This is a genomic window from Winogradskyella sp. PC D3.3, from assembly GCF_054366245.1.
In genome coordinates, this window is sequence record NZ_CM135962.1 from 3,422,914 (window position 1) to 3,653,599 (window position 230,686).

The 230,686-nt window shown below is 33.2% G+C and carries 229 protein-coding genes, 3 tRNA genes and 3 pseudogenes (1 of these 235 cut by a window edge); 129 read left to right on the forward strand and 106 right to left on the reverse strand.

All coding sequences use genetic code 11. From position 1 onward, the window contains the following. Positions 1-116: the end of a hypothetical protein gene (locus tag ACXGSQ_RS15075; RefSeq protein ID WP_458626977.1), read on the forward strand. 826 nt of this gene lie to the left of the window's left edge; 116 of the gene's 942 nt are visible here — the last part of the coding sequence; its start codon lies beyond the left edge, outside the window; the stop codon is at positions 114-116. On the opposite strand, the gene ACXGSQ_RS15080 is transcribed toward ACXGSQ_RS15075, so the two are convergent. Next, a complete protein-coding gene (locus ACXGSQ_RS15080; RefSeq protein ID WP_458626978.1) occupies positions 113-670 on the reverse strand; it encodes a Smr/MutS family protein in 558 nt (185 codons plus the stop codon). The two genes, ACXGSQ_RS15075 and ACXGSQ_RS15080, sit on opposite strands and share 4 nt — an antisense overlap. Then, on the reverse strand, positions 660-872 hold the full coding sequence (locus ACXGSQ_RS15085; protein ID WP_458626979.1) for a hypothetical protein: 213 nt from the start codon (positions 870-872) through the stop codon (positions 660-662). Before ACXGSQ_RS15085 ends, ACXGSQ_RS15080 begins: the two co-directional genes overlap by 11 nt. An 89-nt stretch (positions 873-961) precedes the next feature. Between ACXGSQ_RS15085 and ACXGSQ_RS15090 the strand changes: the two genes are divergently transcribed. Beyond that, entirely contained in the window at positions 962-1,264 is a 303-nt protein-coding gene (locus ACXGSQ_RS15090) for a DUF2752 domain-containing protein (RefSeq protein ID WP_458626980.1), read from the forward strand. A gap of 13 nt (positions 1,265-1,277) precedes the next feature. Further along, positions 1,278-1,610, forward strand: coding sequence for a CCC motif membrane protein (locus ACXGSQ_RS15095; protein ID WP_458626981.1), 333 nt, complete (start codon positions 1,278-1,280; stop codon positions 1,608-1,610). A gap of 77 nt (positions 1,611-1,687) precedes the next feature. Here ACXGSQ_RS15095 and rocD read toward each other — a convergent pair whose 3' ends face one another. Next, a complete protein-coding gene (gene rocD / locus ACXGSQ_RS15100; RefSeq protein WP_458626982.1) occupies positions 1,688-2,932 on the reverse strand; it encodes an ornithine--oxo-acid transaminase in 1,245 nt (414 codons plus the stop codon). A 294-nt stretch (positions 2,933-3,226) separates the two neighbouring features. Between rocD and rlmD the strand changes: the two genes are divergently transcribed. From rlmD to ACXGSQ_RS15120, 4 genes are all read left to right on the forward strand, one after another. Then, complete coding sequence (rlmD, locus tag ACXGSQ_RS15105; RefSeq protein WP_458626983.1) at positions 3,227-4,681, forward strand: 23S rRNA (uracil(1939)-C(5))-methyltransferase RlmD; 1,455 nt, start codon at positions 3,227-3,229, stop codon at positions 4,679-4,681. Then, entirely contained in the window at positions 4,682-5,251 is a 570-nt protein-coding gene (locus tag ACXGSQ_RS15110) for a DUF6452 family protein (RefSeq protein WP_458626984.1), read from the forward strand. Next, positions 5,217-5,975: a DUF6048 family protein gene (locus ACXGSQ_RS15115; protein ID WP_458626985.1), complete on the forward strand. Its 759-nt coding sequence runs from the start codon at positions 5,217-5,219 to the stop codon at positions 5,973-5,975. The genes ACXGSQ_RS15110 and ACXGSQ_RS15115 overlap by 35 nt, the downstream gene beginning before the upstream one ends. A 121-nt stretch (positions 5,976-6,096) precedes the next feature. After that, on the forward strand, positions 6,097-6,630 hold the full coding sequence (locus ACXGSQ_RS15120; RefSeq protein WP_458626986.1) for a DinB family protein: 534 nt from the start codon (positions 6,097-6,099) through the stop codon (positions 6,628-6,630). Positions 6,631-6,705: 75 nt separating this feature from the next. Here ACXGSQ_RS15120 and ACXGSQ_RS15125 read toward each other — a convergent pair whose 3' ends face one another. The 3 genes from ACXGSQ_RS15125 to ACXGSQ_RS15135 form a co-directional block, all read right to left on the reverse strand. After that, a complete protein-coding gene (locus ACXGSQ_RS15125; protein WP_458626987.1) occupies positions 6,706-7,650 on the reverse strand; it encodes a phosphoribosylaminoimidazolesuccinocarboxamide synthase in 945 nt (314 codons plus the stop codon). Between the two features lie 121 nt (positions 7,651-7,771). Then, positions 7,772-8,287, reverse strand: a complete 516-nt coding sequence (locus tag ACXGSQ_RS15130; protein ID WP_458626988.1) for a hypothetical protein — start codon at positions 8,285-8,287, stop codon at positions 7,772-7,774. Between the two features lie 132 nt (positions 8,288-8,419). Further along, complete coding sequence (locus ACXGSQ_RS15135; RefSeq protein WP_458626989.1) at positions 8,420-9,373, reverse strand: PhoH family protein; 954 nt, start codon at positions 9,371-9,373, stop codon at positions 8,420-8,422. 121 nt (positions 9,374-9,494) lie between these two features. Here ACXGSQ_RS15135 and ACXGSQ_RS15140 point away from each other — a divergent pair, with 121 nt between their 5' ends. The 6 genes from ACXGSQ_RS15140 to dnaN all read left to right on the forward strand — a co-directional run bounded on the left by ACXGSQ_RS15140 (position 9,495) and on the right by dnaN (position 14,999). Continuing rightward, positions 9,495-10,331, forward strand: a complete 837-nt coding sequence (locus ACXGSQ_RS15140; protein WP_458626990.1) for an SAM hydrolase/SAM-dependent halogenase family protein — start codon at positions 9,495-9,497, stop codon at positions 10,329-10,331. Positions 10,332-10,334: 3 nt separating this feature from the next. Further along, positions 10,335-10,631 carry a putative quinol monooxygenase gene (locus tag ACXGSQ_RS15145; protein ID WP_458626991.1) on the forward strand — a complete coding sequence of 99 codons (297 nt, stop codon included), beginning with the start codon at positions 10,335-10,337 and terminating at the stop codon, positions 10,629-10,631. Positions 10,632-10,779: 148 nt separating this feature from the next. Next, positions 10,780-11,502: a gliding motility-associated ABC transporter permease subunit GldF gene (gene gldF, locus ACXGSQ_RS15150; RefSeq protein WP_458629370.1), complete on the forward strand. Its 723-nt coding sequence runs from the start codon at positions 10,780-10,782 to the stop codon at positions 11,500-11,502. Between the two features lies 1 nt (position 11,503). After that, a complete protein-coding gene (locus ACXGSQ_RS15155) occupies positions 11,504-12,001 on the forward strand; it encodes a hypothetical protein (RefSeq protein WP_458626992.1) in 498 nt (165 codons plus the stop codon). Then, positions 11,988-13,658, forward strand: a complete 1,671-nt coding sequence (gene gldG, locus ACXGSQ_RS15160; protein WP_458626993.1) for a gliding motility-associated ABC transporter substrate-binding protein GldG — start codon at positions 11,988-11,990, stop codon at positions 13,656-13,658. The genes ACXGSQ_RS15155 and gldG overlap by 14 nt, the downstream gene beginning before the upstream one ends. 222 nt (positions 13,659-13,880) lie before the next feature. Next, entirely contained in the window at positions 13,881-14,999 is a 1,119-nt protein-coding gene (dnaN, locus tag ACXGSQ_RS15165) for a DNA polymerase III subunit beta (protein ID WP_458626994.1), read from the forward strand. Between the two features lie 79 nt (positions 15,000-15,078). On the opposite strand, the gene ACXGSQ_RS15170 is transcribed toward dnaN, so the two are convergent. From ACXGSQ_RS15170 to ACXGSQ_RS15200, 7 genes are all read right to left on the reverse strand, one after another. Further along, positions 15,079-15,360, reverse strand: a complete 282-nt coding sequence (locus ACXGSQ_RS15170; RefSeq protein WP_458626995.1) for a DUF4870 domain-containing protein — start codon at positions 15,358-15,360, stop codon at positions 15,079-15,081. Positions 15,361-15,505: 145 nt separating this feature from the next. Beyond that, complete coding sequence (locus ACXGSQ_RS15175; protein ID WP_458626996.1) at positions 15,506-15,715, reverse strand: YgaP family membrane protein; 210 nt, start codon at positions 15,713-15,715, stop codon at positions 15,506-15,508. 18 nt (positions 15,716-15,733) lie between these two features. Beyond that, complete coding sequence (locus ACXGSQ_RS15180) at positions 15,734-16,039, reverse strand: hypothetical protein (RefSeq protein ID WP_458626997.1); 306 nt, start codon at positions 16,037-16,039, stop codon at positions 15,734-15,736. A 218-nt stretch (positions 16,040-16,257) separates the two neighbouring features. Next, the gene (locus ACXGSQ_RS15185; protein ID WP_458626998.1) at positions 16,258-19,452 is read right to left on the reverse strand and encodes an efflux RND transporter permease subunit; all 3,195 of its coding nucleotides are present in this window, start codon (positions 19,450-19,452) and stop codon (positions 16,258-16,260) included. 240 nt (positions 19,453-19,692) lie between these two features. Further along, a complete protein-coding gene (locus tag ACXGSQ_RS15190) occupies positions 19,693-20,769 on the reverse strand; it encodes an efflux RND transporter periplasmic adaptor subunit (protein WP_458626999.1) in 1,077 nt (358 codons plus the stop codon). Between the two features lie 78 nt (positions 20,770-20,847). Continuing rightward, positions 20,848-22,155 carry a TolC family protein gene (locus ACXGSQ_RS15195; protein ID WP_458627000.1) on the reverse strand — a complete coding sequence of 436 codons (1,308 nt, stop codon included), beginning with the start codon at positions 22,153-22,155 and terminating at the stop codon, positions 20,848-20,850. A 6-nt stretch (positions 22,156-22,161) separates the two neighbouring features. After that, positions 22,162-22,638 carry a DUF4405 domain-containing protein gene (locus tag ACXGSQ_RS15200; protein ID WP_458627001.1) on the reverse strand — a complete coding sequence of 159 codons (477 nt, stop codon included), beginning with the start codon at positions 22,636-22,638 and terminating at the stop codon, positions 22,162-22,164. A 659-nt stretch (positions 22,639-23,297) separates the two neighbouring features. Here ACXGSQ_RS15200 and ACXGSQ_RS15205 point away from each other — a divergent pair. Continuing rightward, positions 23,298-24,695: a nicotinate phosphoribosyltransferase gene (locus ACXGSQ_RS15205; protein WP_458627002.1), complete on the forward strand. Its 1,398-nt coding sequence runs from the start codon at positions 23,298-23,300 to the stop codon at positions 24,693-24,695. 43 nt (positions 24,696-24,738) lie between these two features. After that, complete coding sequence (gene pncA / locus ACXGSQ_RS15210; RefSeq protein WP_458627003.1) at positions 24,739-25,344, forward strand: bifunctional nicotinamidase/pyrazinamidase; 606 nt, start codon at positions 24,739-24,741, stop codon at positions 25,342-25,344. Positions 25,345-25,410: 66 nt separating this feature from the next. Here pncA and ACXGSQ_RS15215 read toward each other — a convergent pair whose 3' ends face one another. From ACXGSQ_RS15215 to ACXGSQ_RS15295, 17 genes are all read right to left on the reverse strand, one after another. Next, positions 25,411-25,548, reverse strand: a complete 138-nt coding sequence (locus ACXGSQ_RS15215; RefSeq protein WP_344712708.1) for a hypothetical protein — start codon at positions 25,546-25,548, stop codon at positions 25,411-25,413. A gap of 145 nt (positions 25,549-25,693) precedes the next feature. Continuing rightward, positions 25,694-27,151, reverse strand: a complete 1,458-nt coding sequence (locus ACXGSQ_RS15220; protein WP_458627004.1) for an NAD(P)/FAD-dependent oxidoreductase — start codon at positions 27,149-27,151, stop codon at positions 25,694-25,696. Positions 27,152-27,220: 69 nt separating this feature from the next. Further along, a complete protein-coding gene (locus tag ACXGSQ_RS15225) occupies positions 27,221-28,342 on the reverse strand; it encodes an ABC transporter permease (RefSeq protein ID WP_458627005.1) in 1,122 nt (373 codons plus the stop codon). Between the two features lie 87 nt (positions 28,343-28,429). Beyond that, positions 28,430-29,536, reverse strand: a complete 1,107-nt coding sequence (locus tag ACXGSQ_RS15230; protein WP_458627006.1) for an ABC transporter permease — start codon at positions 29,534-29,536, stop codon at positions 28,430-28,432. A 603-nt stretch (positions 29,537-30,139) separates the two neighbouring features. Continuing rightward, the gene (locus ACXGSQ_RS15235) at positions 30,140-30,526 is read right to left on the reverse strand and encodes a GxxExxY protein (protein WP_458627007.1); all 387 of its coding nucleotides are present in this window, start codon (positions 30,524-30,526) and stop codon (positions 30,140-30,142) included. Between the two features lie 132 nt (positions 30,527-30,658). Then, a complete protein-coding gene (locus ACXGSQ_RS15240) occupies positions 30,659-31,387 on the reverse strand; it encodes an ABC transporter ATP-binding protein (protein ID WP_458627008.1) in 729 nt (242 codons plus the stop codon). A gap of 116 nt (positions 31,388-31,503) precedes the next feature. Then, the gene (locus ACXGSQ_RS15245; RefSeq protein WP_458627009.1) at positions 31,504-32,406 is read right to left on the reverse strand and encodes an ABC transporter ATP-binding protein; all 903 of its coding nucleotides are present in this window, start codon (positions 32,404-32,406) and stop codon (positions 31,504-31,506) included. Positions 32,407-32,412: 6 nt separating this feature from the next. After that, the gene (locus ACXGSQ_RS15250) at positions 32,413-32,871 is read right to left on the reverse strand and encodes an OsmC family protein (RefSeq protein ID WP_458627010.1); all 459 of its coding nucleotides are present in this window, start codon (positions 32,869-32,871) and stop codon (positions 32,413-32,415) included. A gap of 30 nt (positions 32,872-32,901) precedes the next feature. After that, positions 32,902-33,813 (reverse strand): HlyD family secretion protein, encoded by a 912-nt coding sequence (locus tag ACXGSQ_RS15255; protein ID WP_458627011.1) that lies wholly within the window; start codon positions 33,811-33,813, stop codon positions 32,902-32,904. 104 nt (positions 33,814-33,917) lie between these two features. Further along, on the reverse strand, positions 33,918-35,168 hold the full coding sequence (locus ACXGSQ_RS15260) for a TolC family protein (protein WP_458627012.1): 1,251 nt from the start codon (positions 35,166-35,168) through the stop codon (positions 33,918-33,920). A gap of 1 nt (position 35,169) precedes the next feature. After that, a complete protein-coding gene (locus ACXGSQ_RS15265) occupies positions 35,170-35,784 on the reverse strand; it encodes a TetR/AcrR family transcriptional regulator (protein WP_344712724.1) in 615 nt (204 codons plus the stop codon). A gap of 103 nt (positions 35,785-35,887) precedes the next feature. Further along, complete coding sequence (locus tag ACXGSQ_RS15270) at positions 35,888-36,184, reverse strand: hypothetical protein (protein WP_458627013.1); 297 nt, start codon at positions 36,182-36,184, stop codon at positions 35,888-35,890. 14 nt (positions 36,185-36,198) lie between these two features. Then, positions 36,199-37,275 carry a cytochrome d ubiquinol oxidase subunit II gene (cydB, locus tag ACXGSQ_RS15275; protein ID WP_458627014.1) on the reverse strand — a complete coding sequence of 359 codons (1,077 nt, stop codon included), beginning with the start codon at positions 37,273-37,275 and terminating at the stop codon, positions 36,199-36,201. Between the two features lie 2 nt (positions 37,276-37,277). Beyond that, complete coding sequence (locus tag ACXGSQ_RS15280) at positions 37,278-38,612, reverse strand: cytochrome ubiquinol oxidase subunit I (RefSeq protein WP_458627015.1); 1,335 nt, start codon at positions 38,610-38,612, stop codon at positions 37,278-37,280. 109 nt (positions 38,613-38,721) lie between these two features. Beyond that, on the reverse strand, positions 38,722-39,327 hold the full coding sequence (locus tag ACXGSQ_RS15285) for a class I SAM-dependent methyltransferase (RefSeq protein ID WP_458627016.1): 606 nt from the start codon (positions 39,325-39,327) through the stop codon (positions 38,722-38,724). 6 nt (positions 39,328-39,333) lie between these two features. Further along, complete coding sequence (locus tag ACXGSQ_RS15290; RefSeq protein WP_458627017.1) at positions 39,334-39,786, reverse strand: methyltransferase family protein; 453 nt, start codon at positions 39,784-39,786, stop codon at positions 39,334-39,336. Between the two features lie 75 nt (positions 39,787-39,861). Beyond that, entirely contained in the window at positions 39,862-40,587 is a 726-nt protein-coding gene (locus ACXGSQ_RS15295) for a peroxiredoxin (RefSeq protein WP_458627018.1), read from the reverse strand. Between the two features lie 635 nt (positions 40,588-41,222). Here ACXGSQ_RS15295 and ACXGSQ_RS15300 point away from each other — a divergent pair. After that, the gene (locus ACXGSQ_RS15300; RefSeq protein ID WP_458627019.1) at positions 41,223-43,325 is read left to right on the forward strand and encodes a TonB-dependent receptor domain-containing protein; all 2,103 of its coding nucleotides are present in this window, start codon (positions 41,223-41,225) and stop codon (positions 43,323-43,325) included. A gap of 66 nt (positions 43,326-43,391) precedes the next feature. Here ACXGSQ_RS15300 and ACXGSQ_RS15305 read toward each other — a convergent pair whose 3' ends face one another. From ACXGSQ_RS15305 to ACXGSQ_RS15350, 10 genes are all read right to left on the reverse strand, one after another. Continuing rightward, positions 43,392-43,574 carry a hypothetical protein gene (locus ACXGSQ_RS15305; RefSeq protein ID WP_458627020.1) on the reverse strand — a complete coding sequence of 61 codons (183 nt, stop codon included), beginning with the start codon at positions 43,572-43,574 and terminating at the stop codon, positions 43,392-43,394. 125 nt (positions 43,575-43,699) lie between these two features. After that, complete coding sequence (gene trxA / locus ACXGSQ_RS15310; RefSeq protein ID WP_458627021.1) at positions 43,700-43,996, reverse strand: thioredoxin; 297 nt, start codon at positions 43,994-43,996, stop codon at positions 43,700-43,702. 13 nt (positions 43,997-44,009) lie between these two features. Then, positions 44,010-45,014, reverse strand: coding sequence for a c-type heme family protein (locus ACXGSQ_RS15315; protein ID WP_458627022.1), 1,005 nt, complete (start codon positions 45,012-45,014; stop codon positions 44,010-44,012). A gap of 57 nt (positions 45,015-45,071) precedes the next feature. After that, on the reverse strand, positions 45,072-45,857 hold the full coding sequence (locus ACXGSQ_RS15320) for a 4'-phosphopantetheinyl transferase family protein (protein WP_458627023.1): 786 nt from the start codon (positions 45,855-45,857) through the stop codon (positions 45,072-45,074). Further along, complete coding sequence (locus ACXGSQ_RS15325) at positions 45,847-46,704, reverse strand: thioesterase domain-containing protein (RefSeq protein ID WP_458627024.1); 858 nt, start codon at positions 46,702-46,704, stop codon at positions 45,847-45,849. Before ACXGSQ_RS15325 ends, ACXGSQ_RS15320 begins: the two co-directional genes overlap by 11 nt. A gap of 1 nt (position 46,705) precedes the next feature. After that, positions 46,706-50,632: a non-ribosomal peptide synthetase gene (locus ACXGSQ_RS15330; RefSeq protein WP_458627025.1), complete on the reverse strand. Its 3,927-nt coding sequence runs from the start codon at positions 50,630-50,632 to the stop codon at positions 46,706-46,708. A gap of 545 nt (positions 50,633-51,177) precedes the next feature. Continuing rightward, on the reverse strand, positions 51,178-55,206 hold the full coding sequence (locus ACXGSQ_RS15335; protein ID WP_458627026.1) for an amino acid adenylation domain-containing protein: 4,029 nt from the start codon (positions 55,204-55,206) through the stop codon (positions 51,178-51,180). Positions 55,207-55,259: 53 nt separating this feature from the next. Further along, a complete protein-coding gene (locus ACXGSQ_RS15340; protein ID WP_458627027.1) occupies positions 55,260-61,955 on the reverse strand; it encodes an amino acid adenylation domain-containing protein in 6,696 nt (2,231 codons plus the stop codon). A gap of 288 nt (positions 61,956-62,243) precedes the next feature. Further along, positions 62,244-62,987, reverse strand: a complete 744-nt coding sequence (locus ACXGSQ_RS15345) for a class I SAM-dependent methyltransferase (RefSeq protein ID WP_458627028.1) — start codon at positions 62,985-62,987, stop codon at positions 62,244-62,246. A 280-nt stretch (positions 62,988-63,267) separates the two neighbouring features. Continuing rightward, entirely contained in the window at positions 63,268-64,056 is a 789-nt protein-coding gene (locus ACXGSQ_RS15350; protein WP_458627029.1) for a CPBP family glutamic-type intramembrane protease, read from the reverse strand. Positions 64,057-64,551: 495 nt separating this feature from the next. On the opposite strand from ACXGSQ_RS15350, the gene ACXGSQ_RS15355 reads away from it, so the two are divergent. Then, on the forward strand, positions 64,552-65,550 hold the full coding sequence (locus ACXGSQ_RS15355; RefSeq protein ID WP_458627030.1) for a metal-dependent hydrolase: 999 nt from the start codon (positions 64,552-64,554) through the stop codon (positions 65,548-65,550). Positions 65,551-66,289: 739 nt separating this feature from the next. Here the strand turns inward: ACXGSQ_RS15355 and ACXGSQ_RS15360 are convergent. Next, positions 66,290-67,225 (reverse strand): sterol desaturase family protein, encoded by a 936-nt coding sequence (locus tag ACXGSQ_RS15360; RefSeq protein WP_458627031.1) that lies wholly within the window; start codon positions 67,223-67,225, stop codon positions 66,290-66,292. A 481-nt stretch (positions 67,226-67,706) separates the two neighbouring features. Between ACXGSQ_RS15360 and ACXGSQ_RS15365 the strand changes: the two genes are divergently transcribed. The 11 genes from ACXGSQ_RS15365 to ACXGSQ_RS15415 all read left to right on the forward strand — a co-directional run bounded on the left by ACXGSQ_RS15365 (position 67,707) and on the right by ACXGSQ_RS15415 (position 79,001). Then, complete coding sequence (locus ACXGSQ_RS15365) at positions 67,707-67,883, forward strand: histone H1 (protein ID WP_458627032.1); 177 nt, start codon at positions 67,707-67,709, stop codon at positions 67,881-67,883. Between the two features lie 295 nt (positions 67,884-68,178). Further along, positions 68,179-68,251 (forward strand) — tRNA-Gly (locus ACXGSQ_RS15370). A 94-nt stretch (positions 68,252-68,345) separates the two neighbouring features. Further along, positions 68,346-68,427: transfer RNA gene (locus ACXGSQ_RS15375), tRNA-Tyr, on the forward strand. 16 nt (positions 68,428-68,443) lie between these two features. Further along, positions 68,444-68,516: transfer RNA gene (locus ACXGSQ_RS15380), tRNA-Gly, on the forward strand. A gap of 275 nt (positions 68,517-68,791) precedes the next feature. Beyond that, positions 68,792-73,828 carry a DUF5724 domain-containing protein gene (locus ACXGSQ_RS15385; protein WP_458627033.1) on the forward strand — a complete coding sequence of 1,679 codons (5,037 nt, stop codon included), beginning with the start codon at positions 68,792-68,794 and terminating at the stop codon, positions 73,826-73,828. Between the two features lie 121 nt (positions 73,829-73,949). Then, positions 73,950-74,363 carry a hypothetical protein gene (locus tag ACXGSQ_RS15390; RefSeq protein ID WP_458627034.1) on the forward strand — a complete coding sequence of 138 codons (414 nt, stop codon included), beginning with the start codon at positions 73,950-73,952 and terminating at the stop codon, positions 74,361-74,363. Positions 74,364-74,381: 18 nt separating this feature from the next. After that, positions 74,382-74,702: a hypothetical protein gene (locus tag ACXGSQ_RS15395; RefSeq protein WP_458627035.1), complete on the forward strand. Its 321-nt coding sequence runs from the start codon at positions 74,382-74,384 to the stop codon at positions 74,700-74,702. A gap of 78 nt (positions 74,703-74,780) precedes the next feature. Beyond that, positions 74,781-75,299: a GNAT family N-acetyltransferase gene (locus ACXGSQ_RS15400; RefSeq protein WP_458627036.1), complete on the forward strand. Its 519-nt coding sequence runs from the start codon at positions 74,781-74,783 to the stop codon at positions 75,297-75,299. 157 nt (positions 75,300-75,456) lie between these two features. Next, the gene (locus tag ACXGSQ_RS15405; RefSeq protein WP_458627037.1) at positions 75,457-76,071 is read left to right on the forward strand and encodes a DUF1444 family protein; all 615 of its coding nucleotides are present in this window, start codon (positions 75,457-75,459) and stop codon (positions 76,069-76,071) included. Between the two features lie 138 nt (positions 76,072-76,209). Continuing rightward, complete coding sequence (locus ACXGSQ_RS15410; RefSeq protein ID WP_458627038.1) at positions 76,210-76,590, forward strand: hypothetical protein; 381 nt, start codon at positions 76,210-76,212, stop codon at positions 76,588-76,590. Positions 76,591-76,625: 35 nt separating this feature from the next. Beyond that, a complete protein-coding gene (locus ACXGSQ_RS15415) occupies positions 76,626-79,001 on the forward strand; it encodes a leucine-rich repeat domain-containing protein (RefSeq protein WP_458627039.1) in 2,376 nt (791 codons plus the stop codon). 89 nt (positions 79,002-79,090) lie between these two features. Here ACXGSQ_RS15415 and ACXGSQ_RS15420 read toward each other — a convergent pair whose 3' ends face one another. The 12 genes from ACXGSQ_RS15420 to ACXGSQ_RS15475 all read right to left on the reverse strand — a co-directional run bounded on the left by ACXGSQ_RS15420 (position 79,091) and on the right by ACXGSQ_RS15475 (position 87,468). Then, positions 79,091-79,525 (reverse strand): hypothetical protein, encoded by a 435-nt coding sequence (locus ACXGSQ_RS15420; RefSeq protein ID WP_458627040.1) that lies wholly within the window; start codon positions 79,523-79,525, stop codon positions 79,091-79,093. A gap of 18 nt (positions 79,526-79,543) precedes the next feature. Next, on the reverse strand, positions 79,544-80,053 hold the full coding sequence (locus ACXGSQ_RS15425) for an endonuclease V (RefSeq protein ID WP_458627041.1): 510 nt from the start codon (positions 80,051-80,053) through the stop codon (positions 79,544-79,546). A gap of 141 nt (positions 80,054-80,194) precedes the next feature. Next, the gene (locus tag ACXGSQ_RS15430) at positions 80,195-80,467 is read right to left on the reverse strand and encodes a hypothetical protein (protein ID WP_458627042.1); all 273 of its coding nucleotides are present in this window, start codon (positions 80,465-80,467) and stop codon (positions 80,195-80,197) included. A gap of 69 nt (positions 80,468-80,536) precedes the next feature. Beyond that, positions 80,537-81,193, reverse strand: coding sequence for a suppressor of fused domain protein (locus tag ACXGSQ_RS15435; protein WP_458627043.1), 657 nt, complete (start codon positions 81,191-81,193; stop codon positions 80,537-80,539). A gap of 42 nt (positions 81,194-81,235) precedes the next feature. Then, on the reverse strand, positions 81,236-81,841 hold the full coding sequence (locus ACXGSQ_RS15440; protein WP_458627044.1) for an SMI1/KNR4 family protein: 606 nt from the start codon (positions 81,839-81,841) through the stop codon (positions 81,236-81,238). A 10-nt stretch (positions 81,842-81,851) separates the two neighbouring features. Further along, the gene (locus ACXGSQ_RS15445; RefSeq protein WP_458627045.1) at positions 81,852-82,268 is read right to left on the reverse strand and encodes a hypothetical protein; all 417 of its coding nucleotides are present in this window, start codon (positions 82,266-82,268) and stop codon (positions 81,852-81,854) included. A 20-nt stretch (positions 82,269-82,288) separates the two neighbouring features. After that, positions 82,289-83,047 carry a DUF2314 domain-containing protein gene (locus tag ACXGSQ_RS15450; protein ID WP_458627046.1) on the reverse strand — a complete coding sequence of 253 codons (759 nt, stop codon included), beginning with the start codon at positions 83,045-83,047 and terminating at the stop codon, positions 82,289-82,291. 148 nt (positions 83,048-83,195) lie between these two features. Further along, positions 83,196-84,341, reverse strand: coding sequence for a hypothetical protein (locus ACXGSQ_RS15455; protein ID WP_458627047.1), 1,146 nt, complete (start codon positions 84,339-84,341; stop codon positions 83,196-83,198). Positions 84,342-84,435: 94 nt separating this feature from the next. Continuing rightward, positions 84,436-85,692: a hypothetical protein gene (locus ACXGSQ_RS15460; protein ID WP_458627048.1), complete on the reverse strand. Its 1,257-nt coding sequence runs from the start codon at positions 85,690-85,692 to the stop codon at positions 84,436-84,438. Between the two features lie 51 nt (positions 85,693-85,743). After that, positions 85,744-86,385 (reverse strand): hypothetical protein, encoded by a 642-nt coding sequence (locus ACXGSQ_RS15465; RefSeq protein ID WP_458627049.1) that lies wholly within the window; start codon positions 86,383-86,385, stop codon positions 85,744-85,746. Positions 86,386-86,563: 178 nt separating this feature from the next. Next, positions 86,564-87,328 (reverse strand): DUF6892 domain-containing protein, encoded by a 765-nt coding sequence (locus ACXGSQ_RS15470; protein ID WP_458627050.1) that lies wholly within the window; start codon positions 87,326-87,328, stop codon positions 86,564-86,566. Continuing rightward, positions 87,325-87,468, reverse strand: coding sequence for a DUF7738 domain-containing protein (locus ACXGSQ_RS15475; protein ID WP_458627051.1), 144 nt, complete (start codon positions 87,466-87,468; stop codon positions 87,325-87,327). Before ACXGSQ_RS15475 ends, ACXGSQ_RS15470 begins: the two co-directional genes overlap by 4 nt. Before the next feature lie 196 nt (positions 87,469-87,664). On the opposite strand from ACXGSQ_RS15475, the gene ACXGSQ_RS15480 reads away from it, so the two are divergent. The 8 genes from ACXGSQ_RS15480 to ACXGSQ_RS15515 all read left to right on the forward strand — a co-directional run bounded on the left by ACXGSQ_RS15480 (position 87,665) and on the right by ACXGSQ_RS15515 (position 98,183). Then, positions 87,665-88,015 carry a hypothetical protein gene (locus ACXGSQ_RS15480; RefSeq protein ID WP_458627052.1) on the forward strand — a complete coding sequence of 117 codons (351 nt, stop codon included), beginning with the start codon at positions 87,665-87,667 and terminating at the stop codon, positions 88,013-88,015. A 2-nt stretch (positions 88,016-88,017) separates the two neighbouring features. Next, positions 88,018-88,884, forward strand: a complete 867-nt coding sequence (locus ACXGSQ_RS15485; protein ID WP_458627053.1) for a hypothetical protein — start codon at positions 88,018-88,020, stop codon at positions 88,882-88,884. Beyond that, positions 88,885-90,027 carry an adenylosuccinate synthetase gene (locus tag ACXGSQ_RS15490; protein WP_458627054.1) on the forward strand — a complete coding sequence of 381 codons (1,143 nt, stop codon included), beginning with the start codon at positions 88,885-88,887 and terminating at the stop codon, positions 90,025-90,027. A gap of 135 nt (positions 90,028-90,162) precedes the next feature. Further along, entirely contained in the window at positions 90,163-92,649 is a 2,487-nt protein-coding gene (locus tag ACXGSQ_RS15495; RefSeq protein ID WP_458627055.1) for a hypothetical protein, read from the forward strand. Between the two features lie 4 nt (positions 92,650-92,653). Then, positions 92,654-93,313: a DUF1266 domain-containing protein gene (locus ACXGSQ_RS15500; RefSeq protein WP_458627056.1), complete on the forward strand. Its 660-nt coding sequence runs from the start codon at positions 92,654-92,656 to the stop codon at positions 93,311-93,313. Further along, positions 93,310-95,553 (forward strand): tetratricopeptide repeat protein, encoded by a 2,244-nt coding sequence (locus ACXGSQ_RS15505; RefSeq protein ID WP_458627057.1) that lies wholly within the window; start codon positions 93,310-93,312, stop codon positions 95,551-95,553. Before ACXGSQ_RS15500 ends, ACXGSQ_RS15505 begins: the two co-directional genes overlap by 4 nt. 192 nt (positions 95,554-95,745) lie before the next feature. Next, positions 95,746-97,542 carry a tetratricopeptide repeat-containing sensor histidine kinase gene (locus ACXGSQ_RS15510; protein WP_458627058.1) on the forward strand — a complete coding sequence of 599 codons (1,797 nt, stop codon included), beginning with the start codon at positions 95,746-95,748 and terminating at the stop codon, positions 97,540-97,542. 5 nt (positions 97,543-97,547) lie between these two features. After that, complete coding sequence (locus ACXGSQ_RS15515; protein ID WP_458627059.1) at positions 97,548-98,183, forward strand: response regulator; 636 nt, start codon at positions 97,548-97,550, stop codon at positions 98,181-98,183. Positions 98,184-98,225: 42 nt separating this feature from the next. Here the strand turns inward: ACXGSQ_RS15515 and ACXGSQ_RS15520 are convergent, their stop codons facing one another. Further along, on the reverse strand, positions 98,226-99,218 hold the full coding sequence (locus ACXGSQ_RS15520) for a hypothetical protein (RefSeq protein WP_458627060.1): 993 nt from the start codon (positions 99,216-99,218) through the stop codon (positions 98,226-98,228). Positions 99,219-99,370: 152 nt separating this feature from the next. Here ACXGSQ_RS15520 and ACXGSQ_RS15525 point away from each other — a divergent pair, with 152 nt between their 5' ends. After that, a complete protein-coding gene (locus ACXGSQ_RS15525; RefSeq protein ID WP_458627061.1) occupies positions 99,371-99,766 on the forward strand; it encodes a hypothetical protein in 396 nt (131 codons plus the stop codon). Positions 99,767-99,905: 139 nt separating this feature from the next. Here the strand turns inward: ACXGSQ_RS15525 and tssD are convergent, their stop codons facing one another. The 3 genes from tssD to ACXGSQ_RS15540 form a co-directional block, all read right to left on the reverse strand. After that, entirely contained in the window at positions 99,906-100,307 is a 402-nt protein-coding gene (tssD, locus tag ACXGSQ_RS15530) for a type VI secretion system tube protein TssD (RefSeq protein ID WP_458627062.1), read from the reverse strand. A gap of 27 nt (positions 100,308-100,334) precedes the next feature. Then, a complete protein-coding gene (locus tag ACXGSQ_RS15535; protein WP_458627063.1) occupies positions 100,335-101,024 on the reverse strand; it encodes a hypothetical protein in 690 nt (229 codons plus the stop codon). A 340-nt stretch (positions 101,025-101,364) separates the two neighbouring features. Further along, a complete protein-coding gene (locus ACXGSQ_RS15540) occupies positions 101,365-102,177 on the reverse strand; it encodes a T9SS type A sorting domain-containing protein (RefSeq protein ID WP_458627064.1) in 813 nt (270 codons plus the stop codon). A gap of 574 nt (positions 102,178-102,751) precedes the next feature. Between ACXGSQ_RS15540 and ACXGSQ_RS15545 the strand changes: the two genes are divergently transcribed. Next, a complete protein-coding gene (locus ACXGSQ_RS15545) occupies positions 102,752-104,374 on the forward strand; it encodes a S8/S53 family peptidase (RefSeq protein WP_458627065.1) in 1,623 nt (540 codons plus the stop codon). A 114-nt stretch (positions 104,375-104,488) separates the two neighbouring features. After that, positions 104,489-104,977, forward strand: coding sequence for a hypothetical protein (locus tag ACXGSQ_RS15550; RefSeq protein ID WP_458627066.1), 489 nt, complete (start codon positions 104,489-104,491; stop codon positions 104,975-104,977). A 211-nt stretch (positions 104,978-105,188) separates the two neighbouring features. Here ACXGSQ_RS15550 and ACXGSQ_RS15555 read toward each other — a convergent pair whose 3' ends face one another. Continuing rightward, positions 105,189-105,545 (reverse strand): DUF983 domain-containing protein, encoded by a 357-nt coding sequence (locus ACXGSQ_RS15555; protein WP_458627067.1) that lies wholly within the window; start codon positions 105,543-105,545, stop codon positions 105,189-105,191. Between the two features lie 94 nt (positions 105,546-105,639). On the opposite strand from ACXGSQ_RS15555, the gene ACXGSQ_RS15560 reads away from it, so the two are divergent. The 27 genes from ACXGSQ_RS15560 (at position 105,640) to ACXGSQ_RS15690 (ending at position 125,506) form a co-directional block, all read left to right on the forward strand. Then, positions 105,640-106,512 (forward strand): AraC family transcriptional regulator, encoded by an 873-nt coding sequence (locus tag ACXGSQ_RS15560; protein WP_458627068.1) that lies wholly within the window; start codon positions 105,640-105,642, stop codon positions 106,510-106,512. Between the two features lie 333 nt (positions 106,513-106,845). Next, the gene (locus tag ACXGSQ_RS15565) at positions 106,846-107,679 is read left to right on the forward strand and encodes a hypothetical protein (RefSeq protein WP_458627069.1); all 834 of its coding nucleotides are present in this window, start codon (positions 106,846-106,848) and stop codon (positions 107,677-107,679) included. Positions 107,680-107,787: 108 nt separating this feature from the next. Then, positions 107,788-108,486, forward strand: a complete 699-nt coding sequence (locus ACXGSQ_RS15570; RefSeq protein WP_458627070.1) for a YARHG domain-containing protein — start codon at positions 107,788-107,790, stop codon at positions 108,484-108,486. Between the two features lie 444 nt (positions 108,487-108,930). Next, a complete protein-coding gene (locus ACXGSQ_RS15575; protein WP_458627071.1) occupies positions 108,931-109,446 on the forward strand; it encodes a tetratricopeptide repeat protein in 516 nt (171 codons plus the stop codon). A 475-nt stretch (positions 109,447-109,921) separates the two neighbouring features. Beyond that, on the forward strand, positions 109,922-110,368 hold the full coding sequence (locus ACXGSQ_RS15580; RefSeq protein ID WP_458627072.1) for a PepSY-like domain-containing protein: 447 nt from the start codon (positions 109,922-109,924) through the stop codon (positions 110,366-110,368). Positions 110,369-110,415: 47 nt separating this feature from the next. Beyond that, positions 110,416-110,664, forward strand: a complete 249-nt coding sequence (locus tag ACXGSQ_RS15585) for a hypothetical protein (RefSeq protein WP_458627073.1) — start codon at positions 110,416-110,418, stop codon at positions 110,662-110,664. Positions 110,665-110,666: 2 nt separating this feature from the next. Then, positions 110,667-111,122, forward strand: a complete 456-nt coding sequence (locus ACXGSQ_RS15590; protein WP_458627074.1) for a DUF2490 domain-containing protein — start codon at positions 110,667-110,669, stop codon at positions 111,120-111,122. A 214-nt stretch (positions 111,123-111,336) separates the two neighbouring features. Beyond that, a complete protein-coding gene (gene ribB / locus ACXGSQ_RS15595; protein ID WP_458627075.1) occupies positions 111,337-111,999 on the forward strand; it encodes a 3,4-dihydroxy-2-butanone-4-phosphate synthase in 663 nt (220 codons plus the stop codon). Continuing rightward, positions 112,000-112,575 carry a Crp/Fnr family transcriptional regulator gene (locus tag ACXGSQ_RS15600; RefSeq protein WP_458627076.1) on the forward strand — a complete coding sequence of 192 codons (576 nt, stop codon included), beginning with the start codon at positions 112,000-112,002 and terminating at the stop codon, positions 112,573-112,575. Positions 112,576-112,671: 96 nt separating this feature from the next. After that, positions 112,672-113,910, forward strand: coding sequence for an ATP-binding cassette domain-containing protein (locus ACXGSQ_RS15605; protein ID WP_458627077.1), 1,239 nt, complete (start codon positions 112,672-112,674; stop codon positions 113,908-113,910). 123 nt (positions 113,911-114,033) lie between these two features. Continuing rightward, positions 114,034-114,555, forward strand: a complete 522-nt coding sequence (locus ACXGSQ_RS15610; RefSeq protein ID WP_458627078.1) for a hypothetical protein — start codon at positions 114,034-114,036, stop codon at positions 114,553-114,555. 153 nt (positions 114,556-114,708) lie between these two features. Continuing rightward, positions 114,709-115,092 (forward strand): DUF7079 family protein, encoded by a 384-nt coding sequence (locus tag ACXGSQ_RS15615; RefSeq protein ID WP_458627079.1) that lies wholly within the window; start codon positions 114,709-114,711, stop codon positions 115,090-115,092. Between the two features lie 569 nt (positions 115,093-115,661). Then, the gene (locus tag ACXGSQ_RS15620) at positions 115,662-116,663 is read left to right on the forward strand and encodes an SGNH/GDSL hydrolase family protein (protein ID WP_458627080.1); all 1,002 of its coding nucleotides are present in this window, start codon (positions 115,662-115,664) and stop codon (positions 116,661-116,663) included. Between the two features lie 111 nt (positions 116,664-116,774). Continuing rightward, positions 116,775-117,038, forward strand: coding sequence for an STM3941 family protein (locus ACXGSQ_RS15625; RefSeq protein ID WP_458629371.1), 264 nt, complete (start codon positions 116,775-116,777; stop codon positions 117,036-117,038). A gap of 501 nt (positions 117,039-117,539) precedes the next feature. Further along, a complete protein-coding gene (locus ACXGSQ_RS15630) occupies positions 117,540-119,288 on the forward strand; it encodes a Shedu anti-phage system protein SduA domain-containing protein (RefSeq protein ID WP_458627081.1) in 1,749 nt (582 codons plus the stop codon). 165 nt (positions 119,289-119,453) lie between these two features. Then, positions 119,454-119,981, forward strand: a complete 528-nt coding sequence (locus tag ACXGSQ_RS15635; protein WP_458627082.1) for a hypothetical protein — start codon at positions 119,454-119,456, stop codon at positions 119,979-119,981. Between the two features lie 57 nt (positions 119,982-120,038). Continuing rightward, on the forward strand, positions 120,039-120,272 hold the full coding sequence (locus tag ACXGSQ_RS15640) for a hypothetical protein (RefSeq protein WP_458627083.1): 234 nt from the start codon (positions 120,039-120,041) through the stop codon (positions 120,270-120,272). Between the two features lie 199 nt (positions 120,273-120,471). Beyond that, complete coding sequence (locus tag ACXGSQ_RS15645; RefSeq protein WP_458627084.1) at positions 120,472-120,714, forward strand: type II toxin-antitoxin system ParD family antitoxin; 243 nt, start codon at positions 120,472-120,474, stop codon at positions 120,712-120,714. Beyond that, positions 120,711-121,013, forward strand: a complete 303-nt coding sequence (locus ACXGSQ_RS15650) for a type II toxin-antitoxin system RelE/ParE family toxin (protein WP_458627085.1) — start codon at positions 120,711-120,713, stop codon at positions 121,011-121,013. Before ACXGSQ_RS15645 ends, ACXGSQ_RS15650 begins: the two co-directional genes overlap by 4 nt. A gap of 35 nt (positions 121,014-121,048) precedes the next feature. Further along, a complete protein-coding gene (locus ACXGSQ_RS15655; protein ID WP_458627086.1) occupies positions 121,049-121,453 on the forward strand; it encodes a hypothetical protein in 405 nt (134 codons plus the stop codon). 168 nt (positions 121,454-121,621) lie between these two features. Then, positions 121,622-121,993, forward strand: a complete 372-nt coding sequence (locus ACXGSQ_RS15660; RefSeq protein WP_458627087.1) for a hypothetical protein — start codon at positions 121,622-121,624, stop codon at positions 121,991-121,993. Beyond that, positions 121,986-122,450, forward strand: a complete 465-nt coding sequence (locus tag ACXGSQ_RS15665; protein WP_458627088.1) for a hypothetical protein — start codon at positions 121,986-121,988, stop codon at positions 122,448-122,450. Before ACXGSQ_RS15660 ends, ACXGSQ_RS15665 begins: the two co-directional genes overlap by 8 nt. 129 nt (positions 122,451-122,579) lie before the next feature. Next, positions 122,580-123,155, forward strand: coding sequence for a Crp/Fnr family transcriptional regulator (locus tag ACXGSQ_RS15670; RefSeq protein ID WP_458627089.1), 576 nt, complete (start codon positions 122,580-122,582; stop codon positions 123,153-123,155). After that, positions 123,152-124,330 (forward strand): winged helix-turn-helix domain-containing protein, encoded by a 1,179-nt coding sequence (locus ACXGSQ_RS15675; protein ID WP_458627090.1) that lies wholly within the window; start codon positions 123,152-123,154, stop codon positions 124,328-124,330. The genes ACXGSQ_RS15670 and ACXGSQ_RS15675 overlap by 4 nt, the downstream gene beginning before the upstream one ends. A gap of 66 nt (positions 124,331-124,396) precedes the next feature. Then, positions 124,397-124,831 (forward strand): hypothetical protein, encoded by a 435-nt coding sequence (locus ACXGSQ_RS15680; protein ID WP_458627091.1) that lies wholly within the window; start codon positions 124,397-124,399, stop codon positions 124,829-124,831. Positions 124,832-124,833: 2 nt separating this feature from the next. Beyond that, a complete protein-coding gene (locus tag ACXGSQ_RS15685; RefSeq protein ID WP_458627092.1) occupies positions 124,834-125,163 on the forward strand; it encodes a TfoX/Sxy family protein in 330 nt (109 codons plus the stop codon). A 169-nt stretch (positions 125,164-125,332) separates the two neighbouring features. Continuing rightward, entirely contained in the window at positions 125,333-125,506 is a 174-nt protein-coding gene (locus tag ACXGSQ_RS15690; RefSeq protein WP_458627093.1) for a DsrE family protein, read from the forward strand. Positions 125,507-125,556: 50 nt separating this feature from the next. Here the strand turns inward: ACXGSQ_RS15690 and ACXGSQ_RS15695 are convergent, their stop codons facing one another. Continuing rightward, on the reverse strand, positions 125,557-126,522 hold the full coding sequence (locus ACXGSQ_RS15695) for an IS110 family RNA-guided transposase (protein WP_458627094.1): 966 nt from the start codon (positions 126,520-126,522) through the stop codon (positions 125,557-125,559). 368 nt (positions 126,523-126,890) lie between these two features. Here ACXGSQ_RS15695 and ACXGSQ_RS15700 point away from each other — a divergent pair, with 368 nt between their 5' ends. Next, entirely contained in the window at positions 126,891-127,454 is a 564-nt protein-coding gene (locus ACXGSQ_RS15700; RefSeq protein WP_458627095.1) for a Crp/Fnr family transcriptional regulator, read from the forward strand. Between the two features lie 203 nt (positions 127,455-127,657). Here the strand turns inward: ACXGSQ_RS15700 and ACXGSQ_RS15705 are convergent, their stop codons facing one another. Together ACXGSQ_RS15705 and ACXGSQ_RS15710 are read right to left on the reverse strand one after the other, a co-directional pair. Further along, entirely contained in the window at positions 127,658-127,810 is a 153-nt protein-coding gene (locus tag ACXGSQ_RS15705; RefSeq protein ID WP_458627096.1) for a hypothetical protein, read from the reverse strand. A gap of 213 nt (positions 127,811-128,023) precedes the next feature. Next, positions 128,024-128,635: a short chain dehydrogenase gene (locus tag ACXGSQ_RS15710; protein ID WP_458627097.1), complete on the reverse strand. Its 612-nt coding sequence runs from the start codon at positions 128,633-128,635 to the stop codon at positions 128,024-128,026. Positions 128,636-129,144: 509 nt separating this feature from the next. On the opposite strand from ACXGSQ_RS15710, the gene ACXGSQ_RS15715 reads away from it, so the two are divergent. The 4 genes and pseudogenes from ACXGSQ_RS15715 to ACXGSQ_RS15730 all read left to right on the forward strand — a co-directional run bounded on the left by ACXGSQ_RS15715 (position 129,145) and on the right by ACXGSQ_RS15730 (position 131,280). Beyond that, a complete protein-coding gene (locus ACXGSQ_RS15715) occupies positions 129,145-129,306 on the forward strand; it encodes a hypothetical protein (RefSeq protein WP_458627098.1) in 162 nt (53 codons plus the stop codon). A gap of 76 nt (positions 129,307-129,382) precedes the next feature. Further along, positions 129,383-130,150 (forward strand): MsnO8 family LLM class oxidoreductase, encoded by a 768-nt coding sequence (locus ACXGSQ_RS15720; RefSeq protein ID WP_458627099.1) that lies wholly within the window; start codon positions 129,383-129,385, stop codon positions 130,148-130,150. 70 nt (positions 130,151-130,220) lie between these two features. Beyond that, a pseudogene (locus tag ACXGSQ_RS15725) lies at positions 130,221-130,545 on the forward strand (DMT family transporter). Between the two features lie 33 nt (positions 130,546-130,578). After that, positions 130,579-131,280, forward strand: coding sequence for a hypothetical protein (locus ACXGSQ_RS15730; protein WP_458627100.1), 702 nt, complete (start codon positions 130,579-130,581; stop codon positions 131,278-131,280). Between the two features lie 312 nt (positions 131,281-131,592). On the opposite strand, the pseudogene ACXGSQ_RS15735 reads toward ACXGSQ_RS15730, so the two are convergent. Next, positions 131,593-132,060 (reverse strand): annotated as a pseudogene (locus tag ACXGSQ_RS15735) (IS110 family transposase); the annotation flags it as partial. A 57-nt stretch (positions 132,061-132,117) separates the two neighbouring features. Next, positions 132,118-132,732, reverse strand: a complete 615-nt coding sequence (locus ACXGSQ_RS15740) for a hypothetical protein (protein WP_458627101.1) — start codon at positions 132,730-132,732, stop codon at positions 132,118-132,120. 214 nt (positions 132,733-132,946) lie between these two features. Between ACXGSQ_RS15740 and ACXGSQ_RS15745 the strand changes: the two genes are divergently transcribed. Further along, positions 132,947-133,084, forward strand: coding sequence for a hypothetical protein (locus tag ACXGSQ_RS15745; RefSeq protein WP_458627102.1), 138 nt, complete (start codon positions 132,947-132,949; stop codon positions 133,082-133,084). Between the two features lie 51 nt (positions 133,085-133,135). Continuing rightward, a complete protein-coding gene (locus ACXGSQ_RS15750; RefSeq protein WP_458627103.1) occupies positions 133,136-133,624 on the forward strand; it encodes a YqiA/YcfP family alpha/beta fold hydrolase in 489 nt (162 codons plus the stop codon). Positions 133,625-133,853: 229 nt separating this feature from the next. On the opposite strand, the gene ACXGSQ_RS15755 is transcribed toward ACXGSQ_RS15750, so the two are convergent. The 16 genes from ACXGSQ_RS15755 to mnmE form a co-directional block, all read right to left on the reverse strand. After that, complete coding sequence (locus tag ACXGSQ_RS15755; RefSeq protein ID WP_458627104.1) at positions 133,854-134,495, reverse strand: DUF6266 family protein; 642 nt, start codon at positions 134,493-134,495, stop codon at positions 133,854-133,856. A 125-nt stretch (positions 134,496-134,620) separates the two neighbouring features. Continuing rightward, entirely contained in the window at positions 134,621-135,019 is a 399-nt protein-coding gene (locus tag ACXGSQ_RS15760) for a DUF6943 family protein (RefSeq protein WP_458627105.1), read from the reverse strand. After that, positions 134,962-135,189: a hypothetical protein gene (locus tag ACXGSQ_RS15765; RefSeq protein ID WP_458629384.1), complete on the reverse strand. Its 228-nt coding sequence runs from the start codon at positions 135,187-135,189 to the stop codon at positions 134,962-134,964. Before ACXGSQ_RS15765 ends, ACXGSQ_RS15760 begins: the two co-directional genes overlap by 58 nt. Positions 135,190-135,354: 165 nt before the next feature. Beyond that, the gene (locus tag ACXGSQ_RS15770; protein ID WP_458627106.1) at positions 135,355-135,651 is read right to left on the reverse strand and encodes a helix-turn-helix domain-containing protein; all 297 of its coding nucleotides are present in this window, start codon (positions 135,649-135,651) and stop codon (positions 135,355-135,357) included. A 1,039-nt stretch (positions 135,652-136,690) separates the two neighbouring features. After that, positions 136,691-137,098: a heavy-metal-associated domain-containing protein gene (locus ACXGSQ_RS15775; protein WP_458627107.1), complete on the reverse strand. Its 408-nt coding sequence runs from the start codon at positions 137,096-137,098 to the stop codon at positions 136,691-136,693. A gap of 36 nt (positions 137,099-137,134) precedes the next feature. Then, positions 137,135-138,907, reverse strand: a complete 1,773-nt coding sequence (locus ACXGSQ_RS15780; protein ID WP_458627108.1) for an efflux RND transporter periplasmic adaptor subunit — start codon at positions 138,905-138,907, stop codon at positions 137,135-137,137. A gap of 4 nt (positions 138,908-138,911) precedes the next feature. Next, positions 138,912-141,413: a heavy metal translocating P-type ATPase gene (locus ACXGSQ_RS15785; protein WP_458627109.1), complete on the reverse strand. Its 2,502-nt coding sequence runs from the start codon at positions 141,411-141,413 to the stop codon at positions 138,912-138,914. Between the two features lie 92 nt (positions 141,414-141,505). After that, the gene (locus ACXGSQ_RS15790; RefSeq protein ID WP_458627110.1) at positions 141,506-142,753 is read right to left on the reverse strand and encodes a TolC family protein; all 1,248 of its coding nucleotides are present in this window, start codon (positions 142,751-142,753) and stop codon (positions 141,506-141,508) included. Position 142,754: 1 nt separating this feature from the next. Continuing rightward, on the reverse strand, positions 142,755-143,108 hold the full coding sequence (locus ACXGSQ_RS15795; protein WP_458627111.1) for a four helix bundle protein: 354 nt from the start codon (positions 143,106-143,108) through the stop codon (positions 142,755-142,757). Between the two features lie 12 nt (positions 143,109-143,120). After that, positions 143,121-146,813, reverse strand: coding sequence for an efflux RND transporter permease subunit (locus ACXGSQ_RS15800; RefSeq protein ID WP_458627112.1), 3,693 nt, complete (start codon positions 146,811-146,813; stop codon positions 143,121-143,123). A gap of 109 nt (positions 146,814-146,922) precedes the next feature. After that, positions 146,923-147,336, reverse strand: coding sequence for an HYC_CC_PP family protein (locus tag ACXGSQ_RS15805; protein WP_458627113.1), 414 nt, complete (start codon positions 147,334-147,336; stop codon positions 146,923-146,925). A gap of 120 nt (positions 147,337-147,456) precedes the next feature. Further along, on the reverse strand, positions 147,457-148,353 hold the full coding sequence (locus ACXGSQ_RS15810; protein ID WP_458627114.1) for a DUF6617 family protein: 897 nt from the start codon (positions 148,351-148,353) through the stop codon (positions 147,457-147,459). Continuing rightward, positions 148,353-149,447: a phage integrase SAM-like domain-containing protein gene (locus tag ACXGSQ_RS15815; RefSeq protein ID WP_458627115.1), complete on the reverse strand. Its 1,095-nt coding sequence runs from the start codon at positions 149,445-149,447 to the stop codon at positions 148,353-148,355. Before ACXGSQ_RS15815 ends, ACXGSQ_RS15810 begins: the two co-directional genes overlap by 1 nt. 6 nt (positions 149,448-149,453) lie before the next feature. Continuing rightward, complete coding sequence (locus tag ACXGSQ_RS15820; RefSeq protein WP_458627116.1) at positions 149,454-149,573, reverse strand: hypothetical protein; 120 nt, start codon at positions 149,571-149,573, stop codon at positions 149,454-149,456. 38 nt (positions 149,574-149,611) lie between these two features. Then, complete coding sequence (locus ACXGSQ_RS15825) at positions 149,612-149,905, reverse strand: hypothetical protein (RefSeq protein WP_458627117.1); 294 nt, start codon at positions 149,903-149,905, stop codon at positions 149,612-149,614. Positions 149,906-150,024: 119 nt separating this feature from the next. Continuing rightward, the gene (mnmE, locus tag ACXGSQ_RS15830) at positions 150,025-151,431 is read right to left on the reverse strand and encodes a tRNA uridine-5-carboxymethylaminomethyl(34) synthesis GTPase MnmE (RefSeq protein WP_458627118.1); all 1,407 of its coding nucleotides are present in this window, start codon (positions 151,429-151,431) and stop codon (positions 150,025-150,027) included. A gap of 165 nt (positions 151,432-151,596) precedes the next feature. On the opposite strand from mnmE, the gene ACXGSQ_RS15835 reads away from it, so the two are divergent. Beyond that, a complete protein-coding gene (locus ACXGSQ_RS15835; RefSeq protein ID WP_458627119.1) occupies positions 151,597-152,748 on the forward strand; it encodes a redoxin domain-containing protein in 1,152 nt (383 codons plus the stop codon). Positions 152,749-152,832: 84 nt separating this feature from the next. On the opposite strand, the gene ACXGSQ_RS15840 is transcribed toward ACXGSQ_RS15835, so the two are convergent. Then, a complete protein-coding gene (locus ACXGSQ_RS15840) occupies positions 152,833-154,635 on the reverse strand; it encodes a hypothetical protein (protein ID WP_458627120.1) in 1,803 nt (600 codons plus the stop codon). A gap of 132 nt (positions 154,636-154,767) precedes the next feature. After that, entirely contained in the window at positions 154,768-155,427 is a 660-nt protein-coding gene (locus tag ACXGSQ_RS15845; RefSeq protein WP_458627121.1) for a rhomboid family intramembrane serine protease, read from the reverse strand. Positions 155,428-155,488: 61 nt separating this feature from the next. On the opposite strand from ACXGSQ_RS15845, the gene ACXGSQ_RS15850 reads away from it, so the two are divergent. Next, on the forward strand, positions 155,489-156,379 hold the full coding sequence (locus ACXGSQ_RS15850) for a lysophospholipid acyltransferase family protein (RefSeq protein ID WP_458627122.1): 891 nt from the start codon (positions 155,489-155,491) through the stop codon (positions 156,377-156,379). Between the two features lie 36 nt (positions 156,380-156,415). On the opposite strand, the gene ACXGSQ_RS15855 is transcribed toward ACXGSQ_RS15850, so the two are convergent. Together ACXGSQ_RS15855 and glmM are read right to left on the reverse strand one after the other, a co-directional pair. Further along, positions 156,416-157,921, reverse strand: coding sequence for an aminotransferase class V-fold PLP-dependent enzyme (locus ACXGSQ_RS15855; protein WP_458627123.1), 1,506 nt, complete (start codon positions 157,919-157,921; stop codon positions 156,416-156,418). A 102-nt stretch (positions 157,922-158,023) separates the two neighbouring features. Beyond that, positions 158,024-159,412 carry a phosphoglucosamine mutase gene (glmM, locus tag ACXGSQ_RS15860; RefSeq protein WP_458627124.1) on the reverse strand — a complete coding sequence of 463 codons (1,389 nt, stop codon included), beginning with the start codon at positions 159,410-159,412 and terminating at the stop codon, positions 158,024-158,026. Positions 159,413-159,492: 80 nt separating this feature from the next. On the opposite strand from glmM, the gene ACXGSQ_RS15865 reads away from it, so the two are divergent. The 3 genes from ACXGSQ_RS15865 (at position 159,493) to ACXGSQ_RS15875 (ending at position 161,511) form a co-directional block, all read left to right on the forward strand. After that, complete coding sequence (locus ACXGSQ_RS15865; protein WP_458627125.1) at positions 159,493-160,098, forward strand: acyl carrier protein phosphodiesterase; 606 nt, start codon at positions 159,493-159,495, stop codon at positions 160,096-160,098. Positions 160,099-160,259: 161 nt separating this feature from the next. Further along, on the forward strand, positions 160,260-160,625 hold the full coding sequence (locus ACXGSQ_RS15870) for a hypothetical protein (RefSeq protein ID WP_458627126.1): 366 nt from the start codon (positions 160,260-160,262) through the stop codon (positions 160,623-160,625). A gap of 154 nt (positions 160,626-160,779) precedes the next feature. Further along, entirely contained in the window at positions 160,780-161,511 is a 732-nt protein-coding gene (locus tag ACXGSQ_RS15875) for a hypothetical protein (protein WP_458627127.1), read from the forward strand. Positions 161,512-161,831: 320 nt separating this feature from the next. On the opposite strand, the gene ACXGSQ_RS15880 is transcribed toward ACXGSQ_RS15875, so the two are convergent. Then, positions 161,832-162,356 carry a hypothetical protein gene (locus ACXGSQ_RS15880; RefSeq protein ID WP_458627128.1) on the reverse strand — a complete coding sequence of 175 codons (525 nt, stop codon included), beginning with the start codon at positions 162,354-162,356 and terminating at the stop codon, positions 161,832-161,834. Between the two features lie 159 nt (positions 162,357-162,515). Between ACXGSQ_RS15880 and ACXGSQ_RS15885 the strand changes: the two genes are divergently transcribed. Next, entirely contained in the window at positions 162,516-162,866 is a 351-nt protein-coding gene (locus ACXGSQ_RS15885; protein ID WP_458627129.1) for a hypothetical protein, read from the forward strand. A gap of 118 nt (positions 162,867-162,984) precedes the next feature. On the opposite strand, the gene ACXGSQ_RS15890 is transcribed toward ACXGSQ_RS15885, so the two are convergent. After that, positions 162,985-163,746 carry an NYN domain-containing protein gene (locus tag ACXGSQ_RS15890; RefSeq protein WP_458627130.1) on the reverse strand — a complete coding sequence of 254 codons (762 nt, stop codon included), beginning with the start codon at positions 163,744-163,746 and terminating at the stop codon, positions 162,985-162,987. 495 nt (positions 163,747-164,241) lie between these two features. On the opposite strand from ACXGSQ_RS15890, the gene ACXGSQ_RS15895 reads away from it, so the two are divergent. Continuing rightward, positions 164,242-164,391: a hypothetical protein gene (locus ACXGSQ_RS15895; protein ID WP_458627131.1), complete on the forward strand. Its 150-nt coding sequence runs from the start codon at positions 164,242-164,244 to the stop codon at positions 164,389-164,391. Positions 164,392-164,521: 130 nt separating this feature from the next. On the opposite strand, the gene ACXGSQ_RS15900 is transcribed toward ACXGSQ_RS15895, so the two are convergent. Continuing rightward, positions 164,522-165,136 carry a fumarylacetoacetate hydrolase family protein gene (locus ACXGSQ_RS15900; protein ID WP_458627132.1) on the reverse strand — a complete coding sequence of 205 codons (615 nt, stop codon included), beginning with the start codon at positions 165,134-165,136 and terminating at the stop codon, positions 164,522-164,524. Positions 165,137-165,437: 301 nt separating this feature from the next. On the opposite strand from ACXGSQ_RS15900, the gene uvrA reads away from it, so the two are divergent. From uvrA to ACXGSQ_RS15935, 7 genes and pseudogenes are all read left to right on the forward strand, one after another. Beyond that, a complete protein-coding gene (gene uvrA / locus ACXGSQ_RS15905; protein ID WP_458627133.1) occupies positions 165,438-168,266 on the forward strand; it encodes an excinuclease ABC subunit UvrA in 2,829 nt (942 codons plus the stop codon). A 517-nt stretch (positions 168,267-168,783) separates the two neighbouring features. Further along, positions 168,784-169,470 carry an LOG family protein gene (locus ACXGSQ_RS15910; protein WP_458627134.1) on the forward strand — a complete coding sequence of 229 codons (687 nt, stop codon included), beginning with the start codon at positions 168,784-168,786 and terminating at the stop codon, positions 169,468-169,470. Positions 169,471-169,499: 29 nt separating this feature from the next. Beyond that, positions 169,500-170,771, forward strand: a complete 1,272-nt coding sequence (locus tag ACXGSQ_RS15915) for a T9SS type A sorting domain-containing protein (protein WP_458627135.1) — start codon at positions 169,500-169,502, stop codon at positions 170,769-170,771. Further along, the gene (locus tag ACXGSQ_RS15920; protein WP_458627136.1) at positions 170,772-171,749 is read left to right on the forward strand and encodes a gluzincin family metallopeptidase; all 978 of its coding nucleotides are present in this window, start codon (positions 170,772-170,774) and stop codon (positions 171,747-171,749) included. It abuts the gene before it with no gap. 98 nt (positions 171,750-171,847) lie between these two features. Next, positions 171,848-173,611: a hypothetical protein gene (locus ACXGSQ_RS15925; protein ID WP_458627137.1), complete on the forward strand. Its 1,764-nt coding sequence runs from the start codon at positions 171,848-171,850 to the stop codon at positions 173,609-173,611. Between the two features lie 154 nt (positions 173,612-173,765). Next, a pseudogene (locus ACXGSQ_RS15930) lies at positions 173,766-176,176 on the forward strand (alpha-ketoacid dehydrogenase subunit alpha/beta). 114 nt (positions 176,177-176,290) lie between these two features. Next, positions 176,291-176,767 carry a hypothetical protein gene (locus tag ACXGSQ_RS15935; RefSeq protein ID WP_458627138.1) on the forward strand — a complete coding sequence of 159 codons (477 nt, stop codon included), beginning with the start codon at positions 176,291-176,293 and terminating at the stop codon, positions 176,765-176,767. Here the strand turns inward: ACXGSQ_RS15935 and ACXGSQ_RS15940 are convergent. Next, positions 176,764-177,927, reverse strand: coding sequence for a THUMP domain-containing class I SAM-dependent RNA methyltransferase (locus ACXGSQ_RS15940; RefSeq protein WP_458627139.1), 1,164 nt, complete (start codon positions 177,925-177,927; stop codon positions 176,764-176,766). The genes ACXGSQ_RS15935 and ACXGSQ_RS15940 overlap by 4 nt on opposite strands. A gap of 189 nt (positions 177,928-178,116) precedes the next feature. Between ACXGSQ_RS15940 and ACXGSQ_RS15945 the strand changes: the two genes are divergently transcribed. The 7 genes from ACXGSQ_RS15945 (at position 178,117) to ACXGSQ_RS15975 (ending at position 186,492) form a co-directional block, all read left to right on the forward strand. Continuing rightward, complete coding sequence (locus ACXGSQ_RS15945) at positions 178,117-178,848, forward strand: class I SAM-dependent methyltransferase (protein WP_458627140.1); 732 nt, start codon at positions 178,117-178,119, stop codon at positions 178,846-178,848. A 5-nt stretch (positions 178,849-178,853) separates the two neighbouring features. Then, on the forward strand, positions 178,854-179,528 hold the full coding sequence (locus ACXGSQ_RS15950) for a ZIP family metal transporter (RefSeq protein WP_458627141.1): 675 nt from the start codon (positions 178,854-178,856) through the stop codon (positions 179,526-179,528). Further along, on the forward strand, positions 179,529-179,957 hold the full coding sequence (locus tag ACXGSQ_RS15955) for a DUF4268 domain-containing protein (protein WP_458627142.1): 429 nt from the start codon (positions 179,529-179,531) through the stop codon (positions 179,955-179,957). Positions 179,958-180,132: 175 nt separating this feature from the next. Then, positions 180,133-180,546 carry a hypothetical protein gene (locus ACXGSQ_RS15960; RefSeq protein WP_458627143.1) on the forward strand — a complete coding sequence of 138 codons (414 nt, stop codon included), beginning with the start codon at positions 180,133-180,135 and terminating at the stop codon, positions 180,544-180,546. A gap of 190 nt (positions 180,547-180,736) precedes the next feature. Beyond that, on the forward strand, positions 180,737-181,786 hold the full coding sequence (locus ACXGSQ_RS15965) for an efflux RND transporter periplasmic adaptor subunit (protein WP_458627144.1): 1,050 nt from the start codon (positions 180,737-180,739) through the stop codon (positions 181,784-181,786). Positions 181,787-181,808: 22 nt separating this feature from the next. Continuing rightward, positions 181,809-185,057: an efflux RND transporter permease subunit gene (locus tag ACXGSQ_RS15970; protein ID WP_458627145.1), complete on the forward strand. Its 3,249-nt coding sequence runs from the start codon at positions 181,809-181,811 to the stop codon at positions 185,055-185,057. Next, positions 185,050-186,492, forward strand: coding sequence for a TolC family protein (locus ACXGSQ_RS15975; RefSeq protein ID WP_458627146.1), 1,443 nt, complete (start codon positions 185,050-185,052; stop codon positions 186,490-186,492). Before ACXGSQ_RS15970 ends, ACXGSQ_RS15975 begins: the two co-directional genes overlap by 8 nt. A gap of 242 nt (positions 186,493-186,734) precedes the next feature. On the opposite strand, the gene ACXGSQ_RS15980 is transcribed toward ACXGSQ_RS15975, so the two are convergent. Together ACXGSQ_RS15980 and ACXGSQ_RS15985 are read right to left on the reverse strand one after the other, a co-directional pair. Next, on the reverse strand, positions 186,735-187,355 hold the full coding sequence (locus ACXGSQ_RS15980; RefSeq protein WP_458627147.1) for a trimeric intracellular cation channel family protein: 621 nt from the start codon (positions 187,353-187,355) through the stop codon (positions 186,735-186,737). A gap of 143 nt (positions 187,356-187,498) precedes the next feature. Next, positions 187,499-188,215 (reverse strand): RDD family protein, encoded by a 717-nt coding sequence (locus ACXGSQ_RS15985; RefSeq protein ID WP_458627148.1) that lies wholly within the window; start codon positions 188,213-188,215, stop codon positions 187,499-187,501. 35 nt (positions 188,216-188,250) lie between these two features. Here ACXGSQ_RS15985 and ACXGSQ_RS15990 point away from each other — a divergent pair, with 35 nt between their 5' ends. From ACXGSQ_RS15990 to ACXGSQ_RS16025, 8 genes are all read left to right on the forward strand, one after another. Further along, entirely contained in the window at positions 188,251-189,258 is a 1,008-nt protein-coding gene (locus ACXGSQ_RS15990) for a stage II sporulation protein M (RefSeq protein WP_458627149.1), read from the forward strand. 2 nt (positions 189,259-189,260) lie between these two features. Then, positions 189,261-190,148: a hypothetical protein gene (locus tag ACXGSQ_RS15995; RefSeq protein ID WP_458627150.1), complete on the forward strand. Its 888-nt coding sequence runs from the start codon at positions 189,261-189,263 to the stop codon at positions 190,146-190,148. After that, complete coding sequence (locus ACXGSQ_RS16000) at positions 190,149-190,883, forward strand: DUF4129 domain-containing protein (RefSeq protein ID WP_458627151.1); 735 nt, start codon at positions 190,149-190,151, stop codon at positions 190,881-190,883. Then, positions 190,880-192,106, forward strand: a complete 1,227-nt coding sequence (locus ACXGSQ_RS16005; RefSeq protein WP_458627152.1) for a DUF4350 domain-containing protein — start codon at positions 190,880-190,882, stop codon at positions 192,104-192,106. Before ACXGSQ_RS16000 ends, ACXGSQ_RS16005 begins: the two co-directional genes overlap by 4 nt. Continuing rightward, positions 192,085-193,083, forward strand: a complete 999-nt coding sequence (locus ACXGSQ_RS16010) for an AAA family ATPase (RefSeq protein WP_458627153.1) — start codon at positions 192,085-192,087, stop codon at positions 193,081-193,083. The genes ACXGSQ_RS16005 and ACXGSQ_RS16010 overlap by 22 nt, the downstream gene beginning before the upstream one ends. A 114-nt stretch (positions 193,084-193,197) precedes the next feature. Continuing rightward, a complete protein-coding gene (locus ACXGSQ_RS16015) occupies positions 193,198-193,515 on the forward strand; it encodes a four helix bundle protein (protein WP_458627154.1) in 318 nt (105 codons plus the stop codon). 89 nt (positions 193,516-193,604) lie between these two features. Beyond that, on the forward strand, positions 193,605-194,936 hold the full coding sequence (locus ACXGSQ_RS16020) for a DUF58 domain-containing protein (protein WP_458627155.1): 1,332 nt from the start codon (positions 193,605-193,607) through the stop codon (positions 194,934-194,936). Positions 194,937-195,246: 310 nt separating this feature from the next. Then, entirely contained in the window at positions 195,247-195,669 is a 423-nt protein-coding gene (locus ACXGSQ_RS16025) for a DUF2141 domain-containing protein (protein WP_458627156.1), read from the forward strand. Positions 195,670-195,746: 77 nt separating this feature from the next. On the opposite strand, the gene ACXGSQ_RS16030 is transcribed toward ACXGSQ_RS16025, so the two are convergent. Continuing rightward, positions 195,747-196,226, reverse strand: a complete 480-nt coding sequence (locus ACXGSQ_RS16030; RefSeq protein ID WP_458627157.1) for a Dps family protein — start codon at positions 196,224-196,226, stop codon at positions 195,747-195,749. A gap of 101 nt (positions 196,227-196,327) precedes the next feature. On the opposite strand from ACXGSQ_RS16030, the gene ACXGSQ_RS16035 reads away from it, so the two are divergent. Further along, the gene (locus ACXGSQ_RS16035) at positions 196,328-197,266 is read left to right on the forward strand and encodes a LysR substrate-binding domain-containing protein (protein ID WP_458627158.1); all 939 of its coding nucleotides are present in this window, start codon (positions 196,328-196,330) and stop codon (positions 197,264-197,266) included. 82 nt (positions 197,267-197,348) lie between these two features. Here ACXGSQ_RS16035 and ACXGSQ_RS16040 read toward each other — a convergent pair whose 3' ends face one another. The 3 genes from ACXGSQ_RS16040 to ACXGSQ_RS16050 all read right to left on the reverse strand — a co-directional run bounded on the left by ACXGSQ_RS16040 (position 197,349) and on the right by ACXGSQ_RS16050 (position 199,146). Continuing rightward, complete coding sequence (locus tag ACXGSQ_RS16040; RefSeq protein WP_020896136.1) at positions 197,349-197,546, reverse strand: hypothetical protein; 198 nt, start codon at positions 197,544-197,546, stop codon at positions 197,349-197,351. A gap of 229 nt (positions 197,547-197,775) precedes the next feature. After that, on the reverse strand, positions 197,776-198,573 hold the full coding sequence (locus ACXGSQ_RS16045) for a TIGR00266 family protein (protein WP_458627159.1): 798 nt from the start codon (positions 198,571-198,573) through the stop codon (positions 197,776-197,778). A gap of 117 nt (positions 198,574-198,690) precedes the next feature. Continuing rightward, a complete protein-coding gene (locus ACXGSQ_RS16050; protein ID WP_458627160.1) occupies positions 198,691-199,146 on the reverse strand; it encodes a DUF4442 domain-containing protein in 456 nt (151 codons plus the stop codon). A gap of 146 nt (positions 199,147-199,292) precedes the next feature. Here ACXGSQ_RS16050 and ACXGSQ_RS16055 point away from each other — a divergent pair, with 146 nt between their 5' ends. The 5 genes from ACXGSQ_RS16055 (at position 199,293) to ACXGSQ_RS16075 (ending at position 203,987) form a co-directional block, all read left to right on the forward strand. Further along, positions 199,293-199,739, forward strand: a complete 447-nt coding sequence (locus ACXGSQ_RS16055; RefSeq protein WP_458627161.1) for a DUF4870 domain-containing protein — start codon at positions 199,293-199,295, stop codon at positions 199,737-199,739. Positions 199,740-199,900: 161 nt separating this feature from the next. After that, positions 199,901-200,242 (forward strand): PadR family transcriptional regulator, encoded by a 342-nt coding sequence (locus ACXGSQ_RS16060; protein WP_458627162.1) that lies wholly within the window; start codon positions 199,901-199,903, stop codon positions 200,240-200,242. Next, complete coding sequence (locus ACXGSQ_RS16065) at positions 200,239-202,062, forward strand: PspC domain-containing protein (RefSeq protein ID WP_458627163.1); 1,824 nt, start codon at positions 200,239-200,241, stop codon at positions 202,060-202,062. Before ACXGSQ_RS16060 ends, ACXGSQ_RS16065 begins: the two co-directional genes overlap by 4 nt. Positions 202,063-202,165: 103 nt before the next feature. Next, positions 202,166-202,894, forward strand: a complete 729-nt coding sequence (locus ACXGSQ_RS16070; protein ID WP_458627164.1) for a head GIN domain-containing protein — start codon at positions 202,166-202,168, stop codon at positions 202,892-202,894. 256 nt (positions 202,895-203,150) lie between these two features. Beyond that, positions 203,151-203,987, forward strand: a complete 837-nt coding sequence (locus ACXGSQ_RS16075; RefSeq protein ID WP_458627165.1) for a GIN domain-containing protein — start codon at positions 203,151-203,153, stop codon at positions 203,985-203,987. 7 nt (positions 203,988-203,994) lie between these two features. Here the strand turns inward: ACXGSQ_RS16075 and ACXGSQ_RS16080 are convergent, their stop codons facing one another. The 4 genes from ACXGSQ_RS16080 to trxB form a co-directional block, all read right to left on the reverse strand. Beyond that, positions 203,995-204,594, reverse strand: coding sequence for a YceI family protein (locus tag ACXGSQ_RS16080; RefSeq protein ID WP_458627166.1), 600 nt, complete (start codon positions 204,592-204,594; stop codon positions 203,995-203,997). Positions 204,595-204,653: 59 nt separating this feature from the next. Continuing rightward, positions 204,654-205,955, reverse strand: coding sequence for a hypothetical protein (locus tag ACXGSQ_RS16085; protein WP_458627167.1), 1,302 nt, complete (start codon positions 205,953-205,955; stop codon positions 204,654-204,656). A gap of 40 nt (positions 205,956-205,995) precedes the next feature. Continuing rightward, positions 205,996-206,586 carry a YceI family protein gene (locus ACXGSQ_RS16090; RefSeq protein ID WP_458627168.1) on the reverse strand — a complete coding sequence of 197 codons (591 nt, stop codon included), beginning with the start codon at positions 206,584-206,586 and terminating at the stop codon, positions 205,996-205,998. Between the two features lie 171 nt (positions 206,587-206,757). After that, complete coding sequence (gene trxB, locus ACXGSQ_RS16095) at positions 206,758-207,741, reverse strand: thioredoxin-disulfide reductase (protein WP_458627169.1); 984 nt, start codon at positions 207,739-207,741, stop codon at positions 206,758-206,760. A 214-nt stretch (positions 207,742-207,955) separates the two neighbouring features. Here trxB and ACXGSQ_RS16100 point away from each other — a divergent pair, with 214 nt between their 5' ends. Further along, the gene (locus ACXGSQ_RS16100) at positions 207,956-208,435 is read left to right on the forward strand and encodes a hypothetical protein (protein WP_458627170.1); all 480 of its coding nucleotides are present in this window, start codon (positions 207,956-207,958) and stop codon (positions 208,433-208,435) included. A 103-nt stretch (positions 208,436-208,538) separates the two neighbouring features. Here ACXGSQ_RS16100 and ACXGSQ_RS16105 read toward each other — a convergent pair whose 3' ends face one another. The 6 genes from ACXGSQ_RS16105 to ACXGSQ_RS16130 form a co-directional block, all read right to left on the reverse strand. After that, the gene (locus ACXGSQ_RS16105; RefSeq protein ID WP_047547597.1) at positions 208,539-208,700 is read right to left on the reverse strand and encodes a DUF1328 family protein; all 162 of its coding nucleotides are present in this window, start codon (positions 208,698-208,700) and stop codon (positions 208,539-208,541) included. A gap of 253 nt (positions 208,701-208,953) precedes the next feature. After that, complete coding sequence (locus ACXGSQ_RS16110) at positions 208,954-209,403, reverse strand: ferritin-like domain-containing protein (protein WP_458627171.1); 450 nt, start codon at positions 209,401-209,403, stop codon at positions 208,954-208,956. A gap of 292 nt (positions 209,404-209,695) precedes the next feature. Then, a complete protein-coding gene (locus ACXGSQ_RS16115) occupies positions 209,696-210,130 on the reverse strand; it encodes a hemerythrin domain-containing protein (protein ID WP_458627172.1) in 435 nt (144 codons plus the stop codon). A 195-nt stretch (positions 210,131-210,325) separates the two neighbouring features. Then, positions 210,326-210,529, reverse strand: coding sequence for a DUF6327 family protein (locus tag ACXGSQ_RS16120; protein ID WP_458627173.1), 204 nt, complete (start codon positions 210,527-210,529; stop codon positions 210,326-210,328). A 55-nt stretch (positions 210,530-210,584) separates the two neighbouring features. Next, on the reverse strand, positions 210,585-210,932 hold the full coding sequence (locus tag ACXGSQ_RS16125; protein WP_458627174.1) for a hypothetical protein: 348 nt from the start codon (positions 210,930-210,932) through the stop codon (positions 210,585-210,587). A gap of 3 nt (positions 210,933-210,935) precedes the next feature. Next, complete coding sequence (locus ACXGSQ_RS16130) at positions 210,936-211,268, reverse strand: YtxH domain-containing protein (RefSeq protein ID WP_458627175.1); 333 nt, start codon at positions 211,266-211,268, stop codon at positions 210,936-210,938. 198 nt (positions 211,269-211,466) lie between these two features. On the opposite strand from ACXGSQ_RS16130, the gene ACXGSQ_RS16135 reads away from it, so the two are divergent. Next, positions 211,467-212,831 carry an NAD-dependent succinate-semialdehyde dehydrogenase gene (locus ACXGSQ_RS16135; RefSeq protein ID WP_458627176.1) on the forward strand — a complete coding sequence of 455 codons (1,365 nt, stop codon included), beginning with the start codon at positions 211,467-211,469 and terminating at the stop codon, positions 212,829-212,831. Positions 212,832-213,030: 199 nt separating this feature from the next. On the opposite strand, the gene ACXGSQ_RS16140 is transcribed toward ACXGSQ_RS16135, so the two are convergent. Continuing rightward, positions 213,031-213,984 carry a bile acid:sodium symporter family protein gene (locus ACXGSQ_RS16140; RefSeq protein ID WP_458627177.1) on the reverse strand — a complete coding sequence of 318 codons (954 nt, stop codon included), beginning with the start codon at positions 213,982-213,984 and terminating at the stop codon, positions 213,031-213,033. 264 nt (positions 213,985-214,248) lie between these two features. Between ACXGSQ_RS16140 and ACXGSQ_RS16145 the strand changes: the two genes are divergently transcribed. The 6 genes from ACXGSQ_RS16145 (at position 214,249) to ACXGSQ_RS16170 (ending at position 220,252) form a co-directional block, all read left to right on the forward strand. Beyond that, on the forward strand, positions 214,249-214,614 hold the full coding sequence (locus ACXGSQ_RS16145; protein ID WP_458627178.1) for a hypothetical protein: 366 nt from the start codon (positions 214,249-214,251) through the stop codon (positions 214,612-214,614). A gap of 313 nt (positions 214,615-214,927) precedes the next feature. Next, positions 214,928-215,851, forward strand: a complete 924-nt coding sequence (locus tag ACXGSQ_RS16150) for a hypothetical protein (protein ID WP_458627179.1) — start codon at positions 214,928-214,930, stop codon at positions 215,849-215,851. A gap of 2 nt (positions 215,852-215,853) precedes the next feature. Further along, on the forward strand, positions 215,854-217,848 hold the full coding sequence (locus ACXGSQ_RS16155; protein ID WP_458627180.1) for a TonB-dependent receptor plug domain-containing protein: 1,995 nt from the start codon (positions 215,854-215,856) through the stop codon (positions 217,846-217,848). 4 nt (positions 217,849-217,852) lie between these two features. Beyond that, positions 217,853-218,239 (forward strand): hypothetical protein, encoded by a 387-nt coding sequence (locus ACXGSQ_RS16160; RefSeq protein WP_458627181.1) that lies wholly within the window; start codon positions 217,853-217,855, stop codon positions 218,237-218,239. 39 nt (positions 218,240-218,278) lie between these two features. After that, entirely contained in the window at positions 218,279-219,145 is an 867-nt protein-coding gene (locus tag ACXGSQ_RS16165; RefSeq protein ID WP_458627182.1) for an MbnP family protein, read from the forward strand. An 81-nt stretch (positions 219,146-219,226) separates the two neighbouring features. Beyond that, positions 219,227-220,252 (forward strand): cytochrome-c peroxidase, encoded by a 1,026-nt coding sequence (locus tag ACXGSQ_RS16170; RefSeq protein WP_458627183.1) that lies wholly within the window; start codon positions 219,227-219,229, stop codon positions 220,250-220,252. Here the strand turns inward: ACXGSQ_RS16170 and ACXGSQ_RS16175 are convergent. After that, positions 220,249-220,623: a Fur family transcriptional regulator gene (locus tag ACXGSQ_RS16175; protein ID WP_458627184.1), complete on the reverse strand. Its 375-nt coding sequence runs from the start codon at positions 220,621-220,623 to the stop codon at positions 220,249-220,251. The genes ACXGSQ_RS16170 and ACXGSQ_RS16175 overlap by 4 nt on opposite strands. A gap of 125 nt (positions 220,624-220,748) precedes the next feature. On the opposite strand from ACXGSQ_RS16175, the gene ACXGSQ_RS16180 reads away from it, so the two are divergent. The 5 genes from ACXGSQ_RS16180 to ACXGSQ_RS16200 all read left to right on the forward strand — a co-directional run bounded on the left by ACXGSQ_RS16180 (position 220,749) and on the right by ACXGSQ_RS16200 (position 225,443). Continuing rightward, on the forward strand, positions 220,749-221,138 hold the full coding sequence (locus ACXGSQ_RS16180; protein ID WP_458627185.1) for a MerC domain-containing protein: 390 nt from the start codon (positions 220,749-220,751) through the stop codon (positions 221,136-221,138). 59 nt (positions 221,139-221,197) lie between these two features. Continuing rightward, a complete protein-coding gene (locus ACXGSQ_RS16185; RefSeq protein WP_458627186.1) occupies positions 221,198-221,491 on the forward strand; it encodes a hypothetical protein in 294 nt (97 codons plus the stop codon). Between the two features lie 250 nt (positions 221,492-221,741). Next, the gene (locus ACXGSQ_RS16190; protein ID WP_458627187.1) at positions 221,742-224,063 is read left to right on the forward strand and encodes a TonB-dependent receptor; all 2,322 of its coding nucleotides are present in this window, start codon (positions 221,742-221,744) and stop codon (positions 224,061-224,063) included. Between the two features lie 59 nt (positions 224,064-224,122). After that, positions 224,123-224,905 carry a DUF4625 domain-containing protein gene (locus ACXGSQ_RS16195; protein ID WP_458627188.1) on the forward strand — a complete coding sequence of 261 codons (783 nt, stop codon included), beginning with the start codon at positions 224,123-224,125 and terminating at the stop codon, positions 224,903-224,905. A gap of 58 nt (positions 224,906-224,963) precedes the next feature. Then, a complete protein-coding gene (locus tag ACXGSQ_RS16200; protein ID WP_458627189.1) occupies positions 224,964-225,443 on the forward strand; it encodes a DUF4625 domain-containing protein in 480 nt (159 codons plus the stop codon). 567 nt (positions 225,444-226,010) lie between these two features. On the opposite strand, the gene ACXGSQ_RS16205 is transcribed toward ACXGSQ_RS16200, so the two are convergent. Next, the gene (locus ACXGSQ_RS16205; RefSeq protein WP_458627190.1) at positions 226,011-226,208 is read right to left on the reverse strand and encodes a hypothetical protein; all 198 of its coding nucleotides are present in this window, start codon (positions 226,206-226,208) and stop codon (positions 226,011-226,013) included. Between the two features lie 216 nt (positions 226,209-226,424). Here ACXGSQ_RS16205 and ACXGSQ_RS16210 point away from each other — a divergent pair, with 216 nt between their 5' ends. The 8 genes from ACXGSQ_RS16210 to ACXGSQ_RS16245 all read left to right on the forward strand — a co-directional run bounded on the left by ACXGSQ_RS16210 (position 226,425) and on the right by ACXGSQ_RS16245 (position 230,311). After that, positions 226,425-227,180 (forward strand): hypothetical protein, encoded by a 756-nt coding sequence (locus ACXGSQ_RS16210; RefSeq protein ID WP_458627191.1) that lies wholly within the window; start codon positions 226,425-226,427, stop codon positions 227,178-227,180. A 2-nt stretch (positions 227,181-227,182) separates the two neighbouring features. After that, positions 227,183-227,605 (forward strand): DUF5675 family protein, encoded by a 423-nt coding sequence (locus tag ACXGSQ_RS16215; RefSeq protein ID WP_458627192.1) that lies wholly within the window; start codon positions 227,183-227,185, stop codon positions 227,603-227,605. After that, complete coding sequence (locus ACXGSQ_RS16220) at positions 227,583-227,825, forward strand: hypothetical protein (RefSeq protein ID WP_458627193.1); 243 nt, start codon at positions 227,583-227,585, stop codon at positions 227,823-227,825. Before ACXGSQ_RS16215 ends, ACXGSQ_RS16220 begins: the two co-directional genes overlap by 23 nt. Then, on the forward strand, positions 227,803-227,997 hold the full coding sequence (locus tag ACXGSQ_RS16225) for a hypothetical protein (protein WP_458627194.1): 195 nt from the start codon (positions 227,803-227,805) through the stop codon (positions 227,995-227,997). The genes ACXGSQ_RS16220 and ACXGSQ_RS16225 overlap by 23 nt, the downstream gene beginning before the upstream one ends. A 65-nt stretch (positions 227,998-228,062) precedes the next feature. Then, complete coding sequence (locus ACXGSQ_RS16230) at positions 228,063-228,389, forward strand: YegP family protein (protein WP_458627195.1); 327 nt, start codon at positions 228,063-228,065, stop codon at positions 228,387-228,389. 358 nt (positions 228,390-228,747) lie between these two features. Next, positions 228,748-228,966 carry a type II toxin-antitoxin system Y4mF family antitoxin gene (locus tag ACXGSQ_RS16235; RefSeq protein ID WP_148870795.1) on the forward strand — a complete coding sequence of 73 codons (219 nt, stop codon included), beginning with the start codon at positions 228,748-228,750 and terminating at the stop codon, positions 228,964-228,966. Continuing rightward, complete coding sequence (locus tag ACXGSQ_RS16240) at positions 228,953-229,291, forward strand: HipA N-terminal domain-containing protein (protein ID WP_458627196.1); 339 nt, start codon at positions 228,953-228,955, stop codon at positions 229,289-229,291. Before ACXGSQ_RS16235 ends, ACXGSQ_RS16240 begins: the two co-directional genes overlap by 14 nt. An 81-nt stretch (positions 229,292-229,372) precedes the next feature. Beyond that, positions 229,373-230,311: a HipA domain-containing protein gene (locus ACXGSQ_RS16245; protein WP_458627197.1), complete on the forward strand. Its 939-nt coding sequence runs from the start codon at positions 229,373-229,375 to the stop codon at positions 230,309-230,311. The last annotated feature ends 375 nt before the right edge of the window (positions 230,312-230,686 follow it).

The window sequence follows — 230,686 nt, forward strand, 5'->3', positions numbered from 1 at the left end:
CTGTTACAACCAACTTTATAGTTAAAGACACCGATTTAACGATTTTCAGAGCTACAGAAATTAACCTTGGTACATTAACCACGGTTATAGAAGACTTTGATCCTGAAGACGATTAAGGTTCAATATTTTGTAAAATTCTAACCTCTGTGGCCCCAAAACCATAAGTTTTATAATCGGCATCGTAAAATTGCACATTATTATAGCGACTAAACAACGTTTCTAACTCTTGTCGCAATACGCCTTCTCCTACTCCATGTATAAATACAACTTTAGGAATACGTTTTCGCATGGCAAATTCCAATTGACCTCTAGCCGTGTCTAATTGAAGATTAAGCATATCATAATTAGACATCCCTCTCGACGATTTTGTGAGATGATGAATATGCAGATCCACTTCAAATTTTGGAGCGTGACGTTCTTTTGGTTTAACTGTAGGTTCTGACTTTCGTTTTTTGGATGCTTTCTCTTTTTTTACAGCTTCGAAATCGGTATTGTAAACAGCATTCTCTAAACTATGACCCGAAGCCATTAACATAAGTTCACGAGCTTCAAATGTAATATCAAAGCCATCAGTATCTTCAACAGTAATAGTGTCTCCTGAAATTTTTGTTATAATTCCAGAAATAGCATCATCAATAGTTTCAACAGTATCGCCAACTTTAAACTTCATCTTCTCTTTCTGTTTTTATAAAAGATTCTTCTTTATCAAATTTGCTCGGTATATTTCTAGACGTTCTATAAATACCAAAAACCAATAATACAATACCACCCATTAAGATATAGGTGTTTTGTTCTTGTTGTGCTTGTGCATAAATAGCGACAACACCACCGACAACGATGCAAATAAAATTTATACTTCTTGAGATATTCATAACTATCAAATTATTATTCGCAAAAGTAAGGTTTAGAAAAATATTTACAGCAATAACAATAGTTTTTAGCAAATTGTTAATTTAGCAAAATGTTAATACTCGTAAAAGGACTTGATGATTATATGTTACCATGCTTATGGAAACAAACGTTTAATATCGATTGTATGGGTTGTGGTATGCAACGCTCTATTTCATTAATTTTAAGTGGAGATTTTGTTGGAGCTTTCTATATGTATCCTGCAATTTATTCGCTTATTGTCCTATTTTCTTTTTTAGTATTGCATCTTAAATTTCAATTTAAAAACGGTCATAGAATAATTTTTGGGCTTTTTTTATTAAATATTAGTATTATTGTAATAAGTTTTATCATAAAAACCTTTTTAACCAACTAAAACAACTAACACAATGGAGAAACAACAAATACCAAATGGTACCTTAGTCCTAATCATGGGAATCTTATCAATTATTGGCTGCTGTTGTTACGGTTTACCTGGATTAATTTTCGGAATCGTAGCAATTATTCTTGGTGGTAAAGCCACAAAAGTATACATGGAAGCACCTGAAAGTTATTCAGGTTTTGGAAATGTTAAAGCAGGTCGAATAATGGGAATTATTGGTGTCGTTTTAAGTATCTTAATGGTAGCTTATATACTATGGATTATTTCTTATTTTGGATGGGAAACTTTACAAAATCAAGAATTAATGCAAGAGAAAATGCAAGAAATGATGGGACAATAGTCTTATCTACAAAACATAAAAAAGCGATTTTCAATTAAGAAAATCGCTTTTTTTTTATGCTTATTATCTCGTAATTTCTAAACTTCAAACTCTTTTAAAGTCTTAGTAATAATAGACACACAATCTAATAATTGTTCTCTCGTCATTACTAAAGGTGGAGCAAAACGAATAATATTACCATGTGTTGGTTTTGCTAACAAACCGTTATCTCTTAATTTTAAACAAATATTCCAAGCGGTATCGCTGTCTTCATCATCGTTTATTAAAATAGCATTTAATAAGCCTTTACCTCTTACTGAATTTACAATAGAACTTGTTTCAATAAATTTAGATAATTCACTTCTAAATAAGTCTCCTAATTCTTGAGCATTGTTTGCTAAATTTTCATCCTTAACAACTTCTAAAGCTGCAATAGCCACTGCCGCAGCAATTGGATTTCCTCCAAACGTACTTCCGTGATTTCCTGGCTTTATAACATTCATAATGTTATCATTTGCCAAAACAGCAGACACAGGATATGCACCACCTGATAAGGCTTTTCCTAAGATTAGAATATCTGGCTTAACGTTTTCATGGTCTACAGCTAACATCTTTCCTGTTCTAGCAATACCTGTTTGTACTTCGTCTGCAATAAATAAAACATTATGAGCTTCACATATCGCTTTTGCTTTTGCTAAATACCCTTCACTTGGCACATAAACTCCAGCTTCACCTTGAATTGGTTCTACTAAAAAGCCAGCAACATTAGGATTATTTTTTAACGTATCTTCTAAAGCTTCTAAATTGTTGTACTCAATTTTTATAAAACCATTCGTATAAGGTCCAAAGTTTTTACGTGCTATAGGATCGTTACTAAACGAAATGATTGTTGTTGTTCTTCCGTGGAAGTTGTTTTCACATACAACAATCTCAGCTTCATTTTCATCAATTCCTTTAACTTCATAAGCCCATTTTCTACAAAGTTTTAAAGCTGTTTCTACAGCTTCGGCACCTGTATTCATGGGTAAAAGCTTATCGAAATTAAATGTTTCGGAAGCATATTTTTCATACTTACCTAACATGTCATTATAAAATGCTCTTGATGTTAAGCTTAGTGTTTGTGCTTGCTTAGTCATAGCAGCAACAATTTTAGGATGGCAATGCCCTTGGTTAACGGCAGAGTAAGCAGACAAAAAATCGTAATATTGTTTGCCTTCTACATCCCAAACATATACACCTTCTCCTCTACTTAATACTACTGGTAGTGGATGGTAATTGTGCGCACCATATTTGTTTTCTAAATCTATCGCTTCTTGCGATGTTAATTGGTCTATAACAGCCATTTTAAAAATAATTTAATAAATGAATAAAATATCCATTCCTTATCTACCTTTATCCTTTCGATGTGTCCGAAAATTCAGCGTGGGAAAGAAATCATCCCTTAGAGGTCTGCAATTTACAAAGAATCTTATATGAAATAATACCTACTCTGTTTTTTTTGAAGATAAAGACTATAAAATTCTAAAAATGATTACACTTGGTTTAAAAATTTTTAATTTAATCTCTATTATACAGACCACATTCCTTCTAACTATTTATAAAATAAGAATATCTTTGCACTCAAATTATTATAAGAAATGCCAAAGAGAGAACGGAATAAATTTGTAAAGCGTGGACAAATCATTGAGATTTTAATTGAAGACTACGCTTTTGGCGGCAAAGGTATTGGTCGTATTAGAAATGAACATGGAGAATTTGTTGTTTTTGTTCCTAATACATTACCTGGTCAATTGGTAAAAGGACAGGTAAAAAAGACCAGTAAAAAGTACGCCGAATGCAAACTTTTTGAAGTCTTGAAACCATCGGAAGATGAAATAGACATGCCTTACCAAAGCATTCCTGGTGCTCCTTATATTAATTTACCTATTGAAAAGCAGCACGACTATAAAAAGCAAAGCACCTTAGAGTTATTTAAGCGCATTGGTAAAGTTGCTGATATTGAAGCTAAGTTTGACGAATTTGTAAGCTCTCCAAACACATTTCATTATAGAAATAAAATGGAATATGGTTTTTCTGCTATTGGTTATAATCACGACTTAAAAACCGATGTCGATGAATTTACCTTAGGCTTTAAAAAACGTGGTACATGGTGGTGTGGTGATGATCTAAAAAAAGATTCTGGTTTATTTGATGCTGAATTTGAAAACCGCTTAAAAGACATCAAAGCCTATTGCGTTAAAACCGGATTAGCCCCTTGGCATCCTCCAAAACGAGAAGGCTTTTTTAGGTATTTTGTCGTTAGAAAATCGTTTAAAACCAATCAATTACTTTTTAATTTAGTTACAACCTCTTACGATTTACCAGAGTTTGATTTAGATAAATTCGCGAATTATTTAGTCGAATTATTTGGCGATCGTGTTGCTGGTTTATTACATACCATTAACGACGAAACTGGAGATCGAACAATTGCTACAACCGGAAGTATTTCTCTAGTGTATGGCGACGATAAAATTGTTGAAGAATTATTAGGCTTAAATTTTGAAATCAGCATGAAAAGCTTTTTTCAAACCAATCCTAAATGTGCTGAAAAGTTATATTCTAAAGTGGTCGATTATGCTTTAGAAAACAAAGATGCTATTGATAATACGGTGGTCTTAGATTTATTCTGTGGCACAGGAACCATTGGTCAAATTATAGCAAACCAATCTGATAACGCTAAAATTGTTGGAGTTGATATTGTGGCTGCTGCTATTGAAGATGCTAAAGAAAATGCCAAACGAAATAATATTGAAGGTTTAAAATTCTTTGCTGCCGATGTTGGTAAATTTTTAACAGAACATCCTGAATATACTAATAAAATTAGAACGATTATTCTAGATCCTGCGAGAGCCGGAATTGCACCAAAAACTCTTAAAAAAATAATAAACCTAAATGCAGAACGTTTGGTTTATGTATCTTGTAATCCAGCAACACAAGCCAGAGACACAGAACAATTAATGGAGTCGGGTTACACCATTAAAAAATTAAGTTTGGTCGATCAGTTTCCGCATACAGCGCATATTGAAACGGTTGTGTTATTTGAGAAAAAGTAAATGAAAAACTTAAAATTTTTAGTCTTATTTATAGCCATAGCACTTGTCAATTGCGAACGCGACGATATTTGCCCTGCCTCTACACAAACCACACCTCGATTAATAGTACAATTCTATGATGCCTCAGAGACTGATGAATTATTAGATGTTACCCGAATTACGGTTTATGGTGAGGGAGTATTAGATGATGACGGCAACCCAATAAGTGATCCTACTGTATCTTCGGATGCCACGTTGCTCTTCAACGAAATTGCAAATTCAGTAGAATTACCACTAATAGTTGGAGCCGAACAAGAACTTATAACAACACGCTTTATCTTAGAAAAAGACACCGATCTTAGGCTCGATGATGATCCTTTGACAAATTCAAATATCGATATTATAGAAATCTCTTATAATACTGAATTTGTTTACGTGTCTAGAGCTTGCGGTTACAAAAGTAATTTTAAGAACATAGGAGTTGCAAGATTAACAGATGATAATCAATGGATTACCAATATCGAAATCGAAGAAACCACACAAGCAAGTATAGAAAATGAAAACACAACTCATGTACGCATCTATCACTAGAAGCGTAATCATATTGCTGTTGTTTTCGACAATGGCTTTTGCGCAAGAAAAGAAAAAAACAGTAAACGATACCTTAGTATACAAGCAAAAGTATGGCCTTAGACTTGGTGCTGATATAAGTAAACTGGCAAGAACGTTTCTTGATGATGACTATTCTGGTTTTGAAATTATGGGTGATTATCGTTTAACCAAACGTATTTATATTGCTGGTGAAATTGGAAACGAAGAACGTATTCTTGAAAATGAGGTGTTAAACAATACCACAAAAGGTAGTTATTTTAAAGCTGGATTGGATATGAATTTCTATCAAAACTGGCTGGATATGGAAAATCTGATTTATGCCGGAATTCGAATTGGTGCAAGTACGTTTAGTCAAAAACTAAATAACTATACCGTATATGATGTGAACAACCAATACTGGGGAGATCGTTTTACGGTGGAAGAAGGACAAGAATTTAGTGGCTTAACGGCGCTTTGGACAGAATTACAAATTGGATTAAAGGCGGAACTCTTTAATAACTTCTATGCAGGATTCAATGTACAACTAAAAGTCTTGCTTTCAGAAAAAGAAATCGATAATTACGAAAACCTTTATGTTCCTGGCTATAATAGAACTTATGATAGTAGCCGATTTGGTGGAGGTTTTGGATTTAATTTATCTTATTTAGTACCCATTTTTAAGAAAGATAAAATCATAATTCAAGAGAAAGAAGCTGAAGATTAAAATTTAAAAATCGCAATGCCACTTTCGTTTTCAAAAGCGACTAAACTCTTAAGTCTTATTAAAAATAAGTTGTGTTTCTATTAAAATTAATTCTTATCTTCTCTTTATAAAATTTTTTCAAATGCATAAAGATGATATTGCAGATTTAATCGACGCCAAGCATTCTGAATTAATTATTTGGTTACAAAACCAAACAGATGAATCTTGGACACTTGGACCAGAAGGAAAATGGACAACAGGTCAGCAAGTACTACATTTACTACAAAGCATTATTCCATTAAACAATGCTTTAAGTATGCCAAAATTTTTATTGCGTTTTAAATATGGTAAAGCCAATAGGCCTATTAGATCTTATGATACTATTGTAAAACGCTATAACGAACGCTTAAAAAATGCCAAAGGCAAAACGTTTAAAGGATCTCAAAATATGAAAATCCCTAAACCTTCAGACAAACAGTACCTTTTAAATAGGCTACAAACAGAAGCTAAAAAACTACAATATAAAACTAGACGCATTAGCGATGAAAATTTAGATACTGTTGTGTTACCACATCCATTAATGGGAAAAATGCCGGTTAGAGAGATTGTTATGTGGACTGCCTATCATGTTGAGCAACATACTCATACACTAAAAACACATTATAATTTTAAATAACAACACACAACTAATCAAAAAACAACCATCATATAGCGGCAAAACGCTTAGCCTTATTTTGCAATCACTAAGGTTTTAACTCAAATAGTTTAAAACGTTAGTTTCTATTCTATTTTGAATATCACTAAGATCTCCTTTTATAAAGGTATCACCTGTAATCTTTTCATATAATTCAATATAACGTTCACTGACAGATTGAATATAAGCATCACTCATTTCAGGAACAGTTTGTCCTTCTAAACCTTGGAAATCGTTTGCAATTAACCATTGTCTCACAAATTCTTTAGACAATTGCTTCTGTGCTTCACCTTTATCTTGACGCTCTTGATAACCATCTGCATAGAAATAACGTGAAGAATCTGGTGTATGAATTTCATCTATCAGTACAATTTTTCCGTCTTTAGTTTTTCCAAATTCGTATTTGGTATCCACTAAAATTAATCCACGATTTGCAGCAATTTCTGTTCCGCGTTGAAATAATTTTCGCGTATAATCTTCAAGAACAATATAATCCGCTTCAGAAACAATGCCTTTTTTCAAAATATCTTCTCTAGAGATATCCTCATCATGGTCACCCATTTCAGCTTTTGTTGCAGGTGTAATAATCGCTTCAGGAAATTTATCATTTTCCTTCATGCCTTCTGGCATTTCAACTCCGCATAACATTCGCTTTCCTGCTTTATATTCTCTAGCGGCATGGCCAGACATATAACCACGAATAACCATTTCAACCTTAAAAGGCTCACATAAATGACCAACAGCCACATTCGGATCTGGTGTAGCCACCAACCAATTAGGCACTAAATCTTCAGTCTCCTTCATCATTTTAGTCGCAATCTGATTTAAGATTTGGCCTTTGTAAGGAATCCCTTTAGGCATCACCACGTCAAAAGCACTAAGACGATCTGTGGCAACCATCACCAATTGCTCATCATTAATATTATAGACTTCTCTTACTTTGCCTTTATAAACACTTTTCTGATTTGGAAAGTTGAAATTGGTATCTACTATGGTGTTCATTTAATCATCATTTAGTTGTGAACTACAAATGTAATTTCTTTACTTGGGTGAAACAATAAACTCCATAAAAAAAGGAGAAACAAACTTTCTCCTCTTTAATTTAACTTTTATGTGGTTTATCTTATTTCAACCTAATATTATAAGTTGCTCCAATCCCTATAGACTGTATATCGATATCATTCTCTGCAAAAGTGTTTTGGTAGTATGCGTAAAAATTCCAATCGCGATTATGGTAACCTATTTGTGGATTAATATAGAGTCCACCCTCATTGTCGTCTACGCCAGTTAAAAAACCATAACCTAAATCGGTGCCAAAGAACAGGCCATCAGGCGTAAAATAATAACGAATAAATCCTGCAAGTGGAACGATACCAAAATCATCATTCTCATCTTTTCCAAAATAATTAGTGTAACCAGAAGCTAAACCAATTCCTAAGTTAGGGTTAAACAGGTATTGTCCTCTCAAATCTAAACCTAAAGTAAACGATGAGACATCATCGGCATCACCTACTGGTATGCCTGCTGTTAAACCTACCTTAAGCCAAGAATTATCGGCATTCAAATCGATGTCTTCTTCTTGAGCAAATAAAGGACTTAATCCTAATGATATTCCGATAATTAAAAATACTTTCTTCATGTTGTTATAAGTTTTAGTTATATCGGCAAATTTATACAGCATTGCGTCTAAAATATTTATATGATTTCGCTTTAATCTTATATAATTTAAAACCCAAAACACCTACAACACTGAACTAAACCATTTTAAACACTATTCTCTATTTTCAATACTTTTATAAGCGGCAATCACTTTCTTAACAAGCTTATGACGAATGACATCTTTTTCATCTAAATATATCATACCAATCCCTTCCACGTTTTGCAATACTAAAAGGGCTTCTTTCAATCCGGAAATCGTACGACGTGGTAAATCTACTTGTCCAGGATCACCTGTAAGTAAAAACTTGGCGTTCTTGCCCATTCTGGTTAAGAACATTTTCATTTGGGCATGCGTGGTGTTCTGACCTTCATCTAAAATCACAAAAGCATTATCTAGAGTTCGCCCTCTCATAAAGGCTAAAGGTGCAATTTGTATGACTCCTTTTTCTACATAGCTTTCTAATTTTTCATGTGGAATCATATCGCGCAACGCATCATATAATGGTTGCATATACGGATCTAATTTTTCCTTTAAATCACCAGGTAAAAACCCTAAGTTTTCACCTGCTTCAACCGCAGGACGCGTTAAAATAATACGTTTAACTTCCCTATTCTTTAAGGCTTGTACAGCTAATGCTACACCTGTATAGGTTTTTCCTGTTCCTGCAGGACCAATTGCAAAAACCATATCATTATTCCGCATACTCTCTACCAACTTACGCTGATTTGCGGTTTGCGCTTTAATAAGTTTTCCTCCGACTCCATGCACCAAGACTTCATCACTTTTAGCAGAGGTGGAATAATCATCACTACTTTGGCTTGTTAGTACCCGCTCTATCACATTTTCATCAAGCTTATTATACTTGCCAAAATGCTTCATCAACATGGTCATTCTGCGATCAAACTCATCAAGTAATTCTTCATCACCATAGGCCTTCAATTTGTTGCCTCTAGCGACTATTTTAAGTTTAGGGAAGTACTTTTTTAGAAGTTCAATATTAGCATTTTGCGCTCCGAAGAATTCCTTTGGAGATATTTCTTCGAGTTCTAGGATAAGTTCATTCAAAAGCGAGCTACATTTAGTGTGTTAATATGTTTTCTTTTATTAATTTTGTAATTCTGTTGTATACACACAAATCTAATAATTTTACAACCATAATCCTTAAAAAAATTTCAATAATATATCCATGGCGATAATCACTTTAACGACTGATTTTGGAGAGAAAGACCACTTTGTAGGAGCCATAAAAGGATCTATTTATAGCGAGCTTGAGCAGATTAATATTGTAGATATATCACATTCTATTTCGCCTTTTAACATTTCTGAAGCGGCATATATTATACAAAACGCCTACAGTAGTTTTCCAAAAGGAACGATTCACATGATTGGAATTGATTCTGAATTAAGCCCTGAAAACAAACATATTGCAGTTAAATTAAACGATCATTACTTTATATGTGCCAATAACGGTATTATGAGTATGATTTGTTCTGAAATTTCACCAGAAAAAATTGTTGAGATTAACATCCATGACAGAGTTGAAACTAGTTTCCCTGTTTTAGACATTTTTGTAAAAGTTGCCTGCCATATTGCAAGAGGAGGAACTTTAGATGTCATCGGAAAAGCTATTAACACCATAAAACCTATTAAAAATTTGATTCCGTTTGTAAACGACGAACACAATCAAATCATTGGTAGTGTTATTTATATTGATAATTACGGCAATGTTGTTACCAACATAAAACGCAAGTTTTTTGAATCGATTCAACAAGGAAGAGCATACGAAGTATCCGCAAGAAGCCATAAATTTAAAACCATATTTAATAAGTATAGCGACATTTTAAATGATGACGATGATGAGTTTAAACGAAATGTTGAAGGTAAAGGCATGGTGGTGTTTAATTCATCAAACTATATTGAAATCGCAGTTTATAAAAGTAATAATAGTACCGTTGGTAGCGCCTCTACTTTAATGGGTTTGAAAACCATGGATACTGTAACCGTTAACTTCATAAATCCATAAGCTTTGTTAGTAAGAATTGTAAAAATGAGTTTTGAACCGTCTAAGATCGAAGATTTCTTGGCTAACTTTGAAACAGTTAAAGAAAAGATTCGAAATTTTGAAGGCTGTAATTTTTTAGAGTTATATCGCGATAAGAACAACAGTAATATTTTTTTCACCTATAGTTATTGGACTTCAGAAGACGATTTAAATAATTACAGGCATTCGGATTTATTTAAAGAGGTTTGGGCAAATACCAAACCCAAATTTAATGCTAAACCCGAAGCTTGGAGTGTCGATAAATTAGTGAGTTTAGATTAATAAATTATAAGTCCTAAATTTGAAACTCAAATAAAACTATTATGTTGCGGACGAAGGACAAGACAATCTATTCATTAAAATTATAAATAAACAACGTACCACGTTTTGCTAAAAGCTTAACGTGCAACAACCGAACGAACAAGATTATATGTTAGCAATATTAAAAAAAGAAATCAATACCTTTTTTGCCTCACCAATAGGTTATCTAGTTATTGGTGTATTTCTATTATTAAACGGCTTATTTCTGTGGGTATTTAAAGGTGAATTCAATATTTTAGATAATGGGTTAGCTAGTTTATCTTCATTCTTTCTATTGGCACCATGGATTCTTATTTTTTTGGTACCTGCAGTAACCATGCGTAGTTTTAGTGATGAAAAGAAACAAGGCACTTTAGAATTGTTGGTAACGAAACCGATATCACATTTTCAGATTGTATTAGGTAAATACCTTGGTGCCTTTGCACTTATCTTAATGGCTCTAATTCCGACCTTATTATATGTTTACACCGTTTCTCAATTAGGAAATCCTGAAGGCAATCTCGATATGGGAAGTACTGTTGGATCCTATTTTGGATTACTATTTCTCGTTGGTGCTTATACCGCAATTGGTGTTTTTGCATCTACCCTTTCTGATAATCAAATTGTCGCTTTTATTATTGCTGTTTTTATCTGCTTCTTTTTCTATTTTGGATTTGAAGGCCTTTCCAATTACAATGTTATTGATGGCCTCGTTTATATAGAAAACCTAGGGATGGCGGCACATTACAACAGTATGAGTCGTGGTGTCATAGACACAAGAGATTTAGTCTATTTTATAAGTATTTCCTTTGCCTTTTTATTATTCACAACACTGAGAATTCAAAAACAATAGTATGATTGTCACTCCCTTATTAGTAATATTCTTGCTCATTGTATTTGTGCTTCTGTTTTTGTTTTTAAACACGGTTGACAAGCGCAAATGGCTTACCGGATTAATCAGTTTAGTACTAACACCATTGGTATTTTTCTTTATGTTCTATCCGTTTCTTAATATCGTAAGCAATTATCACCATCAAAAATATTTTGATAGCGAAGCTTGGATAGAAAAACCTGCCTTACGTTACGAAATGATTGATAACACTATAGCATCTGATACGTTGATTGGCGTGTCAAAAGATGAAGTGACAATACTTTTAGGCAAAGCCGAATGGTTAACATGGGATGATGCAAAAAAAGCACACGATACTAACAAATGGAACTACGCACTTGGTATAGAACCTGGTGCATTTACAGATAAAAGAGAATGTGTAGAAATTACGTTTAAAGATGATAAAGTCATCGCTCTAAAACCCTATCAAAAAGAAATAACATTTGGGAATGAAAACAAATAAATCTATACTATATATTGTCGTTATTATTGTTGGATTGGTTATCGTTAATATGATTTCGAGTTCCGTATATCAGCGTTTCGACTTAACAAAAGACCATCGTTATACGCTTTCTGATGTTTCAAAAGACTTGATTAGCGACCTAGATTCTCCTTTAATAATTGATGTGTTTTTAGAAGGGGACTTTCCTTCAGAGTTCAGATTACTTCAAACTGAAGTGAAACAAATTATAGATGAATTTCAACTTGAAACAAAACAGATTTTTGTCAATTACATTAATCCTATTGAAGATGAAACTACACGTCAACGTAACATTGAAGAGTTAACAAAATCCGGATTAGAACCTTATATCAACACCGATAATAGTACAGGCCAAGTAAAACAAGATATTATTTTCCCATGGGCTTTTGCAAGCTACAAAGGTAAAACGGTAAAAATTTCACTTTTAAAGCGGAGCATCACACAAGGCTTGCAAGAACAAATTAATAATTCGGTACAAGCTTTAGAATACGCCTTTGCCGACGGTTTTAGTAAATTGGTAAATGCAAAAACTAAAAAAATAGCCATTTTAAAAGGTAATGGAGAATTAGACGATTTATACATCGCTGACTTTCTAAAAACGGTAAAACCATATTATAATCTAGCGCAATTTACTTTAGATAGCGTCGCCACCAATCCACAAGGCACCTTAGATAAGCTTAAAGATTACGATTTAATTATTGCTGCAAAACCAAGTATTCCTTTTACAGAAAAGGAAAAGTTAGTTTTAGACCAATACACCATGAATGGAGGTAAAAGTCTATGGCTTACAGAGTCTGTTATTATGGATAAAGACAGTTTGTATAATGAAGCAGGTACTGGTGTTTCCATTATGCGTGATTTACAATTGAATGATTTTTTCTTTAAATACGGAGTAAGAGTCAACCCATCTTTAGTCAAAGACCTCTACTCTGCTCCAATTATGTTATCGATTGGAGAAGGTAGTCAAGCGCAAATGCAACCCATACAATGGCAATATTCTCCTTTAGCAGCATCAAACCCTAATCATTCGATTACTAAGAATTTAAACTTAGTGAAATTTGATTTTGCGAGTCCGATTGATACCTTAAAAAACAGTGTTAAAAAATCAATCTTACTACAAAGCTCCCCAAAATCAAAACTCGAAGGAGCTCCAAGCACAATTTCGTTAGCTAATGTTACTAAGGCGCCAGATGAAGCGAGTTACAGTTTAGGTCCACAAAATTTAGCTGTGCTTTTAGAAGGTGAATTTTCTTCGGTTTATGACCAACGTATATTACCTTTTAAGGTTAAGAATTTTAAATCTAAAAGTCCTGCGACAAAAATGATTGTAATTTCGGATGGAGACCTTATTAGAAATGATGTTATAAGAAACAGACCTCAAGAATTAGGCTTTGATCAACTCACAGGAAAATCATTTGGAAATAAAGAATTTCTGCTTAATTCGGTAAATTACCTATTGGATGATTCTGGACTTATAAACATAAGATCTAAAGAAATAAATGTGGCTTTTTTAGATGCTGATAAAATTAAAGATAATAAATCGACATGGCAATTTATTAATATTGCTTTGCCACTCATACTTTTAGGCCTCTTTGGCTTTATATTTAACTATTTAAGAAAACGCAAATACGCCTCTTAAATTGCGTTCATTTTTACTATTGATTTTAGCCCCAAAGGCCATAATTTGTTAATAAGTTTGTTTTAAAAAACCCTTCTATTAAGATATATTTGTAATACCGATTAAAAGTATAAAACACATCTATTCAGCATAAAACATCATAACCTTATGAGGTCGGATTTTATCTTAAATTTTCATTAAGGTGTTCTTTGTGTCGAATAAAAAACAATTAAGATATAACACATGAAATTCATTGTTTCAAGTACCTATTTATTAAAGCAACTTCAAGTATTAGGAGGGGTTATTAATAACAGTAATACACTACCTATTTTAGATAATTTCTTATTTGAACTAAGCCTATCAAAATTAACGATTTCGGCGAGTGATTTAGAAACGACAATGTCTGCAACGATTGATGTTGAGAGTGATTCTGAAGGTAGCATTGCATTACCAGCAAGATTATTATTAGACACCTTAAAGACCTTTCCGGAACAACCTTTAACCTTTGTTGTTGAAGAAAATAATACGGTAGAAATTAGCTCTAATCATGGTAAATATGCTTTAGCTTATGCTGATGGTGCAGAATTTCCAAATGCAGTTTCTATTGAAGATGCTAGTACAACAACCATTATGGGAGACATCTTAGCAACAGCGATTAGCAAAACAATTTTTGCTGCTGGTAATGATGACTTAAGACCTGTAATGAGCGGTGTGTTCTTTCAGTTTTCTCAAGATAATTTAACCTTTGTAGCTACTGATGCGCACAAATTGGTAAAATATACTAGAAACGATGTTAGTGCAACGGAAACTGCAGAATTCATTATGCCAAAGAAACCTTTAAATCTTTTAAAAGGTATTTTAGCAGGAAGTGATGATGATGTCTTAGTAGAATACAACGAATCTAATGCCAAGTTTACTTTTGAAAACTCAGTATTAATTTGTCGTTTAATTGATGGAAAATATCCAAATTATGAAGCGGTAATTCCTAAAGAAAATCCAAATAAATTAGTAATTGATAGAACACAATTTTTAAATTCTGTACGTCGTGTTAGTATTTTCTCTAACAAAACAACTCACCAAATTCGTTTAAAAATTGCTGGTGCAGAATTAAATATTTCTGCTGAAGATATTGATTATTCAAACAAAGCAGAAGAGCGTTTAAGTTGTGATTATCAAGGAGATGATATGCAAATAGGTTTTAACTCGCGCTTCTTAACCGAAATGATTAATAATCTAGGATCTGATAATGTTCAACTCGAAATGAGCTTACCAAACCGAGCTGGTATTTTAACACCAATTGATGGTTTAGATGAAGGAGAACATGTAACAATGCTTGTAATGCCTGTAATGCTAAACAATTAAGATTTTTTTGCTAATTAATTCAATAAAAAAAGGCTCACCAAGTATTAGGTGAGCCTTTTCTATTCCATTACTTTAATGATTAACTAATAAAATTAAAAGACAATGGATAGCTAGGTAATTCTCCATTACCAGCCTTTATAGCGTTTATTATTGGCATTACAAATGCCAAAATTGCAACTAATATTAAAGTTAAGATTCCTAATCCAACAACGAAGATTAACGGAATACTAATTATAGAATAGATGAGCATGCTTAACTGAAAATTCACTATAGATTTTCCATGAGCATCCATGCCATCAACTTGTTCTTTCTGTGTAGCCCAAATAATTAATGGTGCTAAAAGTCCACCGAAACCTGTCACATACGTTAGTAATTATGACAAATGCGTAATGACTAATAATTGATTGTCTGTGCGTTTAAGCGTGTGATAATTTGATTCCATGATTAATGATTTTACAGTAATAGGACGCAAACTGAATTAATTTGTTACACTACATTATACAAAATTAACAAGACGAGCAACTTCCCCCCTCTTTCTTTACGCCTAACTTTACTAAAATAGTTTCTAACAAACACCACTTTGTAAAGGCCGATTGAATTAAATTCACACCAATAAATACCGTAAACCACATCCAATTAGGACTTACGTATACAGAAAGCACCACACTTAATAATATCATGACACCAACGATGACTCTAAAATATGTATTTAACATTTTAATTAATTTTTAAGTTTATATAAATCTTTCAATAGGAACTACAATCGCTTTTATAGGATTATTAGTTTCTAAATTTTCATTGAATTCTTTTATGACTTCGAATAAAGCATCAATGTGTTCGTTATCTGTAAACGAAAAGAACATACTAGATTCGTTTCCTCCTTTTTCTGCAGGAAACCAATTAGAAGTCATTAATAATGATGATCCGTTCTTATGACCATCAATATCAGAACTACTAAAACTTTCAATATTTGCTTTTTTAAAAAGCTTCAATACTTCTTTTTGATACTGTTCTACGGCTGTAACTATAACTAATTTCATTTGTTTGTGTTTTAGTTTCCCCCTGATTACGCAGATAATCGCAAATTTTAATGGTGTTTTCCTGCAAAAATCTACGCTATTTTTGGGAAGATATTTTTATTATTTAAAATTTCGTCAGTTCCAGTGATTCCGAATACTTTCGGGATTGTATCGAGAACCATTAAAACTTCTCGATAAAATTTATTCATTCTTCAAAAACCACTCGAAGAGACGGAACATTATTTATAATTCTTCTTCTCTATCATATAATACACTAATGGTACCACCAACAATGTTAATACTGTTGACACAATGGTTCCTCCCATTAATGAGATTGCTAATCCTTGGAAAATTGGATCAAACAAAATCACGAAAGCTCCAATAACAACCGTTCCCGCAGTTAATAAAATTGGTGTGGTTCTCACAGCTCCTGCTTCGATTGCGGCTTGTTTTAACGGGATACCTTCTGCGGTTCTTAAGTTGATAAAGTCAATCAGTAATACTGAGTTTCTTACCATGATTCCGGCTAAAGCAATCATGCCTATAAAAGATGTTGCAGTAAAAAATGCTCCCATAATCCAATGCCCCAGAATAATCCCTATTAAAGACAACGGAATCGCAACCATCATGACGATTGGTGCTTTAAAGTTTTGAAACCATCCTACAATTAAGATATAGATTAAGATGATAGCTCCTAAAAAGGCAATACCTAAATCTCGAAACACTTCTAAAGTAATCTGCCATTCACCATCCCATTTTACAGTATAATCATCTTCAAATTCTGGTTGTCCTAAATACATTTCATTTATGGCATAACCTGGAGGTAATGGAATTTCTTTTAACTTTTCTTCCATTCCTAAAATGGCATACGCCGGACTCTCTAATTCGCCTGCCATATCTGCCATTACATAAACCACCCGTTTTTGGTTTTTACGTGAAATGCTTTTTGCTGCCATAGTTTTACTTATAGTAACTAAATCGGCAATTGGCACTAAATTACCTTGTTTCGATTTTACTTTTAATTGGGAAATATCGGTAATGGTCGATTTTTCTTTTTCATCTAAAGCTAATACCAATCCAATCTGGTTCACGGCATCTTCATCATATAAATTAGTAACTGCTCTATTAGACAATGCCATGTTCATGGTATACGCTATTTGCTGTGGTGCCACACCATATAACATCGCTTTTTCTTTATTAATCTCAAATTGATATTCGGTTTGGTCTGCTTCAACCATCCAATCTACATCCACAACATCATCCGTATTATTAAGGATGGTTTCTACATGTTTAGCGACTTTAATCTGCTCATCGTAATCAGGGCCATAAACCTCTGCAACAATGGTAGACATTACCGGTGGTCCTGGTGGTACTTCTACCAACTTCACATTGGCATTATACTTTGAAGCGATCTTCTGAATATCTGGTCGTAATAATTTAGCAATATCATGACTCTGTGCTGTACGCTCTTCTTTATCAATTAAATTCACCTGAATATCTGCCATATTAGATCCACCACGTAAATCGTAGTGACGTACCAAACCATTAAAGGTTATTGGTGCAGACGTTCCAATATAGTTTTGATAATTCACCACTTCTGGTCGTGTGGATAAGTATTGCGAAATTTCTTGAGCCACAACACCTGTACGTTCTAACGTAGTCCCTTCTGGCATATCAATCACGACTTGAAATTCATTTTTGTTATCAAAAGGCAACATTTTTACGGCTACCGAATTGGTAAAAAATAATACCATCGTTCCCATTAGTACAGCGAAGGTTCCTAATAAAAACAACCAACGTTTACCTTTACTTTCTAAAAGTGGTCTTTCAAACTTATTGTAAATTCTATAAATAAGCGTGTCTTCAACAGCTTTTTCAGGTTGCTCTTCTGCTCCTTTTTTATCTTTTTCTCTTAAGAAAATATACCCTAAATATGGTGTAATTGTTAAAGCTACAAATAGCGATAAAATCATAGCAATTGATGCTCCAATTGGCATTGGTGCCATATATGGCCCCATTAATCCTGAAACAAAAGCCATTGGTAAAACCGAAGCAATTACCGTAAATGTGGCTAATATGGTTGGATTACCTACTTCATTAATTGCATATAAAGCCGCTTGTTTAAATGGCAAGCGTTTCATTTTAAAATGCCTATGCATATTTTCGGCTATAATAATGGAGTCATCCACCACGATTCCGGTTACGAACACTAATGCAAAAAGCGTGATTCGGTTTAATGTGTAATCCATCATATAGTAACTCAACAAAGTTAACGCAAACGTAATTGGCACGGATAAAAACACGACTAATCCACCTCGCCAACCCATGGCTAGCATTACAACAATGGTTACTGCAAATATAGAACCTATAAGATGTAACAGTAATTCTGACACTTTATGAGACGCTGTTTCTCCATAGTTTCTTGTAATTTCAACATGCACATCATCAGGAATTAACGTACTACGTAAATGGTCTACCTTGTCTATAATCACTTCCGCAATTTTCATGGCATCTGCACCTTTTCTTTTAGCTACAGAAATAGTAACTGCAGGATATTCCGATTTATAATCTTCAGCTTTTACGCTTCCTTTACCGAAGCCTAAACTCACATAATTTTGGGGCACTTCTGGTCCATCAATAATTTTAGCGACTTGTTTTAAATAGATGGGTTGATTTTGCTGTACCCCAACTACTAAATTTTCAACATCGGTCACTGATTCTAAAAACTTCCCTGTGTTAATTAGAAACTCCGTATCATTTTTATCAAAACTCCCAGAACTCAATTGACTGTTATTCGCCTTAATCATTTCTGAAACCGATAAGAAATCTAAACCGCTTGAAGCCAATTTATCTTTATCTAAAACCACGCGTAATTGGCGGTTTCTTCCACCTATTTTATGGGTAATAGCAACGTCATTTACCTTTTTAATTTCGGCCTCTAGCTCTTGTGCCATTTGACCTAATTGGTAATCGTCGTAATTTTCACTCCACAAGGTTAATCCCAACATCGGCACATCGTCGATCGCACGTGTTTTTACCAACGGAAACGTTACACCTTGCGGCATTTGGTCCATATGTTTGTTGATTTCGTTGTATAATTTTACAAATGAACGTTCAATATCTTCGCCCACATAAAATTGTACGATGACCATACCTTGCTCTTTCATCGATGTCGAATACACATATTCTACACCTTTGATGTTAGATATTAATTGCTCTAATGGCTTAATCACTCGCGATTCTACTTCCGTTGGACTTGCGCCAGGATAACCAACAAAAATGTCTGCCATTGGCACATCTATTTGTGGTTCTTCCTCACGTGGTATTAAAAATGAACTATAGACACCAACCACCATAAATACAATCATTAAAAGCACTGTAAGCTTCGATTGCATAAAGACTTTGGCGATTTTACCTGCGATTCCTTCTTTCATGTTTTTTATTTATTTTGGGCGTTACTTTTTACTCATACCTGTCAGGTTTTAGAAACCTTACAGGATCGCAAAAAGTCAGGCTATGCATTACGATCTTTTTACTTGTTCTCGATACAAATTTGCTTAGGCAAATTCACTCGAACTGACGTAAAAAGGATTTTCATTACAAATGATTTTACATTCATGAGTTCATTAACTTGAAATAATAAACCACGAATAATCCTTAACGCAACCTATTAGTTATTGAATTGAAATTTTTGCTCCATTGTAAAGTTTTCCTTCTGCTGATACAATATAAGCTTCATCTGCATTTAAACCCGATAATACTTCTACTTGGTCTCCAAAGGTTCTTCCTAAACGTAACCATCTTAATAATGCTGTATTACTTTGACTTACGGTATACACACCAGATAATTGTCCGTTTGTTATAATAGCATCCGTTGGAATTAAAACCATTGCTGTTGCTGCTTTTCTTTCTACAGGAAATTGTACTGTTGTAAACATTCCTGATAAAATATTAGCTTCTGTTTTATCTAAATCTATTTTTACTAAATATTGTCCACCTGTGTTTTTGGCAGATGTACTTACTTCGGCTACTTTCCCTTTTAAGGTTTCATTAATTGATTTCACCAATACGTCAACAGTAGTTCCTTTTTTTATCGCAGAAATTTCAGATTCAGGTACCATAGCCATCACTTCAAAATGTCCTGGCGTTTCAATGCTTATTAATGGTGCTCCTGGATTTGCCATATCACCAGCTTCTACATTTTTACTTGTAATGGTTCCGTTAAAAGGCGCTGTAATATTACTATACGTAAATTGTGCATTAATTTCGTTTTTCATTTGATTAGCAGATTCTAAACGTGCTTTAGCCATTTCAAAATTGGCCGTCATATCATCCATCTCTTTTTGAGAAGCACTATTATCTGCGAACAAGTTTTTAAAACGATTATAATCTTTTTGTGCATTATTGAAGGCAGCTGTTGCTTCTGATATTCCTGCATTTACTTGTGCTCGTTTAGCTTGTAAATCGGCATTATTAATAGACACTAATAATTGTCCTTTTTTAACCTTATCGCCAACATTAACATGAACTTTATTAACGTAACCCATCATTCTAGTGCTCAAATCAGCACTATTAACTGCTTGAATTTTTCCACTGACCGCCAAAAATGGACTATTGGTATTAGCTTCTACCCGACTGGTTTTTACACTAATTGCAGGTGTATTATCCTCAATTGCTTTTTTGCCTTCGCTTCCGCAGCTAGCAAGTAACAAGGCCAATGATAAAGTTAGAATTGTATATGATTTTTTCATTTTATGATTTGTTTATTTGTTAGGTCTCTACTGCGCTCTACCAGACAAAAGTCTGTCAACTCGAGCGCAGTCGAGAGATTATTCTTTGGTTAAAAATTCTAAATAGGCTTGTGCGTAATTGTATTCGAAAATGGTTTGGTAATATTCTAATTGTTTTTGAGCAAATTGTGTATCTGCCATTAATAAATCAGACGTTTTTTCTAATCCTTCTTTAAATCTATTAGTTCTAATTCTTAAAGATTCTTTAGATTGTTCTAAAGCTAAAGCTGTTAATTTCAACTTGTTTTCTGCATCCAATAAGGCACGTTTTGCCTTGTTTAATTCCAAATTACTTTGAGACACATATTGCTTGTATTCTAGTTTTGATTTTTCGAATTCTGATTTACTTTTTTGTGCTTTCCCAAAACGTTTAGAGCCTTGAAAAATATCCCAGCTTAATTGTGCGCCAAATAAATAACCACTAGCGTCGGCTTGAAAAATTTGATCGTCATACAACTCGTAACTTCCAAATGCATTTAATCGTGGTAAAAATGCCATTTTATCAGCCTTATTCATAGCCTCATAAGCCTTTGAAGCCAATTCCATGGCTTTAATATCCGAACGATTTTCAGAAATAGATTTATCTTCCATTGCAATAGTTGAAACCGTTAACTCATCTGTCGGTGTGTAAATCACATACGTCTCATCATTCATTAAAAACGATAAGTAGTTAGAGGCATTTTGCACGTTACTTTTAGCTGATTGTAATTGATTTTGAACTTCAGTTACTCGTACTTCAACATTCAACACATCTGAGCGTTGTAAATAGCCTTGTTTAAAACTGTTGTCTGCTAATTTTTTATTGGCATTTGCAGCTTCTAATGCTTTTTCTAAAACATCAACCGCTTTATAAGCTAGTTGCAATTGCATGTATGCTTTCTCCACTTCAAAAGCCAAATACTCTTGTGTACGTTCTGTTTTTAAAGACATCGCTTCCATTTTAGATTTGGCCGCTTTGCGTTGGTACATGCCATCAAAATTGATTAATGGTTGTTGAATTTCGAATTTTGTAGCGTAGTTTTCAATCTGCGAAGGATCATTTAATAATGCAGGATTAAAATCGTTTTGCGTTAATATTTCTTGATTCAACTTAGAACCAAAAGCCATTAACGGATTCGTAGTTGCTATTGCGGTATGACTTGCTGTAATATTTGGCAAAAACACCGCATTGGTTTGTCTAAAATCGGCTTTCGCTTGTTTAAACTCTTCCTCAGAAATCTTAATACTTGTATTATTTTCTGAAACTCTACTTAGAACCTCTGTTTTTGTTATAGACACTGCATCTTGTGCCTTCACGGACATGGTAAACGCTAAAAGTAATAGTGGTATATAAATATGTTTTTTCATCAATTATTAATTTACAGAACAAAAGTAGTTTAATGTATTATTGAAGTCTGTAACCAATGTTACTTGACGTCCGTTTCCTTTTTCAATAGGTTCAAGTTTAGGCTTAATAAAAAATGGGATAAGAATTAGCAGAGCACATAGTATGGCGAAACTAAAAGCAACTATCCGCTTAGTGAATTGCACATTAATAATTTTTTGGTAAACCGCTGTGACGACTTTCCAATGCAGATAAACATGTATTATTAGCAAACCAATTAATACAAAGCTTAATATGAGATGAATAGTTCCCCATTGATGCCTATCCATATTGAGAAAATACAATTCTATGTTTCTCCCATAAACTTCGTTTCGATCTTGACCTGATAAAAGAGTATACTTCATTAGAAAACCAATCCCTATAATGGCAGACATACATAAGGTCATGCTTGCATTTAGTATAAAGTTCCAAGAAGATTTCCGCATGGCTTTGACAGACTTTTTCATTGTATTAATACTTTTTAAAAATTGTAATTAAAAGTATTAACTAGACAGAACTACCACAATGACATTTATCAGACTGAAGTATATAAACTGCAAATTTTCAATAAAATAACGGTAAACATTTACGATTTAACCACTGGTTTAGGCCTTAGCAGTCTATTCTAATAAAAAAGGCACTTATAAATCTTTATAAATGCCTTTTCACTAACCAACCAAAAAACTGATAACCACATCAGTTAACTTTTCTTGTGCTTCCATAACCTCCAGCTACAACTAACATTATTGTTATACTTACATCAATAAATTTGATAAACTGAACGATAGGATTCATCATTTTAAATCTTTGATATTTTGAAATTCTCTGTGTCATAACAACCTGATTGTTCTTAAAAACAAAGCTTATAATTCTATTAAAGCCAAACAAACCTATTTTATCCTACAAAAGTAAATGAACATTTAATACCACACCGTAACTAATGTTACTTAGTGAAACTGAATTACAATTAAATCTGCCTTTTTAATAAACAAATACAATCTTTCTTAGGTCTTCCCTTTCCGAGTGGTAAAATATCCTTAAATTTATTCCCTTTAATTTTTCAAAATTCTCAACAAGACATCTTTTCATTTTTGGATATCTTGTAAAGATATAATCCAAAATTCTCATGAATATTACTGCAGCATATACCGATCTCTATCAAATTACAATGGCTCAAGTTTATTTTGGCACTAAACCCAATGGACGCGCCGTCTTTGATTATTATTTTAGACACAATCCTTTTAATAGTGGCTATTCCATTTTTGCTGGACTAGAAGATGTCTTAGATATTCTTGAAACCCTCGAGTTCTCTTCATCAGATATTTCATACTTGAAACAAAAAGGGTTTGAAAGTGATTTTTTAGACTATTTAAAGCATTTCCGTTTTAAAGGAAACATTTATTCGAGTAAAGAAGGTGATGTTGTATTTCCTAATCGACCTATTTTACAAGTAGAAGCCAATATTATAGAAGCTCAGATTATTGAGACGCTTTTACTAAATATTCTTAATTTTCAAACCTTGATTGCTACAAAGGCTAGCCGAATAAAATTTAGTGCTAAAGATGGTATTCTCTTAGACATGGGCTTACGTCGTGCACATGCTACAGGTGGCTATTATGCCTCTAGAGCTGCAGCCATTGGTGGTTTTGACAGTACGAGTAATGTTAAAGCTGCCGAAGATTACGATATTCCTTCCACAGGTACTATGGCACATTCTTTTATTCAAAGTTATGATGAAGAACTGCAAGCTTTTAGAGATTTTGCTAAAATGCGACCAGAGAATTGCGTCTTCTTAATAGACACTTATAATACCCTGAAAAGTGGCCTACCCAATGCTATTACTGTAGCCAAAGAAATGGAAAAACGAGGCGACCGTCTGTTAGGTGTACGCTTAGACAGTGGTGATTTAGCCTATTTATCTAAAAAAACGCGCGCTATACTTGACGATGCGAATTTGAGTTATGTAAAAATTGTTGCGTCTAACCAATTGGATGAATATGTTATAAAAAGTTTGAAGGAACAAGGTGCGTCCATTGACATTTTTGGTGTTGGCACAAATCTAGTGACCGGAAAACCTGATGCTGCCATGGACGGTGTTTATAAATTAGCAGAATATAACGATACACCGCGAATCAAACTTTCTGAAAATATTATTAAAATATCGCTTCCGTTTAAAAAGCAAGTTTACCGAATGATAGACGTTAATGGTATGTTCTATGGTGCCGATGCCGTAACGCTTTCTTCTGAAGATAACGTTACATTAATGGAACATCCTTTTGATACGACAAAAAGTTTAGACCTCAATTCATTTAAGCATGAGCCTTTACTTGAACAGGTTATGAAAAATGGAAAAAGAGTACTTCCTTCTCGATCGGTTACTGAAATTTCGAAATATTCGCAATCACGTTTAAAACAACTTCCTAATGAATACAAACGTTTTCAGAATCCACATATCTATAAAATTGGATTAAGTTCAGCACTTAAGAAAGAGCGTGATACTTTAATTAATAAGCATAAATTTTAAACTAAGCTATTTTCATGAATAGATTCGAAATTAAATTCCACATATGAAAACGCTACTAATCATTGATGTGCAGAACGATTTCATACCAAACGGTTCGCTTCCTGTTCCCTACGGCGATCAAATTGTTCCAATAATTAATAAGATTCAAGATAAATTTGATTTAGTAATTGGCACACAAGATTGGCACCCTAAAGACCATATCAGTTTTGCTAGTAATCATGACGGAAAATCTGTCTTTGATGAGATTGAAATTCATGGGCAACCACAAACGTTATGGCCAAATCACTGTGTACAAGGTACTGCAGGTGCAGCATTTCATCCGGATTTAAATACTGACAAATTTGAAGCTATTTTTAGAAAAGGAACCCATAAAACTATTGATAGTTACAGCGCCTTTTATGACAATGACCATTTAAAATCAACCGGATTAGCAGGTTATTTAAAAGAAAAGGGAACCACACAGCTTTATCTATGTGGTTTAGCGGCTGATATTTGCGTTTATTTTTCAGCACGCGATGCTGTTAAAGAAGGTTTTGATTGCTTTTTTATTGAAGATGCTTCTAAAGCATTGGATAAGGACGTCTTTGAAAAACGAAAAAAGGAAATGATTGCTATGGGTATTCAGATGCTAACATCCACATCTATTTAATAGTTATTATACCATTAAATAGATGAGTTCTAAATATTAATCCCATACTAATTTCTAATCATTATTTTAGTTCACGTTTCTTGTACCACCATGGCCTCCTGCAACGACTATCATTATTTTAATACTTAAATAAATGAATTTGAAAAACTGAATGATAGGATTCATCATTTTAAATCTTTGATATTTTGAAATTCTTTGTGTCATGGTATTTTAATTTTCACGGTTATATTTCTGTGACTTGACAAATTTGATTACTCTATTAATAAAACACCCCTAAAGTCCCCTCAAGGGGACATTACTCTTATGTGTTTACTCAAAATTCATTAGCTCACACTAATTTAAAAAAAACCTATTCAGGAATCAACCACCAAAATGGTCGCATTTTAGCTTTGTAAATAAAAGCATAGTGTAAAGCTAATTTTAGCCAGTGACCAGCTAAACCAATTTCACCAAAAGTTTTACCGAGTTGACGTCCTTGTGTTTTAGGATATTTTTCATAATCTGGAACAATGGGATAGGTTGTAATACTAACTCCACTTCCTTTTGTTAAACCAAAACCTGCAGAAGCAATACATGCTGCGCCCATATTTCCCATAGACCCTTTGTGACTTAAGGACTCTTTTCCACTCTTTATAGAATCAATAATATTATCTGCTACTAACTTTGCCGTGATACCAGATGGCATTCCTGTTCTTGGTGGAGCTGGTGTAATATCTGTACCATTTTTACTTTTTCTTGGCTTAGATATTGAATGCGGAGGCGCAAACGCAATACCTGGTGCAAAAATGTTTTTATAATTGGGGTTTTGATACGTTTCTGGCCAATCCTTTACAGACCATTCTTCATAAGGTTTGGGAGTATAATCTGCATCCACTAGCATAAATCCTTTAAAGAGTTTTTCTGTAATATCGTTTTCGTTTTTATCATAAGCTTTAAAACCATGACCCGAAAATGATGGAATTAGCATTGCAAAATCATAGGATTCCGATTTGTGTTCTCCTTCTAAATTTTCGTAATGGGCAATTCCATCTTCAATTTTATTAACACCTGCACCAAGAATCCACTTGATATCGCGATCTTCAAAAATCATTTCAATCATTTCGTGAGACTTCATGGTCAAACTTCCGTAGCTTAATAGCATACCATCCATCCCAAAATCTCCTAATTGATATTCGTTTGAAATCCATGTCACTTCGGCCATATCACGTACATTATGCTTGCGTAATTCTTGTTCTACATTTAATATATATTCAAAAGCTGCACCTTGACATGTAGATTTTGCGTGTCCTGTTCCAATTAAAATTTTGGCTTTTTTACCAGTTTTCATTTGCTGAATTACCTCCTTTAGACCTTTCCAAGCATGATCTGCATGTGTATAGGTACAAACAGAATACGTTTTATTCTTACCTGGAATTAAACCTTCGGTGGCTTCAAAATTCAGTTTAGGCCCAGTGGCATTAATCAAATAATCGTAAGTGACTTTTTCTTGTTTCCCTTGGTTCTCACCTACTACATATTCGGATAAAACATAAGGTTTCTCTTCGGTTTTATCACCTTCAGGATGAAATGAAATTGCTTTAGCTTGTTTAAACTGAATCCCTTTCTTTTTATATAAAGGCGCTAATGGAAATAGGATTTTTTCAGATTTCATTCTACCAATTCCCACCCAAATATTCGATGGTATCCATTGGTAATTACTGTTAGGTGATACCACAACAACTTCGTGTTTTTTCGGTAGTTTTCTGCGTAAATGCGTTGCTGCAACGTGACCAGAAATTCCGGCTCCAAGAATGACAATTTTAGACATAATCATTAATTTTAATTAAAGGTAATATCAAATAAAATGACACACAGCAACTAATGTTACACAAGTCTTTTAATTCGTCTTCTTATAACTCCAAACGGCTAATCCATTCATTATAAAAGCGTAAAGTGCTGTTTTTAATAACTGTGGAAGAATATCGTTAAAACCAGAACCTTTAAGCATCACCATACGCATGACTTCTACAAAATATCTTATTGGGTTAAATTCAGTAAGCGTTTGTGCCCATTGAGGCATACTCTCTATTGGTGTAAATAAACCACTCATTAAAATAAAAATAACGGTAAAAAACCACGCAATAAACATGGCTTGTTGTTGCGTATCTGTAAAATTAGAAATGAATAAACCGATTCCTAAAATAACCAGAATATAAATTGAAGTGTATAAATACATAAGCGATAAACTCCCTAGCATTGGAACATTAAAGATAACTTTTGCTAAAATTAACCCAACCGTTAGTAAGCCCATTCCTATGACCCAAAACGGAAAAAGTTTCCCAATAATAAACTGGCTCTTTTTAATTGGTGTGACGTTGATTTGTTCTAGCGTACCAATTTCTTTTTCGCGGACAATATTCATTCCTGAAAGGAAGAGCGTAATCATGGTGACTAGTAAAACCAATATACCAGGAACCATAAAGGTTTTATAATTTAAAGTTTTATTATACCAAAATAATGGGATAGTCTCTATAGCAATTGGTTGTATTTGTTTGTCTGAAACTTGAAACAAATTTAATTTTATGTTTTGATTGAAACGTTGTACAATTTGTGTGACATATACATTTTCTACTCCTGCTGCTGCACCATCAATTGCGTTTATAGTTACGCCTAAGCTATTCTGTTTTTCTTTTTGTAAATCGCGTTCAAAATATTGTGGAATCTGTAAAAGCACATCTACCTCACCTTTCAACATGGAAGCACTTGCTAAAGCTTCCGAAGGAAAATCTGTTAACACATTAAAGTAAGTAGAGGCATTAAATTTTTCAACTAAGGCTCTAGACGTTGATGTGTGGTCGTTATCAATATAACCAAATTTGATATTCTTGACTTCAAATGTAGCTGCATTAGATAGTATAACGAGCTGTAATATTGGTAAAACAAAAATAATAGGAAGCATGCCTCTATTTCTAAAGATTTGCTTGAACTCCTTTTGTATGATGTATAAAATTGTTTTCATATCTCTTCCTGCGTAGGCAGGAATCTTTTTTAAATTTCATTTTTTAATAAACGTCTCGACTGCGCTCGATAAGACAACTTTACTCTTTTACTCTAATCGTATTTTATATTTCTTCACACTTAATCCAATAAAAAAGATGGTCATTCCAACTAAAATTAAGGTTTCTTTCCATAAATATTGTAACCCTACTCCTTTTAGCATGATCCCTTTTATGATGATGATAAACCATTTTGCAGGAATGATGTTACTAATCACTTGCAATGGCAAAGGCATGCTTGAGATTGGAAAAATAAAACCTGATAATAGAATTACTGGTAGCATTAACCCCATCAACGAAATCATCATTGCTGTTTGCTGTGTTGCAGAAATTGTTGAGATTAAAATCCCTAAAGCTAATGCTGTAATAATGAATAGAACACTTTCAAAACCTAATAAAAACAAGCTTCCTTGCACTGGCATTTTAAATATGAATATGCTTAAAACTACAATGACAATTGCGTTTATAATAGATAGAAAAATATACGGAAATACTTTACCAACAATAACCTGAATTGGTTTTATAGGTGACACTAAAAGGATTTCCATCGTGCCTAATTCCTTTTCTCTTGTGATAGAAATGGATGTCATCATTGCAGAAACTAGCATTAAAATAATAGTCATCACACCAGGAACAAACATGTAGACGCTTTTTAATTCTGGATTATATACCATTCTTGTTTGTGGTACAATTTGATAGGCAATTGTGATGTCTTTATTCAATTCTTTTTGATATTGCTGAAGAATGGCATTGACATAATTACTTATGGTATTTGCCGTATTTGGATCTGTAGCATCTGTAATAATTTGGATAGTTGCTATATGATCTTTAATTAAGCTTTTACTGAAACCTTCCTCGAAATTTAAAACTGCTTTTACTTTTCCTTTTTTGAAAATAGTTTCAATATCGGCTTCTCTATCAATAAATTGATTGATACTAAAGTATTTTGAAGCTGAAATTTTATTAATAATTTCTTTTGTTGTTGCGTCTTTAGAATGGTCTAAAATTGCAATATCTACATTATTTATTTCATTGGTAATCGCGAAACCAAATAGCATAATTTGTGCTATTGGCATTCCAAAGAGAATAAACAATGAGCGTCTATCTCTAAAAATGTGATAGAATTCTTTTTTTATGAAACCTATGAATCTTTTCATTATTTATTTCTTTTCTCCTGCAGATTTGCTTCGCCAGTTCACTGACGCTCGGGTCGCAGATTACCGCAGATTTTTTTTAAATGTTATCTTTTGATTTTACATTTATTTTTCTGCGTAAATCTGCATTATCTGCGGGACATTTTTTATAACTATCTATCTCCCGCTGATTACGCTGATTATCACTGATCTTTTTAAATTTTCCTTAGATTTGATATTTACTCTTTCTACTCTAACCCGTATTATCTCGGGTTAATTTTATATCTCTGTTTATCCCGCTGATTTCGCTGATTACCGCTGATCTTTTTTGTTTTTTTATTAATTTGATATTCACTCTTTCTACTCAAACCTGAATTATCTCAGGATAATTTTATATCTCTGTTTATCCCGCTGATTCCGTTGATTACCGCAGATCTTTTTTTAAATGTTATCTTTTGATTTTACATTTATTTTTCTGCGTAAATCTGCATTATCTGCGAGACATTTTTTATAACTATCTATCTCCCGCTGATTTCGCTGATTATCGCTGATCTTTTTTTATTAGTTTCGATAAATTTAGTATTATTTTTTTCCGCGAAAATCTGAGAAATCTGCGGGATTTTTTTTTTATAATCCATTTACTTTTCTAAAAATCCCTTTTGTTATATCATCCACATTGAAGTTCACTAAAATACCTAGTTTTAATTCTGAAATTTTTAAGTAAGTCAAAACTTGCTTGTGATGTACTTTGGATAAAGTTTCTACCGATTTTATTTCGATTATTACTTTATTATTAACTAATAAATCTAATCTAAAGCCAATTTCTAATTCTATACCATCATAAAATACTGGCAACGGAACTTGTTTTTTAACTGATAAACCTTGTTTCTCTAGTTCATACATCAACACAGCTTCGTATACAGACTCGAGTAAACCCGGACCTAATTCATTATAGACTTTAAAAATCGCTCCTCTGATTATATAGGATATTTCATTTTCTGTTTTTGGTTCCATAATTCTTTGTTTTATTTTTCCAAGTTTCTCCCGCAGATTTCGCAGATAAACGCAGATTTTTTAGTTACTCTTCTGCGCAAATACGTGAAATCTGCGGGAAACTATTTTTTTTCGACATCTGCGAGAAACAATTTATCCACGTGCCAATTTCAAAAACACATCATTCATATTATCTACGTTGAACTGCTCTTTCAATTTCTTTGGTGTATCTAGAGCTTCAATTTTTCCGTTAACCATTATGGAAACGCGATCGCAATATTCCGCTTCATCCATATAATGCGTGGTTACAAAAACGGTTGTGCCTTGATGGGCTGCTTTGTAAATCATTTCCCAAAACTGACGTCTCGTTATGGGATCTACTCCACCTGTTGGCTCATCTAAAAACACAATCTTAGGATCGTGAAGCAAAGACACCGAAAAGGATAGTTTTTGTTTCCAGCCTAATGGTAAGGATCCTACTAATTTACTTGCCACCTTTTCTAGCCCTAATTCTTCAATTAGTACAGTAGATTTCTCTTTGATACTTTTTCTTGACAAACCATAAATTCCTCCAAAGAACGTGATGTTTTCTTTAACCGTTAAATCGTCATACAAAGCAAATTTCTGACTCATATAACCAATGTTTTTCTTGATATCTTCTGCATTAGTAAATACATCAAATCCTGCGACTTTTGCAGCTCCAGAAGTTGGTTTAGAAATCCCAATCAGCATTTTCATAGCTGTTGTTTTTCCTGCTCCATTTGCTCCTAAAAATCCGAAAATTTCGCCTTTTTCAACATTAAAAGTTATAGCGTTTACAGCTATAAAATCTCCGAATATTTTGGTTAAACCTTCTACTTGTATGACGTTGTTATTTTTCATCTTTAGTTCCCACGAAAGTGGGAATCTTTCTCTTTTTTCTCCCGCGGATTTCGCAGATTATCGCAGATTTTTTATTCTCTTTTCTGTGTAAATCAGCGAAATCCGCGGGAAATTATTTATTTCGCTAATTCCATAAAGGTATCTTCAATGGTTGGTTCGGTTTTTCCGATTTCTATATGCGATAAATCTTTAGATTGTAAATAATCTAATAAATCTTCCGGATTAAAATCTTCTCTGCTATCTGTATAATGTACAAACTCTCCAAAAGGATAAACACTATGGTTGTATTCATAATCATTTAAAGCATTTATGAGTTGGTATGTATTGCTTGCCCTAACATTATAAATCCTTTTTGGATAATGTTTCACTATAGCTTGAGGTGTATCAATCTGCAAAATTTTACCATCTTGAATTAATGCAATTCTATCACACAAAGCTGCTTCATCCATATATGGTGTAGATACCAAAATGGTAATGCCTTTTTGCTGCAAACGTTTTAGCATGTCCCAAAATTCTTTTCTCGATACTGGATCAACACCTGTTGTTGGCTCATCTAAAAACAATACTTTTGGTTTGTGAATTAAAGCACAACATAAAGCCAGTTTTTGTTTCATTCCGCCAGATAGTTTACCTGCTCGACGGTCTTTAAAAGGTTCTATTTGAACATAAATATCTTTTATTAAATCGTAGTTTTCTTCTATGGTTGTTCCGAAAATAGTTGCGAAGAAGTTTAAATTTTCTTCAATCGTTAAATCTTGATAGAGTGAAAATTTCCCTGGCATATAGCCCACATTATTCCGAATCATTTTATAGTCTGTAACCACATCAAAATCAGCAACCGTTGCCGAACCTTCATTAGCAATTAACAGCGTAGTTAAAATTCTAAACAACGTTGTTTTACCAGCTCCATCCGGACCAATAAGTCCAAAGAGCTCCCCTTCTTTTACTTGAAAAGAAATATCTTCTAAGGCCTTTACGTTTTTATAAGACTTACTAATATGGTTGACCGTTATACTCACTAAATTTTAATTTTGAACTATAATTTTAGCTTCCATTGTAATTTTTGAAGTCACAGAATTTGAAATTAAACAGGCTTTTTCCGATTTTTCTAAAATACGTTCTGTACGTTCTCTTTTAGATGCGTCTGTAATTACAACTTCTGGAAATAATAACACTTCACTTATTGCAAATTTACCATCCACTTTTTCTAGAATGCCTTTAGAACCACATGTAAAACTCACAAATTCTAATTTTGAATATTCTGCAATTGCTAAAAACGTTGTCATTAAACAACTACTTACAGCTGCAGTAAATAAATGTTCTGGCGACCAAATATTTGGCATTCCGCCAGGAAATTCAGGTGGTGTTGCCACTTCAATGCAATTAGTTTCATTAGTTACCTCATTTTTCAATTCTGGGGAACACATGGTTCCTTTTCTGTCTTGCGTCCAATTAATATCGACGTTATAAATATGTTTTTCCATGATTCTATAATTTTAGTTATGCTTATCTATTTAATTATTAATAGGTTCCTCCGAAGTATTTAGCCATAGTTCGGCTGGCATTCCAATTTTTAGGCTTCCATCGTTTTTAACGTCCACTTTTACAGCATAAACTAAGGCCACACGCTCTTCTTTAGTTTGAATTATTTTTGGTGTGAATTCTGCTTCCGAAGCTATCCAGCTAATCGTTCCTTTGTAGGATTTCATGCCATCTGCATCATCAATTTTAACCGTTACTTCCTGTCCTATTTTAATATTAGCTAATTGCGTTTCGCTTATATAAACTCGTAATTGCATGGTACTTAAATCGGCAATTTTATACAACGGTTTTCCAAAAGCAGTAATTTCATTTGGTTCTGCGTATTTGGTTAAGACGGTTCCGTTTACAGGATTTACAATCTTACTTTTCAGCATTTGGTCGTCAATTTGTTTTAACTGTACATCAATAGATTTCAATTCATTAACCACAGGTGCATTTTGAATTTCGACACTTCTAATTTGATTTTTTATGACATCCATTTCTCCTGTTATATCATCTAACTGCTTTTGCGTTCCTGCATTATCTTTTATCAGATTTTCTATTCGTGTTTTATTGGTATTTGCTGTTTTTAATTTAGAATTTAAAACCGCTATTTGAGATAAGACTCCTTTAGATTTTGAAGCAATGACAGCTTTAGAAACCTCTAACTGCTCACGTTTTAATGCTAAGGGAATGGTATCTATATAGCCCATAAATTGTTCTTTTTGAAGCACATCGCCTTCATCGAGATTAAACTGCATTAGTTTTCCATTATTTTCGGCTGAAATGGTTATTTCTGTGGCTTCGAAATTGCCGTAACCATCTGCTTTTCCGTTGTTGTTTCCACAAGAAAACAAGCTAAAAGCAATAATGCTTAGTCCTAGTATGTATTTATTATTTTTCATGTTTAATCTTTATTATTTTGTTCCCACTGATTCTACAGATTTACGTTGATTTTTTGTTGTTCATTTTTCTGCGATAATCTGTGAAATCCGCGAGAATTATTTTTCTACTGTCCTTTAATGACATTGTAATTTGCTTTTGCCAATTGTAACTGAATGTTATGTTTTATCAAGGTGTTTTCATCTTCATATAAATTAGTGAGTTCTGTGATGTATGCCGATGATGTAATCACACCATTTTTAAGTTGTGAATCAGCTGATTTAAGTACGTCTTTTCTAAGATTAATTATTTCTAAATCTGAAGTAATAAACGCTTCAATTTTATCGATTTCTTTTTGTTGTTGATTTAGCGCAATGTTAGTATTGAGTTTAAAAATTTCGGTTTCATTCTCTATAAAATCTTTGTTAATCGCTAGAGATGCTCTTTGTTTTTTGTTCGCATTCCAATCGAAAATATTCCAATTCACTTTAACACCAACAGTATAAAACGTTTGAAACGAATTATCTAACATATTTAATCCTGGATTACCATAACCACCTGTTGCAAAACCAAGTAATTTAGGTGCGTTTTGTTTTGATAATAGGATTTCAGAATTTTCAATTTCTTCTTTTTTAAGTTGAAATAATTCCAGTTCTGGTCTTACTAATTCTGTTCGTAACTGTGTTTCTACAAGTGGTTTTTGAAATGTTGTTGAAGCATCTATTGGTTGACTTATTAAACTTGATAATGTTTCTATAAGAGATGCTTTGTTACTTTCTAATTCATTGCATTGTTGGTTTATTTTTAATAATTCAGCCTCTAAAACTTTATCTGAAGTTGGTAAAATAACACCATACTTAATTCCTGATTGAACTTCCTTCAGTTTTGCTTCTAATTGAGCCTTTTTCGCTTTTAATAACAACTGAGATTCTTGCGCTAATAACACAGAAAAATAGAGTTGATTAATTTGCTGTTTGAGTTGATATAAACTGACTTCAACTTGTTTTTGTTTGGTTTTTAATTGCGCGGATTTTAAATCTAAAGATGCTGCTGTTGCTCCTCCATTATAAATGAGTTGATTTACAGAAACGGTTGCACGATATTGGTCTTTATTTAATGGTTCGATTCCAGACATTGCCAAAGGAAATTCAATCACATCAGACTGATAAGTTGCTTGTGCATCTAAGCTTAACTGAGGTAATTTGGAAGTCGAAATAACTTCCGCATCCAATTTGTTTTGCGCCTCAAAAAGTTTTGACTGTTTTGCTAACGGATAGTTTTCTATCACTAAATCATAGCATTCTTCTAACGTAATGCTTTGTTGTGCAACATTTGGCAAACCAACTAAGAGGAATAAAATTATTAATAACTGCTTCATTTTAAGTATGCTTTATAGAATTAATAATAAAGTCGGCAACTTCGGTTTTACGATCTTCTATGAGTTGTTTGTAGGTTTCATCATCGGTATTAGTAAATGCCACGAGTAACGGTTTTGCTACAAACGGAAAAACATTTAAAGCCATAATATTGATAAATAATTGTTCGGCACTAATAGGTTTTAAAATACCTTTTTCAACTTCCTGAGCGACTTGTTTCTTAAACTTTTCAATATTAGGAAAAGCTGGATTGTCTTTCATTTTTAAAAGAAAATCTGGATTCCTATTGAGTTCTTGAATGATAAAATTTGGCAAATACGGATGCTTCGCTATAAAGTTGATATAGTTTAATGTGAAATTTTTCACTTTATCTTCAATAGAAGAATCATCATTTAAAACGGCATTCAATTGTGGTGCTAACAACGAAAACGCATTCTTAAAAACGGCTTCAAACAATAACTGCTTATTTCTATAGTAATAATGCAACATCGCTTTATTAATACCTGCCTTATCGGCTATTTCTTGCATTCTTGCGCCAACCATTCCTTTAGATTGAAAAATGTGTTTTGCTGCATTTAGTATTAGCTCTTCGGTATTTTCGTCTTTTGTTTTTTTCATTTCAACTATGTGGTTTAACCAATTGGTTAATAAATTTACAAAAAATAATCAAACCATCACCTGTTTGATTATTTTTTAACTTTTGAATTCTGTTTTAGGCACTCTATTTGTTCATTTTATTATAAATCATTTTAGCAAATATAAGACCTAGAATACCGCCTAAAGCAGACATAAACAAATTGATTGTTAATCTTAAACCATCAAAATCTCCATCATTCATTATGTGCCATGGATCAAAACCCAATCTACCAAAAGTTTTGACCAATAAGATACTTCCAAATACACCAACTAATGTATTTCCTGTAAAGCCAAAAGAATACTTCTTTTTAAAATATCCAAATACATTAGAAGAAATGATTCCTAAAAAAATACTAATTAAAGAAATTAAAGTACCCGTCATAATAACACTATTAATTAATGCTCTCCATAACCAACATCATCCATTTTTCCTTTAAAGACTTTATATTGAATAATCATATAAATAGCGACTAAAACTGCTGCAATTACAAACCAATATACACCAACCGACAATCCATATTCGTGAGCTGCTACATTATACAAGGTTAAATCTGGATTAATATTATTGGTAGAAGGCAATACTTTTGGGAAAATCGATGCCACTGTTGATGCTAAGCCTCCCCCTAGAAATAAAGAAGAAAACAAGAAGCCCATGCCGTGTTTTTTAAACGTTTTCACTTTAAATAAGCCAAACAATCCAGTAAACGTAATTATAGGAAAAATCCATAACCAAGGATTATCTATAAAATTATGAAATGGTTGTGGTTCAATAATATGCCAAATTAAAAGGGAAATAATCACTAAAGCTGACAACACTATATTTAGATTGAAGACCACTTTCTTTAATTTTTCATTAATGTTTGCATTCGTTTTAAAAATAATCCAATTCGCACCATGTATGGTCAAAGCCACAACACCGATGATTCCTAGTAGTACCGTAAACCAATCTAAAATCCCTAATTGTTCTGCTTGCGGGCTAAAAGTTGGATTCCAAAGTGGTAGAAAGAAATAATGAGCTTCATAGGTAGAAACTCCATTAACCACATTCCCTAAGTTAACACCTCTTACAACGTTACCCAATGCAACACCAAAAAAGAGCGCTAACAATAAACTCGCAATTCCAAAAGCTTTATCCCAAATGGATTCCCACATTTTATTGTGAATTTGACCTCTAAGTTCTAAGCCAATTGCTCTAAAAATAAGCAACCATAAAATCATGATTAAAGGCAAATAAAATCCACTAAACGATGATGCGTATAATGTAGGAAATGCAAAAAACAAAACACCACCAGCAGCAATTAACCACACTTCATTGGCATCCCAAAATGGACCAATGGCGTTAGTTATAGCTTTTTTATCTTTTTCTTCTTTTGCAAAAAACAGATGTACTATTCCTGCTCCAAAATCGTAACCGTCTAAAATCACATAAACAGCTAACATTGTCATTAAAACGATATACCAAAATAATTCCATAATTAGTGTTGTTGATTTAGTTGTGGTCCTTTATTAATAATTTTTCCTGCTAGCATTAAAAATAACAATCCTAAAAGTAGATATAAACCTATAAAGCCGAGTAATGTAAATAATGTATTACCAGAAGACACCGTTGGAGATGCCCCATCTGCTGTTCGTAATAAATTATAAACGAGCCAAGGTTGTCTACCTAATTCTGCTGTATACCAACCTGTAGTATTAGCGATGTATGGAAAAGGCAACATAAACATAAGCGACCATAAAATCCATTTGGTTTTATATAGTCGTTTTCTGAATAATTGTACTACAGCCAATAACATTAAACCAATAAAAACAGTGCCTAAGCCTACCATAATATGATAAGAATAATACAATCCAGGAACGTTAGTTGGATGTACACTTTCATCAAATTCATTTAGTCCTTTTATCTGAGCGTCCCATTCTTGATACGTTAAGAAGCTCAATATATTTGGAACTGCTATTTTATTGTCTAGCTTCTTTTCTAACATATTAGGTTGCCCTATCAAAACAATTTCTGAACCACCTTCTTCGGTTTCAAAAATACCTTCCATGGCTGCAAAGGTAACGGGTTGGTGTTCTGCTACATTTTTAGCAGCCCAATCTCCTGTTGGAAAAGCCACTAACAAACTAGAAATTAATCCGAAAATGACACCTGTTTTTACAAATAGCTTTCCGAATTCATGATGCTTATTATTTAACAAATAAAACGCTCCTATTGCTGCAACGACAAACGAGGACGTTACTAAAGAAGCAGCTTGATTATGCAAATAGGCTGGCAATAACCATGGATTTGAGAATAGCGCTCCAAAATTATTGAGTACAAATTTCCCGTTTTCAAGAACTTCATAGCCTACTGGATATTGCATCCAAGAATGGGTGGCAATAATTAAATAACCACTTGCCCAAGACCCTAAAAAGACTAAAAAACCAGTTAAAAAATGAAGTTTATGACCTAATAGTTTTTCACCAAATAAAAAGAGTCCTAAAAAGGACGATTCTAAAAAGAAGGAAAACATCCCTTCCATGGCTAAAGTCTGGCCGATAATGCCACCTGTAAGTTCTGAAAATTTAGCCCAATTGGTCCCAAATTGAAATTCCATTGGAATACCTGTGACGACACCCATAGCAAAGTTGAGCGCAAAAATCTTCATCCAGAATTTTGCAGCATCGTTGTATTTGTCAATTTTTGTCCTGAGGAATTTCCATTTAAAATAGACGATCATTAAGGATAATCCCATGGTTAATTGCGGAAATAAGTAGTGAAATGTGATCGTAAATGCAAACTGCATACGATCATAGAATAGCATATCTTCCATATGTCTTATTTTGGATGTTACAAAGTTATCATTAAAAAAAATTCTCTATGTCACAATAGTTACAGTTTTGGGTTATTAAAAATAAGAAAATATACACTTAGCTCTTCGATTACATTTTTACACCAACAAATCGAATGACCTGAGCCTTTCCTTTATGATAATTGCCTTCTGACAGTTCAATTGTTTTTTCTTCTAATATTTTAAATTCTAATCCGATAAATTCTTGTATTACTTCATCAATAGAAAATAACATTTCTTCCTTTTTAGGGCCACCAGAACTATAATTTAATTGCGCTTTTACAAATGCTTCAAAAATAATAATACCTCTTTTTTTTAAAAATTGTAGTAAATGTTGGTGTGCTTTTTTACGAATATCTATTGGAAAATGCACAAAACTTAAACCTATAACATCAAATTTCTCATCGGTTTTAAATTCTTGTACACCTATAACTTCATAAGTAATATTAACATCTTTCAATTTTGCTAATTTCAACGCTTTTTCTTTACCTTTAATACTCATGTCAAAAGCAGTAACTTCCCAACCTTGTGTTGCTGCGTATACTGCATTGCGCCCCTCACCTTCAGCTGGAAGCAATATTTTTCTTGGCTTTAGTTCATCTAATTGTTGCTTAAAAAACGCATTAGGTTTGGTACCATAAACAAATTCTTCATTTGCATACCGTTCATTCCAAAAGTCTGCAGTATTGTTCGTCATAAAGTGCTAAATAAATCGTCTGGTTTTTAGTTTATAAATCGAGTATTCAGGAAATTTGTTTAAGAGCAATTGTTCTTCATATATTGATTTGAAATAAAACAACAGCACCAATAAAATCCCTATCACCAATTTATATATAGAGGCATCATATAAAGCATACCCTAAAGTGATTGCCAAAATACTCGTATAAATAGGATGCCTAGCCAAAGCAAAAGCACCATCGGTATGCAATTTACTACTTGCTATGGGGGTAGGAAACGGTGATATTTTTGTATTTATTTGAAATAGCGCTATGCCTCCTAATATAAAACCTAATATGGCTATGACTAAACCCGAATATCGTAACCATCCGACAAGGTTTACAACTCTTATTTTAATAGGGAAAACATAAGAGACAAAAAGCAAAAGCTGAATCCCCACAAATACATAATCTTTTTTTGATGGATTTTCTGTTTTCAATTCCTCTCGTTCTATTGATGTACTTAAAATTACAAAAAGAGCCTCTAAAAGAGGCTCTTTAAATGTTATAATTATTTATTTTTTGAGAATTGTGTCTAACACTAAATCTTTATCTAGCTTCTTAGTACAGAAGAACCAATCTTTACAATCTAAATCTTCTGAAGATGTCATTCGTTCTTCCGCTACACCACAAGATCCTGCTGGTGATACAATAACATCGTCACCAGGATTCCAATCAGCAGGTGTTGCCACATTAAATTTATCTGCTGTTTGCATCGCTATTAAGGCTCTGTATAACTCATCAAAATTACGTCCTAAACTCAATGGGTAATAAATAATAGCTCTTACGGTTTCATTTGGATCTACAAAAAATACCGCTCTAACGGCTTGGGTTTTACTTTCTCCAGGTTGAATCATACCGTATTTTTTTGCAACTTCCATAGAGATGTCTTCAATTAAAGGGAACTTAACTTCAATATTTTTCATGCCGTTAAATTCAATTTTATCCTTAATCGTTCTTAACCATGCAATATGGCTATATAAACCATCTATAGACAATCCAATAAGGCTACAGTTTGCTTTTTCAAATTTTTCTTCTAAATGTGCAAATGTTATAAACTCAGATGTACAAACAGGTGTAAAATCTGCTGGATGACTAAATAGTATAGACCATTTTCCTTTATAATCTGACGGGTAATTAATATCCCCTTGTGTTGTTACGGCTTTAAATTCTGGTGCTTTATCTCCAATTCTTGGCATTGAAAACGATTGCTCTTCGTGTATTGATTCTGTAGTATTCATAACGCTATATGTATTTAATTAATTTATAACAAATATAACTCACAATAGATTTTAACTATGTAACTAAAGTTACCCTATCATGAGTATTTTATAGTGAACTTTGATATTGACAATAAAATTAGTTTCTATTACAATTACGAGCAATGACTAAGATCAGTTCAATAATTAAGAAGCTATTCCATAATTTCTAAATGAAGATACTCCAACCCGTTTTTGTACTATTCTTGTTATTATTGATTATTTTCAATAGTACTAGAACTTCGTTGACGTATGCGTATTACACCTTAGATCCCATAGGATTTGTAGAAAATCTATGTGAGAACAAAGACAAACCCTAATTGGAGTGTAATGGGAAATGTCAATTAATAAAGGTTGCAGAATCCCAAAGCAGCGATCAAAACATACCAAAAAGCATCATTGATTTTAAGGAACTTATTTTGTATCCATGTCCTAATACTTCATTTCAATTAACTCAAGATACATTAATTAAAAACACACGCTTTACATCTTATTATCTTAACTTATATAGTTTTAATAATTTGAACTACTGTTTTCATCCACCTAGAGTATAATCCTTCATTTATTGATAGCAATTACTATCACAATTATTCAAATTAAATAAACATAACTCTAGTATGAAAATATTTTGCAGTGTGCTTTTATGCGCACTAATTACAGCTGTATCCTATGGTCAAGAACAAAAAGAGATCAAAAACGATACCACGACACAGAAAACAACAAAACTTAATGAAGTTATTGTAACTGGAAATTTAAAAACGGACCCAGTATTAACGGTTGTTACTAATAACTATGACGAAACAATTGTCCAGCCAAAAAACGTTGCTGATTTATTCAATAACATCAATGGCTTTTCAGTTATAAAAAGAGGAAATTATGCTATAGATCCGTCGTTTAGAGGGGCACAATACGAACAACTCAATATTCAATATGATGGAGGGACAAAGGCCATGCACGCTTGTCCGAACCGCATGGATCCTATCACAACACATATTATTCCTGAAGAAATTTCAAAAATTGAAATCATAAAAGGACCATATACTGTACGCTACGGAGCGACTTTTGGAGGCATTGTTAATTTGGTAACTCAAAAACCAGATTATGAAGATTATGGATTGCACGGAAAAGTTTCTGGTGGCTACGAAAGTAACGGTAACTCACTGGTTAATTTAGTGCAACTGCAATACATTCAAGATAAATACGATATTGTGGCTAATGCTGGTTATAGAGATTTTGGTAATTATAACGATGGAGATGGCACCGAAATCCCTTCGTCATTTAGAAGTACAGATTATGGTATTAAATTAGGTTATAATTTTTCGGAGGACCAACGCTTACAAGCACATTGGAGACAATCTTTTGGGCGAGATATTTTACATGCTGCCTTACCAATGGATACTGAGTATGACAATAGTAGCATTCTTTCTTTAGATTACACATTAGATAACATCGGAAAAACAATAAAATCTCTAACGGCAAAAGCCTATTATAGTTATGTCGATCATTTAATGACTAACGACAAGAGACCTTCTTTTATGATGATGGAAGCCGCTTCTGCTGTTGATGCTGTTACAGCTGGTGGAAAAATAGAACTTAACTGGAAACCTTTTGAAAAATTAAATATCTTTTCTGGATTAGATGCCCTGCATATTGCCAGAGATGGTGGCAGAACACGATTAGTAAAAGTAATGAATGGCAATCCTTTACCAACACCAGTAACATTTAATGACAAAGTTTGGCAAGATTCTTATATTACAGATATAGGTGTATTTACAGAAGCGAAATACAATTTAGGGGCAAATACTATTTTTACTGCTGGATTGCGATATGATAATGTGGTTTCAGATATACAAGATCCTGAAGAAGACTTTGCAGCCATGTACAATCTTGAAAAACGAACCGAACATAACGTCAGTGGAACTGTTTCTGTTAAAAAAAGCGTTTCAGACAAATTCACTTTAGAAGCGGCTTATGGTCGTGGAGTACGTTCTGCGAATATGATTGAACGCTTTATTAATCATTTTACAGTGGGTCAAGACCCTTATGAATATATTGGTAATCCGGATTTGAAGGCTGAAGTTAATAATCAGTTTGAAATTGGTTTTAAAGGTAATGAGCCCTTAAAAAATGGTTTTAATAGCTTTAAATATGAAACCTCATTCTACTATTCCTTCTTTGAAAATTATATTGTTGGTATTGTAGATGAATCGTTAACTCGGAAGTTTAACCCAATGTTAGAGCCAACGAATCCTAAAGTATTTAGAAATCTTAACGAAGCCTACAAAACTGGATTTGAAGTGATGGCACAAATCGATTTTTTAAATCATTATTATTTTAAATCTGAATTTTCTTATGTCTATGCCAAAAACAAGGATTTAGAAGAATCATTACCACTGACACCTCCATTGACAACAAGATTATCACTAGGCATTAATAAATCTAAATATTGGGCCAATGTTCAATACAACTTGGTATCTAAACAAGATCATATTTCAAGAAGCTTTGGGGAAACAGCTACAGACGGTTATCAAACCTTAGATATTCGTTTGGGTGTAAAACCTATTAAGAATATGACTTTAGGTGTTGCTGTGATTAATGCTTTTGATGAAGCTTATAGTAACCATTTAAACTTCTCTTTTACAAACCAAGCAGATTTAGGAAGCACACCAATTACAGAACCTGGTCGAAATTTTTCAGCATTTTTACAGTATAAATTTTAATTCAACACAAAAAAAGAGGGTCGTTAACATTAACCACCCTCTTTTTAAATCTATAATTAGCTTTAATTAATACTCTGACTTTGCTTCATTATTATCTTCTTCATTAAGATTATTAGACTCGTCATGACTTTTACTTTTTGAAATAAAGTTAATTAGAATACCAACCAGCGAAATACAAACCAACGCGAAAATGGCAATCATAACAACTCCACTAGTCCAACTATATAATGCTATCAATGTATTAATCATATTTGTGTTTATTTAGTTTTTGAGACTGTAAAATTAAGAACAATAAGCTTTAAGAAAAATGATATTTGTCATTAAACCTAAAAAACAAAACCCACGTCATATTGATATGAATAAGTCTCAATTTACTAATTAGTCGTCGTTATAATATTTATAAGATCATCTTTTTGAAGCACTCCAGACTGCCTCCATACTTGTTTACCGTTTTTAAACAATAACATAGTTGGCACTCCTCTCACTTGATATTTTGAAGCTAACGCTTGATTTTTGTCAACATCAATTTTAATGATACTAACATCTTCACCCATAGCTTCTTTTACTTGTTTTAAAATTGGACTCAACATTTTACATGGTCCACACCAATCTGCAAAAAAATCAACTAAAACGGGTTGATCTTGATTTATTATTTCTGAAAATTTGCTCATACCTAACTTGTTTTTATTTATCGTAAGTGATACTCCAGATCCCTCTTACCTCGTTAATATTATAACCAATTGCTTTATCCATAGGATATAAACTCTTAATTCTAGTTAAAGTGGTTTCATTCAATGTTTCATTAGGTTTTCCGTGACATTGAAGACACATTGCGTTAGTCGTAATTGGATAATAAACCTTTACTTTAGTATCCATTTCTTTTACAATTGGGCTTGCCTCTTCATTATTGGCGATAACTTTTTTAAAGATATTTATATAATCTAATTCTTCTAAATTTGCCTTATTTTTTGGATTTCTTGGTTTATCCGACACACGTCTAATAACAGCATTATGCACCACTGACATACTATCTGTTAAAGGATAAGCACGCTCATTACAAAACGTTAAGGCTTCTAATACTCCTTTTTTCTGAATAGTGCCCATTAAATTTTTACCCAAAACGGCTTTTGTTGTCAAGGCGTACTTTAAGCCTCTCTCTCCATAAGACAAGTCTTCAAAATTAGTTTGGGCTTGTTGCATACCCTGTTTTTTAGCTTGACCATTTCCCATACCCATACCTTTACCACTCTCTTGATTAAAATGCTCCTCAAACCATTCGGGTTGTTCTATATTATAATCATACATATAATCTGCAATCTGTTCTATAGTTTTCTCTGCAAATGCTTGTTTAGGCATCACACCAAATCGTTTTACAGCTCCATACATTTTAGCATCCTCTGCATTTGGATTTTTAATCCAAGCTTGCATTGAAGCAATAAAATCTTCTTTACTCGTTTCACTATTAATATAATGTTTTTTAATGGCAATCATTGGAGGTCCAATTCTATCGGTTTGTGTTGCTGTAGGATTATGACACACATAACAATTGGTTTCCATTAACTTTTTACCAGGATGCTCTGAAATTAGTGTTGGTTTATCAACTTTACCGTAAGCGCTAGTTTCCGGTTTATTTGAATTACAACTGGTAAAATATAGCGCTAAAACAATTAAAATAATAGTATTTTTCATTCCTCACAAAGTTTAAATAAAGTTACAACGTTTCACACTTACTATACGTAACTTATGTTACACTCCCCAATTTCTTAATAAAACGAGTAATTCATCTGCTTGTGGAATTGGATAAAAGTCAAACGTTTTATTTTCTTGTGTATACGCTATGGCAACAAAATAATCTGCTTGTAATTCTAAACTATAAACATTGATATTTTTGAAATCTTGTACCAAAGAAGTTGGCACTTCATGGTTACCATCGGCTACTGGGATTTTAGAAAAATCGTCATCAATGCCTTTTCCTATCGCTTTTACAATAGCTTCTTTTCTAGTCCAGAATTTATAAAACAGACGTCTTTCAAATTCAAAATCCTTTATAAAACTAATTTCTTCAGCACTAAAGACGGTTGAAAGAATATCAGAATAATTAAAATGCTCATCAACCTGTTCTACATCAACACCTAACTCGCAATTACCAATAGCAATAATAGCAAAATCACCAGCATGAGACACGTTAAAAAACAAGGCTCTATCTATGGGAAAATAGGGTTTGTGATTTGTTTCTTTTTCAAAATAAATTTGAGAAACAGCTAACCCTTTCTCTTTAGCTATTAAAATTTTAAGTAAGGCCCTACAAATTATAAATCTATTGGTGTCTTTTAAGTGATGGTAGCGTTGCGCTCTTTTCACTTCTAACGGAGACAACACACTTAACAAAACATCTGTGATGTGATGGTATTTAGACAATTCTATTTTAAACAACTTAATATCTGAATAGCTATTTTCGGAAGTCGCTTCTTTTTTCTGTAAAAGATTAGAGTTCCCACAAAACAAACTACTTTTAGTACTATTAATCTCCACGATCTAATAACTTTTGAAGTTTTTCACCCAACTCCTCAACAACAGGAGACAAAAACATTTCTGAATGATTTCCAGGCAACATATGTTTACAGACACCTCCTAAGGCTATTTTTTTCCAGCCTAAATACTTAAAATCGTGTGCATAATAAATATTTTTAGTAGATCTAAATAAATCTACCTTGATATTTTGAGGAGTTAAATGATATCTTATAAAGGCCAAACCATGCAATGCATCTATTTTTGAAGTCCGATTAAACTGCAATTGGTATTGTTTTTCATTTCCATATTTCAATCTTAAATATAATCCAGAGGCCTTAATTTTCAACAAACGAACTCTACGTTTAAAATTAGCCTTACTACTAAACATATTTAAACCCATAAAGCCTAATTGACCTAAGGTATATAATCTAGAAGCCACCTTCTTCTTTAAGGGATTAGAGAAGTAATACGAAGGATAAACATAACTATCGAAAAGGAATAAAAATTTCACTCGTTTTCCTTGAGCTATTAACTGCTTTGCCATTTCAAAAGCAATAATACCTCCAAAAGAAAATCCTCCCAAAATATAGGGACCTTTCTTATTTATTGTAGACACCATAGAAATATAATAAGACGCCATAGCTTCTACAGTATCATGCGGTTTTGAATCACCTTTCAATCCTTTTGCTTGTAAGGCATAAACAGGTTGATCTTCACTCAAAGTATCAGCTAAATTTTTAAAATTTAAAACCTCATAATTTGCACCGTGCACAATAAAAAGAGGGGGGTTACTTCCATACGATTTTAAAGGTACTAATGAGTCAAAAGTACAATCTTCATTATAGTATGGTCGTTCCGCAGCTTCCATTTTATTTATCTAACACCTGTTGTAAAATCTGTCCTAATTTTTTATCATGAGGAGGTAAAAGCATATTTCTGTGGTTTCCTGATATCAAATATTTATTAATACCCTTAGTTGCTATTCTGTTCCAACCTAGCTTATCAGGATCATGTGCATAAAAAATATCATCTTCTGCAACTCTTAATAAATCAACTTCAATATCTAAAGGTAAAATTTGATAATTGCCAATTGCCTTTTTATGCATTCTATCTAAATGATAAGGCCAACCGTAACGCATAGCATGATGTTTTTCTTTTCCAAATTTAAGCCTTAAATATTTCTGCTTTATCCCTTCTTTAAATAAGTGCATTCTTCTTTGAAAATTGGCTTTATTCTTAAACATTTTTTGAGACATAAAAAGCATCATTCTTATGGTATACTCAATGCGAGCCATCTTTTTTCTAGTAGGATTAGCAAAGTAGTAGTACGGGTAAATGTAGCTATCTAATAAAATAACTTTATCTACTTTCTTATTTTGAGCCAACAGTTGTCTTGCCATTTCAAAAGCAATAACACCACCAAATGAATAGCCGGCTAACACATAAGGTCCATTAGGATTAGACTTCGTGATTTCAGAGATATAATGAGCAGCCATATCTTCAATTCGATCATGTGGCTTATCGATACCATTAAGTCCTTTAGACTGTAATCCATACATTGGCTGATCGTCATCTATATTCTTTACTAAAGCATTTAAAAACATAACGTTATGTTCTGCACCATGTACGACATAAAGTGGAGTTTTAGTCCCTTTTGGTTTTATAGGAACCAATGAACTCCATGAAATAGCTCTAGTGTCTTCTACAATTGATTTCGCTAACTTTTCAACCGTTGGATAAATCATCAATGCACACAAAGGCAATCGCTTCCCTGTTTCTTTTTCTATAAGCGACATCACTTTAACTGCAATTAGCGAATGCCCTCCAAGTTCAAAAAAATCACTAAAAATATCTACTTTGTTAAGCTTTAAACATTCTGCCCATATTGATGCTACAATGGTTTCAGTTTCCGTACGAGGAGCTGTATAGTCTGATAACTCTTTGTTTTTAAATGTTCTCGCTTTTAATGCATTACGATCAATTTTCCCATTTAATGTTGTTGGAAATTCTTTTAAAAAATAAAACTCTAAAGGAACCATATACCTAGGAAGCTCTTTCAAAAGAATTTCTTTCCACTTATCTATAATATCACCAGAAACCTTTTCATCGTTATTAGATATGACATAAGCCTCGAGACGATCGTCTTTAACTAAAACAACCGATGAATCAACATCTGTTAATTTGTTAATAGCCTCTTCAATTTCCCCAAGCTCAATACGGTGTCCTCTAATTTTTACTTGTTGATCAATACGACCTAAACACTGGACTTCTCCCGTCGTTAAAAGTTTTGCTAAATCACCTGTTTTATAAAGTAAGGTATTATTAGCTTTATTAAATTCATTATTTATAAACTTTTCGGAAGTTAAATCCGGACGTCTCCAATACCCTTTGGCTACACCATCACCAGCAATACATAATTCTCCTATTTTTCCAGGTGCCATCAACTGTCCATTATCATTTACAATATACAGCTGTGTATTCGCTATTGGTGTCCCAATGGTAATGATATCGTCATTGGGATTTATTTGCTTTACAGTGGACCAAATTGTAGTTTCTGTAGGTCCATACATATTCCAAAGTTCATCTACTCTATTTAATAATTTTGTAGCTAAACTCATAGGAAGCGCTTCACCTCCACAAAGTGCCTTTAAAGGAACGTGGTTTTCCCAACCGGCATCTAATAACATTTGCCAAGTTGTTGGTGTTGCTTGTAATATACTTATATTTTCTTTTTCAAGAACGTCTAACATTAAACGCGTATCTCTTGCTGTTTCATCATTAGCAATAACTAAAGTGGCACCTTTTAGCAGTGGCAAATACAACTCGAGACCTGCAATATCAAAAGAAATCGTTGTTATAGATAATAAGTTATCTGTTTCCTCTATGCCTGGTTTTTCAAGCATGCTATAAAGGAAGTTTATTAAATTTTTATGTGTTACCTGAACTCCTTTTGGGTTTCCTGTGGATCCTGAGGTGTAAAGCAAATAGACCATTTCGTCTATATTAACCTGAAGATTCTGAGGTGTAGAAGGATATTTTGACAAGTCTAAAAATAAATCTTCTAACAGTAATGTTTTTGAAACCGATGCTAATCTTAATAGAGATGATTGAGAAGAAATTAAAACCTCAGCTTTCGAATCTTTCATCATAAAATCGAGTCGCTGTTGAGGATAATTTGGATCTAAAGGTAAATAAGCGGCTCCACATTGCATTATGGCAACTAAACTTATAACCAACTCAATAGACCTTGGTAATGCAACAGCAGTAACCGTTCCTGGTTTTACGCCATGTTCCGACAGACGATGTGCCAATTGATTAACTTGTTTATCAAATTCTTTAAATGTAATTTGTGATGCTTCAAATTTTAAGGCAATCTTATCTGGACAACGTTGTGCTTGTTCTGCAATAAGCTGATGTAAAGGTAAAGAAGGATAGTCAATTACTGTATCATTAAGGTTATAATAAGCGGACTCATCGACTTTAAAAATCGTTTCTAATGTTGTTTGAGGTGATTCTACAAGCTGCTGTAATAAATTCTGAAATGAAACCATCATTTGCTCAATAGTTTCACGTTTAAAGATAGCCGTATTATAAGACCATTCAAAAACTAAACTGGCTTCAGAAACTATAGCATTTAGAAAAAGTTCGAAAACTTCGTATACTCTTGGATTACTTTTTAATGTATAATCTAAGCCCGAAAAAGAAATGGTTTCAGACCGATACTTATCAATATTAAAAACAATTGGGGCTAATGTAACCCTTGACGGATCTCTATCTACCGAAAGTTTTTGAAGTAATTGACCAAAGCTAAATTGTTGATGCGCATAGGCGTCAGCAATTTGCGGTTGACGCTGTTTTAGATACGCTGTAAAACTCATATCTAAATTAATCTTACTACGTAATGGTAGTAAATTCACACAATGGCCAATCAATTTCGGTTTTTTACTCGCTATTTGACCTGATGAAAGAAATCCTAGAACAATTTCATCTTGTCTTGTTTGTGCATGTAAAAAAATCTCAAAAGCAGAAAGAAGCGTTTCAGAAAAACGGCATCCAACGTCTCCACTTGTTTTTTTAAGGGCATCCACTATAGAACTTCCTATGGTAATATCTAATCTCTCACTTTCATAAGTTCTAATTTTAGGCCTAGGGAAATCAGTAGCCAATGTCATTTGAGGAATCTCACCTTCATACTGCTTAAGCCAATAATTCTCACTAATTTTATAAGCTTCACTATTCAAATTTTCTTGACGCTCATTTGCATAGGCTAAAAAACTTTCTGGTTTTGGCAAATTAGGTGCTGTATTAAGAACACCTGCCGAATACAAACAGCCTAATTCTTCAAGAATATTTCTTATAGACCATCCATCGCATATAATATGATGTGCCGTAAAGATGAAGTGATGTTCTGTTTCAGAAGACTTAATCAGTCCAAATTTGAAAAGTGGCCCCTTTACCAAATCAAAAATATAATTTGCATCTGAAGACAAGTAATCTTTAACGATTTCATTTTTCTCAAAGTCTTTATATTCAGAAAGATCTAGTTCTTTTACCTCTACAGAAATTTCATTATAAACATTGATAAAACGACCATCTGAACTAAAACTTATGCGCAATGAATCATGGCGATTTACTAACGTTTGTATCGCTTCTAATAATACGTTTTTAATTAATGGACCATACAATGTCAATGAAACAGACTCGTTATATCCTCTATTGGCGTCTGCACCACCCAGTTTACAAGCCGTCCAAATTTCTGACTGTGATTGTGTGGTATAGTTTTTTGGTTGCTTCATTAGATTTAGGCTCAAGGACGTAATTAATTAAGATACTTGGATTTGCGTTTAGCTTAAGTTACATAACTTATTTAGAGAACAATTTAAAAACCGTAGTTTTCCTTTAAAAAAACAGAACTACAACACCATTTTTTTTTATTTCTACTATATAAATTATTGTCTCCTAAATACATATTTAAATTTTTATTTTTACTTTACTAAATCTAAACATTAGTAAAACTACTACATTAATTACATCAAATTCTGAAGGGGAATTGTCATTAAAAAATCAACAAAAAAATCCATTGTTTCGACTACCATAATGTAGCAAAAATCAACTCGTCGTTGGAATTCATACTTAAGTCCAAACATAAGTTAAAAATACGTATTTATCTATAAAAAAATAAAAATATAACCCTTAAAACTACTGATTATTAGCCCATATAACCATTTTATAGTTATGCTTAGTATGATAAACACAAACACGTTTAAATAGACCTTTACATCTTATTTTTAACAAAATTCCAGAGGTTCTATTTCCGATACAATTAAGTTGATAAATCGTCTTAATTTTTACGATCCAATATCTCCTGTAAAACACGGCTAAACTGTTCATCATTTGGAGCCACAAACATATTGGCATGGTTGCCAGGAATACTATGTCTTTTTACTCCACGCTTAGCTAAAGATTTCCATCCATAATATTTTTTATCATGTTTAAAAAAAACATCATCTTCTGCAATCATTAAATCAACTTCTAAATCTTCGGGAACGATATGATAACTTTCAACGGCCAAACTATGATGACTGCTCAAGTTTTCTAATGTTTCCTTACCGATATTAAGCTCTAACAAATCTTGCAATTCTCTAGGCTCTGTTGTTGACTCTTTATCACTTTGCTTAACCTTAGTATATAGTTGATTAACCTTATTTTTAAAAATACGCATTCGGGCTTTGAATTTATCAGCACTACTAAACATCGTCTTTAAGGCAAAATAAACTTTTCCAGAGGTATAAAATCCATACATCAATTGCTTTCTAAACGCATCTGAATAATAATAGTATGGAAAAACATAACTATCAAAAGATATAAATTTTTCAACTGTTTTACCTTGAGCTTTCAATTGCTTAGCCATTTCAAAGGCAACAATACCTCCAAATGAATATCCTGCAATGGCATAAGGACCATCTGGGTTTGTTTTAATGATTTCAGATATATAATGTGCTGCCATATCCTCTATTTTATTATGAGGAGTATCTTTCCCATTAAGCCCTTTGGCTTGCAAACCATACAACGGTTGTTCTTTATCTATATTTTTAGCTAATGCATTTAAAAATAAAACATTATAAAACTCCCCATGAACCACATAAAGTGGTGTTTTACTCCCATCTGTTTTTATAGGTACTAAAGAATCCCACGAATTCACCTCTCCATCAACCTCAATAAATTCTGCAAGTTTGGCTATGGTAGAGTGCGTCATTAAAGCCGATAATGGGAGCCTTTCTCCTGTTTCGTTCTCTAATTTTGCCATCACTCTTACGGCCACTAAAGAATGCCCACCTAGCTCAAAGAAATTACTAAAAATATCAATATTCTTAATGTTTAAGCATTCCTCCCAAACTCTTGCTATCAATTTCTCTGTTTGAGTCCGAGGTGCTGTTTTATCTCCTGCATTTTCAGAGGTTGTTTTAGAATTATTTAATAATGTTTTTCTATCAATTTTTCCATTTAAAGTTGTTGGAAATTCATTGATAAGGTGCATCTCATGTGGCACCATATAAACTGGTAAAAGCTCTTTTAAATAGGTCTTCCATGTTTGCACTTCGTTTTGAGACGCTACATTTGAATCATTCGTTTTAATAAAGGCTTTTAACCGATCTTCATCTATCATTACAACACAAGACTCTATAGTATCTATAGTAATTATAGCTTCTTCTATTTCACCTAACTCTATACGATGTCCTCTAATTTTGACTTGGTCATCCATTCGACCTAAACATTCAAATTCACCATTACTAAGCAATCGACCTAAATCACCTGTTCTATATAATTTAGTATTAGATGCTGCATCAAATGGATTTGAAATAAACTTCTCTGAAGTCAGATCAGCGCGCTTCCAATAGCCTTTTGCAACACCATCTCCTCCAATCACAATTTCTCCAATGGTCCCTGGCTTCATTAAAAGACCTTGATCATTTAAAATATAAACTTGAGTATTAGCAATCGGTTGACCTATCGTAAGAATTTCATCGTCAATTAAAATCTGTTTAGTAGTGGACCATATTGTGGTTTCGGTTGGTCCATACATATTCCATAGCGCATTAACTTTAGGCACTATTTTCTTTGCCAATGGCATTGGTAATTTTTCTCCACCACAAAGGGCTTTAATCGCTAATTTATCTGCCCAACCAGAATCTAATAGCATTTGCCATGTCGTAGGAGTAGCCTGTAACATGGTTATTGATTCGCTCTTAATATAGTCTAATAACAAACGACCATCTTTGGCAATATCATCATTTGCAATAACCAAAGTTGCTCCACTTAACAACGGTAGAAATAACTCTAGACCAGCAATATCAAATGAAATTGTTGTAATCGACAAAAGCTTATCTGACGCCTTTATTCCTGGAGCTTGCAACATACTAAATAGAAAATTGACTAAATTTTTGTGTGTTACTTGGACTCCTTTAGGATTTCCTGTAGATCCTGAAGTATAGAGTATATAAGCTGTTTCATTACTATCGACTGAAAGTGCTAAGGGATCTGAAGCATATTTTGATAAATCCAAAAACAAATCTTCTAACACTAATGATTTAGAAATAGCTTCAGATGCAATAGGTGCTTTCTTTGAAGTAATCAGAACTTCGGCCTCAGAATCCTTTAGCATAAAATCCAATCGGTGTTTTGGATAACTAGGATCTAACGGCAAATATGCCGCTCCACATTGTACAATAGCCAGTAAACTTACAACAAGTTCTATGGAACGCGTCGAAGCAATAGCAACAATGGTATTGGGTTTAACTCCCTTAGCGACTAAACAATGCGCCAAACGATTAACTTGTAATTCTAAATCTTGGTATGTTATTTCAGAACCTTCGAATTGTAATGCTATTTGATGAGGTGAAACCTGAGCTTGATTTGCTATAAGTTGATGTAAAGGCAACTTTGGATAAGAAGCGTTTGTAGCATTAACAGCCTTATATGGGGCATCGTCAACCTTAAAGATATCTTTTAACTTTACATTAGGGTTTTCTACAATTTGTTCTAATAAGTCCTGAAATGACATCATCATTTGTTCAATGGTGTCACTTTTGAACAAAGCCGTATTGTAGGACCATTCTAAAACTAAATCGTTTTCAGACCCTGTAGCATTTAGAAAAAGTTCAAAGGTTTCATAAGCTCTAGGGTTACTCTTTAATTTAAAATTTAAATCTGAAAATGAAACTGCAGCAGTCATTCCCATATCGATATTAAAAACGACAGGAACTAATGGAACTCTCGAAGGATCTCTTGCTATAGAAAGCTTTTGAAGCAATTGTCCGAAGCTTAATTTTTGGTGATCATAGGCATCAAAAAGTTCCGCCTTTCGTTGTTTTAGATAATCTGTAAAACTTACATTTAAGTCCACCTTACTACGTAAAGGCAATAAATTGACACAATGCCCTATCATTTGGGTTTTTCCGCTCGCTGCTTGATCGGCTGACGGTAGCCCTAAAACAATATCACTTTGTCCTGTTTGTGTGCTTAAAAAAACTTCAAAAGCAGATAAAAGGGTCGTCACAAAACTGCAACTTGCTTTTATTCCTGCTTTTTTAAGCGCATTTACAGAAGTCATATCCATCGAGAAATCTAAACGCTCACTCTTAAATGTTCGCAATTCTGGTCTCGGAAAATCCGTTGGAAGTGTTAATTCGGGTACAGAATCGCGATATTGATCTAACCAAAATTTTTCTGTTTCAACATAAGATTGACTTCCTAAATAGGTTTGTAATTCATCGGCATAAGAGCTAAAACTATCAACCTTAGGAAGTGCTGGGATTTCCTTTTTAACAAGTGAAGAGTACAATTGTCCTAACTCTTCGAGCATAATACCAAAAGACCAACCATCACATACAATATGATGCGCCGTTATAATTAACTGATGCTCTTGTGCGCTTGTTTTTATGAGTCCAACTTTGATTAATGGCCCTTTTACCAAATCAAAAATAAAATTAGCATCAGCTAATAGATAGTCTGAAAGCTGATTTTCTTTTTCATCAGAAGCAAGTGCGGATAAGTCTTGAACGCTAAACTCCAGCGGCATAAAATTCAACACACTCATAAAGCGTCCGTCTGGACTAAAAACCGAACGTAAAGCTTCATGTCTTTTAACTAAATTTTGAACCGCATTGTCTAATACTGAAACCTGTAATTCTCCATTTAAAACAAGAGAAATGGATTCATTAAAAGATCTGTTCGCATCCTTACCACCCAATTTACAAGCAATCCAAATTTCTGCTTGAGATTGTGTTGTATGAATAACCTTTTCTATGGCAGGTCCTTCAAATGGATTAAAAGATATATTGTTTTTGTGATTGCTTGTTGGTGATTGCATTACTGTATGACCGATATTTTTACTTATTAAAAAACAATAATTAAAAGCTAGTGTTATAAATCTATTTGAACATAATTAGAATCATTTTTATCATCTTCAACAAACCATGCTGGATTGCCCTTGTCATCAAAACCTAATTTAGCTCCTGGAACTGGTGGCGTATTCAACTCTTCTGTTAAAGCCTTGTTAGCTTCTGCTAAACCAGCATTGTTTAAGTTTGATTGAAAAATTCCTACAGCTAAAAGTTCATCAATACATTCTTTGAATGTGTTAATTAATTTTGTAACATCATCGTCTGTGTATGCCGCCGTCATATAGCAAGGAAAACCGTCCCAAATATGAATACCGCGTTCTCTCATTAAAACAAAGAATAACTCCGAGTAAGGAATATCCTCTACAATCTTTAATCGCCATAACGAACGATAATATGCTATTTCTAAAGGCAGGTTTTTCGATTTAAAATAAAGTGTCAATTCAGCGACTAAGCGATCTGTGAGTTTAGCCAAATCATCTTGAAGTTTTCCGCCTTCCGCTTTCATATGTAAAAGAGACGCTTTAGTTGATGCTAATGCCAACGGATGACGTACAAATGTACCTGCGAAGTATGTTACGCCGACCGCAGGAAATGAATCATCTCCATATTGCCAAAATCCTCCATCTAAGGCATCCATATATTTTTTACTACCCATTATGGCACCTATAGAAATACCACCACCAATAACTTTTCCGTATGTAGCAACATCAGCCTTTATACCAAAAAGCGCTTGTGCTCCACCAGGATGCATTCTAAACCCAGTAATAATTTCATCAAAAATTAATAATGATTCTGACTCCTTAGTGATTTTTCTAACTTCTTTTAAGAATTCTATTGGTCTAAATTCAGGTCTACGACTTTGAATTGGCTCTACAAGAACCGCTGCTATTTCGTGCGCACGTTCTTTAATTATAGCTAAACTTTCATCAGTACCATAATCTAAAATTAACATGTTTTGAACTGCTTCTGGCAAAATACCAGATGCTGCAGGGAATGTTTTGAGCTTTTTGGAACCTCTTACAATAACCTCATCATTAATACCATGATAAGAACGTGAAAAAGCCACAATTAACGAACGCGCCGTTACAGTTCGAGCAATACGCATAGCGCCTAAAACGGCTTCAGATCCTGTATTACATAAAGCCGCTCGCTCATGACCTGTGAATTCACATAACAACTCACATACTTCACCAGCTAATGGATGCTGAGGACCAACCTCAAAACCAAGCTCTATTTGTTGATGCAACGCTTCTTTTACAAAATCTGGCTGATGCCCAAATAAACAAGATCCAAACCCATTTAAGGTATCTAAATACTCGTTGCCATCTATATCCCAAAGACGATTTCCTGAAGATTTGCCAACAACAAGTGGATATACTAACTCTTTTGTTTGCGGTTTGAAGCCTGAAACGACACGAGGATCTGACATGTGTGCACGATGCTTTTGAGCATACATTTTACTTCCTGAAGTCTTCTTATTATAACTTTGAATTAAATCTTCTAAAAACCTTTGTTGCGCTTTACTTAGGTCTGACGATTGGCGTTCTATTTTAGGAGAGGCGCCAAAAGGCTTTTGGTGTTCTTTCTTTTCTTCTTCAGATAAAATATCCGTTGACGCTACTTTTGATAGTGTCTTCTCTGAGTTTTTATCTTTAGCAAAAACCATTGGAGGAGCCGTATTTTCTTGCACTGGTGCTGACACAGGTACTGGCCCTTGAAGTAATTCGATTTGTTTTCCTAAAAGTTGTAATTGCTGCGCTATTAAATTTAGTGCTGGACTTTGGATATTAGAATTGCTTAAATTTGGTTGTTGATACTGTTGTTGTTGTTGTTGTTGTTGTTGTTGTTGTTGTGTCCCATTCATCGCTATAGGTGGATTGTTTCTAGAAACATCAACATCATTTGTACTTGCTGCTGGTGCAAAAGCCTCTTGTGGTATAACTTTATCTAAATGAGCTGCCAATAAATCAGGTGTTCCAAATTCATCATTTAATTGTCTAAACGTAATTGGAATATTAAATTCATTTTTAAATGTAATAGCCATCTGAGTTAGAATCAATGAATCTAAGCCAAGTTCTAAAAAACTTTGGTCAAAATTACTTTCTGCTATTTCAATTCCAGAATTATCTTCAATTATATCGGCTATTTTCTTAAGAAATATCGGTTTTCTCATCATCTTAGTATGCTTAGTGTTAAGTTGGGGATCAATAGATATATTTTCTTTAATTTCAGTTGTATTTGTAACTGTATTTATAGTGGTGTTAACGGTTGGTGGGTCTAACCAACATGGTTTTCTATCAAAAACATAAGACGGCAACCACACTTTTTGTCTGGTTTGCCCTTTGTAAAATAATTTCCAATTCGGCTCAATACCATATAGCCATAAATCCCCTAGGGCTGATAAAACCGTATTGTGTGCATTTTCACCATCTTTAGGCATTGATAAACTCGTAATTGAAGCCAAGGATTTGAAACCTTTCTTCTGCATTGATAATGTAGTTAATGCACGACCAGGACCAATTTCTAATAACACAGGATCTTCTAATCCTAAAACCGTTTCCATTGCTCCAGAAAAGTTCACGGCTGCTCTTAAATGATTAGTCCAATATGCAGAACTTGTTGCTTCTGCATCACTCAGCCAATCACCTGTTACTGTTGAAACAATAGGTAAACGTGGCACATGTAAGCTTACTTTTTTGACTTCGTTTTCAAAGGTTTCTAAAACCGGATTCATCATTGTAGAATGGAATGCATGACTTGTCAGTAACAATCTATTAACAATACCTTTGGTATCTAGAACTTTAGCGAAATCTTCAATAGCCTTATCTGGACCAGAAATAACAATTAAATGATCTGAATTTATAGCGGCAATAGATAACGCATCTGGCAGTAAACCTTCAATATTGTCAATGGTTGTACGTGCAGATAACATGCTTCCTTCAGGAAGTTCACTTACCAGTTTACCACGCATAGCAATTAGATGCAAGGCGTCTTCTAATGAAAACACACCTGCTAAATGTGCTGCGACAAACTCTCCGATACTATGTCCGCAAAGTACTGTTGGTTTTATCCCCCAACTCATCCAAAGTTGAGAAAGCGCGTACTCCACAACGAATAATGCCGGTTGCGTAAACTTCGTGTCTTTTAATTGATTTTCAGCTTCAACTGAATGAATTTCAGGATAAATGACAGCTCTAATATCCTGTTTCAAATCCACTTTTAACAACGCAGCACATTGATCTACAGCTTCTTTAAAAACAGGTTCTTCCTCATAAAGCGATTTCCCCATTTGTAGATATTGTGAACCTTGACCAGGAAATAAAAAGGCTAATTCGTTAGGTACAACTTGTAATATATTAGTTTTTACAACCGTATTAGACTCTGCTAATAGATTTGCACTTAAAGGTTCTATTTTATCTGCAACAACAATACTGCGATATATAAATGAATCTCTAGTTGTTGATAAGGCGTAGGCCACATCTGCCAATGACACATCTAACGATGATTTTAAATAATCACCGAGCGCAGCTTGATACCCCTCTAAACTATTTTGTGTTTTAGCTGACCATGTTAAAAGCTGTACTGATCTACCTGAGTCTGAATCTGTTTGTTCAGTTGGATTTTCTTCTAGAACAATATGAACGTTAGTACCACCAACACCAAATGAACTCACGCCAGCTTTCCGTGTACCTTGAGCGTCCCAAGTACTTAATTTATTATTTACATAAAACGGACTATTATTAAAATCAATAGAAGGGTTTGGTTTTTCAAAACCCAACGATGCAGGTATCTGACGATGTTTTAGCGCTAATACGGTCTTAATAAAGCTGGCAACTCCAGCTGCCGCATTAAGATGTCCCATATTACTTTTTATAGAGCCAATAGCACAATATCCTTTTTGTTCTTGTTCTCCAAATGCCGTTACCAATCCTTCAATTTCTATAGGATCACCTAAAGGTGTGGCCGTTCCATGTGCTTCAATATAACTGATTTCAGAGGGGTTAATATCGGCATCAAATAATGCACTACTTATAGCGCCGGCTTGTCCTTCTACACTTGGTGCTGTAAAACTACCTTTATCTCCACCATCATTATTAACACCTATTCCTTTTATGATACCATAAATAACATCTCCATCTCTTTTTGCATCCTCTAAACTCTTAAGTAATACGACTCCTGCTCCATCACTAAAAACAGTTCCGTTGGCGTTGGCATCAAACGAACGACAATGTCCATTAGAACTAAGTATAGCGCCTTCTTGATACAAATGCCCACTGTTTATTGGTGAAGTAATACTAGATCCTCCGGCTAAAGCTACATCACATTGACCACTTCTAATAGCTCCTACTGCTTGTGCAATAGTTAATAACGACGTGGAACAAGCTGAATGAATACTCACTGCTGGGCCTTTTAAATTTAAGTGATACGCAATACGCGATGCTGCATAATCTTTATCATTTACAGTATTAGCTTGCATAATTCCTATTTGAGCCATAAGCTCCTTATTAGGAAATACGTTATTGTTAAAATAACTATTAGCTGTTACACCAGCATAAACACCTATACTACCATCGTAATGTTTAGGTAAATGCCCTGATTGTTCTAAGACCTCCCATGCTATTTCTAAAAACAGACGTTGTTGGGGATCCATTGTCTGTGCTACTTTTGGACTAAGACCAAAGAATTTAGCATCAAAAGTTTTAGCTGTAGGAATAACTCCTTTTGCTGCAACATATAGCGGATCGTTTCGCAACTCCTCTGGTATACTTTTGTCTAATTCGTCCGGCGTAAAAAACGAAATGGTTTCTTTACCATCTCTAAGTACCCCCCACAAGGCTTGAATTGAAGATGCTCCAGGAAAACGTCCTGCCATACCAATAATAGCGATATCTCCTGCTGATTTTTCTCTTCGTTTCTTTTTTGACTTATCTATTTTAAATTTGTTTTGGTCGATCTCTAAAAATCGTGATAATTGCGCTATGGTCGGAAATTGATATATTTTGGTTACAGGTAATTCTAATTTCAGGCGTTCTGTGATTGCTATGGCCACTTTTTGTGTTAAAAGAGAATTACCTCCCATTTCAAAAAAGTTATCATCGATACCAATCTCTTGAATATTTAAATTTTGACTCCAAATTTTAGCAATCTCTTTTTCAACTTTAGTCCTCGGCTTTTTTAGAAGTGGTGCATTTTGAGGTCTCTTAAATTCAGGAATAGGTAAACTCTTTTTATCAACTTTACCATTTGGAGTCATAGGAAAACTTGCCATCCACATAAACATAGCAGGTATCATGTATTCTGGTAAAATTTCTGCTAGTTGATTACGTAAATGATCTTCGTCTTCAACTTCATTTTCAGATATGACGTAAGCTATCAATCTAGATTCACCTAGATGATTACTGGCTACTACGGTAACACTTTTAATATTGAAAAGTGAATTTATAGCCGTTTCTATTTCGCCCAGTTCAATACGATATCCACGAATTTTAACTTGATCGTCCTTTCTTCCTATAAATTCTACATTACCATCTGGAAGCCATTTTGCCAAATCGCCAGTCTTATATAATCGTTCACCTTTAGAAAACGGATTTTCAACAAACATTTGAGATGTTAGCTCTGGCCTATTCAAATACCCTCTAGCCAAACCTGATCCTGCCAAACATAACTCACCAACCACACCAATGGGTAACACCTCTAAATCATCTGAAAGCACATGTACTTTCGTATTAAATATCGGTTTACCAATAGGTAATGAATTATCAAAATTATGATCAGAAGAATATTTATATAACGTTGAGACTACTGTATTTTCTGTAGGACCATATAAATTATAAAAATCACATAGCTCACCTAGCTTTTTAGCTAATTTTAGTGAGCACGCTTCACCACCTGTGGTAATTCTTTTAAGTGATTGCATGTTCTCAATACCTACTAAGGTTTCAAGATAACTTGGTGTTGCTCCTAGATGTGTTATGGCATTGTCTACAATAAATTCTGGTAACTTATGATTTAAAAGTTCCTCTTTACTTATTATATATAAGGTTGCACCATTGAGTAATGCCAAAAAGATTTGCTCTACAGAAGCATCAAAGAAATAATTAAAAAACAGTAATATTTTTTCTTTATGATCGACTTCAAAAAGCTGTGTTTCTGCCAATATTAAATTGACAGCAGATTGATGTTCTATCATTACACCTTTAGGATTCCCTGTGGTGCCCGATGTATAGATAATATAACTTAAATGATTAGGTTTTAGATCTATTTGAGACGGTAAGGCATCACTAACATTAGCCTTATTTGAAATAAAATCTTGAATTAATAAAGCATCTACATCAACTTTACAATGACTATCTTTTTTAATATAGTCTTTTCTACTTTGAGGTGCTTCAATATCTACAGGTACATAAGCTGCACCTAACTTTAGAATACCTAATATCCCTATCGTTATCCATTCGCTACGCTCTAGAGTTAAGCAAACTAAATCTCCATTTTGAACATTATGAGATTGCTTTAAATAGTTTGCAAAACGATTAGATTCATCATCTAATTCCCTATATGTAAGCTTTTTATTATTAAAAACAACAGCAATATTGTTCGGTCTAGAATTGGCTTGTTCTAAAAATAAGTCTACAATCGTTTTATCTTTGGAAAATTCTGCATAAGTGCTATTGAATTCTTCCATCAATAATAACATCTCCTTTTTTGTTAAATCCATAATATACAATCACATATCGTTTAGTAAACAAATTCCAATTAAAAATAATTAGCCTATGTAGACTAATTTTAATATATCTGTTAATTTTAAATTGAGGGATTCTAAAAGGGGAGAATAAAAGTAAAATAATTTTTCACTTAAGGCCTAAAAATTAGGTATAAAGTTAATTTTTTCGGTATAAATTAGAATCATTATTAACACTTACTCCGCAACCAAATAAAAAATACTTTTTCTCACAGAACAAAAAGTTAACTTTATAAATAACAGCCATATAAAGAAAACAAACTATTAAGACTCTAAATCGTTACTTGCTCCTATAAATAATAAGTCGTGAGAATCCTTTATACAAGGCTTATCAGAAAGGTGCCACAAATTAAAACCGGCATTTTTAAAAAGTTGAGGATAGTTATGAGAAAAAGAACGCTCATGGCCATAGGGCTGGGAATTAGGATTATCTTCAAAATTATGATCTATACCTTTAGGTTCAATCGCAACAAATATAATTTTACCTAATTTATTTACTTGCTTTAAACATCGCTGTAACTGTTCTTCTGTAAAATATTCTAAAACGCCTCTCGAAGTCACAAAAATAGTATGAGAGCGTCCGTAATTTTTAACCCATTCAAAACCATCAGAAGCTACAAATTTTAGTTTTTTGTCTTCTTTAAATTTTTCATTATTCAATGCCACTTGAGCTTCACTTAAATCAACACCAATAAAACTACTTATTTCTGGGAATTTTGAACTTAAAAATTCTAAAGCTCTACCACTACCTGTTCCAATTTCCACCAATTGTGTAAACTCATCGGGACGCTTTCTAAGTTCTTCTTTTAGAAGATCAAAAATAAATGCACAATCTACTAAAAAGTGATTTTTAAAAGAATCATCATTTGCCGCAAAATAGTCAGCTCCCTGATTCACCCAATAATTCTTATGTAATTCAGCTAACGAATCATAATCTGATTTACGTTCCACTTTGTTTAAAATCGCATTACGCATTAGACGCTCTGTAAGACTTAATTTATTATTCATAACTAAAGTTATCCCGGCATCTGACAATTTTTCAGCTTTTTTGGGTCGCAACAACACAAGAGTTTTCCCTAAGGTGTTAGTTAAAATTTTAATCGCTAAAAATTTCAATGCTCTCTCCATGGCTTTCGAAGTTTGATATAAATTAAGATTTAAATATAAAAGGTCAATAGGTCAAAGGGGGGCGTTTTTTTAGGGATTAAAATTATAGGGAAATATTAAATAGATAGTTGAAACCTATATACTGTACACTTCACAAGTATAAAGACTTTATATTATACAACTATTCGGTTGTTTTAAATGCTTTTGTAGGATTCATAAAATACATAAAAATTAACATGGTTAAAAAATAGATGACAGCAAATGCAATATAGGTGGATACACCTCCGCTTCTTGGCGAGACTGGCAATACCAATCCTGTTACATTTAACATAAACTGCAATATTAATACACAGATACCACTTTTAGTTTTTGCATAGACAATGGTACACATTCCTGCAGCTCCCATCATATGTATAAGCAATGGCCAAACTGGAAGATCATGTATAACTCCAATACCAAGGTAAATAAGTGGAACCCACCATAAACCCCAAAAAATTCCGACAATTAAACTAGAATAAAAGGGTTTCATTTTTTTGGATAATTGCCTAACGGAATAACTTACCCAAACAACCTCACCAACAAAGGCCCAAACTAACAAAACAAATAAGCGCCTAAAGGTAATAATTGAAGGATCAAAACTAAAAAAGTCAGTGTATTCACTGCCTAGATAAAATCCTTTTAGTGTTAATGTAAATAGCGCTACCGTAAATGCAAATAGGAAACTAAATAAATACCATTTAGGTTTTACTTTCCAGTTTAACATTGGTTTAAACATTTCTTTTAAACCAGGCGTTCCTCTTGCATATTTAACAATACCAACAAGCATAAACATAAGTAGAAAAAAACGACCATGATTATAAACAGATTCAGGAATATAACCTAAACTACTGATATAAACAAAAATGGCACTGGATATTGGTGCTAGAACCAAAAATATCCAAACTTCATATTTTCTCACTAAATCTCTCATGTTTTATCTACTTACTTTATTAATAGTTTAAATTATAATTTCTAATAGATGATGCTTTTTAGTACTCAAAAATAGAGTTATTTCAACTGTAAAACATTTCAACCACCATCATATCAAACACTTCAAAATAAACAACTTAAACATTCACAAAAATTCAATGCTGAAAGTTGAAAAAAAACTTTAAAACGACAACATTTATCCTATGAAAGGCGATAATTTAAGTTGAGCGACTAATAACCAATAGCATATAGACAATCTCTTTTGTTTAAAAAAGAGGTCTTATAAAATCTTATTTCAATGGATCAATGCGTTTATTATATCACAAATAGCATTTCATTTACAAAACCGTGCTTCACGATAAAAAAATACCATTATAATGAGCTATGCATAATATGCGATTTACCAATTTACAGGTGCTCGCCATGTCGTTTAGGATCTATAGCTTAATATTTTTTTAGAGTAATCTCATTTGAAATATTACCTTAGCAGCATACTATGGATTCACTCACACAAATAATTTTAGGAGCAGCCGTAGGCGAAGCAGTCTTAGGCAGAAAGGTTGGAAATAAAGCCATTTTATATGGTGCTATAGCTGGTACTATCCCTGATTTAGATGTTTTAGCCTCTTATTTTACAGATACTGTTTCTGCTTTAGCTATTCATCGTGGGTTTACACATTCAATTGTATTTTCTGTGATTTTTGCTCCAATCTTTGGATGGCTCGTCTCGCGATATGAACGCTACAAAAGTGTTAAAGATTGGTCTTGGCTATTTTTCTGGGCTTTAATTACGCATCCTATTTTAGATGCACATACTACTTGGGGAACACAACTCTTTTGGCCAATGGATGTAAGATTAGCATTCAAAACTATTTTTGTAATAGATCCACTTTACACCTTACCTTTTTTAGTGTTTTTAATCTTGACATTGTTCCAAAAACGCGAGTCAAAGAAACGTCGTGTGTACAATGGTATTGGATTAACCGTAAGCACCGCTTACTTAGTTTTAACATTTGCTTTAAAAGGCTTGGCGTTTACTCAATTTGAAAAGGCCTTACAAAACCAAAATATAACCTATTTACAATTAGACACTAGGCCTTCGCCTCTAAATACAATTCTATGGAATGCTAACGTAGAAACTGAAGCAGCTTATTTATTAGGGACCTATTCCTTTTTTGACACGCAACAAATTCAATTTGAAACCTATCCTAAAAATCACGAATTATTAAAAGATTTAAGAAATAACGAAAAAGTAAAACGTATGATTTCTATTTCTGAAGGCTGGTATACGATTAATAAAATAGATGACAAATTATTTTTTAACGACTTACGTTTTGGGCTATTAAGCATGGAACCGCAATCTCAAAATTTCGTTTTTAAATATTTAATCGATGTAGATGCCTCAGGAAATGTTAGTTTTATTGAACAGGAAAAAACAGAAACAGACGGGAAACAACTAATGTTAGACTTATGGAAACGAGTAAAAGGCAATTAACAGCTATTTATTGCTACCGTTAAACCATCTAAACGCATACGTACTAATAACATAACCAATTCCAATCATATTTTAAGATTGTTGAAAGTATAATAAACCTTCAGCTTGTTCAACAGACCATTCTAACCTTAAATATTGGATAGATATATTATTATCAAATGGATTATAATAAATTTAAACTCTAACAGATCCGTTGCCTTCAAAATTTCAACTTTTATACAAGCTTATATCAAAGATTAATTTATCGGTTTTAAACGATCATATTTGTAAAAAAACTTACCCAATGCCACCAAGGGATTAAAATTGACAAGCTTAAACGGAAAATAGTCATCATATATATTCCCAAATGATTTTTAAATGTCTGTTAAATACAAATCGATATCTAACGGCTGCCTACTTCGCGTTAGAGTTTGTTTAAAACTCATTTGATATTTCGCATTAGCTATTGTGCTATTGACAATCTTGTTGGTTGAAACAGTTGTAACAAAAAATAGTCTTTATCCCTAAAAATATTGCTATTTTAAATAAGCACGAATTCATCGCCATTACGTCAAAGCTAAACTACACAATAGTGTTTTTTATTTAGCTTGGTGTGCGCCTTAGTAATTACCTAAGGCCTTTTTATCTATTGTGCTAGGTTTGTCGGCACACTCCCCTTGTCTCGAAATTTATAATCCTGAGTTCGTTCAATTACCTCTTAACAATTCAAAAGGTCTTACTCATTTAATTAGAAACAACGCTACAGGTCTTCAAGTTTAGTCCCCTTAGCCATTTCGCGTCGTATTTGCTTAATCGTTAATGTACTTCCATCGTGACTCCAACCGGGAGGACCAAATACATACATAAACTTATGATACCAGTTTTTAGATTTTTTCACGTCCTCCCAAATATTTTTGTATTCATGAGTTAAAATAACATACAAATTATAAGAATTTGGTGGCTTAGAAACCCCGTATTCAATAGGAATGGATTCATCGAGTTCTTTCCATGTTCCAAAAATTCGATCAAACACGTTAAGAAAACCACCATGGTTTTTATCCATATATTCTATATTTCTGGCATGATGCACTTGATGCATCGTATGTGTATTTAAGAATTTTTCAATAAATCCCATTTTTTTAATATATGTGGTATGTAACTGAAATTGCCATAATGCCTCAATACCGAGACATACCACAAGCATCTCTGGCGGAAAACCTATCATAACAATCCATACATAAAAGAAAGGCTTATAAAAGATCGTAAACCAACCATTACGAACAGCTGTACCTAAATTGAAGTTATCCGAAGAGTGATGGACAATATGCGCGGCCCAAAAAAAACGAACCATATGATTTTGTCGGTGAAACCAATAGTAGGTAAAATCGTCTAAAAGCATACAAGCCACCCAAACATACCAAGCATAACCAAAAGATTCCCAGCCCATAATATTGGTTCGAACACCATCAACCATAGGATTAAAAAGATCATAAGCAAAATTAAAAACAACGACTATCGAAACCGTTTTTATTAACGCTCCAAGAACGGCTGATCCAATACCAAGTGATAAGCTTGATATAAAATCTTTCCAATTATAAAGGTCTTTATCATCTAAAACTTTACTATAAGAAAGTTCTAAAGCAATAAGGCCTAAAAAACACGGAACTCCGTAAACTAAGGGGTTAGTGAAATCCATTTATTACTAATTTTTAAAATGTGGTTGATTTATAGATATATTCATTCTGATTTTTAAAATATGAGAATATTTTTACGATCTCAAAATCTTCAAACCATTATTAAGGCCGTGAATATACAGTATCACTAATAGAAAACCCAATTTTAAATCTTCGGTTTTCATTTATTTTAGTACTTCTACAACTTATATGTTACTATTAAAATACTAAAACTAATTTAAATGCCTTTTATTTCAAAAAAAAATAATAAAACAACTTTAAAATAGAATATCTCTAAAAACATAAACCAAAATATTGTATACTACTGCTATAAAACAAGATACAAAATTTATTTATAATAAAATAGTTTTAAATTATTAGCGCAATCTACATAAAGGCATTAAAAACTGAGAATTTTAATTATAATTTAACCTCTCTTAATATGTTTTTAAACGGTATAATTATATTTTCGCGAATTCAAATTAAAATTTAAACAAAGAAAATATGAAAGATCTTATCGAAAACATCCAAAGCACAATTGAATCATTTCAAACTGATGCAAATTTACAATTAGAAAGCGGAAATAAAGCTGCTGGAACTAGAGCTAGAAAATCATCTTTAGCATTAGAAAAACTTTTAAAAGAATTCCGTAAGGTTTCTGTTGCTGAATCAAAAAAATAAAAAAAAACACCTCCCCTTTAAATTTAAAGGGGAGGATTATAATACAACACAATCTTCGGTTAGAACCCCACTATAGTCATAGTCCTTAAGGTTTCGTTTTTGGCTTAGACCACATTTTTCTTTTCAAGATTTACTCTAAACCTATTTTTTACGCCCCATACAGTTACTATAATTAGCTACAAATAAGTTCTTTAATTCTGAACTATTTCAACTTGTAAAATGTTTAAAATACTCCCGATTAAAATTAGGTGGATTTTAGAAAATATTTATATATTTGCATCCGCTTACCAAAAACGCGAGAGTAGCTCAGTTGGTAGAGCGTCAGCCTTCCAAGCTGAATGTCGCCGGTTCGAACCCGGTCTCTCGCTCAAAAGACTTCATTATTATCTAAGAAGTCTTTTTTAGGCTAAAAAGCACACATTAAATTATTCTAATGTGTTTGAAATTTTGAATTGAAATTTTGGGGAGATACTCAAGCGGCCAACGAGGGCAGACTGTAAATCTGCTGACTACGTCTTCGCAGGTTCGAATCCTGCTCTCCCCACAATTAATTGTAAAATGCGAGAGTAGCTCAGTTGGTAGAGCGTCAGCCTTCCAAGCTGAATGTCGCCGGTTCGAACCCGGTCTCTCGCTCAAAAGACTTCATAAGACATTATGAAGTCTTTTTTTTCGCACTATAACTCCACGTAACCATAAGTATTATAACGCCTTATAACCTCAAAACTAGCCTTCAAATCCATATGACTTAGTTGTCGCTTCTAAAGCACATTCTAAAAACTTAGAGCTTCTGTAAATTAAAGCCTATCTTCTAAGATTTTTAAATATATCCCCAAATACCATGAGGGAAAACATTTGAATTCCCTTTATCTTGCCAGCAATTATTGAACCTTTCGAAATGAAAGCAAATAATGACTAGTAACAATAGATATAAAGAATTACAGCCTATGATTCCAATAGAAGACGCTAATAAATACATTAAAACACATAAAAAACCAGATATCGATCGGTTTGAATTTCGTTTATTTTCAGAACCATATAGAATTTTAGCTAAGATTTTAGGAGGTATTAAAAAAGAAAAACGAGACTACTATGATGTTTCAGATTTTATAACTGTATTTGATGATGCCTTAACCGTAAACCCTTGGGCAAACCCAGAAGGTATGCGTTTAGGAATACAATTATACGGTGTAATTCAGGCTCCTTATTTATCTGCGATGTGGGAATTTATGAATACCCTACCCTACCAAAACGATTATGACAGACAAGCATTTAGATCAAAACCATCTAAAACAATTTTAATTAATAAATTAAATTATTTTACCCGATTTTTACATTTTAGTCGCATGGGTTATGGTGGTTTAACGCTCCGTGAACAATTTCAATACAGCGTTTATCATCCTAATTCTAATAGTTATTTTTTGGCCACAGTACTTCATAATGCAGAAGGTCTATTTGATGAATTATTAGACGATATTATACAAAATGAAGATGATATTGGAGGGGTTAGTGCCGATATTATTAAAGCCCTATTGCTCTCTGAAGAAGAAAAGCATTGGGAGATGGTGGCTAAATTACTACTTGCAGCCCAACGTCAAGAAGGCTTAAGACAAACTATTTTAGAATCTTTAGACGAATCTAGCCTTGGTGCTCTAAAATATATAATTAATGTCGTTTTAGAAAATGACCTTACGCGCTTTACAAGTGTCACTAGAGCAGTAAGCACTTGGTTTGGTTTAAAATGGGAAACCCCTAAAAAATCGGTAATTAACCGCGTATTAGTACTCGCACAATCCTTAATTCTAAATTTAAAAGAAGTTGATACCTTTCTTAAAAGTAAAGATAACCTAGAGGTTTTAGTCGGTCTATGGGCTATAGGAATTCTAGATGTAGATACCGCAAACCAAAAAGCATTAGATATTGTTTTTTCTTCAGAAAATAGAAACAAGAAAATTTTAGCCTTATATTTTATTTCGAAAACCGACCGTACGAATGATGCTTTAGTACCGTATTTCACAGAACATTTAGGTAAAGATTACGCCTTAGACCATTGGATGGCGGTAAATTTACCTTCAAATATGTCTTTAGATAATGAAACTTTTAAAAAATTATTTAAAATAGCAAAAACTGCTGAAGACAAAGGAAAAACCTTTGAAAGTAAAATATTCTCTTGGTGGAGTTTTACACCGTCGTCTTATTACTTCTATCTCTTTCTTATTAATGATGCCACTGAAGAACAATTAGAGTTAATGGCAGAGGATTTAGAGAACTTGCCTACCGAATTTAGAGAGCGTTATATCCGTAAAGTATTTCCTAAACATTACAGCTATTCCTTTTATAATTATCAACAAAATGCAAAGAAAAAAGACCGTTTAAATTTCGATCAAAATTCTTGGAAAAGAGCCCTAGCAAGAAAAGCGATTTACAACAGAAATGAATTGTTAATGGCAACAGGCCTTAACTTGTTTAGCAAAATGCACCTCTATGATAAAGATATAGAAATTGTAGAAGATTTATTACGACGAAAACACAAAAATTTACGTACCTCATTAATTCAATTACTATCCGAATTACCTGCAGATCGTTTAAGAATAAGTACTACCAAGTTGGTCTCTTCAAAACATATTGAGCAACGTTTAGCAGGCTTAGAAATACTAACCCTTTTACACGACACTAACCGACAGTCTAATTTTATAGAAACGCAAATTCATATTTACAACCAACGCCCAAAAATTACCAAAAACGAACAAGTTTATTTAGATAAATTTAAAGACAATGTAGAAGAATTAAATTTCAGTAATGGTTTTGGAGCTATAGATTATGATAACTTAACCCCCTTGTATATACCACAATCTCAATTTGAAAAAAAGACCAATTTCTTTGATAAATTAGGAATTACAACTTCAGCATCTTCAGGGTTTAAGTTCAAAAATTTTATAGATGTAAATAAAATTATTAAGGAAGTCAATACATTAATCGATATTGTTGCTCAAAATAAAAATCACGAATACCAGCTAGATGGACACCAAGGGGAAACCTATACGACTTTTATTGAAAATGGAGTTCACGATATTAAAAAATTAAAACGTGATGCTAGCCCTTTAGAACACCTACACAATATCCCATTAGCGCATGTATGGATTGCTTGGTACGAACAGAGCAATCTTAATGATTTTGAAATGTATGCCGCCATTCGCTACATCAATCACCGTAATAATCCTTTTGGGAAATATAAGGAGTTGGAACCTTTTGTACGCCAATATTATCCAGATTTAAAGGCTTTAAATTTAGGAGATAAAGAAAAATATTATACCACAAACCCATATGAAACTATTTTAAGCCGTTTGTTTAAAGTCTATGCAGAAGAAAAAACAATAGTCGCTTTCAAACTAGATGTTATGGAAGATATTATTGCTAATTTCCCTGAAAAATTTAAATTACTTCAATATCAACCCTCTAGCTATCGCTATAATGTTACAACCTATAATTGGACAAATATCGTTCTACCACTAACTCCCTCCATAAGTTATGACAACTTAGATCATCTAAACGCAGAACAACTTCAAAGATATTGGGGACTTTATATGTATTTAGTTGCGCAAGATATTAGTCATCCTCACACGAGTACCGACGTAAAAATTATGACCACTCAACCTAACAAGCCTGATACAGTCCCATTTCCAAGTCCTGAAGTCACTTTAAAACTCTACAAAAAACGTCTAATTAACGATGATGATTTACGTTTTCAGGCTTTAAACTGCGATCAACTAATGACCATTATGGACGGTGGTTTTAATTATAGAATGAACTATAAATGGATAGAAAGAAACTGTGTCCCTAAACACGTCATATCCCCCTTAAAAATCAACTTACTAGAAACCGAATTAGAACGTGGAGATTTAATCACATCTGCAACAAAATACATCAATTCTATTCACCGCGTAGAGGGAGTCGATTATGTATTTCGAATTTTAGAACGCTTAGGCAAAGATAATTTTGAACGGGGTTATAGTTATTATGGCGATAGTAAAAAAACAATTTTTAGTGCCCTTCTAAAAAAAACAATTTTTAAAGATACCGAAGGTTATCCCGATTTTGCCGCACGCGCAGATGCTTCTAAAGTCACCAAAAAACGTTTGATAGAATTAGCCTGTTATGCGACACAATGGACAGGTGTTATTGGCGAATATTTAGGCTTAGAAAAACTAGAAGATGCTGTTTGGTGGTTTCAAGCACACGCTTCCGATTATATGAATAGCGAAAAAGAAACCATTATTTCACGTTATTCTAACATTCCAAAAAGTGATTTTGCCATTGGCGCCATAGATATCGAATGGTTTAATAGAGTCTACAAAACTCTAGGAAAATCTAATTGGAAATTACTGCACGATGCCGCTAAATACATCTCCGACGGAAACGGACACCGACAAGTAAAACTCTATTCTAGCGTTATGTTAGGTGAAGTAAAAATTACCGAAACACTAAAGAAAATTAAAGACAAACGCGATAAAGATTACGTACGGGCTTTAGGCTTAATTCCATTAAGTAAAACCGTTCCTCAAAAAGATGTCTTAAAACGTTACAACCTATTACAAGACTTTTTAAAAGAGAGCAAGCAATTTGGACAACAACGTCAAGAAAGTGAAGCCATTGCGGTAGGCATTGCACTAGACAATTTATCGCGTAATGCGGGTTACCAAGACCGCGTGCGTTTCAGTTGGGCCATGGAAGCCAAAGCCACCCAAGCCATTATGGAACATGCAGTCATCAACATAGAAGAAACGGAAATTGAACTGGTCATTAACGCCCTTGGTAAAACAGATATTAAAGTTACCAAAGCAGGGAAATCATTAAAAAACATTCCTGCCAAATTGCGCAAAGACAAGCAAGTTATCGCTTTAAAAGAGCACAAAACCTACTTGTCTAGACAATACAGCAGAACGCGTTTGTCGTTAGAAAACGCTATGGTTAACGAAGATGAATTTACTGCGCTAGAAATTCATAATATGATGCAACATCCTATCGTAAAAGTGATGTTGAGCAAACTAGTCCTTTATGTTCCTGAGAAGGAAATATCTGGATTTTATAACGTTGGCATTTTAACAGATGCTTCAGGACAAACGCACCCATTAGCCGAAGACGATGTCTTGCTTATTGCGCACGCATCTCACCTATACCAAGCAGTAACATGGGATGTGTACCAAAAGTTTTTATTTGCAGAGCGCATTACCCAACCTTTTAAACAAGTGTTTAGAGAGTTGTATTTAATCACTAACGACGAACGTGAACACAGCAACCGTTCCGAACGATACCAAGGGCACCAAATTCAGCCTAAAAAAACCGTAGCATTATTACGCGGTCGTAGTTGGACGGTAAGCATGGAAGATGGTTTACAGAAAGTGTATCATAAACGCGGCTTTATAGCCACCATGTACGCCATGGCAGATTGGTATTCGCCGTCTGAAGCTGAGGCACCAACTCTCGAAGACATCTGTTTCCATGCTATAGATAATTACAAAAGAATTCCGTTAACAGAGATTCCTCCTGTCGTTTTTAGCGAAATTATGCGCGATATTGATCTTGTTGTCAGTGTTGCCCACGTTGGTGGTGTCGATCCAGAAGCCAGTCATAGTACCATGGAAATGCGTGGGGCATTGGCCAAAGCTTCTGCTCAATTATTCAAGCTAAAAAATATCACGGTTAAAGAGCGTCATATCTTTATAAAAGGCACTTTAGGAGAATATAGCATCCATTTAGGAAGTGGTCAGGTGAGCAAAAACGGACTCGCATTATCTATAATCCCTGTCCATAGTCAGCACAGAGGACGTATGTTTTTACCATTTGTAGACGACGATCCAAAATCGGCAGAGATTATTTCTAAAATGAAATTACTTTCTGAAGACCATAAAATTCAAGATCCAACCATTTTAGCACAGATTAATAGTTAATTATAAATGATAAGGGCGTTACCTCGCTTAGGCGAGGTCGGGCTTTCTGTTACAAGTCCTCGTGCTAGCGCACTGTGGGCTTTCCACGACAATCCCTAACGCAAAAAACATCCGCATACAAATGGAACTCACATTACAACTAAAAAGACTCGGGAAAAAAAAAGTAAAAGAAGTCTCATTTACACTAGAAGACCATCCGAAGAATTTAGAAGAATTATTAATCGGTTGTGTAAAACATCAAGTTAAAGCTTTTAATACCAAACGCACCGAGGTGAACGTTATCGGATTTTTAAGTCCAGCCGAAATACAAGAACAAGCCCAAAGTGGTAAAGTCGATTTTGGAGACATCAATAACACCGATTTAGCGAATTTGCAAAAAGCCATCGATACGGTGTTACTCGGATTTAAAGACGGCCTTTTCGTGGTTTTTGTAGACGATGAAGAAATCACCGATTTAAAAGCACCTTTACAACTCACCTCAAACAGTATAATTGCTTTTATAAGACTCACCTTTTTAGTCGGCACCTATTGGTAGTTTTATAATACAGCAATCATGGAACTCAAAAACCTACAAACCCAATTATCAGAATGTATTACCGAGCAGCACGCGGTATGGGCGCATCTATTAGCAAATACCAACTATGGGAATTATGCTTCAAGTTTTTGGAACGTCACATTAAACCCCAAAGCTGTTTCTGTAAACCTGAAGGATAAGACATTCACATTTCATAACGCAAATTTTATATTTGATGTGGAAGTCGGTATGTCATTTGGCGACGATCATAGTCTATTTACTAAACAGGTTTCCGGACACGGCACATTTCAATTTGTGGACACTAAAATCATTCAATTGGAAACTTTAATTCTTAACTAAAATTTAGACTTTCAGCATCTATAAAAATCATAATTTCGCAAAAAAAGATATTCAGAATAGAAGCAAAAAGGAATTGAAATGATTGAAATTATAAAAGCAAATGTGGAGCATTCCGAATTAATTGCAGAACTAGCACAACAGACCTTTTCCGAATCTCATGGCCATAGTGCTTCTAAAGACGATATAAATAACTTCATTCTAAAAACCTACAATACTGAAGCCATACGCAAAGAATTTGAAAACAAACAAGTCGCATACCACTTTATCTATTATAACGAGACCCTTGCTGGATTTTCAAAAATAGAATTGCAATGTCCTCATCTAAATATAAGCGATAAAAACATTACCAAACTAGACCGCATCTACCTTTTAGAAGCCTTCCAAGGCAAACGATTGGGGGCAAAATTACTTAATTTTAATATTGCTTTATCTAAAAAACAGCACCAAAATGGAATTTGGTTGGTTGTTTGGACGGAAAACAACAAGGCTGTAAATTTTTATAAAAAAATGGGCTTTGAGATTGCTGGGTCTTATGATTTTCAAATTTCTGAAACACATTCTAATCCCAATCATGTGATGTATTTAGAATTTAAATAACATCACTTTTAACGTATAATAATAAGGTGTTTACATAACTGTAACACCTTTTTTATATCTAAAAGTAAATAGGTAAAACTTGAAATGGCTGAATACCGTGATAAAAGGGTCGTGCAACTACTCTAAATTTGTGCTAAACAACAAAACCCTTAACATTATGAGTAATACCATTTACGGACCAGAAAAAACACCTGAAGAAATAGAAAAAATAGTAGAACAAACTAAAAATAGTGATCAAAAAATCTATCCTATCTTAAAACCTGGAGATTGGGTTGGGTTAAAAGCAGGGGCTTTAAGCTCTACTTTAATACCTTCCGAAAATGGAGCTGAAGTGGTGATTGGATATGGAATGGATACTCCTGATAACTTTGTGTTTTTAACACAACAGCACCTCAAAACCATGGATGCTAAACAAATTACAAAAGAAGCTTTTGAAAATTTAGAAAACTATGAGTGCGAATTTGATTTTGTTAAATCCTTAAATAACAAAGCTGTTGCCACTAACGGAAATGACTTTTCAAGTGAAACCATTCTTTCTAGAACACATATGCTAAAAGCACATGCTATGTTAGAAGCCGAAGAATTACTCGTATCCATCCCAAGAAGAACATGTATGACAATCATCTCAAGACAAGCAGATGAAGACACAATAAATAAATTTGCATACTTACACAACTACACTTGGAATGATGATAGCTTTGGAAACGCACCTATTACAAATTCCTTTTTTATTGTAAAAGAAGGTAATATTGTAGGTCATATAGGTTTATAAAAGAATACAACTTTTTTTGAAGAAGCTAAAACGTAACAACAACGAAAACACGCTAACATAAAAAAAACAGTGTTTACCGTTGCTTGCTGTTAATTAAGCAACGGTAACTTTTTTTTAATCATTTAAACTTATACGATTTTGAAATATTTAGATTTTAGTATTAATGGAAGAGTGCAAAACCTTATGGTCGATGTCTTTGATGCCATAAGCGCTTCGGAAGATTCAGAACTTAAAATTAGCGAACTTTTAGATACCAGAAGCATCTTTGAGCTTGTTTTTGAAATTGTTAGAGCTACTGGTTTTTATAATCAAGATGACAATTTTAACCTCATTAAAGCCTTAAATATAGATACTAACGAAGCAAACCACGAAGACGCTTTATATACCACTTGGATCACCATGGGACAAAACTTAAATACAGCTAAAACACAAGAAGAATTTAACGCTAAGTTTGCTTTGTTTGTACCTATCATTCTAAAAAGAATGGAAGCTATCAATCGTATTCAGGAATCAAAATAAGCATTATAACCAATGCTTTTTACATTAAAAAAACTATGGATTTTAAAATAGAACACCTTACGACTTATTTTAAAGATTTAAAAACATCGCATCATTATCCTGAAGCTTTCCTTTACGAAATGTTTTTAATAGGAAAACTAACAAGAGATAAAACCATTATTAGTGAAATTTCTGAAACTTTAAAAAAACATGGTACTGAAGCAATTAATAACGCCTTTAATACTCAAAATAAATTACCAGAAAAAGCTAATGATGCAGCCAAAGTAATAAATGTATTGCTTCATTTTGGAAGTATAGATCCACTGTTTCCAATAGGAAAACTCTATGCAATGCTAGAGTTCTCATCACTTTCTATAAATGAGGAAGCTATGGCTAAAAAATTAGAAGAGCAACCTCATCTTATTTCTCGTTTAAACGGTATTATAAGGCTACGCATTAAAGATGTATTTACCAATGAAATTCCAGATGAAATTAGCGATATAACCTCTCTGACTTCTTTAGAAATAGAAGGCAAATACAAACAATTACCTAATACCATTGGTCATTTACAACAGTTAGAAAGCCTTTGTCTAGAATTACCTCAACTAGCTCATTTTCCTGAATCTTTTTGGACGCTAAACAAGATTAAACAATTAGAATTAAGTAATATCAATACGGATTTTCAAGATTCACTTCAACTAGAAAAACTTAAAAAGTTAGAAACGCTGGATTTCTTTGAGCTAAACTTAAAAGACGCATCTGAACTGCAATTACCAACAAGTTTAAAGGAATTGAGTTTTATTCGGTTAGAAAATCTAACAAACCTTCCTAAAGCTATTGCTAGACTTAAAAACCTTGAAAAATTTAATATTTTTAAATGTCCTAAATTACTTAACCTTCCGACAGGATTAAACCAGTTAAACAAGCTTTTCGTCATTAAATTAAAAACTGTTCCATTAATTAAAACCATAGAAGACCATCAAATATTTACTCCTAATTGTGAGTATATTACATTAGATGACCACATACAAATAGTACCTGGCACATTACCTATTTCAAATTCAGAATTATTAATCAGAGATGTCAAAATTTTAAATTACGTTTTATCGCATTCTGAAAACTTTGTCAACCTCAAAAAACTAAAAATTCATTACATCACTGACTTCTCTGATGTATCTGTTGGTTTAGGACAACTACCATTACTAGAATCTATTGATATTCATCAAGGAAGCCAAATAAAAACCTTGTTTGAGAACATTGAAAAATGTACACAGTTAAACTACTTGAAATTATACGATGTAAACATTGAAACATTCCCAAATGGTTTAAAAAACTTGAACCATTTAGAATATCTAAGTTTTAATAGTTGTCGTGAATTGGTACTTAATGGCACACATTTACCACGAAAAATAAAAGAATTACAGCTCTTTGCCATTAAGGAATATGTCGCAGCTGAAAAACGACTAGAAACGGAACACGCTTATTTTGGAAATTTAACGATTGAAGCACCTAAAGTTTTATTTAGCAACTTAATTACTAAAACACTTCATTTTTCAGGAATTAATGAGTGCCAAAACACGGAAGACGACTTAACACAATACTTACCTAAACCTAAAGCGTTAACCACTCTAAAAGCCTATACTAACATAGGCCATTTTAAACATGTACTTCAATATTGTACTAATTTAGAGTATTTGCATTTAGATAATAATGAGGCCAGTACAGCTGCTCTATCTTGTTATCCGGCACCGCAATTAAATTATTTAAAATTAGATTTCTATAAGGCCAAAAACTTAGAAGAATTAATTGGCAATATGCCAAATTTAGAAACCTTAGACATTGCACATTATGAGGTTACAAAAGTATTCCCTAAAGTGTCACTACCTTATTTAAAAACTTTAGATTTAAGTTATACGACTTTTGCAACTTTAGAAAATCTAGAAGCCCCCCAATTAAACAAACTAAGAATTGCATTGAGCTACGAGTTTGGAAAGGAAGCTTATTCAAAGTTAAGTCAATTTAAAGCATTGAAAAAACTAGAGTTATTAGGTATTGGTGATGATGTAAATACCATCCCAGAAAACATAACCGAATTAAAGCTCACCGAGTTTTTAATAGGACATAATTATGAGGATTTACCTGAATTTCTTAAGCGAATAACCACTTTAGAAACCTTAGCGCTTGGAGGAAATAATTTTAAAGATTTACCTACTTGGATTGCCGATTTGCCAAAACTAACCCGTTTAGATATTGATGGTTGTAAGTTTGAAAACCCTGTACCTGCGTATTTTAGAAAACTAAAATTGAAGGAACTAAAATATTACCTTTCTGGTTTTAGTGGATTTAACATGAATCCTGAAAAATACAAATACTTAATAACACCAGGTTACACGCAACTAATGAAAGAATTTAGTAAACAAGACACCGACTAACGGCTGTACATCTATCACATAATAAAATCCCAATTACAACTTCGTAATTGGGATTTTTTTGAGGTAAATTTAATGTTTTTACTAGAAAATTATACTTCTGAATACGTTTTAATCAATGTATACAAGGTCCATTTTGTTTTAAACAAACTACCATCATCATGACGAAAAATATCAAGTGTTTTACCATCATGTCTATCTATAAATAACAAATCTCCTTCACTATTTTTACCAATAGTTATACTGGCTGATAACATTAACATAGACCATTTTTTTCCTTTCTGATCGTAAATTGTAGGTCCTAAAATATCTTTCAGAGAGTTGGCATAAGCTTTTAAAGCACGAACTTCGCTCACTTCCATACCATCAATGTTTGTTAAGGCAATCATCTTCTCAAAACTAAATAGTTTAAAATCTTCATCTTCTACAGTAACCGTTCTAGGTTTTTCTGCAATAAAATCTCTATAATTTTTTCTAAACATCAATTTTGCATTGTCTACAGATGTTACAATAAAATCTTCATTCATACTTACCATTTTCAATAATTAATTCTTAGTGTTATCTTTGGTCATAGTATCTACGATTTGTAACAGCGTTGGCATTCTGTATTTACCATGCATGTTTTTGATGTTGTTGCAGGTACTTTCTAAATCAATCCCAATAGTAGAGACAAATAACGGTTTTATACTTTCACCTCGAAAGACTTTTTTAAAGGCAGCTTTTTTAGTCTTAAATTCAGATTTGGCAATACCAACTACAGCTATATTCTTCTCTAATGCTTCGTATAAGTGTCCGCCTAAACCTAATTTATGATCTTCTAAAGTAGTGTAACCATCAACAATTATTAAGTCTATTTCTTCCAAATTGATCTGTTTTAATAAATTCAGAATACACGGTAATTCTCTTTTATAAAAAGAACCTGGTTCGTATGCAGCAACGCCTTCAATTATATCGGTATAGATCTGTACAGGTTCCTCATCTTCCCAATCATTAAAGCTTACCGCAATTGTTTTCGCTTTTCCGTCGTAATAATAAGTATCAAAAGCAAGTTTCATATTTCTTGTGGTCCTAATTTCTCCATTTGATGTTCATAATAACTTAATGCTTCAACTCTAACAAAATCAGTGTCATTCGTATTATCTGCTATCGGTTTTAATAAATCCGTATATTTTTTACGCTCATCGTCTTTTAAACCATTAGAATCTATTAAGCAAAAGTGTAAAGGTAATCGTTCCGTTTTTTGTATTTAATTTTATTAACTCAGCATCATAAATCTTGTAATCTAGCTTGTCTATAACTTCTATAAAATGAATAAAAGAAAAGTTTTCGTCTAGTTCTGGATCTTGATGTTTTAAGAAATCAAACAATGCTCGAATCAGTTGTTGTTTTTGCAAATCTACAAGACACTCTATATCTACCAATTCATTAGTAATAGTGTTAAAAAACTGACTAATATCATAATCTTCCATAGCGTCATTAACTTGGAAGTTTTGAATTTGTTTGGGAGCATTTTCTAAATTCAGAATAAACAGTTTAACCTATTTTCGCTCCAAATCTGTAATCAATAAGGGATTCTTTTGCTTTAATTCCTTAATTAACTGCTCTACTGCTGTTGTTGTAGGATTTGCCTTTAATCGTTCTACTTCGTCTTCTGTAATACCTACAAGTTGTAAAAATGTAACTTCTCCGTGTGGGGTTTCAATCTTTCCTAATTCGGGATCGACAGCAAATACAAAACCAACAATTTTAGTTTCTGTGTTGAGTCTAATAGGACCATTTGCAGGTATAAAATGATTCTCTTCAAACCATTTACCACTGCTAAAAACATACCGTGCCAAATTATTCATAACCTGAATAGCCCAAGTTGGCTCGCCTTTATCGTCTTTAAAAGGTTTTAACCGGAACGTAAACTCGAATCCCCATTTACTGAACTCTTCTTCTGATTTGTCTTCATTATAGTACAATTCAGACATCCCATAACTCACTAAATGCTTGTGTGTTTCTTGATGATTAGAATCGTAAATACTAGCACCATCTATAGGATCTGTACCACCTGCACTAAAATGAAGTCCGCATAAAGGACCATAATGCTTTGGCTCGGTTGCTCCGTAAATATTTTCTAAAGCTTGGTCTATAGCTATCCAACCCACAGCATCTTCCTCTGTAAATTTACGTTTATAAGTTGCTTTGTCCATTTTAATTTAATTAGTGGTATTATTAGTTCTTAAGACGAGATTTTATCTTAAATTATCGTCTTGTATAAAATTAAATTTATTATCTATGAGCATTTGTAAATAGGCTTCAAAACTATCTGCTATTACTTCAAACTCATTTGGATCGTGAAGAAACTGCACTACCTGTCCTATTGTGCCTTTTTCTGAAGGACTATAATCTATGTATAGCTGAGATGTACCTCCGTTATTTGTACAATCTGAAAAATGAAGCCAATTAAGATCCTTGGCATTTTTCAGGATTTTTTCATCTATATCTACTCCATCATATTCTCCATCTAAATAATCTTGATAATTATATGGGGCATCATCTTTATTTTCTAAAATTTGTTGAGACGATAATAAGTAATAGCGACGTTTAGATAAATCAGAGCCCAACAGGATAAAAGCAATATCTTCGTCTCCATAGGTTCTCCAATACGTACCATCTACATACTGCAATAGATTAATTAACGCCTTAGGAATAGAAGGACAAGCTGCTTTAAGTTGATCTAAATCTTCTTGAGACGCGCCATGTTTTACGTTTTCAAAATGGTCCCAAATGTCTTTGCCTTTAGCATTATAATAAGCACTTTTTAGTCCTGAGATATATTTATCTGCTATCGTATCCATATTAATGTTTTTAATTTTTTGATTTACTCTCAGTTATAAACTCTAATGCTTCAGAATTCATGACATGGTTATAAGTTCCGTTTTGCAGTTCTAAGCTATTGAAATTAAAGTATGAAGATTTTATACTATAAACTTTAATAGGCCCTCCGTTTCCTTCCTTTGCCCAGTCTTGAAAACTTTTTTTCATTGTATTTTGGTTATCCCAAACATATAGTTTTCCTAAAGATTTTTGGATAATTCCAAATTCATTATAATGTGTTGCTTCGGAATTTTCAGTAGTTACAGAGCGAAAAACAAGGTCTCCATCTATAATTTTTTTATCAAAAATTAAATCCACGCTTGCATCTTCCTGATGGTTAAAAAACAACCACGAAAGTGCAAGAATGCATAAAATTCCAATAAAAATGTATAAAAATGTAGTTTTCATTTTAAAAATGATGTATTACATTATTTTAAAACTGGTAAAAGGTGAGCCCAATTTAAAGCTGTAGCATAGTCTAAAGCTGTCTTACCTGTATTGGTTTTAGCTGTTTTATCAGCCCCAAGAGATAATAGAATATCAACAGCAATTTTATTTCCGGCAATGGTTTCTGTATGTAATCTAGTTATACCATTTTCATCTGCAGCCGTAACCACTTCTAGATTCGCTTCAAAGTAATCTCTTGCAGGTTGCTCCATAGCTTTACTCATGGGATGCTCGATTAAGTTTTCTTCATTTTCTTCTTGCTGATAAGCAACCAGTACGTTATTATGATCACCAAAATCTAATCCCCAAGTAGAATCATGTTGTGCTCTAGCCTGAGCCGTCATACCAGAACGTAGTACCTGAATGGTAAACCCACCATATGTTTTACGGTCTATAGCTAGCATCCAATCGGATATTTCCGATAGATGTCTAGAGATTGTATCTCCTTCAGAGACATTGGTGAGTTGATTGGGAGCATTCATTAAAACACCTGTTATCATTTCGCCATCAAAATCAATCTCACTAATCCACATATGTTCTACAACCGCCTCTGATCGACCTTCAAATTCTTGTTGAAATGGGAATTTTACTAAGGCTAAATCGTGTGCAGGAACAACACGCTTAGCTTCCCAATATATTTCACGCCAGAAATAATTGAACGTTTCTCTAGCTCTACGACTAGCGGTTATCATTTTTTCATTTTGCGGTGCATAAAATACCTCTTTCTGTTCTTGACTCATTCTATTTTATATTTTTATCTTAAAAAATTTTTAAACTATACCCAAACCTAACAGCGCTATCACAAACAGATATCCTTGGCACCAACAAAGGTCCCTCCTTTGTTAAGCTCTTATATATGCCCCATTAATTTGCTTTTTTACGAATGGATTATTCCAATTCGTTTTTACGTTCTTGAAGGCTTTCTATAAGTAAATCGATATTTTTCAATTTCTCTGCGTATGCGCTTTTAATTGCCATTTGTGATGCTTCAATAGTCGCACTAGAATCGAAATCTAACTCCACTAATTTTTCTTCAAACTTAAGAATGTCATCTTTGGCATTAGGCTTAAAGAACATAGCAGGTGCCCCTTCCATTTTTTCTAAATCTTTAAGTGAAACCATTTTAACAGCTCCTAATTGAGCCAAACCTAATGCATCTGAGGCTACAAACGTATCATTTAATGCAACTGTAAAATTCGCTTTAGATGGAAGACGATATACAACACCTTCAACCGTTGCTTTATTTTCCAATTCTGGTAATAAGGATACTTCTGGTTTTGGAAATTCTAATGTAAGAATAGTATTTAAGATGCCTCTATTTTTAAAAATATGCTTAGGATATATGGTATGGAAAATCGAATGATCTTGAGTATTGGACCAACGTCCTTCCTCAGAATAGAGCTCCGTTGGATCAATGATAATGGTGTATTTTAGTTTCGTTTTTTTAACATAAGGTTTAAAATCTTCGTTAATCATTGTAAACTGACTTTTATAAAAAAACACAATATTTAAGGCTAATTCGGCATCTTCTTTTGTAGTCACTTTATCTATATTATCCTTCATTTTTAAAACCGAAGCATAAGCTTCTGCTTCTATGCTAGAATCTGTTAAAGACGCTAACCGTAGTGTTTCATTAGTTGTTATAGGTTCTGACGGAACACTAATAGTTTCTCCTTCAACATGTGATTTAGCATGAGCTGCAGCATTTACAAATAATGCCTCAGGTAATAAATGACCTGTTGTTACAAAGGTTTGAGAAGGGTCAGCAACTAAAAGCTTCGTCATTTTAATAGGATCTTCAATCGTGATTTTAGTCGTACTTGTCGTTAAGGCCTGATCTACCCCATTTTTAAAAACCCTTGGTTCATTTACCGTATAAATAACATCTAATTTTAAAAGGGTTTTAGATAATTGATACTGTGTTTTATCAGTGATTATTGTGCCGTCTCCCTGATATAAAGCAGTATACGTTTTTTTACCACATGAAGAGAGCAACACGAATAATAGGACGAAATAAGAAAGTTGATTTTTCAATTTGAAATTATTTATTTAAATGTATTTAGTTGTAGATATAATTTTTTAGAAATCTCAAATTATTAGCGATGAGACTTAACAATAGGTTCTGTTATTACCATTTCATTATGGGTTCATCTTTCCATAAAACCAGGCGGAAATCTTCATAATGTTTTCCGGTGCCAATAGTATGGTTATCTCTAAGTCCTTTATCTAATTGTAATTTGTGAAGCATCCCTGAAGCTGAACCGACCCATAAGGTACTTTCGTCTTCAGAAATAGTTATTCCTGTAATTGTAGATCCTAAAAAGTATTTCCAAAAACAATGACCTTGTGTATCAATTGCTTTAATATACCCATAGGCATCTCCTAAAATATAATATTTTGAAGTTGCAACACCACAATACACGCGCATACCATCATCTATAGTTGTATAATAGTCACTTTCTTCATAAGCTGTTATATGGAGACCTTTTACGTTTGAAGTATCAACTCCAATGGTAACACCATTATAAAAGTGACAAGAATTTGTAATTAACTGTTGGTCATCTTTAGAAAAAAGACAGAAATCTGGGTAAGAAGATTGTGCACCAATTTGACCTATTTCGTCACCATTGGCATCTAAAATTCTATGATCACAACATTGGTCACCAACAACAATGTACCTATTATCGTTAGAAAGTGTTCCATTTTGCATATCCATATAAGGTTCCCATTCATCATCCTCTAAATCTTCAATAGGATGAATCATCTTTTCACCTTCACTAGAAATGATAAAAATCCCTTCAGATGTTACCAATAAAACTTTAAGTCCGTCGTTAAACGGAATCAATTCCGAAATACCTAAATTCTTAGCCTTATCTAATTTAAATGTCGCAATAACAGCACCTTCCCATCCTTGGGTGGTTACAATAGTATTATTTGATATTATGGCGAAAACATTATGTTGCTTAGATTTTCCTATCACATTAATAGTCGTATCAAGTGCAATGACCTCATCGGCTTTTAGTATATACGCCTGTCGTTTTTGATAAGCTGTTCCTACTACAAAGACAATTTTTTGATCTTCTATATGATGTAATTGCTCTATACTTTGCCCCTTTTCCTGCATAAACTTTACAAGAGGACCATGTGCTGGCGGAAAATTGGTCCGAAACTCAGCAACCGTATCATTTTTATTCGCCGCTTTTAAAAGTTCATAAACAGCATCTGCCAAATGGTCTCTTTCATCTTTAGGTTCTTCACCTTTCCAGTTTTCCCAGCCATTAGTATCTCCAAATTCCACCATGGCATTCACATCAGTAGCATATTTGTGTCCTAATGTATTCCACTCTTGCTTGATGGTTTCTATAGTCTGTTTTGTCAATTCCATAAAACGTATATTATCGTGTGTTGTTGAAATAAGTATCTAGTAAACCGTATATTAATTAAAAACGATTGCCGTATGGTTGGCAATACTAAATTTAGCGGCATCTAAAAGTGTTGCGCAAACTAAGGTCTCTACCCAAAAATCACCTCTATCCGTAATTTTTTTATTGACTTCTGGTAAATTGGAAACAATATCATTTTCGTTTAGAGTGATCCCTAAATATTTAGTAAGACTTTTTAACTCCCTTAGCAGCTGGTACGACGAGCCAATCATTGCTCCGGGCACAGGTGTTTCATCGGTATCAAAAAGAACTTCTGGCAATTCTATAGGAAGGTAAAAACCTTCAGCATCAGAATGCGTTAAAAGATGACTAGACATATAAGAATAATGTTCTTCTAAAATAGCATCATCATAGGGTTCTTCATCTAATGAAAAAGGTGTTGGCTTCCAATTGTCATTAGCTTCATTTTCCCAAACGTGCGCAGCAAAACGTCTTAAAAAATGTAAAAACACATAAGGAAAACCTCCTGAGTTCAATGGTGCCCTTTCTAAAACATGGGGTTCTTGGTGTGGCTCTAAATTATTTGCCGCCAATATCACATTGATATTTTCAAAAATAACATTGTAAGCTTCATAACCCTCTGGTTCGTTCTCTATAAAATCTGCTAAAATGCCGCTAGTAATCGCCAATCCCATTATCGTGTTGTTTTTATTTTACAAGGCAAAATTAGAATTTAAGACGCCACGTTCTATCACTGAAATTAATGATATCTATAAATACTGAATTCTAGTTTTAAAAATATTAGCAGATAAAAAAAGCACGCTTTAACTAGCGTGCTTAAAATAATCTTGTCGTTTAGACGTTATGTTGTTTCTACAACCATTCAGTCGCTATACCCATTGCTATAAATTCATCATAAACGTTATCTTTAGCATAGCACAAGATTGCTTTTTTTAAGTTAGGAAATTGTTTAGCATCTACACTACATTCTATATCCCAATAGTCTACGGCTCCTCCAGAAAAAGGGGCTAAATTCATATAAATATCGTTACCTCCGTCTTGATGAATTTCTGTAACCTCCTTAGCCAAACGCTTTGGGATTGGTAAATCTTTAAAATAGCGTTCTACTTCTGCTATTGGCCCATATCCTTCTTCATCAATATTGATCTCTCTAGCTCTATACCATTTTGCAAATTCATGTATATCAAATTGAGGTTTCAACAATTCTTGCGTGTACATTAACGCTTCAATAATAGAGAGTTTAAACCCAAAATCTTCAAAAGTCAATATTTCTTCTTCCAAGGGTTTTATGATGTATTTATCTTCCGGAATCCCTTCCCAACGGGTATATGGTTTGTAGGTCCCCACTTCAATTGCATAAATACGATCATCATCACTATCAAACCAAGCACTAATTGTATTGACAACTAATGCACCACTAGTATCGCCTCTAAACAATTTTACGCGTTGGTTTTTATGTGTCCTGTAGTAATTGACAATATCCTGATTATTAAAGTGAAATAGTCCTGAAAATAGCTGCTTTGGACTAAAATCATACGTTTCAAATTCTAATTGCACCGTTAGCGATTCTATAAGCTCACCCTTTTTTGAATAGGCTAAAATCCCTAAAAATCTCAAGTAAAAATAGTATTACTTTTTCTTTTGACGATGCGGTAATCATCATTTAAACATTCTTTTAAAGTCTGTAAAGCCACAGGAAACACAATGGATACCGAATTAATACGAAACCCTTTTGAAGATAAATGTAATGTTGTCATAAATACGTTTAAAAAAGGCCAAAGGTAATGACTCGATGTAAATACGGCATGCCAGTATTCAGTGATATTTAAATGCTAATAATGTATCTTTTCTAAAATGATGTCAATTGAAGTTTACACAGCCAAAAAATAAAATCACCCTTTTCAGGGATAAATAAAACCATAACGAGATCTAACTTTGTTGAAAATAAATTTTATGGAAGATCAAGTTAAAAGCGCTGCGTTTTTAGAATCATTAAAGCGCAACAATGAAAAAATAAGAGACGATCGTGCAAATGCTATTGCCGAAGATGCTCAATTGCTATACAAGCGCGAAACCGAAGATTTAGCGCTCTCTTTAAAACGCTTAAAACGCGAACAAGAAAACATGTTAGACATGAGTCCCACAGACGCAAATAGTTTGGTTTTAGCTTCCGATTTTAACGCCAAAGACTATGTTGCCAAAGACTTAGAAATGGCTGTAAAGATTAGAAACTTAGAAATAAAATTAGAACTAGCCAAAAAGCGTTATGCGCATTTATTTGGTGGTACAATAAACGAATTATAATTATGGGAGGAGGACGATTTAGTTACGATGCGTATACGCAATTAAGAAAATCTAAAGGCTACAGCGCTAAATCTAGAGATGAAATATTTACCTCTAGACAAATCGATCCAGAAATGGATCCTGCCAACGTACGCGTCAGAGAATCGAGAGATTCAAAAGAACATCCAGAAACCGTATCCATTATTGTAGGTTTAGATGTTACAGGAAGTATGGGCTTTGTACCAGAACACATTGTGAAGGAAGCCCTGCCAGATCTTATTGGGTCTTTAATGGAAGCTGGCATTGAACATCCACAAGTTTTATTTATGGGTATAGGTGATTTTATATATGACCAAGCCCCGTTACAAGTTGGACAGTTTGAATCCTCTGCTGAATTGTTAGACCGTTGGCTAACCCGAGTATATTTAGAAGGATGTGGTGGCGGAAACAACCAAGAAGGATATAATTTAGCGCATTTGTTTGCTGCACGTCATACTTCAATTGATTGTTGGGAAAAAAGACAACAAAAAGGGTTTTTGTTTACCATTGGTGATGAACCCGTATTTCCTACCATTCCTGCAGAAATCATTAAAAGATATACCAATGCAGACGAAGCAGAAACCATAACCACTGAGGCCATTATTGAAGAGGCACAAGAAAAATACCATGTGTTTCACATGCATTTAGAGCATAATGAATGGGCAAAACTAGAGAAACGTAAAGGAAACTGGAAAAGCCTTTTAGGTGACAACTTTATAGAAATTTCAGATTTTAAAACGGTAGCAAAACGCATTGCAGAAGTTGTGATTCAACATCACAGACCAAGTACTTCCCAACCAACAGATACGTCTTCTGATAGTTCTGGTATCAACATAGAAAATATGTTGTAAATGCCAAAGTGTAGCATCGTTATAGATTTAGGATTTGGTGATGCCGGAAAAGGCCTAACGACGGATTTTCTGGCATCGCAACATCCTGAAAAAAGTTTAGTTGTTCGGTTTTCGGGTGGGCATCAAATTGGGCATACCGTAAGCACAGATACCCTTACACACACCTTTAGTAATTTTGGGTCAGGCACTTTATTGGGCGTGCCAACGTATTATTCGGAACACACAAGCCTATTTCCGCCAGCGATTCTAACCGAAGGTCATTTTCTAAAAGCGTATCAACCCAAACTCTACCTTCACCCCTTGGCCATGGTGACCACCGTTTACGACATTGCCTATAACAGAGCCATTGAAAAACAACAAAATCATGGCTCTTGTGGTTTAGGATTTGGAACTACAATTGCGAGAAACAGGGCCGAAGTTTATTTCTATGCCAATGATTTACAGTTTCAATGGGTTTTAAAACAACGTTTACAGAGTGTAAAAACGTATTACGACACACAACTAAAAACACAACCCCAAAATGTTCGGGACTATTATAAAAACGAACTTTTAAATTATAACGAAGATTACTTTATAGAAAGTTGTCTAGCGATTCAGAACTTGTATTGTTTAGCGACGCTTTCCGAATTATCATCAAATTTTGAACACTTTATTTTTGAAGGCAGTCAAGGTATTTTACTAGACACGCAACATGGTTTTCACCCCCACACCACTTGGAGTTATACCACGTCTAAAACTGCGATTCAGCTCATAAAAACACACTTAAAACATTCCGAAGAAATAGAGGTTTATTACGTTACGCGCTGTTATCAAACACGTCATGGCAACGGCCCTATGTCTAACACCGAAACAGTCACATTGCAGAATAATGAAAATGAAGCAAACGTTACCAATGAGTTTCAAGGTGAATTTAGAACCCAAGCCTTAGATGCAGAATTGCTAAATTATGCCTTAAGTTGCGATGCCATTCACCATCAAGATATAAAGCTTCAAAAACAATTACTAATAACGTGTTTAGATCAAATTCCAAGTTTTTCTTACGAGCAATTACTTCAAAAACTAGACACAGAATTTAATACGGTATACGGAAGTTATGGCCCAAAACGACAATGCATCAAAATTCTATCAGAGCCATTTCATTAAAATTAAAACTATGATTATCTTAGGGCTTAGCATCTTTAATGTTAAAAATCATTAGTTTCAGTGATAAGGATTTCATGGTTCTAAAGTACCTTGTTAATATTAAAAACAGACTATAATTTGAATAACTCCCAGCATATGTTTGCCATTTTTAAAGCGCATAGCCTACCTAAATTAAATACAGCGTCTCTTGAAGCTTCTGAAGCAAAAGCCCTCCTTCTTATTTTAGAATTGATAGATGCTACAGACTCTGAAGCCTATAAAAATGCTAAAAACAGTAGTACTACCCAATCTACTAGTGCTGCGTTTACAGAAAATCTAGCACAACATCTCTATAACCATCCTAAAATATATGCAAATGAACAACAAGGTTTAGAGTTTATCGCCTCTTGGCTTCCACTTTTAAAAGCGGGATTTTATCCTGATAAACAAAGCACAAATAAACTGGTCGATTTTTTAAACTTCAGTCTTGGCTATATGTCTTCTAAAGACCTTTCGGAAACCTTAATAAATAAAGTCTTTGAAGTTATATACATATTAGTACATAGTGCTTCCGCAGCCTCATTTCCTGTAGCACACTTTTTAATTCATCGGGCTCTTGATATTAGAGATTATCTGAGTTCAGATTTTTTAATTCAACAATGTCTTGAGCACTCTATTTTAGTTGGCAACTATACAATTGTCAATTCAGACAATGTGTCCATAGACTTTCCATTTAAAATCAACACCGATTTTGTTGAGCATTTTTACACCGGCAACTGGCAGCAATTAACAACAGACTTACACCACATATTACCAGTTGGTCGTATATACAATACCAGTGCTTATGAACTAATCACTCCTTGGTTAAGTTCCGATTTAGCAAACTTTTACAAAGCGCACATAGAATTAGCCTTTGCGGCACACCAAGCCATAAAAGATCGTTTAATTTTTCAAGAAGCTAAAAGCTTGGAGTTACTTAATATCAAAACAGCCGATAATTTTTACCCACTAATTGCTGCTTTAGGCTCTAAAGTCTGGGATGCTGGTGATGTATTAATTTTTAGTCATAGAGATAAAACGATTCCACATCTACAAGTCGATGCTTGTTATTTACGATTTTTAGATTGGTTATCAGTTGATGGCGGAAGTAATTTTTATTCCGAAGCATTTCAAGATTACGGGAAATCTATTTTAAGCAACAATACAGCTCGAGCACTACCTGTGCAATACATTCCATTTTGGTTTCAAAAATGCCATCCCAAATCGGGTATAAAAAACCAAATGGATCTATATAACCGTTTGTTTTCAAATTTATTAATCCAAACGGAACATAACCAATTACCTTTGATGCGTTTTGAGCATAAGGATCTACAGCTTACCGGTGATTTTTTACTAACTAAGGTCTTTCAAATTGACGAGAATTTTAAAACTTGGCTAGAGGGCTTACAAAAAGAAGGGATTAAAAATCCATTAAATCAATTTCTACTACTGACGCTTTATGATGCTCGCAAATCTTTATTGAACTTATATAATGAGGCCCAACAAGAAGTCTTACACATTTATGCTATTGCCATGGCTTACTCAGCAAGTCAAGCTTCTGAGGCTATTAGAAAACAACAGTTACCTTTAATTGTAAAGATTCTGACGACCTTATGCGTTGATGCCGGAAACTTTATGCGTGTTAATGAAATTTGGGCACTAAAACATATTGATCATTGCATTGTGGACCTGTGTAATAATTTTGCAAAACATCATTATATAACAGATACCACACCGCTTCACTTAAATCGCGTGCAGTCTTGGTATAATTTTCTAAGCGATTACTATTACAGCGCAACCACCGAAGCCGTTTGGGTTTCAGAAATGTTAGAAACACAAGGTCAACGAACGGCTATTTTTTTTAATCGTATCGAAGACGACATTACGTACGTCATAAACGACACTATAAACCGGCTACTTCACTTTCATAAAAAAAGCAAACAGTGTCTCACTAATCAAGCTGTATTTAATGGTCTATCAACACAAATTGAAACGTATTTAACAGATCTTCTTCAAGAATTAGATAAAGACAAATTAGGCGAACACACCATACGTTACTTGCATGAATATAGCAAAAATGAAACTTATGGTTTTCAGAATAAAACAGCTTTAATAAATGCCATAAATGGCTATTACGATTTTCATTCGGCACAAGAATCAATTACAGAGACCAACGCCCTTATAGAGCAACTCAATTCACCACAAATTGAAATAGAAAATGTTCAAATTGATCGAAAATTTGTGGAGATTATAGTACACAACCTAGAGCATTATAAAACAGAAGGTACTTGCGATATCCAACTTTTAAAAGTTTTAGACTACAGAATAAAAGACTTTAAAATTTGGCTATTATGTGATGAAACAGGTTTAGAAAGCCGATTTAGTCAAGCGTTATATATGACCTTATTAGATACCGACTTAGCACCAGGCACCACCTTAGAAACTTTCGGAACCTTATGCAGAAGCTTGTTTGTGCAATTGACCAAAGGTTCTAAACTGGCAAGTTCGTATGCTATGGGTTTAAAAGCAATGACGAAATCTGGAGCCTATCCCGAAGACTTAACAAATGTTTTACGACAAGTCATTGACGATTTAAATGCATAAAAGAATGACACAAGATATCACCCCCAAAATACAAGACCAATTAAATTTATCGGCCTTGATTTTAAAGAAAAATCATAAAAACGCCGATTTAACAAGTTGGTTTGGTTTTAATCTCGAAGACGCAATGCAAGTCAAACAAGCCAAACGATTACTGAACTTATACGGCATTACATCAGGTTTGCATTTACGAAATAGTCTACAACGCTATGAAAATGGAGACATGGTTTCTAATGCCTTTGAAAAGTTAGCAAGAGAGTTCCGTAATGACACCACCGATAGCTTTGATGCAAAATACAATGCACAAGAAAACCCAAATGCAAAACGTATCTATAAAATGGTTTGGAAATACCGTTTTAGCTTAAAAGAACAGAAGCTCATAGGCTACGAATTGGCATACTATATTTTTCTAATGCGTTTAGCTGGTGTTGTCGGGTTTATTAGTATTGAAGAACTCATATTGCGCTTAGACGATGTGAATACACGTATAAAAACTAGCTTTTCGAGTTGGAGTGAATTCCATAGAAACGTATGCCTTGGAGATGAATATGTTTTAGGGACAACCGAACAAAACATAAGCAAATTCCCAGGAACAGATACGCTATGGGAACATTATCAAAGACTGCACATTCAACACGCCAATTGGTTTAAAACATGGAACAAATGAGCTTAACAAGAGTAGACCTTATAAAACATATTGAACGCGCAGAAGAATTATACAAGGCCAATCTTTTTACGCATATCAAACCTCATATTACAGCGGTTCAAGACCATATTGAAGTATTAAATGACTCTGTAGATTATGCGCGATACTATCGTATTGTGATGTTATATATTACGGCTTTCGAAGACATCAATATGACTGTTTTACAATCGTATTTAGAAGCTTTAGAAACCATAAAAGAGGTACAGGCTTCGGATTATGAATTAATTTGTAGTTATTACAAACAATGTGAAGCATCGATTTACGAAAGAGCCCTAGTAGCACACCCATATAACGAAACCTTACACTTCCATTATGCCCTAAAACTACAACATGAGCACCGCTTTTCTGAGGCCATCCTAATTCTAAAATACCTTTTAGAATGTTATCCTGCACTTACAGAAGCCCAATTATTACTTTGGGACGTAGAAAGTGCCCAATTAGAATACTTATGCAATTCATCCGAAGAATCAGACTGCTATGAATTATTAGAATTAGCATCGGCTACACATCATTTAAACGTTTTAAAAGGCCTACAATTAGACAATCGATTAGACTCTAAAAGCAAAAACCTCACCTACATACAAGTGGACTTATGGGAAAATAGCTCTGCAGAAATTTTACAATATTGGAATACCGAATGGAAACATTTAGAATTAACAGAACAAACCCAATACCTATTAGCCGATTATGCTAAATCTTTTATGATGTATTATTTGGTTTCTCAGATTTTAAGCACTCCTCCCAAACCAGAATTTCCAGAAGAAACATTCACAAATTTCAAAGAATATAAAGTCTATATGCAAGCTATAGCCAATTCAAAATGGCAATTGGCACAGCATCATCATCTATTAGTTGGGAATTCAGCAAATTATTATACCAAAAACAGGCAAATTCAAAATAGTAGTGTACAACAGGGCTTAGCATTAAACCCTAAAAACCCCTTATTGTTAGTCTTAAAAGCCAAAACTTTCTTCGCTGAAAACAATTATAATGAAACGGCCGCAGCTTACCATGATGCCTTTAGGTGCGGCCTTAGAATGAGTGAATATTTATTTTATCTGCTTGAGGTTAATAATAGAATTCAAAGCTGGCAAGGTATTTTAGATATTGTAGATTTATTTCATAAAAGATCACACCCCACGCTAAAAACCTTATATTTTAAAGCACGTGCATTAGTAAAGCTACAACGGTATGATGAAGCGCTTGAAGTGATTAATGAGGCTCTTGAAGACTTCCCTTTACCACCACATTCTTATGCCCCTTGGCTGTATAATTTACGTATGATGATTCATAGAGTACATCATAATTACACCGCCTTTTTTGAAGATATGCAAAAAGAAATCAATTTTTACAACGATGGTGATAATGATTACTGTAGCACCATGAATATGTGTATTGAAGTACTTTTAGAAATGGGAAATTATAAAGAATGTTACAAGTACGCTATTTACAATCATGAGCAAGGACAACTACCAACGGCATTATATCCGGTATTTCATTGGGTCTGCTTTTACGGTTTTTTACAAAAACCAGACGATTTAGAAGCGCTTACTGAAAACCATTTAGTTAAAGAGCCAACAACATTTATAGACTACAGAAACAACGGGTTAATCCACTGGATGTTACAACAGAATATTGCTGCTGCCGAGTCTCTAAAAACCGCTGCTAAACTATCATCTAACAAGGGATATTATTTAAAACTCGCATGTCTATGTTTAAAAGAAAATTCCAATTATTCTGCAGCCGTTCAACTTTACAAAACCATTAAAGAAGAAACACCAGAAGCCATTGATTGGGAATTAAATTATGATTATTTTTGTGTATTACAAGACAACAAACAATATGACGACGTCTTAATAGCTCTTCAACATCTATTACAAAGCTACCCAGAATATACATTCTATAATTTTCCTAAAGATCAATATCATCTAATGCTAAAAGTATTAAAAGATGTACATAAAACTTTAGGGCACCTAGAAGATTACACCAAATACAACGCCATGTATTTAAGTAAACCCTACCCATCTCACAAGGCTTTACTAGAACATTTAGAGATCACAAAAACACATTATAAAGACAATCTGTTTCTACAACACAATATCCTAGAAACCCTATCTAAATTAGATATAAATTTAAAAAATGGAGAACTCAACATGTTAAAAGAAATGAAATCTAAAATTAGGTCCGAATATTTCACATAAAGAGATTAATTTTGCTTTCCACATGAACATATACATAAAATATAACTTATTCTGTTTCTTCTTTTTTTGCGGTGTCCTAAATAGTGTGATAGCACAAACATCACAAAACACACCATTGCTAGACTCCTTAGCTATAGTTTATGGCGAAAATGTATATAAAAACCCACAAAAAGCAAAAAAAGCGGCCTTAAAATGGCTAGAAGAAAGCAAAAAATTAAACATGGATTTCAAGTTGCTAGAGCACTTTATGCTTTAGGAAATCTAGGTAATATTTCGGGAGAGTATAAAAACACCATTAAATATACGAATGAAGCTATTGCTTTACTTAAGTCAATTAACGTGGAAAACGGCTTAGATGCCTGCTATAATATTTTAGCCTTAGGGTATAAAAACCTTGGAAACTATCCGAAAGCGATGGATAGCTTTATACAGTGCTTAAGCCACGCGAAAGCTAACGACAATAAAATGCAAGAAGCTAACGCCTACCAAAATATAGCAACACTTTATGTCATTCAAAAAAAGTTTAAGAAAGCCACAGAAAATTTAGATCGTGCCGCTAAGCTTTATCGAGAACTAGAAAATGACGATGGCGTACTGACAACCTTATTTAATTTTGCCAATATTTTAAAAGAGCAAAAGCAATTTAATGAAGCTCGAAAACATTATGCAACCGTCTTAGACTACAGAAAAAAACAAGGCAACAAAGCCGTCGTTGCTTATATCAACATCAACCTTTCACAAATGCTTGTAGAAGAAGGCAAATGTGAAGAAGCTGTGGTGTCACTAAAAAAAACACTTGCACTTTTAAAAGAACTTCAATTCAATTCAGACATCACAATTGTATTAAACGATTTGGGATTATGCGAAAGTAAACTAGGACATACTAAAGCGGCTATAGCGTATTTTCAACAAGCATTAGCCTTAGGTGAAGAACAATCATTACTAATCTACAAAGCTGATATTTATAAAAACTTAGCGCAGCTTTACCAAGAAGAAGGTAATTATAAAAGTGCCCTATATTATTATCAAAAAGGAGTGACAACAGGAGCAGAACTAAACTCACTTGACAAAGAGAAATATGTTGCTCAGATCCAAGAACGTTATGAAACCCAATTAAAAGAAACCCGAATACAACTTTTAGAGCAAGAACAAAAATTAAGTGAAGCCGAATTACAAAAAGCAGAACTAACAGTGAAGCGGCAACGCTTAATTAGAAACGTGTTTATTGCAGGATTTGTTTTGGTTTTAATTACCTTAATTATATTGCGGTATTTATATGTTCAGCGTTTACGTGTGCAAAAAGAACTGACCTTGCAACAAGACGAAAATGCAAAACAGAAAATCAGTCAAATGATAAAAGATCATAAACTATCTGTTATAGAACGGTACCAAGAAGGGCAAGACGAAGAACGCGCTCGATTGGCGAGAGAAATTCATGATGGTATTGGAAGTGATTTAGCTGGTATAAAAATCGCTTTTGAGCATTATGCCGAAAACTATAATAACGAACCGCAGTCTAAAAGAATTGCAAAGGCTATAAATAATGCTTGTGTTGATATACGAAGTCTATCGCACCAGCTGCATCCTTTGTCGTTTTCAAAAATAGGTTTCACGAGTTTCTTAACTGATTTCATCAGTCAAATCACCTCAAAATCTGATATTAAAATTCAAACCTTTTTCTTTCCTGAAGAAGACATAGATCAATTACCGGAAGACCTTTTAGCAGATGCTTACCGTATTGTACAAGAATTAGTGAATAATATTCTAAAACACTCCCAAGCCACGCATGCCGACGTACAACTCACCAAGCATGAAGATCACTTAAATATTGTGATTAATGATAATGGCAAAGGATTTAAGAAACATAAAAAACAAGGAATAGGCCTTCGTAATATAAAAGAACGCTTACAAAAAGTTAATGGCAATATAGACATTGATAGTAGCCAAGGTAACGGTACCTCAATCACTATAAATATTCCTATTAAATAAAGATTGTGAAAAAAACAAACATCATTATAGCAGACGACCACCTTATGTTTTTAGAAGGCATAAACACCATATTAAGTGATATGGAAGAAATTGGCGAAGTGCATTTAGCAACCGAAGGGAAACAAGTGATCCGATTACTCAATCAGTTTGATATTGGTCTAATTATAAGCGATATCAATATGCCAAAAATGGATGGTATTGAATTGCTTACAGCGATTAAGAAAAAACATAGCGATGTAAAAATCATTATGCTTAGTATGCTAGACAACCACAGAACGGTACATAAAGTCATACAAAAAGGAGCCGACGGTTTTGTCCCTAAATTTACAAGCAAAGATGAATTACAGAAAGCAGTAAGAACCGTTTTAGATAATGAACAGTATTTTTCTGAGATTATTAAACAACGCTATATGGAAAGTGTCTTTGAGCGTAAAAAGTATAAAAACATAGAATTGTCGCCTCGTGAAAAAGAAGTCTTAGCACTGTTAGCTGATGAATTAACCTCTAAGGAAATTTCAGAAAAGTTATTTATTTCGGTAAACACTGTAGAAACACATCGAAAAAATATTCTTTTAAAAACAGGTTCCAAAACCACAACAGGAGCCGTAAAATACGCCATAGAATCAGGCATATTTGATTAAACCAAACAGGCTTGAATGGCAATTATTTAAGCCTGTTCTTATTTAGTTAATCGTCAAGCCCTCTGCTGCCAAAGCCTCTTTAATTTTGGCAACACGCTCATTATAAGTCATCTTATCACTGTCTTCCGTCAGCATTTCACCACGATAAATGAATTGGGTTTGTAAATCAAAATAAACAATATAAATTCCCTTTTGTGGGTTTACCCATATTCCGTCTAACGTATTATGTACATTTTTATCATCAAGATATTGTACCCAAGCTCCTTTAGACAAAGAGGTTTTATCTAAATAGAGTTTTCTGTAATCGTTAATTTTAAAATGAGGATAAGCAGTATCTAATTTTGCTTGTATAGCTGCCTCAATCAATGTTTTAAAATCTTCAAAATTATTACAGTTCTCGGAAAGTGTAATGGGTTGTGCATGCCATTGATAACCATCACTCTCTAAAGGAATATCTATAAAACCATCAGGATGCTCTGGTGTTTTAATTAACAACCTATATTTAAAGATACTATCTAAATCTTCATAAGATTGGTTCAATCGCTTAACAAAACGCGTAAGTAGCAGTTCTAATACTTCAGGGTTTAGGTCTTCATCAAAAATCAAGTGAATGGCATCTGTGGTAAATTCAATTTCAGGAATGTCCTTTTTAAAATCAGCTTTTATCGTTTGCCTCGTTTTATAGCGTTTTACAGCCTCTTGATATAAATCTTCAAAAGTAATTGAATCACTTTTTGCATACAGTGGCAATGTGTCGTCCTCTAAAATATGTTTCGCATTAATATAGGTGTAAAATTCAATTTCGGGAATTTCTTTATTATAAATCAGCACACCAAAAATATTTGGATCTATGGTAGCGGCATTAAAAAAACGTTTTAAATCACTATAACTTAACTCCCCTTGATATTCTCTATCTAAATAGGCTTTTAAATTCTGTGCCGCCTGTTTTTTGGAAATTCCGATATAATTGACACATCCAACTACGATAAGTGCAATAATACCGAGGCAAATTACTGATACAATTTCAATTTTCATAAACGATCCTTTTGGATATATAAATTTAGAATTAAAACCGAAACACGGCATCACGGAATTCCGTGAGTTTATACATTCCCTTAAAGACGGTGTATTTTTTAATATGGCTTCTAATACCTTTGACTTATTAATAAACCTAAAAATTACAAATCATGGGATTACAAGAAAAAAGAGCTGCAAAGGCAATAGAAGATCAATATTTAGCAGATTATCAAAAAGAAATTAATGAGATTACAGGAAAAGATATCCCAATTCATATTAATTGGGATACCTTTGAAATGGATTTTATAAAATTTGTTCCAAGTGTATGTTTACAACGCCTAACAGATGGTTTAAAAGAAGTTTGTAAAGATGATATGGGCAAGGAAGCCATACAAGAAAGTATTAATTCTATCGAAGTGTATTGCATTCCTAACGAAGGTGCTGAAGACAAAAAAGAATTAAAACTAGAGGCTGGTGTATTTTCGTTAACCGCATGTTGGGGAGGTCATCACAGTGGCTTTTTTACCGACTTAGTAATACGTGAATATTTAGAAAACAACTTATAATCGTTAAAAACGGTAAAACCATCATCTGATTAAAAAAAAGAGATACCTAATTTAGTATCTCTTTTTTTATTATAATCAAATAAAAAAAGCCTTTCAGATAAACATCTCAAAGGCTTTTTCTGTAACGTTATAAATACGTTTAATTCATTTTTATGTTATTTAAAACAACTCCTTTTAAAACTGCACTAAAATAAGCATCTTGATTATGGACATTGTTCTCAGAAAAGGATTGACTATAATTATTAGCAATGGCATTGTCAAACACAAAATCTAATACTGGTTGATCCTGATTTTGATAATAAATTTTTAAAGTACCAGACCATTCTCCTGGTTGATTAGATAACCATTCTAAAAAGAAGGTATCAATTTTATTATTTAGAGTTCCAGAGAAACTAACATCTAACGTGCGTTTCTCTGCTTCATCAGCAAAGTAAGATGATGAAAAACTATAATCGCAATGCGCAAGCGTATATACTCTTTCTGTAGTTGCATCTTTTTTAATTTGTAATTCTATACGTTGTATAACACTTAATTCTTTCATGTTGTTTTTGTTTTTAATTAAATAAGACTATAAGCCTTTTTCTATTTGATCTTGTAATGTTTTGGCTGTTGGGAAACTTTGCAAGCCTTTAGATGTATTTATACCAATAGAAACCACATCGTTTTCTAAAGTTACTGTTGTTGCCGTTCCTAAATTAAATTGAACTGTTGCAATAGATCCTATAAAGGCCTCCTTTGCTAAATGATCTGCTGCAATGTTAACTAAGGTTTCTTTTAATAAGCTCAACACTTTTGAAGCATAAAATTTATCTAGGTCCTCTGGCGTCCCCTCGTAAATATAGCTCACTGTAATTTCTTTTTCAAAAGCTGTTTGTAATTCTACTTCTAAGCTTTTAATATCTTTTTTAAGCTGAAGTAAGGTTGGGATATCACTAGGCTCTGGTGTAAAAGGAATTTTTCCATCAGACAAAAGGTAGGCATACTTATTAATATTGCTCAATGAAATTGAAGACACCGAATGCGATTCTATGTACTGAAATTGTGCATCACGATCATAAATATCACATAATAATATGGTTTTCTTTTCTGAATCGTAGTTAACAAAAAAACCAGAAGCACTACCTGAATGCGTACTAATTGCAACCTTAGGCATACGAGGGCGTTCGGCTTCCCTTTCAATATTAGCGATATCTTGAAGTATTTTTAAAACCTCATTTGTATCTAACACAGGTAATTGTAACATTGTTTTAAAATCCATAATTGTACGTTTTAATTTCATACAAAGTTGAACTTTTAAGTACATATTTTTCTAACCGTATTCCGTGATATTGTAATACTATCGATTATCTTTTATAAATAAACGAGATAAAAATCAAAGCGTCTAAATGATATAGATAAAACAATAACTACAGCATATGGACTAACAAAAATGACTTCAAAAAAAGCCGTAAGTGCTAAATCAATTGTTTAGTCCTTAACGGCTATTTTTTATAAATCGAAAAATAACAAACTCAATTCTGTTATTTTTCGGATCCTAATTCTTTACCCAATAATTCAAAATCGCGTGATGAATCCATTGGTATTATGACTTAGAACATTTATTTGATAAACTTTCTAGATAATACTCGGCTATTACCATCTTGAATAACAGCAATATACACACCATTACTCAAAGCACTAACATCTGCTTTATTTCCAGACACTTTATTAATCAATTTACCATTTATATCATAAATACTAAGAGTTTCAATATCATTATTAGTTATAATATTTAAAATTCCATCATTTAAAAATAAGTCAAACGAAGTCTTTGTTACAACATCTTCTACAGATAATGCCGTAGCAGAAATAGCCTCAATATCGTCAAAATCTAAACTTTCACTACCATCTCCATTGTTATCTATTCTAGCAATTGAAACTCCGTAAACATCTACAAGTAAATCACTAGCACTCTTTGGTCCAGAGACCGTTAAATTTGAAGGTAATACAGAAACAGTATATGTTTCAAAATTTGTAGCAGAAGCTGGTATTGTTACACTTACAGACTCAGCACTCGTAAGGTTTTCACCTGACTGATTATCAAAAAGATAAACAACAAGCTCCATATCTATTCCAGATAAATTTCTAGCCTTAAATCTAATTCCTCCAACACCTACAGTGGTATAATCTCCACCCCAAAATAAAATATTATCAATTATTAAGCGATTAGCCGGCAATACACCAGGAAGTAAAGATTCTGATCCACTTGCAGTTAAAAACCCGCCAGATACTGCAACTGGTGTAAATCCTGACTGTAAATTATTCCAACCTTCAAAATCATCGTCAGTACTAAAAGTACTTATTTGTCCAATACTTATTTGAGCAAAACTCATTTGAGCACAAAGAATAAATAAAATGTAAATTTGTTTCATGTCTTTTATATTTTTTTATATTTTCTGCTAAGCTAATAGTTTTTTTTAATTAAAAACAACAACTATAAAAATCAGGAAACGTAAAACAGTTTATTAATATCAGCATAGCAACTCCCGGAAACTTCAAAATTTTAACTTGTTAAAATTAATAGAATTGCAGACGTTGAACTGACACAAAAATTATTAAAAGAAAAACTTCCTAAACCCTATCACAACGACATTCAATTAGAAAACGACTCCTTAATCACTTGGTCTAAAACATAAGCTTACTAAAATTAGATACTGAAGGTTCCCCTTATTTAAATTCAACAAGAGGCACTAAAGTCAAGAAATTAATAGCTATTTGAGATGCTATCGATAGCATAGAAGGAACATCGATAAGGGACTATGCCCAATATCTTTTTTTATAAGAAATGCGGATTAGATTCTGCCTGATGACAATTAACGATACCTAATGCTGTTTAAAAATTTCACTGCTCCAAACCACTACATTCAGTGCTATTTTATTTTTATTTACTAAATTACACACTTAACCATATAAAAAACTTTGTTTTAAACCATTAAACAAAAAAACATGAAGAAATTAATTTTAGTCTTATGCTGCATTCTACTTAGTAATTTTTCATTTTCACAAACCAGCAATAGACTGATTATCAAATTCAAAGAAAACCTAAACCCAAAAAGCAGCGACGTTTTAAATCTTCAAAAATTTGATAATGCTATCTTAAGTACATTGAATAAAAACAATAACATCCAATCTATACAATTAACAGGAAACAAAAAGAAAAAAGACACCTATAGTCTTGAATTCAATTCTAACAAACCTATAGAAGAACTGATTGAACAGTATCAAAACACGGGGTTATTTGACTATGTTGAACCAAACTTTATAGGACATGGTCATGGTGTTCAAATAACACCAAATGACAACAATTATAATCGCCAATGGTCACATCATAATGATGGAACATTCTCGTTATCTAATGCAACTAGCGATGCCGATATTGATACCGATTTAGCTTGGGATATAACACAAGGTGACCCTAATTTAATAGTAGCCATATTAGATTCTGGTGCAAAATTAAATCACCCTGAATTCGCCGGAAGAATTTGGATAAATCCAAATGAAACATCTAATGGAAGTGACACCGATTCAAATAATTATGTCGATGACATCAATGGCTGGGATTTTGCAAATAATGATAATGACCCAACAGATGACCACGGACACGGTACTAATGTGGCTGGTATTGCTCTGGCATCTGGAAATAATACCATAGGCTATGCAGGTATGAATTGGAATTCAAAAATTATGATCTGTAAAATATTAGACCAAAATAATAATGGATATTATAGTTGGTGGGCAGAAGCCATATATTACGCTGTTGATAATGGAGCGTCAGTTATTAATACTTCTGTAGGCGGAAATGGCGCCTCCATACTTTTAGAAAATGCCATTAATTATGCTTATGACAATAATGTTTCTGTTGTTGTTTCGACTGGAAATCAAAACTCAACAATACAATACCCTGCCAAATATGCAAATACCTTTGCTATTGGATCCACAAATCCTGATGATACTCGTAGTGTTCCATTTTTTTGGGATAATACGAGCGGTAGTAATTATGGCCCAGAATTAGATTTTGTAGCTCCTGGAAATTACATCTATGGATTAAGTCATACATCAAATACATATTACAATACCTATTGGGGAGGCACCTCTCAAGCAGCTCCACATGTCACCGGTTTAATTTCTTTATTATTATCCGTTAAACCCAATCTTTCTGTTAGTGATATCAGATTAATACTAGAAGAATCTTCTGAAGATCAGGTTGGAAACTCAGATGACACTAGTGGTTGGGATCAATATTATGGGTATGGAAGAATTAATGCTTATCAAGCTTTAACACATGAAACACTAAAGATTAACACTGTTGAAAACACAAATAACAACCTATTAGTGTATCCAAATCCAACAACGTCTGGTAGTCATTTGAAATTATCGAACTTAATTAACGGAGCACATGCGATAACGGTTTACAATATAATTGGACAACAAGTATATCACACAGAGCATACGGCTATAAACAATTCAATAACGATAGGACTTCCCGAATTAAATACTGGAACTTATTTTGTAAAAATAAATAACACTTCTAAACAAGGCACTACAATTAAAAAACTGATAGTAAAATAACAATTCACTATAGACTCTCAAAACAGTATTAATTCAGGGATACTCAAAAAGAACACCTAAAAGCATAATTTAAACTCAAAATCAATAGCACTATTGGAAAGTAAATCAACACATATGGATTGGATAACAGAATTTTTGAATAGTGAAAAAACGTTATACCTTTTTGCAGGGCTAATTGGTACGGTTTCGGTAATAGTTGGTCTGCTCTTTCTTGTATTTTCTAATCATAAGAGTTTTGCTACAACGATGATAGTAATTGGTGCTCTAGAAATGGCGGTAATGTTTCCAACCTATCTAAAATACCAACAAAAAATTGATGCCAAAATTTCGGTTTATGAAACCAATAAAACGGATTTTACAAAAACAGAGACCATAGCTTCTGAAAAAGCCATGAAATCATTCTTTTGGCTCAAATTAACCTACGGTATTTTAATTGTAGTCCTTATTTTGGTCATGTCTTTTCTAAGCCCAAGGTCTGTACTTTTCGGAATATTTTCAGCCTTTATTTTACATTTTGCTTTTGCCATTACAATTGACAATTTTGGAGAAAAATACACAAAAACGTACTTAACGGAATTAGCTACTACCGATAAAAACGCATGATAACACCCTATATAATTATTACTTCGGCAATAAAAGTGAACCACAGCAGCAACACGATTTAGAACTACCATCCTATTGCTAAACAATGCAGATTACGGCATCTTAAAAACAGCAGCCATAAAATCAAGGATTGGTTTATACAAAAGCAAAGCGCAAACTCAAATTTCAGCTTTAGCTCTACTCTGAGCAAGTCATAATCAAACAATAACCTTCAGCTTTTCGCTTTATAAAACAAATAAATCCAAATAGACCTCGACAATTTATAGTTAAGAGTACTCAGCAGAAATGCCATTCCCACTATAATTAAAAACACCCGTAAAGGTGAAAAATCAATAAGACTCCAAAACACCACAAGGCAAGTAATCATTTCTGCCACAGCAAGTGCATAACTCACAAACATAGCCCCAAAAAAGAAACCTGTTTCTCGTTCAAATTTATAATTACAGACAAGGCATCTATCGTTCATTTTGGGAATCTTCAATAAGAAGATATTCCCCTTATCTCTAAAAATCTTACCGTCTTTACAATTTGGACATTTACAATTCAAAGCATCAATAACTTTACTCATCACATCAGGTTTATTCTTCAGCAAAATTAAGATCAAAAATCTTTTTCAGACTTATAGTATATTCTCCATTTTTTGTACTTTTAGGACATCCATTATGAAAACACCAGTCCTCAATATTAATCAGTTTAAAGAATCAGCAGCACTCAATGATGTGTACATCAATTCGTTTTCAAATCATATACAGCTTAATAAACCTATAATTAACAAACCACACAGTCATAATTTTTACCTCTGTGTCCTTTTTACTGAAGGCACAGGAACCCACGAAATTGATTTTAATTCTTATGACATAAAACCTGGCAAGGTGTTTTTTTTAAAACCTGGACAAACACATTTCTGGAAATTTGACTCTCCCCCAGAAGGATTTATCTTTTTTCATTCTCAAGAATTTTACGAACTAAAGTTCTTAGAGCACAAGCTTCATACGTTTCCCTTTTTTTATTCGTATCAAAATCCGCCCGTATTAGAATTAACACCTAACAAACAGAAGCAGTTAGCGCTTAATTTTCAGGAAGCTTATACCGAATATCAACAAACTAACCTATTAAGAGCCTTAAAAATTGTAAATTCAATAAGCCAAATTTATATCGAATTAACAAGGGCATATACTGTTGATACTAATTTAGAAAAACTCAATTCACCGCACTATTCTAACATCCTCGAAACGCTAGAAACCCTAATTAACGTGCATTTTTACAATGAAAAACTACCTAAGTTTTATGCTGACAAATTAAACATCAGCACTAAACATCTTAATAGAGTTGTAAATAAAACAATTCATAAAACTACAAGTCAATTAATTTCTGAAAGAATAATTCTAGAAGCTAAACGATTGATTGTACACTCTAAAGATAATTTGGCCAATATAGCCTATACCCTCCAATTCTCTGACTATGCTTATTTCTCAAAGTTTTTCAAATCTAAAACAGGCATGACCCCCTTGGATTTTCGGAAAAAGTATGTTTAAGCCCCTCCTAACGCTTAAATCATGACGTTCAATATTATGCGAAACGAAAATCTAACATTTTAATTTGCTATAATAGATTCTATCGGTAATTTATGTATTAAATTTAAAACACCATCAGACAACACTTTAGCATACAATTGAAAACCAATGATGAAAACATTTCCCTACGTAATTTTTAAAATGTAGGCCAATCATTGTATAATTTGATTATTTGGGTATAGATTACTTACAAAACCCTTTCCAATTTTCTATTCGCTATATATTAGCTAACTTTGTAATTAACCTTACAGAAACACATTGTATGGCTAAGGACAACAACAGTACTCTTAAAATATGGATAATATAGAAAAATATGTAATTGAAGCAATTAATAAGAAAAACGATGAACCTGTTGCTGATTTTGAAGGCTACTCGCCTACCGAAATGCAATTTATTCTATACCATACGTTAGATGCAAAAAGTCCGGTACAACTATTAAATACAAATCCTAATACCTATCAGGATATTCCCATTTTCAATCAAGTTAAATTTCTATTTAATTTGATAAACGAACAAAAGGAATTAAAACTTACAAATAAGGGGTTTTTACCAACCAAAATCGTGGCTGAACTTTATAAAAAAGGTTATTTAAAAGACTATTTTATAGAGAAAGGAATTTCAAAATTATACAAAGAATCTGATGTTCCAACGATACATTTAGCTAAAATTTTGGTAGAATTATCTACTCTAGTTAAAAAACGAAATAATAAATTATCCTTAACCAAAAAAGGAATTGAACAAATAGACAACGCTCCTATTATATTTCAAAACATATTTGAAACTTTTACAACAAAATTTAATTGGTCTTATTTCGATGGTTATAATAATGAAGAAATCGGACAATTTGGATTTGGATTCACATTAATTTTACTCAATAAATACGGAAATGAATACCGAAGTCCTGAATTTTATGCTGATAAATACTTAAAAGCTTTTGATTTTGAAAGTGAAAATTCTGATTTTGAATTTCCCGACGACCCCAAAACAGCCTATAGAATTAGAACCTTTGAAAGGTTTCTTGCTTATTTTGGATTTATAGCGTATGATAAGACTGAACAAAATCCTAAACTAAAAAAAACAACACTTTTTAACAAATTAATAAAAATACAGACTCCCAAACAGCAATAGCCCACTCGTATAAATCTAATTGCGTTTTCAATCTCTTATTAATTTGCTGATTATTTGTGTTTAAATGGTTCAAGTTATCTGCAACACCTAAACTACTAATACAATCTTATGAGACTATTAATAATCTTATTACTGACATCAAATTTCTCTTTTGCTCAATATTGGGGTGGGCAAGAAATTAACCCCTCTGATCTAACAAATTGGATACCTAAATTTCAAAGTGAATATGCCGGAACCTATCACTTTGGAGAAAGTGAAAGTGAATCTGATTTTCATTTGTTTTTTGCAGGAGATTGTATCATTGGCCAAGTTCATTATGGCTATTGGGAAGAAAACACAGACTTAAGGAAAAGTATGTATATCACCCTTACAAATATTAAAATTGATAAGGACGGGAATTTTACAAGCAACCAACATATTGGAAAATTTGTGACATACAAAAGCGAATCCGGAACAGTTTATAAAGCCTTAAAAATAAATAATCCTTGGACCAGTTGGATTGACGAAAGTGAATTTGAAATCGGAACAAGAACCAACCTTGTATTAGATAATATCTATTATGGAACATATGGAAAAGCGTCCTTCATGAAATTAGACATTAATGACCTAAAAAAATTAACTCAATGGGAATTGAACATAATGAAAAATGAAATTTATGCACGCTATGGTTATAAATTCACAAAAAACAGCAAAATGGATAACTATTTCAGAACAAAAGATTGGTATAGACCAGAGCACAATGACGTTACTAATTTTTTAAACGAAATTGAAATATATAATATCGGAATAATTAATCAACTAGAATAAAAAGCTTACTGTTCTTTACATAATTTAGTGCTAATTTTGGCTCACCTATTGTAATCCTCTCAAATGTTATTTTACGTTTATTTATTTTAAATGGCTTACCAAATTATCGCAATACCCAAAGATTAAGAATACCAGAAACGGCTAAGTTAAATTCATAATGAAGATAAAATAATAATAATAATAATAATAATAATAATAATAATAATACTTTAGAGCCCTTAACAGCTATTTAAACATGGAAATAAATATAAAACTCTAATTTTATATAACCAGACGAAATACTTAAAACAAAAACATCGAAACACCTATAAATATCTAAAGAATAAGTGTGTATTTTACTACATCTATTATGTTAAGGCATAAACAAAACCGTAAAGAAATTTAAAACATTAGTTAAATAATGAAACTCTATTTTTCACCTCTTAAAAAGATATTAGAATAATTATGAATTCAAAAGCACCAAAAGTAACACAGAGAAATTGGCTTTCAATGATTCCTCAGTTAATAATTATGGGAATAATAATTTTGATATGGCATAAAATAAGCCCTGAAAACGTATTTCTTTTTAGTGCACTAACGTATTTGCTCATCTCTTTGTCCTTAAGAAACTTAATTCCACATGACCACAGAAAGGGAATAAAGAATTCGAATATTGGAAAATTTGAAAATGCAATTTCGGATTTTGAAAAAAGTTATGCTTTTTTTAAAAAACATAAATGGATTGACAACTACCGATTTATAATCTTATTAAGTTCGTCTAAAATGGCTTATAAAGAAATGGCTTTAGCGAATATTGCATTTTGTTACTCACAAATAGGAAATGGAATAAAATCTAAGGCTTATTATGAGAGAACTCTAAAAGAATATCCTGAAAATAGAATCGCTAAATCAGCATTAAAAATGATGAACGCTGTAGAAACCGATATACCACAACAAAGCACTAAGATACAAAGAGAGTAAAAATTTTATACGGTTTTACTAAAATAGGTTTGTCTTATCAATGTTATAACCATCTCAACAATTCCAGTATACACGTTTAGTCCCCACTGTTACAAGTACTGTTTTTCACAATTCTACGTGGCTACGATACTTTTATAAAATCTTGGTAAAAGCTTTAAGACCTCGCATTGATAAGCTTTAACAATGGTCAAAATCTCACCAGTGATAGCACTATACATTCTTCAAATGCTATAAAAAAACAATATAAATAGCCTTTTTGTATAAATCCCCCCCCTAATACGGTTTATGACTAATTGGAGTTATGCATCTTTAACGCATAGTTTTCATTTCATAACAACCTCATTTTAAAAATTCTTACAGCAGATTGTGTGGTTTATAAACAAAAATTTACTAGGACCTAAATAGGTTTCCAAAATCTTTCCAAATTTGACACTTTCCTTTGTCTTATAATTTAATTATTAATCAAAATTACAAGATGAAAAATCAAATTTTAATTTTAGGCGTATTACTGTCAATCATTTCAATGTCTCATGCACAAGACATTCCACAAAACCAAGTTCCAACCATCATTCTAAACAACTTTAACAAACAATTTCCGAGTGCTACAGATTTAGTATGGGAAATGGACGGAAGCTTATACAATGTAGGCTTTGAAACGGGATGGAACATAGACCACAAAATCTGGTATAATACCGAAGGTAAAATGATAAAACACATCGAAGATGTCGATCTAAGTAAATTACCAAAAGCGGTAAACGATAAAATTAAAATAGGATTTCATGGTTATTCTATAGACGATTTAAAACAAATAACCCAAAATAAAAAAGTAGTCTATAACATGGCATTAAAAGCTTTAAGGAAAACCGATTGGGATATTGTAATGGATTCAGAAGGAAATATATTAAGTAAAATAATAGACTAAAATCCTAATAAAACATGCTGAGCTTTTTCTTAAAGACGCTATTCGCAATGTTGAGTATAAATTGCTTTGCTCAATGCTCTCCTCCTGGATTGGGTAAGGCAAATACCGCATCTTGGTTTGCTATTGGGATTAAACAAAATCGGAATAAAAAGGAAACCATCAATTCTACTACTCCTTTTGGCTTGAGACGAACGAGTACTCCTGATAATTACAACTTATTAGACAAACAATCGATATACGTTATCAATGAAGAAGTCTCACACCGTTCAAAAAAAATAAATGGCAATATTCGTTAGCTTTGAGTTATCGATGGCAACATAAATATAAAGACATACCTCCTTATGCCTTAGACCTTCCAACTGCAAGACAAGAATTTAGAATGTACAGCCGCTTTTCTTACCTCAATGTCTTCAACCAAATAGATTACTCCTTTACTTATCGCCCAGAAATTCGATTTTTCTACAATCCTGATTTTAGTAGCGCTCTAAAAAACACTCAGTTTAGATCGCGTTGGCGTGGAAAAGCCGCTTTTAATTTAAATTCTTTAACCACACACCAAGTTATAACAACCGCAGAATTACTTTGTTCTACAACAAAAACGAATAGCTGGAGTACATTTGAATATCAAGAAACCCGATTTTGCTTGTATTATTCTGTTGCATTCCCTAAACAAAACATTACAATCAACATAGGATATATGAATAACTTAATAGGACAATCATCTGTAACCGATGTGCAGTATTTTTGGATTTGATCTAATGATTAAAAACCTATTTAAAACATAAAAATAGACATCACAACGCGGTTAACAAATTAAATCAAGATTCTGAATGCAAAAAACCAATAAAATTTTTAACGCGATTTACGACTGTAATTGTTCTTGTTTTATATAATAAATTTATTGACTTACATCAAATAATTTCAATTGAGACCTCATTAGTTTTGCTATTAAAACAATAAACATTGAAATGGTACTTACAGAATTAGATACATTACAAATATTTGGTCACAACAGTAAAGAACGAATCGAAAAAGCTCTAATACACCTTCAAAAGGGAAATGGCATTATCTTAATGGATGATGAAGACAGAGAAAATGAAGGCGATTTAATTTTCTCAGCGCATCACATGACCAATAACCAAATGGCACTCATGATTAGAAAATGTAGTGGTATTGTTTGTCTTTGTTTACCGAATACAAAAGCAGACGCATTAGAGCTACCTTATATGGTAAAAGAAAACACAAGCAGCTACCAAACCCCTTTTACAATATCAATTGAAGCAAAGAAAGGAGTTACCACAGGGGTTTCAGCTAAGGATAGACTAACAACAATAAAAGCAGCTTGTAAAGAAAATGCGACAAGCAACGATTTAGCAAAACCGGGTCATATCTTTCCGCTAAGAGCCAAAAATAATGGTGTTTTTGAAAGAAAAGGACATACAGAAGGTAGCGTAGATCTAATGAAATTAGCAGGCTTACAACCAGAAGCAGTGCTGTGTGAATTAATGAATGACGATGGTACCATGGCAAAAACGGATACCATCATAGAATTTGCAGACGAGCATAATTTGATGGTGCTATCTATACAAGATATTATTCATTATCGTAAATTTGTGAGAGACTACAACTAAATGACAAATAATATCGAACTCACTAATTTCATAAAAAAGAATATTGATATTGAAGATGAGGATTTAAAAATAGTGTTGTCTTATTTTAAAACCATTAAAAAAAAGAAAAACGACATTTTACTTTCCAATGGAAAAAATAGTCAAGTGAGTTATTTCGTAAAAAAGGGTTGTTTAAGGCTCTTTTACATCAATGAAGAAGGAAAAGACGTAACACGTTATATTGCATTCGAAAATCAATTTGCAACAGAACTCGTTAGTTTCATTACCAAGGAACCTGCACAAGAAACAATTCAGGTTATTGAAAATAGTGAACTTCTATACATCACCCATGATGACTTTAGACATCTTATGACCATTGTTCCTAAATGGAAAGATTTTTATAGTATCTATTTAGAAAAAGCATATGTCAATAATTCTAAGCGATTAATCTCATTTACCACACTAGATGCATCAGAACGCTACAAGCAATTATTTAAGATAAACCCAAACATTGTTAAACGTTTACCTAATAAAATTGTAGCTTCTTATATTAATATTTCACAAGAAACGTTGAGTAGATTAAAATCTAAACTCTGAAAATAAAAAAGGAGATGTCATTGGTGAAAACGAAATACGCCGCACAACATTTCAATTAAAAAAAACGGTGAGTACACTCCCCTAACTCTAAGCCACATGAAACCATCACATCATCAGCATTACGCCATTGAAGAGTCGTCACGTTCACCACAAGCAAATTGGTTATCGAACTTACTTAGTGGTTTCTATAAATTACCTGGATTAGAAGGAAAACGAGGGGTTTTATTTTCAAATGCCGTATTAGAAAAACACATAGAAGAGGAAGACAAACACGATAATTTTCAGTTAACCTCAGGACGCAACAGAAGCCTAAGAACATTATCTTCTGGTGAGCAAAGAAAAGCATTGCTGTCGCATCTACTCCAACAAAATCCAGATTTCATAGTTTTAAACAACCCTTATGAAACCTTAGATAAAGCGTCTGTGGCTGAATTGAAACAGCAATTAATAGCGCTGTCTAAAGACATGCCTATTGTATTTATGTTCAACAGACAAGATGATCTATTACCCATAATAACACACGTCATTACATTTGAAAAAGCCGAGCTTAAAGCTGTGGTCGCTATTGAAGACTATAATTTTAAGAAAAGTGAATTTGTTTTTGATAAAGACATCCCTCCTGCCATAACAACGTACACTAATATTCCAAAAGTACTCGTAGAACTTAAGAATGTAAATGTGACTTATGACGATCGTCCCATTCTAAAAGATATCAACTGGACGATTAAGAAAAAGGAATTTTGGCATTTAATGGGCCCAAATGGCTCTGGAAAAACAACCTTACTCTCTATGATTTATGGGAATAATTCCAAAGCTTATGGTCAAAACGTATATTTATTTGGTCAGAAAAAAGGTTCTGGTGAAAGTGTTTGGGATATCAAACAGAAAATCGGCTATATCAGTCCTGCGATGTTAGAAGTATTTAAACGAAGCTATACCGTAGAACACATGATTCTGTCTGGCTTTTTTGATAGTATTGGCTTATACCAAACACCATCGACCTTACAAATACAAGCGGCTGCTCAGTGGCTAGACGTCTTAAATTTAAGTCAAGAAAAGAACACCTCTTTTCTTAAAGTATCACCAGCAACTCAACGCTTAATATTGATTGCAAGAGCTATGATTAAACATCCGCCTTTGCTAATCTTAGACGAACCTTTAATTAATGTTGATGATGAAGGTAGAGCGCTTGTTTCGGCTTTAATAAACAAAATCGCAAAGGAAAGTGAGACCAGTATTTTGTTTGTTGCCCATCGTGATGAGACTAACATTAACCCTGATTTTATCTATGAGCTTCACCCTTCTCCAAAGGGTTCTATAGGAATACAGAAATAACTTATAGCGCGATTTTGCTTCGCAAATTTGTTATGCTTGGGGCAATTTGGTTTTTAATTGCTAATTTAGATGCTTAACCACGGAATAATCCATTTACGACAATAGGATAAGTAATCTGAGAACATGACAACATACAGTTCCTCATCAAACCATTCGATTTATGAAGCCGTAATAGCCTCAGTAATGGTTTTGGGAATTGGAATCGTAGGAGCCAATGCTTTAGAATTGCTATGGATGAAGTTTATTTCTATTTTCATCGCAATCGGAATCGTTATTTTGATTATCATATATCAAAGAAAAAGAACATTTGAAATTAAATTTACGGAAGAAGGCATACGCATCGAATACAAGTTTTTAAGAAAAACCATAAAAGTCCCTTATCCCAATTTATTAAGCATCGAATTCATTTCAGCATATCGGTCGCCAAATATGAATAAGATAAAATTTAAAGACGGGAATAAAATAAAATCATTGAGCTTTTTGACCGTCGCACATGCCGACCACTATATTGAATTTGTGAAGTGGTTAAAATCTAAAAATGATAAATTAGAATTAAAAGTCTTTCCATCTGACCATATAATGAATCATAAAATTCAAGACGTTTACGGATTTAAATACCGGAAAATTTTAAAGAAAACACTTTAAAGAAAAACCATATACAACTAATTACCAATCCACTACCGACTAACAAATATTCCTATGATAAATCCCATCCGTGATTTATTTGCTAACTTTAGTGCTTTAACCGAATGGACTGAATTTGAAAAATTTATTAATCCTTGAGAAAGAGATAACGCAATGGATATAGAACTTGAAAAAAGAATCCCAATATGGCATTCAATTTCCGAATTTTATTTAGACACCGAATTACAAGACTATAATTATAAATCAATAGCTAATACGTTTTTAAACTCAAATTTACATATATCGGAATTAAAAGAAATTGACCTGTACGAAGTTTTTCCTGTCTTAAAAGGAAATTTAATCAGTGTTGCTGGACAATGGAATGGTTTTGACGAAAAATGGCTGAATGAATCTTGTACAAAAGCATATTTAAAAAGAAAGAACCGTGTTTTCAGATGGAAAACAAAATTGTATAATCTATTTTTGTATTCGATGAGAAAAGACCATTGGACTGAAATCGAAAACCGAATAAAAACGCACTCCAACAAAGTACTGTGATAAAAAAACAAGTAAAAATGTGTTAATTTGTCACTAAAAAACTTTTATAAGTACCATTATATATTAATCCTTATTTAGCGATTACCAAAGTCTGTTTTAGTCGTTTATTACACATTGTAATTAATGCTATTTTTTTACTCTTTCAACAAGTGGTAATTACTAGCAACATCTGTGACATCGAAAACTAAGTGACTAATCTCAATTCCAAAATATTTAATATTTTTATTCATAAGAAAATGTTTTTTTTGAAAAGATGACGACACGTGTTTCTACGACTTAAAATCGAGGTCTAAAAGCCTCATAGAACTGTAGGAGATTTTCAATGTTAACGAAGGCGCAAGCTTCTGCCTGTATATTAAGCTTATTCTGCTCTTTTGTACTTTCTTAGTTATAGAACTTATTTTAGTATTTTATTAAAAAGCTAACTTAAGCCGTATATATTTTATTGTTTTTTTAATCTTATTTTCTAAAATTCTTACGCATGTTCTATTCGGGTATTATTTATTAACTTAGTCGCTTAACCACGCAACACAGCATACACAAACTCGTTGGCAATAATTATCACAAAAATGACTAAACATTTAATTTTAATAATTTCAATATTGATTTTCAATATTGGATTTACTCAAAATTTGACTGAAAAAAATAAAACAAAAGATTATTTTAACACTAGAAACATAAAAACTATTCATAAGCTAGGATGCTATCAAATCAAAATAAACAAAAACAAAATTTATTTTAATAAAATACACGGTAATATATCTAGCCCATTAAAATACCACAATCTTTACACAGAATTTAATTTTAATAATACTTATGAAATAAAGGACAGTTTAAATAATAAGTATTACTTTAAATTCGGATGGGTGTCTTTCAAAGAAAATGAAACTATTTTCTCAAATATAAATTGGATTGACGACAATAAACCTAAGGAAATAGATGATTTTTCTGATTTTGAATTTAACGTGGTCGACATTGATTATATTCAGTTTGGAAATATTTCTTTATGTACTATAGGAGATAGCCAAACATGGTGGTCAAATGCACAAAATTTGAGGAAATTCATTAATCAATCATATCCAAACTTAATTTTTATTGGTTCAAATACTGATGTTTTTGGATACGGACATGAAGGTGAAGGAGGAAACAACACTAACCAGTTAATTAAAAGGATTAATAGAATACCCAAAGCAGATTATTATACTTTATTAATAGGAACAAATGATTGGAAAAATGATATTGAAACTACATTCTTAAATATAGTAGCAGTGACTGAATCGTTAACAAAAATTAATGCCAATGCGAAAATATTATACTTAACACCAATTCCAACTGTTAACAAAGAAAGAGATTTTTTTAATACAAGTTTAAAAGAAAAATTATTGATAAAATTTAAAGAAAACGAAAATATAGTGGTGTTAGATTTGGGAAATGAAATGAGAAAAAATGAAGATTGGGAATCAAATTATTTAAGTAGTGATGGACTTCATCAAAGTCCTGAAGGAGTTCGGTTTATGAGTAATTTAATAGCAGAAAAAATAAAAACTATTGCCAACAATAGCTGTAAGTAATGGTTTGGTTATCTCCTATTTGCAAAAATCCTCGCAGATTTTCTATTCGGTTTGTATTAACTAAATTAAGTGCTTAAAACACGCAACTAGCCATACACAATCACGTAACACATTTACAATGATAAGGGAATTATTGCCAATTCAAACGGAACAAGTATTGGGTTAATAGAATGGGCCGATATTACGGCTGTTGAAACTATTCAGCTCAAGATTCCTGTTTATGGTTATTTTTTCTATGCTTCATCACCTAAAATGTTAATTATTAAAACTAGTCAACCTGAAAAACATATTGAACGTTCAAAACATACGATTTCAAAAGAAGCAATGAAAACAAATAACAGAATGTATACAACACCTTTGCTGTCACAAAAATAAAACAGTACCAATAGCATCACCTGAAAAATAAATTGTACTGAATACGGAAAACCGTATGGTAGTTCTAATAAGATTCTCCAATTTTAAACCTTAATTAAATATAATATGAGAAAACAATTTTTTATTACCTGTATTAGCAATATTTATGTTGAGCCTGCAAAGTTGCGCAATCATAACTACAGAAAGCACACCTATAACTAAAATCGTAAATATCGAAGATGCAACTAAAACCAAATTGTACGTAAGAGCAAATAATTAGATGGTAAGCACTTTTAATAATGCAGAAGCGGATATACAATTCACAGACAAAGAAACCAGAACGAATAGAAGATTAAAATCACTACGTAAAGTTACGTATAGAAATATCTAAAATATGCTTTAACTTTATAGCCTTACTGTCATGTGTTAAAACATATTTTATCCGGGAAAACAAAAAGGATATAGCACATGATTGAGTTTATAAAACAAGTTAGCCACAATTAAAAAAAAAAAACCGACCGAATGAACAAAAACGCCTTTTTCAAAATAGACACAAAACTTGCAGAGTTATTAGGCGAAACATATCGTTCTGCTGAATATGCAATCAAAGAATTAATAGACAATGCGTATGATGCCGATTCGGAAAAGATAATTATTACATTTCCTGAACCATTAATTCCAAATCCTAAAATCATTATAGAAGACAATGGTTCTGGAATGAAAGAAAATGAAGTAAGGACTGAATATTTAAATGTAGCTAATAGTAGAATTGTAAGAAAAGGAGCTTTATCTATAAGTAAAAAAAGAAAAGTAAAAGGTCGTAAAGGAATTGGGAAATTTGCAGGTTTAATGGTTGCAACTAAAATGCAATTAGAAACTTATGCGAATGGAGTAAAAACAACTTTATTAATTGACAAAGAAGAATTAGCGAAAGGTAATTATAATTTAGAAAAAGTTCCTTTACCTATATCCACAGAAAGTTGTGAAAAAAGTAAAAATGGTACCACAATTACATTAAGTAATCTCAATCAAAACTTGGAATTTCCAAACCCGGAAAAAATGAAACAAATATTGGTTTGGGAATATGGAAGAGATACAGATTTTGAAATAATAATTAACGGAGATAAAATCGACGTTTTAGATTTACAAGGAAAATCTTTCACAGAAGAAATTGAATTTGAAGGAAAAAAAGCAATTTTAAAATATACAATTACACCTAAACCAATTAAAAATTGTGGTATTGTAACTAAAATTGGAGATAAAGTAATCGGAAGACCTCAAAACCTATTAGCAAATGAAGAAATCATTCCAAAGAAACTGCAAAACAGAATTTACGGAGAAATAATCTGTGACGATTTAGAAGCTGATGTAACTGCTGATTGGGGAGCAATAATAGAAAACAGTAAATTATATACCTCGATAAAAGAAACAACTACAAAGCACCTTAAAAATTCTGTTGAAGATGTTTTTGCCACAGATATGAAAATGGCAAAAGCTAGATTTCAACGTAAGATAAATAAGGAATTAGAAAAACTTCCTGAATTTAAACAACCTTTTGCAAAAAAAGCGCTTTACAAAACTTTAGAAAAGTTTTATGGAGAATCTGAAGAAAGAATTAGTACAGTAATTTCTGTTATGATATCTGCAATGGAAAAAGACCATTATTGGGGAATAATAAATAACATTGAAGATTGTCGAGAATCTGATGTTGAAAAATTTGCAAATGCGTTGTCTGAATTTGGTATGCTAGAAATGAGCATAATTACAAGTCAAACAATCAATAGATTACGATTTTTAGATGAGTTAAGTATTTTAATTGCTAATCCAAAAGCACTTGAAAAAGATATTCACCAAGCACTTGAGAAAAACACTTGGGTACTAGGAGATGATTATTCTGTATTGTTTTCTGACGTAAACTTAAAACGAGCAATTAAAGAAATGCTTGATAAGGATTACACGGGTGAAAATGTACTAAATCGACCAGATTTATTTTTAAGCAAATCGAAAAGCAGAAATTTAGTTTTAATAGAATTTAAAAGACCTTCTTTTACATTATCAAGAGATACTGAAAATCAAGCTGTGAAATACAGAGATGAATTAAGTTCCTATTTTGGAAATCAACCAATAGAAATTATTCTACTAGGCGGAAAAATTAAGCAAAATATTATGGACGTTCCAAAAGGAATAAAGTATTTAACATATTTAGATATTATTAGTACAGCAAAGAACAACCTTGAATGGATGATTGACGAATTAAAAATAGAAAAATAACTGTGGCTAACACCGTATATAATTTATTGCTAGTTCTAGCCTACTTACGAAAATCCTCGCGGATTTTCTATTCGGTTTTTATTTGCTAAATTAGGTGCTTAACCACGCAACAAACCATATACAACAACGTTGCCAACCATTTACCAATCACACTCTGAAAACTGAATGAGAAAGAAAAAAGCCATAAAAATACTAGAGGAACAGAAACAAAAAATTTTAAGTTCTGACCATCCGAATAACCAAGAATGGACTTTTGAAACTGCTTCGTATATAAAAGACTTTTTCGGATTTGACTCAACCGAGTATGCGTGGATTGCACAATTTAAATGGCATGTAAAAACATTAAGTACTGACTTTGTAAGCGACAAAGAAGTTAAAGAAATGTTGGACGAAAAACCAAAAAAAGTAATCCAGTTTTTAGATAATTGTAAACGGACTTTAAATAATAAAGGAATATTTAAGAAACCTAAAAGTAATTTTTTATCTGATAAAACTAATTTTGAACTTGTTGGAATCATATTCGGAATTTGTGTTTTTGTGTTTTGGATAGGTTATTGGACTAAAAAATTTGAGGTGTTTTCTGTCGCTACTCAATCTGAAAAATCAATCTCTCTTCCTGCCGTAAATTCCACCGAGAACGTATCCGATGAAAAAGACAAGGTTACAGAAAGCGAGAATAGTAAAAATGAATAATGGAATTTCTATGTACATAATGTTTGAATTTTAAAATAAATAATCTGATAAATAAAAATGGGACAAGACAAAATACCAATGACTAAAAAAAGGATTAAATTCCTTGAAACATACGGAGACCTTGATGACAGCGAAACATTAAAAGAACTTTTGTATGCTAATACCTTACAAGTTGAAAAACTCGAAAAAATAAGGTCGAATACTTCAATGCTTGTTTGGTGGCTCGTCGCTATTCCTATAATATTTGTCATTTTGGCTTTTATGTTTGGTGGATTTGGAGCATTACTTTAAAAATAAAAACGGTTGGCAACACCGTATAAAATTAATGGCTAGTTATGGCTTACTTGGATAATTCCTGCGGAATTATCTCAAGCTAGTATTTGTTTACTAAATTAGTGGTCTAACAACGCCACTAACCTTATACATCAACGTTGTGTGTAATTTGGCTACGTTACCAAGATTTGGTATATTTGAGTAAATTTTAGCTCAAATGGGAAAAAATACATCAATATCACTAGGAAATTATTTTGAGGATTTTATTAAAGACGAAGTAAAATCTGGAAGATATAGTTCAGTAAGCGAAGTAATTCGTTCAGCTTTACGTTTGTTAGAAACGGAAGAAAAAAAAGAACGGGAATTGATTAAGGCTCTTGAAATTGGAGAACAAAGTGGATTTGTTGAAAATTTTGACCCAAAACAAAATCTAGCTGAATTACATCGCAAACACTTATGAGTATAAACAAATACAGAATAAGTGAACAAGCAATTGAAGATTTAAACGACATTTGGATTTACACTTTTCACAAGTGGTCTAAAAAGCAAGCGGATAGATATTACGACCTAGTAGTCGGAGAAATTGAATTTATAGCTGACAATTTTATGATAGGAAAATCGGCTGAACAAACTCGAAAGAATTACAGATATATAAAAGTTAAATCGCATCTAATTTTTTATAGAAAAGTCGAAAATGAAATTGTAGAAATCGTTAGAATTTTACATCAGAGAATGGATATTAAAAAACGTCTGGAATAAAAAAACTGCACACAACACCGTGTATAATTTGAGAAATGACAGAAACTATTTCAAATACTAAGAAATCATTAAACATCCTGAATAAATTAATTCAGAGCGGACATTATAACGGATTAATTGAATCAAGAAAATTTGAATTAACTCGAAATATTTTCCCAAACAACTATAAACTTCTAGGAACTTTAAATGACAACGGAAAATTTGAACTCAAATCAACTCTCAAAATTGGAATGCTTACAAGTGGAAAAATATTAGCAATTATCGGAATTATTCTCTCAATGACATCTTTCATGCTTATGAATAAATACTGGGTTGTTTTTACTATTATTTTGGTATTTACTATTGCTGTCTATTTAGGAACGAGATTCAAAGGACAAAAAGAAATTAGACTTCTGACTTCTAAGTTTTTGGAGTTATATAAATCGGAATATGAAACGTAATAAAAAACTACACACAACACCGTGTATAATTAATTGCTTTATTGAGCTTACGTACGAAAATCCTCTCGGATTTTCTATTCAGTAATTATTTACTAACTTAGTTGCCAAACCACGCAACTAACCATACACAAACACGTTGTAAGTAATTTGAAAAAAACGCTAATCATATTGATATTACTGAGTTTGGGACTTTCATCTTGCGAGTCCGAAAAAAAATATTCAGATTATAATGAATCGGACTTTTATGAAGTTCAAGGAATTATCAAATATGCGAATCCTACTAGTGACCCTTTTGACCTTCCGATTGTAAAAGATATAAGTTTTGCCTATTATTTAGACAGGCCAAATCCGAAAATTGGAATCGAAAAAAACCTTGAAATGTTTGAGGCGCAAAATGGATATCCTCTAATTGTCCTTGTTCATAAAGATGATGAAAATATTAGTTTTTATGGTCGTGTGGGAATACTTAAAAATCTAAACCAAAAGGAAAAAGAATATCTCGAAAAGCATTTAAAATCGGAAATAGCAAAAGATGAATAAAGTGCAACTGACTTTAGGGAATCCGAAAAATGGATGGCTTCCGATTAAATTAAAATATACTGATTTTAATTTAGAATTTAATACTTCTAACATTCCTGAAAACCCGACCGATAAACTTTGTGAATCTTTAATTTTAGCAATAAACGGAATTGAAACTGAAATATGCTGGAATTTAGAACCTGAATGTTATTTCTTTGAACTAAAACAAAACGGAAAAGAAATTGAAATGAATATTTCAAAAAGTGGCGGAATAACAGAAAATCGAATTCTGATTTATAAACTGACTGGAGAATTTAAGTCTGTGCTCTTACCAATGTATCGGAGTTTGAAAAAGTTCAATACGTTGGAATTTGACAAAACGGATTGGAAAAAAAATGACCAAATAAAACTGAATAAATTAACGGAATTAATAAAAAAAGAAAAACTACTTACAACACCGTGTATAATTAATGGCTAGTTCGAGCTTGCTTACGAAAATCCTCGCAGATTTTCTATTGGGTATTTATTTGCTAAATTACGTGCTTAACCACGCAACAAACCATAGACAAACACGTAGGCATTCATCAAAAAAACACTACATATTACAATGAATAATTACGTAAAGCATCTTGTTAAATCATTGGGAATGCTTGTAGAAGATGCAGAATTATTTATTTCTGGTTTTGAGAAGGTTGAATATAAAAAAAACGATTTCTTATTTAAAAAAGGAGATAAATCTAATGTTGTTAAGATAATCCTAGAAGGTTGTGCAAGGGGGTTTTATATAAAAGATGGAAAAGAATTTACTACCAATTTTTATTTTGAAAATGACCATAGCTACGATTATGTAAATTATTTACAAAACCAACCTTCTCAAATAAATATTAAAGCGCTAAGTCCTATCAAAACAATTGAGATGACCATGGAAGCGCTAGAGTTTTTGAATTCAGAAATTATCGGTTTTCACAGAATGATTTTTCAATTGTTTAAACTTAATTTTATAAAAGTAGAAGAACAACGGCTATCTTTTATCATAAAAACCCCCAAAGAAAGATATTTAGACCTTCTAAAAAATAATAAACAAATTATATCGAGAGTTCCGCAACATCAAATTGCATCTTTTATTGGTGTTTCAGCAGAACATTTAAGTCGTATTCGAAAAGAAATACGTGATGTAATATGAAAGAAATACTTTCTAAAATAGAAGCACAAAAGCTAGTATTGCTTTCTCAACGCGTTTTGCCGAATATAGTAAACGGAACTGCTATAGATAATACACTGGCAAGTATTGAACATCTTGGTTATGTACAAATAGATACCATTTCTGCTATTCAACGTGCCCATCATCATACCTTATGGAATAGAAATCCTGAATATCAACTTTCTCATATTGATACGTTAATTGAAACCAAACAAATATTCGAATATTGGTCGCATGCTGCAGCATATCTGCCCATGCGCGATTATAGGTATTCGCTTCCGCGTAAACATGCTATTCTAAAAAACGAACAAAGCCATTGGTTTCAGAAAGATGTCAAACTAATGGATGCTATACTAAAACGCATAGAAAACGAAGGGCCGTTAATGGCAAAAGACTTTGAACATAAAGCTAAACTGGGAGAATGGCAAAGTAAACCTGCAAAACAAGCCTTAGAGAATTTGTTTATGCAAGGGGATTTAATGATTTCTAGCCGTAAGAATTTTCATAAAGTATATAACCTTACGGAACGCGTTTTACCAGATGATATAGATTCTAAATGTCCTACACAGCAAGAACATATTCGGTTTTTAATTACAAGCTATCTAAGAGCTAATGGTATTGGGCAAGCAAGTGAAATAGCCTATTTACTTAAAAATACCAAAACGCTAGTTACTTCTGTTTTGAAGGAGATGTATTCAAACAATGAATTACTTGAAGTGACTGTTAACGGACAACTATATTACGCCTTACCTAATGCTTTGACTTTGTTAAGTAAGCCTATTAATAGTGAACTAAAAATTCTCTCTCCTTTTGATAATTTATTGATTCAGCGTAAACGCATGCAGCACTTATTTGACTTTGATTATAAAATAGAATGTTATACTCCAGCTGCGAAACGGAAATACGGCTATTTTTCATTACCCATTCTTTGGGATGGTAAATTAGTGGCAAGAATGGATTGTAAGGCCGATAAAAAGACTGCTACGCTCCATATTCATCATTTATTTTTGGAAGAAAGCTTTTCTTTTAATGATGATTTTGAAGCTGCTTTTATTAAAGAATTAGAGGCATTCAAATGCTTTAATAATTGCTCAGATGTGAAAATTCACAAAACGACACCTAGCTCATTATTAAAGACAACAAAAGCCATTTCTTAGCAAATATCAACGATTATTTTCTTGTATTTGATACATCTTTGTATCAAATTTAAATATAAAATCACAATGGAAAATAAAGTTTTTAATTTGAAACAGTTTGTTATTATCACTTTAATAACAAGCATTTGGATAAATATTGCAGAAGTAGCAAGAGCTATGTTTGTTGCCTTCCCGTTGATGGAAAAATTCTTTGCAGGCAGAATACCAATTGGTGCTATGGAAGTAAGTAATGCCTTGATTTGGGGAATCTGGGACACCTTGCTGTCTGCAACTTTAGTATTTATATTTTGGCTTTGTTCGGTTGCATTTGGGAATAACTTAAAGTCAATTATTATTTCAGGTACAACTACAGCTTTAGCCACAATTGGTGTTTTCTGGATTGCCAGTGTAAATACGGGTTTGGGAGAGTGGAGTACGGCTGCAATTTTATTCCCTATCGCTTGGGCTGAGATGATTATTGGAGCTTGGATAGCGTCAAAATTGTATTCAAAAAGCAAATAGAAATGGCTGTTTCAAACGATTTTACACAGTTTGTTCTCGACCAACTATCGGGTTGGGGTAATGTATATATCAATAGAATGTTTGGTTGTACTGCATTGTATCAGGATAATTTAGCTTTTGGAATAATTGCTAACGATGTCGTTTACCTGAAAGTAGATGATACCAATAGGGCTAAGTTTATTGAATCAGGTTCGGTTCCATTAAAACCCTTTAAAAGTAATGCAACAGTGCTTTCATTTTATAACATTCCAGCTGACATATTAGAAAATCCTGACGAGTTTATTAGATGGGCAAAAGAATCATTGGAAATACAAAAAAAACGAAAGAATTAAAGTCGAAAAATATGGAAAGATTCAATATATTATGGACAAGTAAGGATAAAGATACATTTATGCATATGGTAGCATTGTATGCTGGTAATTCAATTAAAATTCTTGGTGGGACGAAGTGAATATTATTATTTGGGGTGATTCTACACGTCTTTCAGGATAAGATAAAGAAGTGCAAAACGAATTACAAAAGTTAATAAAAAATGGAGTTACTGTGGAAGCCTGTAAAGCTTGTGCCGATAAAATGAAATTGACGACAACCTTGAACGATTTAGGTACTACAGTTAAATATAGAAGTAAATTGACAGGACTCATTAAAGGTAAAGAACATCTAATTACGATATAGAAAAAAATGACGAAAAGCTAACAAAGAACTGAGTTAAAAAAAAAGCAATTTTAAGCTAATTTAGAAACAAAGTTTTCATCATAAGGCAAACCACTTTTTGCAATGGCAAAAGCTTGTTTTAATAACTTATTGGCAACAGCTATTAAGGCTTGTTTTTTGCGCTTCCCTTTGGCTACTATTCGTTCATAGATTTCTCTACATGCCTTATTATGCTTACAGGCCGAAAAAGCACATAAAAACAACATGTTTCTTAACTTCTTATTCCCTACTTTACTTATCCTACTGCGTCCTCTAACACTACTTCCAGATTCCCTTATTGTTGGTGTAATGCCTACATAACTGCAAAGCTGTGATGCGCTTTCAAACTTCTTAAAACCATCTGTTACAACTATTAAAAACAAAGCAGTTTTTATGCCTATTCCTGGAATGCTATTTAATAAGGTTAATTGGTGTTGCTGATCTTGTTTTACTAGTTCCAACAACCTTAATTCTATGCCTTTAATCTCGTTGTCTAAATGCTTTAAATCTCGTTTTAAAGACTGATAAACATATTTCGATGGAATACCTAAGACTTCCTCGCCATGTTTCTTATTCTTGGTCTGGGTGCGTTTCTTTAAATAATTATCCAACAATCTAAAGAGTTGTAGACATTCTGCTTGAATAGCTGTCAAGGCACTGTACATTGGCAAATTGTTCATCGTTCCATACTCACAAATCGCTTTTGCATCACTCTTATCTGTTTTTACTTTAGCCAATTTCATCTGTATAAAGCGTTTAACTGACAATGGGTTTACTACTGATACTGCTACTTCGTTTTTATCTAAAAACTGAGCTAACCTGTAATGATAATAGCCTGTAGCTTCCATAACTACCAAAGCTGCTTTAGGTAGCTTTTTTAATAGTGTTTTAAAGCCTTTTTCATCATTATTTAATTGAATATGACCTATAGACTCGCAATACACATCAAAAACATTTTTACTAATGTCAATACCATAAATTTCTTTATCTTTATTCATAAAAAATGAGTTTTAGAAAGGACATTCTACTTTACTTTCAACAACTTAAAAACGAGATCTTGGTCTCACAGAACTGAACGAAATTTAGGTAGAAAAAGAGAGAGGATTATCAATGTTGTCGAAGTCTTGGCTTCACCGTGTATACTAACCTTAATTCTCTCTTTTGTACTTTCTGATTTATTAATCTAATTTAATAATTTGCAAACTTAAGCCGTATATAATTAATGGCTAGCTTCTCGCCTACTTACGAAAATCCTCGCAGATTTTCTATTCGGTTTTTATTTGCTAACTTACTCGCTTAACCACGCAACTAACCATACACAAACACGTTGGCGGTAATTTCAGCATACCAAACATCAAAGAAAAAAATGAACGACTATTTAAAATCATTTAATTTATTTACAGACCTAGAGATTAATGATTTCTTGAAATTATCTCAAACTATTTTATTAAAAAAAGGCGATTTATATATTAATAACAATGAAGTTTGCAACTCTATAGCTTTTGTTAAAAGTGGAATTTTTCGTTCCTATTACTTTTCAAATAACGATGAGGAAATAACATACTGTTTTACATTTCCTAGTAATTTACTAATGGCTTATTCTTCATTAATAACAGGAAATAAATCTGAAGAAAATATTCAAGCGCTTTCAGATGCCGAAATAATTTCAATATCTAAACAAGCTATAGAATCTCTTGCCGAAGAGAATGTAAAATGGTTGAAGTTTTTAAAAATAGTTGCCGAAAAAGAATATGTTGAGCTAGAAAAATGGATATTCAATCACCAAAAAGATAAGGCACAAAGACGTTATTCAGATTTAATAAAAAAGCAACCCGAATTTATTCAACAAATTCCACTTCAATATATTGCCTCTTATTTAGGTATCACTCAAAGACATTTGAGTAGAATACGATCTCTTATTTCTTTTTAGCAAATTATAGTATTAAAACGAGAAAATATCCCAAAATTAAAAAGGCTATTTTTTCGTTTTAAATACTAAACAAAACAACTGCAATAAAAATCATGAAAATAATTCTGATCACAATATTGACTGGTATTTTCTTCCATATTATTGTTTTGTACTGTAGGGCTAGTATTTAGTTTAAAATTTTTCATCTTGTTTATTTTAAATGTTTAAGCGTGATAATAGCGCTCATTAATAATTTTTCCATCTTTCCACTTTGTTCGATTAACTTGTTCAAATCGATGCTTTTTACCGTCAACATCAGTAAATTCCATAATAGCCTCATAGTATGACATCTCTCCGTTTATTACAATATTACTCATCGTATATTGACCAAACTCTGCAACTGTTTCAAGAATATCTTTTTCTGCCTGAATGCTAAATGCTTTTTACTTTTTTCTGGTGCAGAATCAATATCATGAAGTTTAAAAACTTCTTTCGTTTCTTTTGTCATTATTTTTTGTATTAAATTTTTAATAAATAGAAGGCGTTGCATTGCATAACCGAACGCCTTCTATAAAAAGATAAATTAAGATTTAATAGTGGTCTACAAAAAGAACTTGACCAGTTATAAAACCATCTACCGAGCGCTCAAAAGCTTTACCAACTAATCTACCTGGTACAGGCTCAAAACCTGGCATCATTTCTCCATAAACTTCCCATGCTTCTTCTAATACAGTTGGATTTATAGAGTTTATACGAATTCCTCTAGGCAACTCAAAGGCTACACATTTAACAAATGTATCTATAGCACCACTTGTTGTAGCATCTGCAATAGCCAAAGGAATAGGTTTGGTATTAAGAATTCCTGTTATTAATGAAAAAGATCCATTATCTGCAATATATTCTTGACCAATGCGAACAATATTTATTTGTCCCATCATCTTACTTGTTACTGTAGTTGCCCATTGCTCTGAAGTCATTTCTGTAAAAGGTGCGTATTCACAAACACCTACTGTGTTTACAACTGCATCAAAATGACCTACGTCTTTAAATAACTTTCGTAAAGATTCTTCATTTGTAATATCTACAGCATAATCACAACCGTCTCCAGAACGACCTGCTGTTATTACTTTATGATTACCTAAACCGGTCAAAGCTGCTTGACCCATTTTTCCATTTGCTCCAATTAAAATTATTGTTTTCATGTTTTTATATTTTTTAAATTATTGATGGGACAAAATTATTGCAGTTAAAAAGATTTTCTCTAGGACATTTGTCCAAAAAGAAATTTTGGCTATAATTTTAATAGGGCAGAGTTACATCTTATGTATTAATGTTGTACTTGAAATAAATGGCCTATTTAAAATCAATTTTCTCTAGATACTATTTTTAATTAGTGATGAAATTTTGAAAAACAACTACTTAACAGGTTCGTTTTTTTTTAATAGAATACCAAGAAATCCTCTTACACCAAAGACAACATTGTTTTGACTCAGCGTGTAAAATTCGTTTATGTAAGCCTTTGATATTTAGTTTGCTTTTTATTTATCTAAGCAATACAGAATCATAAATTTTGTAATAAAAACATAATTATACTATTTATTACTCGCCATTTACAACTTAAAATGAGACTTATTCTTTTTGGACAAATGTCCTACAAACAAGCCCTTTAATCGCCATAAATTTGCATGGAATTTAATTAAGAGCGCAACAAATGAAACATCAAACAAAATATTCAATATTAGACTTACTTCCAATTTTAGAAGGATCGGATAGTGCAAACGCAATAAGTAATGCTGTTGCATTGGCCCAGTTTGCAGACCAAGAGATTTTACACGTTTTTGGGTTGCAGAACACCATAATATGGGAGGAATAGCAAGCTCTGCAACTAGTGTTTTAATTGGTCACATTGCTAATGCTACAAAAAAATACGTGTTGGTGCAGGTGGTATTATGTTGCCCAATCACGCACCTCTTATAGTCGCAGAACATTTTGGTACTTTAGAAACTATGTATCCTAATAGAATTGATTTAGGGTTAGGGCGTGCTCCTGGAACAGATAATATTACAGCCAGAGCTTTAAGAAGAAAGAAAGCGCTATCTACAGAAGATCCTTTTCCTACAGACGTATCAGAACTTATTAACTATTTTGAAGACTCTTCTGAGCAAACCATAAGAGCAATTCCTGGAGAAGGAACTAAAGTTCCAGTTTGGATATTAGGAGCCAGCCTTAATGGAGCAAAACTAGCCGCAAAGCTTGGGCTACCATTTGCTTTTGCGTCATATTTTGCACCTGATTATTTAGCTCAGGCAGTTTCTGTATACAGAGAATCTTTTGTACCATCAAAATATCTTGATAAGCCTTACTTTATGATGTCTATGAGTGTATTTGGAGCAGATACAAATGAGGAAGCTCTTTATTTACGAACATCTTACCAACAAGGTTACGGTAATTTAATTACAGGACAAGCAGGACCGCTACCAAGACCAGTTAAAAACATACATACGGTTATGCGTCCAGAAGTACTTAATAATGTTAATCATTCTATGCAAATAAATGCCACAGGAGATTATCATAAAATGAAAGGAGAGCTAAAATCAATAATCCATACCTATAAACCAGATGAGTTGCTTTTTTATAGTCCAATTCACTCATTAGAAAAACGTATTAAATCTTTTGATATGGCTGGGAAAATAGTAAAAGAACTTTCTAAAAATTAAAACTCCGTTTAAAAATGGAAGAACAACTTGTACAAAGAGAGTTTAAAACTGACAAAGAAAAGTATTTATCATGAATTGGATTTTATTAGTTATTGCTGGTTTGTTTGAAGTGGCGTTTGCCTTTTGTTTGGGGAAAGCTAAAGAAGCTTCTGGTACAGAAATGTTGGTGTTACACAGGTTTTTACGTTTGTTCTTTAATTAGTTTTGGTCTACTAATTAAAGCAATGCAAACTATTCCTATCGGAACAGGCTATGCTATTTGGACAGGAATTGGAGCTGTAGGGACAGTTATTCTAGGAATTATAGTTTTCAAAGATCCTGCTAACTTTTGGAGAGTGTTTTTTATAATCACACTTATTAGCTCTATAGTAGGGCTCAAATTTGTTTCAAATTAAAATGAAAAATTATCAACATTATTATCACACAAAATGAAAAAAACAACATTACTTATTGCATTAATATTAATTTCACTAAAATTAATTGCACAACAGAATCATTCAGAAATGAATGCAGATATACCAGCGACACACGGAATGGTTCTTATAGGGACTGACCATATTTATGCATCACACCTACCTATGTTTCATTCTCCACACAATTACCAAATCATATTAGAGTTAACATTACCAGAAAAGGATAAAAAAAGGTATCTTAAAGATAAAAAAAATCATCCTAAAAATTCTACGTACACAATTCAGCCAGAAACTTTTGTTTTACCAGAGATGATTAGCAATCCCAGAGCGTTCAAGGTAAATTTATTTAGAGGTCATTTTGAAAGAGGTGGTACTCTTGTATTAAAAGACATTACTGTCACGATTAAGCAAGTAATTTACTTTCAAAAATTTAACCCTGATGAAACTAAAACTCCAAGCACAGTCTTTATTTTATTCGGCAATAAAAAAGAACAGTTTATTATTCATAAAATAACGAACAAACCAGATTTTGATCAAATAATAGAAGTCAAAACTAATTTAGACGCTTTTATAAATGATAAAAAATTTGCAATCCTAAAATTAAATCAAGAAAGCAATGCTCCAATTGGGGTTAGTACAAATAAAATAGAAGTAAATAATAACAATTTATTGCTTCTACAACAACTGTATTTAGAATTTAGCGATTTAAAAAAATAAAAGAATAGGTTCTTGTTTTTTTTGAGAGAATATAAATTAATAAACAGCACCGGCTTAAAAATTAGAAATGCTTTAGAAAAGAAATTATAGCCATTATTTCTATTACAATCTTTAGTAACATCTCTGTAGTAGTAAAAGACGCAAAAACCATCATTCAAAATTATCTTGCTATATGGAATGCACATGATGCAAAAACAACGGCAAATAAACTTGATGAAAATGTACGTTATTATAATGCATTTAAATAATGATACTTAATTATAAAGCAAAAAACTACCGCCAACAAAGAACTGAGTTTAAAAACGAGTAACTTTAAGCTAATTTTGAAACATAATTTTCATCATAAGGCAATCCACTTTTTGCAATAGCAAAGGCCTGTTTTAGCAACTTATTCGCTACGGCTATTAATGCTAATTTTGCACGCTTTCCTTTAGCTACAATTCTATCAAATAAGGCTTTGCAGCCTCGGTTATGTTTATAGGCCGAAAAGGCTGCTAAAAACAAACGATTCCTTAATTTCTTATTGCCTACTTTGCTTATCCTACTACGCCCTCATACACTGCTTCCTGATTCTCGAATCGTTGGTGTAATTCCTACATAACTACATAGCTGTGATGCAGTTTCAAACTTTTTAAATCCATCCGTTACTACAATTAAAAACAAAGCTGTTTTTAAGCCTATCCCTGGTATCGTTTGCAATAAAGTTAATTGCTCTTGTTGGTCTTGTTTTACCAAGTCTAATAAGCGTTTCTCTAGTATTAAAATCTCTTTCTTTAAATGGTTTAAGAAGTACTGTCGCGCAAAATAAATTAAAACACCACAGCAACCTCCAACGCCCTATAAGCATTTCAAAACGGCAATACCCACACTATCTTTAGCATTTAAAACATACAAAGCCCCATCTACCGCTTGGTAAAACCGCACTCCAAGCACACAAAGCTGAGTGCCAAGACCACTAGGTAAAGAATCCGGTTCTAAAACCACTGTAGAAACCGTAGAAGAACCATCCAAAACCAAAGGAGGAGCCAAATGTAACACATAATCCAAACTATCAAAATCAAAATTCAACACACCATACGTCAGCTCAACATGGGTAGCACCAGCCACAAAGCCCACCTCCGCAATATCAAAATCAGTAATAGTCAAAGCCATACCAACGTTAGAAATCCTCATCGAAAAAGGTAAAACCTGCCGTACAACACAAGCTGGAGTATAGTTAAACGCGGTTAACAATTGAGGACCATAAGCATGCCCTACCCCATTCACAACACGGCGTTCCCCTCGTTTATGCGTCGGATCCAAAACTTTCAACCGCATAAACAAGCCCATTAAACGACTATGAAAATGCGTAAACTTGTGTCCTCTATAGAATGGACCTAAAGCCAATCTAAACGCTTTATTAACCGCAGAACAATGCCCAAACTCACTAGCGTTTTCACGCACACGCTGCATACTAGCCTTGCTCTTTATTGCTTTTCTTGTAAATCCTCCACCCGCTTTTCGGGCAATCGGCTTACCATTCAAATAATAAAAATTAATACCGTTCAACGTCCCTATTAAAGGGATAATGCCGCTCTGTTGTGCCACAACATCAAGTTTTAAGTTAAACACCTACAAAACAGCAATATACAAAAAATTAAATTAAAGGTTATAGCGTGGTTATACCATGCTTAAAACAGACTTAAAACAAGCTTATAACATGGTAGAAGAAACAAACTTAGAGATGACACCAATAAAACCATCGGCAATTACAGCCAATAACCCTAGAAATATTCCAATAACACATGCTATTTACAACGGCTAGTTGTTGTATCTTTATACAGCGTTATTTAAAAGTTAAAGACCCAACAACACAATGAAAATCCTATACATACATGGTTTAAATGGAAGTTTAAGCCCCGAAAAAAAAGCGCTACTAGAACCTTATGGAGAGGTGTTTGCCCCAGCCATAGATTACCAATCAGACACACACGCTATTGCGAGTATAAGCACAGCTTTTAAAGCAAAGGGAATTAATGTGGTCATAGGAAGTAGTATGGGTGGCTTTATAGGCTATTACGTCTCAAACATAATACAATGCCCTGCCCTACTATTTAATCCCGCCTTAGCCCTGAGATCAGTTCCTCAAACCATCCCCGAAATAAAAAACAACTCAAGCCGTTTTAAGCAAATCGTTTTAGGCACACAAGATGATATCGTAAACCCTAAACAAACCCTTAAGTTTCTATCTGAGACGCTCATAGACCATCCGGAATATAAAATACATATTCACAACAATCTCGCACATCGCATACCCTTAGACGTCTTTAAAGAAGAAATACAACTGTTTTTTAAATCCTTATAATTTAAAACCTAAACACTAACATAACAAAAGGGTAAGCACAGCGTCTATTTTCCGATGCAATATTTAACTAACCCTATATTCATTGGTACTATTGCATTTGGGCAACAAATAGCATACAAAAAACACATAATAAGAGAAGATTAGTAACAACTATTAACAAATAGCTGAACAAATATAACATAAAAAAAACCGCTCGATTAGAGCGGTTTCTAAATAAAAACACCAAGCATTAATTAGCTGTTCCAGAGCCTAAATAAACACTGTTTGACACGGTATTACCTTCAGCAGTAATAAACGCCATAAATAGTTCTACTGTATCTCCTGCATAAGTTGTTGGGATTGGAACAATTTGAGTACCTACTGTTCTGTCCGCACCATCAAGTAAAGAAATAGATTCCTTTTTTGATGGATTATAAACCATCAACATTGCCTTGTCAGTAGCATTTGCGTTACCTTCAGCAGAGTTATCATCCCAACCAAAAGTTACTTCTCCAGCAGTTGATAAATCAGACGTTGGGTTTAGCACACCAGATAAACCTCCACGACTTACTAAAGCGTTTGGATAGTCAACAACAAAGTTAGGTTCAGTACCTGTAATTGCATTATTCAATACATACGACATCGCTGCATTAAATTCTGTTTTCTTAACAGCTAACCCTTTATAGCCTAACTTAATAAAAGGCTTTACAGCCTGTAAAAATTCTAAAGTGGCAGTAAACTTTGTTCTTTGGTTTACTTGACCAACAGTTCTTGGATTGGCTACACTTGAGGGTTTAATTCTAATGTAGTCAATTCCTTTCCAGCTTCCACCGATAACGTTTCCAACCTTACCTGAAAGCCCTCCTAAAATACCTTGAGCAATTTTACCCATAACATAAATAATTTAAATGAAACTTACTTTTCTTCGGACTTGGTACGGACTTAACACGAAGTTGTACCTTCCGATGAAATATAAGGCAAGTATTGTGCGATTGTATAGATATGGATTTTGTTGCTTTAGATTGCTTCCTTTTGCATTTTAGAAAATACATTTTGAATATATGCTACTTTTAAATCTACCATTTTTGAAATGATACCGTTAAGTTCTGCTTCCTTTTTGCTAATTGCGGACACTATATTAATATGCTTTTGCAACTGAATTTCATCATAAAACAATGAAGTGTAACTATTTTTTAAAGTGTTTCTACAATCATCTATTGAGATAAACGGAATAACACTACCTTTTAAATAGTAAGCGTAAAAGCCGCCTATTTGTAACATCATAGATATGTGAAAAAGTGCGTTTTTTTCTTCTTCGGATGAAGTTTTGACTACAAAACAATTAGGACAAGGATTGGTTAAGGGTTTTCCGCTGTTTCCTTCCCGCCAGCTGGCTCTTTCACTAAAATAGTCCACTGGACTATTTCTTTACGTTCAGCCCTGTTTAGTATAAAAAAATGAGGGTTTGAGTAAGTTCTTCCGACTTGGTGTGTTTTTAGTTCAAAAGTTGACATAGCTATCCAATTTAAAATTGCTTCGCTACGCTTCGCGCCATTATTTTTTTTGAAAAGAAAAAAGATAGCCATAGTTCTTGTGGCGTGGATGAGCCTGTCAAGGTTTTTGGATAAAAGTTTTTTGAGTTTAAATGTTTAATCATTTTGAAAAATGCTATTGAAAAAAGTTTTATTCAAAACCCGTAGGGCTTGACCTTTATAGCCTTGCGCGTTGGCTGTGGTAGCCACATATATTTGCTACCTTTTTTTATTTATTGACTGTTCTTCTAAAACATCTAAAATATCTTGTTTTTTGTATAAGATTCTGTTGCCCATACGAATTGGATTTAAAATACCGTGTTTATTCCAAGAATGAATAGTTACAAGGCTTATTGTTAAATAATCGGCTACTTCTTTACGTGTTAGTAATTCATCATTTTTTGGTTTTGATAGTTCTTTAAGATAGTCTTCAATTTTAAACAATAATTTATCTGCTACCCTATCGGCTAATTCATCAACTGTAACTTCTGTAATTTGGATTGTTTTTGTAATCATATTGAAATGTATTTAATTAATTGAACAACACTTTTTGGGGCATAAACTCTTAAAAAAATAGGTTATATCCAATTTGAGCGTGGGATGAAGCGTTTGTATGGGTAGCGTTTTAAATAGTTGTTTGATAAAACAGCATTTAAACAAGCTACTTATACAGGACTTTTAGACGATAGCTTATTGATTTTTTGACCTCTCGACTGGCGCTCGAGACAGGGCGAGCGAGAAAAAGTAATGTGCTATGGCGTATTACTACATACTATAAACCTATTTTTTTATTACCGCTTACTTGGGTGGTGGGGAAAAGTGGACTATAATATTTGTTAGTGAAATGAAACAAACAAAGACTTGAGTTAAGGAATACTTGGACTTAATGATGGTTTTGTGCAGTTGAATGAGATAACGAATATTATTTTCAATTATCTTAATCCTTTAATTGTTCGACTGTTTAATGTTTGTTCAAAATGTTGTTATACGTTCGGAAGTGCGCGTTGGATGAGCGGATATTTAGCTCGTTTCATTTTTATTTTAAATTAATGTACTCGTGAATACCCACAGTTTAATTTTAGTTCCGATTTGTGCGGATGGTGAGTGGATATTTTACATAATGACAGTTATAGGTACGAAATGCATTAACACTGCGATAGCAAACCTTTGAAAAGTGCCGTTTGCTACTATAACTGCGCGTTATGTAACTTAGCTTTGGGGAGTTTAGTGTTTTATGAAAAAAATAATACGATTGCTTTTTAGATTTGTTTTTGAGTTTGCGAGAAAATATGCTTTAAAAGGCAAGTACCTTTAGAATAGTAAAACGCTAAACTTGTTTTGGAAAGCCCTTCGACTTCGCTCAGGATAAACTCCACAACATAAAAGACAGAGGGTTTTGAGCTTTTCGCTAATTGCCTTTGCGCAGGCTGGCTCCTTCGCTAAAAAGGTACACTGTACCTTTTCTTTACGCTCGGCCCGGGTTTTGGGTTGCGGGGAATAAAAAAGAGCCTTCCGAAAAAGACTCTTAATATTATTGATAGAATCATCATTTATTTTACTTGCCAGATTGATTCATTTCCATTTCATGATCATAATGACAACATCCAGGTAGACCATCATAAGCCTCTAAATTTCCTGCAACTTTTTCAGTATCATATCCTGAAGCTGCTATTGCTTTATGAATTACCATTGCATCTGTTTTGGAATCATCAAAAGATACATCAATTTTCTTTTTATCTACATCCCATGTAGCTTTTGCTACACCTTCTACAGCATTAGCTGCTTTTTCAATAGTGCTTTTACACATGCCACAATTACCTCTTACTCCAAAAGAAAGGTCTGTCATTGCCATATCTTTTGATACTTCTGTAGTTGTTGTTTCTGTTTCTTTTTTTGCATCGTTTTTACAACTTGTAAAAACTACTGCTGCTATTACAGCTACACTTAAAATTACTTTCTTCATTTTTTAAAAATTTAATTGTTATTACTTGATTTATATTTATTCTATTACTTGTTTTACTTCTCCACAGGTTAACATTGCTTCGCCAAAATATGGATTGATTACTTTTTCTTCTTTGCTTAACCAATATGCTCCGTTGTTGTTATCTGCCATCGGACAAAATTCTACATAGACTTTTTCATTTACACCAAATAGTTGTACAGCATTTATTAAGTGTGATGATAGATGTTTGAAATGGTCTCTTTGTCCTTTAATATCTGACGTTTTAGAAATAGATGTCGTAGAAGATTTTATGTCGCCTACTAATGACATCCAATGTGTGTGAGCGTTATTGTCTGATAATAATTTCATATCTACTTTACTTAAATTGTTTAATAAACTTGTTGCATTAACTGAAGTACTTTTTGAATCTTCTTTAACTAAAGCATCTTTTAAATTGATATAATCATTGAAAACAACTTGTAATTGTTCTTGAAATTTCTCTGATACTTCCAATCGTTCGTTCATATTAGTATGGTCACTTTCTTTTTTTGATGCATTATTATTCATTCCTAAATGTCCTTCGTGACCTGTCATTACTTTGCCACCATCCTTATTCATCATCGACTTCTTGCCTTGTAATTGAGCAGCTGCATCAACTGTAAATGTTCCATTGGTTACTATTTCATCACCATTATTTAAACCCTCTAAAACCTCATAATTATTACCGATTTGATTGCCTAATGTAATCTTACGCATTTCAAAAACTGGTTGATTAGGCTTAGCTTTCACATACACCACAGAACGTTCTCCTGTCCATAAAACAGCAGAAGATGGTATTGCTAATACTTGTTCTTTATTTGTATTGAGACCTTTAATCTTTCCTTCAACAAACATTCCTGGTTTAAATACATCGTTCTGATTATTCAAAACTACTCGTAAGGTTACAGTACGTGTTTTGGTATTTAAAATTGGGTCGATAAAATCTACTTTACCTTTAAATTCCTTATTAGGATAAGCATTGGTTGTTATCAAAACTTCCTGTCCTTTCTTAAACCGGTCAATCTGATTTTCATAGACATCAAAATTTCCCCAAACAGTATTGAGGTTAGCAATTTTTAATAAAGGTTGACCTTGTTTAATATAATCGCCTTGTTCTACTAATTTTTCGGTAACTGTTCCTGAAACCGTAGCATAAACTGGAAAGTTTTCTTTTACTTTTCCTGTTTCTTCAATCTGATTGATTTGATTTTCAGAGAGCTTCCATAACTTTAATTTATTACGAACTGCTTTGTACAATGCTGGTTGAGATTCCTTTAATGAAGCTGCTGTAATAAGTTCTTGTTGTGCTGCATACAATTCTGGCGAATAAATAGTTGCTAATAGCTGACCTTTATTTACTTTTTCGCCTGTAAAACTCACATTCAATCGTTCTATTCTACCAGAAAAGTAGCTGACCTGTACTGCATTAGCTTCTTCATTTTCAGCAATTTTCCCTGTTAACTTAATGGTGTTTTCTTCAGCATTTCCTTTACCTACTATGGTTGTTTGAATATTTGCCAATGCCATAGCATTTTCAGTTAACTTAAATTGGTCTGCTAATAAACCATCAGAGCTACTTTCAGCAGGAATTAAATCCATACCACAAATTGGGCAATCGCCAGCTTCTGGTTGCATTATCTGCGGATGCATTGAACAGGTCCACATTTGATTGGTTTCTGAAACCTTATCGTGATTATGCTCTGTTTCTTCTTTTGATGAACCACCAAAAAGCAACCATCCTAACAACAATCCAACTACCAATATTCCGAAGTAAATTATATATTTTTTCATAGTGTTATATTTTAATATTTCTTAATCGTAATGCGTTTACTATTACAGAAACAGAGCTAAAGCTCATTGCTAACGCTGCTATCATTGGCGACAATAAAATACCAAAGAAAGGGAATAATACGCCTGCTGCAATAGGTACTCCTAATGTGTTATAAATAAGTGCAAAAAATAAATTCTGCTTAATATTCTTCATTACGGAATCACTTAAATTTCTGGCTTTTACAATGCCGTGTAAATCGCCTTTTACTAATGTTATCATTGAACTTTCTATCGCTACATCTGTTCCTGTACCCATTGCAATGCCTACATCACTTTTTGCCAATGCTGGTGCATCATTAATACCATCACCTGCCATTGCAACCACTTTTCCTTTTTCTTGCAGTTTCTCTACTTCTTTGAGTTTATCTTCTGGTAGCATACTGGCTTTAAAATCTGCGAGATTAAGCTCTGATGCTACTGCTTGTGCTGTATTGTGATTATCGCCAGTAAGCATTATAACATCAATGCCTTTATCTTGAAGTGCTTTAATCGCTTTGGCGCTTGTTTCTTTTATTTTATCTCCTATAACCACATATCCAACAACTATTTCGTCTATTGATAAATACGATACGGTTTTACCTTGCTTTTGGTAGGTTTTGGCTTCTTCTTGCATTTTAGATGTAATGTTTGCTTTTGCATATTCCATCATTTTAGGATTTCCTAATGCTACTTTTTTTCCATCTATTATAGCTTCAACACCTTTACCTGTAACAGCACTAAAGTTTTCAGATTTTATTATTTCAGCATTATGCTTTTTTCCATATTTAACTGTCGCTTCTGCTAATGGGTGTTCGCTATTGGTATTTAATGAGACGATGTATTGAAGAAGCTCCTTTTCGCTTAAAGCATCACTAAAAGCACCAACTGTTTCTACTGTTGGTTTGCCTTCGGTAATTGTACCCGTTTTATCAACTATTAAAGTATCAACCTTATCCATTTTTTCAAGTGCTTCAGCATTTTTAATCAATACCCCATTTTGAGCACCCTTACCCACACCAACCATTACAGACATTGGTGTTGCTAAACCTAAAGCACAAGGACACGCAATGATTAGAACTGCAATAGCATTTACAAACGCATACACATAAACTGGTTCTGGTCCCCAAATTGTCCAAATTGCAAAAGTTAGTAAAGAGATAATGACCACAACTGGCACAAAATAACCTGATACCTTATCTGCTAAATTTTGAATAGGTGCGCGACTTCTACTCGCATCATTAACCATATGGATGATTTGAGATAATAGTGTATCACTTCCTACTTTTTCGGCTTTCATCAAGAATGATTGATTTCCATTAATTGTTCCGCTACTTACTTTATCATCTTGAGATTTGTTTACAGGAATAGGTTCACCTGTAATCATAGATTCATCAATAGTTGTTTCTCCTTCAGTTATCACACCATCTACAGGAATTTTATCACCTGGTTTAACTTTTAGAATATCATTAAGTTCTATCTTATCAATACTGACTTCAACCTCTTCACCATCTATTATTTTTACAGCTTTATTGGGTGCTAACTTTAATAATTCTTTAACTGCTGAATTGGTTTTACTGTGGGCACGCGCTTCTAACAACTGTCCTAAAAGCACCAAGGTTAGAATAACCGTTGCTGCTTCAAAATAGACGTGTACTGCACCTGATTCTGTTTTAAACTGTGCCGGAAACACATCTGGAAAAAACATTCCAAAAACGCTAAAAAACCAAGCTACACCTGCACCAATCCCAATTAGTGTGAACATATTGAGATTCCACGTTTTTATACTTTTATAAGCACGTTCAAAGAACATCCAAGTCGCATAAAATACTACTGGAATGGATAATGCAAACTGAATCCAATTCCAATATTTCTGTTCCATTAAATCGTACAATGGATTGTTATTTAGCATTTCGCTCATAGCCATTAAGAATATTGGCAATGTGAATGCTGTTGCTAACCAAAACTTCTTTAGTAGTTTTTTATAGGTCTTTTCTTCTGCTGAAATATCTGGTTGCATTGGCACTAAATCCATACCACAAATAGGACACGAACCTGCTTCATCTTTTACAACTTCTGGATGCATTGGACACGTCCATTGTTCTGTATTTGTAGTTGATAGATTTTGTTCTTCGACCAAATCCATTCCGCAAACAGGACAATCTCCTGCTTTATCATAGGTTTTATCGCCTTCGCAATGCATAGGACAATAAAATGTACCTGTGCCTTTTGCTTTTGATTGGTTTTTCTTTTTATCTTCTAAATGGTGATGATGTTCACCTTGTTTATGAATACTGTATCTGCCACCATCATTTTTTAAGGCTTCTTGAAATGTTTCTATAGGAATATGCGATTCCATTTCGATTGTAGCTTCTGCCTTTTCTAAATTGACTGTTGCTTTTGAAACGTCTTTCACTTTAGAAAGTGTTTCTTCTACGTGAGCACGACAACCGTTGCAAGTCATTCCGTGTATGTGATATGTGTGTTTCATCTGTTATTATTTATTTTTTCTTAATGGACAGATGTAATTCGCTTATAAAAATCTTGAATAGATTTATAATAATACATCTGCTCATTTCATTATTATTGTATTAAATAATTAATAATTGTGCTTTGCACATAGTAGCCCTTAATAGACTCTATTTGGTTCATTTGAAATTTTAGTTGTAATTCTTGAATATCCAAAACATCATTAAAATCAATCGTTCCTGTTTCGTAGCTTTTGATTAAAATTTCTTCAGCATCTTTAGCTTGTTTTAAGTTCTTAGTTTGCGTAGCATAACTTATTCTTGTAGAAATACGTTCATTAATCGCTTTACTTAAAAGCGTTTCCAAAGTGTTTAATCGTTCTTGTTTTTGAGCTGTTATTTCTTGCTGCTCTAACTCATTTTGCTTTGTTTGAGATTTATATTTTTTATTAAAAATTGGGATTGATACCGAAACCATAGGCATCACAATATCTTTACCGTTATCACTAAAATTCATATCTGGTCTTTCGGAAACATTGATGTAGTCTAATCCAAAACCAATCATAGGACTGCTTTCTTTTTGGTTTAGTAATTCTGATTGTTCAATGGATTGGTAGAGTTTTTCATACTTCAACAATTCGGGATGCAATGCCAAATTTTCAGTATTGATTTCAAAGTCTTCTGCTGGCATCATTAAACTATCTACCACAGTAACAGCAATATCATTTTCTCTATTCAAAAGATTATTCAAATTCGTTTGTTCTGCTAAAAACTGTTGCCTTAAAACATCTTTTAGTTGTTGCATTTCATTTTGACGCATTTGTAATCGCAACACATCTACAGCAGATGCTTTACCAACCTCAACTGAGGTTAATGCCAGAGTTTCATAGGTTTCCAATAGTTTAATGTTTTCTGTTAGCACCTTTTGTTTTGCTTTGTTGGCGTATAAATTATAATAGGATTGTGATACCGAAGCCATTAGTTTTCGCTTTGAAATAACAATGTCTTCATATTTGGCATCCGCTAACGAACTGATATAATTTTCTCTCGACGTAATGGTTCCAAACCACGGTAGCATTTGTTTAGCAGATACTTTAAAGCGTTGTGCTCCTGTTCGAGTTTCTGGCTCACTTACAAAGTAACCTACTCCAAATTCGGTATTTGGAATGGTATTGACCTCATTTACTTTTTCTGAAACTCTTTTGTATTGCATCTCGAACTTTTGAATCTCTGGATTATTGGCTAATGCTTCATCTATGAGTACTTCTAATTGTTGGGCATTACTTAAGTGAAAAGTGAAAAGTGAAAAACTAAAAACAAGTAAGCTCTTCAACTGATGATTTATATCTTTAAAATTTATCATTTTACAGTCTTGATTTTGTTGTTTTAATTGAACTAACCAACATTGCAACTAATTCTTTATTTAAATTGTAATGAATTAAATGTGTTTCTATACTAATATAACATGTGTCTTTTAATAAGTCTAGCCAATACAATGTTTCATTAGCTTCTTTTAGTGATATGCTCATTTTATTTATAAAGTCGGCTTTACTTTGTGCAAATTCAGCTTCTCGAATTAATGCTCCAATAGCAGTACCACTTCTTAAAAGTTGTTTACTTAAAACATATTTCTTTTTTTTACTTACTAATAATTGAGATAGCTTTACAATTAAGATTGCGAAAGCATAACTCTTCTTTTTTAAAATACTTTTACTCATAACTTTTCACTTTTAGTTTATCACTTTTAACTCTTCTCTCCAGCTGAATAATACAGGAACCACAAATAAGGTAATTAAGGCAAACAGCATTCCACCAAAACTTGGTATTGCCATTGGAATCATAATATCGCTTCCTCGTCCTGTGGATGTTAGTACTGGTAATAATGCCAAAATTGTTGTTGCTGTAGTCATTAAACAGGGTCTGATACGTTTTTCTCCTGCTTCTACTATGGACGCTCTAATTTCCTTTTTATTCTCTGGTGTGTTTCTATCAAAAGTTTGCGTTAAATAGGTTGCCATTACTACACCATCATCGGTTGCAATACCGAAGAGTGCAATAAAGCCTACCCAAACCGCTACACTCAAATTAATTGGGTGTATCTGAAATAAATCACGTAGGTTTTCTCCAAAGAAATTGAAGTTTAAAAACCAATCTTGACCATAGAGCCATATCATTATAAATCCTCCTGCAAAAGCTACTGAGATACCTGTAAACACCATTAATGATGTACCTACTGAACGGAATTGGAAATACAGTATTAAGAAAATGATTGCTAATGCTAAAGGCACAACAACCGATAAGGTTTTTTCTGCTCTTAACTGATTTTCGTAAGTTCCAGTAAATTGATAGTTAATACCTTTTGGCACTACTAATTCGCCATTATCTATTTTTTCTTGAATCAATGCTTGTGCATTTTCTACAACGCTAACTTCTGCAAAGCCATCCAGTTTATCAAATAATACATAGCCTACTAAAAAGGTGTCTTCACTTTTAATGACTTGTGGACCTTGTTCGTAGCGAATGGTTGCCAATTCACTTAAAGGAACTGGACTGCCTTTTTCAACTGGCACATAAATCTGTTGTAAGTCTGTTGGATTTGCTCGTAGTTCTCTTGGGTAACGTACACGAACACCATAACGTTCTCTACCTTCAACGGTTTGGGTTAATACCATTCCGCCAACTGCAACTTTTAATACATCTTGTACATTCTGTATTGAAATACCATAACGTGCAATTTTCTCTCTATCAATATCAATTAATAAATAGGGTTTACCAACAATACGGTCTGCAAACACAGCTTCTTGTTTAACGCCTTCGGCTTGTTTTAATATATCCTCTAACTGAACACCAAACGCTTCAATTTGTTTTAAGTCCTGTCCTTTAACCTTTATTCCCATAGGGGCACGCATTCCTGTTTGAAGCATCACCAATCGGGTTTCTATGGGCTGTAGTTTTGGTGCTGACGTAACGCCTGGTAATTTGGTGACTCTTACAATTTCATTCCAAATATCGTCTGGTGATTGTATTTCTGGTCGCCAATTGCGGTAGAAGTCTCCATCTTTATCTGGGATGAGTTGTTCTTTCGCATTGAGAGATTGCCACGCTTCACGTTGTTCCGCTCGCAATGACATTCCGTTTTTTAACACAAATTCACCTTCATTATTTACTTTGTAGCGTTGACGTTCTCCGTTTTCATTCAGCATATACTCTGGTTTGTACTGAATGATATTTTCGTACATTGATAGAGGTGCTGGGTCTAAAGCTGATTCTGTTCTTCCTGCTTTACCAACTACCGTTTCAATCTCTGGAATGCTGGCTACAGCCATATCTAATTGCTGTAAAACCCTTTTATTTTCTTCTACTCCTGAATGAGGCATTGAGGTTGGCATTAGTAGAAATGAGCCTTCATTTAAAGATGGCATAAACTCTTTACCTGTATTTTTCATAATGAAAAATCCTGCTATTACAATCACTGTTGGCACAGATAAAAACAATAGCTTATTATCTAAACACCATCTTAAAATACGCGTGTAGTATTTCATAAATAATGAGAAAATACCTAATAAACTAAAGCATATAACACTTACAAAAATGAGATTCCAGAAAATGCTTTTATCTACTCCTAAAGGTTGCCAGTATTCGGCTAACAAGAATACTATTGCTGATACTGAAATAATAATATTGGTAAGATTAGCCTGTTTCTCTGTTATCTTATTTTGAAGATTAAGCAATGCTGTGATACCAAAACCAACTAATATTAATCCTAACCAATACCCATAGATTATCGTTGCAATACCTAATGCTATTAAAACGCCATTTAAAACATATTTAAAGTTGGTTTTAATGCTTTTCTTTCTGAATAGAAATGCTGCAAATGGTGGTATTAAAAATAAGGCTACAATTATAGAAGCGGTTAGTGCGAATGTTTTGGTAAAAGCTAATGGTCTAAATAATTTACCTTCTGCACCAATCATTGTAAATACAGGAATGAAACTAATAATGGTTGTCATTACTGCGGTTACGATTGCGCCTGAAACCTCTGCTGTGGCGTTGTAAACCACATTGTTTATAGGTAGTTTTTCTTTATTTTCATCTAAATGCCTTATTATATTTTCTGAAAGAATAACTCCTACATCTACCATAGTACCAATAGCGATTGCAATACCAGAAAGTGCAACAATGTTAGCATCGACACCAAAGAGTTTCATTGCTATAAATACCATTAGAACTGCAACTGGTAATAAACCAGAAATTAATACCGAAGCTCGAAGGTTAAATACCATAATGATAATGACCAAAATGGTAATCAATATTTCAAGAGTTAAGGCTTCATTGAGTGTGCCTAAAGTTTCTTGAATCAATTCCGTTCTATCATAAAAAGGAACAATGGTTACTTGTGATGTTCTACCATCTGCTAATACTTTTGAAGGTAAGCCTGCGCTTAATTCGTTAATTTTATCTTTAACGTTATTGATAACTTCCATTGGATTTGCACCATAACGAGCCACAACAACAGCACCAACAACTTCTGCACCTTCCTTATCTAATAAGCCACGTCTGGTTGCAGGACCTAATGAGACTTTGCCTATATCCTTAATTCTTATAGCTGTATAATCTTCAGAAGTTACTACTGCATTTTCAATGTCTGAAATAGATTTTACGTAGCCCAATCCACGTACTAAATATTCGGCTTGATTGATTTCTAATGTTTGTGCACCAATGTCTTTATTACTTTCTTTAACTGCCTTTACCACTTGTTTTAACCCAATATTGTATTGTCGCATTAATTCAGGATTCACATCGACTTGGTATTCTTGAACGTAACCACCAATAGAAGCGACCTCTGAAACACCACTTGCAGAAGACAAGGCATACTTTACATAGTAGTCTTGTATGCTTCGTAATTCGTGTAAATCCCAACCACCAGTAACGTTTCCGTTTTCATCACGACCTTCTAGCGTGTACCAAAATATTTGTCCTAAACCTGTAGCATCTGGCCCCAAAGCAGGATTAACACCTTCGGGTAATAAACCACTTGGTAAAGAGTTGAGTTTTTCTAATATTCTACTACGACTCCAGTAAAACTCGATATCTTCTTCAAAAATGATATAGATACTTGAAAAGCCAAACATAGAGGAACTACGAATGGTTTTTACTCCAGGAATACCGAGTAACGATGTTGTCAGTGGATAGGTAATTTGGTCTTCTATATCTTGTGGTGAACGACCATCCCATTTTGTGAATACAATTTGTTGATTTTCCCCAATATCTGGAATGGCATCAACAGCCACAGGATTACTTGGTAAGAAACCTGTATCCCAATTAAAAGGTGCGTTTACAGTTCCCCATCCTATGAAAAGGACAAGTAGCAGAACTGCTACGAGTTTATTCTCTATTAAAAATTTGATGCTTTTATTTAGCATTAGCTTTGATTATTAAACAGTTAGACATTGGTGCTACGACAACACCGAATACAACAAATAATCCTTATGACATTACAGCCATAGGATAACACAGTCTATTGTTTAAAAATCAAATTAAATACGTCTCGTCAATCTTGAAGATTTGCCTTACAACGAGTGGCGGTTTGTATTCTTCGTAAGAAGATACATTTTTATCTAAACCTTCAAAAAGGTTAATGTAAGTGTAAACAAATGAAGCAATGAATACTTGTTGCTCAAATGAGATTTTGTCAACTTGCAATTGTAATTCATCTTGACCATCAACCACTAATTGTTCATCATTACAACAATTTTTCTTGGTTATAGAGCAACCTTCAGTAGCAGGTTTTTCCATTTCCATACCGCAACCTTTTGCTTTATGGAAAATTGCAGTTTCTGCTAAAGTATCACCACAATAATGTATACTTACAGTAAATGACAACGTAGAAAATAACACTACGAGAGCCATTACCAAAGACATTATTTTATGTAATACTTGCTTCATACTAATTGCAAAGGTATAAATTTTTAACAACTATTGATTTTGTTTAACAGAAGTTTAGAGATGAGAAATTTACAAATTTCACCATTGCCCCATTTTAGAAAGGACTTTTTATACTTTGTCTTAAGGCATTTCTTTACTACCTATTTTATCTAATAAATTTTCAATATTCTTAATTATCTCTTTAAAAAACTCTGGATTGTCAAATACTATTTCAAATCTATTATCTGATGATACATAAGGTTTTAATGTAAAGCGACCATTGCTAAAATTCTTAATATTATTGAATTTTCTATCGCTATTATTGGCGGTATCATTGTTTTTAATTATTCCTTTATGATGTACAACTAAATTACGTACTTGTCTAAAATTATCGATAAAACTCCATTCTGGGTTTAATACTGAAAAATCAACTTTAGCAGACTGTTTTAAAAACTTTTTCACTTTATCTATATCATTATTTCCTTTTAAGTCTTCAACTTTATAATCTGTTTTTTTATAAGACGCATATCTATCACATCCTCGTTTTAAAATGTCCTCAAAGAAGGAATACAGTTGTATGATTTGAGCATTTCTATAATTTTTAATGTAAACACCCTGTAGTTCAGCATATAAGTGGATAGCTGATGTTTTTAAGTAATTAATGATATAATCGTTATCACTACTTAAATTTGTTGTAATACCTCGCTTTTTAATATAACTGGCAATATCTTTTAGGTACTTATCAAATTTGTTATAAAGGACAGTAAAATTGTATTTGTTTTCTGGATTGGTTGCATCTTTTGGGAAGTGATTTTTGAATCCTGATAATTCAGCTTTAACTTCATTTGAAATCAATTTATAGTAATATCCCTTTTTGCTATTTAAAGGTCTTTTAAAGTTTACTTTAAAAAACGTACTTGTTACTTTCGGTAGTTCCTTTAATTCAGAATTTACGACGTCAAATTCTCTTTCAGACCTATTATCCCTATGTAAACCATTGGTTATTGAAACCAATTTTGAAAATACGTTTCCCTTCATTATAAATCTAGTTTGATACGGTTAGCAGCTTCTTTCTTTTTATCATCAATCACTTTTGCATAAATCTGTGTTGTTCTTAATTCTTTATGCCCTAATAATTTTGATACTGTATAAATATCTGTTCCCAATGTTAATTGTAATGTAGCATAGGTATGACGCGCACAATGGAAGGTAATGTCTTTTGAAATACCTGCTTTCATTATCCATTGCTGTAATTTTAAATTAGACCAGGCACTATAATGTAGCCCTTTAAAAACTTTTTCTTCTGGTTTGCCTTCTTCTCCTAATAATTCTTTTGCTTGGTCTGATACTGGTAAGGTTTCAGCACCTTTAGTTTTCTTTTGTCTAAAGCGTATGTAATAACCCATTTCTTTAGAATGCTGTATTTCTGACCATACTAATTTTTCGATGTCTGACCAACGTAATCCTGTAAGCGCAGAAAAAATAAATGCATTTTTTAATATAGGTAATTCGCATTCAGTATTAACGGCTTTTTGTAATTCATCAAGGGTTAAAAATTCTCGTTGAGGTTCTCCTTGCTTAAAATATTCAACACCATTTGCAGGGTTGACTTTTAAAATACCATCTTTAACCGCTTGTTTTAGTGCTGCACAGAATTTCCCGAAGTATGAATATTTAGAGTTTTGAGACAACTTTTTACCTGCTCTAGCCATTGCATCCTTATCTAAATACTCTTTGAAACGTTCTACAAATGATTTGTCTAAATCTTGAAAACTTATATCTGTAGGGCAAAAGGTTTTTAAATGCTTTAGCATACTATTCCAATTCCCATAGTTGCCAGAGCTTGTATTTTTCTTTTCTGCTAATGCTGTAACATAAGTAATAAAACTGCCTTTCAACTTCTCTATATCTTGAAATCCATAAATGCCGTTTTGTATTTCTATTTGTCTTTGCGCACAAATAATTTCAGCTAATTGCTTGTTTTTTTTATTAACCTCTCTTTCTATTTTGGTTTTAGGATTAGGCGTAAGATATAAGCGTAAATACTCGGTTTTGCGTTTGCCTTTATGATAGTAATCTAAATACAAACTTATTTTATTATTCTTCTTGCGTTGTCTTAAAGTTACTTTCATAGGATGCTAATTAAAAAGGTTTTCAATTTGCCATCTAGCCACAATACGTTTTCTACCAAAAGGAACTGCCTTTAAGCGCCCTTGTTGTATCATTCTTTGAATAGTCCATCTACTTACACCAATCAATTGTGAAGCTTCTGTTACACTTAAAAAATCTTTATTGTTTACTGCATTTGGATTGGAAACTTAAACAGCTTCTTTTTGTTGCTGCATATCTTCAGTAAGGGTAGCTTGAATTTTTTCTTTACGCTTACGTGCTTATAAGCTTTTTTAGCACAAGTATCACCACAGTATTTAGTTACTGTTGTACGTGCTGTAAAGGCATTACCGCAATGCTTACAAGTTTTAGGAATGAATAAATTACTGCTCATAAATGGTGCTTTATGTAGCGTAATGGTGCAACGTGGTGCGTTATGGTGCATCATTTCGCCTATATCTTCACCAACAGATTTGGGCAACAAATCCGTATTTAAAGCAACAGATATACAACAAATTTAGTCAAAAAAGAGCAAATAAAAGAAGATAAAATATTACAAAGCAAACAATAACAAGGGATTAACATACAAAAGAAAGCAAGTTACTTTCCGATACAGAAGTTTGCAAAAATATTACCCAATAAATCATCATTAGTAATCTCACCTGTAATCTCACCAAAGTGATACAAGGCCTGACGAATATCAATAGCTAACAAGTCACCAGACAAGCCGGTCTCTAAACCGTCTTTCACCTTCTGAACCTCTTCAAAAGCCTTCAATAAAGCATCGTAATGACGCGAATTCGTTACAATCGTTTCATTATTACGCAACGCTCCCGTATTAATTAAATCGAGTAGTTTATTGGTAAGTTGCTCCACACCAAAACCAGTCTTTGCCGAAATAGGAATAACCTCAGTAGCATTAGAATCTAAAGCCGTTCTAATAGTGGCCAATTCAGCATCTGTAATCTGGTCAATTTTATTCACAATAACCAATAACTGCTTTTGTGGAAACTTATTTTTCACCTTTTCAATCTCAATGGTAATGGTGGTAATCGCATCCTTATCCACCGCCAACTGCGGACTACTCACCAAAAACATCACCACTTGAGCCTGCTCTATCTTTTCAAAGGTTTTCTTTATTCCAATGCTTTCAACAACATCTTCAGTCTCACGAATACCTGCCGTATCTATAAACCGAAAACCAATACCTCCAATAGAGATTTCATCCTCAATTGTATCTCTTGTGGTACCTGCGATTTCAGAAACAATCGCACGGTCTTCATTTAATAAAGCATTCAATAGAGTCGACTTTCCAACATTAGGTTCCCCAACAATCGCGACAGGAATACCATTCTTAATCACATTACCTACAGCAAAAGAATCAATCAAACGTTTCAATACAAAATTAATACGTTCTATTAAGGCCTTAAACTGAGTTCTGTCTGCAAACTCTACATCTTCTTCAGCAAAGTCCAATTCCAATTCTATTAACGAAGCGAAATTCAAAAGCTCTTCACGAAGCTTAGCAATTTCAGAAGAAAAACCACCACGCATCTGCTGCATCGCAATCTGATGCGACGCCTCATTATCACTAGAAATTAAATCGGCAACAGCTTCCGCCTGACTCAAATCGAGTTTACCATTTAAAAAAGCACGCAAGGTAAATTCACCAGCCGTAGCCATCCTGCAACCTTCGCGTAAAAACAACTGAATAATTTCTTGTTGAATATAAGATGACCCATGACACGATATCTCTACCACATTCTCACCCGTATAAGAATTAGGGTTCTTAAACACAGACACCAAAACCTCATCAATAGTACGCTGTGCGTCTATAATATGGCCTAAATGAATGGTATGGGTCGCCTGTTGGTTTAAATCCTTATTAGAAACAGATTTAAAACATTTTGAAGCAATGTTTATGGCGTCCTGTCCAGATAATCGTATAACTGCAATGGCACCACTACCTGAGGGGGTTGCTAAAGCTACAATGGTATCGTTATGCATATTCTAAGTCTTTGTTACAAAAGTATTGTAAATTATGGGATTCTTTAAACATTAAGCCCAGCAACTTTTATTTACTAATTAACCTTACATTAGAATTTTAAACCTTTGTTTTTATATTTGTAGTTCTTTAAATTAATTCAAATTATTTAGATATAGAACATAGTTATGAAAAACGTATTCATTTACACAATTATTGGGCTTTTATGCTTTGGATGTAAAACCGAAGAAAAGCGAACGGACTTCATTATTAATGGTAATGCAAAAGGCGTATATAATGGTATAAGGGCCTATCTAAAAGTAAAAGAGGGAGGTCGAGACAAAGTCATTGACACCGCTATTGTTGTTGACGAAAAGTTTTATTTCACCGGTACTGTACCTTCTCCTACAAGTTCTTTAATTTCTATAAATTCTGTGAATGGGAACTTAAAATTCATGCTCGAAAATAGCATCATTGATGTTTCCATCAACAAAGCCAACATCTTAGAATCTACAGTTTCGGGTTCTAAATCCCAAAAAGACTTTGACATCTATAATAAAGAGATGACAAAACTAACTGAAGAAGCGGCTAATTTAAAACGTCAGTTGCGAAATAACACCCCACAATTTACACTAGCAAAAAGAGATTCTGTTTCTAAACTATTTACACAAGCACAAAGAAAACAACAAGAATATCCTCTTAAATATATAAACTCTAATACGAACAGCTATTATAGTTTGGTATTAATTGATGAACAAACCAACAAAAAAAACAGGAATATTGAAGACTACATTAAAGCTTTTGAAAACCTTAATTCAGAATTAAAGTCTTCACCTAAAGGAGTCGCGCTTAAAGTAAAATTAGATCAAGCACTAATTGAATATGAAAAAAAATCTAGAGTTGAAATTGGAAAAATAGCTCCTAACTTTGAAGCACCTACACCTGATGGTAAAATGGTAAGCCTAAATGAGAGCAAAGGAAAAGTAACCATTATAGATTTCTGGGCAGCTTGGTGTGGACCATGCCGAAGAGAAAACCCTAATGTGGTTAAGATTTATGAAAAGTACCACGACCAAGGACTAGAAATCATTGGAGTATCCTTAGATGGTACACGCACACAAAAAGACCCAAAACAAGCATGGTTAAACGCTATTGAAACAGATAAATTAACATGGACACAGGTATCTAATTTAAAATATTTTCAAGATCCTATAGCACAACTTTATAATATAAGATCTATCCCAGCTGTCTTTATTCTTGATGCTGAAGGAAAAATTGCAGCTAAAAACCTTAGAGGAATTGCCTTAGAACGTAAAGTTCAAGAGCTATTAAATAGATAGGACTTTAAACCATATGAAAAAGCCTTTACAATACTGTAAAGGCTTTTTTTATAGACTAACATCCCATTTTGAGATAAGTTAACACTACTGTAACTCTGGTATCAAAACCTCCTCCAAGGCAGCTTTATAATACTGAAGAGCCTTTTGAATGCCTTTAGCTTCAATCTGTACAGAACTTACAAATAGTTGTTCATAATAAGCAATCCCATTAAACAAGTTGCTTTTAAACGTATTCCATTTTTTAATTTGCTTCGCTGTAAGACCTTCTGATTGCGTATTAATCTCATTTTTCAAATAATCAATATACATTTTCAATTCTTTCACAAACATATGAGGACGATTAGGATTTGAAAGTACAGACTCCTTCCCATTAATATGTTTCATCATGTCATAAAGCGAAACTTCTTTATCAAAATAGGCCATATTAGGACCTGGACAAATCACAACACCTTGCTCCTGCCCTTTTATTTTAATACCATTTTCTAAATAGGACGCATTAGCCAAACCAACACACAAACAAGCCTTTTCTGTGATTTTAGCTTTGGCATTGTGGTACATCTCGCTAGTCAAACTGTCCTTTTTAGATTCTAATTCTTGCAACTTAATGTCTTGATATTTTTTTGAAGCCGTACAAGTTCCTTCTGGACCAAACTCTTTACTCAAAGCTAAATATTTCTTAGGGCAAGAGCTTCCCGCTTTATTGTTATCAATGCGTTTTTGTTTAAAGAACTCATTCGTTGTTCCTTTTAGCGTATTAAAAGGCACTCCTAAAGGTGAAATATCACTTAAGTACAAATCTTGTTCTTTAGCTTTGGCTAACAAATCTCGTGTATGCGAATCTACAGAAGTCGCTTCAGGGACTAATAAAAAAGGGCTACCCCAACCTACTGAATCCACTTGGTAATACTCTAATAAAAAAGCGTGCTCCTCAGCAGTACCGACACCGCCTTGAACGGTAATTTTTAAATCTAAGGGCTGCTCCGGAATCGCTAACGCTTTCTGTTCTAAGCCTTTTACAAAAACAGCATGGGTCTCGTCTATTAAGTCTTGCTTTTTAGTTTTAAACTCTTCTAAAATAGGCCCTAATAAAAACCCTTCGGTTGCAAAAGCATGACCGCCACAATTCAATCCCGATTCAATTCGATATTCAGAAACCCATAGTCCTTTTTTAGCTAAAAACTTCCCTTGAATAACGGCCGAACGGTAATCACTAACCTTTAAAATAATTTTCTTTTTTAATTGCCCCTTAGCATTAGGAAAAAAGTCTTCAAACGTCTCAAAATAACTGTACAATCTAGGATTCATTCCTGCAGAAAGCACAACAGAAGAACTTAATTTACTCTTTGCAAATCCACGCAATGCCGCATGAGCATCATTGTATTCTACTGAGAGCTGTTCCTTTTTATCAAAATTATCTTTATCCACTTTTGTCATGATGTTGACATCAATCTCCCCCGGATTGAGATGGGTATCCAAATAACGTTTTATTTGATTCTTTATTAAAACTCCTTCGTCCATTAAATTTGAAAGCCCTTCTTTAATGGAAGAAGTATGTGGTAAAATAGCCATAAACTGTTCTAAAGCCATTTTACTCTCTGCTAGTTCCGTTTTAAATTTTGAGAATTTTTTCTTAACAATCGTATCAGCTAAATTTAAATACGCAGTCACACGCTCTGCTCTATAATCTTGAGCCTTTTTGGTGATTTCTTTATAGGGTAAGTCAAATTGTTTACTGTAAAATGCAGTCATTTTTTCTAAAAGCTCATCATCAATAATAGAGACAACAGATGAAATGCCATATTGAGCCACTCGAATAGGACTGTCAATGGTATAAGCTAATCCCATAACAGGAATGTGAAAACTATGCGGTGATTTTGTTAAAGCCATCTTATAATTTTTATAAATTAAATAAGCTACAAATATGACTTTAGCTATTTTATAAAAAGATGACATATGTCATACCTTTTTAGCCGCTATTAACTTACCATAGAAGCTAAATTGGACCTTAAGAAAGATCGTTTATTTCAATTTCCCTGTCTTATGCAATACAAACAAGATGATAATAGGTATCGCTAATAAGCCCACATACCCTAAGTTACTTTGAAACAAACTTGGCATCAATATCAACGTAACCACATAACCACCAATAGCACCACCAAAATGAGCATCGTGACCAATATTACCTACCTTATTTTTCATACCATAAATAGAATACAAAAGATAACCTATACCGAAGACATAACCAGGAATAGGAATCGGTATAAAGTACATATACAAACTCATATCGGGTTGAAGGAGTATCGCAGAATACAAAATTCCGGTTACAGCTCCACTAGCTCCAATGGCACTATACCAATACTCATCCTTATGAAAATAAAGCGAGAGTAAATTTCCAAAAATTAAACTCGCAAAATAAATAATAATAAAATGAAATGACCCCAACACCATAATAACAGCATCGGCAAAGAAAAACAGCGTAAACATATTAAACAACAAATGCGTTACGTCTGCATGTAAGAATCCAGAACTCAACATTCTAATCTGTTCGCCGCGTTTTATACTACCAACATTAAACTTATATTTTTCAAAAAAAACACGATCATCAAATCCTTTAAAAGACATGATAACGTTAGCTGCAATAATCACAATAGTAACGATGCTAATACCTAAATTGTCCATAAACTCTAATCCTATAATTCAAATATAATATATATTTGCACTTCAATACTAATATACATTAATGCAACGTATAGCTTATATTTTAATCTATCCAATTCTTTGGTTAATTTCAATGTTACCTTTTAGATTACTTTATGCCTTTTCTGATGTGATTTACATTTTTATGTATAGGATTTTTGGTTACAGAAAGGTCGTAGTAAAAGAAAATTTAAGATTGGTCTTCCCTAATAAGTCTGAAAAAGAAATATCTAAAATTACTAGGCAATTTTACCACCACTTTTGCGACATGATGGTAGAAGCCATTAAATCCTTAACGATTACAGAAGCACAAATAAATAAACGCTTCAAATTCACTAACCTTGAACTTATTAATGATTTAGAAAAAAAACAACGAAGTATTATTTTAATGTGTGCACATTATGGAAGTTGGGAATGGATTTTCATTTTACAAAAACATATTAAGCATAAGGGCTATGCCGTCTATAAACGTTTAGCTAACAAGCATTTTGACAAACTCATTAAACGAATTAGAGCTAAGTACAATTCTCATTTAATTACCACCAAAGAAACCTATGGTGTCCTCCTTGAAAGTAAGAAAAAAGGTGAGCTAACCATCAATGGATTTGTTTCCGATCAATCGCCTAAAGCACATAAGGCTTTTCATTGGAATGAATTTATGGGGATAAAAGTACCGATGTATACAGGTGCTGAAATGCTAGCTAAAAAATTAGATATGGCAGTGGTTTTTTTTAGCGTGAAACGCATCAAACGAGGTTATTACGAAACAACCTTTACCACCATTACCGAAACTCCTAGAGCATACAAGGATTACGAAATAACAGACTTGTTTTTTAAAATGGTAGAAAAACAAATCTTAGAAGCTCCGCAATATTACCTTTGGACGCACAAACGTTGGAAACATAGAGATAAAGTACCTACTGAATTCCAATAAGCAAAAACGCTGTCTTAAGACAAGTCTAAACCGAATTCAAGCTAAATCAAACCATGCGTCTACATTAGTAGTAGAATGCGACGTATCAACTAAAGACTTATGTATAAACTCATTATTACATTTTGAGTATTCATAATCATTAGCCCATATTTTATGTTCTTTAGCTAATTCAATAATACTATCGCATACATATTCAATTTCGGCATTGGTAGTCGTAGGATGAATAGACATACGAATCCACCCTGGTTTACGGACTAAATCTCCGATAGAAATTTCATTAGTTAATTCATGCGACATTTGCTGATCTACATGCAGTAAAAAGTGACCATAAGTACCTGCACAACTACAACCACCACGCGTTTGAATACCATATTTATCATTTAAAATTTTCACGGCAAGATTAAAATGTAAATCGTCAATATAGAATGAAATCACTCCAAGTCTATCCTTATGTTGACCTGCAAGAATATTTATATTTGATATCGTCTCAAGCTTATCAAAAATGATAGTCACTAATTCGTGCTCACGCTTCAAAATATTAGCAACCCCCATTTGCTCTTTTAAGCGAATTGAAAGTGCTGTTTTTATGGTCTGAAGAAACCCTGGCGTTCCACCGTCTTCTCGATCTTCAATATTATCAATATACTTGTGCTCTCCCCAAGGATTAGTCCAACTTACAGTACCTCCTCCCGGACAGTCAGGCACCATATTTTTATATAACTTCTTATTAAAAACCAAAACACCTGAGGTTCCTGGTCCACCTAAAAATTTATGAGGTGAAAAGAAAATAGCATCTAATTGCGCGTCTTCATCTTTAGGATGCATATCCATATCTACATAAGGTGCAGAACAAGCAAAATCCACAAAACAAACACCACCATGTTTGTGCATTAATTTAGCAACATCATGATGCGGAATCTGAATACCTGTAACATTAGAACCGCCTACTACAGAAGCAATTTTTATGGTACAATCTTTATATTTATGTAATAAGGTTTCTAAATTCTTTAAGCAAAATAAACCATCGTCATCTGGCGGAACAACTTCAACTTTAGCCATCGTTTCTAACCAGGTCGTTTGGTTAGAATGATGTTCCATATGCGAAACAAAAACAACAGGGCGCATTTCCTCTGGAATAGAAGTAAATTCCTTTAAATTCTCAGGAACTTTTAAACCTAAAATACGCTGAAACTTATTAATAACCCCTGTCATACCATTTCCTGAGCAGATTAAAATATCATCATCATTAGCATTAACGTGATCCTTAATAATACGCTTGGCTTTATGATACGCTTTGGTCATTGCTGTACCAGAAACTGTAGTCTCCGTATGTGTATTGGCTACAAAAGGCCCAAACTCATTACTTATTTTCTCTTCTATAGGCCGGTATAAACGTCCCGAAGCCGTCCAATCGGTATAGATGATTTTTTGTTCACCATAAGGGGATTCAAAGCGTTGATCCTGACCAATGATATGTTGTCTAAATTGATTAAAATAGGCTTCCAATTCAGTTACCTCTGTAGAATTCGTTTCTAAAATCATCCTTCTGTCATTTTACAAATTTAAGACGATGACTATCAACACATGTCTTAATATACTTTTATTTACTTGAAACTCTAAGCTATTTACAGCTTTTTAATACTTCTAAATATTAGCAATCGCTTTTATTTCAGCAATAAATCGATCAGCTAAAGTGTCTGCTGCCTCTTGTGATGGTGCCTCTGTATAAATTCTAATAATTGGTTCTGTATTACTCTTACGTAAATGCACCCAACTATCAGCGAAATCAATTTTGACACCATCAATAGTCGTTAATTTTTCATGGCTATAATTAGATTCGATAGCATTTAAAATGCCATCAACATCCAATCCGGGAGTTAACTCTATTTTCTTCTTACTCATAAAATAGTTTGGGTAAGACGCCCTAAGCTCACTAACTTTCATTTGTTTTTCGGCCAATAAGCTTAAAAATAAAGCAACACCAACCAAAGCATCACGTCCGTAATGCGATTCCGGATAAATAACACCTCCATTTCCTTCACCTCCAATAACCGCCTTGTTTTTCTTCATTAAAGCAACAACGTTCACTTCACCTACAGCACTAGCTTCATATGTCCCACCATGCTTTTCAGTAACATCGCGCAAGGCACGCGTAGAACTCATATTACTTACGGTATTTCCTGGCGTTTTACTTAGCACGTAATCAGCGCAAGCAACCAAGGTATATTCTTCACCAAACATCTCTCCGGTTTCATCCATAAACGCCAAACGATCGACATCTGGATCTACTACAATTCCGAAATCTGCATGTTCTTTTACCACCGCTTTGGCTAAATCCCCTAAGTGTTCTTTTAAAGGTTCTGGATTATGTGGAAAATGCCCTGTTGGATCACAATATAATTTTACCGGCTCAACACCTAAGCGCTCTAATAATAAAGGGATAGCAATACCTCCTGTAGAATTTACACCATCTACAACCACTTTAAAATTGGCTTCTTTTATGGCTTTTACATTAACAAGGTCTAAGTCTAAAACCTCATCGATGTGGATATCAATATACGCATCGTTAATCGTTATTTTTCCTAAATCATCAACCTCAGCAAAATTCATGGTATTAGAATCTGCTATTTCTAATATTTTCTGCCCTTCTGCTCCATTCAAAAACTCACCTTTAGCATTTAAAAGCTTTAAGGCATTCCATTGTTTTGGATTATGACTTGCCGTTAATATAATACCTCCATCGGCATGCTCTAAGGGTACTGCTATTTCAACCGTAGGAGTTGTAGACAAGCCTAAATCAATAACATGTATTCCAAGACCGACTAAAGTATTCATTACCAAATTCTGAATCATTTCTCCAGAAATACGAGCATCACGTCCAACAACTACGATATAATTCTCTTTTTGGCGCTGCTGCTTCAACCAAGTTCCATAAGCTGCTGCAAATTTAACCGCATCTATTGGGGTTAGGTTTTCGTCTACTGGCCCACCAATAGTTCCTCTAATTCCTGATATTGATTTTATTAAAGTCATGCCTCTATCTATTTTTAGCAAATATAAATAGATATACCGTTTTTAACTATTTTGTGATTATGAATTTGTAAATTCGATGCATGAATTTTCTCGCTCATATTTATCTTTCAGGAAACAACGAACAGATTGCTATAGGTAACTTTGTAGGTGATGGTGTTAGAGGTAATAAATACAAAATATACCCTAAGGACCTTCAGATTGGTATTCAATTACATCGTAATATCGACACATTTACAGATGCACATCCGCTTTTTAGACAATGCACCAAACGCTTACATAAAGGATATGGTCATTACAGCGGAGTGATTGTAGATATCTTTTTCGATCATTTTTTAGCAAAAAATTGGAAAACGTATTCCGACATCCCTCTAGATATTTACATCTCCAATTTTTATAAAACGCTTATCAAAAACATAGATATTCTACCTCCGCGTTTTAAAAGAATAACTCCGATAATGATAGAAGGTAATTGGCTACTAAGCTATGCTACAATTGAAGGAATTCAAATTGTTTTAAACGGCATGAATCAAAGAACCAAAGGACAATCTAAAATGAACGAAGCCACCAAAGAATTAAAAGAATACTACGAGGCTTTTGAGGCCGATTTTACCTTGTTTTTTGAAGATCTTAGAGCTTTCAGTATTACAAAACGAATTGAGATAGAGAAACAGTTTGAAAATTTTTAAATTTTAATTGATGTTTAAGACTTTAGCCTAAAGAAAACCGCCATAAATTTAAGTTGTGTAATAGGTTTTTAACATCTTTTTTAATATTCTACAAACGGTAAATTGTATATTTATACTCACCGAATTTCATAACAAAACTTACGTATCAAAACCATCTAAACATGAAACAATTTATTGTTACACTAGCCTTTTGCTACTCACTATTCTCCTTTTCGCAAGGGACACAACTATTAAGACAACCCACTTTGCATGGTAATGATGTGGTATTTGTCTATGCCAACGACTTATGGAAAGCTTCTGCTAATGGAGGAACTGCCATTAGATTAACCAGCGATGATGGTTATGAATCTAGTCCACATTTTTCTAATGACGGAACACAAATTGCCTTTACAGCACAATACGATGGATTAGAACGTGCTATTGAAGAAGCCATGAAATTACTTAAAAATAATGAGTTTCAACTAAAACCAGAACCAAAAGCACCTATACGTTGGAAACGGCCTAAAGGCTATAAGTCTGATAATTAAAAATTATAGTTTCATCATTTTTCATCACAATTCCGACAACAATCAGAATTGTGATGATTATTCTTTTTGGAGCTCAGCTGTGATTTAACTGATTTGATTAGAATGAAGCAAACGTATTTATACTAAATTTGCACAACAAACAATTCAACAACTCGTGGCCAAGCAATCAAAATTAAAAAAAACACTAAAAATCATAGGAGGAGTCATTGTATTCTTCACGTTACCATCATTACTACTCTTTGGGTTTATCTATTTTAAATACAATGAAGATCTACCTAAAGGACAGCTAGGTATAGAAGCCGATCAATTGGCAACAAAAATGTTAAAAGCTTTAAATGAAGACGCATATCTTAATACGGATTATTTAGAATGGACGTTTAAAGACAGACATAAATACAAATGGTATAAGTCTAAAAACACTTGTGAAGTCTCATGGAGTCATTTTACCGTTATTTTAGATCTAAAGAACCGAAACAACTCTAAAGTCTTTGTCGCACAACAAGAATATAACGGAGTAGAAAAACAAGATTATATAGACAAAGCAGAAGGCTATTTTAATAATGATTCCTTCTGGTTAGTTGCACCTTATAAAGTTTTAGATAACGGAACAGAACGACGCATCGTAAAAACAGACAACGGTAAAGAAGCACTTTTAGTAACCTATACTTCTGGAGGCTCTACTCCTGGAGATTCTTACTTATGGCACTTAGATGACAGTTACAAACCAAAAAGTTTTCAAATGTGGGTAGATATTCTTCCTATTGAAGGTATAGAGGCTACTTGGGAAAACTGGACCACTACAGAAAGTGGAGCTCTGCTACCAACCTTTCATAAGTTTTTGTTTTTGGGTATTGAGATTACGGATGTTAAGGGCTTGAAACTTTAATTTTGTTTCACGCAAAGTTGCTAAGTTGTAAAAAATTACGACCAAATTACCCAACAAAATAAAAATTCAACACCTAAATTCCGATAGCATCGAAACTAACGATTTTCAGAAATAATGAGCACTAATTAGTGTTATAAAAACAAATCAAGGATTAGCACAATCACGTTAATTAAGTTCTATCCTATTAATAATAGCAGGGAATGGTGCTTTAACAAAAATAATCGCATTTTATAACTTCCGATTTAATAAAATAACAAAATTGAAACTCAAAATGAACGCTAAGAAAAAAGCATACAATGATATTACGATTCAACCTAAAACTATTTAGACCGTTGCCCAACAAACTGCTGTGACTTCAACTTAAACAACACATTAAAACTCGTTAAACTGCCATAGCTTCGTGTAATATATTGTTGTAAATCGATTTTTTCTTGTTCTTCTAAATTGCTTGAGTTAATCTTTTGCTCCATGACACGTAAGCGATCACGCACCATTGTAATTTTATGAAAAAAGGTATCTATGGGAACTTCGCTCGACTTTAAATTGGTATCACCAGGTTGCATAATTAATTTACCACCTTTCCACTTATCGGCAATCGTTACAACTTCAGAAGCATCTGACCATTTTTTTAATATAGACGTTAAACTACGTTCTACGTCATAAAAACTTACGGTATCAACCTCGTCTTCAGCAGCTTCAATGACTTCAAATTCAGAATCTAAATCAATAGTTTCTAGACCATTATCAATAAAGGTGACCCAATAATGTTTTGATGTTACATTTGTAATGACTCCTTTTCCAAATTCCGGGTGATTTATTCTCGATCCTATTCCTAATAATTTCATAGTGTTTTCTATATGCTTAAGGGTTAAAAAAACTAAAATAATAAAAAAACAATCTGAATTTAGAATGTATTTATAAATGTTAAGAATTAGTAAAAGTTATAAATCCGACTTAAACATCTTACTATTTTTACTACAAACACAATTTAAATCCAATCCACTATGAAAAACGTAATTTTCACTATTCTATGCTTTGCTTTCGTTTTAACAGCTTCTGCTAGTAACAACCCAAAAGTTGGGGATATTTTAACGATAAAAACACAATCTGTTCAAGGCTTTAATCATATTGATTTTCCTAAAGCAAATATTTTAATAAAACGCGGTGTAGTAACCGCTTATAAATCTGTAAATAATGAAACTGTCGTTATTGATAAAGTAGAAACAACAGATAACGGATCTACGACGATAATTCTTAAGAAAAAAGACGGTTCTAAATTCTTTGGATTTTTAAACAACGTTAAAGCCAATTATGTAAAAGCTATAAATTCTGGCGAACTTGTTTTAACGAAATAACAAGACATCCTTAATTAATGGATATAAAAAAAACTTAGCCTGTAATTTAGACTAAGTTTTTTTTATGTCTTTATTTCCCAATAACCATAGGCTAATAAGGATTATTTTATAACACAACCTATTTCTTCTTTCGCTTGGATTTGTCCTCATTAAGTTTTACATAAATTAACTTTGAACGCCCTCTAGAATCTTCACGGCGTTCAATTTCAAATGCAGGAATTGAATTAATTAAAGGTGTTAACTTCTGAAACCCATAATTACGAGAATCAAAATTAGGCTGTTTCTTTTGCAACAAACTCCCTACATCTCCTAAGAACGCCCAGCCATCATCATCGGCAACATCATCTATAGTAGACGCAATAAAATTAATCTCTTTTTGAGTGATGGTATCGTAGTCATTTTTTGGTGCTGTTGGTGCTGTACTAGATTCTGAAGGTCGCTCTTCACGTTGGTTTTTAAGAATCTCGATATAAATAAACTTATCACACGCCACAATAAATGGGTTTGGTGTTTTCTTTTCACCAATACCATAAACAGCCATACCTGCTTCGCGCAAACGCGTTGCTAAACGTGTAAAATCACTATCGCTAGAAACTAAACAAAAGCCATCTACTTTCTCGGAATATAAAATATCCATAGCATCTATAATCATTGCAGAATCTGTGGCATTCTTTCCTGTAGTATATCCGTATTGCTGTATAGGAGTTATGGCATTTTCTAATAAGACGTTTTTCCATTTAGATAAATTGGGTTTGGTCCAATCTCCATAAATACGCTTAATGGTAGGGTTACCATACTTCGCTATTTCTTCCATCATTTCTTTTACGTAAGCCGATGGAATGTTATCTCCATCTATTAATACTGCGAGTTTTATATCCATTGTTCTAATCTATTATTTTTATAATTTTAAAGATAATTGCTTTAAAGCAAAAAACCACTCTAAAAAGAATGGTTTTTATTAAATTTCACCTTCATAACTACGTTCTACTTGCCTTTTTAGCAATTTTATCGGCTTTCTTCTCTTTGGCCGTTTTAGTAGGTTCTTTTTTGACATTCTTTTTTGAATCTTGTGATTTCGACATAATAATCAGATGTTAAGATTTCTCTTTTTTATTTAATTAAATATAATGAAAAGGAATAACATTAATACACTTAAAAGGTACTTGTTTTAAGACAAGCAGTTAAATTACAATAACCATAAAACATTAATAACTAAATCCTAAAATCACAATTATACCCGCCATCATTTCACCAACAATAAAATCGCTTTATTTTTTCATTCTATTAGAAACTACATCTTTTTTTATTAACTTAGACTTACCAACACCCCTCCATTAATGAATTTTATAAAAAAATAGGCCCTTTAAATTTCTTTATGCTTGCCTTATGCGTTTTAATCATTTTGGTTGCTGAATACCTATTTTTAAGAGGTGATGAACTGCATGCCATCTTTATTGGACTTTGGGCACCAACACTTCTAGGAATTGTAATCTTTATAAAACAGATTTTCAATGGAGGCAAATGAAATTATATTCTCATTTTCAATATTCATATCTATATGTGTTATCATTTGGGCGGTTTTGTTAATTCGTGCATACGATAAAATCGATCGCGAGAATTAATAAATTCGATTAATCTAAAGCGCCTTACACTATTTAAAGCATCTTAAAATCTAAAAGCAATTCACTTTCAATTGAAGCTTGTAAGTGATCTCCCTTGTCTACTAATCCGGTACCACTTGCAGGTGTCCCTGTAAAAATAAGATCTCCTTCTTCTAAAGTCATAAAAGACGATACATATGCAATAATTTCAGCAAAACTATAAATCATTAAACCTGTTGTACCCACTTGTTTTTGTTCTCCGTTAATTTTCAGATCGAAATTTATAGTCTCTAAATCTGAAAACTCTGAAACCGGTTTAAATTTCGAAATCGGAGATGCTCCATCAAAACCTTTTGCCAAAGCCCAAGGCCCTTTATTTTCTCTACTAGCAGCTAATACATCTTTAGCTGTATAATCGATACCTATCGCAATTTCAGAAATATAAGACACTGCATCAGTAACAGCGATGTCCTTACCGCGTTTTCCTATTTTAACAACTAGCTCTACTTCATATGCCAATTGCTTTGTGATCTTCGGGAATTCAATATCTTTATTCCCCGTAACTAAACTAGATTCTGGTTTTGTAAATATAGTTTGAGCACCTGTTTTTAACGCGTTAATTTCAGAAATGTCATTAACGAAATTTTTACCAATCCCAATTATTTTCATAAGGGTTATAGATTTTATTTAAATTAGAATAAAGATAGGGAAAAGACAAGGATAATCGCATAAAAGGGGACGACTTCGCACTTAACATGAATTAACCATAACAACACCCAATACGTACAATCCTGTTAAGCATAAATAATAAGCGGTTTAGTACTCGTTTTTTATAAAGAGAAATCAATAATCCCCCCATTAACAACAAAGCCATAATTACAATTGTATATAATTAACCTTCACATATTTTAACATCTAAAATCCGTACCTTTGCAACTTTGCCAAAATAACAGAAGGATTTTCACTATATATGAGCCAATTCAACGATTCTATTGAAGTACAAGGAGCACGTGTTCACAATCTTAAAAACATCGACGTTAGCATTCCTAGAGATAAGCTAGTTGTAATTACGGGTCTATCTGGAAGTGGTAAGTCGTCCTTGGCTTTCGATACTATTTATGCCGAAGGACAACGTCGATATATTGAAACCTTTTCGGCATACGCACGCCAGTTTTTAGGGAGTTTAGAACGACCAGATGTTGATAAAATTGATGGACTTTCTCCTGTAATTGCCATTGAACAAAAAACAACGAGTAAATCTCCACGTTCTACAGTTGGCACCATAACTGAGATTTATGACTTTTTGCGCTTGTTGTATGCTAGAGCTGCAGATGCTTATAGCTACGAAACGGGAGAGCAAATGGTAAGCTATAATGATGAGCAAATTAAAGACCTCATCTTAGAATCATATAAAGGGAAACGCATTAACATCTTATCACCTGTCGTACGCTCTCGTAAAGGGCATTACCGCGAATTGTTTGAACAAATTGCCAAACAAGGTTTTGTTAAAGTTAGAACCGATGGTGAGATTGTGGATATCGAAAAGGGCCTGAAACTAGACCGATACAAAACCCACGATATCGAAATTGTTATAGACCGGTTAAAAATTGATGACACCGAAAACAATGAGAAACGTTTAATGGAAAGCATTAATACAGCTATGTATCATGGTGACGATGTATTAATGATTATTGATCAAGACACCAACGAACCGCGATTCTTTAGTCGAAATTTAATGTGTCCATCATCAGGTATTTCTTACCCTAACCCTGAACCAAATAATTTTTCTTTCAACTCTCCCAAAGGAGCTTGCCCTAACTGTAATGGTATAGGAGAACTGTATGTTGTCAATGACAAAAAACTAGTTCCAGACGAAACACTATCGATTAAAAATGGTGCCTTAGCTCCACATGGACCACAAAAGAAAAGTTGGATTTTTAAACAGTTTGAAACCATCGCGCAACGTTTCGAGTTTTCATTAAGCGATCCATGGAAAGCTATTCCCGAAGAAGCAAAACAAATTATTCTTCATGGAGGAAAAGACAAATTCACAGTAGAAAGCAAGCTTTTAGGAGTTACACGCGATTACAAAATAGACTTTGAAGGTGTGGCTAATTTTATCGAAAGTCAGTACAATTCAGACTCCACATCCTTAACACGCTGGGCAAAAGAATATATGGACAAAGTAGAATGTCCTGTTTGCGAAGGCTCACGTTTGCGCAAAGAATCACTTTACTTTAAAGTCGATGGTAAAAGTATTGCCGATTTGGTAAATATGGATGTTGTAGAATTAAGCGATTGGTTAGAAGGCTTACTAGACCGATTAACGAATAAGCAACAACAAATTTCGGCAGAAATCATAAAAGAAATAAGAAACAGGGTTCAGTTTTTACTCGATGTAGGACTCACCTATCTGAGCTTAAATCGAAGTTCTAAATCGTTATCTGGAGGAGAAGCACAACGTATACGACTAGCCACACAAATTGGCTCTCAATTAGTTGGTGTTCTCTATATTTTAGACGAACCAAGTATTGGATTACACCAACGCGATAACGAAAAACTTATTAATTCATTAATTTCTCTTAGAGATGTCGGTAACTCTGTCATCGTCGTAGAACACGATAAAGATATGATAGAACGCGCAGATCATGTTATTGATATTGGCCCTTTTGCAGGGAAGTATGGTGGCGAAATTATTAGCCAAGGAACACCAAAAGAATTATTAAATCAACACACCTTAACTGCAGCTTACCTCAATGGTGAAAAGGAAATTGAAATCCCTAAAACCAGACGAAAAGGCAATGGTAAAAAATTAATCCTTAAAGGCTGTACAGGTAATAATTTAAAGGATGTTGATGTAGAATTTCCTTTAGGAAAAATGATTGGGATCACAGGAGTTTCGGGAAGTGGGAAATCGACCTTAATCAATGAGACCCTCTACCCTATTCTCAATGCGCATTATTTTAATGGGGTAAAAATCCCGATGCCCTACAAAAGCATTAAAGGCTTAGAACATTTAGATAAAGTTATAGATATAAATCAATCGCCAATAGGACGTACTCCAAGAAGTAATCCTGCAACCTATACCAAAACGTTCGACGAAATAAGAAGTTTGTTTTCTAAAATTCCGGAAGCAATGATTCGCGGATACAAACCCGGACGCTTCAGTTTTAACGTAAAAGGAGGACGCTGCGAAACCTGTCAAGGCGGTGGATTACGAGTTATTGAAATGAATTTCTTACCAGATGTCTATGTTGAATGTGAAACCTGCCAAGGAAAACGTTTTAACAGAGAAACTTTAGAGATTCGCTACAAAGGCAAGTCTATTAGTGATGTCTTAAACATGACCATTGAAGAAGCTGTTGGGTTCTTTGAACATATTCCTAAAATCCATAGAAAACTCAAAACCATTAAAGATGTTGGTCTAGGTTATATCACATTAGGACAACAAAGCACCACACTCTCTGGAGGTGAAGCGCAACGTATAAAATTAGCAACAGAATTAAGCAAACGCGATACAGGAAACACCTTCTACATCTTAGACGAACCAACAACAGGTTTACATTTTGAAGATATTAGGATTCTTATGAAAGTGTTGAACAAGCTCGCAGACAAAGGCAATACCGTTTTAATTATAGAACATAACCTTGATGTTATAAAAACGGTAGATTACATCATAGATATTGGCTACGAAGGAGGAAAAGGTGGAGGTAATGTGGTTGCTAAAGGCACGCCTGAAGACATCATTAAGGACAAGAAAAGTTATACGGCTAAATTTTTGAAGAAGGAAATGGCATAACTGCAATACAGCTGTTCTCAATGACTAATGTTTCCACTTAAAAGTTGAATGATTACGGACTAAACTTAAGCTAAAACGAATTGATTCACGCCTATTATTAACGCTATTGATCTCAACATAGTAAAGCGATCATTTTAGTTTATAATTTGACTTCACTAACACAAAACTCTTAACACTATAAAAGGTATGCTTTGGCTTATAGCCGAATCTGCACCGTAGTTTGATTGCTTGGATTATTAGACATCACCCCTAACATAAGCACTAGAATCCTCATTCACAATTTATTAGTTATTACTATAGTTGTTATCTTATATCCTATAAGTTTCGAACAGAAACCCCATATAAATTCTAAATAAAGTAAATTTACAAACGTATCTAAATATCTAGGTACACTTATTTTTTTGGTGATTAAATACCTATTTCAATCAATTTAACTTAACTTTGAAAGTCTTAAAATTTAAACTAAGCCATAGTAACATATGGCTTTTATATTGTTATAACAAATTATATTAATCTTATGCGAAACGAAACAAATAGCAAACGTTGGAATGAAATAAAAACAAACGACTCTTGGGCGATTTTTAAAATCATGGGGGAGTTTGTAAATGGTTATGAAAAACTGAGCAAAATAGGGCCTTGTGTCTCTATTTTTGGATCAGCACGTACTAAACCAGATCATAAATATTATAAATTAGCTGAAGAAGTGGCTAATAAAATTGTTAATCAAGGCTACGGAGTAATTACAGGTGGTGGACCAGGGATTATGGAAGCTGGTAATAAAGGTGCACATATTGCCGGTGGAACTTCTGTTGGTTTAAATATAGAACTACCTTTTGAACAACATGATAACCCTTACATAGACTCAGATAAAAGCTTAGACTTTGATTACTTCTTTGTAAGAAAAGTAATGTTTGTAAAGTACTCTCAAGGTTTTGTAGTAATGCCTGGAGGTTTTGGAACTTTAGATGAACTTTTTGAAGCCATTACTTTAATCCAAACCCACAAGATAGAATCATTCCCAATCATTTTAGTTGGAAAGGAATTTTGGGGTGGCTTAATGGAATGGATTAAAACAACCCTAGTAGATGCTGGTAACATTAGCGCTAAAGATTTAGACCTAATTCATCTTGTAGATTCAGGTGATGAAGTTATTGAAATACTAAACGATTTTTATAAAGAATACGATCTTAGTCCTAATTTCTAAAAAAAAAACTTACTTTTCAATTCACTGCTATGAAAAAGAAATTTTTAAGTTTTTTTATAATACTACAATTCACTTTATTTAATGTTTCTGGACAAGAAACCGTTAAAGTGATGTTTTACAATTTGTTAAATTACCCCTTAGAAGATGCAGTCCCCAATCGCTTAGCGGACTTATCTTATATTCTATCGGACTATCAACCTGATTTATTTCTGGTATGTGAACTTAATAATATAGTTGGAGCTATAGATATTTTAAACACAACGCAATCGGTTATTGATTCCAATTTTGAAATGGCAAGCTTTGTAACCAACTCTTCTGATGACAACTACGGCAATCAAAATGATTTACAGAATTTGTTATTTTACAATAGCACAAAATTCAGTTTAGAAGAAGAAATTATTGTGCCTACTTATTTAAGAGACTTTAATGTGTATCGCATTCAATTGAAAACGGAAGATCAAAGCACTAATCCTGTAGAAGTCTACGTCATTGTTGGTCACTTAAAAGCTTCTAGCGGAACTGTTAATGCACAAAAACGAGCAGAAATGGTTATCGCTTTAGAGAACTACTTAAGTACGCTACCTTCAAATAGTAACGTGATACTGGGAGGTGATTTAAATATTTACACCGCTACTGAAGCTGCATTTCAAAATTTACTAAGCGATAGTAATTCTATTACATTTATAGATCCGCCAAACCGTGTTGGTAGTTGGCATAACAATTCTAATTATATAGATGTGTTTTCTCAATCCACGCGCACACAAACAGGCATGGGAGGCGCAACAGGCGGGCTTGACGATCGGTTTGATTTTATATTAACCTCAGAAAACATGGCAAGCACAGCTAATATCACATACGTGGCAGACTCTTACCAAGTCTATGGTAATAATGGCCTAATTTCATGTTGGAATGAATCAATTAATTCTTCAGAATGTGAAACCGAAGGTTCTCAATTTTCATATACATTAAGAAATCATTTACACAATTTTAGCGATCACCTTCCCGTTACATTATCATTAGAAACGGATGCGACATTTTTGAGTGTGCAAAATTTTAAATTTTCATCTAATTTTAGCTTAGAATCAACACTAATAAATGATAAATTAGTAGTCAATATTAATTCAATAGAATTACAACAGAAAACATTGATTATCTATAACAATTTAGGGCAACAGGTAAAAACCTTTCATATGAATTCTAATACAAAGCAATCTCTTGATGTTTCTGACTTACAAGATGGCTTGTACTTTATTAATATATCTCATAGTAATTCTAACCCTTTAAAATTTATAATTATCTAATTGAACAAACATCTCATTATAACAGTCCTTTTAATCGCAATTGGCTACACCACTGCAGCTCAAAATACTATGGCTATTAAGGCCGAAGTTCATGTAGAAACAAATACTATTACCGTAGCGCAAACCATAGTTTATAAGAACGACACTGACGATGTTCTTAAAACAATCTACCTCAATGATTGGAACAATAGTTATTCAACAAAATCCACACCTTTAGCCAAACGTTTTGAAGAAGAATTTAGCACTAAATTCCATTTAGCTAAAAACGAGCAACGTGGTTTTACAGTCGTGACATCCATTAAAGATGACAATGAAAATCTTTTAGAAAACGATCGTCTAAAAGCGCATCCAGACGTTATAAAAGTGGATTTACAAAATCCTTTACAACCTGGAGAATCCTATACACTACACCTCAACTATCAACTTTTAATACCTGATGCAACGTTTACCAATTATGGCGTTTCTAAGACAAAAGATTTTGATTTAAAATATTGGTATATTACGCCAGCTGTTTATGATGGCACATGGCATTACTACAGTAATAAAAATTTAGATGATTTATTTATCCCTAAAACCAATATAACCCTGAGTATTACTTATCCTCGAAATTATAAAGTCACTTCTGAACTCGATTTTAATGCCACCTCAGTTAATGCAGAAACCAATACACAAACTACAATTTTAAGTGGAAACGATCGAATAGACACCTTTTTATCACTTCAGAAATTTCCAGATTATAATTTTGTTCAAACAGATGACTTTATTTTAATTTCTAACATCAAAGAAAAAGGTCTTCCATATCCAGCGAAAGCCTTAATAACAGACAAGATTACAAGATATCTTTCAAAGCATCTTGGTAAGTATCCTCACAAACAATTATTAGTAACGTCTATTGATTACCAAAAGGACCCATTGTACGGACTTAATCAATTACCTTCTTTTTTTGTCCTTTTCCAGAAGATTTCCAATATGAATTAAAACTTCTTAAAACAGCATTAAAAAAGTATATCGATAATGTACTCTTACTAAATCCAAGAAAAGAACATTGGCTAAGTGAGGGACTTCAAGTCTATTATTTGATTAACTATGTTGAAGAAAATTATCCAGACATGAAACTGTTGGGGACTTTAGCCGATGTTTGGGGAATTAGAGCTTTTCACGCTTCAGATTTAGATTTTAATTTTCAATATTTCCTGTATTCCATGGAAATTGCCCGAAAAAACAGAGACCAACCTCTAAGCACGTCTAAAGATTCCTTAACAAAATTCAACACCAATATTGCTGGTAAATATAAAGCAGGTGTTGGACTTAATTACTTAGATCAGTTTACAGACGACATTGACTTATCGAAACATATCACCGAATTTATAACAAGCCATCAATTACAACCAGTTACTATTGCCGATTTTGAAAGCTATATGAGTTCGAAAACCACTAAAGATATTAGTTGGTTTTTCAACGATTACGTAAAGACTAGAAAGAAAATCGATTTTAAAATTACCTCTGTTGAAACCTTAGAAGATTCTTTAAAATTAACCATAAAAAATAAGCGTAAGAATACAATGCCTATTTCAGTTTTTAAGTTAAAAAATGATTCTGTTATAGGACAACTATGGGTAGAACATATAGAAGGCAATAAAACCATAACCTTGCCAAAAGACAGTACTGAAAAGTTTGTTTTAGATTACGATAATGTAGTTCCGGAATTTAACCAACGTGACAATTACAAAGCTGTTAACGGGTCTTTCTTAAAGAATAAACCCTTACAATTTCGTTTATTTAAAGATATAGAAGACCCTAATTACAATCAAATTTTCTTTATGCCTCTGGTTGAGTTCAATAACATTTATGATGGACTAACACTTGGGACTAAAGTCTACAATAAAACCATACTAAGAAAACGTTTAAACTATCGGTTTTCACCGCAGTACGCCACAAAATCAAGAGCACTCACAGGTTCCACCTCTATCTTTTACACTCATAATATAGAAGATAAAAACCTTTTTGATATTACTTATGGTATCTCAGCAGGGTATCAATCGTTTGCAAGAGATGCTTTTTTTACACGAATAAGACCTTCTGTATCATTTACCTTTAGAGATGATTCTAATTTTAGATCGAATCAAACCGATCAAATTACAGCTAGATATGTCAGTATAAAAAGAGAACTTGGTAAAGATGCTGTCGTTATTTTAGACGAACCCGATTATGGTGTTTTTAATTTAAGGTATACCCATTCTGAACCTGGTATAATTAATTATTCAAAATTATTTACTGATATACAGATTGCAGATAAATTCAGTAAAATTACCTTAAATTATGAATTTAGAAAACTCACGCAAAATAACCGAAATATCAATTTCAGATTTTTTGCTGGCTTTTTCTTAGATAACCAATTAGATCCAAACTCAAATTATTTTAGTTTCGCTTTAGATCGTCCTACAGATTACTTATTTGACTTAAACTATTTAGGACGTTCAGAAGATTCTGGCCTTTTCAGTCAACAAATTATAATTGCAGAAGGAGGCTTTAAATCTAAATTAGCCACCCCTTTTGCAAATCAATGGATGACTACCGCTAATTTTAGCACCTCTATCTGGAGATATATTCAAGCTTATGGTGACGCTGGTTTAGTAAAAAACAAATTTAGTAATGTCAAATTTGTCTACGACTCAGGCATACGCCTCAACCTCGTAGAAGACTATTTTGAAATTTACTTTCCTATTTATTCTAATCTTGGATGGGAAATTGGGCAACCCAATTACGACCAATCCATTCGTTTTATGTTTACCGTAGACCCACAAGTGTTATTGGGCCTTTTTAGACGAAAATGGTATTAACAAATTCTTACTGAAAAGTTAAAATTATTAAATATTTTAGAGCATTCTCACCAATATACGTATTACATTGCGAATATCGCAACATTATAACGCTCCCTGCTATTGCATAAAATTTTAAAATTTTGTACTTTCGCAAGACATAAATAGTGCCTATATGAAGACGAATCCCAATACCAAAACAGAAATTACTTTTAAAGATTTTAAAACAGAAGTTTTAAACGATTACAAATTGGCTGTAACTAGCCGAGAATGTAGTTTGCTTGGTCGTAGGGAAGTTTTAACAGGAAAAGCTAAGTTCGGTATTTTTGGTGATGGAAAAGAAATTCCACAAATCGCTTGGGCTAAAGCGTTTAGAAATGGCGATTTTAGATCTGGATATTACAGAGATCAAACTTTTATGATGGCTATTGGTGAATTAACCATAGAGCAGTTTTTTGCAGGGTTGTATGCCAATACTGATATTAAAGAAGAACCAATGTCTGCTGGTCGCCAAATGGGTGGTCATTTTGCTACACACAGTTTAGACGAAAATGGACAATGGAAAAACCTTACAGAACAAAAAAATTCTAGTCCAGATATTTCTCCAACGGCAGGGCAAATGCCTAGACTTTTAGGCCTAGCACAAGCGTCTAAAATCTATAGAGAAGTTGAAGGTATTGATACCACAAAGTTTTCTAAAGAAGGAAGTGAAATTGCATGGGAACCATCGGTAATGCCAGCACAAGTGAAGGCTTATTTTTTGAAACCATAAATGCTGCAGGTGTTTTACAAGTACCTATGGTGATTAGTATTTGGGATGACAATTACGGAATCTCAGTACATGCTAGACATCAAACAACAAAAGAGAATATTTCTGAAATATTAAAAGGCTTCCAACGTAATGAAGATGAAAAAGGTTATGAAATCTTTAGAGTTGACGGTTGGAATTATCCAGAATTAATGGATACCTATCAACGTGCTGCTAAGATTTCTAGAAACGAGCATGTCCCTGTGATGATTCACGTTCAAGAATTAACGCAACCACAAGGTCACTCTACCTCTGGATCTCATGAACGCTACAAAAATCAAGAGCGCTTAAAATGGGAAGCTGAATACGATTGTAATGTACAAATGCGTCGTTGGATTATTGAAAACAATATTGCTTCTGACGAGGAATTAACAGCTATTGAACGTACAATTAAGAAAGCGGTTAGAGAAGGTAAAAAAGCAGCTTGGGAGGCTTGTATAAATCCAATTATAGCTGAACGCAAAGAAGCCCTTAGCTTGCTAGAAAAACTAGCAGCAACAAGCGCTAACGGAGTCTTTATTACTAAATTAAAAAATGAATTAGAAGGTTTTGACGAACCTCTAAGACGAAACATTCTTACTGCAACCAGAAAAGCATTGCGTTATGTGGTTTCAGAAACATCTCCAGAAAAAGAGGCGCTTCAAAACTGGATTACAAATTATATTGAAACCATTCAGCCTAAATACAGTTCGCATTTATATAGTGAATCAAAACAAAGTGCTTTAAACCAATCCGAAGTCTTACCGACTTATGATGCCAATTCGGAAGAGGTCGATGGACGTGTTGTATTAAGAGAAAATTTTGATGCAATATTTAGCAACTATCCAGAGGCTTTAATTTTTGGTGAAGATGCTGGTTATATTGGAGATGTTAATCAAGGGTTAGAAGGGCTTCAAGAGAAGCATGGCGCTCTAAGAGTTGCAGATACTGGCATTAGAGAAGCGACTATTATCGGACAAGGTATCGGAATGGCTATGCGAGGCTTAAGACCTATTGCTGAGATTCAATATTTAGACTATATTATGTATGCGCTTCAAATCATGAGTGATGATTTAGCTACAGTTCAATACAGAACTAAGGGGCGCCAAAAAGCTCCTTTAATTGTAAGAACGCGTGGTCACAGATTAGAAGGGATTTGGCATTCTGGCTCTCAAATGGGAGGTATTTTAAACTTAATTAGAGGGATACATGTTTTAGTTCCTCGAAATATGACCAAAGCAGCAGGTTTTTATAACACTTTACTAGAAAGTGACGAACCAGCATTAGTCGTTGAGTGCTTAAATGGTTACCGATTAAAAGAAAAGCTTCCAAATAACATTGGAAAATTTAAAACTCCTATTGGTGTTGTAGAAACCATTAGAGAAGGTAGTGATATCACATTAGTATCTTATGGTTCGACTTTGCGTTTGGTTGAAAAAGCAGCAAAAGAGCTTCAAGTGGTTGGTATTGATGCCGAAATTATTGACGTACAATCATTATTACCATTTGATCTTAATCACGACATTGTAAAAAGTATAGCCAAAACGAACCGCGTTATGGTTATTGATGAAGATGTTTCTGGTGGAGCTTCTGCTTATATCTTAAATGAAATTTTAAACACACAAAATGCATTTCAGTATTTAGATAGTGTGCCAAAAACCTTAGCTGCAAAATCACACCGACCGGCTTACGGTACTGATGGCGATTATTTTTCAAAACCATCAACTGAAGATATATTTGAAGCTATCTATGACGTTATGCACGAATTGAGTCCGGCAGATTATCCCAAATTGAGATAGTAAGTCTTATCCTAAAAAAAATAAAGAAGCAGTTAATTATCTTATATAATTAACTGCTTTTAGTTTTACATTGGTTTCATATACCACTACAACGAAAAGTCTTAAATTTATAGCATGAAGATTGAATCTATAGTTACTATAAAAAAAGAACTCAAACACCTTTCTCAAGAGGAGCTTTTAGAGCTGTGTTTACGCTTAGGCAAATTCAAAAAAGAAAATAAGGCGCTACTCACCTATCTATTATTTGAATCTCACGATGAAGATGGTTATATCGTTAGTGTAAAAGCAAGTTTAGACGACCTTTTTAAAGGCATTAATACCGATAGCTATTTCTATATGAAGAAAACGATTAGAAAAATTCTCAGAGAGATTCGTGTCTATAGCCGCTATTCTTTAAAGAAAACGACTGAAGTGGAGCTCCTACTCTATTTCTGTGAACAGATGAACGAACTAAAACCTTCTATTCATAGAAATACCACACTAAGTAATCTTTATGAACGCCAGGTGCTTTCTATTAAGAAAAAAATTAAAGTGTTGCATGAAGATTTACAGTATGATTATAATTTACAATTAGAAGCCTTAGAACACTAGTTATCTTGTTTCTTAGCCTTCTTACTACCTTCATACATTTCGTACTTTACCAAACGCGCTTCAAGTTTAGCATTAAAAACTTTTATTTTTCTTGAAGGTCTTAAACCTACAGATTTTAAAGCTTCCAAATTAGACGTAATTAACCAAGCATCAGTGTTAGGATAACCATGTTTTAAAGTTGAACCAATATTTCCGTAGAATTCTTCAACATTCAAATTTTCTAAACGTTCACCATAAGGAGGATTAAACACCATATGTAATTTTTCATGTCCAGATTTTTGGGTTTTAAAGAAATCTTCATGCTGAATATGTACAAATTCATCTAAATGCGCATTCTTTATATTCTCTTTGGCTTTTACAACTGCCGAAGGGGATTTGTCATATCCCATTATTTTATGATGAAAATCGCGTGTTTTCTTTAATAACGATTCTTCAATTTTTTCAAACAAATCAACATCCCAATCAGTCCAACGCTCAAAAGCAAATTCTTTTCGCATTAAATTTGGAGGAATGTTACATGCAATCATCGCAGCTTCTGCCAACATGGTTCCACTACCACACATCGGATCCATAAAATCGGTTTGTCCGTCCCAGCCACTCATCATAATTAAGCCAGCAGCTAAAACTTCATTTATTGGCGCAATATTCGTTGCTGTTTTGTAACCGCGTCGGTGCAACGATTCTCCAGAAGTATCCAAAGAAATCGTACACCGTTGACGATCTATATGCACATTAATTTTTAAATCCGGAAAACGCAAATCTACATCAGGGCGAGTCCCATCAATATCCCTAAAACGATCTACAATAGCATCCTTTGTCTTTAAAGCGGTGTACTGCGAGTGTGTAAACACACTATTGTGTACCGTTGCATCAACAGCCAAAGACCCCGTCGATTTCAAATACGTTTCCCATTTCATGTTCTTTACATTTTTGTAAAGATCTTCTTCTCTTGTGACTCTAAAAGAATGAATTGGTTTTAGAATTTTTATCGCTGTTCTAAGTCCAAGATTAGCTTTATACATAAAACCTTTATCACCTTCAAAACTAACGTTTCGCACTCCTTTCTCCACTTTCATGGCACCAAGTTGGGTGAGCTCTTTTGCTAAAATATCTTCGAAGCCAAATAAAGTTTTGGCTAACATCTTGTAATTATTGTCCATAAGTTCCGTCAAATAGATTGCAAAAATACGCTATTTTTGCAGTATGTAATCCTAAAAATTCACTTAGGATTCGTCATGACAAAACTTTAGTTTTTAAAGCAGCGTAAATCTTGTTATTTAGATTTGTCGCTTTGCTTATAATGAAATCGAATAATTATTAATTAGATTCTTGCACTCGTAAGAAAAGATATGACTAAACCAACTAAACAATGGTATGCATCGTGGTTTGATACACCTTACTACCATATTTTATACAAAGACAGAGATTATACCGAAGCGCAAACCTTTATGGATAATCTAACCAACTACCTCAATCTTCCTGAACATGGCAAAATTTTAGATTTAGCTTGTGGAAAAGGAAGGCATTCTGTGTATTTAAATTCATTAGGCTATAATGTGACAGGAGCAGATTTATCTGAACAAAGCATAACGTATGCTAAACAATTTGAAAATGAAACGCTAAACTTTAAGGTTCACGATATGAGTCAACCGTATCCTGAGAGATTTGACGCTGTTTTTAATCTCTTTACCAGCTTTGGCTATTTTGAAGATGAAAATTGTAATCTTGAAACCATTAAATCAATTAAATTAGAATTAAATGAATTTGGGTTTGGTGTTATTGATTTTATGAACACCAATTATATCATTGACAATTTAATTGACGAAGACATAAAAACAGTTGAAGGTATTGATTTTCATCAAAAGCGATCTGTAAAAGATGGTTATATTATAAAAGATATTAGTTTTGAAGCTGATGGAAAACACTTTGAATTTCAAGAACGTGTAAAAGCATTTACCCTTCAAGATTTTGAATCATTGTTTGAGAAAGCTGGAGTTTATTTATTAGATGTTTTTGGAGATTATAAATTACATAAATACCATGCTAAAACATCAGAACGCATGATTATGATTTTTAAATAAACGACATGAATAGTTATTTTTTACCGTTACTGGGAGTCGTTATAGGTGTTATTATTGCTTTATTAACTAAAAAACAAAAGTCAATTTACACCAAATTGCTATTATCCTTTAGTGGAGCGTTTTTATTAGCATTAACCCTTTTTGATTTATTACCAGAAGTCTACCATCACATTGATGCTAAACTCACGGGCTTGTATATAATGTGTGGTATTTTGCTACAAATCATTTTAGAATTCTTTTCTAAAGGAGCTGAACATGGCCATGTACATATACATAAAGACGACACTGAATTTCCGTGGCTACTTTTTATCAGTCTATGTATTCATAGTTTTTTAGAAGGTTTTCCTATTCATCAGCATAATGATATGGTTTATGGTATTTTAATTCACAAAATCCCAATCGCCATATTAATCACAGCGTTTTTATTAAAATCGAGCTACAGTAAAACACAGATCATAAGTTTCTTAGTCTTTTTTGCTGCAATGACTCCGTTGGGCACCTTTATTTCAAACCACTCAACTTTTATGGCCACCTACGTTGATGTTATTAATGCCGTTGTTATAGGTATCTTTTTACATATTTCTACAACTATATTATTTGAATCTGGTGAAGGCCATAAGTTTAATTTAAGTAAACTAATCGCTATCTGTTTAGGAATATTAATTGCTTATTTTATATAAATGTTTTCAAAAGAAGAATCAAGATTGTTACGACAAGAATTCTGGATCAGTTTCGGAAAATCATTTCCTAGAAAATGGCTCTTGTACGATACTAAAATAAAAGGGTTTTCGTTCAAGTTTCATTTCGACACCAAGTCTGCTTTAATTGCTTTAGACATTGAAGATGACTTAGAGAATCGCATTAAATACTGGGAAAAGCTAATATCCTTAAAAAGTATTTTACAGAATGATTTTATACCAGAAATAATTTTTGAAGAAGAATACATACTAGACAATGGCAAGGAAATTTCACGGATTTATTTACCATTAGAACAAAAAGTGTCTATCCATAACAAAAATACATGGAGAGAGGTCATGGAGTTTTTTAATAAAAACATGAATTTACTTGAAGCTTTTTTTTATGAGTATAGTGATATTATAAAGAGTTAGTCTATCAATTCAATTTCTTAAAAACTAGACAAAAAACCTTGTTATTCCTCAAAAAATAACAATTTAAAATATTAATATTTTTTGTTTTTTAAGAAAATTTTATCATTACATTATTAAAATTAGAACGGTCTCTTTTTGGTAATTAAAATCTAATAACATAGTTTTGAATCCCGAAATGAAAAAGACTTTCAATAAATACCTATTTCTAATATTTGTTATATTACTAAGCACATTTGCTAGCTTACAAGCTAATGAAGCTTTTAGTAATTCAACAAACACAATCACCACTCATCATCGCAGTATAATCTATAGCTATACTAAGCGATTAAATGATGCCGTTTTCACTCCTCAGCATAAAGATTCCAACGACAGAAAAGGAGTTGAAATTATTGAAAGTAATAAGGTAGAAGACGAAGAAGCTACTACTCAGAAACAGTATTATAAACACTGCCTAGAAACAGCTTTTATTAATGCAATGTTATTTGAACAGTCTTCTAAGCAGCTACAAAAAAACATATATCGTCCACAAAACGCTATTCATGAACCTAGTCTTAGACTTCATGTACAATTCCAAGTTTTTATAATTTGATAACCACTAGAGCAGACAAATAATCTCAAACCGTCTGTTCTTTCTAATTTAAGCATTTAGAGTTTCGACCGAAACTCTAAAAATGTCATGTCCTTTTATCAAGGGCTCTGACCAAATAATTATATCATTTTATAAAATCATTTTACAAGTGAACACCATTAAGAAAATAACAATTTTCACAGGCCTATCTATGTTTATATTTCTGGCTAGTTGTGAAGAACACAAGGAAGAAAAACACGAAGAATCAACATTTCTCGTTACCAACCCTATAAAAAAAGACACCACCATAATTAAGGATTATGTGAGTCAAATCCACTCAATTAGACACATCGAACTAAGAGCTTTAGAAAAAGGGTATTTAAAAAACATCTCTGTAGATGAAGGGCAACACGTAAAGAAAGGCGAACAGTTATTTCAGATAATGCCTAACATTTATCAAGCAGAACTCAATAAGGCTAAAGCCGAATCTAAAGTCGCGCAAATAGAACTCGCAAACACCCAATTACTAGCCAATGGTAATGTAGTATCGCCTAATGAATTGGCCATGGCGAAAGCTAATTTAGAGAAAGCCAATGCCGAAGTCTCTTTAGCACAATCGCATTTAGGTTTTACCAGTATCAAAGCTCCTTTTAATGGAATCATTAACCATTTGGAAGCTAGAGAAGGTAGTCTTTTAGATGAAGGAGAACTACTCACAACACTATCAGATAATAGCCAAATGTGGGTGTATTTTAACGTACCAGAAGCAGAATACCTTGACTATATTACAAGCGATGCTAAAAAGAACAATACAAGTGTTGAACTTCTAATGGCAAACAATAAGCGTTTTAATCAAAAAGGTATTGTTCAGACTATTGAAGGAGAATTTGATAGCGAGACCGGAAATATCGCCTTTAGAGCAACATTCCCTAATCCTGATGGGATTTTAAGACATGGTGAAACAGGAAGTGTTTTAATGACCATCCCTTTTAAAGATGTTGTTATTGTACCACAAAAAGCCACGTTTGAAATCTTAGACAAAACCTATGTTTTTGTTGTTGACAAGAACCATGTTGTACACCAAAGAGAAATCACTATTGGTGCAGAATTACCTCATCTATTTATTGTAGAAAAAGGTGTATCGGAAAATGAAACCATACTACTTGAAGGAATAAAAAAGGTAAGAGATCAAGAAGAGATTCATACAAAGACTGTAGATCCTGTTACGGTATTATCTAATCTCGAACTTTACGCTGAGTAAATCAAACTAATCTACACAAATTATGTTTAAAAAATTTATAAAAAGACCCGTCTTGGCTATTGTCATTTCGGTGATCATTATATTTATAGGTGGCTTAGCTATAAAGCAACTACCAATATCTCAATTTCCGCAAATTGCCCCAACCACAGTCAATATTTTTATTGCGTATCCAGGATCAAGTGCCGATGTATTGGTAAATTCAACATTAATTCCACTAGAAACGGCCATTAATGGTGTTCAAGATATGCGTTATATCGCTTCTGATGCCACAAGTGCAGGTGAAGGCACCTTACGTGTTATTTTTGAACCTGGTACAGACCCCAATGAAGCCGTTGTTAGAGTAAAAACGAGAGTCGATCAAGTGATGCCTTTACTTCCTGAGTTAGTACAACGTGAAGGAGTTATTATTACTCCGGTACAACCCAGTATGTTAATGTACGTTAACCTATCAAGTGAGAACAAAGCTAACGACGAAAAGTTTCTCTACAATTATGCCTACACCAAAATAATCCCTGAAATACAGCGTATTAAAGGTATTGCAAGTGCTAAAATTTTAGGAAGTCGAAAATTCGCCATGCGAGTGTGGTTAAAACCAGATCGCATGCGTGCATATAATATTTCTGCCGAAGAAGTCTTAGAAGCTATGGAAGACCAAAGTATTTTGGCACGACCTGGGCGTTTGGGACGAAGTTCGGGTAAAACAGCCCAATCCCTAGAATATGTATTAACCTACCAAAATCGATACAACGAACCCGAGCAATATGAAAAGATTATTATAAAAGCCAATAAAGAAGGGCAAGTGGTTACCCTTGCTGATATTGCGGATGTGAAATTAGGAAGTGAATTTTTTGATATTTATTCAAATTTAGATGGAAACCCATCAGCTTCTATTGTATTAAAACAAACTTTTGGTAGTAATGGTAGTGATGTTATTGACGCTGTAAAAGAAAAACTAGCAGAGCTTGAAGTCGATTTACCACCTGGAGTCGATTTTCAAATCAGTTATGATGTTTCTAATTTCTTAGATGCTTCTATTGAACAAGTAATACACACCCTAAGAGATGCTTTTATTCTTGTTGCCATTGTAGTATTCTTATTTTTAGGAGATTGGCGTTCAACCTTAATTCCTATTATTGCGGTTCCTGTTTCTTTAATTGGTGCCTTTTTTGTAATGCAACTATTTGGGTTATCCATTAACCTTATTACGCTTTTTGCCTTAGTACTAGCTATTGGTATTGTCGTTGATAACGCCATTGTAGTGGTTGAAGCCGTCCATGTAAAAATGCACGAAGAACATCTCACACCCTACAAAGCGTCGTATGAAGTTTTAGGTGAAATTGGAGGTGCCATTGTAGCCATTACTTTGGTAATGGTTTCTGTATTTATCCCTATTTCGTTTATGACTGGTCCTGTTGGGGTGTTCTACCGCCAATTTTCAATTACCATGGCTGGCTCAATCGTTATTTCTGCCATTGTTGCCCTAACTTTAACGCCGGTACTTTGTGCAATGCTACTCAAAAATAATCATGGCAAGAAACGCAAATCACCATTAGATAAATTTATTGATTGGTTTAACGGTGGTTTTGAAAAACTAACAGGAAGCTATGTTAAGATTTTAAATAAAATAGTAGCACGACGTTTTATAACCTTTGGACTATTAGCTGCTTTCTGTGCCGGAATTTTCTTTACAAATAAAGTGTTGCCTGCAGGGTTTATTCCTAATGAAGACCAAGGCATGATTTATGCCATAATTCAAACACCTCCAGGTGCCACTTTAGAGCGTACCAATGAAGTTGCTAAAAAACTTCAAAAAATAAGTGAAGACACAGAAGGCGTAGAATCCGTAACCTCTTTAGCAGGTTATGAAATTATGACCGAAGGGCGTGGATATAACGCAGGAACCTGTTTAATTAACCTAAAACCTTGGGGAGAACGTGAGCACTCCGTTCACGAAATCATGGAAGAACTGGAAGAAAAAACGAAAGACCTAGGTGCCGTCATAGAATACTTTGAACCACCTGCTGTACCTGGCTTTGGATCTTCTGGTGGATTTGCGATGCGTTTATTAGATAAAACAAACTCTACAGATTATCATCACTTTGAAAGTGTAAATAATGATTTTATGAAAGCCTTATCTGAACGCGAAGAGCTAACTGGATTATTTACATTCTATTCTGCAAATTACCCACAATATGAGTTAAAAATAAATAACAAAATTGCCATGCAAAAAGGGGTTACCATTGGTACAGCTATGGAAAACCTCAACATTTTAATTGGTAGTACTTATGAGCAAGGGTTTATTCGCTTTGGTCGCTTCTTTAAAGTGTACACGCAAGCAGCACCAGAATACAGACGTTTACCTACAGATCTTGAAAAATTATTTGTAAAAAATGAAGAAGGTGAAATGGTTCCTTATTCTGCTTTTATGAGTATTGAAAAGAAGCTTGGCCCTAATGAGATTACGCGTTACAATCTTTACAATTCGGCATCTATTAGAGGCTTGCCTGCTCCTGGTTTCACAAGTGATGACGCTATTAAAGCTATAAAAGAAGTTGCTGCCACACAATTACCAAGAGGTTATGACATTGCTTGGGAAGGTTTAAGTTTTGACGAAGCCCAAAGAGGTAATGAATCTATTTACATTTTTATAGTTGTACTCATATTCGTCTACTTTGTATTAGCAGCACAATATGAAAGCTTCCTTTTACCTTTTGCTGTTATTTTATCCTTGCCAGTCGGTGTATTTGGCTCGTTTATTTTACTTAAAGCCATGGGATTAGCCAATGATGTTTACGCTCAAATTGGAGTCATTATGCTCGTTGGATTACTCGGTAAAAATGCCGTATTAATCGTAGAGTTTGCCGTCCAAAAACGCAGGCAAGGTGCTTCAATTTTAGATGCCGCTATAGAAGGATCTAGAGCACGTTTTAGACCTATCTTAATGACGTCCTTTGCCTTTATTGCTGGATTAATACCATTAGTTATGGCTTCTGGAGCTGGAGCGATTGGTAATAGAACCATTGGTGGCTCTGCCTTAGGAGGCATGCTTATTGGTACACTTGGTGGAGTTTTAATTATCCCAGGCCTGTATTACATTTTTGCAAAAATAGCTGATGGCAAAAGTCTAATTAAAGACGAAGCTAGTGAGCCTATTTCAGAAGAAATGATGCGCGTTAGTGAAACCAAAAATCAAAGTGCAACCAATGCTGAAAAAATTAGCAAACTCACAAAACTATTGAAAAAACTTCGTAAAAATAAAAACGATGAATAAGATAAAATCGATTAGAAAATTACAGCTCATTGGTGTGCTCACCTTACTATTACTTTGTTCTTGTGTGCCTACACAAAAGGCTGTAAGAGAAGCCAACCTAACAGTACCAAAGCACTATCAAGATAAAATCACAGATTCAACAAATAGTGCGACAATACAATGGAAAACATTCTTTTCAGATCCAAAGTTAGTTGCACTAATTGACACCGCACTAGCCAATAACCAGGAGCTTAATATTATGCTACAGCACATTGCTATGGCTAATAATGAGGTAAAAGTTAGAAAAGGGGAATATTTACCTTTTGTAAATGTTTATGCAGGTGCAGAAGTTGAAAAAGTTGGTGAATACACTAGAAACGGAGCTGTAGAACAGCATCTAGATGTTCGTGAAAATGAAGAATTCCCAGAACCTTTAACCGATTTTTCCGTTGGTTTGGATGTTTCATGGGAACTCGATGTATGGAAAAAACTACGCAATGGGAAAAAAGCGGCTGTTTTAGAATATCTAAGTACTGTTGAAGGGAAGAATTTTATGGTCACTACTATTGTTTCTGAAATTGCCAATTCCTATTACGAACTTTTAGCTTTAGACAATCAATTAAACATAATTGAACAGAATTTAGAGCTTCAAAAAAATGCTTTAGAAATGGTAAAACTGCAAAAGCAAGCTGCGAGAGCTACGCAATTAGCAGTGAGACGTTTTGAAGCAGAAGTCTTTAAAAATCAAAGTAATAAATTTGAAATTCGTCAAAAAATTGTAGAAACCGAAAATAAGATTAATTTTCTTTTAGGCCGTTATCCTCAAAAAATTGATAGAGATGCCGCCGACTTTATTAATCGTCCAATAGATGGTATTAAAGCAGGTATCCCTGCGCAATTGTTAGCCAATAGACCTGATATTAAACAAGCAGAATATGAATTAGAGGCTTCAAAATTGAATGTAAAAATCGCCAAGGCTAACTTCTACCCTTCTATTGGTATTAAAGCAGGTATAGGCTTACAAGCCTTTAAAACAAAGTACCTCACTAGTACACCTGAATCGCTTTTATACTCTTTAGTTGGAGATGTGGTAAGTCCTTTAATCAACAGAAATGCGATTAAAGCAGAATATAGTAATGCTAACAGCAGACAACTACAAGCCGTTTTCGAGTATGAAAAAGCGATTTTAAACGGTTATATTGAAGTCGCTAATACGCTTTCTAATATCAATAATTTAAAGGAGAACTATGAATTAAAAGAAAAGCAAGTACAGGCTATGACAGAAGCTATTGACCTTTCTATTCAACTCTTCAAATCTGCTAGAGCAGAATACACAGAAGTGTTATTAACACAAAGAGAGGCCTTAGATTCTAAAATTGAAATTATAGAAACGAAAAGAGACCAATTCTTGGCCAATGTAAAAATTTATCAAGCCTTAGGTGGTGGTTGGAATTAGTTGAAACCTGCCCCAAGTCTGAAAGCCATTTTACAATACTGTAGAATGGCTTTCTTTTTTTAATGATATTCTATTCATTTTAATTATAAATCAACTTTCTAATATGAAATGATAGCTCATTTGAATAGTTATTTTGAGTCTAAAAAAATAAAATCATTTCAACAGAACTTCAAATATCAAATAGAACAACAAATTAGATCTTTTAGAGCTTACAACCTATGTCGTATAAACCAATTCAAAAATCAATCTACGATGTCTTCTTTCTTATACAGACTAGGTAAACTAATTTTAAAACGTACAGCGATTAAACGTACTGTAATAACAACTAAACCAGCAATAACATATAGAATATTTTTATCTTCAAAAAAACGTAATAACAAAAAATAAGTCAATCCACCTAATATACACGCCGTTGCATAGATTTCTTTTCTAAAAACAACAGGGATTTCATTACACAAAATATCTCTCAGCACCCCTCCAAAACAGGCCGTCATTGTACCTAAAGCTATACAGATTAAAGGATGTAAACCTGCAATTATACCTGTTTCCACACCAACCACAGTATACAAAGCAATCCCAATGGTATCAAATAAAAACAATGATTTCCTTAGATAATTAATGCGTTTTTTAAACACTACTGCAAAGGTCGCAGAACCAATAATTACGTAAACAAAAGTCATATTTTTCATCCAAGAAACGGGCTCAATACCAATCATAACATCGCGTAAAGTACCACCTCCAACAGCAGTAACAAAAGCAATAATAAGAACACCAAAGGGATCCATACGCTTGTTCATAGCTACTAATGCACCCGATATGGCAAAAGCGATAGTTCCTAATATATCTGCAAATTGAAAAAACATGTTGTAATGGTATTTATATTTTTATCAGTCGTGCGAAGGTAGGAATCTAATTTAAATTGAAAAATGGTTCTCTGAAATACTTCGACTGCAATCAGCATAAGCGATTCACACAATTTTCATGAAAAATGAAAATTGGTTCTCTCTTACATATTTTGAGTATAATAATTATAATCTTTGATAACTGTAGCTACAAAATCTACAGGTTTTTCTGTTGTGTCTATTGCCATTATCTTTAATAAGCGATGATGTAAGTTCAAAATAATATTATGATTTCCTTTTCTAATGGCCTCATCATACAAATTTTTCACGGTTTGCATGTCTTTATCATTTAACATGGTAACCTGACTATATTTAGGCACATAATCTGCAGGAATATCTTTAATAAGTGTATCTTCAATAGTGAGGTGTTCTTTTTCACTAATAACCGTTGTACCTGCGGCAATGTCTCCTAAACGTTGTCCATTTCCTTTAATTAAAATTGTAAAGGCGGCAACACCTCCTGAGGTAAAAGCCACATCAACAATCCTTAAAATCCACCGTACAAAATAATTAGAAAAACTAGGTTTTGAACCATCTAGTTTTACAACTCTAGTTTTCATAAGCATTTTTCCAATGGTTCTACCATCCATAAACGTTTCGAGTAAAACATAATATAAAAATGCAGGTAAAGAGACCAATAAGTAAATAGCCCATGCATCTCCCATATCCAAATTTAAGGTAGTTAGTAGAAGTATAACACAAATAGTATACAAAAGAATAATGGCACTATCTATAAGGTATCCAAACATTCTATCACCAATACTGGCAACATTTTGATTAATCCCCACATTTTGGGCTGTTTCTATTTGAAATTCATCCATATTTTCTTTTCTTTGGAAGTCTAAAAGGGATTATAATGCGCGAAGCGGCTTTTGTAAAGCAAAATAAAGATAAATGGTTAGAATTTGAAAACATTCTATCAAATAAAACGCAAATAGATCCCGATTTACTTTCTGACCTCTATATTGAAGTCACGGACCACTTAAGCTATGCGAAAACATTTTATGCTCATAGCAATACGGAGCGCTACCTTAATCAATTAGCGTCAAAAGCACATCAACGCATTTATAAAACTAGAAAAGAAGCTAAAAACAGACTCCTTTCTTTTTTTAAAACAGAATTTCCAACCTTATTTTACCAACACCATCGTGAGCTTCTTGTTGCATTTTTAACATTTACGCTTTTTGTAATGGTTGGTGCATTCTCAGCTGCGAGCGAAGATGATTTTGTTAGATCTTTTCTTGGTGATGGTTATGTTAACATGACCATCGATAATATAGAAAAAGGGGATCCAATGGCTGTTTATAAACAACAAGGAGAATTTCATATGTTTCTTGGCATTACACTCAACAATATAAAAGTGGCACTATTTGCCTTTGGTTATGGCATCTTATTAGGAATTGGCACATTATATATTATGATGCAAAATGGCATTATGTTAGGTAGTTTTCAATATTTCTTCTACGAACAAGGCCTACTATGGGAATCAGCGCGTACCATTTGGATTCACGGGACTATTGAAATATCTGTTATTATTATTGCTGGTTGTGCAGGACTTGTTATGGGTAATGGCATGCTGTTTACAGGAACATTACCAAGACTAGAAGCTTTTAAACGTGGAGTTATTAACGGCTTAAAAATTTTAATGAGCACCATACCCTTTTTTATTATAGCAGGCTTTTTAGAAGGCTTTGTGACTAGACATACAGAAATGCCAGATTGGCTCGCCATTATAATTATTGCGAGTTCTTTAGCATTAATTCTATTTTACTACGTAATTTACCCAATTCAATTAAACCGAAAATTAAAACAACATACGGTATTAAAAAATACCATAGAACTAAATATTAACCCAACTAATTAAACATGAATAGATCTTATATTGAATTTAGAAAACAACGTGATTTTAGTAGTATTTTAAGCGATACATTTGGCTTCATCAGAAATGAGTTTAAGCCATTTATAAGAACCCTATTTAATATTGCAGGCCCTGCTATTATTGTGTTTATGTTATCACTTGCAGCCTATAATTATGTGGCTGGTGATTTATTAAATTTTACAAGATTTAATGAGCCTAGTTTAAACTCATCTAATGTCTTTGTCACCATTATTGTTGTAATTGTTTACTTTATTTCTGCCATTGCAGCTTATATTCTTACAGCATCAACAACACTGTTTTATATTAAATCGTATGTAGACCATAAGGGTAGCATTGATCCTTCTGAAATAAAAAGTAATGTCCTTAAATCCTTTTGGTCGTTTTTTGGACTTAGTTTTTTAAAAGGAATCACATTGGTTATCGCTATGGCACTTTGCTTCTTGCCTGTGCTTTATGCCATGATTCCTATGGCTATTGTATTTAGTGTGTATGTTTTTGAACCTAAACGCTCAACTTCAGATGCCTTTAGTCAGAGTTTTACATTAGCAAATGCTGATTTCTGGACGGCCTTTGGTGTCTTTATCGTTTTAGGAATCATTTATTACATTCTTCTTATGGTAATATCAATTCCATCTGTTATCTATGCTTTAGTAAGTACAGGTATTTTTTCTGGAGAAATTGATCCGGCTAATCTAAATAGTTTTTCTGCAGATCCTGTCGTCATAATACTCAATGTATTCAACACGTTCTTTCAATTTTTATTAAATATCATTTTAATGGTTGCTGGAGCGGTTATTTACTTTCATTTACACGAAAAAGTAAACTTTACAGGAACGTATAATCGTATTAGTGAAATAGGAAAATCAGAAGACTAAATGTTAGTATATAGATTGCTCCTTCTTTGTTTTTGTTTTGGGCAACTTTCTGTTGCGCAACAAAGTGAGCAATCCATAAAGTTTGATGATACCACACTAGAAAGACAACAAATTACAGAAGAGGATTTAGAAACCTACAAAGCGGACGATGATTTTAACTATATAGAAGTTCAACCTGAAGAGAATATTTTAGAAAAGATTTATAATTGGTTTCAAAATATTCTTAGAAAGTTTTGGGAAGCCATATTTGGTGTTGGTACAGCCTCTGGCTTTCTATATTTTGTTTTTACCATTCTGCCCTATTTATTATTAGGTTTCTTATTGTTCTTATTAATTCGGTTTTTCTTAAAAGTAAATTCGAATAACCTCATTGCTAAAAGCAGAAAACAAGGTTCTATTTTATTTACAGAAGAAGAACAAATTATAAAGAATGAAGATATTCCGGCTTTAATCCATGAAGCTGTCAATCAAAAAAATTACAGATTAGCCATTCGTTATTATTATTTATTGTCTTTAAAACACCTCACAGAAAGTGAACGTATTTTGTGGCAACCTCAAAAAACAAATGAAGATTATATTAATGAAATTAATAAAGACCTTTTAAAAGCAGATTTTAAAAATATCACTAGGATTTATGATTACGTGTGGTATGGAGAGTTTAATATTGATGCCATTAAGTTTGAAACTTTAAAACGTCCTTTTGAACATTTAAATAATACCATTGCAAAACGTTGAATAAAAAAGGAAAAATATACATCATACTTGTAGCCTTAACCATTTTAGCTATTGTTGTTCTTGAAATGAACAAACCAAAGCCTATTAATTGGTTTCCTTCGTATGCCACACATCATAAAATCCCATTTGGCACTTACGTGTTTAACGACCAATTAAAACGGGTTTCAGATTCAGTTTTAATTATTGATCGCCCACCTTTTGAATATTTAAAAAACAATGACATCAACGGTACTTATCTATTCTACAATGGTGGTATTCAATTTGGTAAAGAAGAACTGAATAGTCTTTTAGATTGGGTTTCAAATGGCAACACACTTATTGTTGCTGCTGTAGATTTTGAAGAAAGATTACTAGACACTTTAAATCTTAACACAAGGTCTGTTAATACGTTTGATAATTTCAATAACGAATACCAAGTTAAACTCGTAAATCCAGCAATAGCCAATACACAAACGTATAAATATGATCGCTCTACAACCTTCTTTCATTTTAATAAAATTGATACCTTAAAAACATCAGTCATTGGTCTTATTGATACGTATAGAGGCCAAAATAAGCCTATGGAGGACACTCTAATTAGCAGTATTAAACAACCCTTTGGAGATGGTGAAATCATACTTAGTACATTTCCTCAAGCATTTACAAACTACTTTATTCTACAGTCCCCTAATCAAGATTACACCGCTGGATTATTATCATACATAGACACTTCTAAACCTGTATACGTGGATACCTATTACAAAACAGGAAAGACATTTTACACCTCACCTATGTATTTATTTTTAAATACGAAATCCTTAAAATGGGCCTATTATTTAATGCTTATTGGTGCTTTAATCTATATTATTTTTGAAGGTAAACGAAAACAACGGGCGATACCCATTGTAAGACCATTAAAAAATCAGACTGTAGATTTCACAAGAACTATCGCTAATATGTATTACGAAAGTGGAAAACATAAAGAGATCTCGCACCATAAAGTGCAACTTTTTTTAGAGTATATTAGAAACACTTTACACCTTTCCACTGCAGAAATAAACGCCAGTTTTATAAACAACTTAGCGGCACGAAGTAATAACACGGTTGATGACACGAAGGCTTTATTTCAACTTATTGAAAATTTGAATCAAAAAAATGACATTAGCCATACCGAATTAGAAAGGTTAAACACCTTAATAGAACAATTTAAATCCCATAATCAATGGAAGAAAACGAAACAGTAAACAACGACTTAAATTTTGATAATCGCATTCAATTAGAAGACTTAAAAAATGCCGTAGAAAGCATTAAAAGCGAATTGCGAAAAGTCATTATCGGACAAGATCATTTTGTGGAATTACTTATCGTAGCGTTATTGGCAGATGGACACGTTTTAATTGAAGGAGTTCCAGGAATTGCGAAAACAGTGACCGCAAAACTCTTTGCCAAAGTTTTAAAAACTGAATTTAGTAGAATTCAATTTACTCCAGATTTAATGCCAAGTGATGTTTTAGGAACGTCTATTCTAAATATGAAGGAGTCAGAATTTGAATTTAAAAAAGGACCAGTTTTCTCAAATATTGTTCTAATAGACGAAATCAATAGAGCACCTGCAAAAACACAAGCGGCTTTATTTGAAACCATGGAGGAGCGTCAAGCTACTATCGACGGTACAACGTATAAGTTTGATAATCCTTTTATGGTTTTAGCCACGCAAAATCCGATAGAACAAGAAGGAACTTATGCTCTACCTGAAGCCCAATTAGATCGTTTTTTATTCAAAATTAAAGTAGATTATCCGTCTTTAGAAGATGAAATTAAAATCATTGCCTCGCATCATGAACGTAAGGGTGAAAAACCACAAACACGGATTAATCCTATTTTAGATGTAGCCTCATTAGAAGATTACAAAAACAAAACACAGTCTGTTCTCGTTGAAGAAAAGATTATAAAATATATCGCAGAAGTGGTTTCAAAAACTAGAAATCATCCGCATTTATATCTTGGTGGTTCGCCAAGAGCATCTATTGCTATTTTAAATACGGCCAAGGCATTTGCTGCCATAAATGGTCGTGATTTTGTGATTCCGGAAGATGTTAAAAAAGCATTAAACCCCGTATTAAATCATCGTATTATTTTAACACCAGAACGCGAAATGGAAGGCATGACTACCGAAAATGTCATTGAAATGATTGTACAGTCGGTTGAAGTGCCGAGATAGTGAATAGTGAATAGTGAATAGTGAATAGTGAATAGTGAATAGTGAATAGTGAATAGTGAATAGTGAATAGTGAATAGTGAATAGTGAATAGTGAAAAACTAAAAATTAAGAGTTATGCAAGCATCTGTTTTACGCAATAAAAGTTACGCCTTTGCATTAAACATAGTGGAGCTCTATAAATCTTTAACTTCTAAAAAAAGAGAATTTATATTATTGAAACAGTTAATGAGAAGTGGAACTTCAATAGGTGCTAACCTTAGAGAAGCTGAATTTGCACAATCTAGTAAGGATTTCATTCATAAAATGAGTATCGCCTTAAAAGAGGCAAATGAAACTGATTACTGGCTATCGATTCTTAAAGACTCAAACTATATATCAGTTCAATCATTTGAAACACTTTACAATGCGAATCAAGAATTAATAAGAATGTAAGTATCCACAATTAAAACCATGAAGAACAAAGCTTAAATAGATTAACTGTTTTACACTTTTAACTTTTAACTATTAGTTTTTAACTAATTATGAATTTTTTAAAATCATTATACATTCACAAGCAGTTGTACATTTATTTGGCAATAGCTTCTGTATGCTTTCTTTTGTCGTATTGGATACCTACGTTATATGCTGTGGCTTGGATAGTAACTATTGTTATAGCTGTGCTTTTATTCGTCGATATATTACTGCTTTATCAACAAAAAAACGCCATACAGGCCAGGCGAATTTTACCAGACAAGTTTTCAAATAGCGATAACAACCCAGTACCAATTACAATCACCAATAACTATGCTTTTAAAACGTATATCGATGTTATAGATGAATTGCCTGTGCAATTTCAAAAACGCGATTTCCTTTATCAAACGAGTCTAAATCCCAATCAAAATCACGACTTCGATTACTTAGTAAGACCAGTAGACCGTGGTGAATATTACTTTGGTCATCTTAATGTATTTGTGTCTTCGGTTCTAAAAATTATAAAACGCAAGTATAAATTTCAAGACCAGCAAATGGTAATGGTTTACCCTTCCATTATTCAAATGCAGAAATACGATTTTCTAGCCATTAGTAATTCACTGACAGAATTTGGTTTAAAAAAGATAAGACGCATTGGTAATACTTCTGAATTTGAGCAAATTAAAGATTATATCGCTGGTGATGATTTTAGAACTGTAAACTGGAAAGCCACAGCAAAACGTGGACAGTTGATGGTAAATCAATATCAAGATGAAAAATCACAGCCTATCTATTCGATTATTGATACTGGCAGAATAATGAAAATGCCATTCAACGGTTTAAAATTATTAGATTATGCTATAAATTCTACTTTAGCATTTAGCAATGTTGCTTTAAAAAAACATGATAAAGTTGGCATGATTTCTTTTTCAAAAAAAATTGAAACCTTCCTACCTGCTATTCAAAAACTCACCTATCTTAACCGTATTCTCGAAGCCTTATACAATGTAGACACCCAATTTAATGATAGTGATTTTGGTTTACTCTACGCGCAATTAAAACGAAAAGTAACACACCGGAGCTTACTTTTATTATATACTAATTTTGAACACATTAGTGCTTTAAAACGTCAGATGCCCTATTTACAAGCCATTTCTAAAAAGCATATGCTTGTTGTTGTTTTGTTCGAAAACACAGAATTAGATACCATCTTAAATGAAAATGCAGAAGATTTACAATCTATCTATCATAAAACCATAGCAGAAAAATTTGCTTTCGAAAAACGTTTAATGGTAAAGGAACTTCAAAAACACGGTATTCAATCTATTTTAACAGCTCCAGAGCACTTAACGATTAATACAATTAATAAGTATTTAGAAATTAAAGCCAGAGGATTATTATAGTGAATAGTGAATAGTGAATAGTGAATAGTGAATAGTGAGTAGTGAGTAGTGAGTAGTGAGTAGTGAGTAGTGAGTAGTGAGTAGTGAGTAGTGAGTAGTGAAAAATTAAATTTAATATTATAAACTATATTTTTTTTATCTAATCGCCTAACTCGTATCTCTTAACTCTTAACTCTTAACTTAATACAACTCATCACATTAAAACTACACTTCAGTAATTACGATTATTTAATAATGGCGTTTTGTTAGATATTTGAATCATCAACAAAAAAGAACAGTAGTTCACACTAACCATTAAAAACAAATAATCATGAAAAATTTAATTTTAACCGTCGCGCTAGTTTTAACTTCTGTAATAGGCTTCTCACAAGAAGAGAACAAAGGGATTATAATCACAGTAACCATAGATAATGTAAAAAACGATAACGGAAAAGTCTTAACCTCTTTACACAATTCAGAAACTTTTATGAAAGGGAAAGGTCTTCAGAATGCAGCAACAGAAATAAAAGATGGAAAAGTAACAATTATCTTTAAAAACGTTCTACCTGGAGAGTATGCCATAATGACAATGCACGATGCAAATGACAATAAACGTATGGACTTCCAAGACAACGGAATGCCATTAGAATCTTACGGCATCTCTAATAACGTAATGTCATTTGGACCACCGAATTATGATGAAGCTAAATTTAAAGTTGACGATAAAGATTTAGAATTGAGTATTCGTTTCTAAAATAAAATGCACATTAACCTAAACAAAAAAAGACTGCCAATCAGCAGTCTTCTTTTTATTAAAATATAGGTTAGAAATTAAACGGTTTCACCCAACCATGCTTTCATCATCCAAACCGTTTTTTCTTGTTCGGTAATAAAATCACTCATCATAGAATTGGTTCCTTCATCATTAGCATCACCTGCTGCTTCTAAAATAGATCGCTCCATTTTTAATAATTCTGAAAGTGAATCTACAATTAATTGCACTGCTTTTTCATCCTTAGAAATATTTTTACCAACAGGTACTTTTGCGGCTTTTGTATAATCTTCAAAAGTGTGAAGTGGTGTTTCACCTAAGGTTAAAATACGTTCTGCTATTTCATCTACTTTTAAGTTCGCATCTGTGTATAATTCTTCAAACTTCACATGAAGATTAAAAAAGGCATGTCCTTTTATATTCCAATGGATACCTCTTAAATTTTGGTAATACAATTGAAAATTCGCTAATAATTGATTTAAATCATCTGCTAATCCTTTTGTTTTTACGGTATCTAAACCGATGCTATTTAGTTTCATAATTGTTGTTTTTTGTATATTCAAATTTACGACACAATTAGACTTTTTTAGCATAGTTTTTATGAATAGTTTTTATACTTTTATAGCCTAAATTAATAGTTATGACAATTACACAACTAAAATACGCTTTAGCTATAGCAGAACATAAAAATTTTACTAAAGCAGCTGAAAAATGCTTTGTAACACAACCGACTTTAAGTACACAAATTCAGAAATTAGAAGATGAACTAGATGTTATCATCTTTGATAGAAGTAAAAAACCAATTGAATTAACAGACGTTGGACGAAAAATTGTCTATCAAGCCCGAAATATAGTCAATGAAGCCGATCGTATTCAAGACATAGTCGATCAACAAAAAGGATTCATAGGAGGTGAGTTTCGATTAGGAATTATTCCAACCGTAATGCCTACACTTCTTCCGATGTTTTTAAAGAGTTTTATTAAAAAATATCCTAAAGTCAAATTAAAGATAGAAGAGTTAACCACAGAGGAAATTTTAACACGACTAAGCGACGGCCATTTAGATGCCGCTATTGCTGCCACTCCTTTAGAAAGTGACAATATAAAAGAACGTGTGCTATATTATGAACCATTTGTAGCTTACATCCCTGAAAACCATAGACTAAAAGACAAAAAAATTATTGAAGTTTCTGATTTAGGCATAAATGATATGTTGCTTTTAGAAGATGGACATTGTTTTAGAGATGGAGTTATAAATCTTTGTAAAACGTTTAAGGATCAAATAGATGAAAATTTCCAACTAGAAAGTGGTAGTATTGAAACACTTATAAAACTATCTAATGAAGGTATGGGTATGACATTACTGCCATATTTACACACCTTAGATATTAAAGACAAATTAAGTCCTAATTTAAGATATTTTAAAGAACCATCACCAGCTCGTGAAGTGAGTATTATTTACCATAAAAGCGAATTAAAAATGCAAATTATAGATGCTATGCATACCGTGATATCTGGGATTATTCGTGGTGCTATAGCATTTCAGAATGTTGAAATTATTAGTCCAAAAGCCAAATAAACACAACACGGATATAGTAATTTCACAACGTGATTAATTACAAAACAAGCGTCCTGATCATTCTCAGGACGCTTGTTTTATATTATGCTTTTAAATAAATTAAGCATTGATTTAAATCTGGGTTTTGATTGATAAGGGACTGAATAAATATTCTTAATTCTTCAAGTTCGTGAGGCAGTAAACGTCTTACTGCTTTTTGCACTTCCTTACAGAATAATGTCGCATCAAAACTCACTTTGCTGAGTACAGTTTTAGTGTACTCGTACATTGCTCGCGCCATAGGTGATTTTAAGTTTTTAGGTTAACAAAAAGTAGTTTTTTATCTATACGCTAATGTTTTAATTCTGACTTAAAGATAGCAAATTTTAATAATGAAATTCACTTTCAAGAAAAGTTTAACAGCTTGTTATGTTAAAAGTTTGAAATTACGCGATAAAGGCTTCACAATCTAAAGAATAATTCCGATATCGCAATAACCTAAATATCATGACATTATAAAAATCAAACTCTTAAAACCGATTATCACCATCTAATAAATCGCCTAAGCCTCCAAGAATACTACCTTCCCCTTTAGATTTTCCTCCTCTAGGAACAGAGGCTAACACTCTGCCTGCAAGTCGACTAAACGGTAACGATTGTATATAAACTTTTCCTGGGCCTTGTAACTTAGCAAAGAATAAACCTTCCCCTCCAAAAATGGAATTTTTAATCCCTCCAATAAATTCTATATCATAATCTATACCTTGTGTAAATCCTATAATACAACCTGTATCTACTCTTAAGGTTTCCCCTGCCGCTAGGGTTTTAACGGCTGTGGTTCCTCCTGCATGCACAAATGCCATACCATCACCTTCTAACTTCTGCATAATAAAGCCTTCGCCTCCAAAAAGACCTCGACCTAATTTTTTAGAAAACTCAATACCAACACTCACGCCTTTTGCGGCGCAAAGAAAGGCATCCTTTTGACATATAAACTTCCCTCCATATTCTGTTAAGTCTATTGGAATAATTTTTCCTGGATACGGAGATGCAAAAGACACGTTACGCTTTCCTGTTAAATCGTTATAAAAAGCCGTCATAAATAAACTTTCACCTGTAAGAATTCGTTTTCCGGCACCTAATATTTTACCTAAAAAACTAGAATCGTTTTGAGAACCGTCTCCAAAAATAGTATCCATTTTAATACCATCGTCCATCATCATAAAACTTCCCGATTCTGCAATAACACCTTCTTGTGGATCTAATTCTATTTCTACATATTGCATTTCTTCTCCGTAAATACGATAGTCAATTTCGTGTGCTGTCATAATTTTGTGTTTTGATTTTTTAAGATTGATTCTTTTATAAGTTGTTCAAAATCTAATAATGTTACAGTAAATTTATAGGACCATTATAACAATAGTCACGCGGTGTTAACTATATGATTAGGATTTAACTTTTATTGTCCACTCAAAATTAAAGCTAGAGACTTCTACTCCATCGGCATTGACTCCATTAGAGTGTAACCAAACCGTTTGGCCTTCTCCTGTTTCAATAGCTTTATTTATAGCGTCGTCTATTTTATGCCCTTCATTACAAGTAAATGTAATCCTACCTGTAGCCTTCTTTGTAAATGAAGCATTGTTGGAAGCCACTAACATCGATATCTTTTTACCACTTCCTTTAATTTTTTTCATGACTAATGCTCCGGTTGTTAATTCGGCTGCCATGCCTTGTACAGCCCAAAACATAGAATTAAATGGATTTTGATTTACCCAACGGTGTTTTACAGTAACAACACAAGAGTTATCATTTAATGCTTTAGTTCTTACACCTGTAAAAAAGGCCGCAGGTAGCTTAAACATTAAAAAATTATTCAGTTTAGAGGGTGTAATTTTCATAAATACAGATCTATTTTACCACTAAAATAAGCGAAAATATTAAGCCTAACTAATGTTAAAGAAATGTTAATATTCAGTACTATGCGTAACATAATACCTTTTTAAAGACATATATTTGTATAAGCAACTATTATACACTTCATAAAATGATAAATAACCACCATAAAAACTTAGCGACATTTATACATTTGTCAACGTTTTCACGATTTGTAATTCCTTTTGGAAATTTTATTGGTCCTATAGTCTTATGGGCAGCGAATAAAAACAAATCAGAATTTATAGATCAACACGGTAAGCAGGCTATTAATTTTCAGATTAGTGTTTTACTCTATGCTGTTATTATAGGTACGCTCAGTGTTCCGTTTTTTATATTCAAAATATTTAGAGGTATGGATATATTAGATTTCCATGGCTTTAATAATTTTCATATTAATATAGGAGAGCCTTCTCCTCTACTTTATATCGGAGGTGGTTTAGGAGCCTTAGCAATTGTTGCTTTTATAATCGAATTAGCTCTTATTGTTAAAGCCAGTTTATCAGCAAGAGATGGAAACGCATTTAAATATCCATTAACCATCAACTTTTTAAAGTAAATCAAAAGTATTCATCAATAATCAAATCAATCAAAAAATGAACAGTTTAATCGAATTTAAGAATTACATCCTATGACACGAGCGCAAACAAAACCATCTTATAATAAATTAAGTTTCTTGCGCGAACTGCATGTGACTTTAATAAAAAATAGAAAACACACATGAAAATAGAAAACACAAAAGCACAAATGCGAAAAGGTGTACTAGAATATTGCATTCTATCCGTTTTAAAAGACGAAGATGCTTATGTTGCAGAGATTCTAGGCACACTAAAAGACGCAAAAATGCTCGTTGTAGAAGGAACGATATACCCACTCTTAACACGACTAAAGAATGCAGGATTACTCAATTACCGATGGGAAGAATCGACATCTGGACCTCCAAGAAAATATTACGGACTTACAGAGACAGGACAACTATTTTTAACAGAACTAAATACTACTTGGAACGAATTACAAAACGCAGTTAACCTAGTAACCAACACAAAAACACCAAAGAAATGAATAAAACAGTCAATATAAATTTAGCCGGTATATTCTTCCATATAGACGAAGATGCCTACCTCAAATTATCACGCTATCTTGAGGCTATAAAACGTTCATTTACTGATTCTCAAGGCCGCTCAGAAATCATCGCAGATATTGAAGCTAGAATTGCTGAATTATTTTCAGAACGTATTCAAAACGAAAAACAAGTTGTTGGTGTAAAGTTAGTAGACGAGGTTATTACCATTATGGGACAACCTGAAGACTACTTAGTAGATGACGAAATTTTTGAAGATGAACCAAAACAGCAATACAGGCAAAAATCGGGTTCAACACGACGATTGTTTAGAGATACAGATAACTCGTATGTTGGAGGTGTTTCGGCAGGTTTAGGGCACTATTTTGGAATTGATGCTTTATGGATTCGTCTGCTTTGGGTTATTTTAATATTTGGGGCTGGTACAGGATTTTTACTTTATATTTTACTTTGGGCTTTAATACCTGAAGCCAAAACTACTGCTGAAAAACTCACCATGACTGGTGATGCTGTAAACATCAGTAACATCGAAAAAAAAATTAAAGACAGTATTGATACAGTATCCGAAAACTTAAAAAATGTAGATTTAAAAAAACATGGAGATAAACTAAAAGAAGGTTTTGATCATGTTTCTGATAATATATCTGAAACTGTAAAAAGTGTCGATTTTCAAAAGCAAGGCAATAAGCTAAAATCAAGTTCTCAATCCTTTTTTGAAACCATTGGTTCTATCATTATGTTTTTCTTAAAAGTAATTGCAAAATTCATCGGTATTATTTTAATTATCGTTGGTATTAGTGTCATAATAGGACTCATAATTGCCTTTTTTACGGTTGGAATTACAGACGCCATTCATTTTCCTGGCATGGACTTTATCGAAGCTTCAAATGCTGCAAATATTCCAATATGGCTTATGTCTATGTTGTTGTTTTTCGCTATCGGCATACCTTTCTTCTTTGTGTTTTACTTAGGATTGAAGATTCTCGTTAATAACTTAAAATCGATAGGGAATGTAGCAAAATTCACCTTGTTAGGTCTTTGGATTATGGCCATAATCGGATTAATCATTACAGGAATAAGACAAGCCACAGAGCATGCATATGATGCGACTATTGTGCAAGTAGAAAAACAAATCCATATAACTTCAAGTGATACGCTAAATTTAAGAATGCTAAGTCATAATACGTATAATCAAAATTTTTATAGAAATTATCAAAATTATAAGATCAGTCCATCAAATAATGGAGAGAAAATAATATCTAGTACCGATGTTAGACTCATTATAAAACAAACATCAGATTCTTTAGCTAGTATTAAAATTCATTCACTTGCTAGCGGTAGTAGTTACGATTTAGCTAGAGAACGCGCACAAAACATAAATTATAATTATGAATTAAATAAAAACGAACTGAAAATGGATTCTTATTTTACAACAGAAGGATCTAATAAATTTAGTGATCAACAAATAGAGATTTACATCTATTTACCTGAAGGAACAGTATTTCATACTGACAATTATGTATCGCGCTTTTCAAAATATTACAATGCACCAGATAATTTGTTAACCCGCGAAATGGAAAATCATTTTTATAAAGTTAATATCAATGACATTGAATGTTTAGATTGTGTTGAAGAAATTAAGGAGCAAGATTTTGAAGGGGTCATAGAAGATGCTGTTGAAGACATTATTGAGCAAGAAGTGGGAACTCTAAAAGACGCAGCAACTAAATCAAAAACATCTGAAGTTAACATAAAAATTAATGATGAAAACGGAGTCAGTATTGAAGTTAATGACAATTGATACTAGATATACTACAACTCATCACTTTAAACCATGTAGACAAGTTTAATCAACTTAAATTTATATTACAAACCATTCATCAATCAAAAAACCAACAGAAATCATGACCACACTAACCCGAATTATTATCATTAGTATTATTAGTTTAGTAATACTCTCTTGCAACTTCTCTATGAATTTAGGCGAAGGTGTTGACGGCAACGGCAACGTTGTTACGATAGAACGCGACATTTCGTCAGACTTTAACGAAATTAAAGTTAGCCAAGGTATTGACTTATACATCACCCAATCTGATGTTATAGGACTTAGTGTTGAAGCCGATGAAAACCTTCAAGACTTAATTATGACAGATGTAGAAAATAGCATCTTACGCATATACACTACCGAAAACATAAGAAGAGCACGTTCTAAAAAAGTGCGATTAAACATTGAGACGATCTCAGCCATTAAAGCGACAAGCGGAAGTGATGTATATTCTACGAACACCATATCGGTCTCAAATTTAGAACTTAATTGTACAAGTGGAGCCGATATGGAGTTAAATGTCATAACCGATACCCTAAAATGTAAATCTACAAGTGGCAGCGATATTGATGTTAGTGGCACTACCAAAACCTTAATTGCAGAAGCTACAAGTGGTAGTGATATTAATGCGTCTAAATTAAAAGCACAAATATCACACGTAAAAGCCACAAGTGGTGCAGATATTTCTGTAAACACCTCTAAAGAACTCACTGCAAATGCCACAAGTGGTGGAGATATAAGATATTCTGGAAATCCTGAAAAAATAAATACATCTGATAATTCTGCGGGAAGCGTTAAACAAGATTAAAAGTCAGGCCACAAGTCTATTTTTTATTTATTTCAACAATTAAACAACTATAAACCAACCTATTAAAAGCCATCCTAAATTCTAATTAGAGTTTGGGATGGTTTTTGCTTATCTTAGTTTATTAACTTTTAATTGACCAATATTAAAGAGAAATCATTAATATTGACAATCAGAACTCCACATCGAAGTCGATAAACATAAATAGTGACTTATTTTATGGGTTTTGTGTCTCTTAAAGGACAGTAAACATTAGAACATGAAAAAAACAGTACTTATTCTACTTTTAACGATTGCCACTGTACCATTACTACAAGCACAAACGGAAAATAAAATTAAAGGAGACAGAAACGTTACCATAAAACAAACCTATATCGATAATTTTCATTCCATTGTTGTGAATGGAGATTTTTCAATAGAAGTTGTCTATAACAGCAAGCCATCAGTAAATATTGAAGCTGATGAGAATTTACATGAGGTTATTCAATTTAATGTAGTTGATGGTGTACTTACGTTTTCAGAAACCGCGCGTATCACTTCTAAAAAGAAATTAAATATTACTGTAAACTATGGTGATGGTCTTAATAACATTGAAACTAATGGCGATGGCGAAATAAGATCTTTAACCTCTATGGAACTTGAAGACATAACCTTAACCACATCAGATGACTCTAGAGCATATTTAAATATTAATGCTAAAAATTTTATTTATAAAAGTTCAGGGAAGTCTAAAACAAGATTGAATTTAACAGCAACGACTACTAAAATAGAATTAAGTGACAATAGTAAACTAGATGCCTTAATTAATAGTAAAGTTGCCGATTTTGATTTATACCTACGCTCCGATGCTGTTATTGAAGGTACCGCAAATAGCTCAGTAATTAGAATGGATAATTCTACCAACTTTAATGGATCTAAATTTGATGTTAAAACTACAGAGGTTAGCTTAGAAGATAATAGTGACTTAACTATTTCAGCTACCGAACAGATTACTATTGCAGCTTCAGGTAATAGTGAAGTTTATCTATTTGGTAGTCCTAACATAACAATTACTAAATTTGAAGACACCGCTAAACTACAGAAGAAAAAACGCTAGTTAAGAACTACGGTTCTAAAATTTTAAGAGAAAAGTGAATCTCAATTTTGGGTGATACTTTAACCATACCCAACATTTTTGTTGGAGGAGTTAAACTAAAATCACTAATATCTAAAGGCATTACTCCGCTGACATGTAAATCATCTCTATTTGTAATAGCGATTGGAATCTTATAACTCCTTACAATATTACTTATGGTAATCTCAATAGTTGCCGTAACAACATCATCATCAGGCTTCACTCTAGAAATTTCCTTTAGTTTAAGTACAATTTCGGGAAACTCTTCTGTATTCAGTAATTTATTAAAGTCTTTATTAATCGCCTTGCCTCCACAATTAAATTCGATATTAGGAAGTGTTAATTTAGTATTATCAAACTGAATGGCATGATCTAAATCTTGATATCTAATATTTATGGCTTCTGAAAGTGTTGTCATATCAAAATGACATTCAAAGGTACTCACATTCGTTTTGCCTTTAATTTTCAAATAACTATCTGAAGATAAAAACACCGTAGACTCTTTAGCTGCAGAGCCTTCTGATTTTAGATCGGTACTCACAGATCCTAAAAAACATAATGTTATGAATAATAATAATATCTTAACCATAATAAAATAAAAATAAGGCCTTTATCTCAATTGACAAAGGCCTTTTTTGAACTAACTTTTTAGAAACTAATTACAGCCTCTAGTATAAGGCCATCAAACTGACCATCTTCAAGAACATCTCCTGTTGGATAATCCTTATATTTTTGTGTTACATATTCTGCTTTCATCAATACATTTTTGGTTAGAAACCAACCTGCACCTAACTGAAATCTATTGATATCAACATCGTATACATTATAATCATTATTAGTATCAAAATTAAATAATTCAGCACTTACAGTATTATAACGAGCACCAATGTATATATTTTCTTTTTCTCCAAATCTATAAATAACTTCACCAGCATACTGAGTTGTATTTCTTCTATCAGGTTCTACAAAAGATCGGCCAGAAGACAATTCAACAGTACCAAATACTTCCAATCCACCATACTTTACAAATGGGTTAATCATCACTGCAGTAATTTGATTTTTAAATCCAGGATCAAAACGGCCAGATCTAAAGTTATCGCTAGTTGCAGAAGCATCTTGCATAATATTGTAATATCTAGAACCTGCTCTATCCGCAGAATATAAATATACATTTGGAGCATAACCCGTATTATATAAAGATCCTGTTAATCTGAATCTAAAATCATCGTTGATTTGCTTATCGAAACCTAATTTTGCTAAAAATGCTGCACCACCTGTTGAACCGTCAGAGATTGTAGTGCTTTGGTTTAATTTACCATTTGTAAATCCTACCATACCAAAAAATCCATTATCAGCTGTATAGTACACTTCTGCACCAACTTCTGTTGTAAATGAATCCATGATTAAATTTCCAACAAATGGATTGTAAATAGCTTGAGCATTATCACTTCTTCTAAAGTGAGCATCACCATAGTTATTTTCCATATGCCCTATTTTAATAGTCGTATGTTTCATAAGGTCTTCCATAAATCCTTCGCTAATGAAATCTAACTTATCTATTTTAAAATACCCACCTTTTACATAAGGTTCGTGGTGGTGTCTAGACGATAAATAGGTTCTTAAGTGCATACTTACACCATCATAAAGTGCTACATCTAAATCTAAATTAGCCGTTGCTAAGTTAAAGTTACTACCGACTTCTGATAAAGGTGTTACACCTGAATTTTCATTGTCTAAAGCTTGATATTGCAGAGCAAAAGAACCTCCGATTCTTACATATAAGTCTTCAAAAGTGGTAATAGTATCTTTTTTAGCTTCAAAAACATTTATACCTCGTTGATCTGGTTGCCTATAGTTATCAAAGTCTCTTTTACTTTTTGTCTGGGCTGATAAAGTATACCCCATTGTTAAGACAATGGCAAAGCTTACGAGTTTTAATAGTGATTTCATAATTTTTAATTTTTAGTTGATCGTTTATATGTGGTTTTTATTATTTTTTGTCGAATACAGATTTGAAGACGATTTTAATGGTATTACCTGTTTTAATTGTTCCTAATAAAGCTTTAGGTGGATCAACGCCAAAGTCTGTCATTTCAAATGATTTTTCTCCACTAAGTAAAACTTTAGTTCCATCAATGTTTAATGTCATATCAAGAGTAATCGTTTTTGTAACACCAGCAATAGTAAGCTTTCCTAGCGTTGAAACTTTAAACGATTGATTCGATAATTTATCAACTTGCTTTACAGATGTAAGCTTAAAATCTATCGTTTTATAATCATCGGTTTTTAACGCTTTATAGGTGTTATTATCCATTGAAGACTTACCACTTTTAAGGCTTTCGGCTTCTACAGAAAAACTAAGGCTACTAATTTCTAAATCTTCTGCATTTGTTATAACGACTTTACCTGATTGTTTTTCTGTTTCTAATGTCCAATCATGTAAAGATGATGTACCATGTACCTCCAATACAGAAGACGAATTATTTAATATGTAATTTTGAGATAATACAGTTTGGAAAGAAAATAGACAACTAAAAAAAACTGTTAGAAAAAATACCGGAAATTTAATTGAATGCTTCATAGTTATGTTTTTATGTTTCGACAAAGATTGACATAAAAAGCCTTTTAAATTATGACAAAAGTCATAACGCAAACATTCTCATAAAAATTAACAATTTTGAAACTTTAAATATTTCAACAAAAAAAAGCCGAAGTATTCAACTTCGGCTTCAACTATAATTAATTATTTTTTTTAATTGTAACTAGACGTCGCAACTTCAAAATCAGAATCTTTAGCAGCTAAATAACGTTCAGCATCTAGTGCTGCCATACAACCTGTTCCGGCTGCTGTAATAGCCTGTCTGTAACGATGATCTGCAGCATCACCACTTACAAATACACCTTCTATATTGGTTTTACTTGTTCCTGGTTCTGCATTAATAATATAACCTGTTTCGTCTAAATCTAAATACGCCTTAAAAATATCTGTATTTGGCTTATGTCCAATTGCAACAAAGAAACCTGTAGCTTCAATATCGTGTTTTTCATTGGTTACGTTATTAACAACTCTAACTCCCGTAACCACTTGCCCATCACCTAATACCTCATCTGTTTCAGTATTAAATAAGATCTCTATGTTTTCAGTATTTTTAACGCGATTAGCCATAATTTTAGAGGCTCTAAATTCATCTCGTCGTACTAACATGGTTACTTTTTTACAAAGTTTAGATAAATAATGAGCTTCTTCACAAGCAGAATCACCTGCTCCAACAATTACAACGTCTTGATTTCTATAAAAGAATCCATCACAAACTGCACAAGCAGAAACTCCACCTCCAAGTTTTAAATACTTTTGCTCAGACGGTAAGTTTAAATATTTTGCTGATGCCCCTGTGGAAATAATAACCGTATCGGCATGAATTTCTTTTTCTTCATTAACCCAAGCTTTATGGACATCACCAGAGAAATCAACTTTAGTAATCCATCCATGTCTTACATCTGTTCCAAAACGTTCAGCTTGCTTTTGCAACTCAATCATCATCTCTGGTCCTGTAATTCCTTCTGGATAACCAGGGAAATTCTCAACTTCATTTGTTGTCGTTAACTGACCTCCAGGCTGTTCTCCTTGATATAAAACAGGAAACATATTCGCTCTAGACGCATAAATTGCAGCTGTGTAACCTGCTGGCCCAGAACCTATAATTAAGCACTTTACTTTTTCAATTGTATCAGACATATCTTGTATTTTATAATTTAATACCCCTATCTTCAAAATATTTAATTCCTTAAATATCAATAGCGATTAGCTAAAACAAAAGTAGGTTTTTTCAATAAATCCTTACATAGAAGTTATTAACAGTACTTATAGTGGTATAAATATTTTAAATCGAAGTTCATTCTGCCTATAATTTCGTAACTTAAAGCTATTTAACAGCAAAACCTTAGATATCATGTCTTATAAAATTATAATTTTAAGCCTTGGACTTGTGTTTATATCTTCTTGTAAAGACCAAACCGCAGAAATAACAGAAGTAGTAGAAATAGAAGAAATTCAAGACACAAATAGCCCAAAACTCAACGGCACATGGAAACTTGTTGGCTTCTATAATTATAAAGACAATGTTGTTGTAGATTCTTTTAAAACAAATCCTGCCTCTAGGCAATTAAAAATGTATACAGATACAAAAGTGATGTGGTGTAAACACAAACCAGCGGATTCTTCTGAATGGTTTGGGTATGGCACCTATAATTACAAAGGCAACACATTAACGGAAGTCTTAGATTTTGGATCTGCAGTTATGAATGAAGTGATTGCAGAAAGGAAAGCTTTTAAATTTGAATTAGATTTGCAAACAAATCATTTTCAACAAATTGAATTAGATGAAGAAGGTAATCGTATTTATTCTGAAAACTATACGCGTGTAGAGTGAAATAATGGTGATACCATTGAATTGCTTTTCCCAAAAAAAACAGTCTCAGAAGTATAAATTCCAAGACTGTTTTTTATTTAATAAACGCACTGAATGGCGTTGTTTACTTTTTTATAACTCCTTTTAATAACGATAGTACAAAAAGCACTATAAAAATAAAGAAGATAATTTTAGCGATTCCTGCGGCAGCTCCTGCAATGCCTCCGAACCCGAGTATCGCTGCTATGATTGCTATTATAACGAATGTGATTGTCCAACGTAACATAATTTATGGTTTTAGTTAATTAAGTTAGAATCTCTAACCTTCATTACAAAGATGATATATAATTAGGAAAGACGTTTGCTCATACGCTATTGATATTAACGGAATTAGCATCACTTAATCTGTAAAATGAAAAAGCGAATTTTCAAGATGAAAATCCGCTTTTTCTTGATGTAAAACAAAATACTCCTCTAAACACAAAAGCGCATCCTATAATAGCAGGACACGCTTTTGTAAAATGATTTGAATCTCATATTTATTTTAAACTTTCTAAGGATTTGACCTCAAATAAATCAGTTTCAATTTGACTTTTCTGAGTTAATAAAATCGATTTAGTACTCTCAGGCAAAGCTGTTTCTTGCAAAACATCTTTATACGCTTCAACTGACGCTTTTTCTCCTCTAATGGCTTCTTCTAACATTGATTCTGCATTGTCTGCGGAGAACAACGCTTTTACATCCATCCAAGTTCTATGTGCCACTCCTGTAAAACTTCCGCCTTTATCAACGTCTTGGCCATAAGCTTTAATTTCGGTTTTAAGGTCATGTCCAAAAGCTTTTCGTTCTTGCGCTTTACGACCGAAAAATGTTTTTAAACCTAAATGTTCTGTATTTTCTGCTGCTTTATGATAGCCTTTTTCGGCATCATAATTTTTTTCGAGTAAATTATTCAGTTTACTACCTATTTTTTCTGTGTATGTTTCCATGATATTATGTATTAAAAATTAAAGGTAATTTTCACTAATCGATGTCTACCTTATAACATCTTGAGTGTCTTTATGAACACTAACTTTCACACTTTAAAAATACGCGTCTTACACCCCTTAGATTAGTCCAATTACTGAAGAGATTAACTCAAACACATACTGAAGTAAAAGCTGTTATTTTTTATGCTTTTCAAAAATTTCATCAAAAAAATAGCGCTTAAGTTTTTATAGATTGCAAATCCTTGCCCCAACACCTAATAGCGATAACTTTATATAAAACCATTTAAAACGGTTATCTATGCGATTCCATATAGGCATTATATTTAGTAGCCAAATCTTGTTTTTGTTTATCCGTTAAAACCTTTCCAGATAACTGAAAGAAGGTATGTTCTTCATCCTCTAAATGATGTTCTACTTTATGCTTTAAATCTTTTGCTATTTTTAACCAAGCCGACGAATCCATTTCCGTGTTTTCTAAGGTTTCTATAAGTTCATCAATCTCGTGATGTTCGGCGATACCATGCCTAGCGTGTTCTTGCATCATATCTGATGGAATTAATGGTTTATAAAAGTGTCGCTCTTCAGCATTAGCATGACGTTCTAATTCTTTTGTGAGTTCCTTAAACAAATCACTTCTTGTTTTAGTGTCACCAGAGGTATCCACTAACTTATCTAAAAGGTTGCGTTGAATGTCGTGATCTTTTCGTATGGCTTCAAAAATATTCATAAGGTTTGTTTTGGTTAATCTATATGTTCATTATTAAAAATAAAAACACTTTAATGTTTTGTTTTTCTCTATCCAATTAAAGCTTAAATGGAATCATCATAAAAGAGATAGGCGACACAACCAATGGTCTTTGAACCAATAAGGAAGGAATAGGTATACTACTGCATTGTATCATCTACGATCTACAACCTTAGCTTATTTAAAAAGCCATTTTCTTATAATCGCTATAAAACTATATTTACCCGTTAATTTCAGTGCAGAACTAATCCAATTTAGAGGTTGTAAATCCTCTTTATATTCGGTTTTAATCAGTTTTAGCTCTTCCCAGGCAATATCACGCTCTAACTTATAACGCTTTAAATCGCTGTCTATATCCTTAAATGATGTGTAAGTTTTCATCTGTTTTTATTATTTACAATACTTTTTTTTGATTTTGAAGCTTCATCCGTAAATCTTAGTTAAAAAATTTCAACCCCACTTTCTTAATGATATAGGTATTAAGTTTACCTCGCAACAAGTAAAATATAACAGAAAGCACAACATAAATGAGTCCTATTAAAAGAAACCCAAGCGCAACACTATTTACCGTATTCCCTAACTCAATGGCCGCTGCAATGGACATAAATATAAATCCTGCAAACAAAAAGCTACCAACAACTAAAACCTTAGTCGCCATACTTAATGAAAGCGTCAACTGTTGAAAAATCTTAAGCCTAAAATATTGGTGAGACGCCGTTATGTAGCGCTCACCAAAATGTGAAGCTTTTTCTGTTGTGTAATTAATATCTTCAAATACACCCATCGCTTATGCTTTTTTCTGAAGATTTTTATTTTTTGCTTTCAAATCTTTTAACCTAGCCTCAAGTGTTGTGATGACATCTTCCGCCTTATAACTTGCATTAGATACGATAGCCTCTACCTGATGATCTAAATTTTCCTTTTGTGAAGAAATCGTATTACCAAGAGAATCTCTTAACTCTGTAGCCTTCTCAGCCATCATATCTCTTTTTGATGCCGCTTCATCTGCAATGCGTTGTCTGGTTACACTCCCTTTATCTGGTGCAAACAAAATTCCTAGAACTGCTCCTACTGCTGTTCCTGCTAAAATTCCTAAAACTGTATTTCCGTTATTACTCATGTCTTTATGTTTTATAATTAGTTTTTAATATGCAGCGTTTTGCTGTTATACAAAGGTATCATCAACATAATCTATAACTTAGCTCTTTACATAGCAATATTAGCTGTAATGCTATTTATTATAAGCGTCAAACATTTTAGTGTTTGAATTAATCTAATTTGTTTCATACATTTAAATTTGAAACACATTTAAACAATTATGAAAACAAGCATAAAAACATACAATCCATATAATGGAAATCATTTAGAAACCTATACTCTTGATTCTAAATCCATATTAAACAATAAATTACAATTAGCAGATCAAACATTTCAAACGTGGAAGGCCTTTGAAATTGATGAACGCGTAGCGTTACTACAAAATTTGGCCAATGAAACTTATAAGAATAAGTCTAAACTAAGTCTTTTAATGACTGAAGAAATGGGAAAACCCATTTTAGAAAGCGAAGCTGAAATCGAAAAATGCATTTATCTCATCGATTTTTATATTAAAAATGCCGAACAATTTTTACAAGACGACCTCATAGACACCGACGCACACGAAAGTTTTATTAGTTACGATCCTTTAGGGTGTATCTTAGGAATTATGCCTTGGAATTTTCCCTTTTGGCAAGTTTTCCGATTTGCTATTCCAACATTAACCGCCGGAAATGTAGCACTCTTAAAACACGCAACAAACGTTACGGGTTGTGCTATAGCCATTGAAAAACTATTTACTAATGCAGGTTTCCCTAAAGGATGCTTTCAAACTTTAATTACAAACCACGAGAACATAGAACAACTCATGGAAAATGATATCGTTAAAGCTGTATCATTAACAGGAAGTGAAAAAGCTGGTCGTAAAATAGCAGAAATAGCAGGAAGGAATTTAAAACCTTCACTTTTAGAATTAGGTGGAAATAACGCTTGTATCATTTTAAACGATGCCGATTTAGACAAACACATCGAAACTATTGTTAAAGCCCGTATGCAAAATGCTGGTCAAAGTTGTATTGCTGCAAAACGCTTTATTGTTGAAGAAGGCATTTATGACGAGTTTCTAAAAAAATTCACAATTGCTGTTGAAAATTTAAACTACGGAAATCCAACAGAAGAAGCAACAACAATATCTTGCCTAGCTAGAGAAGATTTAGCTGAAATATTAGAAGAACAAGTTCAAAAATCTATAAACCTAGGAGCTAAAGTTTTATTAGGCCATAAAAGAGAAGGCACCTACTACGAACCTACAATACTTATCGATGTTACAAGTGAAATGCCTGTATTTAAAGAAGAAACCTTTGGTCCTTTAGCTGCCGTGATAAAAGTAAAATCAGAGGAAGAAGCATATAACATGGCTTCAGATTCAAAATTTGGATTAGGTACAATGATTTTTACCAAAGATTATGACGCCGCATCCGAGCGCATATTAAACATTGAAGATGGTGCCTTTTTTATCAATGAAATGGTAAAGTCTGACCCGAGACTACCTTTTGGAGGTACAAAAATTTCTGGTTATGGTCGTGAATTATCTAAGGAAGGTATGTTAGCCTTCGTAAATAAGAAAACTGTGTATATTAATAAATAACATCTACAATTATGAAATTTGTAAAAGAAGAAGACGAAGAAACGAGGGATTATATCCTTCAGAAGGATGAAAAAACAAAATTTGGAGCTTGAATCATAATTATAATACTCCTTATTTTATTAGGAGCCGTTGTTGCCTCTGGAATTCACTTTGAGTGGTTTTAAGGATTAGTAATTCAGTTTAAACAGCATTTACTAGCTCATTTTTTATTTGATGCTATCACACTAATAATCAATATTTGTATCGCATGAAATAACATAAGAGGCAGCAAAATCACACCTATCGTAGCCATATTACCAAATAATATTTTAGAAAAGACCGTACCGTGAACGAGTGATTTTTTTGTACCACAAAACTGTGCTGTAATTTGATCCTCCTTATTGAGATTTAATTTTTTAGCCATAAAACCTGTGAGAAAAAAAACAGTTACAAACAGCAACAAGACTCCTGTTAAAAGTAAAAGTAGATCTAAAAGTGACACTGCTCTGAACATATTATTATAAAACGATGATGCAAAACTCTTATAAATAATTAGTAAGATTATAGACTTATCAAACAAAGTTAATTTACTGCTGTGCTTACGAGCAAATTCACCAAAAAAACGTTGCAATAAGAGCCCTAAAATTACAGGTAAAATGATTTGAACAATAAGCTTAATGTAGATGTCCATAAAATCAAAATCTGCTTGTGAATGCTCTACAAACAATCCCATCCAAAGGGGCGTAACTGCAATACCTATAATTCCTGAGATACTAGCATTAAAAATTGCAGCAGGAATATTCCCATTAGCCATAGATACCATAACTACAGAAGACGATACTGTAGAAGGTAATGCTGCCAAGAAAAAGAAGGCTAACCAAATGGTCTCTTGCTCTTCATTTTGAATTAAAGGACGTAACACTAAAATTAATAACGGAAATAACAAGAATGTAGAACCTTGTACTAAAAGATGCAGTTTCCAGTTTTTAAGCCCAGCTTTAAGTTGCGTCGGATTTAGCTTAAGTCCGTAAAAAAAGAATATAAGCGAAATGCCTATCGCACTAATAGCGTCAATAGGAATTTGACTACTTTCTATTCCCCATTCTGGAAAGAAATAAGCTAAAACGATTACTATAATAATGGATATGACGAATTTATCAACCTTTTTATTCATGTATGGCCACTTTGTTTCTGTCTACTAAATAAAGTCTCTTTTATTTAATGCTCTAAAATAATATCATTTAATTACAAAAAAGACAAGCTAATTATCTTATTTTTTGAAAACCTAAACAGGTTTACAAATAGTAAATCAAGTCTAACTGAAAGCAGTATTAGATTTAATGAAGCTAATATAACAACCATTTTTAAAAGCTTTTTATGACTCATTTCAAATCTTAAAATATTAGGGAATTTTAAAAAAAATAAAGACCTTTGCGCTGTGAAAACAGCTACACTTTTTTTAGCATTGTTTATGCTTCTCAAACCTACTATTCCATTTGTGGAATACGCTGCTTTTTATGACTATATTAAAAATGAACTTTGCGTCAATAAAGACAAACCCGAATTAGCTTGTAACGGTAAATGTCATTTAAAAAAAGAATTAGCAAAAGCTTCAGATTCAGAAAAAAGTAACGACAAAAACCACTCTTCTTCAACAGAACATCAAGTCGTCTTCTTTCAAGATCTTTATCTTAATACACTTGCCTTTTCCCATATAGAGCAAAATTCAAAAATAATTTCTTCATATAATAGAGTTTATAAATTTCATTTTATGGATTCTATTTTCCATCCACCACTCGCTTAATTTAAATAGATACACTTTAACTTATAGAATGTGTTTAGTAAATGTTTTAGCATTTCACTATACGCCAAACGCTTATATGCCTATATGACAAATATTTTATCAGCATATAACAAAATATCGTACGCGTAAAACGCTAAAAGTGTCTATACAATTCTGTATAACAAGTGATCTATCTTATTATTTTGTAGTCGTTATTATTATCATCAATAATATTATTGGCCCGATTTGCGCTTTGGTCTGCTTTTAATAAAAAGACCATAGTCATTGGTGCGACTACACCCCTATGAGTTTTAATAAAACACAGTTATTAGTTATGAAAAAGATTATTTTTTCTGTGACTGCACTATTTGTTGCTGTTACCTCTTGCACCCTAGATAAAACCGATTACGAAGCTGAAATAAGCACCGTAATTATAGAACATTTTGATTATGATGAAGTGGTTGCCATCAATGAAGGTGATTTTAAAATCAGCATAGAAGCTTTAAACGGAACCTTCTATAAAGGTTACAACGAATTTCGTTTAAAAATCACCAACACTCAAACTGACGAAAATTTAAGTGCTTCAGAAGTGACGTTCTTACCAATTATCACGAATTACAATGGTAATAATTCTTCGGGGCCACATCGTTATAATTTAGATTATAACACCATAGAGGATTACTATTCTGGTTACGCTGTATTTACAAGTGAAAGTAATGAGTTAGAAAACTGGGAAGTACATATTTCATTTACAGATAATGGAGAAACCTATACTGTAAATCAAGACATCATTGTTGAAGAACAAACGAACATGAACTTAAACATGACTGCTTTTACAGCCAATGATGAAGAGCAATATTTTATCGCTTTGGTTGCACCACAGAAACCTAAAATTGCAGAAAACGAATTGGTTGCAGGAATTTACAAATACAACCAACCTTCCAATGAAGCCGGAACATTCCCAGACCCTTCACAGTTTTCATATACAGAAGTTTCCAACTACACTTTATTATTAGATCCCAGAATGCCAGAACCTTCAATGGGAAATCACTCATCTCCAAACAATCAAGATTTAACACAACAGGAAGATGGCTTGTATTACGGAACAGTTAATTATACCATGACCGGAAACTGGACCTTAAATTTTAGACTTCAGAATCCAGACGGAGACATTATTAAAGGCACCGAAGTTTCAACTGATTTTACACCAGGTATTGAAGGAGAAAGAAGCGAATTGCATATTGATATACTGTTTTAATAATGAAAAAATCCATAACACTAGTCATACTGCTTTTTGTTAGCCTATTTACCACGGCACAAAACACAGAAAAAGAGAAAAAGAAAGACAGCATTGTCGCTTTAGATGAGGTACAGTTAATTACTATAATTAAAAAGAAAATTGAAACAGACCTAAAAATGGCCGTTACAGTTGACGAGTTTTTGGCGTCTTCAGATAATATTAGTTTTATAAAACGTGGAGCATATGCTTGGGAACCTTTGCTAAATAATATGAGCTCAGAACGCTCTACAATTACTATTGATGGTATGCATGTTTTTGGTGCTTGTACTGATAAAATGGACCCTATCACCTCGTATGTAGAAAGTAACAACCTCTCTAAAATTGATATCAAGTCTGGACAAGAAGGCAGTATGCATGGAGCCACTGTTGCAGGAAGCATTGATTTAAAACGAAAAAGCACACCATTTAACCTTTCTAAAAAATGGAATGGAGCTTACCAAACCGGATTTGAATTTAATAACAAACAATTTTTCAATTTGGCCAATGCATCTTATTCCGGCAGCAAATTTGTGGCAGATGGAAGCTTGGCGTATAGAAAAGCTAAAAACTATAGTGATGGTAACACTGAAGAAGTCAAACACTCTCAATTTACTAAATTCAATGCATCACTAGGTTTAGCCTATAAAACAAGCGAATTATCTTCTGTAAAAGTTGAAACAATTTATGATGAAGCTAAAGATGTTGGTTACCCAGCTTTACCTATGGATTTATGGTTGTCGCGTGCCTTAATTACATCAGCAACCTACAAGCAAGTGTTTAAAGAAGGCTTATTTAGAGCTCTTGATACCAAAATCTATTTTAATGCTATAGAACATTATATGGACGATACCACACGTCCTGAAAACCTAGTACACATGGATATGCCTGGCTGGAGTACCACTTATGGCCTACTTTCTAAAGCCAATATTAAAAAGAAACGTTTCAGTTCTGAAGTCCAATTAAATGCCTATACTAATTTATCTACAGCCGAAATGCGCATGTATCCACAAGATCGAAGTGAGCGTACTATGTTTGCTTACAGTTGGCCTGCTGTTACGACAACTTTTACAGGACTTTCAATGAACAATTCTTGGGACATTTCAGACAAAAGTCAACTTAATTTTGGGGGCTCTTTAGGCCTAAACTACAACCATTCTAAATATGTAGAATTTAATTGGATTTTTCACCCAGGAACGCCTCAAGAAAAAACAAGGCTATTACCGAGTTTACATGCAGGCTATCACTTGAATATTAAAAATTTTAATTTTTCCGTAGGCGGCGGTTATGGCCATAGAGCTCCTTCTGTTTCTGAAGGCTATGGCTATTACATTTATAATAGTTTTGACCGCTACGATTATATTGGTAATCCTGACCTTAAAAACGAAATATCATACGAAGGTAATGCTAGTGCTGGTTATAAGGGTGATAAATTCAGCTTACAAGCAAACGTAAATTATTTCTACATTGAGAATTACATCATTGGTCGAATTTTAAGTTTGGGAAGCCCCATGAATTATCAGTCTGTTGGTGTTAAAGGTTATACCTCTTTAGAGTACTCAACCTTATTTAATTTTTCAATAAATACTAGCTATACCATTTTAGACAATTTACATTGGAAAGGTGTATTAACTTATGCTCGTGGAAAAGACGATAACAAAAACAACTTACCATTTATTAGACCTTTAAGTTACCAATCATCAATCCATTATAGATACAACCGATTTAATTTTCAAACGTCGGTTAATGGCGATTTAGAACAAATTCATTACAGTCCAGAATACGGAGAAGATCAAACTCCTTCTTATACCATTTGGAATCTGTCTGCAGACTACACGTTTAAAATTAAAGATTACAGGACCGTTGTTCAGGTTGGCGCAGAAAATATACTTAATGAATATTACAGTACTTATGCCGATTGGGGAAATATACCAAGAATGGGACGCAATATTTTCACCTCTTTAAAATTCAACTTCTAAACTAATGCAACGAGTTTTTAGCTCCATAATGACTTTAATATTTCTGTTTGTTGTTTCACAGCAAGCCGTCGTTGTGATGCACTTTAAACTCAACCAAAAAGCAATTACTGAGCAATTTTGTATCAATAAAAACAAACCTGAACTCCATTGTAATGGGAAATGTTATTTAAGTAAAGAATTGCAAGAAACGGAAAACAGCGATTCTGAAAAAATACTTAATACCAAAAATTTCGATTTGGTTTTTTATTCAAATATCGCATATGAAATAGAAACTCCAAACGTCATTAAAACCAAAGTAAAATTGATATATATAGAGTTCAATCATTCGGAACCCTATCTAGAAATCCTAGTACCTCCTCCGATGTTAAGTGCTGATTTAGAAAACGCATAACATAAAAAATAAACATATCAATTAACATAAATTTTAAAAATGAAAAATCTTAAAAAATATATTTTATCTGCAGCCGTACTAGTGGCTTTCATGTCTTGTAGTAGCGATGATGACCATCCTGTTGCAAATAATGTAACCTTAGAATTCAATAACACCTTTGGAGATACACCAATAGTTCTAGGAGATGCAACATCGAGTACGGCAACTAAAAACACGTCGGAAGCTGGGCAAATTCATCACTTTTCAGAAGTAAAATATGTCATTAGTAATATCCGTCTTATTAAAGCAGATGGCACTGAAATTCCATACCATGTAAACGATTTGGATAATGGGGCAACGGTTATTAACCATGCCAATCCTGAAACATTAAGTTATATAATGACTGATATTCCTGTTGGAGATTACACCCAATTAAAATTTGGTTTAGGTGTAAGAACCGATTTAAATACTTTAGATGAAGTAAGATTTCCTAACTTCTATGCTAATGCAGGAGCCAATGACACAGAAATGATGTGGGAATGGGGAACAGGATATCGTTTTACAAAACTAGAAGGTTTTTATGATACCGATAATAAAGAATTGTCTATCCATACAGGAAGCACTGTAGAAGGCGAACAAAGCAGCTATATCCAAGGTGTTGATGCGTATAGAGATATTAGCTTAAACCTTCCTGAAACCGCTGTTGTTGGGGATGACGGACCAACTATTAGCATAAAAGCCGATTTAGACATGCTATTAAGCGGACAGACTAACACCATTACGTTATCTACGGGATCAAGCATGAATGATAATGCGACTCCTAACATTCATACCGCTGATCAAATGGTCAAATTTGTAGACAATCTTGGTGGTGACGGTGTTAATGATGTAACTGGAATGTTCTCCATTATTAATGTAGAAAATTAAATTACTGTGGTAAAGCCGTCGAAAAGTAAAATTTTAGACGGCTTTATTTTTGTTTTTCACAAAAAAAAAACCTCCTCACAAATGAAAAAAATAACAAGTCTCTTTTTTGTTGGATTCATACTACTATCGTGTAGTAACGACGATAGCTACGATATCATACTTGATAATCCTGAGATAACCATAGATATCCCTTTAGGTTTTCCCTCTCTTAATAATTATGTAGAGGAAAATCACCCTACTCGCTATGGTGTTCTACTAGGAAAACAATTGTTTACAGAAAAAAAATTTAGTGCAGACAATACAATTTCTTGCTCTAGTTGCCATATACAGTCTAATGCTTTTGCTGATAATAATACTCAAGCTATAGGCATTGAAAGCAGAGTTGGACTAAGAAACACCCCGCCTATTCAAAATTTAGCTTTTATGAATTTCTATAACTGGGATGGAAGCAAATTACAATTAGAAAACCAGCCCTTAGTCCCAATTATAACCCATGAAGAAATGGATTCTTCTATTTTAGAAGTCATACAAAAAATAGAAAATGACCCAATTTATCAAGATTTATTTATAAAGACATTTGGCGACAATAACATTACCCCTGAACGCATTTATAAAAGTATAGCACAGTACGAATACACTCTAATTTCAGCAAACAGTAAATACGATAAAGTTAAACGAAACGAAGGAGAAACATTTACCCAAAGTGAAGCACAAGGATACGCCATTTTTCAAAACAAATGTATAAGCTGCCACAGCACAGAATTATTTACAGATCAAAGCTTTAGAAACATTGGATTTCCCATAAATACAGATAGTAACGAAGCTGGGCGAGCACGTGTTACAGGAAACCCAGACGACTATATGAGTTTTAGAGTCCCTACGTTAAGAAATATTAAACACACAGCACCTTACGGAAGTTTTGGGCAATTTGCAACCTTAAAAGAGCTACTCGATTATTTAGACAATGGCGTTTTAGAGGCAGACAACCTTGACCCTATTTTAAAAGATAATAACAACAGAATTCCGCTAACAGAAGAGGAAAAAACAGATCTTATTGCTTTTATGAATACTTTGAGTGATACCGAATTTTTAGGTTTAGAAGATTAGGAACAATTTTTACAAACTCCCGTTAACACGCAGTTTACATTTTCCACCAAATAACCTTCTGGAATAGAAAAACGAACCTCACTTGGAAGACATTCTAATGTTTTACACTCTGTACATTTAAAATGAAAATGTTGGTGCATTTGATGTGTTTCATCACAGCCATCGCACAAAGCAAAATATTGCTTACCATCTTCTGCAATAACTTTATGTAAAACTCCGTCATCACAAAAACGATTTAACACACGATAAATCGTCGCCCTATTAATATCTATATTAATCTTTTGCTCTATTGCATCTTGGCTCATTGCTTTACCTGATTTAGTTAAAACACTTAAAACAGCTTCTTTAGTAGGGGTATTTCTTCGTTTCATTTTAATGCGATTTATTTGCAATAATTTATTGCGACAACATTGCAATATTATAAATAAATAATATCTTTGCAAAACACAATAATGCGACAGTGTCGCTTTTAATAATTAATTAAAGTTAAATCAAAGTGAGTAAAACAAAACACACAACTCTTGATATTATAGCATTATCTAGCTCATTAATCTGCGCTATCCATTGTGCTTTTTTACCAATACTGCTTTCATTTTCTTCTTTGAGCAACTTATACTTTTTAAATAATCCGATAATCGAATGGACGTTTATTAGTTTTGGTATTGCATTTATATTAACATCACTTTGGCCAAGTTATAAAAATAATCATCAAAACACTAAGCCATTAAAAATAGCTTTATTTGGATTTGTATTTATAGCTATTAGCAGACTTCATTTTACCCACTTATGGGAAATTACGAATACTGTTTTGGGTGCTATTTTAGTCGCTTTTGCACATTATATCAATTGGAAATTATTACGTAGTTCTGCCAAATTAAATCGTTAAATACAAACCATAACTTATTAAAAAACTTAATTTAAAAACTTAACTATTTTTATTGCTAAATGAAAAACAGCATTACATATTTCTTTATTATCCTTTTTCTATCCATGAAAATGATAGGGCTTCATGCATTATCGCATGACGATGATAATAATCATGCTGTGCATTGTTCTATTTGTGATAATGCTACGATTCATAATTTAGCTCCTGCACTAACTCCAGACACACAAGAATTTTTAATTGAAAACACGGAATTAGTCATTAACCAAAGTATTACAAGACACTATAGTTTTGAAACGTCTAGCACGATTGCTTCTAATCAATTATTTTCCAGACCTCCACCCTTTTTACTATAAGTTTATCTATACATTTTTATGATTTAAGCATGAGCTCCGTTTTACAACGAAGCACTTCAAGCTATTTATTTAGGTCTCAATATTTAGTGTAACTATCAAAAGCAATTTAAATAGTTCCCATACTTTATATCATACAAACACCTATAGATTTTGTTCAAACGCACGCTTAAGAACACGTATTCAACTCTTATAGTATCTCATTATGTTTTACAAAATACTGGGTCTATGGCTATGTTTTAGTCTAAACTCAATGGTATTTGCACAAGAATCTTTTCAAGTAAAAGGCACCATTGCAAATGCTAACACTTTACAGCCAATAGAAGGAGCCAATATCATTGGTCATAATTTATATTCTATTACATCTGCTTCAGGAACATTTACCATAGATAATGTTGCGGAAGGCACCTACTCCTTTACCATATCTCATTTGGCTTATGCATCTAAAACAATACGTGTTATTGTAGGTCCGAACATGGAAGAACTTAAAATTTCCCTAGACGAATCTACGACTTCGCTTCACGAAATAGAGGTTTTTGGAAAAACTAAAAAAAGAGTAAACAAAGAATCACCTGTGGTTTCTCAATTGGTGACGAAAGAATTTCTAGCTGACAATCGAGAAAATAGTTTAATGCAGACTTTGAGTAAAATTCCAGGCGTTAGCACGATTAAAATTGGCTCAGGACAATCTAAACCTGTCATTAGAGGCTTAGGGTTTAATAGAGTTGCTGTGGTTCAAAACGGTATAAAACACGAAGCACAACAATGGGGAAATGATCATGGTTTAGAAATAGACCAATATGGCATTGAAAATATTCAAATTGTTAAAGGACCAGCTTCTTTGGTTTATGGTTCTGATGCTATTGCTGGTGTTGTAGATATTCAACCAAATAAAATGCCGCTTGTAAACTCTTTTAATGGTGAAGTGAATGTCTTAGGCGAAAGTAACAATGATTTATTAGGGATTTCTGCAGGAATACAAGCCAGAAAAGCTAAATGGTTTTACCGTGGACGCCTCACTTATAGAGATTATGGGGATTACAAAGTTCCTACAGACCAAATTAATTACGAAAATTACATTTTTACGCTACACGACAACAATCTACGCAACACCGCAGGAAAAGAAGCTAACGCTAGTATAAGTGTCGGGTATATTTCAGACCGTATAACGACAGAAACCACCATTAGCAACGTGAATGCTAAAAATGGCTTTTTTGCTAATGCCCATGGTTTAGAAGTGAGAACATCGCGCATTGATTACGATCAGTCTAATAGAGATATAGATCTGCCTTATCATAAGGTGAACCATTTTAAAATCACGAATAACACGTCAATAGCTTTAGATAAACACAGTATTAATCTCGATTTCGGTTTTCAAAATAATTTAAGAGAGGAACATTCCGAACCAATACCGCATGGTTATATGCCAACTCCTTCTAACAGTAAGGAACGTAGTTTTCAAAAAAATACGTTGTCCCTGAATGTCAAAGATGCCTTTACACTAATTGATGATCATCATATTGTTACCGGTATCAATGTAGAATTTCAAGATAATAACATTGGCGGCTGGGGATTTTTAATACCTGAGTATACCCGTTTCACTATTGGAGCTTTTGCTTTTGATCAGTTTGAAATCAATTCAGACTTACATCTTTTAGCTGGTATTCGTTATGATTTTGGACACATACATAGTAAATCATATTTTGATTGGTACCCTTCCTCCATCAATAATGCTAACGGTTCAACCTCAGATGTCTATTTACAAAGAGCTGAAGATAAAACACTAAATTTTGGAAATGTGAGCGCTTCTGTAGGCTTAAGTTATATTTTAAACAATACCACCTTTAAAATAAATGCAGGAAAAAGTTTTAGAATGCCTTTACCTAATGAATTAGCTTCAGATGGCGTGAATTATCACATGTACCGCTATGAAAAAGGCAATCTCAATTTAGATCCTGAAGAATCCTATCAACTAGATATTGATATTGACCATACCACAAAGGATTTCAGTGTTGGCATCAGTCCGTTTGTCAATTTTTTCGAAAATTTTATTTACCTGAATCCGACTTCAAATTATTATGAGACATTACAAATTTACGAATACACACAAAACAAGGTATTTAGAGCAGGTGGAGAATTAAGAGCGAGTACTAGTGTTATTCCTAATTTAAAATTAGATGCTTCTGCTGAATACGTCTACTCTAAACAAACCAGTGGACCAAAAGAAGGTTTTACGATTCCATTTTCTCCACCATTATCCGGATTGTTTTCTGCAAACTATCAGTTTAAAGATGCGCTCTTTTTCAAACAACCTCAACTAAAGGCCGATTACAGAATTACAGCAGCACAAGATGAGATTGTACCTCCAGAAGAACAAACAGAGGGCTACCAGGTCCTAAACATGGTATTACTCTCAAACATAAATGTTTTTAAAACTCAACAACCACTAGAAATAAAGTTTAAACTCAATAACGTCTTCAATACTAAATATTACGACCATACGAGCTTTTACCGCTTAATCGATGTGCCAGAAGCTGGAAGAAACATGTCTATAGCGATAACACAATCCTTTTAATAATCATAAATAATTTATAAACCATGAAAACAACCATTATGAACACAAAAACAAAACTTATGAAATCAAATTTTAAATTTTTAACGCTTATCGCGTTTTTCGGAATCCTTTTAAACTCATGTAGCAGTGATGATGACGCTAGTTCACCTAGTCTTAATGCTCCTGAAATAACGAATTTTGAATATGGAGAAGGCAGTGTACACTCTACAGATCAGGTTGCTTTTAAAGGATCAGACATTCATTTAGAAGCCGAAATAAATGCAGAAGCTGTGGTAAGTAGTATTACGCTTTCGATACATGCTCACGATTTGCCTCTAGCTGACGGTGAAGTTGAGTGGGACTTTTTCCAAGAATACTCAGGGAGTAATTATCAAGTCATCAATCCTACATTTCATGAACATGTAGATGTACCAACTAATATTCCTTCTGGAGAATACCATATTGAATTAGTCGTTATTGATGAGAATGGGAATAGTACAGAAGTTGATGGCCATTTAGAGATTTTAGACTATATCACATTAAGTGGTTACTCTGTTAGTGAAACAGTTGTTAGAGGAGATGATTTTCACGCTGAATTCATGATTAATGCTCTAAATGGAATTCACAATATTACTGTTAATGTTCATGCACATGATGTTCCTGTTGGTGCAGGTGAAATAGAATGGGACGAAGAATTCGTGTTTTCAACTGGCTACCATGGCGAAACCGAAATAGAATTCCATGAGCACATTGATGTCCCAGCAACTGCACCTGCAGGTGAATATCATATAACTTTTACTGTTGAAGACGAAGATGGAAACACTAAAGCTTACGAAACACATATCGATGTTACAGCATCTTAAACATTAATTATTCCGCATAGTATTTTCATTATACTATGCGGTTTTAAAACTTTATAGAATGAGATTCTCATCAAAATATTTCAGATTACTCTTTATTTTTATGTTCATTTCGTCATGTTCAAGTGATGATAGTGTTGATATAGATGAACAAAAACCTACCATTAGCATTAATTATGCTGATGGCTTTCCACAAGCTTGCGAACAACTCGTAAAGGGAGAAACCTATATTTTTAAAGCCAAAGTTTCAGATAACAAAGCATTAGCCTCTTATAGTTTAGATCTGCATAACAATTTTGACCATCACACACATGATGACCAAGGTGAAACATGTGATTTAGAACCAATAAAAGAAGCCGTAAATCCTTTAATATATATGGAAAATTTCACTATTGAAGGTGGCTTAACGACGTATGAAATTAACATTAGTATTACCATTCCTAATGATATTGACACAGGCGATTACCATTGTGCTTATTCGGTAACCGATGAAACAGGTTGGCAAAGCAGAACTTCTATTGATGTAAAAATCATAGATTAGATATTTATCTATTAAAAGACATAAACAATTACATTAAAATTGGGTTAGATTTTTGATGTTTTTCAGCAGTACCAGAAACCATATACTGGCACTGTTTTTTTATGTAAACTATTTAAAAATTCACCTTCACCTCTTCATTTTTACTTTTCACTCTTAACTCTATAATCAGCAATACTCCCGAATAAACCCATTTACATATTTAACTTTAATCAGCATCAAGAGATTACATTACCGTACATGCTCATACTTTTTATCAAAATATGTTTTAAAAACATTTACTATTTCAACTAAAGTCATTCAAAATTTATAGCGAAAACAACCATTAGAAGCTATAAACAAAAAAAGCTCAGCAAATGCTGAGCTTCTTTTTTAAGTCGGGGTGGCAGGATGATAACCAAACCGCCACTATGCTGTAAAATCAATACTTTCAGAAATAGACTAAAACAGTGTTAACCGAATTGTAGACCTATCTGTTAGTTTGAAATAGTATTATTTATCTGAACATCTTACTACAAAATTACAATTTTAACTTCATTAAAACCAGTCAATTTGTGTCAAATATTATGGCTAATCTATTAAATATTTCTTAACAATTTCTTCTTCTATTCCGCTGTATTCAACGAATTCTTTTATTGTGACAAACTGATAAGATTCCTTTCCAAAGTAGTTTTTGATGTCATTTAAAAGCTTACGACCATAGCGTTCACTACGTCCTGTGATACGCTGAATGTCTTTTGGGTATATACAAGCTCTTTTAATATTCATGATACTTTATCTATGCTTTATCCGTACATCATCCATGCTTTATTTTTTATGATGATGGTGATGCGTTGTTAAAATGTTGGAAATCCCGATAGGGTTTTCAATATTTTAATGACGTTTTTGGCTGTATCGGAATGTATGGCCAAAAACGGAATCTACTTTTTTACTGTAAGCCACAAAGTTACGTGATTTGAAATATTAATCAAAAAACGAATTATTATGGCAAAACAAACTGGTATTATTAAACTGAAAGGAACTATCGGTGGTATTTCCTTTTACAAAACGACTGATGGCCACTTAGCACGCGAAAAAGGCGGTGTTGACGGCAATCGTATTGCAAACGATCCTGCGTTTCAGAGAACGCGTGAAAATGGGTCTGAATTTGGACGCGCTGGTAAAGGTGGTAAACTTCTTCGAAATGCTATTCGTATTCTCTTGCAAAATGCTAAAGATAAACGTGTAACAAGTCGATTAACAAAAGATCTCTTGGCTATTATTAAAACTGATGCCGTTAATGAGAGAGGATTGCGAACTTTGACTGATGGTAATTTTAACTTATTATCAGGTTTTGAATTCAACCTCCACGGAAAGTTAGGAACGACTTTATTTACTCCATTTGTGAATGCATTTGACCGTGTTACAGGTGAAGCTACTTTAGACCTTGCACCATTTTCTCCAACTTTAAGAATTGCAGCTCCAACGGGAACTACGCATTTTAAAGTGGTTATGGGTGCTTCTGAATTAGATTTTGAAAATGAAACCTCAACATTTGAAAATGATGAAACTGCAATTTTACCTTATTCTGCTGCTGACACAGCTGCAATTGCATTATCAGCAACACTAACTGCAAACTCTACAGTTGATGTTGTTCAAGTGTTGGGTATTGAGTTTTATCAAGAGGTAAACGGACAAATGTATGCACTTAAGAACGGTGCTTACAATGCTTTAGCTGTTGTTATTGTTGATACGCCTTAAGTATGGAATTAGTGCTGCATAGAGCCTATTTTAAAGAGGGCACCAATGGTGCTCTCTTTAATTCCGATAGGTTCCTTTGTTATACCATTGAATTGCCTTGGAAGGATAATAAACGAAATGTTTCATGTATTCCAGAAGGACAATATGAGATAGAACCTCGTTTTTCTAAACGGTTTAAGCACCATTTGATTTTGAAGGATGTAAAAGATAGAAGTTTTATCCTGTTTCATCCTGCGAATGATGCCTTAAAAGAACTTCAAGGATGTATTGCTCCAGTAACTTATTTGAGTGGTATAGGAAAAGGAATTTACTCAAGGGATGCTATGCAAAAACTGTTGTCTTTGGTGTATCAAGCCAAAGAACGGAAAGAACCTATTTTATTAACTATTAAATCACAGAATTATGAACATTGTAGAACGTTATAAAAAGTCTACTCCCAAATTTTTCAAGACTTTACGAAATATTGGTATTGCCCTTGCTACTGCAGGTGGCGCTATTATAGCTGCTCCTGTTGCAATGCCTGCATTAGTTGTTACTATTGCTACTTATATGACTGTTGCTGGTACCGTGGCTACTGCAGTAAGTCAAGCGGTTGTGACTGATGATGAAAACACAAAAACAGATGAGACTAACCATGGATTATAATACCAAATCTGCCATTGTTGGTGGTACTTTCTTTTCATCAGTTATGAATATTGGTGTTGAAGATTTGATTACTACTATTGTTTTGGCTATTGTTGGTGCTGTCGTGAGTTATATAGTTTCTATTTTAATTAAATGGATTCATCAAAGAATTCGAAAAAGAGGAAAACCATAATCTAAAGTGCTTCAAATGAAGCACTTTTTTAGTATATTTAGATACAAATTATATCAAATATTATTATGGGAAAATTCGAAGTTTATCAAGACGCAAGATCAGAATACCGTTTTAGATTAAAGGCAAGTAATGGTCAAAAGATTTTAGCAAGTGAAGGATATTCTGCAAAAGCAGGTTGTATGAACGGTATAGAGTCCGTTAGGACCAACTCGCAAGATGATAGTAAATTTGACCGAAAGGTTTCCAGTAACGGCAAGCATTATTTTAACCTAAAGGCTAGCAATGGTCAGGTTATCGGCACAAGTGAAATGTACGAGAGTTCTTCTGGAATGGAAAATGGTATTGAATCCGTTAAAACAAACGCTCCAAGCGCACCAGTTGAAGAAGTTTAATTATACATTGACTACCTCTTTTCTCGGGGCAAAGTGTCGTAGACTGAAATAAATATTGGTGTTGCCGATTTGGTTACCACTATTGTTTTGGCATTTGTAGGGGCTTTGGTCAGTTTTATTGCCTTGATGTTATTCAAATCTATTATTAAGTTTCTTAAGAAAATTAAATATAAGCCTAGGATCTTTCTGGGCTTTCTTATGCTTAACCTTTTCAGTTAATTATAAAGTCTATATTTCAATTTTATATGCAAAAGCATATAATTAAATATTCTTTACTAAAATTATATGTAAAAGCATATAATTATGTATATTTACTTAAAATTATATGTAAAAGCATATAATTAAATATCAATATAAGATGAAATCATTAGCAGAATTTGTTAAAGAACGAAGAAAAGAAGTTGGGCTCACACAAGAAGAGTTTGCCGATAGAGCTGGTGTAGCTTTAACCGTAGTACGAAAAATAGAACAAGGTAAAACCAAGCTTAACATGGAAAAGGTTAATCTTGTCCTTGCTATGTTTGGACATGAATTAGCTCCTGTGAACAGTAAAGCATTGAATGATGAGACAAGGTAATGTATATTATAAAGATTATTTAGCAGGAACTATTACGGAAACTGACGAAGGTGATTATGTTTTTCAGTATGATACAGCTTATGTAGAAGCTCATCCTTTTGAATTTATAACATTTACCATGCCTGTTAGGAATGAAGCTTATACTGATAATAAACTATTTCCTTTTTTTGAAGGTTTGATCCCTGAAGGTTGGTTACTGGATATTGCATCTAAAAACTGGAAAATAAACCGAAATGATCGTATGGGATTATTGTTAGCCTGTTGCCAGAATTGTATTGGGGCGGTAAGTGTTGTACCTAAAACTGATGACGATGAAAGCCCATAATGGGCATTAAGCTATTAGCTAATTATTAGCATTAGAAATAATTAAATATTGACTATGTGTAGCTAACGAAATTTTAAATAGATGAAGCGTAGATGTTTATATTGTTATGAGCCACTTGAAAATGGAACTGATTTTCATGAAAAATGTTCTATGGAATTCTTTGGTACTACAACACCTCCAATAATCCCCTATACTATAGACCAAATGGCAAAATTGGCAAAGAGTGTTGTTGAGCGCAGTGTTGCTGTACCAGGTGTGCAACCTAAATTATCAATGTCTTTGGTAAAAGAAACGCAAGAACAAGCCGATACACGGTTAACTGTTGTTGGTGCTCTTGGTGGTCAGTATATATTTAAACCACCATCGCATCAATTTCCGGAAATGCCAGAAAACGAACATCTGACTATGCGGATTGCGGAAGCCTATGGTATAAGGGTTGTTCCCTCTAGTTTAATAAAACTGGCTTCTGGTGAATTGTCTTATGTTACCAAACGTATCGATAGGACTGAAAAAGGAAAGAAAATCCATATGTTGGATATGTTTCAAATTACAGAGGCTTTTGATAAGTACAAAAGCTCCATGGAAAAAGTTGGTAAAGCTTTGGACAGTTATTCTAATAATACTTTGTTGGATAAAATCTTCTATTTTGAATTGGCAATCTTTAGTTTTCTAACAGGAAACAATGATATGCACTTGAAAAACTTTTCTATGATAGAAAGTCCTTCGGGTTGGATATTGGCTCCTGCTTACGATTTGTTAAATGTGTCTATTGTTCTTCCTGAAGATACAGAAGAATTGGCGCTTACTCTTGAAGGGAAAAAACGAAAACTTAAAAAAGTGCATTTTGAACATTTAGGGCAAGGTCTTGGGTTAACTGAAAAGCAAATACAAGGTGTTTTTAAACGTATGTTCAAAAATAAACCTAAAGCTATAAAATGGATTGACCATTCGTTTTTATCAAATGATATGAAAGCTGCTTATAAGGATATTCTGGAAACAAGATATGAACGACTCACTTAACGGGGCAAAGTGTCGTAGGTGGAAGTGATTATTGATGTTAAGAGGTTGGAAAGATAAATAAAGGGCATTTTCTAAAAAATGCTCTTTTTTTATGCGCGGTGTTGAGGTGGGTAAATGAAAAGAGCGATTCCCTGATAAGGGGTTGAGCGAATGAAATGCATCCTACCGCAGACACAAGGCAATACATTAATAATTGCTGTAACCTACACCGTTGAAATGGGTGGTGGGGAAAAGTGGCAATCTTGTGTGTTCTAAATTTCAATGCCAGTTCTAAATTGAGCATGGGGTATGTCGGATATTTTACATAATGGCGTTATAGTACAGAAAGTGAATGAATGCTGCTATAACTGCGCATTATGTAACATAGCTTTGGGT

What these genes read in the sequence shown, in the direction of transcription:
- ACXGSQ_RS15395 (WP_458627035.1), top strand. Translation starts at nt 74,382, where the DNA reads ATGGAACTCAAAAACCTACAAACCCAATTATCAGAATGTATTACCGAG.
- ACXGSQ_RS15775 (WP_458627107.1), bottom strand. Translation starts at nt 137,098, where the DNA reads ATGAAGAAAGTAATTTTAAGTGTAGCTGTAATAGCAGCAGTAGTTTTT.
- uvrA (WP_458627133.1), top strand. Translation starts at nt 165,438, where the DNA reads ATGAGCCAATTCAACGATTCTATTGAAGTACAAGGAGCACGTGTTCAC.
- ACXGSQ_RS16045 (WP_458627159.1), bottom strand. Translation starts at nt 198,573, where the DNA reads ATGACAGCACACGAAATTGACTATCGTATTTACGGAGAAGAAATGCAA.
- ACXGSQ_RS15985 (WP_458627148.1), bottom strand. Translation starts at nt 188,215, where the DNA reads ATGGATGAATTTCAAATAGAAACAGCCCAAAATGTGGGGATTAATCAA.
- ACXGSQ_RS16165 (WP_458627182.1), top strand. Translation starts at nt 218,279, where the DNA reads ATGAAAAATCTTAAAAAATATATTTTATCTGCAGCCGTACTAGTGGCT.
- ACXGSQ_RS15255 (WP_458627011.1), bottom strand. Translation starts at nt 33,813, where the DNA reads ATGAAAAATAATAAATACATACTAGGACTAAGCATTATTGCTTTTAGC.
- ACXGSQ_RS16035 (WP_458627158.1), top strand. Translation starts at nt 196,328, where the DNA reads ATGACAATTACACAACTAAAATACGCTTTAGCTATAGCAGAACATAAA.
- ACXGSQ_RS15205 (WP_458627002.1), top strand. Translation starts at nt 23,298, where the DNA reads ATGAATATTACTGCAGCATATACCGATCTCTATCAAATTACAATGGCT.
- ACXGSQ_RS16020 (WP_458627155.1), top strand. Translation starts at nt 193,605, where the DNA reads ATGAATTTTTTAAAATCATTATACATTCACAAGCAGTTGTACATTTAT.
- ACXGSQ_RS15315 (WP_458627022.1), bottom strand. Translation starts at nt 45,014, where the DNA reads ATGAAAAATACTATTATTTTAATTGTTTTAGCGCTATATTTTACCAGT.
- ACXGSQ_RS15770 (WP_458627106.1), bottom strand. Translation starts at nt 135,651, where the DNA reads ATGATTACAAAAACAATCCAAATTACAGAAGTTACAGTTGATGAATTA.
- ACXGSQ_RS16135 (WP_458627176.1), top strand. Translation starts at nt 211,467, where the DNA reads ATGAAAACAAGCATAAAAACATACAATCCATATAATGGAAATCATTTA.
- ACXGSQ_RS15250 (WP_458627010.1), bottom strand. Translation starts at nt 32,871, where the DNA reads ATGGAAAAACATATTTATAACGTCGATATTAATTGGACGCAAGACAGA.
- ACXGSQ_RS15895 (WP_458627131.1), top strand. Translation starts at nt 164,242, where the DNA reads ATGCTTGCCTTATGCGTTTTAATCATTTTGGTTGCTGAATACCTATTT.
- ACXGSQ_RS15665 (WP_458627088.1), top strand. Translation starts at nt 121,986, where the DNA reads ATGAATAAAGTGCAACTGACTTTAGGGAATCCGAAAAATGGATGGCTT.
- ACXGSQ_RS15555 (WP_458627067.1), bottom strand. Translation starts at nt 105,545, where the DNA reads ATGAGTAAAGTTATTGATGCTTTGAATTGTAAATGTCCAAATTGTAAA.
- ACXGSQ_RS16080 (WP_458627166.1), bottom strand. Translation starts at nt 204,594, where the DNA reads ATGGTTAAGATATTATTATTATTCATAACATTATGTTTTTTAGGATCT.
- gldF (WP_458629370.1), top strand. Translation starts at nt 10,780, where the DNA reads ATGTTAGCAATATTAAAAAAAGAAATCAATACCTTTTTTGCCTCACCA.
- ACXGSQ_RS15560 (WP_458627068.1), top strand. Translation starts at nt 105,640, where the DNA reads ATGAAAACACCAGTCCTCAATATTAATCAGTTTAAAGAATCAGCAGCA.
- cydB (WP_458627014.1), bottom strand. Translation starts at nt 37,275, where the DNA reads ATGGAATTATTTTGGTATATCGTTTTAATGACAATGTTAGCTGTTTAT.
- ACXGSQ_RS15745 (WP_458627102.1), top strand. Translation starts at nt 132,947, where the DNA reads ATGCTTAAAACAGACTTAAAACAAGCTTATAACATGGTAGAAGAAACA.
- ACXGSQ_RS16050 (WP_458627160.1), bottom strand. Translation starts at nt 199,146, where the DNA reads ATGAAAATTACACCCTCTAAACTGAATAATTTTTTAATGTTTAAGCTA.
- ACXGSQ_RS15175 (WP_458626996.1), bottom strand. Translation starts at nt 15,715, where the DNA reads ATGTTAAATACATATTTTAGAGTCATCGTTGGTGTCATGATATTATTA.
- ACXGSQ_RS16200 (WP_458627189.1), top strand. Translation starts at nt 224,964, where the DNA reads ATGAGATTCTCATCAAAATATTTCAGATTACTCTTTATTTTTATGTTC.
- ACXGSQ_RS16075 (WP_458627165.1), top strand. Translation starts at nt 203,151, where the DNA reads ATGAAAAAAACAGTACTTATTCTACTTTTAACGATTGCCACTGTACCA.
- ACXGSQ_RS16220 (WP_458627193.1), top strand. Translation starts at nt 227,583, where the DNA reads ATGAACATTGTAGAACGTTATAAAAAGTCTACTCCCAAATTTTTCAAG.
- ACXGSQ_RS15430 (WP_458627042.1), bottom strand. Translation starts at nt 80,467, where the DNA reads ATGGAAGATTATGATATTAGTCAGTTTTTTAACACTATTACTAATGAA.
- ACXGSQ_RS15465 (WP_458627049.1), bottom strand. Translation starts at nt 86,385, where the DNA reads ATGGGATTGGCGATTACTAGCGGCATTTTAGCAGATTTTATAGAGAAC.
- ACXGSQ_RS15520 (WP_458627060.1), bottom strand. Translation starts at nt 99,218, where the DNA reads ATGAAAATTGAAATTGTATCAGTAATTTGCCTCGGTATTATTGCACTT.
- ACXGSQ_RS15580 (WP_458627072.1), top strand. Translation starts at nt 109,922, where the DNA reads ATGAAAAATCAAATTTTAATTTTAGGCGTATTACTGTCAATCATTTCA.
- ACXGSQ_RS15525 (WP_458627061.1), top strand. Translation starts at nt 99,371, where the DNA reads ATGGGATTACAAGAAAAAAGAGCTGCAAAGGCAATAGAAGATCAATAT.
- rlmD (WP_458626983.1), top strand. Translation starts at nt 3,227, where the DNA reads ATGCCAAAGAGAGAACGGAATAAATTTGTAAAGCGTGGACAAATCATT.
- ACXGSQ_RS15440 (WP_458627044.1), bottom strand. Translation starts at nt 81,841, where the DNA reads ATGGATACGATAGCAGATAAATATATCTCAGGACTAAAAAGTGCTTAT.
- dnaN (WP_458626994.1), top strand. Translation starts at nt 13,881, where the DNA reads ATGAAATTCATTGTTTCAAGTACCTATTTATTAAAGCAACTTCAAGTA.
- ACXGSQ_RS15080 (WP_458626978.1), bottom strand. Translation starts at nt 670, where the DNA reads ATGAAGTTTAAAGTTGGCGATACTGTTGAAACTATTGATGATGCTATT.
- ACXGSQ_RS15615 (WP_458627079.1), top strand. Translation starts at nt 114,709, where the DNA reads ATGGATATAGAACTTGAAAAAAGAATCCCAATATGGCATTCAATTTCC.
- ACXGSQ_RS15600 (WP_458627076.1), top strand. Translation starts at nt 112,000, where the DNA reads ATGACAAATAATATCGAACTCACTAATTTCATAAAAAAGAATATTGAT.
- ACXGSQ_RS15880 (WP_458627128.1), bottom strand. Translation starts at nt 162,356, where the DNA reads ATGAAATTATTAGGAATAGGATCGAGAATAAATCACCCGGAATTTGGA.
- ACXGSQ_RS15265 (WP_344712724.1), bottom strand. Translation starts at nt 35,784, where the DNA reads ATGAAAAAAACAAAAGACGAAAATACCGAAGAGCTAATACTAAATGCA.
- ACXGSQ_RS16120 (WP_458627173.1), bottom strand. Translation starts at nt 210,529, where the DNA reads ATGAAAACTTACACATCATTTAAGGATATAGACAGCGATTTAAAGCGT.
- ACXGSQ_RS15130 (WP_458626988.1), bottom strand. Translation starts at nt 8,287, where the DNA reads ATGAAGAAAGTATTTTTAATTATCGGAATATCATTAGGATTAAGTCCT.
- ACXGSQ_RS16185 (WP_458627186.1), top strand. Translation starts at nt 221,198, where the DNA reads ATGAAAAACAGCATTACATATTTCTTTATTATCCTTTTTCTATCCATG.
- ACXGSQ_RS15970 (WP_458627145.1), top strand. Translation starts at nt 181,809, where the DNA reads ATGTTTAAAAAATTTATAAAAAGACCCGTCTTGGCTATTGTCATTTCG.
- ACXGSQ_RS15715 (WP_458627098.1), top strand. Translation starts at nt 129,145, where the DNA reads ATGAAACATCAAACAAAATATTCAATATTAGACTTACTTCCAATTTTA.
- ACXGSQ_RS15840 (WP_458627120.1), bottom strand. Translation starts at nt 154,635, where the DNA reads ATGGCTTTAACAAAATCACCGCATAGTTTTCACATTCCTGTTATGGGA.
- ACXGSQ_RS16125 (WP_458627174.1), bottom strand. Translation starts at nt 210,932, where the DNA reads ATGGGTGTATTTGAAGATATTAATTACACAACAGAAAAAGCTTCACAT.
- ACXGSQ_RS15705 (WP_458627096.1), bottom strand. Translation starts at nt 127,810, where the DNA reads ATGAGTAATATTGTAATAAACGGAGAGATGTCATACTATGAGGCTATT.
- ACXGSQ_RS16090 (WP_458627168.1), bottom strand. Translation starts at nt 206,586, where the DNA reads ATGAAGCATTCAATTAAATTTCCGGTATTTTTTCTAACAGTTTTTTTT.
- ACXGSQ_RS16175 (WP_458627184.1), bottom strand. Translation starts at nt 220,623, where the DNA reads ATGAAACGAAGAAATACCCCTACTAAAGAAGCTGTTTTAAGTGTTTTA.
- ACXGSQ_RS15120 (WP_458626986.1), top strand. Translation starts at nt 6,097, where the DNA reads ATGCATAAAGATGATATTGCAGATTTAATCGACGCCAAGCATTCTGAA.
- ACXGSQ_RS15550 (WP_458627066.1), top strand. Translation starts at nt 104,489, where the DNA reads ATGGATTGGATAACAGAATTTTTGAATAGTGAAAAAACGTTATACCTT.
- ACXGSQ_RS16150 (WP_458627179.1), top strand. Translation starts at nt 214,928, where the DNA reads ATGAAAAAGATTATTTTTTCTGTGACTGCACTATTTGTTGCTGTTACC.
- ACXGSQ_RS15200 (WP_458627001.1), bottom strand. Translation starts at nt 22,638, where the DNA reads ATGAAAAAGTCTGTCAAAGCCATGCGGAAATCTTCTTGGAACTTTATA.
- ACXGSQ_RS16085 (WP_458627167.1), bottom strand. Translation starts at nt 205,955, where the DNA reads ATGAAATCACTATTAAAACTCGTAAGCTTTGCCATTGTCTTAACAATG.
- ACXGSQ_RS15815 (WP_458627115.1), bottom strand. Translation starts at nt 149,447, where the DNA reads ATGAAAGTAACTTTAAGACAACGCAAGAAGAATAATAAAATAAGTTTG.
- ACXGSQ_RS16060 (WP_458627162.1), top strand. Translation starts at nt 199,901, where the DNA reads ATGAAAATAGAAAACACAAAAGCACAAATGCGAAAAGGTGTACTAGAA.
- ACXGSQ_RS16225 (WP_458627194.1), top strand. Translation starts at nt 227,803, where the DNA reads ATGAGACTAACCATGGATTATAATACCAAATCTGCCATTGTTGGTGGT.
- ACXGSQ_RS15425 (WP_458627041.1), bottom strand. Translation starts at nt 80,053, where the DNA reads ATGAAACTTGCTTTTGATACTTATTATTACGACGGAAAAGCGAAAACA.
- ACXGSQ_RS15415 (WP_458627039.1), top strand. Translation starts at nt 76,626, where the DNA reads ATGGATTTTAAAATAGAACACCTTACGACTTATTTTAAAGATTTAAAA.
- ACXGSQ_RS16115 (WP_458627172.1), bottom strand. Translation starts at nt 210,130, where the DNA reads ATGAATATTTTTGAAGCCATACGAAAAGATCACGACATTCAACGCAAC.
- ACXGSQ_RS15340 (WP_458627027.1), bottom strand. Translation starts at nt 61,955, where the DNA reads ATGGATTTAACAAAAAAGGAGATGTTATTATTGATGGAAGAATTCAAT.
- ACXGSQ_RS15235 (WP_458627007.1), bottom strand. Translation starts at nt 30,526, where the DNA reads ATGGAACCAAAAACAGAAAATGAAATATCCTATATAATCAGAGGAGCG.
- ACXGSQ_RS15620 (WP_458627080.1), top strand. Translation starts at nt 115,662, where the DNA reads ATGACTAAACATTTAATTTTAATAATTTCAATATTGATTTTCAATATT.
- ACXGSQ_RS15480 (WP_458627052.1), top strand. Translation starts at nt 87,665, where the DNA reads ATGGAAGATCAAGTTAAAAGCGCTGCGTTTTTAGAATCATTAAAGCGC.
- ACXGSQ_RS16235 (WP_148870795.1), top strand. Translation starts at nt 228,748, where the DNA reads ATGAAATCATTAGCAGAATTTGTTAAAGAACGAAGAAAAGAAGTTGGG.
- ACXGSQ_RS15980 (WP_458627147.1), bottom strand. Translation starts at nt 187,355, where the DNA reads ATGTTTTTTCAATTTGCAGATATATTAGGAACTATCGCTTTTGCCATA.
- ACXGSQ_RS15795 (WP_458627111.1), bottom strand. Translation starts at nt 143,108, where the DNA reads ATGAGTAAAAGTATTTTAAAAAAGAAGAGTTATGCTTTCGCAATCTTA.
- ACXGSQ_RS15565 (WP_458627069.1), top strand. Translation starts at nt 106,846, where the DNA reads ATGGATAATATAGAAAAATATGTAATTGAAGCAATTAATAAGAAAAAC.
- ACXGSQ_RS15305 (WP_458627020.1), bottom strand. Translation starts at nt 43,574, where the DNA reads ATGATTAATACATTGATAGCATTATATAGTTGGACTAGTGGAGTTGTT.
- ACXGSQ_RS16155 (WP_458627180.1), top strand. Translation starts at nt 215,854, where the DNA reads ATGAAAAAATCCATAACACTAGTCATACTGCTTTTTGTTAGCCTATTT.
- ACXGSQ_RS16230 (WP_458627195.1), top strand. Translation starts at nt 228,063, where the DNA reads ATGGGAAAATTCGAAGTTTATCAAGACGCAAGATCAGAATACCGTTTT.
- ACXGSQ_RS15490 (WP_458627054.1), top strand. Translation starts at nt 88,885, where the DNA reads ATGCCAAAGTGTAGCATCGTTATAGATTTAGGATTTGGTGATGCCGGA.
- ACXGSQ_RS15385 (WP_458627033.1), top strand. Translation starts at nt 68,792, where the DNA reads ATGACTAGTAACAATAGATATAAAGAATTACAGCCTATGATTCCAATA.
- ACXGSQ_RS15755 (WP_458627104.1), bottom strand. Translation starts at nt 134,495, where the DNA reads ATGGGTAAAATTGCTCAAGGTATTTTAGGAGGGCTTTCAGGTAAGGTT.
- ACXGSQ_RS15195 (WP_458627000.1), bottom strand. Translation starts at nt 22,155, where the DNA reads ATGAAAAAACATATTTATATACCACTATTACTTTTAGCGTTTACCATG.
- ACXGSQ_RS15885 (WP_458627129.1), top strand. Translation starts at nt 162,516, where the DNA reads ATGAAAAACGTAATTTTCACTATTCTATGCTTTGCTTTCGTTTTAACA.
- ACXGSQ_RS15800 (WP_458627112.1), bottom strand. Translation starts at nt 146,813, where the DNA reads ATGCTAAATAAAAGCATCAAATTTTTAATAGAGAATAAACTCGTAGCA.
- ACXGSQ_RS16105 (WP_047547597.1), bottom strand. Translation starts at nt 208,700, where the DNA reads ATGTTACGTTGGACAATCACATTCGTTATAATAGCAATCATAGCAGCG.
- ACXGSQ_RS15500 (WP_458627056.1), top strand. Translation starts at nt 92,654, where the DNA reads ATGACACAAGATATCACCCCCAAAATACAAGACCAATTAAATTTATCG.
- ACXGSQ_RS15740 (WP_458627101.1), bottom strand. Translation starts at nt 132,732, where the DNA reads ATGCAGCGTGTGCGTGAAAACGCTAGTGAGTTTGGGCATTGTTCTGCG.
- ACXGSQ_RS15870 (WP_458627126.1), top strand. Translation starts at nt 160,260, where the DNA reads ATGAAACAATTTATTGTTACACTAGCCTTTTGCTACTCACTATTCTCC.
- ACXGSQ_RS15155 (WP_458626992.1), top strand. Translation starts at nt 11,504, where the DNA reads ATGATTGTCACTCCCTTATTAGTAATATTCTTGCTCATTGTATTTGTG.
- ACXGSQ_RS15350 (WP_458627029.1), bottom strand. Translation starts at nt 64,056, where the DNA reads ATGAGAGATTTAGTGAGAAAATATGAAGTTTGGATATTTTTGGTTCTA.
- ACXGSQ_RS15940 (WP_458627139.1), bottom strand. Translation starts at nt 177,927, where the DNA reads ATGGACAATAATTACAAGATGTTAGCCAAAACTTTATTTGGCTTCGAA.
- ACXGSQ_RS15655 (WP_458627086.1), top strand. Translation starts at nt 121,049, where the DNA reads ATGACAGAAACTATTTCAAATACTAAGAAATCATTAAACATCCTGAAT.
- ACXGSQ_RS15835 (WP_458627119.1), top strand. Translation starts at nt 151,597, where the DNA reads ATGAAAAACGTATTCATTTACACAATTATTGGGCTTTTATGCTTTGGA.
- ACXGSQ_RS15640 (WP_458627083.1), top strand. Translation starts at nt 120,039, where the DNA reads ATGGGACAAGACAAAATACCAATGACTAAAAAAAGGATTAAATTCCTT.
- ACXGSQ_RS15185 (WP_458626998.1), bottom strand. Translation starts at nt 19,452, where the DNA reads ATGAAAGAAGGAATCGCAGGTAAAATCGCCAAAGTCTTTATGCAATCG.
- ACXGSQ_RS15670 (WP_458627089.1), top strand. Translation starts at nt 122,580, where the DNA reads ATGAATAATTACGTAAAGCATCTTGTTAAATCATTGGGAATGCTTGTA.
- ACXGSQ_RS15680 (WP_458627091.1), top strand. Translation starts at nt 124,397, where the DNA reads ATGGAAAATAAAGTTTTTAATTTGAAACAGTTTGTTATTATCACTTTA.
- ACXGSQ_RS15285 (WP_458627016.1), bottom strand. Translation starts at nt 39,327, where the DNA reads ATGACGAACAATACTGCAGACTTTTGGAATGAACGGTATGCAAATGAA.
- ACXGSQ_RS15360 (WP_458627031.1), bottom strand. Translation starts at nt 67,225, where the DNA reads ATGGATTTCACTAACCCCTTAGTTTACGGAGTTCCGTGTTTTTTAGGC.
- gldG (WP_458626993.1), top strand. Translation starts at nt 11,988, where the DNA reads ATGAAAACAAATAAATCTATACTATATATTGTCGTTATTATTGTTGGA.
- ACXGSQ_RS16025 (WP_458627156.1), top strand. Translation starts at nt 195,247, where the DNA reads ATGAAAAATTTAATTTTAACCGTCGCGCTAGTTTTAACTTCTGTAATA.
- ACXGSQ_RS15355 (WP_458627030.1), top strand. Translation starts at nt 64,552, where the DNA reads ATGGATTCACTCACACAAATAATTTTAGGAGCAGCCGTAGGCGAAGCA.
- ACXGSQ_RS15585 (WP_458627073.1), top strand. Translation starts at nt 110,416, where the DNA reads ATGTTGAGTATAAATTGCTTTGCTCAATGCTCTCCTCCTGGATTGGGT.
- ACXGSQ_RS15330 (WP_458627025.1), bottom strand. Translation starts at nt 50,632, where the DNA reads ATGAAGCAACCAAAAAACTATACCACACAATCACAGTCAGAAATTTGG.
- ACXGSQ_RS15485 (WP_458627053.1), top strand. Translation starts at nt 88,018, where the DNA reads ATGGGAGGAGGACGATTTAGTTACGATGCGTATACGCAATTAAGAAAA.
- ACXGSQ_RS15085 (WP_458626979.1), bottom strand. Translation starts at nt 872, where the DNA reads ATGAATATCTCAAGAAGTATAAATTTTATTTGCATCGTTGTCGGTGGT.
- ACXGSQ_RS16010 (WP_458627153.1), top strand. Translation starts at nt 192,085, where the DNA reads ATGGAAGAAAACGAAACAGTAAACAACGACTTAAATTTTGATAATCGC.
- ACXGSQ_RS16195 (WP_458627188.1), top strand. Translation starts at nt 224,123, where the DNA reads ATGAAATCAAATTTTAAATTTTTAACGCTTATCGCGTTTTTCGGAATC.
- ACXGSQ_RS15475 (WP_458627051.1), bottom strand. Translation starts at nt 87,468, where the DNA reads ATGACAACATTACATTTATCTTCAAAAGGGTTTCGTATTAATTCGGTA.
- ACXGSQ_RS15540 (WP_458627064.1), bottom strand. Translation starts at nt 102,177, where the DNA reads ATGAAACAAATTTACATTTTATTTATTCTTTGTGCTCAAATGAGTTTT.
- ACXGSQ_RS15445 (WP_458627045.1), bottom strand. Translation starts at nt 82,268, where the DNA reads ATGAAAACTACATTTTTATACATTTTTATTGGAATTTTATGCATTCTT.
- ACXGSQ_RS16205 (WP_458627190.1), bottom strand. Translation starts at nt 226,208, where the DNA reads ATGAATATTAAAAGAGCTTGTATATACCCAAAAGACATTCAGCGTATC.
- ACXGSQ_RS16100 (WP_458627170.1), top strand. Translation starts at nt 207,956, where the DNA reads ATGTCTTATAAAATTATAATTTTAAGCCTTGGACTTGTGTTTATATCT.
- ACXGSQ_RS15095 (WP_458626981.1), top strand. Translation starts at nt 1,278, where the DNA reads ATGGAGAAACAACAAATACCAAATGGTACCTTAGTCCTAATCATGGGA.
- ACXGSQ_RS15405 (WP_458627037.1), top strand. Translation starts at nt 75,457, where the DNA reads ATGAGTAATACCATTTACGGACCAGAAAAAACACCTGAAGAAATAGAA.
- trxB (WP_458627169.1), bottom strand. Translation starts at nt 207,741, where the DNA reads ATGTCTGATACAATTGAAAAAGTAAAGTGCTTAATTATAGGTTCTGGG.
- ACXGSQ_RS15570 (WP_458627070.1), top strand. Translation starts at nt 107,788, where the DNA reads ATGAGACTATTAATAATCTTATTACTGACATCAAATTTCTCTTTTGCT.
- ACXGSQ_RS16000 (WP_458627151.1), top strand. Translation starts at nt 190,149, where the DNA reads ATGTTAGTATATAGATTGCTCCTTCTTTGTTTTTGTTTTGGGCAACTT.
- ACXGSQ_RS15260 (WP_458627012.1), bottom strand. Translation starts at nt 35,168, where the DNA reads ATGAAGCAGTTATTAATAATTTTATTCCTCTTAGTTGGTTTGCCAAAT.
- ACXGSQ_RS15785 (WP_458627109.1), bottom strand. Translation starts at nt 141,413, where the DNA reads ATGAAACACACATATCACATACACGGAATGACTTGCAACGGTTGTCGT.
- ACXGSQ_RS15335 (WP_458627026.1), bottom strand. Translation starts at nt 55,206, where the DNA reads ATGCAATCACCAACAAGCAATCACAAAAACAATATATCTTTTAATCCA.
- ACXGSQ_RS15975 (WP_458627146.1), top strand. Translation starts at nt 185,050, where the DNA reads ATGAATAAGATAAAATCGATTAGAAAATTACAGCTCATTGGTGTGCTC.
- glmM (WP_458627124.1), bottom strand. Translation starts at nt 159,412, where the DNA reads ATGACTTTAATAAAATCAATATCAGGAATTAGAGGAACTATTGGTGGG.
- ACXGSQ_RS16130 (WP_458627175.1), bottom strand. Translation starts at nt 211,268, where the DNA reads ATGAGTAATAACGGAAATACAGTTTTAGGAATTTTAGCAGGAACAGCA.
- ACXGSQ_RS16240 (WP_458627196.1), top strand. Translation starts at nt 228,953, where the DNA reads ATGAGACAAGGTAATGTATATTATAAAGATTATTTAGCAGGAACTATT.
- ACXGSQ_RS15610 (WP_458627078.1), top strand. Translation starts at nt 114,034, where the DNA reads ATGACAACATACAGTTCCTCATCAAACCATTCGATTTATGAAGCCGTA.
- ACXGSQ_RS15505 (WP_458627057.1), top strand. Translation starts at nt 93,310, where the DNA reads ATGAGCTTAACAAGAGTAGACCTTATAAAACATATTGAACGCGCAGAA.
- ACXGSQ_RS15750 (WP_458627103.1), top strand. Translation starts at nt 133,136, where the DNA reads ATGAAAATCCTATACATACATGGTTTAAATGGAAGTTTAAGCCCCGAA.
- ACXGSQ_RS15730 (WP_458627100.1), top strand. Translation starts at nt 130,579, where the DNA reads ATGAAAAAAACAACATTACTTATTGCATTAATATTAATTTCACTAAAA.
- ACXGSQ_RS15220 (WP_458627004.1), bottom strand. Translation starts at nt 27,151, where the DNA reads ATGTCTAAAATTGTCATTCTTGGAGCCGGAATTTCTGGTCACGTTGCA.
- ACXGSQ_RS15450 (WP_458627046.1), bottom strand. Translation starts at nt 83,047, where the DNA reads ATGAGTCAAGAACAGAAAGAGGTATTTTATGCACCGCAAAATGAAAAA.
- pncA (WP_458627003.1), top strand. Translation starts at nt 24,739, where the DNA reads ATGAAAACGCTACTAATCATTGATGTGCAGAACGATTTCATACCAAAC.
- ACXGSQ_RS15280 (WP_458627015.1), bottom strand. Translation starts at nt 38,612, where the DNA reads ATGGAAGATATGCTATTCTATGATCGTATGCAGTTTGCATTTACGATC.
- ACXGSQ_RS15545 (WP_458627065.1), top strand. Translation starts at nt 102,752, where the DNA reads ATGAAGAAATTAATTTTAGTCTTATGCTGCATTCTACTTAGTAATTTT.
- ACXGSQ_RS15945 (WP_458627140.1), top strand. Translation starts at nt 178,117, where the DNA reads ATGACTAAACCAACTAAACAATGGTATGCATCGTGGTTTGATACACCT.
- tssD (WP_458627062.1), bottom strand. Translation starts at nt 100,307, where the DNA reads ATGAAAGAATTAAGTGTTATACAACGTATAGAATTACAAATTAAAAAA.
- ACXGSQ_RS15650 (WP_458627085.1), top strand. Translation starts at nt 120,711, where the DNA reads ATGAGTATAAACAAATACAGAATAAGTGAACAAGCAATTGAAGATTTA.
- rocD (WP_458626982.1), bottom strand. Translation starts at nt 2,932, where the DNA reads ATGGCTGTTATAGACCAATTAACATCGCAAGAAGCGATAGATTTAGAA.
- ACXGSQ_RS16040 (WP_020896136.1), bottom strand. Translation starts at nt 197,546, where the DNA reads ATGGCGCGAGCAATGTACGAGTACACTAAAACTGTACTCAGCAAAGTG.
- ACXGSQ_RS15935 (WP_458627138.1), top strand. Translation starts at nt 176,291, where the DNA reads ATGAAGATTGAATCTATAGTTACTATAAAAAAAGAACTCAAACACCTT.
- ACXGSQ_RS15240 (WP_458627008.1), bottom strand. Translation starts at nt 31,387, where the DNA reads ATGAAAAATAACAACGTCATACAAGTAGAAGGTTTAACCAAAATATTC.
- ACXGSQ_RS16190 (WP_458627187.1), top strand. Translation starts at nt 221,742, where the DNA reads ATGGTATTTGCACAAGAATCTTTTCAAGTAAAAGGCACCATTGCAAAT.
- ACXGSQ_RS15960 (WP_458627143.1), top strand. Translation starts at nt 180,133, where the DNA reads ATGAAAAAGACTTTCAATAAATACCTATTTCTAATATTTGTTATATTA.
- ACXGSQ_RS15345 (WP_458627028.1), bottom strand. Translation starts at nt 62,987, where the DNA reads ATGAATAATAAATTAAGTCTTACAGAGCGTCTAATGCGTAATGCGATT.
- ACXGSQ_RS15110 (WP_458626984.1), top strand. Translation starts at nt 4,682, where the DNA reads ATGAAAAACTTAAAATTTTTAGTCTTATTTATAGCCATAGCACTTGTC.
- ACXGSQ_RS16160 (WP_458627181.1), top strand. Translation starts at nt 217,853, where the DNA reads ATGCAACGAGTTTTTAGCTCCATAATGACTTTAATATTTCTGTTTGTT.
- ACXGSQ_RS16110 (WP_458627171.1), bottom strand. Translation starts at nt 209,403, where the DNA reads ATGGAAACATACACAGAAAAAATAGGTAGTAAACTGAATAATTTACTC.
- ACXGSQ_RS15420 (WP_458627040.1), bottom strand. Translation starts at nt 79,525, where the DNA reads ATGAATGAAGATTTTATTGTAACATCTGTAGACAATGCAAAATTGATG.
- ACXGSQ_RS15950 (WP_458627141.1), top strand. Translation starts at nt 178,854, where the DNA reads ATGAATAGTTATTTTTTACCGTTACTGGGAGTCGTTATAGGTGTTATT.
- ACXGSQ_RS16140 (WP_458627177.1), bottom strand. Translation starts at nt 213,984, where the DNA reads ATGAATAAAAAGGTTGATAAATTCGTCATATCCATTATTATAGTAATC.
- ACXGSQ_RS15090 (WP_458626980.1), top strand. Translation starts at nt 962, where the DNA reads ATGTTAATACTCGTAAAAGGACTTGATGATTATATGTTACCATGCTTA.
- ACXGSQ_RS15190 (WP_458626999.1), bottom strand. Translation starts at nt 20,769, where the DNA reads ATGAAAAAATCATATACAATTCTAACTTTATCATTGGCCTTGTTACTT.
- ACXGSQ_RS15180 (WP_458626997.1), bottom strand. Translation starts at nt 16,039, where the DNA reads ATGAAATTAGTTATAGTTACAGCCGTAGAACAGTATCAAAAAGAAGTA.
- ACXGSQ_RS15890 (WP_458627130.1), bottom strand. Translation starts at nt 163,746, where the DNA reads ATGGATATAAAACTCGCAGTATTAATAGATGGAGATAACATTCCATCG.
- ACXGSQ_RS15630 (WP_458627081.1), top strand. Translation starts at nt 117,540, where the DNA reads ATGAACAAAAACGCCTTTTTCAAAATAGACACAAAACTTGCAGAGTTA.
- ACXGSQ_RS15805 (WP_458627113.1), bottom strand. Translation starts at nt 147,336, where the DNA reads ATGAAGCAAGTATTACATAAAATAATGTCTTTGGTAATGGCTCTCGTA.
- ACXGSQ_RS15855 (WP_458627123.1), bottom strand. Translation starts at nt 157,921, where the DNA reads ATGATTTTAGAAACGAATTCTACAGAGGTAACTGAATTGGAAGCCTAT.
- ACXGSQ_RS15915 (WP_458627135.1), top strand. Translation starts at nt 169,500, where the DNA reads ATGAAAAAGAAATTTTTAAGTTTTTTTATAATACTACAATTCACTTTA.
- ACXGSQ_RS15535 (WP_458627063.1), bottom strand. Translation starts at nt 101,024, where the DNA reads ATGGATTTTAAAACAATGTTACAATTACCTGTGTTAGATACAAATGAG.
- ACXGSQ_RS16015 (WP_458627154.1), top strand. Translation starts at nt 193,198, where the DNA reads ATGCAAGCATCTGTTTTACGCAATAAAAGTTACGCCTTTGCATTAAAC.
- trxA (WP_458627021.1), bottom strand. Translation starts at nt 43,996, where the DNA reads ATGAGCAAATTTTCAGAAATAATAAATCAAGATCAACCCGTTTTAGTT.
- ACXGSQ_RS15390 (WP_458627034.1), top strand. Translation starts at nt 73,950, where the DNA reads ATGGAACTCACATTACAACTAAAAAGACTCGGGAAAAAAAAAGTAAAA.
- ACXGSQ_RS15325 (WP_458627024.1), bottom strand. Translation starts at nt 46,704, where the DNA reads ATGGAAGCTGCGGAACGACCATACTATAATGAAGATTGTACTTTTGAC.
- ACXGSQ_RS16030 (WP_458627157.1), bottom strand. Translation starts at nt 196,226, where the DNA reads ATGAAACTAAATAGCATCGGTTTAGATACCGTAAAAACAAAAGGATTA.
- ACXGSQ_RS15780 (WP_458627108.1), bottom strand. Translation starts at nt 138,907, where the DNA reads ATGAAAAAATATATAATTTACTTCGGAATATTGGTAGTTGGATTGTTG.
- ACXGSQ_RS15605 (WP_458627077.1), top strand. Translation starts at nt 112,672, where the DNA reads ATGAAACCATCACATCATCAGCATTACGCCATTGAAGAGTCGTCACGT.
- ACXGSQ_RS16245 (WP_458627197.1), top strand. Translation starts at nt 229,373, where the DNA reads ATGAAGCGTAGATGTTTATATTGTTATGAGCCACTTGAAAATGGAACT.
- ACXGSQ_RS16170 (WP_458627183.1), top strand. Translation starts at nt 219,227, where the DNA reads ATGAAAAAAATAACAAGTCTCTTTTTTGTTGGATTCATACTACTATCG.
- ACXGSQ_RS15675 (WP_458627090.1), top strand. Translation starts at nt 123,152, where the DNA reads ATGAAAGAAATACTTTCTAAAATAGAAGCACAAAAGCTAGTATTGCTT.
- ACXGSQ_RS15215 (WP_344712708.1), bottom strand. Translation starts at nt 25,548, where the DNA reads ATGACACAAAGAATTTCAAAATATCAAAGATTTAAAATGATGAATCCT.
- ACXGSQ_RS15865 (WP_458627125.1), top strand. Translation starts at nt 159,493, where the DNA reads ATGAATTTTCTCGCTCATATTTATCTTTCAGGAAACAACGAACAGATT.
- ACXGSQ_RS15300 (WP_458627019.1), top strand. Translation starts at nt 41,223, where the DNA reads ATGAAAATATTTTGCAGTGTGCTTTTATGCGCACTAATTACAGCTGTA.
- ACXGSQ_RS15140 (WP_458626990.1), top strand. Translation starts at nt 9,495, where the DNA reads ATGGCGATAATCACTTTAACGACTGATTTTGGAGAGAAAGACCACTTT.
- ACXGSQ_RS15365 (WP_458627032.1), top strand. Translation starts at nt 67,707, where the DNA reads ATGAAAGATCTTATCGAAAACATCCAAAGCACAATTGAATCATTTCAA.
- ACXGSQ_RS15765 (WP_458629384.1), bottom strand. Translation starts at nt 135,189, where the DNA reads ATGGCTATCTTTTTTCTTTTCAAAAAAAATAATGGCGCGAAGCGTAGC.
- ACXGSQ_RS15720 (WP_458627099.1), top strand. Translation starts at nt 129,383, where the DNA reads ATGTTGCCCAATCACGCACCTCTTATAGTCGCAGAACATTTTGGTACT.
- ACXGSQ_RS16055 (WP_458627161.1), top strand. Translation starts at nt 199,293, where the DNA reads ATGATAAATAACCACCATAAAAACTTAGCGACATTTATACATTTGTCA.
- ACXGSQ_RS15495 (WP_458627055.1), top strand. Translation starts at nt 90,163, where the DNA reads ATGTTTGCCATTTTTAAAGCGCATAGCCTACCTAAATTAAATACAGCG.
- ACXGSQ_RS15645 (WP_458627084.1), top strand. Translation starts at nt 120,472, where the DNA reads ATGGGAAAAAATACATCAATATCACTAGGAAATTATTTTGAGGATTTT.
- ACXGSQ_RS15700 (WP_458627095.1), top strand. Translation starts at nt 126,891, where the DNA reads ATGAACGACTATTTAAAATCATTTAATTTATTTACAGACCTAGAGATT.
- ACXGSQ_RS15125 (WP_458626987.1), bottom strand. Translation starts at nt 7,650, where the DNA reads ATGAACACCATAGTAGATACCAATTTCAACTTTCCAAATCAGAAAAGT.
- ACXGSQ_RS15850 (WP_458627122.1), top strand. Translation starts at nt 155,489, where the DNA reads ATGCAACGTATAGCTTATATTTTAATCTATCCAATTCTTTGGTTAATT.
- ACXGSQ_RS15845 (WP_458627121.1), bottom strand. Translation starts at nt 155,427, where the DNA reads ATGGACAATTTAGGTATTAGCATCGTTACTATTGTGATTATTGCAGCT.
- ACXGSQ_RS15990 (WP_458627149.1), top strand. Translation starts at nt 188,251, where the DNA reads ATGCGCGAAGCGGCTTTTGTAAAGCAAAATAAAGATAAATGGTTAGAA.
- mnmE (WP_458627118.1), bottom strand. Translation starts at nt 151,431, where the DNA reads ATGCATAACGATACCATTGTAGCTTTAGCAACCCCCTCAGGTAGTGGT.
- ACXGSQ_RS15400 (WP_458627036.1), top strand. Translation starts at nt 74,781, where the DNA reads ATGATTGAAATTATAAAAGCAAATGTGGAGCATTCCGAATTAATTGCA.
- ACXGSQ_RS15965 (WP_458627144.1), top strand. Translation starts at nt 180,737, where the DNA reads ATGTTTATATTTCTGGCTAGTTGTGAAGAACACAAGGAAGAAAAACAC.
- ACXGSQ_RS15635 (WP_458627082.1), top strand. Translation starts at nt 119,454, where the DNA reads ATGAGAAAGAAAAAAGCCATAAAAATACTAGAGGAACAGAAACAAAAA.
- ACXGSQ_RS15270 (WP_458627013.1), bottom strand. Translation starts at nt 36,184, where the DNA reads ATGACGGGTACTTTAATTTCTTTAATTAGTATTTTTTTAGGAATCATT.
- ACXGSQ_RS15900 (WP_458627132.1), bottom strand. Translation starts at nt 165,136, where the DNA reads ATGAAAATAATTGGGATTGGTAAAAATTTCGTTAATGACATTTCTGAA.
- ACXGSQ_RS15695 (WP_458627094.1), bottom strand. Translation starts at nt 126,522, where the DNA reads ATGAATAAAGATAAAGAAATTTATGGTATTGACATTAGTAAAAATGTT.
- ACXGSQ_RS15995 (WP_458627150.1), top strand. Translation starts at nt 189,261, where the DNA reads ATGAATAGATCTTATATTGAATTTAGAAAACAACGTGATTTTAGTAGT.
- ribB (WP_458627075.1), top strand. Translation starts at nt 111,337, where the DNA reads ATGGTACTTACAGAATTAGATACATTACAAATATTTGGTCACAACAGT.
- ACXGSQ_RS16210 (WP_458627191.1), top strand. Translation starts at nt 226,425, where the DNA reads ATGGCAAAACAAACTGGTATTATTAAACTGAAAGGAACTATCGGTGGT.
- ACXGSQ_RS15460 (WP_458627048.1), bottom strand. Translation starts at nt 85,692, where the DNA reads ATGGAATTGACAAAACAGACTATAGAAACCATCAAGCAAGAGTGGAAT.
- ACXGSQ_RS15225 (WP_458627005.1), bottom strand. Translation starts at nt 28,342, where the DNA reads ATGAAAACAATTTTATACATCATACAAAAGGAGTTCAAGCAAATCTTT.
- ACXGSQ_RS16070 (WP_458627164.1), top strand. Translation starts at nt 202,166, where the DNA reads ATGACCACACTAACCCGAATTATTATCATTAGTATTATTAGTTTAGTA.
- ACXGSQ_RS15295 (WP_458627018.1), bottom strand. Translation starts at nt 40,587, where the DNA reads ATGAATACTACAGAATCAATACACGAAGAGCAATCGTTTTCAATGCCA.
- ACXGSQ_RS15790 (WP_458627110.1), bottom strand. Translation starts at nt 142,753, where the DNA reads ATGATAAATTTTAAAGATATAAATCATCAGTTGAAGAGCTTACTTGTT.
- ACXGSQ_RS15810 (WP_458627114.1), bottom strand. Translation starts at nt 148,353, where the DNA reads ATGAAGGGAAACGTATTTTCAAAATTGGTTTCAATAACCAATGGTTTA.
- ACXGSQ_RS16215 (WP_458627192.1), top strand. Translation starts at nt 227,183, where the DNA reads ATGGAATTAGTGCTGCATAGAGCCTATTTTAAAGAGGGCACCAATGGT.
- ACXGSQ_RS16065 (WP_458627163.1), top strand. Translation starts at nt 200,239, where the DNA reads ATGAATAAAACAGTCAATATAAATTTAGCCGGTATATTCTTCCATATA.
- ACXGSQ_RS15115 (WP_458626985.1), top strand. Translation starts at nt 5,217, where the DNA reads ATGAAAACACAACTCATGTACGCATCTATCACTAGAAGCGTAATCATA.
- ACXGSQ_RS15575 (WP_458627071.1), top strand. Translation starts at nt 108,931, where the DNA reads ATGAATTCAAAAGCACCAAAAGTAACACAGAGAAATTGGCTTTCAATG.
- ACXGSQ_RS15955 (WP_458627142.1), top strand. Translation starts at nt 179,529, where the DNA reads ATGTTTTCAAAAGAAGAATCAAGATTGTTACGACAAGAATTCTGGATC.
- ACXGSQ_RS15230 (WP_458627006.1), bottom strand. Translation starts at nt 29,536, where the DNA reads ATGAAAAGATTCATAGGTTTCATAAAAAAAGAATTCTATCACATTTTT.
- ACXGSQ_RS15510 (WP_458627058.1), top strand. Translation starts at nt 95,746, where the DNA reads ATGGCTAGAAGAAAGCAAAAAATTAAACATGGATTTCAAGTTGCTAGA.
- ACXGSQ_RS15710 (WP_458627097.1), bottom strand. Translation starts at nt 128,635, where the DNA reads ATGAAAACAATAATTTTAATTGGAGCAAATGGAAAAATGGGTCAAGCA.
- ACXGSQ_RS15910 (WP_458627134.1), top strand. Translation starts at nt 168,784, where the DNA reads ATGCGAAACGAAACAAATAGCAAACGTTGGAATGAAATAAAAACAAAC.
- ACXGSQ_RS15685 (WP_458627092.1), top strand. Translation starts at nt 124,834, where the DNA reads ATGGCTGTTTCAAACGATTTTACACAGTTTGTTCTCGACCAACTATCG.
- ACXGSQ_RS15435 (WP_458627043.1), bottom strand. Translation starts at nt 81,193, where the DNA reads ATGGACAAAGCAACTTATAAACGTAAATTTACAGAGGAAGATGCTGTG.